General features: G+C 61.9%; 210 protein-coding genes, 3 tRNA genes and 3 pseudogenes (1 of these 216 cut by a window edge). 105 read left to right on the top strand and 111 right to left on the bottom strand.

The features are described from left to right. Nucleotides 1-2,247: TonB-dependent receptor (locus tag VJR90_06580; GenBank protein HKV97133.1), on the bottom strand; the 2,247-nt coding region annotated here is incomplete at its 3' end. Nucleotides 2,248-2,315: 68 nt separating this feature from the next. Further along, nucleotides 2,316-3,344 (bottom strand): glucokinase, encoded by a 1,029-nt coding sequence (gene glk / locus VJR90_06585; GenBank protein HKV97134.1) that lies wholly within the window; start codon nucleotides 3,342-3,344, stop codon nucleotides 2,316-2,318. Nucleotides 3,345-3,741: 397 nt separating this feature from the next. Between glk and VJR90_06590 the strand changes: the two genes are divergently transcribed. Next, the gene (locus VJR90_06590) at nucleotides 3,742-5,073 is read left to right on the top strand and encodes a sugar MFS transporter (protein ID HKV97135.1); all 1,332 of its coding nucleotides are present in this window, start codon (nucleotides 3,742-3,744) and stop codon (nucleotides 5,071-5,073) included. A gap of 93 nt (nucleotides 5,074-5,166) precedes the next feature. After that, nucleotides 5,167-6,213, top strand: a complete 1,047-nt coding sequence (locus VJR90_06595; protein HKV97136.1) for a LacI family DNA-binding transcriptional regulator — start codon at nucleotides 5,167-5,169, stop codon at nucleotides 6,211-6,213. A 77-nt stretch (nucleotides 6,214-6,290) separates the two neighbouring features. Here VJR90_06595 and zwf read toward each other — a convergent pair whose 3' ends face one another. Beyond that, nucleotides 6,291-7,739: a glucose-6-phosphate dehydrogenase gene (gene zwf, locus VJR90_06600; protein HKV97137.1), complete on the bottom strand. Its 1,449-nt coding sequence runs from the start codon at nucleotides 7,737-7,739 to the stop codon at nucleotides 6,291-6,293. A gap of 91 nt (nucleotides 7,740-7,830) precedes the next feature. Between zwf and VJR90_06605 the strand changes: the two genes are divergently transcribed. From VJR90_06605 to VJR90_06620, 4 genes are all read left to right on the top strand, one after another. Next, nucleotides 7,831-8,571, top strand: a complete 741-nt coding sequence (locus tag VJR90_06605; protein HKV97138.1) for a GntR family transcriptional regulator — start codon at nucleotides 7,831-7,833, stop codon at nucleotides 8,569-8,571. A 1-nt stretch (nucleotide 8,572) separates the two neighbouring features. Beyond that, entirely contained in the window at nucleotides 8,573-9,619 is a 1,047-nt protein-coding gene (locus VJR90_06610; GenBank protein HKV97139.1) for an SIS domain-containing protein, read from the top strand. Beyond that, the gene (gene nagA / locus VJR90_06615; protein ID HKV97140.1) at nucleotides 9,616-10,773 is read left to right on the top strand and encodes an N-acetylglucosamine-6-phosphate deacetylase; all 1,158 of its coding nucleotides are present in this window, start codon (nucleotides 9,616-9,618) and stop codon (nucleotides 10,771-10,773) included. Before VJR90_06610 ends, nagA begins: the two co-directional genes overlap by 4 nt. 157 nt (nucleotides 10,774-10,930) lie before the next feature. Next, nucleotides 10,931-12,034 (top strand): glycoside hydrolase family 18 protein, encoded by a 1,104-nt coding sequence (locus tag VJR90_06620; GenBank protein HKV97141.1) that lies wholly within the window; start codon nucleotides 10,931-10,933, stop codon nucleotides 12,032-12,034. 417 nt (nucleotides 12,035-12,451) lie between these two features. Here the strand turns inward: VJR90_06620 and VJR90_06625 are convergent. From VJR90_06625 to VJR90_06665, 9 genes and pseudogenes are all read right to left on the bottom strand, one after another. Then, nucleotides 12,452-12,528, bottom strand: a tRNA-Met gene (locus VJR90_06625). 25 nt (nucleotides 12,529-12,553) lie between these two features. Next, nucleotides 12,554-13,645, bottom strand: a complete 1,092-nt coding sequence (ychF, locus tag VJR90_06630; GenBank protein HKV97142.1) for a redox-regulated ATPase YchF — start codon at nucleotides 13,643-13,645, stop codon at nucleotides 12,554-12,556. Further along, entirely contained in the window at nucleotides 13,642-14,286 is a 645-nt protein-coding gene (gene pth, locus VJR90_06635) for an aminoacyl-tRNA hydrolase (protein ID HKV97143.1), read from the bottom strand. Before pth ends, ychF begins: the two co-directional genes overlap by 4 nt. Before the next feature lie 222 nt (nucleotides 14,287-14,508). Then, nucleotides 14,509-15,165: pseudogene (locus VJR90_06640) on the bottom strand (50S ribosomal protein L25/general stress protein Ctc). A 178-nt stretch (nucleotides 15,166-15,343) separates the two neighbouring features. After that, entirely contained in the window at nucleotides 15,344-16,282 is a 939-nt protein-coding gene (locus tag VJR90_06645; GenBank protein HKV97144.1) for a ribose-phosphate diphosphokinase, read from the bottom strand. 87 nt (nucleotides 16,283-16,369) lie between these two features. Continuing rightward, nucleotides 16,370-16,444: transfer RNA gene (locus tag VJR90_06650), tRNA-Gln, on the bottom strand. A gap of 4 nt (nucleotides 16,445-16,448) precedes the next feature. Then, complete coding sequence (ispE, locus tag VJR90_06655) at nucleotides 16,449-17,309, bottom strand: 4-(cytidine 5'-diphospho)-2-C-methyl-D-erythritol kinase (GenBank protein HKV97145.1); 861 nt, start codon at nucleotides 17,307-17,309, stop codon at nucleotides 16,449-16,451. Then, nucleotides 17,306-17,938 (bottom strand): lipoprotein insertase outer membrane protein LolB, encoded by a 633-nt coding sequence (gene lolB / locus VJR90_06660; protein ID HKV97146.1) that lies wholly within the window; start codon nucleotides 17,936-17,938, stop codon nucleotides 17,306-17,308. Before lolB ends, ispE begins: the two co-directional genes overlap by 4 nt. Then, nucleotides 17,935-19,620: a tetratricopeptide repeat protein gene (locus VJR90_06665; GenBank protein ID HKV97147.1), complete on the bottom strand. Its 1,686-nt coding sequence runs from the start codon at nucleotides 19,618-19,620 to the stop codon at nucleotides 17,935-17,937. Before VJR90_06665 ends, lolB begins: the two co-directional genes overlap by 4 nt. Nucleotides 19,621-19,752: 132 nt before the next feature. Here VJR90_06665 and hemA point away from each other — a divergent pair, with 132 nt between their 5' ends. Both hemA and prfA read left to right on the top strand, forming a co-directional pair. Next, nucleotides 19,753-21,039 carry a glutamyl-tRNA reductase gene (gene hemA, locus VJR90_06670; GenBank protein ID HKV97148.1) on the top strand — a complete coding sequence of 429 codons (1,287 nt, stop codon included), beginning with the start codon at nucleotides 19,753-19,755 and terminating at the stop codon, nucleotides 21,037-21,039. Between the two features lie 6 nt (nucleotides 21,040-21,045). Beyond that, entirely contained in the window at nucleotides 21,046-22,131 is a 1,086-nt protein-coding gene (gene prfA, locus VJR90_06675) for a peptide chain release factor 1 (GenBank protein ID HKV97149.1), read from the top strand. Here prfA and VJR90_06680 read toward each other — a convergent pair. From VJR90_06680 to VJR90_06700, 5 genes are all read right to left on the bottom strand, one after another. Further along, the gene (locus VJR90_06680) at nucleotides 22,125-22,874 is read right to left on the bottom strand and encodes a hypothetical protein (GenBank protein HKV97150.1); all 750 of its coding nucleotides are present in this window, start codon (nucleotides 22,872-22,874) and stop codon (nucleotides 22,125-22,127) included. The two genes, prfA and VJR90_06680, sit on opposite strands and share 7 nt — an antisense overlap. 6 nt (nucleotides 22,875-22,880) lie before the next feature. Next, complete coding sequence (locus VJR90_06685) at nucleotides 22,881-23,768, bottom strand: hypothetical protein (protein ID HKV97151.1); 888 nt, start codon at nucleotides 23,766-23,768, stop codon at nucleotides 22,881-22,883. A gap of 59 nt (nucleotides 23,769-23,827) precedes the next feature. Further along, nucleotides 23,828-24,361, bottom strand: a complete 534-nt coding sequence (locus tag VJR90_06690; GenBank protein HKV97152.1) for a 2OG-Fe(II) oxygenase — start codon at nucleotides 24,359-24,361, stop codon at nucleotides 23,828-23,830. Between the two features lie 649 nt (nucleotides 24,362-25,010). After that, a complete protein-coding gene (locus tag VJR90_06695; GenBank protein HKV97153.1) occupies nucleotides 25,011-26,177 on the bottom strand; it encodes a PLP-dependent aspartate aminotransferase family protein in 1,167 nt (388 codons plus the stop codon). A gap of 54 nt (nucleotides 26,178-26,231) precedes the next feature. Then, entirely contained in the window at nucleotides 26,232-27,593 is a 1,362-nt protein-coding gene (locus VJR90_06700; GenBank protein HKV97154.1) for a pyridoxal-phosphate dependent enzyme, read from the bottom strand. Between the two features lie 88 nt (nucleotides 27,594-27,681). On the opposite strand from VJR90_06700, the gene prmC reads away from it, so the two are divergent. Genes prmC through VJR90_06725 form a run of 5 tightly spaced genes read left to right on the top strand, consistent with a single transcriptional unit; the run spans nucleotide 27,682 to nucleotide 30,699 of the window. Continuing rightward, a complete protein-coding gene (prmC, locus tag VJR90_06705; GenBank protein HKV97155.1) occupies nucleotides 27,682-28,527 on the top strand; it encodes a peptide chain release factor N(5)-glutamine methyltransferase in 846 nt (281 codons plus the stop codon). Then, a complete protein-coding gene (locus VJR90_06710; protein ID HKV97156.1) occupies nucleotides 28,481-29,044 on the top strand; it encodes a peptidylprolyl isomerase in 564 nt (187 codons plus the stop codon). The genes prmC and VJR90_06710 overlap by 47 nt, the downstream gene beginning before the upstream one ends. A gap of 59 nt (nucleotides 29,045-29,103) precedes the next feature. After that, nucleotides 29,104-29,853: a molybdopterin-synthase adenylyltransferase MoeB gene (gene moeB / locus VJR90_06715; GenBank protein ID HKV97157.1), complete on the top strand. Its 750-nt coding sequence runs from the start codon at nucleotides 29,104-29,106 to the stop codon at nucleotides 29,851-29,853. After that, nucleotides 29,829-30,314: a YiiD C-terminal domain-containing protein gene (locus VJR90_06720; protein HKV97158.1), complete on the top strand. Its 486-nt coding sequence runs from the start codon at nucleotides 29,829-29,831 to the stop codon at nucleotides 30,312-30,314. The genes moeB and VJR90_06720 overlap by 25 nt, the downstream gene beginning before the upstream one ends. Continuing rightward, a complete protein-coding gene (locus tag VJR90_06725; protein HKV97159.1) occupies nucleotides 30,304-30,699 on the top strand; it encodes a hypothetical protein in 396 nt (131 codons plus the stop codon). The genes VJR90_06720 and VJR90_06725 overlap by 11 nt, the downstream gene beginning before the upstream one ends. Before the next feature lie 71 nt (nucleotides 30,700-30,770). On the opposite strand, the gene hslO is transcribed toward VJR90_06725, so the two are convergent. The 4 genes from hslO to gatC all read right to left on the bottom strand — a co-directional run bounded on the left by hslO (nucleotide 30,771) and on the right by gatC (nucleotide 35,133). After that, entirely contained in the window at nucleotides 30,771-31,682 is a 912-nt protein-coding gene (hslO, locus tag VJR90_06730) for an Hsp33 family molecular chaperone HslO (protein HKV97160.1), read from the bottom strand. A gap of 49 nt (nucleotides 31,683-31,731) precedes the next feature. After that, nucleotides 31,732-33,168 carry an Asp-tRNA(Asn)/Glu-tRNA(Gln) amidotransferase subunit GatB gene (gene gatB, locus VJR90_06735; protein ID HKV97161.1) on the bottom strand — a complete coding sequence of 479 codons (1,437 nt, stop codon included), beginning with the start codon at nucleotides 33,166-33,168 and terminating at the stop codon, nucleotides 31,732-31,734. Between the two features lie 146 nt (nucleotides 33,169-33,314). Continuing rightward, complete coding sequence (gene gatA / locus VJR90_06740; protein HKV97162.1) at nucleotides 33,315-34,769, bottom strand: Asp-tRNA(Asn)/Glu-tRNA(Gln) amidotransferase subunit GatA; 1,455 nt, start codon at nucleotides 34,767-34,769, stop codon at nucleotides 33,315-33,317. Between the two features lie 76 nt (nucleotides 34,770-34,845). Beyond that, on the bottom strand, nucleotides 34,846-35,133 hold the full coding sequence (gene gatC, locus VJR90_06745; protein ID HKV97163.1) for an Asp-tRNA(Asn)/Glu-tRNA(Gln) amidotransferase subunit GatC: 288 nt from the start codon (nucleotides 35,131-35,133) through the stop codon (nucleotides 34,846-34,848). A 150-nt stretch (nucleotides 35,134-35,283) separates the two neighbouring features. Here gatC and VJR90_06750 point away from each other — a divergent pair, with 150 nt between their 5' ends. From VJR90_06750 to VJR90_06820, 15 genes are all read left to right on the top strand, one after another. Further along, entirely contained in the window at nucleotides 35,284-36,327 is a 1,044-nt protein-coding gene (locus VJR90_06750) for a rod shape-determining protein (protein ID HKV97164.1), read from the top strand. 172 nt (nucleotides 36,328-36,499) lie between these two features. Beyond that, complete coding sequence (mreC, locus tag VJR90_06755) at nucleotides 36,500-37,414, top strand: rod shape-determining protein MreC (protein HKV97165.1); 915 nt, start codon at nucleotides 36,500-36,502, stop codon at nucleotides 37,412-37,414. Continuing rightward, the gene (gene mreD / locus VJR90_06760; GenBank protein HKV97166.1) at nucleotides 37,411-37,902 is read left to right on the top strand and encodes a rod shape-determining protein MreD; all 492 of its coding nucleotides are present in this window, start codon (nucleotides 37,411-37,413) and stop codon (nucleotides 37,900-37,902) included. Before mreC ends, mreD begins: the two co-directional genes overlap by 4 nt. Before the next feature lies 1 nt (nucleotide 37,903). Continuing rightward, nucleotides 37,904-39,778: a penicillin-binding protein 2 gene (gene mrdA, locus VJR90_06765; GenBank protein ID HKV97167.1), complete on the top strand. Its 1,875-nt coding sequence runs from the start codon at nucleotides 37,904-37,906 to the stop codon at nucleotides 39,776-39,778. Then, nucleotides 39,778-40,911: a rod shape-determining protein RodA gene (rodA, locus tag VJR90_06770; protein ID HKV97168.1), complete on the top strand. Its 1,134-nt coding sequence runs from the start codon at nucleotides 39,778-39,780 to the stop codon at nucleotides 40,909-40,911. Before mrdA ends, rodA begins: the two co-directional genes overlap by 1 nt. A gap of 26 nt (nucleotides 40,912-40,937) precedes the next feature. After that, the gene (gene mltB, locus VJR90_06775; GenBank protein HKV97169.1) at nucleotides 40,938-41,975 is read left to right on the top strand and encodes a lytic murein transglycosylase B; all 1,038 of its coding nucleotides are present in this window, start codon (nucleotides 40,938-40,940) and stop codon (nucleotides 41,973-41,975) included. After that, nucleotides 41,962-42,795, top strand: coding sequence for a septal ring lytic transglycosylase RlpA family protein (locus VJR90_06780; GenBank protein HKV97170.1), 834 nt, complete (start codon nucleotides 41,962-41,964; stop codon nucleotides 42,793-42,795). Before mltB ends, VJR90_06780 begins: the two co-directional genes overlap by 14 nt. Nucleotides 42,796-42,896: 101 nt before the next feature. Continuing rightward, nucleotides 42,897-44,057: a D-alanyl-D-alanine carboxypeptidase family protein gene (locus tag VJR90_06785; protein HKV97171.1), complete on the top strand. Its 1,161-nt coding sequence runs from the start codon at nucleotides 42,897-42,899 to the stop codon at nucleotides 44,055-44,057. Then, nucleotides 44,050-44,916, top strand: a complete 867-nt coding sequence (locus VJR90_06790; protein ID HKV97172.1) for a D-amino acid aminotransferase — start codon at nucleotides 44,050-44,052, stop codon at nucleotides 44,914-44,916. The genes VJR90_06785 and VJR90_06790 overlap by 8 nt, the downstream gene beginning before the upstream one ends. A gap of 4 nt (nucleotides 44,917-44,920) precedes the next feature. After that, nucleotides 44,921-45,184: a DUF493 domain-containing protein gene (locus VJR90_06795; protein ID HKV97173.1), complete on the top strand. Its 264-nt coding sequence runs from the start codon at nucleotides 44,921-44,923 to the stop codon at nucleotides 45,182-45,184. Next, entirely contained in the window at nucleotides 45,184-45,852 is a 669-nt protein-coding gene (gene lipB / locus VJR90_06800) for a lipoyl(octanoyl) transferase LipB (GenBank protein ID HKV97174.1), read from the top strand. The genes VJR90_06795 and lipB overlap by 1 nt, the downstream gene beginning before the upstream one ends. Nucleotides 45,853-45,861: 9 nt before the next feature. After that, a complete protein-coding gene (gene lipA / locus VJR90_06805) occupies nucleotides 45,862-46,836 on the top strand; it encodes a lipoyl synthase (GenBank protein HKV97175.1) in 975 nt (324 codons plus the stop codon). Between the two features lie 104 nt (nucleotides 46,837-46,940). Then, nucleotides 46,941-48,656, top strand: coding sequence for a hypothetical protein (locus VJR90_06810; protein HKV97176.1), 1,716 nt, complete (start codon nucleotides 46,941-46,943; stop codon nucleotides 48,654-48,656). Between the two features lie 65 nt (nucleotides 48,657-48,721). Continuing rightward, on the top strand, nucleotides 48,722-49,525 hold the full coding sequence (locus VJR90_06815; GenBank protein ID HKV97177.1) for a hypothetical protein: 804 nt from the start codon (nucleotides 48,722-48,724) through the stop codon (nucleotides 49,523-49,525). A gap of 58 nt (nucleotides 49,526-49,583) precedes the next feature. Next, nucleotides 49,584-51,293 carry a hypothetical protein gene (locus tag VJR90_06820; protein HKV97178.1) on the top strand — a complete coding sequence of 570 codons (1,710 nt, stop codon included), beginning with the start codon at nucleotides 49,584-49,586 and terminating at the stop codon, nucleotides 51,291-51,293. Here the strand turns inward: VJR90_06820 and VJR90_06825 are convergent. Together VJR90_06825 and VJR90_06830 are read right to left on the bottom strand one after the other, a co-directional pair. Next, complete coding sequence (locus VJR90_06825; protein HKV97179.1) at nucleotides 51,280-51,951, bottom strand: nucleotidyltransferase family protein; 672 nt, start codon at nucleotides 51,949-51,951, stop codon at nucleotides 51,280-51,282. The genes VJR90_06820 and VJR90_06825 overlap by 14 nt on opposite strands. Next, nucleotides 51,948-52,940 (bottom strand): phosphotransferase, encoded by a 993-nt coding sequence (locus VJR90_06830; protein ID HKV97180.1) that lies wholly within the window; start codon nucleotides 52,938-52,940, stop codon nucleotides 51,948-51,950. The genes VJR90_06825 and VJR90_06830 overlap by 4 nt, the downstream gene beginning before the upstream one ends. A gap of 79 nt (nucleotides 52,941-53,019) precedes the next feature. On the opposite strand from VJR90_06830, the gene lptD reads away from it, so the two are divergent. The 17 genes from lptD to VJR90_06915 all read left to right on the top strand — a co-directional run bounded on the left by lptD (nucleotide 53,020) and on the right by VJR90_06915 (nucleotide 70,498). Beyond that, nucleotides 53,020-55,257, top strand: coding sequence for an LPS assembly protein LptD (lptD, locus tag VJR90_06835; GenBank protein HKV97181.1), 2,238 nt, complete (start codon nucleotides 53,020-53,022; stop codon nucleotides 55,255-55,257). Nucleotides 55,258-55,343: 86 nt separating this feature from the next. Further along, complete coding sequence (locus VJR90_06840) at nucleotides 55,344-55,886, top strand: hypothetical protein (protein HKV97182.1); 543 nt, start codon at nucleotides 55,344-55,346, stop codon at nucleotides 55,884-55,886. A 245-nt stretch (nucleotides 55,887-56,131) separates the two neighbouring features. Then, a complete protein-coding gene (locus VJR90_06845) occupies nucleotides 56,132-57,535 on the top strand; it encodes a peptidylprolyl isomerase (protein HKV97183.1) in 1,404 nt (467 codons plus the stop codon). A gap of 17 nt (nucleotides 57,536-57,552) precedes the next feature. Beyond that, nucleotides 57,553-58,551: a 4-hydroxythreonine-4-phosphate dehydrogenase PdxA gene (pdxA, locus tag VJR90_06850; GenBank protein HKV97184.1), complete on the top strand. Its 999-nt coding sequence runs from the start codon at nucleotides 57,553-57,555 to the stop codon at nucleotides 58,549-58,551. 86 nt (nucleotides 58,552-58,637) lie between these two features. Further along, nucleotides 58,638-59,408: a 16S rRNA (adenine(1518)-N(6)/adenine(1519)-N(6))-dimethyltransferase RsmA gene (gene rsmA / locus VJR90_06855; protein ID HKV97185.1), complete on the top strand. Its 771-nt coding sequence runs from the start codon at nucleotides 58,638-58,640 to the stop codon at nucleotides 59,406-59,408. A gap of 61 nt (nucleotides 59,409-59,469) precedes the next feature. Continuing rightward, complete coding sequence (locus VJR90_06860; protein HKV97186.1) at nucleotides 59,470-59,907, top strand: universal stress protein; 438 nt, start codon at nucleotides 59,470-59,472, stop codon at nucleotides 59,905-59,907. A gap of 271 nt (nucleotides 59,908-60,178) precedes the next feature. Further along, nucleotides 60,179-60,562 carry a Co2+/Mg2+ efflux protein ApaG gene (gene apaG / locus VJR90_06865; GenBank protein HKV97187.1) on the top strand — a complete coding sequence of 128 codons (384 nt, stop codon included), beginning with the start codon at nucleotides 60,179-60,181 and terminating at the stop codon, nucleotides 60,560-60,562. 79 nt (nucleotides 60,563-60,641) lie between these two features. Further along, nucleotides 60,642-61,481 carry a symmetrical bis(5'-nucleosyl)-tetraphosphatase gene (locus VJR90_06870; protein HKV97188.1) on the top strand — a complete coding sequence of 280 codons (840 nt, stop codon included), beginning with the start codon at nucleotides 60,642-60,644 and terminating at the stop codon, nucleotides 61,479-61,481. A gap of 24 nt (nucleotides 61,482-61,505) precedes the next feature. Beyond that, nucleotides 61,506-62,951 carry an aldehyde dehydrogenase gene (locus VJR90_06875; GenBank protein ID HKV97189.1) on the top strand — a complete coding sequence of 482 codons (1,446 nt, stop codon included), beginning with the start codon at nucleotides 61,506-61,508 and terminating at the stop codon, nucleotides 62,949-62,951. Beyond that, a complete protein-coding gene (locus VJR90_06880; protein ID HKV97190.1) occupies nucleotides 62,944-63,363 on the top strand; it encodes a Rid family hydrolase in 420 nt (139 codons plus the stop codon). The genes VJR90_06875 and VJR90_06880 overlap by 8 nt, the downstream gene beginning before the upstream one ends. 96 nt (nucleotides 63,364-63,459) lie before the next feature. Beyond that, nucleotides 63,460-63,981 (top strand): 3-hydroxyanthranilate 3,4-dioxygenase, encoded by a 522-nt coding sequence (locus tag VJR90_06885; GenBank protein ID HKV97191.1) that lies wholly within the window; start codon nucleotides 63,460-63,462, stop codon nucleotides 63,979-63,981. Nucleotides 63,982-63,995: 14 nt separating this feature from the next. Continuing rightward, on the top strand, nucleotides 63,996-64,625 hold the full coding sequence (locus VJR90_06890) for a hypothetical protein (GenBank protein HKV97192.1): 630 nt from the start codon (nucleotides 63,996-63,998) through the stop codon (nucleotides 64,623-64,625). 13 nt (nucleotides 64,626-64,638) lie between these two features. After that, the gene (locus tag VJR90_06895) at nucleotides 64,639-65,727 is read left to right on the top strand and encodes an amidohydrolase family protein (protein HKV97193.1); all 1,089 of its coding nucleotides are present in this window, start codon (nucleotides 64,639-64,641) and stop codon (nucleotides 65,725-65,727) included. Next, on the top strand, nucleotides 65,724-66,503 hold the full coding sequence (locus tag VJR90_06900; protein ID HKV97194.1) for a cyclase family protein: 780 nt from the start codon (nucleotides 65,724-65,726) through the stop codon (nucleotides 66,501-66,503). Before VJR90_06895 ends, VJR90_06900 begins: the two co-directional genes overlap by 4 nt. Continuing rightward, on the top strand, nucleotides 66,500-67,774 hold the full coding sequence (gene kynU, locus VJR90_06905; protein HKV97195.1) for a kynureninase: 1,275 nt from the start codon (nucleotides 66,500-66,502) through the stop codon (nucleotides 67,772-67,774). The genes VJR90_06900 and kynU overlap by 4 nt, the downstream gene beginning before the upstream one ends. 301 nt (nucleotides 67,775-68,075) lie before the next feature. Beyond that, nucleotides 68,076-69,440 (top strand): NAD(P)/FAD-dependent oxidoreductase, encoded by a 1,365-nt coding sequence (locus tag VJR90_06910; protein ID HKV97196.1) that lies wholly within the window; start codon nucleotides 68,076-68,078, stop codon nucleotides 69,438-69,440. After that, entirely contained in the window at nucleotides 69,437-70,498 is a 1,062-nt protein-coding gene (locus VJR90_06915; protein ID HKV97197.1) for a hypothetical protein, read from the top strand. Before VJR90_06910 ends, VJR90_06915 begins: the two co-directional genes overlap by 4 nt. A gap of 100 nt (nucleotides 70,499-70,598) precedes the next feature. On the opposite strand, the gene folA is transcribed toward VJR90_06915, so the two are convergent. The 10 genes and pseudogenes from folA to VJR90_06965 all read right to left on the bottom strand — a co-directional run bounded on the left by folA (nucleotide 70,599) and on the right by VJR90_06965 (nucleotide 81,592). Then, entirely contained in the window at nucleotides 70,599-71,102 is a 504-nt protein-coding gene (folA, locus tag VJR90_06920) for a type 3 dihydrofolate reductase (protein ID HKV97198.1), read from the bottom strand. A gap of 27 nt (nucleotides 71,103-71,129) precedes the next feature. Beyond that, nucleotides 71,130-71,567 (bottom strand): type II toxin-antitoxin system VapC family toxin, encoded by a 438-nt coding sequence (locus tag VJR90_06925; GenBank protein ID HKV97199.1) that lies wholly within the window; start codon nucleotides 71,565-71,567, stop codon nucleotides 71,130-71,132. Then, entirely contained in the window at nucleotides 71,564-71,848 is a 285-nt protein-coding gene (locus VJR90_06930; GenBank protein ID HKV97200.1) for a type II toxin-antitoxin system prevent-host-death family antitoxin, read from the bottom strand. The genes VJR90_06925 and VJR90_06930 overlap by 4 nt, the downstream gene beginning before the upstream one ends. Nucleotides 71,849-71,883: 35 nt before the next feature. Beyond that, a complete protein-coding gene (locus VJR90_06935) occupies nucleotides 71,884-72,222 on the bottom strand; it encodes a tRNA-binding protein (GenBank protein ID HKV97201.1) in 339 nt (112 codons plus the stop codon). 2 nt (nucleotides 72,223-72,224) lie between these two features. After that, nucleotides 72,225-72,521 (bottom strand): annotated as a pseudogene (thyA, locus tag VJR90_06940) (thymidylate synthase). 84 nt (nucleotides 72,522-72,605) lie between these two features. Then, nucleotides 72,606-73,121, bottom strand: coding sequence for a hypothetical protein (locus VJR90_06945; protein ID HKV97202.1), 516 nt, complete (start codon nucleotides 73,119-73,121; stop codon nucleotides 72,606-72,608). A 179-nt stretch (nucleotides 73,122-73,300) separates the two neighbouring features. Next, the gene (locus tag VJR90_06950) at nucleotides 73,301-78,448 is read right to left on the bottom strand and encodes an AAA family ATPase (GenBank protein ID HKV97203.1); all 5,148 of its coding nucleotides are present in this window, start codon (nucleotides 78,446-78,448) and stop codon (nucleotides 73,301-73,303) included. Between the two features lie 201 nt (nucleotides 78,449-78,649). Next, complete coding sequence (locus tag VJR90_06955; GenBank protein ID HKV97204.1) at nucleotides 78,650-79,444, bottom strand: thymidylate synthase; 795 nt, start codon at nucleotides 79,442-79,444, stop codon at nucleotides 78,650-78,652. Then, nucleotides 79,444-80,310, bottom strand: a complete 867-nt coding sequence (gene lgt / locus VJR90_06960) for a prolipoprotein diacylglyceryl transferase (GenBank protein HKV97205.1) — start codon at nucleotides 80,308-80,310, stop codon at nucleotides 79,444-79,446. Before lgt ends, VJR90_06955 begins: the two co-directional genes overlap by 1 nt. Nucleotides 80,311-80,401: 91 nt before the next feature. After that, entirely contained in the window at nucleotides 80,402-81,592 is a 1,191-nt protein-coding gene (locus tag VJR90_06965; protein HKV97206.1) for a class I SAM-dependent rRNA methyltransferase, read from the bottom strand. A 323-nt stretch (nucleotides 81,593-81,915) separates the two neighbouring features. Here VJR90_06965 and VJR90_06970 point away from each other — a divergent pair, with 323 nt between their 5' ends. Next, nucleotides 81,916-83,967, top strand: a complete 2,052-nt coding sequence (locus VJR90_06970; GenBank protein HKV97207.1) for a thioredoxin domain-containing protein — start codon at nucleotides 81,916-81,918, stop codon at nucleotides 83,965-83,967. Between the two features lie 35 nt (nucleotides 83,968-84,002). Here the strand turns inward: VJR90_06970 and VJR90_06975 are convergent, their stop codons facing one another. The 7 genes from VJR90_06975 to petA form a co-directional block, all read right to left on the bottom strand. After that, nucleotides 84,003-84,518 (bottom strand): O-acetyl-ADP-ribose deacetylase, encoded by a 516-nt coding sequence (locus VJR90_06975; protein HKV97208.1) that lies wholly within the window; start codon nucleotides 84,516-84,518, stop codon nucleotides 84,003-84,005. Then, on the bottom strand, nucleotides 84,515-85,045 hold the full coding sequence (locus VJR90_06980; GenBank protein HKV97209.1) for a DUF4442 domain-containing protein: 531 nt from the start codon (nucleotides 85,043-85,045) through the stop codon (nucleotides 84,515-84,517). The genes VJR90_06975 and VJR90_06980 overlap by 4 nt, the downstream gene beginning before the upstream one ends. Nucleotides 85,046-85,103: 58 nt before the next feature. Continuing rightward, nucleotides 85,104-85,508, bottom strand: a complete 405-nt coding sequence (locus VJR90_06985) for a ClpXP protease specificity-enhancing factor (protein HKV97210.1) — start codon at nucleotides 85,506-85,508, stop codon at nucleotides 85,104-85,106. Between the two features lie 45 nt (nucleotides 85,509-85,553). Then, nucleotides 85,554-86,156, bottom strand: coding sequence for a glutathione S-transferase N-terminal domain-containing protein (locus tag VJR90_06990; protein ID HKV97211.1), 603 nt, complete (start codon nucleotides 86,154-86,156; stop codon nucleotides 85,554-85,556). Nucleotides 86,157-86,237: 81 nt separating this feature from the next. After that, nucleotides 86,238-86,981, bottom strand: a complete 744-nt coding sequence (locus VJR90_06995) for a cytochrome c1 (GenBank protein HKV97212.1) — start codon at nucleotides 86,979-86,981, stop codon at nucleotides 86,238-86,240. Beyond that, nucleotides 86,978-88,363 carry a cytochrome b N-terminal domain-containing protein gene (locus VJR90_07000; GenBank protein ID HKV97213.1) on the bottom strand — a complete coding sequence of 462 codons (1,386 nt, stop codon included), beginning with the start codon at nucleotides 88,361-88,363 and terminating at the stop codon, nucleotides 86,978-86,980. Before VJR90_07000 ends, VJR90_06995 begins: the two co-directional genes overlap by 4 nt. A gap of 134 nt (nucleotides 88,364-88,497) precedes the next feature. Beyond that, nucleotides 88,498-89,118 carry a ubiquinol-cytochrome c reductase iron-sulfur subunit gene (petA, locus tag VJR90_07005; protein ID HKV97214.1) on the bottom strand — a complete coding sequence of 207 codons (621 nt, stop codon included), beginning with the start codon at nucleotides 89,116-89,118 and terminating at the stop codon, nucleotides 88,498-88,500. A 166-nt stretch (nucleotides 89,119-89,284) separates the two neighbouring features. On the opposite strand from petA, the gene VJR90_07010 reads away from it, so the two are divergent. Next, nucleotides 89,285-90,403 carry a trypsin-like peptidase domain-containing protein gene (locus VJR90_07010; protein HKV97215.1) on the top strand — a complete coding sequence of 373 codons (1,119 nt, stop codon included), beginning with the start codon at nucleotides 89,285-89,287 and terminating at the stop codon, nucleotides 90,401-90,403. Between the two features lie 110 nt (nucleotides 90,404-90,513). Here VJR90_07010 and murA read toward each other — a convergent pair whose 3' ends face one another. Continuing rightward, nucleotides 90,514-91,773: a UDP-N-acetylglucosamine 1-carboxyvinyltransferase gene (murA, locus tag VJR90_07015; protein HKV97216.1), complete on the bottom strand. Its 1,260-nt coding sequence runs from the start codon at nucleotides 91,771-91,773 to the stop codon at nucleotides 90,514-90,516. 26 nt (nucleotides 91,774-91,799) lie between these two features. After that, the gene (locus tag VJR90_07020) at nucleotides 91,800-92,015 is read right to left on the bottom strand and encodes a BolA/IbaG family iron-sulfur metabolism protein (protein HKV97217.1); all 216 of its coding nucleotides are present in this window, start codon (nucleotides 92,013-92,015) and stop codon (nucleotides 91,800-91,802) included. Between the two features lie 164 nt (nucleotides 92,016-92,179). On the opposite strand from VJR90_07020, the gene VJR90_07025 reads away from it, so the two are divergent. The 8 genes from VJR90_07025 (at nucleotide 92,180) to rapZ (ending at nucleotide 98,334) form a co-directional block, all read left to right on the top strand. Next, complete coding sequence (locus tag VJR90_07025) at nucleotides 92,180-93,160, top strand: KpsF/GutQ family sugar-phosphate isomerase (GenBank protein ID HKV97218.1); 981 nt, start codon at nucleotides 92,180-92,182, stop codon at nucleotides 93,158-93,160. Between the two features lies 1 nt (nucleotide 93,161). Then, nucleotides 93,162-93,662 carry a 3-deoxy-manno-octulosonate-8-phosphatase KdsC gene (gene kdsC, locus VJR90_07030; GenBank protein ID HKV97219.1) on the top strand — a complete coding sequence of 167 codons (501 nt, stop codon included), beginning with the start codon at nucleotides 93,162-93,164 and terminating at the stop codon, nucleotides 93,660-93,662. Further along, nucleotides 93,659-94,225 carry an LPS export ABC transporter periplasmic protein LptC gene (gene lptC, locus VJR90_07035; GenBank protein ID HKV97220.1) on the top strand — a complete coding sequence of 189 codons (567 nt, stop codon included), beginning with the start codon at nucleotides 93,659-93,661 and terminating at the stop codon, nucleotides 94,223-94,225. The genes kdsC and lptC overlap by 4 nt, the downstream gene beginning before the upstream one ends. Continuing rightward, nucleotides 94,209-94,736: a lipopolysaccharide transport periplasmic protein LptA gene (gene lptA, locus VJR90_07040; protein HKV97221.1), complete on the top strand. Its 528-nt coding sequence runs from the start codon at nucleotides 94,209-94,211 to the stop codon at nucleotides 94,734-94,736. The genes lptC and lptA overlap by 17 nt, the downstream gene beginning before the upstream one ends. Beyond that, on the top strand, nucleotides 94,733-95,458 hold the full coding sequence (gene lptB, locus VJR90_07045) for an LPS export ABC transporter ATP-binding protein (protein HKV97222.1): 726 nt from the start codon (nucleotides 94,733-94,735) through the stop codon (nucleotides 95,456-95,458). Before lptA ends, lptB begins: the two co-directional genes overlap by 4 nt. A gap of 111 nt (nucleotides 95,459-95,569) precedes the next feature. Beyond that, entirely contained in the window at nucleotides 95,570-97,018 is a 1,449-nt protein-coding gene (locus VJR90_07050) for an RNA polymerase factor sigma-54 (GenBank protein HKV97223.1), read from the top strand. Nucleotides 97,019-97,021: 3 nt separating this feature from the next. Continuing rightward, nucleotides 97,022-97,345, top strand: a complete 324-nt coding sequence (raiA, locus tag VJR90_07055) for a ribosome-associated translation inhibitor RaiA (GenBank protein HKV97224.1) — start codon at nucleotides 97,022-97,024, stop codon at nucleotides 97,343-97,345. Between the two features lie 131 nt (nucleotides 97,346-97,476). After that, complete coding sequence (gene rapZ / locus VJR90_07060) at nucleotides 97,477-98,334, top strand: RNase adapter RapZ (GenBank protein HKV97225.1); 858 nt, start codon at nucleotides 97,477-97,479, stop codon at nucleotides 98,332-98,334. A 270-nt stretch (nucleotides 98,335-98,604) separates the two neighbouring features. Here rapZ and VJR90_07065 read toward each other — a convergent pair whose 3' ends face one another. Continuing rightward, complete coding sequence (locus tag VJR90_07065) at nucleotides 98,605-99,792, bottom strand: patatin-like phospholipase family protein (GenBank protein ID HKV97226.1); 1,188 nt, start codon at nucleotides 99,790-99,792, stop codon at nucleotides 98,605-98,607. Nucleotides 99,793-99,936: 144 nt separating this feature from the next. On the opposite strand from VJR90_07065, the gene VJR90_07070 reads away from it, so the two are divergent. Continuing rightward, on the top strand, nucleotides 99,937-100,743 hold the full coding sequence (locus VJR90_07070) for an AAA family ATPase (protein ID HKV97227.1): 807 nt from the start codon (nucleotides 99,937-99,939) through the stop codon (nucleotides 100,741-100,743). Here VJR90_07070 and VJR90_07075 read toward each other — a convergent pair. The 3 genes from VJR90_07075 to VJR90_07085 all read right to left on the bottom strand — a co-directional run bounded on the left by VJR90_07075 (nucleotide 100,728) and on the right by VJR90_07085 (nucleotide 105,510). Further along, complete coding sequence (locus VJR90_07075; protein HKV97228.1) at nucleotides 100,728-103,109, bottom strand: penicillin acylase family protein; 2,382 nt, start codon at nucleotides 103,107-103,109, stop codon at nucleotides 100,728-100,730. The two genes, VJR90_07070 and VJR90_07075, sit on opposite strands and share 16 nt — an antisense overlap. Nucleotides 103,110-103,174: 65 nt before the next feature. Beyond that, complete coding sequence (locus VJR90_07080; protein ID HKV97229.1) at nucleotides 103,175-104,356, bottom strand: ABC transporter permease; 1,182 nt, start codon at nucleotides 104,354-104,356, stop codon at nucleotides 103,175-103,177. Continuing rightward, nucleotides 104,353-105,510 (bottom strand): ABC transporter permease, encoded by a 1,158-nt coding sequence (locus tag VJR90_07085; protein ID HKV97230.1) that lies wholly within the window; start codon nucleotides 105,508-105,510, stop codon nucleotides 104,353-104,355. The genes VJR90_07080 and VJR90_07085 overlap by 4 nt, the downstream gene beginning before the upstream one ends. Nucleotides 105,511-105,743: 233 nt before the next feature. Here VJR90_07085 and VJR90_07090 point away from each other — a divergent pair, with 233 nt between their 5' ends. The 6 genes from VJR90_07090 to VJR90_07115 all read left to right on the top strand — a co-directional run bounded on the left by VJR90_07090 (nucleotide 105,744) and on the right by VJR90_07115 (nucleotide 111,583). After that, on the top strand, nucleotides 105,744-106,664 hold the full coding sequence (locus VJR90_07090) for an ABC transporter ATP-binding protein (protein HKV97231.1): 921 nt from the start codon (nucleotides 105,744-105,746) through the stop codon (nucleotides 106,662-106,664). A 194-nt stretch (nucleotides 106,665-106,858) separates the two neighbouring features. Beyond that, nucleotides 106,859-107,545: an ABC transporter permease gene (locus VJR90_07095; protein ID HKV97232.1), complete on the top strand. Its 687-nt coding sequence runs from the start codon at nucleotides 106,859-106,861 to the stop codon at nucleotides 107,543-107,545. Between the two features lie 13 nt (nucleotides 107,546-107,558). Further along, complete coding sequence (locus tag VJR90_07100; GenBank protein HKV97233.1) at nucleotides 107,559-109,100, top strand: acyl-CoA thioesterase/bile acid-CoA:amino acid N-acyltransferase family protein; 1,542 nt, start codon at nucleotides 107,559-107,561, stop codon at nucleotides 109,098-109,100. Nucleotides 109,101-109,135: 35 nt separating this feature from the next. Further along, nucleotides 109,136-109,801, top strand: coding sequence for a hypothetical protein (locus VJR90_07105; GenBank protein HKV97234.1), 666 nt, complete (start codon nucleotides 109,136-109,138; stop codon nucleotides 109,799-109,801). A gap of 4 nt (nucleotides 109,802-109,805) precedes the next feature. Then, nucleotides 109,806-110,978 carry a sensor histidine kinase gene (locus VJR90_07110; protein HKV97235.1) on the top strand — a complete coding sequence of 391 codons (1,173 nt, stop codon included), beginning with the start codon at nucleotides 109,806-109,808 and terminating at the stop codon, nucleotides 110,976-110,978. Between the two features lie 2 nt (nucleotides 110,979-110,980). Beyond that, on the top strand, nucleotides 110,981-111,583 hold the full coding sequence (locus VJR90_07115; protein HKV97236.1) for a response regulator transcription factor: 603 nt from the start codon (nucleotides 110,981-110,983) through the stop codon (nucleotides 111,581-111,583). A 43-nt stretch (nucleotides 111,584-111,626) separates the two neighbouring features. Here VJR90_07115 and VJR90_07120 read toward each other — a convergent pair whose 3' ends face one another. Together VJR90_07120 and VJR90_07125 are read right to left on the bottom strand one after the other, a co-directional pair. Continuing rightward, a complete protein-coding gene (locus VJR90_07120; GenBank protein HKV97237.1) occupies nucleotides 111,627-112,154 on the bottom strand; it encodes a protease inhibitor I9 family protein in 528 nt (175 codons plus the stop codon). Between the two features lie 128 nt (nucleotides 112,155-112,282). Beyond that, entirely contained in the window at nucleotides 112,283-116,419 is a 4,137-nt protein-coding gene (locus VJR90_07125; protein HKV97238.1) for a S8 family serine peptidase, read from the bottom strand. Nucleotides 116,420-116,785: 366 nt separating this feature from the next. Here VJR90_07125 and VJR90_07130 point away from each other — a divergent pair, with 366 nt between their 5' ends. Beyond that, nucleotides 116,786-118,603 carry an amidohydrolase gene (locus VJR90_07130; GenBank protein ID HKV97239.1) on the top strand — a complete coding sequence of 606 codons (1,818 nt, stop codon included), beginning with the start codon at nucleotides 116,786-116,788 and terminating at the stop codon, nucleotides 118,601-118,603. A 32-nt stretch (nucleotides 118,604-118,635) separates the two neighbouring features. Here VJR90_07130 and pyk read toward each other — a convergent pair whose 3' ends face one another. The 4 genes from pyk to tkt form a co-directional block, all read right to left on the bottom strand. After that, on the bottom strand, nucleotides 118,636-120,063 hold the full coding sequence (pyk, locus tag VJR90_07135; GenBank protein ID HKV97240.1) for a pyruvate kinase: 1,428 nt from the start codon (nucleotides 120,061-120,063) through the stop codon (nucleotides 118,636-118,638). Nucleotides 120,064-120,146: 83 nt separating this feature from the next. Continuing rightward, nucleotides 120,147-121,343, bottom strand: coding sequence for a phosphoglycerate kinase (locus VJR90_07140; protein HKV97241.1), 1,197 nt, complete (start codon nucleotides 121,341-121,343; stop codon nucleotides 120,147-120,149). A 143-nt stretch (nucleotides 121,344-121,486) separates the two neighbouring features. After that, nucleotides 121,487-122,494: a type I glyceraldehyde-3-phosphate dehydrogenase gene (gap, locus tag VJR90_07145; GenBank protein HKV97242.1), complete on the bottom strand. Its 1,008-nt coding sequence runs from the start codon at nucleotides 122,492-122,494 to the stop codon at nucleotides 121,487-121,489. Nucleotides 122,495-122,606: 112 nt separating this feature from the next. Then, nucleotides 122,607-124,607: a transketolase gene (gene tkt, locus VJR90_07150; protein ID HKV97243.1), complete on the bottom strand. Its 2,001-nt coding sequence runs from the start codon at nucleotides 124,605-124,607 to the stop codon at nucleotides 122,607-122,609. Nucleotides 124,608-124,710: 103 nt separating this feature from the next. On the opposite strand from tkt, the gene VJR90_07155 reads away from it, so the two are divergent. From VJR90_07155 to VJR90_07165, 3 genes are all read left to right on the top strand, one after another. Then, nucleotides 124,711-125,166 carry a thioesterase family protein gene (locus tag VJR90_07155; GenBank protein HKV97244.1) on the top strand — a complete coding sequence of 152 codons (456 nt, stop codon included), beginning with the start codon at nucleotides 124,711-124,713 and terminating at the stop codon, nucleotides 125,164-125,166. 388 nt (nucleotides 125,167-125,554) lie between these two features. Further along, a complete protein-coding gene (locus VJR90_07160) occupies nucleotides 125,555-126,040 on the top strand; it encodes a hypothetical protein (GenBank protein HKV97245.1) in 486 nt (161 codons plus the stop codon). Between the two features lie 18 nt (nucleotides 126,041-126,058). Next, nucleotides 126,059-127,072, top strand: coding sequence for a hypothetical protein (locus VJR90_07165; protein ID HKV97246.1), 1,014 nt, complete (start codon nucleotides 126,059-126,061; stop codon nucleotides 127,070-127,072). A gap of 150 nt (nucleotides 127,073-127,222) precedes the next feature. Here the strand turns inward: VJR90_07165 and VJR90_07170 are convergent, their stop codons facing one another. The 4 genes from VJR90_07170 to VJR90_07185 all read right to left on the bottom strand — a co-directional run bounded on the left by VJR90_07170 (nucleotide 127,223) and on the right by VJR90_07185 (nucleotide 130,380). Further along, on the bottom strand, nucleotides 127,223-127,843 hold the full coding sequence (locus tag VJR90_07170; GenBank protein ID HKV97247.1) for a DNA-3-methyladenine glycosylase: 621 nt from the start codon (nucleotides 127,841-127,843) through the stop codon (nucleotides 127,223-127,225). A 191-nt stretch (nucleotides 127,844-128,034) separates the two neighbouring features. Beyond that, the gene (locus VJR90_07175) at nucleotides 128,035-128,346 is read right to left on the bottom strand and encodes an RNA-binding protein (GenBank protein HKV97248.1); all 312 of its coding nucleotides are present in this window, start codon (nucleotides 128,344-128,346) and stop codon (nucleotides 128,035-128,037) included. 526 nt (nucleotides 128,347-128,872) lie between these two features. Next, nucleotides 128,873-129,538 (bottom strand): 2-hydroxychromene-2-carboxylate isomerase, encoded by a 666-nt coding sequence (locus tag VJR90_07180; protein HKV97249.1) that lies wholly within the window; start codon nucleotides 129,536-129,538, stop codon nucleotides 128,873-128,875. A gap of 80 nt (nucleotides 129,539-129,618) precedes the next feature. Next, entirely contained in the window at nucleotides 129,619-130,380 is a 762-nt protein-coding gene (locus tag VJR90_07185; protein HKV97250.1) for a sulfite exporter TauE/SafE family protein, read from the bottom strand. Nucleotides 130,381-130,450: 70 nt separating this feature from the next. On the opposite strand from VJR90_07185, the gene VJR90_07190 reads away from it, so the two are divergent. Beyond that, nucleotides 130,451-131,329, top strand: coding sequence for an MBL fold metallo-hydrolase (locus tag VJR90_07190; GenBank protein ID HKV97251.1), 879 nt, complete (start codon nucleotides 130,451-130,453; stop codon nucleotides 131,327-131,329). A gap of 169 nt (nucleotides 131,330-131,498) precedes the next feature. Here the strand turns inward: VJR90_07190 and VJR90_07195 are convergent, their stop codons facing one another. From VJR90_07195 to VJR90_07205, 3 genes are all read right to left on the bottom strand, one after another. Further along, complete coding sequence (locus VJR90_07195) at nucleotides 131,499-132,473, bottom strand: HNH endonuclease signature motif containing protein (protein HKV97252.1); 975 nt, start codon at nucleotides 132,471-132,473, stop codon at nucleotides 131,499-131,501. A gap of 183 nt (nucleotides 132,474-132,656) precedes the next feature. Continuing rightward, nucleotides 132,657-134,687, bottom strand: coding sequence for a sodium-translocating pyrophosphatase (locus VJR90_07200; GenBank protein HKV97253.1), 2,031 nt, complete (start codon nucleotides 134,685-134,687; stop codon nucleotides 132,657-132,659). Between the two features lie 14 nt (nucleotides 134,688-134,701). Continuing rightward, nucleotides 134,702-135,967: a 6-phosphofructokinase gene (locus VJR90_07205; protein HKV97254.1), complete on the bottom strand. Its 1,266-nt coding sequence runs from the start codon at nucleotides 135,965-135,967 to the stop codon at nucleotides 134,702-134,704. A gap of 224 nt (nucleotides 135,968-136,191) precedes the next feature. Here VJR90_07205 and VJR90_07210 point away from each other — a divergent pair, with 224 nt between their 5' ends. Then, complete coding sequence (locus tag VJR90_07210) at nucleotides 136,192-137,049, top strand: adenylate kinase (protein ID HKV97255.1); 858 nt, start codon at nucleotides 136,192-136,194, stop codon at nucleotides 137,047-137,049. A 181-nt stretch (nucleotides 137,050-137,230) separates the two neighbouring features. On the opposite strand, the gene rnd is transcribed toward VJR90_07210, so the two are convergent. Then, a complete protein-coding gene (rnd, locus tag VJR90_07215) occupies nucleotides 137,231-138,385 on the bottom strand; it encodes a ribonuclease D (protein ID HKV97256.1) in 1,155 nt (384 codons plus the stop codon). A gap of 70 nt (nucleotides 138,386-138,455) precedes the next feature. Between rnd and VJR90_07220 the strand changes: the two genes are divergently transcribed. From VJR90_07220 to VJR90_07230, 3 genes are read left to right on the top strand one after another with little or no spacing between them, the layout of a single operon-like run. Then, nucleotides 138,456-138,971 carry a hypothetical protein gene (locus VJR90_07220; GenBank protein HKV97257.1) on the top strand — a complete coding sequence of 172 codons (516 nt, stop codon included), beginning with the start codon at nucleotides 138,456-138,458 and terminating at the stop codon, nucleotides 138,969-138,971. 2 nt (nucleotides 138,972-138,973) lie between these two features. Then, nucleotides 138,974-140,356 (top strand): UDP-N-acetylmuramate:L-alanyl-gamma-D-glutamyl-meso-diaminopimelate ligase, encoded by a 1,383-nt coding sequence (gene mpl / locus VJR90_07225; protein HKV97258.1) that lies wholly within the window; start codon nucleotides 138,974-138,976, stop codon nucleotides 140,354-140,356. 5 nt (nucleotides 140,357-140,361) lie between these two features. Continuing rightward, a complete protein-coding gene (locus VJR90_07230; GenBank protein ID HKV97259.1) occupies nucleotides 140,362-140,952 on the top strand; it encodes an LON peptidase substrate-binding domain-containing protein in 591 nt (196 codons plus the stop codon). A 2-nt stretch (nucleotides 140,953-140,954) separates the two neighbouring features. On the opposite strand, the gene hemL is transcribed toward VJR90_07230, so the two are convergent. The 3 genes from hemL to VJR90_07245 form a co-directional block, all read right to left on the bottom strand. After that, nucleotides 140,955-142,238, bottom strand: coding sequence for a glutamate-1-semialdehyde 2,1-aminomutase (gene hemL / locus VJR90_07235; protein HKV97260.1), 1,284 nt, complete (start codon nucleotides 142,236-142,238; stop codon nucleotides 140,955-140,957). A gap of 221 nt (nucleotides 142,239-142,459) precedes the next feature. Continuing rightward, a complete protein-coding gene (gene thiE, locus VJR90_07240; GenBank protein ID HKV97261.1) occupies nucleotides 142,460-143,092 on the bottom strand; it encodes a thiamine phosphate synthase in 633 nt (210 codons plus the stop codon). Continuing rightward, nucleotides 143,089-143,874, bottom strand: a complete 786-nt coding sequence (locus VJR90_07245) for a hydroxymethylpyrimidine/phosphomethylpyrimidine kinase (protein ID HKV97262.1) — start codon at nucleotides 143,872-143,874, stop codon at nucleotides 143,089-143,091. The genes thiE and VJR90_07245 overlap by 4 nt, the downstream gene beginning before the upstream one ends. 91 nt (nucleotides 143,875-143,965) lie before the next feature. Here VJR90_07245 and VJR90_07250 point away from each other — a divergent pair, with 91 nt between their 5' ends. From VJR90_07250 to VJR90_07260, 3 genes are all read left to right on the top strand, one after another. Continuing rightward, nucleotides 143,966-144,166, top strand: coding sequence for a rubredoxin (locus VJR90_07250; GenBank protein ID HKV97263.1), 201 nt, complete (start codon nucleotides 143,966-143,968; stop codon nucleotides 144,164-144,166). Between the two features lie 125 nt (nucleotides 144,167-144,291). Continuing rightward, entirely contained in the window at nucleotides 144,292-146,298 is a 2,007-nt protein-coding gene (locus VJR90_07255) for a multicopper oxidase family protein (GenBank protein ID HKV97264.1), read from the top strand. 19 nt (nucleotides 146,299-146,317) lie between these two features. Continuing rightward, nucleotides 146,318-147,547, top strand: coding sequence for a hypothetical protein (locus VJR90_07260; GenBank protein HKV97265.1), 1,230 nt, complete (start codon nucleotides 146,318-146,320; stop codon nucleotides 147,545-147,547). A 111-nt stretch (nucleotides 147,548-147,658) separates the two neighbouring features. Here the strand turns inward: VJR90_07260 and VJR90_07265 are convergent, their stop codons facing one another. Together VJR90_07265 and cpdA are read right to left on the bottom strand one after the other, a co-directional pair. Continuing rightward, nucleotides 147,659-148,588 carry a TraB/GumN family protein gene (locus tag VJR90_07265; GenBank protein HKV97266.1) on the bottom strand — a complete coding sequence of 310 codons (930 nt, stop codon included), beginning with the start codon at nucleotides 148,586-148,588 and terminating at the stop codon, nucleotides 147,659-147,661. A gap of 57 nt (nucleotides 148,589-148,645) precedes the next feature. Further along, the gene (gene cpdA / locus VJR90_07270) at nucleotides 148,646-149,398 is read right to left on the bottom strand and encodes a 3',5'-cyclic-AMP phosphodiesterase (GenBank protein HKV97267.1); all 753 of its coding nucleotides are present in this window, start codon (nucleotides 149,396-149,398) and stop codon (nucleotides 148,646-148,648) included. Between the two features lie 23 nt (nucleotides 149,399-149,421). Between cpdA and VJR90_07275 the strand changes: the two genes are divergently transcribed. Then, a complete protein-coding gene (locus tag VJR90_07275) occupies nucleotides 149,422-150,087 on the top strand; it encodes a class I SAM-dependent methyltransferase (protein HKV97268.1) in 666 nt (221 codons plus the stop codon). Nucleotides 150,088-150,107: 20 nt separating this feature from the next. After that, the gene (locus VJR90_07280) at nucleotides 150,108-151,004 is read left to right on the top strand and encodes an NAD-dependent epimerase/dehydratase family protein (protein ID HKV97269.1); all 897 of its coding nucleotides are present in this window, start codon (nucleotides 150,108-150,110) and stop codon (nucleotides 151,002-151,004) included. A gap of 5 nt (nucleotides 151,005-151,009) precedes the next feature. Here the strand turns inward: VJR90_07280 and VJR90_07285 are convergent, their stop codons facing one another. Then, on the bottom strand, nucleotides 151,010-151,387 hold the full coding sequence (locus VJR90_07285; GenBank protein HKV97270.1) for a hypothetical protein: 378 nt from the start codon (nucleotides 151,385-151,387) through the stop codon (nucleotides 151,010-151,012). Nucleotides 151,388-151,391: 4 nt separating this feature from the next. Further along, on the bottom strand, nucleotides 151,392-152,366 hold the full coding sequence (locus VJR90_07290) for a branched-chain amino acid transaminase (GenBank protein ID HKV97271.1): 975 nt from the start codon (nucleotides 152,364-152,366) through the stop codon (nucleotides 151,392-151,394). 217 nt (nucleotides 152,367-152,583) lie between these two features. On the opposite strand from VJR90_07290, the gene VJR90_07295 reads away from it, so the two are divergent. Together VJR90_07295 and VJR90_07300 are read left to right on the top strand one after the other, a co-directional pair. Beyond that, nucleotides 152,584-152,931, top strand: a complete 348-nt coding sequence (locus VJR90_07295) for a PilZ domain-containing protein (GenBank protein ID HKV97272.1) — start codon at nucleotides 152,584-152,586, stop codon at nucleotides 152,929-152,931. A gap of 207 nt (nucleotides 152,932-153,138) precedes the next feature. Then, nucleotides 153,139-153,708 (top strand): YSC84-related protein, encoded by a 570-nt coding sequence (locus VJR90_07300; GenBank protein ID HKV97273.1) that lies wholly within the window; start codon nucleotides 153,139-153,141, stop codon nucleotides 153,706-153,708. A 72-nt stretch (nucleotides 153,709-153,780) separates the two neighbouring features. Here the strand turns inward: VJR90_07300 and ahcY are convergent, their stop codons facing one another. The 3 genes from ahcY to metK form a co-directional block, all read right to left on the bottom strand. Beyond that, a complete protein-coding gene (gene ahcY, locus VJR90_07305; protein HKV97274.1) occupies nucleotides 153,781-155,220 on the bottom strand; it encodes an adenosylhomocysteinase in 1,440 nt (479 codons plus the stop codon). Between the two features lie 12 nt (nucleotides 155,221-155,232). Then, on the bottom strand, nucleotides 155,233-155,493 hold the full coding sequence (locus VJR90_07310; protein HKV97275.1) for a four helix bundle protein: 261 nt from the start codon (nucleotides 155,491-155,493) through the stop codon (nucleotides 155,233-155,235). A gap of 200 nt (nucleotides 155,494-155,693) precedes the next feature. Then, nucleotides 155,694-156,863: a methionine adenosyltransferase gene (metK, locus tag VJR90_07315; protein HKV97276.1), complete on the bottom strand. Its 1,170-nt coding sequence runs from the start codon at nucleotides 156,861-156,863 to the stop codon at nucleotides 155,694-155,696. Between the two features lie 226 nt (nucleotides 156,864-157,089). Here metK and VJR90_07320 point away from each other — a divergent pair, with 226 nt between their 5' ends. The 9 genes from VJR90_07320 to VJR90_07360 all read left to right on the top strand — a co-directional run bounded on the left by VJR90_07320 (nucleotide 157,090) and on the right by VJR90_07360 (nucleotide 164,411). Continuing rightward, nucleotides 157,090-157,641, top strand: coding sequence for a thioredoxin family protein (locus VJR90_07320; protein ID HKV97277.1), 552 nt, complete (start codon nucleotides 157,090-157,092; stop codon nucleotides 157,639-157,641). 44 nt (nucleotides 157,642-157,685) lie between these two features. Further along, a complete protein-coding gene (locus VJR90_07325) occupies nucleotides 157,686-158,624 on the top strand; it encodes a DUF4238 domain-containing protein (GenBank protein ID HKV97278.1) in 939 nt (312 codons plus the stop codon). A gap of 82 nt (nucleotides 158,625-158,706) precedes the next feature. Next, entirely contained in the window at nucleotides 158,707-159,309 is a 603-nt protein-coding gene (locus tag VJR90_07330) for a hypothetical protein (GenBank protein ID HKV97279.1), read from the top strand. A gap of 573 nt (nucleotides 159,310-159,882) precedes the next feature. Next, entirely contained in the window at nucleotides 159,883-160,338 is a 456-nt protein-coding gene (locus tag VJR90_07335; protein ID HKV97280.1) for a pyridoxamine 5'-phosphate oxidase family protein, read from the top strand. Between the two features lie 130 nt (nucleotides 160,339-160,468). Then, a complete protein-coding gene (locus VJR90_07340; protein HKV97281.1) occupies nucleotides 160,469-161,161 on the top strand; it encodes a transposase in 693 nt (230 codons plus the stop codon). A gap of 56 nt (nucleotides 161,162-161,217) precedes the next feature. After that, nucleotides 161,218-161,883, top strand: coding sequence for a transposase (locus VJR90_07345; GenBank protein HKV97282.1), 666 nt, complete (start codon nucleotides 161,218-161,220; stop codon nucleotides 161,881-161,883). A 174-nt stretch (nucleotides 161,884-162,057) separates the two neighbouring features. Then, nucleotides 162,058-162,300, top strand: a complete 243-nt coding sequence (locus tag VJR90_07350; GenBank protein HKV97283.1) for an addiction module protein — start codon at nucleotides 162,058-162,060, stop codon at nucleotides 162,298-162,300. Continuing rightward, on the top strand, nucleotides 162,290-162,586 hold the full coding sequence (locus VJR90_07355) for a type II toxin-antitoxin system RelE/ParE family toxin (protein HKV97284.1): 297 nt from the start codon (nucleotides 162,290-162,292) through the stop codon (nucleotides 162,584-162,586). Before VJR90_07350 ends, VJR90_07355 begins: the two co-directional genes overlap by 11 nt. A gap of 175 nt (nucleotides 162,587-162,761) precedes the next feature. After that, complete coding sequence (locus VJR90_07360) at nucleotides 162,762-164,411, top strand: sialidase family protein (GenBank protein HKV97285.1); 1,650 nt, start codon at nucleotides 162,762-162,764, stop codon at nucleotides 164,409-164,411. Nucleotides 164,412-164,424: 13 nt separating this feature from the next. Here VJR90_07360 and VJR90_07365 read toward each other — a convergent pair whose 3' ends face one another. From VJR90_07365 to VJR90_07425, 13 genes and pseudogenes are all read right to left on the bottom strand, one after another. Next, nucleotides 164,425-167,235 carry a trypsin-like peptidase domain-containing protein gene (locus VJR90_07365; GenBank protein ID HKV97286.1) on the bottom strand — a complete coding sequence of 937 codons (2,811 nt, stop codon included), beginning with the start codon at nucleotides 167,233-167,235 and terminating at the stop codon, nucleotides 164,425-164,427. A 70-nt stretch (nucleotides 167,236-167,305) separates the two neighbouring features. Next, the gene (locus tag VJR90_07370) at nucleotides 167,306-168,238 is read right to left on the bottom strand and encodes a carbohydrate kinase family protein (GenBank protein ID HKV97287.1); all 933 of its coding nucleotides are present in this window, start codon (nucleotides 168,236-168,238) and stop codon (nucleotides 167,306-167,308) included. An 88-nt stretch (nucleotides 168,239-168,326) separates the two neighbouring features. Continuing rightward, nucleotides 168,327-168,827, bottom strand: a complete 501-nt coding sequence (gene tpx, locus VJR90_07375; GenBank protein HKV97288.1) for a thiol peroxidase — start codon at nucleotides 168,825-168,827, stop codon at nucleotides 168,327-168,329. A 220-nt stretch (nucleotides 168,828-169,047) separates the two neighbouring features. Next, nucleotides 169,048-171,891: pseudogene (gene gcvP / locus VJR90_07380) on the bottom strand (aminomethyl-transferring glycine dehydrogenase). Between the two features lie 220 nt (nucleotides 171,892-172,111). Continuing rightward, nucleotides 172,112-172,504, bottom strand: a complete 393-nt coding sequence (gene gcvH, locus VJR90_07385) for a glycine cleavage system protein GcvH (protein ID HKV97289.1) — start codon at nucleotides 172,502-172,504, stop codon at nucleotides 172,112-172,114. Between the two features lie 164 nt (nucleotides 172,505-172,668). Then, nucleotides 172,669-173,754: a glycine cleavage system aminomethyltransferase GcvT gene (gcvT, locus tag VJR90_07390; protein ID HKV97290.1), complete on the bottom strand. Its 1,086-nt coding sequence runs from the start codon at nucleotides 173,752-173,754 to the stop codon at nucleotides 172,669-172,671. A gap of 278 nt (nucleotides 173,755-174,032) precedes the next feature. Then, a complete protein-coding gene (locus VJR90_07395; GenBank protein ID HKV97291.1) occupies nucleotides 174,033-175,829 on the bottom strand; it encodes a DUF885 domain-containing protein in 1,797 nt (598 codons plus the stop codon). Between the two features lie 469 nt (nucleotides 175,830-176,298). Then, nucleotides 176,299-177,297 carry a hypothetical protein gene (locus VJR90_07400; protein ID HKV97292.1) on the bottom strand — a complete coding sequence of 333 codons (999 nt, stop codon included), beginning with the start codon at nucleotides 177,295-177,297 and terminating at the stop codon, nucleotides 176,299-176,301. A gap of 106 nt (nucleotides 177,298-177,403) precedes the next feature. After that, complete coding sequence (nadA, locus tag VJR90_07405; protein HKV97293.1) at nucleotides 177,404-178,507, bottom strand: quinolinate synthase NadA; 1,104 nt, start codon at nucleotides 178,505-178,507, stop codon at nucleotides 177,404-177,406. A gap of 379 nt (nucleotides 178,508-178,886) precedes the next feature. Next, entirely contained in the window at nucleotides 178,887-179,369 is a 483-nt protein-coding gene (gene nudB / locus VJR90_07410) for a dihydroneopterin triphosphate diphosphatase (GenBank protein HKV97294.1), read from the bottom strand. Between the two features lie 186 nt (nucleotides 179,370-179,555). After that, a complete protein-coding gene (gene aspS, locus VJR90_07415) occupies nucleotides 179,556-181,352 on the bottom strand; it encodes an aspartate--tRNA ligase (protein HKV97295.1) in 1,797 nt (598 codons plus the stop codon). Nucleotides 181,353-181,401: 49 nt separating this feature from the next. Then, the gene (locus tag VJR90_07420; protein HKV97296.1) at nucleotides 181,402-182,103 is read right to left on the bottom strand and encodes a DUF502 domain-containing protein; all 702 of its coding nucleotides are present in this window, start codon (nucleotides 182,101-182,103) and stop codon (nucleotides 181,402-181,404) included. Between the two features lie 9 nt (nucleotides 182,104-182,112). Then, a complete protein-coding gene (locus VJR90_07425; protein ID HKV97297.1) occupies nucleotides 182,113-182,460 on the bottom strand; it encodes a zinc ribbon domain-containing protein in 348 nt (115 codons plus the stop codon). Between the two features lie 129 nt (nucleotides 182,461-182,589). Here VJR90_07425 and VJR90_07430 point away from each other — a divergent pair, with 129 nt between their 5' ends. The 4 genes from VJR90_07430 (at nucleotide 182,590) to VJR90_07445 (ending at nucleotide 186,896) form a co-directional block, all read left to right on the top strand. Continuing rightward, nucleotides 182,590-184,398: an ABC transporter ATP-binding protein/permease gene (locus VJR90_07430; protein ID HKV97298.1), complete on the top strand. Its 1,809-nt coding sequence runs from the start codon at nucleotides 182,590-182,592 to the stop codon at nucleotides 184,396-184,398. Between the two features lie 217 nt (nucleotides 184,399-184,615). Then, on the top strand, nucleotides 184,616-185,254 hold the full coding sequence (locus VJR90_07435; protein ID HKV97299.1) for a glutathione S-transferase N-terminal domain-containing protein: 639 nt from the start codon (nucleotides 184,616-184,618) through the stop codon (nucleotides 185,252-185,254). A 365-nt stretch (nucleotides 185,255-185,619) separates the two neighbouring features. After that, a complete protein-coding gene (locus tag VJR90_07440) occupies nucleotides 185,620-186,450 on the top strand; it encodes an SDR family NAD(P)-dependent oxidoreductase (GenBank protein HKV97300.1) in 831 nt (276 codons plus the stop codon). A 176-nt stretch (nucleotides 186,451-186,626) separates the two neighbouring features. Next, the gene (locus VJR90_07445; GenBank protein HKV97301.1) at nucleotides 186,627-186,896 is read left to right on the top strand and encodes a helix-turn-helix domain-containing protein; all 270 of its coding nucleotides are present in this window, start codon (nucleotides 186,627-186,629) and stop codon (nucleotides 186,894-186,896) included. Nucleotides 186,897-187,195: 299 nt separating this feature from the next. Here VJR90_07445 and VJR90_07450 read toward each other — a convergent pair whose 3' ends face one another. From VJR90_07450 to VJR90_07485, 8 genes are all read right to left on the bottom strand, one after another. Further along, a complete protein-coding gene (locus tag VJR90_07450; protein ID HKV97302.1) occupies nucleotides 187,196-187,588 on the bottom strand; it encodes a hypothetical protein in 393 nt (130 codons plus the stop codon). A gap of 83 nt (nucleotides 187,589-187,671) precedes the next feature. Next, on the bottom strand, nucleotides 187,672-188,739 hold the full coding sequence (gene argC, locus VJR90_07455; GenBank protein ID HKV97303.1) for an N-acetyl-gamma-glutamyl-phosphate reductase: 1,068 nt from the start codon (nucleotides 188,737-188,739) through the stop codon (nucleotides 187,672-187,674). Nucleotides 188,740-188,948: 209 nt separating this feature from the next. After that, nucleotides 188,949-190,094 carry a hypothetical protein gene (locus VJR90_07460; protein HKV97304.1) on the bottom strand — a complete coding sequence of 382 codons (1,146 nt, stop codon included), beginning with the start codon at nucleotides 190,092-190,094 and terminating at the stop codon, nucleotides 188,949-188,951. Between the two features lie 147 nt (nucleotides 190,095-190,241). Continuing rightward, the gene (argG, locus tag VJR90_07465) at nucleotides 190,242-191,441 is read right to left on the bottom strand and encodes an argininosuccinate synthase (protein ID HKV97305.1); all 1,200 of its coding nucleotides are present in this window, start codon (nucleotides 191,439-191,441) and stop codon (nucleotides 190,242-190,244) included. Then, a complete protein-coding gene (gene argH, locus VJR90_07470; protein ID HKV97306.1) occupies nucleotides 191,438-192,805 on the bottom strand; it encodes an argininosuccinate lyase in 1,368 nt (455 codons plus the stop codon). The genes argG and argH overlap by 4 nt, the downstream gene beginning before the upstream one ends. Then, complete coding sequence (gene argB, locus VJR90_07475; protein ID HKV97307.1) at nucleotides 192,802-193,722, bottom strand: acetylglutamate kinase; 921 nt, start codon at nucleotides 193,720-193,722, stop codon at nucleotides 192,802-192,804. Before argB ends, argH begins: the two co-directional genes overlap by 4 nt. Next, complete coding sequence (locus VJR90_07480) at nucleotides 193,706-194,737, bottom strand: N-acetylornithine carbamoyltransferase (protein ID HKV97308.1); 1,032 nt, start codon at nucleotides 194,735-194,737, stop codon at nucleotides 193,706-193,708. Before VJR90_07480 ends, argB begins: the two co-directional genes overlap by 17 nt. Next, nucleotides 194,737-195,888, bottom strand: coding sequence for an aminotransferase class III-fold pyridoxal phosphate-dependent enzyme (locus tag VJR90_07485; protein HKV97309.1), 1,152 nt, complete (start codon nucleotides 195,886-195,888; stop codon nucleotides 194,737-194,739). Before VJR90_07485 ends, VJR90_07480 begins: the two co-directional genes overlap by 1 nt. Before the next feature lie 100 nt (nucleotides 195,889-195,988). Here VJR90_07485 and VJR90_07490 point away from each other — a divergent pair, with 100 nt between their 5' ends. The 3 genes from VJR90_07490 (at nucleotide 195,989) to VJR90_07500 (ending at nucleotide 199,068) form a co-directional block, all read left to right on the top strand. Next, nucleotides 195,989-196,405 (top strand): arginine repressor, encoded by a 417-nt coding sequence (locus VJR90_07490; protein ID HKV97310.1) that lies wholly within the window; start codon nucleotides 195,989-195,991, stop codon nucleotides 196,403-196,405. An 80-nt stretch (nucleotides 196,406-196,485) separates the two neighbouring features. Then, the gene (locus tag VJR90_07495) at nucleotides 196,486-197,016 is read left to right on the top strand and encodes a hypothetical protein (protein ID HKV97311.1); all 531 of its coding nucleotides are present in this window, start codon (nucleotides 196,486-196,488) and stop codon (nucleotides 197,014-197,016) included. Nucleotides 197,017-197,160: 144 nt separating this feature from the next. Continuing rightward, the gene (locus VJR90_07500) at nucleotides 197,161-199,068 is read left to right on the top strand and encodes a M61 family peptidase (protein ID HKV97312.1); all 1,908 of its coding nucleotides are present in this window, start codon (nucleotides 197,161-197,163) and stop codon (nucleotides 199,066-199,068) included. Nucleotides 199,069-199,101: 33 nt separating this feature from the next. On the opposite strand, the gene VJR90_07505 is transcribed toward VJR90_07500, so the two are convergent. The 8 genes from VJR90_07505 to rluD all read right to left on the bottom strand — a co-directional run bounded on the left by VJR90_07505 (nucleotide 199,102) and on the right by rluD (nucleotide 206,490). Further along, entirely contained in the window at nucleotides 199,102-199,830 is a 729-nt protein-coding gene (locus tag VJR90_07505) for a glutathione S-transferase (protein HKV97313.1), read from the bottom strand. A 36-nt stretch (nucleotides 199,831-199,866) separates the two neighbouring features. Further along, nucleotides 199,867-200,673 carry an ABC transporter permease gene (locus VJR90_07510; GenBank protein ID HKV97314.1) on the bottom strand — a complete coding sequence of 269 codons (807 nt, stop codon included), beginning with the start codon at nucleotides 200,671-200,673 and terminating at the stop codon, nucleotides 199,867-199,869. Further along, nucleotides 200,666-201,424 (bottom strand): ABC transporter ATP-binding protein, encoded by a 759-nt coding sequence (locus VJR90_07515; protein ID HKV97315.1) that lies wholly within the window; start codon nucleotides 201,422-201,424, stop codon nucleotides 200,666-200,668. The genes VJR90_07510 and VJR90_07515 overlap by 8 nt, the downstream gene beginning before the upstream one ends. A gap of 94 nt (nucleotides 201,425-201,518) precedes the next feature. Continuing rightward, nucleotides 201,519-201,704, bottom strand: coding sequence for a type II toxin-antitoxin system HicA family toxin (locus VJR90_07520; GenBank protein ID HKV97316.1), 186 nt, complete (start codon nucleotides 201,702-201,704; stop codon nucleotides 201,519-201,521). Further along, entirely contained in the window at nucleotides 201,701-201,913 is a 213-nt protein-coding gene (locus VJR90_07525) for a type II toxin-antitoxin system HicB family antitoxin (protein HKV97317.1), read from the bottom strand. Before VJR90_07525 ends, VJR90_07520 begins: the two co-directional genes overlap by 4 nt. A gap of 65 nt (nucleotides 201,914-201,978) precedes the next feature. Continuing rightward, nucleotides 201,979-204,585 (bottom strand): ATP-dependent chaperone ClpB, encoded by a 2,607-nt coding sequence (clpB, locus tag VJR90_07530; GenBank protein HKV97318.1) that lies wholly within the window; start codon nucleotides 204,583-204,585, stop codon nucleotides 201,979-201,981. A 134-nt stretch (nucleotides 204,586-204,719) separates the two neighbouring features. After that, nucleotides 204,720-205,517 carry a peptidoglycan editing factor PgeF gene (gene pgeF, locus VJR90_07535; GenBank protein ID HKV97319.1) on the bottom strand — a complete coding sequence of 266 codons (798 nt, stop codon included), beginning with the start codon at nucleotides 205,515-205,517 and terminating at the stop codon, nucleotides 204,720-204,722. Continuing rightward, nucleotides 205,507-206,490 (bottom strand): 23S rRNA pseudouridine(1911/1915/1917) synthase RluD, encoded by a 984-nt coding sequence (rluD, locus tag VJR90_07540; GenBank protein HKV97320.1) that lies wholly within the window; start codon nucleotides 206,488-206,490, stop codon nucleotides 205,507-205,509. The genes pgeF and rluD overlap by 11 nt, the downstream gene beginning before the upstream one ends. Nucleotides 206,491-206,565: 75 nt before the next feature. Between rluD and VJR90_07545 the strand changes: the two genes are divergently transcribed. Beyond that, entirely contained in the window at nucleotides 206,566-207,333 is a 768-nt protein-coding gene (locus VJR90_07545; protein ID HKV97321.1) for an outer membrane protein assembly factor BamD, read from the top strand. Between the two features lie 84 nt (nucleotides 207,334-207,417). Here the strand turns inward: VJR90_07545 and VJR90_07550 are convergent, their stop codons facing one another. From VJR90_07550 to sucC, 3 genes are all read right to left on the bottom strand, one after another. Continuing rightward, nucleotides 207,418-209,043, bottom strand: a complete 1,626-nt coding sequence (locus VJR90_07550; GenBank protein ID HKV97322.1) for an NAD+ synthase — start codon at nucleotides 209,041-209,043, stop codon at nucleotides 207,418-207,420. Between the two features lie 74 nt (nucleotides 209,044-209,117). Further along, nucleotides 209,118-210,110 carry a succinate--CoA ligase subunit alpha gene (gene sucD / locus VJR90_07555; protein ID HKV97323.1) on the bottom strand — a complete coding sequence of 331 codons (993 nt, stop codon included), beginning with the start codon at nucleotides 210,108-210,110 and terminating at the stop codon, nucleotides 209,118-209,120. Nucleotides 210,111-210,240: 130 nt separating this feature from the next. After that, the gene (gene sucC / locus VJR90_07560; protein ID HKV97324.1) at nucleotides 210,241-211,407 is read right to left on the bottom strand and encodes an ADP-forming succinate--CoA ligase subunit beta; all 1,167 of its coding nucleotides are present in this window, start codon (nucleotides 211,405-211,407) and stop codon (nucleotides 210,241-210,243) included. Nucleotides 211,408-211,487: 80 nt separating this feature from the next. Here sucC and VJR90_07565 point away from each other — a divergent pair, with 80 nt between their 5' ends. The 4 genes from VJR90_07565 to VJR90_07580 all read left to right on the top strand — a co-directional run bounded on the left by VJR90_07565 (nucleotide 211,488) and on the right by VJR90_07580 (nucleotide 216,770). Further along, nucleotides 211,488-213,122, top strand: a complete 1,635-nt coding sequence (locus VJR90_07565) for an ATP-binding protein (GenBank protein HKV97325.1) — start codon at nucleotides 211,488-211,490, stop codon at nucleotides 213,120-213,122. After that, the gene (locus tag VJR90_07570) at nucleotides 213,123-214,514 is read left to right on the top strand and encodes a sigma-54 dependent transcriptional regulator (protein ID HKV97326.1); all 1,392 of its coding nucleotides are present in this window, start codon (nucleotides 213,123-213,125) and stop codon (nucleotides 214,512-214,514) included. It begins immediately after the preceding gene. Nucleotides 214,515-214,657: 143 nt separating this feature from the next. Beyond that, complete coding sequence (locus tag VJR90_07575; GenBank protein ID HKV97327.1) at nucleotides 214,658-216,031, top strand: FAD/NAD(P)-binding protein; 1,374 nt, start codon at nucleotides 214,658-214,660, stop codon at nucleotides 216,029-216,031. Nucleotides 216,032-216,086: 55 nt separating this feature from the next. Further along, nucleotides 216,087-216,770, top strand: coding sequence for a hypothetical protein (locus tag VJR90_07580; GenBank protein ID HKV97328.1), 684 nt, complete (start codon nucleotides 216,087-216,089; stop codon nucleotides 216,768-216,770). A gap of 76 nt (nucleotides 216,771-216,846) precedes the next feature. Here VJR90_07580 and VJR90_07585 read toward each other — a convergent pair whose 3' ends face one another. The 5 genes from VJR90_07585 to VJR90_07605 form a co-directional block, all read right to left on the bottom strand. Then, nucleotides 216,847-220,026, bottom strand: coding sequence for a hypothetical protein (locus tag VJR90_07585; protein HKV97329.1), 3,180 nt, complete (start codon nucleotides 220,024-220,026; stop codon nucleotides 216,847-216,849). A 106-nt stretch (nucleotides 220,027-220,132) separates the two neighbouring features. Continuing rightward, nucleotides 220,133-220,702, bottom strand: coding sequence for an ABC-type transport auxiliary lipoprotein family protein (locus VJR90_07590; protein ID HKV97330.1), 570 nt, complete (start codon nucleotides 220,700-220,702; stop codon nucleotides 220,133-220,135). Beyond that, a complete protein-coding gene (locus VJR90_07595; GenBank protein HKV97331.1) occupies nucleotides 220,699-221,574 on the bottom strand; it encodes an MlaD family protein in 876 nt (291 codons plus the stop codon). The genes VJR90_07590 and VJR90_07595 overlap by 4 nt, the downstream gene beginning before the upstream one ends. Then, on the bottom strand, nucleotides 221,567-222,349 hold the full coding sequence (locus tag VJR90_07600; GenBank protein HKV97332.1) for an ATP-binding cassette domain-containing protein: 783 nt from the start codon (nucleotides 222,347-222,349) through the stop codon (nucleotides 221,567-221,569). Before VJR90_07600 ends, VJR90_07595 begins: the two co-directional genes overlap by 8 nt. Next, nucleotides 222,346-223,479: an ABC transporter permease gene (locus VJR90_07605; protein ID HKV97333.1), complete on the bottom strand. Its 1,134-nt coding sequence runs from the start codon at nucleotides 223,477-223,479 to the stop codon at nucleotides 222,346-222,348. The genes VJR90_07600 and VJR90_07605 overlap by 4 nt, the downstream gene beginning before the upstream one ends. 373 nt (nucleotides 223,480-223,852) lie before the next feature. Between VJR90_07605 and VJR90_07610 the strand changes: the two genes are divergently transcribed. Genes VJR90_07610 through VJR90_07620 form a run of 3 tightly spaced genes read left to right on the top strand, consistent with a single transcriptional unit; the run spans nucleotide 223,853 to nucleotide 226,782 of the window. Then, entirely contained in the window at nucleotides 223,853-224,326 is a 474-nt protein-coding gene (locus VJR90_07610; protein HKV97334.1) for a DsrE family protein, read from the top strand. Between the two features lie 27 nt (nucleotides 224,327-224,353). Next, nucleotides 224,354-225,307, top strand: coding sequence for a substrate-binding domain-containing protein (locus VJR90_07615; protein HKV97335.1), 954 nt, complete (start codon nucleotides 224,354-224,356; stop codon nucleotides 225,305-225,307). An 8-nt stretch (nucleotides 225,308-225,315) separates the two neighbouring features. Further along, a complete protein-coding gene (locus VJR90_07620) occupies nucleotides 225,316-226,782 on the top strand; it encodes a c-type cytochrome (GenBank protein ID HKV97336.1) in 1,467 nt (488 codons plus the stop codon). Nucleotides 226,783-226,856: 74 nt separating this feature from the next. Here VJR90_07620 and VJR90_07625 read toward each other — a convergent pair. Next, nucleotides 226,857-226,933, bottom strand: a tRNA-Arg gene (locus tag VJR90_07625). Between the two features lie 509 nt (nucleotides 226,934-227,442). Here VJR90_07625 and VJR90_07630 point away from each other — a divergent pair. From VJR90_07630 to VJR90_07640, 3 genes are all read left to right on the top strand, one after another. Continuing rightward, nucleotides 227,443-227,799, top strand: coding sequence for a rhodanese-like domain-containing protein (locus tag VJR90_07630; protein ID HKV97337.1), 357 nt, complete (start codon nucleotides 227,443-227,445; stop codon nucleotides 227,797-227,799). 8 nt (nucleotides 227,800-227,807) lie between these two features. After that, complete coding sequence (locus VJR90_07635; protein HKV97338.1) at nucleotides 227,808-228,716, top strand: cation diffusion facilitator family transporter; 909 nt, start codon at nucleotides 227,808-227,810, stop codon at nucleotides 228,714-228,716. Nucleotides 228,717-228,845: 129 nt separating this feature from the next. Beyond that, nucleotides 228,846-229,217, top strand: a complete 372-nt coding sequence (locus VJR90_07640) for a PsiF family protein (GenBank protein ID HKV97339.1) — start codon at nucleotides 228,846-228,848, stop codon at nucleotides 229,215-229,217. Between the two features lie 69 nt (nucleotides 229,218-229,286). Here the strand turns inward: VJR90_07640 and VJR90_07645 are convergent, their stop codons facing one another. The 3 genes in view from VJR90_07645 to VJR90_07655 are tightly spaced (at most 52 nt apart) and all read right to left on the bottom strand, a layout consistent with a single transcriptional unit that may run on beyond the window. Further along, nucleotides 229,287-230,045, bottom strand: coding sequence for a class I SAM-dependent methyltransferase (locus tag VJR90_07645; protein HKV97340.1), 759 nt, complete (start codon nucleotides 230,043-230,045; stop codon nucleotides 229,287-229,289). A gap of 2 nt (nucleotides 230,046-230,047) precedes the next feature. Further along, complete coding sequence (locus VJR90_07650; protein HKV97341.1) at nucleotides 230,048-230,500, bottom strand: MAPEG family protein; 453 nt, start codon at nucleotides 230,498-230,500, stop codon at nucleotides 230,048-230,050. Between the two features lie 52 nt (nucleotides 230,501-230,552). Then, nucleotides 230,553-230,686: the end of a cyclase family protein gene (locus VJR90_07655; protein HKV97342.1), read on the bottom strand. 520 nt of this gene lie beyond the right edge of the window; only the last 134 of its 654 coding nucleotides appear in the window; its start codon lies beyond the right edge, outside the window; its stop codon occupies nucleotides 230,553-230,555.

Below are 230,686 nucleotides of genomic sequence, written 5' to 3' on the forward strand. Positions count from 1 at the left end.
GGCCTGCTGGATGATGTAGTTCTTCACATCCTTGTAGAACAGCGACGCGGCCAGCACCGAGCCGGGAGCAAAGTACCACTCCAGCGACTCGTCGAAGTTCACCGACTTGTAGGGGCTGAGGTTCGGATTGCCGGCCGCCGCCGTCAGCACCGTGTCATTCGCCTGGAAGTACGGTGCCAGCTGGTTGTACGGCGCATAGGCCACGGTCTGCGATGCCGCACCGCGCAGCACCAAATCCGGGCTCAGATCGTAGGCGATGTTGAATGCCGGCAGGATGTTGGTATGCGTGCTGGTGTAGGTCAGCCAGCCGTAACCCGGCGGAAAGGCGCAGTTCAGTGTGTCGGCCGCCACGCAGTTGCCGGGGACGTTGTAACCCTGCGAGCGCAGCCGTGTCTGCACCACGCGCACGCCGGCATTGCCATGCAGCGGACCGCTGGCGAAGTCAGCCTGAAAGTAGCCCGCGTAGTTTTCCTGCACTACGTTCCAGGAGTTGTTGAACAGGCTGTTGGCATCCGGGTTGCCGGGGAAGTTGACGGTAGCGGACAACGGATTGGCCGCCATGATGGCGCCGTAACCGGCGGTCTGCACGTGCGACACCATGCTCGATGACAGGCCCAGATCCGAAAGACCCTGCAGGTCGGTGAGTCCGCCAAAGCCAAGCTGGGTCAAGGTCTTGGGCGTGAAGCCGCCATATACGTACATGGCCTGACTTTCCCAGTGGCCGGCGTAGCGGGCGCCGAAGTGCAGTTTGTTGAAAAAGCCGTCCAGATCCCGGCTGAAGTCCACCTGCCCGTAGGTGTCGCGGGCGGCGTAAGGCAGCAGCGAATGATTGCCGCCCCAGCCGTAATCGGCCCAATAGTTGGGGTTATTGGCGGTGGCGGGATTGGTAAAGCTGAAGCCCTGACCGAGATTCCAGCTGAAGCTGTCCTCGTAGGCCAGTTCCTTCAGCACCTGGCTGATGGGGTTGGTGGAATTGCTCACCCCAAGCTGCGTGCCGATGGTCCAGGTGTCACCGCTGTACTTGGTACGCCAGTCCACGCCTTTGGTGGTGATTTCCGAACCGCGGGCGAAGTTGTCGGACAGCGTGAGCGCGTCCTGGCCGCAGGCTCCGGCCGTGTCGTTCTGACAGACGGTGCCCGGCCTGGCCACGCTCGTGCCTTGCGTGACGATGCCGTTCACCACGTTGCTCAGGCTGGTGATGCCGCCGGGCCGCAACGTAGTCCACGCGTAGGTGGATTGGTTGGTGTTTTGCAGATTGTCCACCATGTACATCAGCGATACCGTGGACTCGAAGGTGTCGCTGGGCCGGTATTGGAAGTTCGCGAACACGGTGTTGCGCCGTTCCACCTGATTGAAGTTCGCGGCGGATAACTGGTTCGGTACGAGATCACTGGCTTGCAGCGTGCCGGCGGTTACTTCAGCCTGAATTGCCGGGTTTTGTGCGGCGATACTGCCGACAGTTGAATAGCCATAGTTCTCCATGCCCTGGCGGCTGATCACCTGTTCATAGTGGCCCAGAGAGACGTCGGCGCCGAAAACGCCGGAATCATTCTTCCAGCTGTAGAACACCGAGGCATTGGGTTTGCCCTGGCTCACCAGCGAGTTGTAGTTATAGGAGACTGAGCCCCGCAAGGTGTTGGATTTCACATCCAGCGGCTCAAGCGTACGCATGATGATCAGACCGCCCAGGCTCCCGGCCGGGAGGCGCGCCTCCGGACTCTTGTACACTTCCACACTGCCCACCAGCTCGGCCGGCAGCAACGAGTAGTTAAAACCGCGATTGGGTGAGTCGCCGAACAACCACATGGCTTGCGCCACCGGGTGGCCGTCGAGCAAACTCATGTTGAGGCTCGGATCCAGGCCGTCCACGCTTACGCGCTGGGTAGCCGGCATGCTGTGATCCAGCGTGATGCCGGGAATCAGGGCCAAAGCTTCCGCCACGTTCGTGGTCGGGAACTTGCCCACATCCTCGGCGGTAATCACATCCACGATGGCATTGGCCGTACGTTTGACTTCCAGGGATCGCGCGAGGCTCGCGCGAATACCGACCACGGAGACCGCCGCCAAGGTCACGTTCTGTGGTGCCTTGGTGGTGCTTTGCTGATCGCCCGAGCTTGCCTGACCGCCGCTGGTATCTTGCGCAGCCGGCGTGGCGGGCACCGGGCTTGGCGTGGCCGCCTGCCCAACCCCGGCCAATCCGAACAACGCGATGCAGCCGGCACAAAGTAGGTATTTACACTGTTTCATGACAATCTCCCGAAAGTTCCAGCCATGTTGATGAACCCACTCACGACGGCCTCGTGCCGCCTCCGAATCTATCCGGGCAAGCCGCGCAGGTAGCGCGCCTTGTCGCCCTTTTCAGCACTCGTTTGCATGTGATTCTCGAGATACCAGTTGGCTGCGCCGATCACTCCCAACTGGCCGTGTTCAACCAGCCGCACGGGCACACGCTCCAGATAGGCGCGCATCCGCCCCTTGTCCAGGAAGCGCTCCACGAAACGGCTGTGCACCAGGAAATCGCGCATGCCAGGAAGGATGCCGCCGGTCAGATACACGCCACCACGCGCGCCGTACAGCAACACCAGGTTGCCGACAAAGCTGCCCAACAGCGCGCAAAACATGTGCAGGGTTTCTTCCGCGATTGCGTCGCTCGGCTCGAGCGCGGCCGCTGTAATGGCCTCGGGTGTTTCAAGTGGAGCCGGCGCTTTGCGCACATCCGCCAGCACGCGGTACAAAGTGACCAGGCCCGGCCCGCACAACACGCGTTCGTGGGCCACATAGGTGTCAGCCTCGGCGAGGCGCGCGAGCACTTCGCGTTCCGCAGCGGTGCCGGGCGCCAGATTGGTTTGTCCGGCCTCGGTGGCCAACACCAGATCGCCGCCCTTGCCGGGAATGCACACCGCGGAGCCCAGCCCGGTACCGGGACCGACCATGATCAGCGGGCCGGCGGCGTGGTCCGGCCCCGTCAGCAATAGGGCTTTTTCCACGTTGACGAAACGCGCGGCGTGGGCCACCGCTTCGAAATCATTGATCAGCGCCAGATGGGACACGCCCAGCTCACGGCGCAGTTCGGACAGCGACAGTTTCCACGGCAGGTTGTAGTTGACGACCGCGTCGTCGAGCACATAGCCGGCGCAGGCCAAAGCGCAGTGCTGCACCGGAACCTTGGCTTGCGTGGCGAGAAAGTCCCGCAGGATGGCGCTCAGACCGGGAAAGTCGGCGCAGGCATATTTGCGGTAGGCCAGTACCTGGATACGTCCGTCACCGCTGCGCTGCACCAGTCCAACACGCGCGTGGGTACCGCCCACATCGGCAGCCAGAAACGGCTGGTCGCCGGAGCTCATGGCTCTGCGTCGCCAGAGGTCGACCGTCTCGGCCACACGCTCACTCCCTCCGTTTTTGGGCGGACCGGTTAACGATGGGGCAGGAGTTTGATATCAAAATGACAACGTTGTCAACTGGATTGGACAAAAATTTTTCTGCGTGGCATTGTGGTGACTTGGATGCCGGATCGCGGACTCCTGGCGATTCAATTGTTCAGGGTGATAAAAATAGCTTATCTTCAATCAGTTGCATAACATAGCGGGGACGCAGCTGGAGTTTTCGTGTTTAACATGCTTCAACAAGCTCAGGAATTTTGAAGGTAAAATCTGCGGCGCAGGCGGAGTCCCCGCCGGCTCTGGACAAACGGACAATTTTTTTGTCCCATTGGCAAGCCTGATTGCAACCCCGGAACCTGCGATGCCCACGAGCCCTCCTGCCCCGGAATCCCGCAAGACCAGCTACTGGCTGCCGATGTTCATCATCGGGGTGCTGTTTTTCATTTTTGGTTTCGTCACCTGGCTCAACAGTTCGCTGATTCTGTTCGTCAAGATCGGATTTGATCTGGACAATGTAAGCGCATTCCTCATTCCGCTGGCGTTTTACCTGTCCTATTTTTTCCTGGCGTTGCCGTCGGCCGTGGTATTGAAGCGCACAGGCATGAAAAAAGGTATGGCGCTGGGACTGTTTGTCATGGCCGTGGGTTCCGTGCTGTTTGCCCAGTTCATGGCCATGTATTGGTACTCGGGCGCACTCATTGGCGTGTTTGTCATTGGCGCCGGTTTGGCACTGTTGCAAACCGCAGCCAATCCCTACGTCAGCATCCTCGGCCCCATTGAAAGCGGAGCCAAGCGGGTGGCAATCATGGGCATTTGCAACAAGTTTGCCGGTGGGGTGGCGCCCTACGTGTTCGGCGCGCTGTTGCTCAGCGGCGTCGGCGCCTACGCAGACAAGATCACTACTGCTGTATCACCTCAAGCAAGGGCGGCGTTACAACATGCTTTCGTGGATCGTGCGTTCGCTCCGTACGTGGTCATGGCGGTAGTGCTGGCGATACTCGGTGTCTGGGTGATTTTTTCATCCCTGCCGGAGATCAAGCCGCAGAGTGTCCGGCACGATGCAAATATAAGCGCACCCAAAACAGGCATCTTCAGCTTTCCCCATCTGTGGCTGGGCGTGGTGTGTCTGTTCATCTACGTGGGCATGGAAGTCATGGCGGGCGATGGCATCATCGTTTACGGACAGTCCGCGGGGCTCGCGCTTGGTGTGGTAAAGCACCTGACGACCTTTACCATGATCGGCATGCTGATCGGCTATCTCGTGGGTGTTGCCCTGACTCCAAGGTTTATTTCACAGCAGCGCTACCTTGCGATTTCAGCCGTGCTGGGCGTGGTGTTTACCGTAGCGTCCTGGATCACACATGGCCCCGTGGCAGTCGCATTTGTGGCGGCACTGGGCTTCGCCAATGCGATGATGTGGCCGGCGATATTTCCGCTGGCCATAAAGGGATTGGGAAAGTTGACCGAGTTTGGTTCTGCACTGCTGATCATGGGTATCGCGGGCGGCGCCCTGATCCCGCAACTGTTTGTTAATCTCGAGCGCACCATGGATTTCCAGTTGGCCTTCCTGGTAGTGATGGTGCCAGGATACATCTACATCCTGTATTACGGATTGCTTGGCTACCGAACTGGATTGCAGCGGCAGACATTCGATCCGGAACGGTCCACTGCCGGATCAGAGGCCGGCTCCTGATGGTTGCACGATTGCTGACCTGATGCCGTCACGCCTACACTCACTGCGTGACGCATAACCGTATCGGCACCGGGTCATGTGTTTGGGAACCAAATGACAATTGCCACTATTAAAGATGTCGCACGGCGCGCACGGGTGTCCACCAAAACCGTGTCGCGGGTAATCAACCAGGAATCCGCGGTACACGCGGAAACGCGCGCACGCGTGTTGCAAGCGATTGACGAACTGCACTACCGGCCGGACCTCTCCGCGCGCAGTCTGCGCAGCGCCAAGGCCTTTGCCATCGGCCTGGTGTACGACAACCCCAACCCGCACTACATCATCAGCGTGCAGGCCGGCGTGCTGTCCGCCTGCCGTGAAATGGGCTACGGCCTGCAAATCCATCCCTGCGATTCCACCTCGCCGACGTTGGCGCGCGAACTCTCCGAGCTGGTGCGCCGCGCACGGCTCGCGGGTCTGGTGCTGGCCCCGCCGATGTCGGAGCACCTGGAGCTGATCCGGGTACTCGCGGAGGAAAACATCCCGCTGGTGCGCATACTTTCGGCGGCCGCAGATCCGGCCGACGGCTATGCCTGCGTGTTCGTGGACGACCGCGATGCGGCCTACGACATCACCGAGCACTTGGTGCAGCTCGGCCATACGCGCATCGGTTTCCTGTGGGGCGGCAAAAAACACCGCTCCAGTCCGGAACGCTTCAAGGGCTACGAAGAAGCACTGCGCTACTACGGCATACCCGTCGACAAGCAACTGATCATCGAGGGCGATTACACGTTCGACGACGGATTCCGCGGTGCGCGCCAGTTGTTCAAGCTGCGGGATCGGCCGACGGCGATCTTTGGATCCAACGATGAAATCGCCGCCGGCGTGCTCGCCGCGGCGCGCGTGGCCGGCCTGAACGTGCCTTACGATCTTTCAATTGCCGGCTTCGAGGACAGCCCGTTCTCGCGCCAGTCATGGCCGGCTTTGACTACCGCGCGCCAGGCCACCGATGCCATCGCGCGCGAGGCCACGCAGCTGCTGATCGCGCAGTTGCGGTCGGAAGGCCAGCGTCCGCCGAACAAGGGCTTCAGCCCGGAGCTGGTCGTGCGCGGTTCCACTGCGCCACCGCGTCCCCAGGACAGCCTGCAGGAAAAACTCTGACGCCCGCGGTGCCACGAGAGCGCACACGACTCCGCATAATCGACACCAAACAAATCAGGCGCTGCCGACTCCGACAATCAGTCTGCAGACAAGGTTTCCCCGCCGAGAAATCCGGTCGCAGCATTCGGCCCCAGCGTGCCGGCGGCATACGGCTGCGGCGAGTCCGCCGCATGTGCCCAGGCATGCACTATCGGATCAATCCATTGCCAAGCTGCCTCTACCTCGTCGCGATGCATGAACAAGGTGAGGTCGCCGCGCGCCACGTCCAGGATCAGCCGCTCGTAGGCATCCGGCGGGTTGCCGCCGAAGGCTTCGGCAAAGCTCATGTTGAGCGCCACCGGACGCAGGCGCAGATCGTCGACATTCGGGTATTTCACCATCAACCAGAGTTTGACGCTTTCATCCGGCTGCAAACGCAATACCAGTTGATTGGGCATGGCTGGAGCGCCGCTGCCCGAAAAAATCGAATGCGGCACGGGACGGAAACTCACGATGATTTCCGAAACCCGCTGAGCCAGGCGCTTGCCGGTGCACAGGTAGAACGGCACGCCCGCCCAGCGCCAGTTGCCGACCTCGGCGCGCAAGGCCACGAAGGTTTCGGTGGTCGAGACCGGCTTGCCCACGTCCTGCAGATAGCTGGGCACCGCCATCGCGGCGCTCACACCGGCACGGTATTGGCCGCGCAGCGTGAGGCGCGCGGCATTGCCGGCGTCAATCGGCTTGAGTGCGCGCAGCACCTTGAGTTTTTCGGTGCGCACCGCCTCCGCCTGCAGCGATGACAGCGGTTCCATGGCCACCAGACACAGCAGCTGCAACAGATGGTTCTGCACCATGTCGCGCAGTGCGCCGGTGGCATCGTAAAAGGCGCCGCGACCCTCGACGCCGATGGTTTCCGCCACCGTGATCTGCACACGTTCGATGTGGCCGGCATTCCACAACGGCTCGAACAAGGTGTTGCCGAATCGCAGCACCATGAGGTTCTGCACCGTTTCCTTGCCGAGGTAATGGTCTATACGGAAAGTCTGGTCCTCGGAGAACACTGATCCGATCGCTGCGTTGATGGCGCGCGCACTCGCGAGATCATGGCCGATAGGCTTTTCAACCACCACGCGGCTGTGGGCACCTTTTATTCCGTGTTGGCGCAGCCGCGCACATATTTCGGCATACAGTTTGGGACTGGTGGCCAGATAGAACATCCGCAGTCTTGGATCCGATGCCACGCAGGCAGAGGCAAGTTCCGGCCAGCCGGTGCCGGAGTGTGCGTCCAGCATCTGGTAGCCGAGTTGTGCAATAAACCGGATGAGCGCGTCGTGATCGACGTCCGGCGCTGCCCGCACCAATGCCTGTGCCACCGCATTGCGATAGGCGTCAGCCGACTGCGATTCCGGCGCGACGCCGAGGATGCGGCTGCCGGGAGGCAGCTGGCCGGAGTTGAACCGGCGGTACAACGCCGGCAGCAACTTGTGCATGGCCAGGTCGCCGGTGCCGCCAAAGATGATCAGGTCAAACGGTTCTACGGGAGCCATACCGCCAGTGATTATAATACCAATATAGTACCTATTGGTTATTATACGGCTGTCGTTTGAAAGATTGGTATTATATTGGTATCCTTATAGCATGGATGCGGATTTCCGTACCGAATTCAAACGCTCGACCGGCCTGCGGGCTCCCGCCTACATGCGCCTGCAGCGGCTGCTGCGCAAGAGACTGGCCGCCGGCGAGCTGGGTCCCGGCCAAGCGCTGCCGAGCGAACGCGATCTCGCGGAGCAGCTCGCGGTATCCCGTGTCACCGTGCGCAAGGCGCTCGCCGGGCTGGTACAGGACGGCGTGCTGATAGCGCGTCGTGGCGCTGGTACCTTTGTGGCCGAGCGCATCGTCAAACCGCTGTCCAAAATCACCAGCTTCACCGAAGACCTGCGCGCGCGCGGTTTAAACCCACGCTCGATTTTCCTGGAGCGTTCGCGTGGCGAAGTCACCCCCGAAGAAGCCATGGCGCTCAATCTGTCGCCCGGCAGTCGCGTGGTGCGCCTTTATCGCCTGCGCTACGCCGGGGATGCACCGTTGGCCGTGGAGCACAGTGCCATCCCGCAGGCCATTCTTGACGATCCCGCGCGCGTTGCCGACTCGCTGTACGCCGCACTTGAAGCGCTGGGTTGCCGGCCGGTACGGGCATTGCAGCGACTGCGCGCGGTGAATTTGAGTACCGAACATGCGCGTCTACTGCAACTGCCGCAAGGCAGCGCGGCGCTGGCGCTCGAGCGGCGCAGTTTTCTGGCCGACGGCCGGCTGGTGGAATTCACGCGTTCCTGGTATCGCGGCGATGCTTACGATTTTGTCGCCGAGTTGCAGGGCGAATAACATGGCCACCACCGTCAAAAATCCCGACACCACGCTGATGCACGCCGAGGCGGCCAAAGCCCCGGCGGCGGTTGCGCGCCAACTGCCCGCCAACGAGGACCTGCTCGCTGCGCTCGGGCATCGCATGCGCGCCCAGCCTCCGCGCTTCGTGGTCACCTGTGCACGCGGCAGCTCGGACCATGCCGCCACCTTCGCCAAATACGTCATCGAAACCCAACTGGGCTACGTCACGGCTTCAGCTTCGCCTTCGGCGATCTCGATTTATCACGCCACCCAGCGTCTCGACGGCGCCTTGTACATATTGATCTCGCAGTCGGGCGAAAGTCCGGATCTGGTGAGTTGTTGCGAAGCTGCACGCAGCGGCGGAGCGCTGGTCGTCGCGATAACCAACAACCAAAGCTCGGCACTGGCCACGGCCGCCGAAGTGGTGATCCCGTTGCACGCCGGCGTTGAGCGCAGTATCGCTGCCACCAAGAGTTTTCTGGCCACGTTGGCCGCAATCCTCCAGCTCGTGGCGCACTGGAAAAACGATGCGGAGCTGCTGCGCGCGCTTCGCGCTACACCGGAGGCAATGCGCAACGCCGCGGCTCTGGACTGGTCGCCATTGGTGGACGGGTTGAAAGATGCCGAACACCTGTTCGTGTTGGGCCGCGGCTTGATGCTGGGTGCAGCGCAGGAAGCGGCGCTCAAATTCAAGGAGACCTGCGGCCTGCATGCCGAGGCGTTCAGCACCGCCGAAGTACGGCATGGACCGATGGCGCTGATCGGTCCCGGATTTCCCGCACTGTTGCTCGCCCAGCACGATGCCACCCTGCCCGGCGCGCTGGAGACCGCACGCGAATTCCGCGCGCGCGGCGCACGTGTGTGGACAGCGGCGCCCGGCGACACCCATGCGGACGCACTGCCGCTCGCAGCGGCGCCGCATCCGCTGTGCGCGCCGCTGCTCGCCGTGCAGAGCTTTTACCGCGCAGTCAATGCGCTGGCGCTGGCCCGCGGCCGTGATCCTGACGCTCCGCCACATCTCAGCAAAATCACGGAGACTTTGTGAGCGCTGCCGTACTGATTAACGGCCGGGTGCTGACGCCCGATGGCTGGCGCGATGATCTGGCGGTGCACGTCGAAGGCGCGCGCATCGCCCGGCTGACTGCACAGACTGCCGCCCTAACACGCGGCACTGGCACTCACGATCTCGAGGGCCGCTATCTGCTGCCGGGATTCATTGACTGTCAGGTGAACGGCGGCGGCGGCGTGCTGTTCAATGACCAGCCGAACGTGGACGGCATCCGTGCAATCGCCGCTGCCCACCGCCGCCTGGGCACGACCGGCCTGCTGCCGACACTCATCAGTGACAGCGCTGAGGTCATGCGCAGTGCCGTGGCCGCCGTGGATACCGCCATCGGCGCGCTAACGCCCGGGGTGCTGGGCATACACCTGGAAGGCCCTTACCTCGCGCCCACGCGCAAGGGCGTGCACGACACCGATGCACTGCGCGCGCCCACGGCCGCGGAAATCATCGATATCACTTCGCTGCGACTCGGCCGCACCCTGCTGACCCTTGCGCCCGAGCGCGTGGGACCCGAAACCCTGCGCGCCCTGACAGCAGCGGGCGTGATCGTTGCAGCCGGTCACACGGCTGGAAACTATGCCGCCGTCCGCGGCGCGCTGGATCGGGGTGTGCGCGGTTTCACCCACCTGTTCAACGCCATGACACAACTCGGCAGCCGCGAACCCGGTGCCGTCGGCGCGGCTCTCGAAGATCGCGCCAGCTGGTGCGGGGTGATTGTGGACGGCCGACACGTGCATCCGGCCACGTTGCGCGTGGCGCTGGCGGCAAAACCACGCGGCAAGCTCTTTCTGGTGAGCGACGCCATGCCGCCGGTGGGTAGTACGCAGCAGACGTTTACGCTCCACGGCGAAACCATCACGGTGCGCAATGGCGCGTGTGAAACGGCTCAGGGCGTTCTGGCGGGCTCGGTGCTGAGCATGGGCGACGCGGTGCGCAATTGCGTGCGGTTGCTCGGCCTGCCGCTCGATGAGGCCGTGCGCATGGCGTCGACCTATCCGGCTGATTTTCTCGGCCTGGAAAAATCTCACGGGCGTATTGCGTCGGGCTGCCAGGCCGATTTCACCGTCATGGATGAGGATTACTCTGTCCATGAAACCTGGATCGGCGGCCGCTGCGAGCGTGCCCAATTCAATTAGCCATGGCACAATCCGCACATACAAGGTGTACCGCAGCATGCACACATTGACATCTTGGGACGTCAGAAACCATTCACCGCAAATGCGTAACCGTGCATCCGGATTTTTACTGGCAGGCACGTTCTGCGGTGCACTTTTCGGCCCTGCTGCATTTCCGGTGTGCGCGGCCCCACCGATCGCCGCGTATTTTGACGGCCGCATGACGGTGGCGGATATTCCCGCCAGCCAGCTCAGCGACATCATTTATGCATTTGGCGAACCCAACGACCAGAACCTCTGCGCCCCACCGAGCGCCGCACAGCGCAAGACTTTTGCCGAACTGCGCCAGTTGCGCCACAAGCACCCGGGCCTGCGCCTGTTGCTCTCCATCGGCGGCTGGGATGCCGCGCCGCAATTTTCCGACCTTGCCCTGACCCCCGCCTCGCGTGCCACATTCGCCCGCAGCTGCATTCGGCTGTTCGTCGAACAGCAGGGCTTCGACGGCATTGATCTTGACTGGGAATTCCCGGTGCACGGCGGCATGAACAAGTCCCGCCCCGAAGACCGCGCCAACTTCACGGCGCTGGCGCGCGAGTTTCGCAGCCAATTCGACGTCCTGGGGCACAGAACCAAACGTCACTATTACCTCACCGCCGCCACGCCGGCCGGCACCTGGCAACAGGGCGGTGTGTACTCGGTAAGCGACAGCTACGATCTCGCCTCACTGGTTCCGTACGTGGACTGGCTGAACGTCATGACTTACGACATGAACAACATCTTCAGCCCGTTCAGCGGCTTCAACACACCGCTCAACGCCAATCCGCAGGATCCCACGCCCGAACCGCAATGCGCACGCGACAACCTGAGCGCAGCCGTGAGCTACTACGAAGCGCAGGGCGTACCGGCAGACAAGATCATGCTGGGGGTGGCGTTTTACGGTCGCGGCTTCACGGGCGTCTCGCCGGAAAGTGCAGGCCTGTATTCCAAATATCAAGGCGGTTTCCCGGAGACGCCGTGGAAAACCGTGCAGTCGCAGTTCCTGACCGACCCCGACTGGGTGCGTTACTGGAGCGCGAGCGCCCAGGCGCCGTGGCTGTACAACGTCAAGCAGCACATCTTCTTCACATACGACGATCCCCAGTCCCTAGCCATCAAAGCCGGGTTCGCGCGCCGCGCACACTTGCGCGGCATCATGATCTGGGTGCTGGGCCAAGACGATGCGCAGAACTCTTTGCTAAATGCACTGGTGCGCAATCTTGGGACTGGCGACGCGCCGCGTTGACGGCCGTGAGTGCGGCCGCGGAAGTCCGGAAAAGGCAACCACGGCGGCGTGCATCCGATGGCTACAGGTGGGAGCGATGCGCAGCTTCGCGCCGGTGTACAGGGATGTACACCCAAGGCAGGCGAGCGGAGCTGGATGCGTAGCGAGCCGACGAACTATCGATCATAAATCAGCATAATGCTGAGGTCGGGTTAACGTTTGACTGCTTCTGAACCGAAATGATTTATTTTGAGTTGGTGGCTACGGGTGGGTTCGGAGCGAAGCTCCGAACGGGTTTACAGGGATGTAAACCCCGGACAGGTGGATTGTGCAGGAAAGCACAATCCATTGACGAATCCACCGACCTTATATCAGGAATAATGCTGAGGTCGGTTTAGAACCGTGGCAGTTCCATTCCCGGAAACAATCGGTAGGTATTGGTGGCTACGGGTGGACTCGAACCACCGACCTCAGCATTATGAGTGCCGCGCTCTAACCAGCTGAGCTACGTAGCCATGCGGGCAAATCGAAGGGCGCAGATTATACATTGAAGCGGAAGTGCACGACATCGCCTTCGCTGACGATGTAATCCTTGCCTTCGAGTCGCCATTTGCCGGCTTCGCGCGCACCGACCTCGCCTTTGAATTTCACGAATTCCTCGTAGGCCACTACTTCGGCGCGAATGAAGCCTTTCTCGAAGTCCGAGTGAATTACGCCCGCCGCCTGCGGCGCGGTCGCGCCCCGGTGGATGGTCCAGGCCCGCACTTCCTTGGGGCCGGCGGTGAAATAGGTTTCCAGTCCCAACAATCTGTAAGCCGCGCGAATCACACGGTTCAAACCCGGTTCACTCAGGTGCAGATCCTTGAGAAATTCCAGCTTGTCAGCGTCGTCGAGTTCCGCGATTTCCGCCTCCAGCGCTGCGCACACCGGCACCACTTCGGAATGCTCCGCCTGCGCAATTGCGCGCACCTGATCCAGCAGCGGATTGTGCTCGAAACCGTGTTCGTCCACGTTGGCGATGTACATCGTCGGCTTGAGCGTCAACAGTCCATATTCGCGCACCCAGGCCCGGTCTTCCGCGTTCAGCCCAAGCGCACGCGCCGGTCTGGCCTGGTTGAGATGCGCTTGCAGCGTTTCCAGCACCTGCTGACGCGCCAGCGCCTGCTTGTCGCCGGACTTTGCGACGCGCGCATTCCGGTCCACGGCGCGGCTCACGCTATCCAGATCCGCGAGCGCCAGTTCGGTATTGATGGTCTCGATGTCCGCGGCGGGATTCACTTTGCCGGTGACATGCACCACATCGCTGTTCTCGAAGCAGCGCACCACATGCGCAATGGCATCGGTCTCGCGGATGTGCGACAGGAACTGGTTGCCAAGGCCCTCGCCCTTGGACGCGCCGGCCACCAGCCCGGCGATATCCACGAATTCCACCGCCGCCGGCACGATTTTCTGCGGATGCACGATGGCCGCGAGTTCCGCGAGGCGCGCGTCCGGCACCGCCACCACGCCCACGTTGGGGTCAATGGTGCAGAACGGGTAATTTTCCGCGGCGATGCCGGCCTTAGTGAGCGCATTGAAGAGCGTGGACTTGCCGACGTTGGGCAAGCCGACGATGCCGCAGGTGAGACTCATGGCTGATCTTTGGGTGGATGCGCGGCGCGCTGGTCGCTGCGGCGCGCACGCGCTACCACGCCGCGGCTGTGCAGTTCGTGCATGGCTTTTTCCATCTCGCCCGCGAGTATTCGCGGCAGCTCCGCGAGCGTTGCGCCCACGGCTTCCATGATTTTTTCCTCGTCTGCCTCGCTGGCACGATGCAGCACGTAATCAATGACTTCTTCACTGATATCCGGCCGGCCGATGCCGAAACGCAAACGCACAAAACTTTCACCCAAGCGGTCAATGACGTCGCGCAACCCGTTGTGACCGCCGTGCCCTCCGCCCTGCTTGAGGCGCACCATGCCGACCTGCAGGTCCAGATCATCGTGTGCCACCAGAATGGCCTCCGGCGGCAGCTTGAGGTAGGCCGCCAGCGCCTGCACTGCCTGACCGCTGCGATTCATGTAGGTATCCGGCTTGAGTACACGCACTTCGTGGCCGGCGAGATTCAACCGGCACACCTCGCCGTTGAATTTGCGCTCGTGACTGAAGCTCGCGCCGTGGGCGCGCGCCAACGCATCCGCGAACCAGAATCCGGCATTGTGACGCGTCAAAACGTAATCGGCCCCGGGATTGCCGAGGCCGACCACGAGCTGAATGGGTGTAGTTCCAGCCATGACCAGGACCCAGTGCGCGCCGGCCCGGTGCGGGCCGGCGTACGCTTATTTCTTGTCCTTGCCCTTGCCGCCCTTGTCGGGCGCCGGAGCCGTCTTCCCGGCCGGAGCCGCCGCTTTGGCATCGGCCGCAGGCGCACCTTTGCCCGCGGCGGCGGCCTTGCCCGCCGCGGCAGCCGCCTTGGCATCCGCCGGCGCAGATTTCCCGGCTTCGGCGGGTGCGGCCGCGGCACCTTCCGCCGGAGCAGCGGCACCTTCGACGGGCGCGGCGGCCTCCGCCACCGGCTCCTCCTCGACGGTGATGCGCGGGTGATGGATCGCGACCACCGGCAGGTCGTGCGCCTCGCCGTAAGCGAGCTGCACGATGCGCACGCCTTCGGACAGTTTCAGATCGGAGAGATGCAGCGCGTGATTGATTTCCAGGGTGGTCACATCCACTTCGATGTACTCGGGCAGATAGCGCGGCAGGCAGGCGATTTCCACCTCGATCATGTTGCGTGACACCACGCCGCCCTGCTGCTTCACGCCGGTGGCATCCTTTTCGCCGAGGAAATGCAGCGGCACGTGTACGCGGATTTCCACGTCATCCTTCACGCGCAACAGATCCAGGTGCATGATCATCGGTTTGGCGGGGTGGCGTTGCAGGTCCTTGACGATGGCCTGATGCTCCCCGCCGTCCACCTTGATCTTGAGGACGTGGGAGTAGAAAGCCTCGTGCGCCAGGCTGTTGCGCAGTTCGTTGTGGTCGAAGGACAGGTCCAGCGACGGTTCGCCGGCCCCGTACAGAATTCCCGGCACCCGACCGACACGACGCAGGCGGCGGCTCGCACCTTTCCCCTTGTCGTGGCGGACTTCGGCGCTCAGATTGAAGCTGATAGCCATGTCTCGATACTCCAGTTCATGTTTGACACACTTCACCCGCGACCAGGGGAAGCACCTAGGCCCGCGGAGCGGGCCGGTGAGGTGCGAGGCCGGCGGCTGCGCCGCCTGTGAGGTGTGAGGAAGAATCGCCAGACGTCACCATCTGTCTTACTCCTCACTCCTCAATCCTCACTCCTCACTAATCTACATACAGCGATGACACCGATTCTTCATCGCTCACGCGGCGCATGGTCTCCGCCAGCAGTTGCGCAATGGATAACTGGCGGATCTTCTTGCAAGCCTGCGCCTTCGCGCCCAGCGGGATGGTGTCGGTAACCACCAGTCCATCCAGCGCGGAATTCTCGATGTTGTCCACGGCCTTGCCGGACAGCACCGGATGCGTAATGTACGCCAGCACCCGACCAGCGCCCCGCTCTTTCAGGGCCTTGGCCGCCAGGCAAAGCGTGCCGGCGGTATCTACCAGATCGTCCACGATTACACAGGTTTTGCCCGGAACGTCGCCGATGATATTCATGACCTGGGCCTCGTTGGGACGCGGCCGGCGCTTGTCGATGATCGCGAGGTCCGCATCATCGAGCCGTTTGGCCAGCGCCCGCGCACGCGCCACGCCGCCCACGTCCGGAGACACCACCACCAGGTTTTTGAACTTCTGCTGCCAGGCATCGCCAAGCAATACCGGCGAGGCGTACACGTTGTCCACCGGGATATCGAAGAATCCCTGGATCTGGTCGGCGTGCAAATCCACGGTCAGCACGCGGTTCACGCCCGCGGACACCATGAGGTTGGCCACGAGCTTGGCAGTGATCGGCACGCGTGCCGCGCGTTGCCGCCGGTCCTGGCGCGCATAGCCGAAATACGGCACCACCGCAGTGACGCGCGCTGCGGATGCGCGCCGCAACGCGTCCGCCATCACCAGAAGTTCCATGAGGTTGTCGTTGGTCGGCGGACAGGTGGACTGCACAATGAACACGTCGCGGCCGCGCACGTTTTCCATCAGCTCCACGGTCACTTCGCCGTCGCTGAAACGGCCCACCTGCACCTTGCCCAGCGGCAATTGCAGATGGTTGGAAATGCGCGTCGCAAGCTGCGGGTTGGCATTGCCTGCGAACACCATCATGCTGCTTGCTGACACGGGCATCCTCACTGACAACATCTGGCGCGGCCCATTACACCGGAACAGGCACGCGTTCCGAAAACATTCATCTGGCTGGGGCGCCAGGATTCGAACCTGGGAATGGCGGGATCAAAACCCGCTGCCTTACCGCTTGGCTACGCCCCAATGTTCAACCGGCGGGTTCCGCTGCCAGCCGGCTCAGCAAGGGCGAGCGATTGCACCCGCGGGCGACAAATGCCCTCCAGCCCCGGGGCAGTTCGCTCAGCGCACGATGCGCGGCGGCTTCACGCTCAAAGGCGGCGAATACGCAGGCACCCGAACCAGTCAAGCGCGCCGGCGCCTTTGGGCGCAACCAATCCAGGGCTTCAGCCACTTCCGGATAACGCTTGCGTACCACCGGCTCGAAGTCGTTGTGGCCTTCGCCAGCGTAAAAGCGCGCTATTGTGATGGGCGCGGAATTTCGTGTCAAATCAGGAGCCTGGAATATCTCGTGGGTGGCGATTTGGCAATCGGGCTGCACCACCAGGTACCAAGGCTCCGGCGGGTCCACCGGGGTAAGAATCTCGCCCACGCCTTCCGCCCAAGCGGCCCGCCCGCGCACGAACACTGGCACATCCGCGCCGAGTTCGAGCGCCAGCGCCGCCAGTTCGCCGGTATCCAGTCCCGCGGCCCACAGCCGGTTGAGAGCCACCAAGGCGGTAGCGGCATCCGAGCTGCCACCGCCCAGACCGGCCTGGTGCGGCAGGCGTTTGTGCAGGTGAATATCCGCGCCCTGACGCACGCCGCTGCGCGTGCGCAGCAACGCGGCCGCACGCACAGCCAGGTCGTCGGCTGCGGCAATCCCGACCGGTCCGGCCGGCCGCGTGATTTCTCCATCGCTGCGCAACTCGAAATCCAGCATGTCGCCGTAATCCAGGAACTGGAACAATGTCTGCAGCAGATGGTAGCCGTCGGCGCGGCGCCCGGTGATATGCAGGAACAGATTGAGCTTCGCGGGTGCGGGCCAGCTGCGGCTGATGGCTGCGATCATCGCGGGTTGGCGGACGTGTGGCCGACGGCCGGCCCCACCTGCCAGCTGTTGACCGCCACCTTGATGCGCGTGTCATCGCGCTGGATCAACATCCGCGTGGGCAGGTCGTAGCCGCCGAATTCGGCGTAATCCTGGTAGTTCACTTGCCAGCCGCGCTGCGTCAGCGTCACCAGTTGGCCGTGCGCATCCACGGTTTTGACGAACGGTGCATCCGGATCCGGCAGGCCTCGCATCCAGAAGCGCATGCTGCGTACCGGCAACGGCACCTTGAGGCGCGCGGCAAAATCCTTCTCGGGATCGGTGGTGATGAAATCATCGCCGCGCGAACTGCGTACCCACAACGCCCGGGTATCGCCGCGTACTTCCAATGTGCCGGCACCGAAGGGTCCGCGAAAGCTGAATGCCACCTGCAAACCTTGCTGCTGCCAATCCATGGAACCGCTGCCGCCGTGGGTTCCCGTGACGATGCCGATGCGCCCCTGCAACTCCCAATCGTTCAGATCCCGCAGGTGCGCATAGTGTGTCTGCCACGCGGCTTCATTGGGCGGTCCCTCGGGCGCGGTGCCCGGCACGCTTGCGCAGCCCGCCACCAGCAGCAGGCCGACTGGCCACAGCCATCTTGCTGTCACGGTGTAAATCGCGTCCGCAATTTGAGCAAGGCGGCATTGTCCGGATGTTGTTTGAGCGCCGAGCCCCACACGCTGCGCGCTTCCTGCCGATCGCCCACCGCCCACAAGGTTTCGCTCAGATGCGCCGCCACCTCCGGATCCGCAAGTTGCGCGTAGGCCCTGCGCAAATAGCCGAGGGCTTCGGGATAATTGCCCAGCCGGTACTCCACCCAGCCCATGCTGTCCATGATCGCGGGATCGCCGGGCTTGAGGCGCAAGGCCTTCTCTATATATATGCGCGCTTCCTGATAGCGGGTGGAGTGCAGCGCCAGGGTATAGCCCAGCGCATTGAGCGCATCGGCATTATCCGGCTGGCGATCCAGGATCAGGCGCAGATCTGCTTCGGCCTGCGCCACCTGTCCCAGATTCTCGCGCAGCAACGCCTGGCTGTACAACAGGTCACTGTTGCCCGGATTTTTGCTCAGTGCCTGCGCCAACACAGCGAGCGCTGCCTGGTTGTCGCCGCGGTCGCTGAACAGCTGCGCTTCCGCGAGGCGGAATTGCACGTCATCATCTGGATCGTCCGCGACCAGCTTGTCCATGTAGGCACGCGCTTCGGCCGGATTGTGCTGCTGCATGAGCACCCGCGCGGTGGCAATCTGCGCCGGCAGCCAGTACTGACCGCCATCCACCTGCTGATACCACTGCAATGCCGGGTCGAACTGTTTGGCTGCCTCGGCGGTATTTCCGAGGAAATAAAAGGCATCGTTCTTGCGCTGTCCGGTGGCAAGCAGGCGCATGAAGTAGCCGCGCGCGTTTTCCAATTGATTGGATTGCAAACTCAGCAGGCCGAGCGCGTACAACGCATCCGGATTGCGCGCATGCCGTTTGAGAATGGCGTTGAATTCATCCGCGGCTGCGGCATCCTGTCCGGCTTCAGCCAGCAGGCCGGCATAGGCCAGATGCAGGCCTATGTCATCCGGCGCGCCCCGTACTCGCGCCTGCAACAGCTGCACGGCTTCCGGTTTGCGGCCGGCGGCGACCAGCGCCTGGGCTTGCAGCACCACAGCTTGAGTCCAGGCCGGCTTGAGCCCGGCGGCGCGTTGCGACTCGCTGACCGCCAACTCGGTTTGCCGGGCCTGCAGCGCCACTTGCGCCAGCATGAAATGGGCTTCAGCCGATTGCGCGTGAGCCGCTACAAGTTTTTGCATGACCGGCAGGCTGCGTTGCGCCCCGGTCTCCTCGCCCAGCACCTCCCCGATCAGCATAAAATTGTACCCGTGCACGACCTGCAGCAGGGTCTCGAAATCGCGCACGGCGGCATCCACATTGCCGAGCCGCGTATCGAGAACGGCTCCCAGCTGGAGTGCGTCACTGCTGTTTGGGGCCAGCAGCCGCCAACGCCGGGTCAGCTTCAGCGCCAGCACATCATCGTCTAGACGGTAAGCCATCAACGCCGCGTATTCGGCCAGCTGCGGATCGCGGCTGAGTTCTGCGGCCTGCGCATATTGCTGCGCGGCGATGTGACGCTCGCCACGCTGCCATGCCAGCTCGCCCATGAACACGTGATAGGTCAGCGACTGCGCGGGAGTGGCGGGGGGACTTTGGGCGGCAAGCGCGACCGGATGAGGCGCAGGCACAACCGCGCAGCCGCCCAGAACCAGGGCCGCACATGCGAGTCCGGCATACGCAAATGTTTTCATTGGTGAAACGCGCTCGTCCTGATGCGCACTATACTCTGCCGCCGGCCGCCGCCCCAGACACGCGCGGAAGTAAGTGCTTGTTCGAAAGCGAAATTTCGCCCAAAATCTGCCCCCCTGCCCGATCCGTACACCATGTCATTCTTTGCCCTAGGTATCAGTCATGCCACCGCACCGGTCGCCCTGCGTGAGCGCCTGAGCTTCGACGCCGAGCAGATTCCCGAAGCGCTGCGTGCGGTCGCGGCGCTCGATGGCGTCCATGAAACCGCGATCCTGTCCACCTGCAACCGCACCGAAATTTATGCGCAACTCGAAGATGGCGCGGGCGCACGCCTGACCGACTGGCTGACGCGGCTGCGCAGTGCCGACGATCCCGACGTGCGCGCGCGCTTCTATACACATCAGGGCGAAGCCGCGGCCCGCCACCTGTTCCGCGTGGCCTGCGGTCTGGATTCGATGATCCTCGGCGAGCCGCAGATTCTCGGCCAGATCAAGCAAGCGTATGAATTGGCACAGGAGAGCGCCGTCACCGGCCAGCATCTGCATCGCCTGTTCCAGTATGCCTTCTCGGTCGCGAAACTCGTGCGCACCGACACCGCCATCGGGGAAAATCCGCTGTCGGTGGCGCACGCCACGGTGCTGCTGGCACGGCGCATTTTCGCGGATTTCCGCACACTCACGCCGTTGCTGATTGGCGCCGGCGAAACCAGCGAACTCGTGGCCCACCACCTGCACGAACAAGGCGCGCGCCGCCTGATCATCGCCAACCGCACGTTCAGCCACGCGCATACGCTCGCCGAGCGCTTTGGCGGCTATGCCATCGGTCTACACGAGATTCCGGCGCATCTGGAAGAGGCCGACATCGTGATTGCCTCGACCGGCAGCCTGGAACCCATCCTCACGCAGGCGGCGGTGGCCGCGGCATTCAAGACGCGCAAGCACCGGCCGCTGCTGATCATCGACATCGCGGTGCCGCGCGACGTGGAGCCGGCCGTAGCGAAACTCGCGGACGTGTATCTGTTCACCATTGACGACTTGCGCGGCATCGTGGAAAACAATTTGCGCTCCCGCCAGGCGGCGGCGCGCGAAGCGGAAAGCATCATCGAAAGCCAGGTCGCGCGGTTCATGCAGGAATTGCGTGGCCTGGATGCGGTACCGACCATCCGCGCGGTGCGCGATCATGCCGAAGAGCTGCGCGATCACACGCTGGCCCAGGCGCAACACCTGCTCGCCAGCGGTACCCCGTCCGAGGAAGTCCTCAAGTTTCTGGCTGAAACCCTCACCAACCGCCTGCTGCACGCACCCACCGCGTATCTGCGCCAGGCAGCTCGAGAAGGCCGTGACCACATCATGCGTCAGGCGCAGGCGCTTTTCGGCCTGAAGGACGCCGGACCTGGCTCCGATAAAGATGAGCACTCCTGAGCGTCCATGAAAGATTCCATCCGTCAAAAACTGGAGCGGCTGGTGGCGCGCCACGAAGAGCTGGCGGCACTGCTCGCAAGTCCTGCGGTCATCGGTGACCAGAAACAATTCCGCGACCTGTCCCAAGAATATGCGCGTCTCGCTCCACTCACGCAAGGCTTCCGCACCTGGCAATCCGTGGAAACCGACTTGGCCAGCGCTCGCGCCATGGCCGGGGATGGCGATGCCGCGTTGCGCACGCTGGCCGAAGAGGAACAGCGCGCGGCTGAATTACGGCTGGCCGCGCTCGAACCGCGGTTGCTGGCCCTGCTGTTGCCCAGCGATCCGCACGATGCCGGCAATCTGTTTCTGGAAATCCGTGCCGGAACCGGTGGCGACGAGGCTGCGTTGTTTGCCGGCGACCTGTTCCGCATGTACGCCCGCTACGCCGAGACGCGTGGCTGGCGCCTGGAAGTGATGAGCGAGAATCCGGGCGAGCACGGCGGCTACAAGGAAATCATCTCGCGCGTTATCGGCCAGGGCGCCTATTCGCGGCTGAAATTTGAATCCGGAGTGCACCGCGTGCAACGTGTGCCGCAGACCGAAGCCCAGGGGCGCATCCATACCTCCGCCTGCACCGTGGCCATCCTGCCCGAAGTCGAGGCGCTTGAAGATGTCGAAATCAATCCCGCCGACCTCCGGGTGGACACCTTTCGTTCCTCAGGCGCAGGCGGCCAGCACGTCAACAAGACGGATTCCGCCGTGCGCCTGACGCACATTCCCAGCGGCATCGTGGTGGAATGCCAGGACGAGCGCTCCCAGCACAAGAACCGTGCACGCGCCCTGTCGCTGTTGAAGGCCAAACTGCTGGAGACCGAGCGCGAGAAACAACGCAGTGCGCAGGCGCAGTCGCGCAAGCTGCAGGTCGGCAGCGGCGATCGTTCCGAACGTATCCGCACCTACAATTTTCCGCAGGGCCGGGTCACCGACCACCGCATCAACCTGACGCTCTACAAGCTCGACGACATCCTGCAGGGCAAGCTCGATGAGCTGATCGTGCCGCTCATGAACGAACATCAGGCGGAGCAACTTGCCGAAATGGCAACTCAGTGAACTGCGGCACGCGCCTGCAGATTGCGGTATTGCACGTAGCACACCGCCAGCACATAGCACCACACGCAAGCGCCGACCACCGGCATCAGGCCGAGGTCGTACCACAGCTTGGGCGGCACTGATGCGGTCAACAGGTTTCCCGAACCCAATTGTTGTACCGCACCCATGATGTCCGGCCAACTGGCAATGACATCGTAAATCAGCAGTACGATCGCGGGCGCCGACAGCACCGCCGAACTGCGCCACCACTGCGGCCAGGCGAGCGCATGACTGTAGCCGAGCGTTTCCAGCAGATTCTTGCGATCGAGAACCGCAGCGTAGGCAAAGAACGCCCAGGTGGTGCCCAGGATCACCCCCGGCACGATCAGCAGAAAAAACCCGATCCACGTGACAATGTTGTACAGCAGGTCTCCAATCAGGATAGCCACGGCTGCGCGCACGCCGATGCGCAAAGCGTCGGCATAGGATCGGGTGGCGCCGCTAAAACAATCGTCCAGCCGCTGGATGGCAGCGCCGTAGAGCGCACTTTCCACCAGCCAGCAGATCACGGTGATCGCGATGGTGGTGCGACTGATCGAGATTCCCAGCGTGCCACCACCCGCAAACACGCCCGGAAGCGCATTGATCACACCGGCAACCCACAACGGCAAAAAGATCGCCGGCAGGGATTTCAGAAACAGGCGCCAGCCGGCCTCCAGTGCCGCACCAATCGGAAGTTGACCCAGCTCGGGGGACGCAGGCAACGGCGGTCAGGCTTGCAGGCTTGCCGTGGGCACGGAACGAGCTGCGCGTCGCACTTTGAGGTCGCGATACAGGACGTACAGAATCCCGACCACGAACGGCGTGAACACCGCCGTGCCCACCAGCCGCAGCACGCCCTTCACCAGCAGCGAGCGGCCGGTGTCGGCCCCGGCCAGCGGATGCAGCCAGGCTGCGAATGGGATAGACAGCGGCAGCATCACGACCACGACGCACAGCACGACCACGACGACCGTGATCAACAGCACCAGGAAGGTGCGCCACCAGTTATGGAACACCAGCGCGCAACTGTGGTTCAAGGCGGCCACCGGACCCTTGCTGTCGAGCACGATGGCAAACTGGAAAAACAGCAGATTGACCATGATGAACACCATGGCGGCAAACAAGCACACTTGGGTAAACGCCACGGCCGCACCAGCGCCGAGTGCAGCCCCCAGCAGCGCACCCAGGATGCTACCCACGAGAGCCGCAATCAGCAGACCGATCATCAGAGTGACGAACACCAGGATTCCGGCCAGTACCAGCGCCGGCAGCTTGCCCAGCGCAAATCGCAGTTCGTGTGATGCCGCCGTGCCGGTCACAGCGCGCTCCACTTGCCGGATGATGAGCGCGTTCACAAATGAAGCGCACACGAGCACCAGCAATTCCACGAGCAGGAAGTCGACAATAAAATGCGGAGAACGCAGCAGTTCCAGCAAGCGCTCGCGCGTGAGCGTGGCGTCACCCAGCTGCTCGGCAAAATAAAGCGTGGGCAGCAGGCCGATCAGGCCGAGCAGCGCCGCCGGACCGAACAGCCGGCCGAAACCCAGCTTGCCGAGTTCCAGTCCCCGCGACCACACCCGGCCAGGGCGCTGCGGAGTGGTGTCCAGTTGAAACATGCGTGAGTCTACCGCGCCGCTTGCAGGTGAAATCAGTGTGCCCGAGGGCCGGGGCGCCTTCAAGCTCGCCGACGCAACCAGCCGCTCAGGCTCAAACGCGCGCGCGTTGCCGGCCGTACCTCGTGGGGTGTATCGGTACTGGCAAACAGCACCAGCGTCCCGCCACGCGGCAGTATCGGAATGCGGGCATGGGCAGATGATTGCCCACGATACAGGCACAATTCGCCACCTGCGGCGGGCTGCCAGTGCGCATTCAGGTACAGAACCACCGAAACTTGGCGTGCCTGCGTATCCCGCAGTTGGTCGAGGTGGCGCGCATAAAAAGCGCCCACGGGATAGCGCGCCAAATGGCCTTCAAATTCAAACAAACCCAGGCAGGCGCTGGCATTCAGCGCGCAGCGCACTGCTTCGAGTTCTTGTTCCACAAATTGACAGGCCGCCGGCGTTCGCTGCCGGTCAAGCCACAGGGTGTAATCACCGCGAATCCGGGTCTGCAGGCGACGCGCCGGGTCGCGACCGATACCTGCTTTGTGGAACGCGTCCTGCGTCCAGAGTTGCTCGGCCTCGATCGCGAGCGCACGCCAGCGCGCCATAGACAGGAAATTTCCCTGTACTGCCCATCCGTGTTCAACAAAATGCTCGGCAAGACCCCGAGCGAGCATTACGACGCGCTCATTGGCTGAGTCGTTGTTTGAGCAGGAGACGGGTCGCTTCAACGTTTGCCCGCGGGCTATCGCCATGAACTTTCCCGCACGATGTAACCCGATGATTCCAATAATAAAATAAAAATATCCGCTGCAAACCTTATGAATTTTGCGCAGATTCGCTAGAATTCGCGCCCGATCGTACGGTTTGCATTCAAATCGTCGAGTAGTATCATGAATTTACGTCTTCCCCGCACATCCTGGTGGTAATCAACATGAAGAAGTATCTGGTTGTCCTTTCCGCTGCCGCTTTGGCCTGTGCCCTGGCCGCCTGCAGCAAGACTGAAAATGCCGCTTCATCGGCTCCTGCGGCGTCCACCGCAGCCCCGGCGGCTTCCACGGCTGCGGCGCCTGCAACGAAGGCCATGGCTCCGGCGGCGAGCACTGCACCGACGGCCACCACAAAGCACTGATAACAGCTGGAATCTGATCCGGTTTTAGAGACCGGAGGGATTTTGGGCCGTCCATTTCGGGCGGCTACGGTGTTTGTCACAGGGGCAGGCTGTCAGCAGCCTGCCCTTTTTATTGATCCTGAGACTCAAGAAGCCAAGGCCTGCTCCAGATCGGCGCGCAGGTCGTGGACATCCTCAACCCCCACCGACAGGCGCACCAGCGAGTCGCTGATGCCAAGTGCCTTGCGCGCCTCCGGCGGTACCGAGGCATGCGTCATGATGCCAGGGTGTTCGATCAGGCTTTCCACACCGCCCAGGCTTTCCGCGAGCGTGAACAGCTTGCAGCGCTCCAGGAAACGGCGCGCTTCCGGCTCGCCACCTTTGAGGAAAATCGTGAGCATCCCGCCCCCGGTGCGCATCTGCTTTTTGGCGAGCGCATGCTGTGGATGACTGGGCAGGCCCGGATAAATAACGCGCTCCACCTGCGGGTGTTTTTCCAGCCAGCCGGCCAGCTCCAGTGCGTTGCCGCCATGGCGCTCCATGCGCAGCGCCAGCGTTTTCAAGCCGCGCAGTGCCAGGAAACTGTCGAACGGCCCGGCCACCGCACCCACGGAGTTTTGCAGGAATGCCAGCTGTTCGGCGAGTTCGGGGCGCGCGCCCACCACCAGCATGCCGCCCACCATGTCGGAATGCCCGTTGAGATACTTGGTGGCCGAGTGCATCACGATGTCAAAGCCGCGTTCGACAGGCCGCTGGTTGTAGGGCGAGGCAAAAGTGTTGTCGCATACCGTCAGCAGCCCGTGGTGGCGCGCGACTTCCGCGATCATGTCAAGATCCACCAACTTCAGCATTGGATTGGTCGGCGTCTCGATCCAGATCATTCGGGTTTCCGGCCGGATGACGGCTTCGAGGATCTTGCGCTCGCGCACATCCACGAAGCTGAATTTCAGGCCCGCCGAGCGCTTGCGCACCCGCTCGAACAGCCGGTAGGTGCCGCCGTACAAATCGTCCATGGCGATCACATGGCTGCCGGAATCCAGCAGCTCCAGCGCCGTGGCGGTGGCCGCCATGCCGGATGCGAACGCGAAGCCGCGCGCGCCGCTTTCCAGATTCGCAACGCAGCGTTCGTAGGCCATGCGCGTCGGATTCTGGGTGCGCGAATACTCGTAGCCCTTGTGCTTGCCGGGACTTTCCTGTGCGTAGGTGGAGGTCGCGTAAATCGGCTGCATAACCGCGCCGGTCGAGGGATCCGGCGTCTGGCCGGCATGGATGGCGCGCGTGGCAAAACCCGGTTTTGTGTTTGATGTTTTCATGGTCATGGGCCTGGTTGATTGTAGGAGCGGCGATCTCCGCCGCGAAACAAGCGGTCAATGCTGCAAGCGTAAGCGATTGAGCAGGTCGCTGCGCGTTACCAGCCCGAGAAATTCCTCGCCGTGCATGATGGCCGCGGCGGTTTTCCCTTCCAGCAGTGTGAACAAGGCTTCCGGTGCCTGACTCGCGGCAATACGCGGGAAATCCGCGTCCAGTGCCACGCGCACGTCCTGGGTAAAGCCGCGTGCATCGCCGCGCACTGCATGAATCAAGTCGTTTTCTGTGACTGCGCCGAGGAACTTGCGGCCCTCGATCACCGGTAATTGCGAGATGCCGTTGTTGCGCATGCGTGTATGCGCGGTGGCCAGCGTGTCCGCGGGACCCACGTACACCGTGGCGCGTTCCCAGTAGGGCCGACCCACGTAGTCGCCCAGGTCGCCGCGCCGCGGCCGCTCCATGAATCCCTGCTCGATCATCCAGAAATCGTTGTAGAGCTTGGAGAGGTACTTGTTGCCGGTATCCGCACCGATGGTCACGACACGCTTGGACGTTTTCTGCGCTCGGCAATAGCGCAGCGCCGCCGCAATCAGCGTGCCGGACGAAGAACCGAGCAGCAGACCTTCCTGCTTCAACACTTCGCGCGCCGTGGCGAACGCCTCGCTGTCCGGAATGGTGTAAGCGTGCTTGACCACCGACAGGTCGCAGATATCCGGTACGAAATCCTCGCCGATGCCCTCCACCAGCCACGCGCCCTTGGGTCCAAGCTTGCCGGTGCGCAGGTAGTCCGCCAGCACCGATCCCTGCGGATCGGCGAGCACCATCTCCACCTGTGGTGCGGCCTTGCGGAAGAAATGGCCGATACCCGTAAGCGTGCCGCTCGAACCCACCCCCACCACCACGGCATCGAGCTTGTGCTCCATCTGCTCCCAGATTTCCGGGCCGGTGGTGGTTTCATGCGCCTTGACGTTGTCAGGATTGCCGAACTGGTTGATGAAGAACGCACCCTGCTCCGCCGCCATGCGCCGCGCGAGGTCCTGGTAGTACTCCGGATGGCCCTTGCTCACATCCGAGCGCGTGAGCACCACTTCCGCACCCATGGCGCGCAGATTGAAGATTTTTTCCTGGCTCATCTTGTCGGGAATCACCAGGATCAGCCGGTAGCCCTTCTGCGCCGCGACCAGCGCCAGGCCCAGACCGGTGTTGCCGGCGGTGGCCTCGATGATGGTGCCGCCGGGTTTCAGGTCGCCACGCTTTTCGGCTTCCGCAATCATCACCAGCCCGATGCGATCCTTGATGGAGCCGCCGGGATTGAGCAATTCGAGCTTGAGAAACAGCCGGCAGGGTCCGGCATCCAGGCGTTTGAGTTCCAGCATGGGCGTGCGTCCGACCATCTCCAGCACGTTCGCATAGACTTTCATGTGGTTTCCGGTCCGCAATGTGCGCCGCCAATTGCAGGCGCTATTGTACGGAAGCGCTTAAAATAAGCCCACTTCAGCGGCGAAAAACATGGACGCCAGCGTAGCCACCTTGTTGCACACGGCCGGCACCCGGCTTGCCAAAATCAGCGCCACGCCGCATCTGGATGCGGAGTGCCTGCTGGCGCACGTGCTGCAAACACGCCGCAGCCACCTGTTTGCACACCCGGAGCAATGTGTTGAGCGCAACACCTTGCGTCAGTTTGCACGGCTGGTAGGTGCACGCAGCCAGGGCCGGCCGGTGGCGTATCTGACCGGCGAGCGCGAGTTCTGGTCCCTGAATCTCAAGGTCAATCGCGCCACGCTGATCCCACGACCGGAAACCGAAATTCTGGTGGAGCAGGCTCTGCTTTTGGTGCCGACCGCTGCGCGCTGGCCTCTGCTGGACCTCGGTACCGGCAGCGGCGCGATCGCGCTGGCGCTCGCCAAAGAACGCCCGCAATGCCTGGTCACGGCTACCGATATCAGCCGCTCAGCGCTGGCTGTGGCGCGGGAAAACGCCGCGGCCCTGGGAACAGCCAATGTGGAATTCCTGCGAGGTGAATGGTTCGCGCCCCTGCCCGGCCGGCGCTACCGCGTAATCGTTTCGAATCCGCCCTATGTGCCCGACGGTGATCCGCATCTGGATGCCGGTGATCTCCGCTTCGAACCGCAGCGCGCACTCAACGGCGGATCCGACGGCCTGGCGATGATCCGCAAGATCGTCCCGCAGGCGCCGGCACACCTCGATCCCGGCGGTGTGCTCATGCTTGAACACGGCCACGATCAGGCCGCACGCATGCGCGAGCTTTTGTCCGCCGCGGGTTTCAGCGGGATACAGACATACCGCGATCTGGCCGGCACTGAGCGGGTCAGCGTCGGCCGGATGGCAGCTTGAACAACTTCACCCACAGCTTCGGAGTCCTTCCATGATTCAATTGACCACCAGCCTCGGCGACATCACCCTGGAGCTTGACGCTAAAAAGGCGCCTATCAGCGTGGAGAATTTCCTGGCCTACGTGGACGAAGGCTACTACGATGGCACCGTATTCCACCGCGTGATCCCCAGGTTCATGATCCAGGGCGGCGGCTTCGACTCCGACATGCGGCAGAAGAAAACCCGCGCGCCCATCCAAAACGAAGCGGCCAACGGTCTGACCAACGCGCGTTACAGCATCGCCATGGCGCGCACTTCCGACATCCACAGCGCCACCAGCCAGTTCTTCATCAACGCGGCGGACAACGCCTTCCTGAATCACGGCGGCCGCGACTTCGGCTACGCGGTATTCGGCAAGGTCGTCAAGGGTACGGAAATCGTGGACAAGATCGCCGGCGTCAAAACCGGCCGGCACGGTCCGCACGGCGACGTGCCGGTGGAACCGGTCGTCTTGTTGTCCGCCAAACGTCAGCCCTGAACGCAGCCGCAGGGTTCAAGCGCAGCGACGGCAATTTCCTCCTTAAAGATCGGCGTGTCATGAACGACCGCGATTACAAACTGCGCTACAGCCGCCATTTGGCGCTGCCGGAGTTCGGCGCAGCGGGCCAGGAAAAACTCAGGCAGGCACGCGTGTTGATTGTCGGCCTGGGTGGACTCGGTTCACCCGCGGCGCTGTATCTCGCCGCGAGCGGCGTGGGCACGCTCATGCTCAATGACTTCGACCGCGTGGATTTGTCGAACCTGCAACGCCAGATTCTGTACTCCAGCGCCGACATCGGCCGCGAGAAGACCGCGGCTGCCGCCGCTACGCTCACTGCGCTCAACCCGGACTGCCAATTGGAGCTACTGGACCAGAGGCTTCAAGGTGCTGAACTGGAAGCGGTTGTCAACCGGGCCGATATCGTGCTCGACGGCAGCGACAACTTCGGCACGCGCTTTGCGGTGAACGCGGCCTGCGTCAAAACCCGGACGCCCCTGGTTTCCGGTGCTGCGATCCGTCTGGAAGGTCAGGTCACGGTGTTCGATGCGCGCGATGCCGCGAGTCCCTGTTACGCCTGCGTGTATCCGGAAGCGGGCGAAGAACTGGAAAACTGTCGCAGCAACGGCATTCTTGCGCCCGTAGTGGGTGTGATCGGCAGTTGCATGGCGCTGGAGGCCGTAAAACTCATCGCCGGCGTGGGCGCGCCGCTTACCGGCCGGTTGCTGCGACTGGACGCCAGGAGCGGCACGCTGTCCATGACCAATATAAAGAAGGATCCGGCATGTCCGGTGTGCCGCTCACGCTAGATCCGGCCGCAGGCCAGCGGCTCGAAGCTTATCTGCACGCACACATACCGCTGGTGCACCACATGCAGGTGCGGGTGGACACCTGTAATGCAGCCGGCCTGACGCTGAGTGCGCCGCTGGCCGCCAACCTCAACCATGAGGGCACCGCCTTCGGCGGCAGTCTCGACAGTCTCGCCATGCTCGCCTGCTGGGGGCTGGTATGGCTGTTGCTCGAACACGAACCCGCGGTGCATATCGTTGTGGCCGAATCGCGCATGCAATTCCTGCGTCCGGTCACGGACACATTGGTCGCACGCTGTGCGCTTCCGGAGGCCGCGGCACGCCAGACATTTATCCAGACCCTGCAGCGCCGCAACAAGGCGCGCCTTGAATTGCAGGCCGAGATAACTCGACCCCACGCGGTATGCGCGAAATTTGCAGGTTACTTTGTCGCCCACCGGAATACCGCCCGTGGCGGATGACACGCTGCGGCTGCCGCGGACGCTGGTGAATCAACTGCTGCGTCAGGCGCAGCGGACCGCCGGGCTGGCACAAGGCTTCGTGCTCCGCGATGGTCGCGGCCGTTACCAATGTGAGCCGCTCCCAGCCAATGCCGATCTGCACGCAGCCGCACTGCAGGCACGCGCGCATGCGCCGCTGGCGTATTACCGCAGTTCCAATACGCCGCTGCCATTGTTGGCAGATGCGCAAACGGCGGCGCTCGCGGATTGCACCGGATTGTTCCTGGATATCGCGCTCGATACCAAGGGTGTGCTGCAGTTGCGTGGCTGGCGGCTGGCGGGCGGTCACGTGACACCGCTCGAAGTCACCATCACGGAATCGGCGCAGTCCGGCCTTGCGAAGTAGGCATCGCGGCTGACGCTGCTCCCGGAGAACCGGAATCTGCCGCGACCTGCGGCATCACCGCGCTGTGCGTTTCAGTGCAGCTGCCCGGGTGTTGTGGCCATGGGCGCAGACGCAAACAGGCCCTCCACGTCCACTTTGTCGAAGTCATAACCGCGTCCGCAGAATTCGCAGTCCACGTGTACCTTGCCGAATTCGCGCAGCACATCGCGCACTTCCGCCTCGCCCAGCGCACGCAAGGTGGTTTCGATGCGCACACGCGAGCATTGGCAACGGAACGCGACGGGCGCGGCGCCGAACAGGCGCACGTCGTCCTCGTGGTACAGCCGGTGCAGGAGTTCCTGCGCCGACAGAGTGCCAAGCTCGGCGGGTTTGAGCGTGTCGGCCAGCACCGTCACGTGCTGCCAGGCATCGGCAGCCGGATCGCGTCCCGGCACGGTCTGCAACAGAAAGCCGCTGGCCGGCCCGTCCCCGGCATACAGCCACAGGCGCGTGGGCAGCTGTTCGGAACGCGCGAAGTAGCCTTCCAGTGAGGCCGCCAGACTGTCGCCTTCCAGCGCCACGATGCCTTGATAGCGCTCCACCTGGCGGGTCTGTTCGATGGTGAGCGCCAGCTGTCCGTCACCCACGAGTTGGCGGAAGCCGGCATCCTCGGCAAGTTCTCCGCGCCAGTGCGCCAGCCCGCGCAGGTGCAACCCGCTGGTGCATTGCACCACCAGCAAATGCACCGGACCGCCACCGCGGATCTGCAAGGTGAGAGCGCCCTCGTATTTGAGCGTCGCGGACAGGAGTGCCGCCGCAGCCAGGGCCTCGCCCAAGAGCTTGCGCACCGGCTGGGGATAGTCCTGGTGTTGCTGAATCGCGCGCCAGCTGGCATCGAGATGCACGTGGCGGCCCTGCACCGGCAACTGCTCGAAGATGAATCGCCGCAGCGTGTCGTGCTCGGCAGCGGAGTCGTTGGGCGATTGAAGCGCGAAACTTGGCATGTGGCTGTTTATGGGGCCATCATCGGGCGGTTTCAATACGCGCGCCAACTCAACCCGCGAGCTTGCGCCTCAGCAGTTCGTTGACCTGCTGCGGATTGGCCTTGCCCTTGCTGGCCTTCATCACCTGGCCGACGAAGAACGCGAACAACTTGTCCTTGCCGGCGCGGTAAGCGGCCAGCTGCTCGGGATTGGCCGCCATGACTCCGTCAATGACTTTCTCGATGGCCGAGCTGTCGGTGATCTGCGTGAGACCACGCCCGGCGATCACCGCGTCGGCCTCGCCCTCGCCGGCCCACATGGCCTCGAACACTTCCTTGGCAAGCTTGCCGGACACGGTGTTATCCAGCACGCGCTTGATCAGGCCGGCCAGTGTCGCGGCACTGACCGGGCTCGCGCTGATGTCCTGATTGCCGCGATTGAGTGCCGCCGCGAGTTCGCCCATGACCCAGTTGGCACAGACTTTCGGCTCGCCACCCGCGGCCTTGACCACCGCTTCGTAGTAATCCGCGAGCTCGCGGCTCGCGGTCAGCAGTCCGGCGTCGTAACCGGACAAGCCGTATTGTCTGGCAAAGCGCTGTCGCTTGACATCCGGCAATTCCGGGAGGGTCTCGCGCACCGCCGCGATGAGCGCCGGCGCGATCTCCAGCGGCAGCAGGTCCGGATCCGGGAAATAGCGGTAGTCGTTGGCCTCCTCCTTGCTACGCATAGAGCGGGTTTCGTTCTTTTTGGAATCGTACAGCCGCGTTTCCTGCACCACCTGGCCGCCGCTTTCCAGCACTTCGGCCTGGCGCCCGATTTCGTAGTTGATGGCCTTCTCCACGAAATGAAACGAATTGATGTTCTTGAGTTCCGCGCGCGTGCCGAATTTCACTGCGCCTTTGCGCCGCAAGGACACATTTGCGTCGCAGCGAAACGAGCCTTCCTGCATGTTGCCATCGCAAATGCCGAGATAGCGCACCAGCATGTGGATCTTCTTCATGTAGGCCACGGCTTCCCGGGCCGAGCGCATGTCCGGCTCCGACACGATCTCCAGCAGCGGCGTACCGGCGCGGTTGAGATCAATGGCGGACACCCCCTCGAAACCCTCGTGCAGCGACTTGCCGGCATCCTCCTCGAGGTGCGCGCGCGTGATGCCGATGCGCTTGCTCTCGCCGTCCGCGAGCTCGATTTCCACGCTGCCCCGGCTCACCACCGGCAACTCGTACTGGCTGATCTGATAGCCCTTGGGCAGGTCGGGATAGAAGTAATTCTTGCGCGCGAATACCGAGCGCGGCGCGATCGTGGCGCCGATGGCCAGCCCGAACTTCACCGCCATGCGTACCGCCTCCTGGTTGAGCACCGGCAGCACGCCTGGATAGCCCAAATCCACCAGGCACGCCTGGGTATTCGGTGTAGCACCAAAGGCCGTGGATGCACCCGAGAAGATCTTGCTCCGGGTCAGTAGTTGGGTATGGATCTCAAGCCCGATGACGGTTTCCCATTCCATTTAATCGTTCTCTAATTTGGGCGTGGCCAATGCAAACTCAGGATTTCAATCTCGGGCCTTTGGTGAGGAGTGAGGGGTGAGGCGAGAATCACAAAAGCTCTGACTCCTCACAGGCGGCGTAGCCAGCGGCCTCACGCCTAACATCCTCACTCGAATCCCTTCGGGATTCGAGTGTGCCAGTCCGTTGCGCGCTGGTATTGGTGCGCGGCGGCCAGCATGCGCGCCTCGTCGAAATAATTGCCGATGATCTGCAGGCCGACCGGCAGGCCGTCCACGAAACCCATGGGCACGGACAATCCGGGCAGACCGGCCAGATTCACGCCATTCGCGTAGATGTCATTGAGATACATGGTGACCGGATCCTCGGTCTTTTCGCCGAGCTTGAACGCCGGTGTGGGCGTGGTCGGACCCATGATAAGGTCCACATTTTTGAACGCTTCGAGGAAATCGCGGCGGATCAGCGCCCGGGTCTTCTGGGCCTTGAGGTAATAGGCATCGTAATAGCCGGCGGACAACACATAGGTGCCGGTCATGATGCGGCGTTTGACTTCGGCGCCGAAACCCTCGCCGCGGCTGCGCGTATACAGGTCCATCAGGTCCACGGGATTCTCGCAGCGGTGGCCGTAACGCACGCCGTCGAAGCGCGACAGGTTGGACGACGCCTCGGCCGGTGCCACCACGTAATAGGTGGGCACCGACAGGCCGAAGTTCGGCAGGCTGACATCCTGCACGCGCGCGCCGAGCTTCTTATATATAGAGAGTGCCGCCTGCACCGCCTGGCCTACACGGGCATCCAGCCCGGCGTCGAAGAATTCCCTGGGCACGCCGATGCGCAGACCCTTGAGCGGTTGCTGCAGCGCCGCGGTGTAATCCGGCACCGGCCGGTCCACGCTGGTGGAATCGCGCGCGTCAAACCCCGCGATCACAGAGAGCAACAGAGCACTGTCTTCCGCGGTATAGGTGATCACGCCGGCCTGATCCAGACTCGAGGCGAACGCGATCATGCCGTAGCGCGATACGCGCCCGTAGGTGGGTTTGATGCCGGTCAGGCCCACGAGTGCCGCCGGCTGGCGGATGGAGCCGCCGGTGTCGGTGCCGGTGGCCGCGGGTGCGAGGCGCGCGGCCACCGCTGCCGCCGAACCGCCGGAGGAACCGCCGGGCACGCGCGTCCGGTCCCAGGGATTTTTCACCGCTCCGTAAAAACTGGTTTCGTTGGACGAGCCCATGGCGAATTCGTCCATGTTGGTCTTGCCGAGCAGCACCGTACCCGCCTGCTTCAGGCGCGTCACGATGTGCGCATCGTAAGGCGCGATGAAGTTGTCGAGCATCTTCGAACCGCAACTGGTCTTCACGCCCGCAGTGCAGAAAATGTCCTTGTGCGCGATGGGGACGCCCGCGAGCGCACCCGCGTCGCCTTTCGCCAGCTGCGTATCCGCAGCGCGCGCCTCGGCCAGCGCCGGCTCCCGCAACACGGTGATCCAGGCGTTGAGCTCAGGGTTGAAGCGCTCGATGCGCGCGAGATAGCCGCGCGTCAGTTCTTCACTGGAGATTTTGCGCGCCTTGAGGTCGCGTACCAGCTCGGTCAGGGTTTGAGTGTGCATACTGCAAATTCGAACATTCAAAAGATCGTACACAAAACTTGTGGGAGCGGCGGTCCCCGCCGCGATTTCATACCAGTTACTCGATGATCTTGGGCACGATGTACAGGCCGGCCTGCACCTGCGGTGCATTCTGCTGGAACACATCGCGTTGGTTGGTCTCGGTAACGGCGTCCTCGCGCAGGCGCTGCGCCATGTCGAGCGGATGCGCCATGGGTGCGATGTCGCCGGTGTCGGCCTTGTCGAGCTGCGCCACGAACTCCAGGATGCGCGACAGGTTGCGGGCGTACTGCGCAATGTCCTGCTCGCCGACGGCAAGGCGCGCCAGGCGTGCAATGCTCCTGACCTCGGCGGGGGTTAACGCCATACTCGTGCTCCATGGAGTGACCCGGAGAAAATCCGGTGATTTTCAGCAAATTATGCCATGAACCGGCTTGCCGCCACCGGCCGCCGTTGTTAGAGTAATGCGCCATTTAACCGGGACCGTGATCCCGAGCGACCAAAACTCAAAATGCCCATGTTCAAAAGCATGCGTGGATTCTTTTCCACCGATCTGTCCATAGACCTCGGCACCGCCAACACGCTGATCTACATGCGCGGCAAGGGCGTGATTCTCAACGAGCCCTCGGTGGTGGCGATCCGCGAAGAGCCGGGACGCGGCAACAAGGTCATTGAGGCCTACGGTGCCGACGCCAAGCGCATGCTGGGGCGCACGCCCGGCAACATCGTCGCCATCCGTCCGATGAAGGACGGCGTGATTGCCGACTTCACGGTCACCGAGCAGATGCTCAAGCACTTCATCCGCAAGGCGCACGGCAACCGTTACTTCCGGCCCACGCCGCGTGTGCTGGTGTGCGTGCCCTACGGGGCCACACAAGTGGAGCGGCGCGCGATCCGCGAATCCGCCGCCGGCGCCGGCGCGCGCCGCGTGTACCTGATCGAGGAACCCATGGCCGCGGCCATCGGCGCCGGCCTGCCGGTGCACGAGGCCAAGGGTTCGATGGTGCTCGACATCGGCGGCGGCACCTCCGAGGTCGCGGTGATTTCCCTGAACGGCATCGTGTACGCCGCGTCGGTACGCATCGGCGGCGACAAATGCGACGAGGCCATCATCAGTTACGTGCGCCGCAACTACGGCACGCTCATCGGCGAGGCCACCGCCGAGCGCATCAAACACGAAATCGGCTCGGCTTACCCCGGCAAGGAACTGCGCGAACTTGAAGTCAAGGGTCGCAATCTGTCGGAAGGCGTGCCACGCACGTTCGTGCTCAACAGCAACGAGATCCTGGAGGCCCTGCAGGAGCCGCTGGCCGGCATCGTGGGTGCGGTACGCACTGCGCTGGAGCAGACTCCGCCGGAACTCGGCTCCGACGTGGCCACCAACGGCATCGTGCTCACCGGCGGCGGCGCGCTGCTGCGCGACGTGGACCGGCTGCTGCGCGAGGAAACCGGCTTGCCGGTGATCCTGGCCGACGATCCGCTCACCTGCGTGGCACGCGGCGGCGGCAAAGTTCTGGAACTTATTGACGAATTCGGCCCGGAGACTTTTGCCGTCGAATGACGGCGCCCGCCGCACTCGCCACGCTTGTGCGGCGCTTGCAGCCGCCGCCCGCTCCCCGGAGAATCATGGCCGCACCAGCGGCGCCTGAACTGCGCCCGGAGACCGGTTTGCCTGCTCTGCTGTTTCCCATCCGCGTAGGCGGCCGCAAATGCGGCCGCACGGTCTGACGCGCATGCTCAGACTGCACCGCCTGCAGCGTGCGCCAAGATTGTTCACGCGCAATCCCGCGGGTGCATTGCGTACTCTGCTGTTGATTGCCGCGTGTATCCTACTGATGTTTTACGACCACCAGCGCGGCCACTTGGCGCGGGTGCATGCCGCGCTCTCCACCGTGGTCTATCCCATTCAGGCGGCCGTAAACGCGCCGTACGCAGTGGCCAACTGGGCCGGAGAGAAACTGTCTACCCACGGCACGCTGGTGCGTGAAAACACCGCCCTGCGCCAGCAGTTGCTGGCGGACTCCGCGCAGTTGCAACAATTCCAGGCGCTGCAACAGGAAAACGCCAGCCTGCGCGACATGCTGCAGGCTGGCAAGCGCGTGAACGGACACGTGATGGCCGCCACGCTGCTGGCCGTGGACATGGACCCCTTCCGCCACGTGATGACCATCGACAAGGGTACGCGCGCCGGGGTGTTTGACGGCCAGACGCTGCTCGATGCGCGCGGCATCGTCGGCCAAGTCATCCGCGCCGATCCGTGGTCGTCGGAAGCCGCGCTCATCACCGATCCCAATCAGGCCATACCGGTGCAGATCAACCGCACCGGTTTGCGCACCCTGGCGGTCGGCGGCGTGGACGTCGACGCGCTGTCGCTGCCCTATCTGGCCAACAACGCCGACGTGCAGGTGGGCGATCTGCTGGTGACCTCGGGTCTCGGCGGACGCTATCCCGCCGGCTATCCGGTGGCGGTGATCACACGCGTGCAGCGCAATCCGGCGGAACCGTTCGCCAGCGTGAGTGCCCGGCCGGTCGCCGAACTGAACGGCGGCCATGCGGTATTGCTGTTTTTCCCCGCGGTTACGCCGCCCGCAGTACCGCCGCCGCCGGAACGCAAGGTAAAAACTCCCCCGCGGAAGAAGCCGCGATGAACTCCGTATTGCACCGCCGCGCCAACTGGGTCATCGTCCTCACCTATGTGGTGGCGCTGCTGCTCAGCATCTGGCCGTTGCCGGATTGGGCGGAACCGTTCCGCCCGGCCTGGCTGTTGCTGACCACGGTTTTCTGGTGTCTGTTCCTACCCAACCGCGTAGGATTGCTGGTGACGTTCTGCGCCGGCATTCTCTTCGACACGCTCACCGGCTCGCTGCTCGGCGAGCATGCACTCGCGCTGCTGTTGGTCGCCTGGGTGACACTCAAGCTGCACCTCCAGATCCGCGTCTATCCCTGGTGGCAACAGACGCTGGTGGTGTTGCTGCTGATGCTGCTCTACACCTTCGTGCTTTTCTGGATTGACGGCATGCTCGGCTTCAGCCAGGGCGCGCTGCTGCGCTGGATGCCGGTGCTGATCACCACCCTGCTGTGGCCCTGGACCATGCAGCTCCTCGGCATGTTGCAGCAGCGCTTCCAGGTCAGTTGACGTGGCGCGTATCCGCATCCGCAACGAATGGCTGGAGCGCCATCAATTCAGTCTGCGCGTCATCGTGGTGGGCAGCATCGGGCTGATCTTGATGCTGGCGGTGGTGGCGCGGCTGTTTTACCTGCAGATCGTCAGCCATCAGCACTACGCGACCCTGGCCGAAGGCAACCGGCTGCGCAGCGAGCCGGTGATGCCGCCGCGCGGCCTGATCTACGACCGCAACGGCGTGCTGCTGGCGGAAAACCGCCCCAGCTATGAACTCGACATCACGCCGGAACAGGTGCCGAATCTCAAGGCCACGCTCGCGGCGCTCGGCAAGATCGTCGACATCCGGCCACAGGATCTGAAGCAATTCGACGACCTGCTCAAGACCAAAAAACCGTTCCAGCCGCTGCCGATACGCACCAATCTGTCCGACGCCGAGGTGGCACGCTTTGCCGTGAACCGCCAGGATTTCCCGGGCGTGGACATCCGCGCCACGCTCAGCCGCTATTACCCGCTGGGTGCGGTAACCGCGCACGTGATCGGCTACACCGGCATCATCAGCCCGGACGAACTCGCCAAGCTGGATCCCGAGCAGTACATAAGCACCTCGCAGGTCGGGAAGATCGGCATCGAAGGCGCTTATGAAAGCCTGCTGCACGGATCCGTGGGCATCCGCCAGGTGGAAACCGACGCCCAAGGCCGCGCGGTACGCATCGTCTCGCGCACTGCGCCGGTGCCGGGCAAAAGCCTGTATCTCAGCCTGGACGTACGCCTGCAGGAAGCCGCTGAGAAGGCGCTGGGTGACAACAGCGGCGCGGTGGTGGCCATAGACCCGCGCAACGGCGAAGTGCTGGCGCTGGTGAGCACGCCGTCCTTCGATCCCAATCTGTTCATCGGCGGCATCAGCCCGGCGGATTTCGCCAAGCTCAACAGCGACCCGATGCAGCCGCTGTTCAACCGCGCGCTGCGCGGCCAGTATCCGCCGGGTTCCACCATCAAACCGTTCCTGGCGCTTGCCGCGCTCAACTACAAGGTGGTGGAACCCTTCAAGAACCTCATGTGCCCCGGCTACCTGTACGTGTCTCCCAATCCGCATCCGTACCGCGACTGGAAAGCCGGCGGTCACGGCGAGATTGACCTGCCGAACGCCATCACCCAGTCCTGCGACGTGTACTTCTACACCGTCGCCATGAAGCTCGGCATCGACCGCATCCATCAGTACCTCACCACGCAGCTCGGCTTCGGTGAACCGAGCGGCATTGACCTCATGGGCGAGCGCGACGGCGTGGTGCCCTCGCCGCTGTGGAAACGCCAGACGCAGCATCAGCCGTGGTATCTGGGCGACCTAGTGATCATCGGCATCGGCCAGGGGTATCTGCTGGTGACGCCGCTGCAACTGGCCGACGGCGTGGCGACGATTTCCATGCGCGGCCAGCGCTACGTTCCGCACCTGCTGGACGCCATCGGCGATCCGCTCTCCGGTGCCATCACCGACACCCAGCAGCATGCGTTGCCACCCGTGGAGGAATCCTATGCGGGTGCCTGGAACATTGTGGTGCAGGCCATGAAAAACGTGGTCGCCACCTGGCAGGGCACGGCACACAGCATCGGCATCGGCGCCAAGTACAGTATTGCCGGCAAGACCGGCACCGCCCAGGTTTACCGCAAGCGCCTCGGGGTATTCGGCGAAGAAAGCGAAGCCGACATTCCCAAAGCGCTGCGCGACAACGCACTGTTCATCGCGTTCGCGCCGGTCAACGATCCGCGTATCGCGGTAGCCGTGGAAGTGGATCACGGCGGAGGCGGAGGCGCCACCGCCGCGCCCATAGCACGCGCGGTTATGGACGAGTATCTTTTGCATGAACTCCCCAACGCGCCCAAGCCGCCATGATGTTCAGCTTCCTTGCCCCCGCTGCGCCCCGCGGTGATGTCAGCCTCGGTGAACGGGTGCTGCAGCGCCTGCACCTCGACGGCCAATTGCTGCTGGCGCTGGTGATCCTGGCGCTCGCCGGACTTGCGATTCTCTACGGCGCCAGCAACCAGGATGCCGGCCTGGTGTACCGGCAGTCGGTGCGCGTGGCCGTATCGTTTGTGGTGCTGCTGCTGGTCGCGCAGATCTCGCCGCAGGTCCTGCGCTTGTGGTCGCCATGGCTGTTCGCGCTCGGCCTGCTGCTGCTACTGTTCACGCTGCATTCCGGCCACATCGGCCGCGGTGCGCAACGCTGGCTGAGCCTCGGAGTGGTGCGCATCCAGCCGTCCGAAATCATGAAGGTCGCCGTGCCCATGATGGTCGCATGGTACCTGCACGACCGGCCGCTGCCGCCCAACTGGAAACAATTGTTTCCACTCGCGGCCATGATTTTCATTCCCGTGCTGCTGGTCGCGATCGAACCGGATTTGGGCACGGCGCTGCTGATCCTGAGCGCCGGCGCCTTCGGCGTATTTCTGGCCGGGCTGCGCTGGCGCGTGATTCTGCTCATCGCCCTGGCGCTGGCGATCACCACGCCCATCGTCTGGCACTTCATGCACGGCTATCAGCGCGAACGCCTGCTGAGCTTCCTCGACCCGCAACGCGATCCGCTGGGCGCGGGTTACCATATCATCCAGTCGCAGATCGCAATCGGCTCGGGCGGGGTGTTCGGCAAAGGCTGGCTGCACGGCAGCCAGTCGCAACTGGACTTCCTGCCGGAAAGCTCCACGGATTTCATCTACGCCGTGCTCGGCGAACAATTCGGTTTCATCGGCGCGATCGTGCTGCTGGCCATGTACGGTTTCATCATTGCGCGCTCCTTGCTGATAGCGTTGCGCGCCCAGGACACTTATTCGCGGCTGCTGGCCGGCGCACTCAGCATGGCGCTGTTCACTTACGTGTTTATCAACAGCGGCATGGTCTCCGGCATCCTGCCGGTCGTGGGCGTGCCGCTGCCGCTGGTGAGCTACGGCGGCAGCTCGCTGGTGACGCTCATGGCCGGTTTCGGCATGCTCATGAGCATCCATTCGCACCGCAAGCTGCTCGCGACATGAAGCGCGCGTGCACTCCGGCAACATTCATGTTGCTGGCCGCAGGCGTGCTGCTGGCCGGTTGTGCCCACCTGGTCAAGCCACCGCCCGCGGTGCCGCGGCACCCCGTACCGCCCACACCGGCGCCAGCGGTACCTGCCGATTACACAGCGCGCGCCGAGGTGCAGGCGTTCATCGCCAAACTGGTGCAACAGCACGGCTTCGAACGCGCCTGGCTGGAAAAAACCCTGGGCGCGGCGCAGAAAAACGACAATATTCTCGCCGCCATCGCCAAACCGTACGAAGCCAAACCCTGGTATCAGTATCAGCCGCTGTTCGTGAACAACTCGCACATCAAGGCGGGTGTCGAATTCTGGAACGCGCATGCCGCGCTGCTTGATCAGGTGCAGACGCAATACGGCGTACCGCCTGCCATCGTGGTGGCCATCCTGGGTGTGGAAAGTTTTTACGGCCGCCAGAAAGGCGGCTATTCGGTACTCGATGCGCTCAGCACGCTGGCCTTCGACTACCCGGCGCGCGCAAGCTTTTTTCAATATGAACTCGAACAATATCTGCTCATGTGCCGCGCCGGGCACCTGGATCCGCTCAGCCTGAGCGGCTCCTACGCCGGCGCCATGGGCGCGCCGCAATTCATGCCGGACAGCTACCGGCGCTACGCCGTGGCCTTTGACGGCCACGATCCACCTGACATCTGGAATGACTGGGCCGACATCATCGGCAGCGTGGCCAATTACCTGCACCTGCAGGGCTGGCAGCCGCAGGGACTGGTGGCGGTGCCGGCAGCCGTGCCCTTGGTGATTGCCAATCCGCCCGCCACACTCACGCCCACTACCGTGGGTGCGCTGCGCACCGCGGGTGTAATGACCAGCACGGGATTGGCAAATGACACGCCGGCGATGCTGGTCGCGCTGCAGTTGCAGGACGGCACGCAGTACTGGCTGGGGCTGGACAATTTCCGTGCCATCCTGCAGTACAACAGGAGTCCCCTGTATGCGATGGCCATCTACGATCTGGCGACGCGCATCAGCCAAGCGCGCGCATTGGCAGGCCAGAGTGCGCCGCCCTGAAGCCTGCGCAGTGCTGGCGGCATTGCTGCTGCTTAGCGGCTGCGCGCAATTCCCCGCGCAGGATCATGGCCCGGCCAATCCTGTGGACCTGTCTCACATACCGAACGCGGTCCCCCAGTTCGTGACGCCGAGCCGTTACGGCAATGCCTCGCCGTACACCGTCAATGGCCAGACGTACAGCGTACTGCCGAACTGTGCGGGCTACCACGAGCGCGGTATCGCCTCCTGGTACGGCAGCAAATTCCATGGCGGGCGTACTTCCGACGGCGAGACCTACGACATGTTCGCCATGACCGCGGCCAGCAAGGAACTGCCCCTGCCCTGCTACGTGCGGGTCACCAATCTGCAGAACGGGCAAAGCGTGATCGTCAAGGTCAACGACCGCGGCCCGTTTGTCGCCAACCGCATCATTGACCTGTCCTACGCCGCGGCCGCGCGCATCAGCATGCTCGGCACCGGCACCGCGCTGGTGGACGTGAACGCGGTCACCCCGGGTGAACCGCAGCCGCCCACCGGACCGGGCAGTAACCTGCCGCCACCCGTAGGCGCCTCACCCGTGCCGGCCGCGACCGGTATGGCCAGCCAGCCGCAGCTCTTCGTGCAGGTCGGCGCGTTCGCGACCGAGAGCAACGCTACGCGCGTGCTCGCGCGCCTGCGCGCCGCTTCCGTCAGTCCTGCTTTTATCCTCGCGGAAGTCCAAAACGGCATCACGCTTTACAAGGTGCGTATCGGCCCCATCTCCGACGTTACTCACGTGGATGCACTCACCGCGCAACTCGGCACCCTGGGATTTAGCGACGCCCAAGTGGTGATTCCGTAACCCGAAATCGTGGGCTTATTCCACCTGTCGGGTTAAAATTGCGCCCCCGGCCGGCGCAAACCGGCCGCCTTTTCGCCCGCCTGATCCGACGAGGTGATGTCTTGAGAAGCCAGCGTTTTGTCGCTTACGCACTGGGTTTGTCGTTTGTCTTTGCCGGTGCCGCGCAGGCGCTGCCCATTCCCGCGCCACCGCAGTTCCAGACCAAGAGCTACGTGCTCATGGACGCGAACAGCGGCCAGGTGCTGGCCGCGAGCAATCCGGACCTCAAGACCGAACCCGCCAGCCTCACCAAGCTCATGACTGTGTACGTGGTATTCAACGCGCTCAAGGACGGCGTGATCAGTCTCGACACGCCGGTCAGCATCAGCGTCAAGGCCTGGCGCATGGGCGGCTCACGCATGTTTGCCAACGTGGGCAGCCAGGTAAGCGTGGAAAACCTGTTGCAGGGTGTAGTCGTGCAATCCGGCAACGACGCCGCCGTGGCGCTGGCCGAACGTGTCGGCGGCAGCGAAGACAGCTTTGTGGGGCTCATGAATGAGTACGCCAAAAGGCTGGGGATGCAAAACACCCACTATGTGGATGCCTCCGGCCTGACCAACGATCCGGCCCATCACACCTCGGCACGCGACCTGGCGCTGCTCTCGCAGGCCATCATCAACCAGTTTCCGGACTATTACCGGCGGTTCTTCTCCGAAAAGAGCTTCACTTGGGATCGCATCACCCAGCCGAACCGCGTATCGCTGCTGTTCACCGATCCGTCTGTGGATGGCCTCAAGACCGGCTTCACGGATTCGGCCGGCTACTGCATGGTGGTCTCGGCGCTGCGCAACGGCATGCGCCTGATTGCCGTGGTCATGGGCACGCCCTCGGAAAAAGCCCGCGCTATTGATGACGAAGCGCTGTTGAATTACGGCTTCAATTTCTACGAAACCCACCGGCTGTACGCCGCCGGTACGGCGGTCACTCAGGTCAGGGCCTGGAAGGGCGCGGACCGCCGCGTGCCGGTGGGCGTGATGCACGACCTGTTCGTCACCATTCCCAAGGGAACGTACAAGCAATTGTCCGCCAGCCTGCATGCGCGCGCGGGCCTGGTGGCACCGATCGCGGCGGGTGCGCCGGCCGGCCAGATTGAGGTGAGCTACGACGGCAAGACGCTGCTGGATGCGCCGCTCTATACCTTGCACGCCGTGCCAGCGGGCAACATTTTCCGGCGCATCATAGATAGCGTGCACCTGTGGTTCACGAAAAAAGATAATGGCTGAACCGCTGGCGCACGCTTACTTCAACGGCAATTACCGGCCGCTCACGGAAGTACGCATCTCACCGCTCGACCGCGGCTTCCTGTTCGGTGACGGGGTGTATGAAGTCGTCCCCGCATACGCGGGCCGGCTGTTCCATCTGCCCGCTCATCTGCAACGGTTGCAATCCAGTCTGGACGGCATCCGTTTGCATAATCCGCATTCCGCGGATGAATGGTCCACGCTGCTGAATCAACTGGTGCAGAAAAACGGCGGCGGCGACCAGGCGCTGTATCTGCAAGTCACGCGTGGCGCCGACCGTGGCCGCGATCACGGCTTCCCGCAGGGCATAGCGCCTACGGTATTCGCCATGTGCGCGCCGCTCGCGCCGCTGCCCGCGGAGCTGCTGCAACACGGCGCGCACGCCATCACCCTCGAAGACATCCGCTGGCGGCGCTGCGACATCAAAACCACGGCACTGCTGGGCAACGTGCTGTTGCGCCAGACGGCGGTGGAAGCGCATTGCAACGAAGCCCTGCTGGTACGCGACGGCTACGCCACCGAAGGCACCGCCAGCAGCCTGTTCATCGTCCAAGACGGAGTAATTCTCACGCCGCCCCGGAGCCAGGATCTGCTGCCGAGCATCACCCGCGACGTGGTGCTGCAACTAGCGCACCAGCAGCATTTTCCGTACCGGGAAGCGCGTATTCCCGCCGCGCAGGTCCGTAACGCCCAGGAAATCTGGTTTGCCAGCTCCACCCGCGAGGTGTACGCAGTCACTGAACTGGACGGCCAGGCGGTCGGCGACGGCCGGCCGGGAGCGCTTTGGCGGCGCGTGTACGATCTGTTCCAGCAGCACAAACGGCAACTGGCCGCGGCCTGACACCGTGAACCAGAGTCCAGGCCTGAAATTTCCGGTGGAATTCCCGGTGAAGATCATGGGCCGGGACACGCATGAATTCCACGCCGCGGTAGCCGCGATTCTTGCCGAACACGTAGCGCCGATGGAATCCCTGAACGTGACGCGTCAGGCGAGCTCGGCCGGCCGCTTCGTGTCGCTCACCGTGAGCTTCACCGCCGAGAGCCGCGCGCAACTCGATGCGCTGTACCGCGCGCTCAGCGGCAATCCCCACGTGCTCGTGACACTGTGATGCGCGTCCTCGAGCCACCGCAGCTGCGCGATCTCGGCCGCGTGGACTACGCACCCACCTGGCGGGCGATGCAGGAATTCACCGCGCGTCGCGGCCCCGACAGCCGCGATGAAATCTGGTTTCTCGAGCATCCTCCGGTGTTCACCCTGGGACTCACCGGCAAGATGGAGCATGTGTTGGCGCCCGGCGACATCCCCGTGGTCCACATTGACCGCGGCGGCCAGGTGACCTACCACGGTCCGGGCCAACTGGTGGTGTACCCGCTGCTGGACCTGAAACGCCTGGGTCTCGGCGTGCGCGCGCTGGTGCAAGCCATCGAGCTCAGCGTCATCGAGACACTCGCTGGCTTCGGCATCCCGGCGCTCGCCCGACGCGAAGCTCCCGGTGTTTACACGCCGGACGGACGCAAGCTGGCCTCGCTGGGTCTGCGCGTCCGGCACGGCTGCACTTATCACGGCCTGGCGTTCAACGTGGCCATGGATCTCGAGCCGTTCGCGCGCATCAATCCCTGCGGCTACCGGGGCCTGCAAATGACTCAGGTGCAAGACTTGGGCGGGCCGGCGGATGTAGCGCGCGTCGCGGAGGTGCTCAAACCCAGACTGGTCAAATGCCTGGGGTACAATACGCGGCCATGGTCATCGGGCAGCCGCGCTGCCGGCCAGTTCTGAGGAATGCGTGTGAGTGAATCCCCGCCGCCTGCCCGCGCCCGGCTCGAACCCGGCCAGAAGCTGAGCGCGGCCGAAAAAATGGCGCGCATCCCGGTCAAGATCGAGCCGACCGTGACCCCATTGCGCAAACCGGCCTGGATCCGCGTGCGTTCCTGGGCCACGCCGGAAGTCGCACGCTTGAAACAAATCCTGCGCGCCAATCATCTGCATACCGTGTGCGAAGAGGCGTCCTGCCCCAACATCGGCGAGTGCTTCGGCAAAGGCACCGCCACCTTCATGATCATGGGCGACATCTGCACGCGCCGCTGCACTTTCTGCGACGTGGCCCACGGCCGGCCAGCGGCGCTCGACTCCGCAGAGCCACTGAACCTGGCCCGCACCATCAAGGCCATGGGCTTGCGTTATGTGGTTGTCACTTCGGTGGACCGCGATGACCTGCGCGATGGCGGTGCCGGGCATTTTGTCGCCTGCATCCGCGCCATCCGCGCGCTGAGCCCGCCGACCCGGATCGAGGTGCTGGTGCCGGATTTCCGCGGGCGCATGGACGTGGCACTGGGACTTGTGAACGACGCGCCACCCGACGTATTCAACCACAATCTTGAAACCGTGCCGCGTCTGTATCGTGAAGTCCGCCCCGGTTCTGACTACCGGCACTCCCTTGCGTTGCTCCAGCGTTTCAAGCAGACACACCCGCAATTGCCGACCAAGTCCGGAGTGATGCTGGGACTGGGTGAAACCCTGGAAGAAATCCAGGGCGTGATGCGCGACCTGCGCGCTCACCAAGTGGACATGCTGACGGTCGGGCAATATCTGCAACCGAGCCGCTTCCATCATCCGGTCGTGCGCTATGCCACCCCGGAGGAATTCGCGCAGCTTGAAGCCTACGGATATGACATCGGCTTTCAGCATGTGGCCAGCGGCGCCTTGGTACGCTCGTCCTACCACGCCGACCAACAGGCCGCGGGCCTGGTGCACGTGGCTTGATGCATGCTGTTGTCCGCATCGGTCTGACAGCCCCAGGTAAACTTTAACCGCACCGGAGCGTTGCACAGTTCCGGCGCAAAGACACTACAGGAGCCCAACACCGCATGCCTGCGATACCAAGAAAACTGTGCCTGCTCGCCATGATCCTGATGCTCGCCGGCTGCGGCGGCGGTGGCAGTTCACAGGTGATCACGCCGACCATCACCCTGGTGACCCCCATCGCTACCACGATCGCGGCCGGCAGCCAGTTGCAGCTCAATGCCGTGGTGTCGAACAGCAGCAATACCACGGTGCTGTGGTACGTGAATTCCATCCCCGGCGGCAACAGCGTCGTCGGCACGATCACGCCCCAGGGGCTGTACACCGCACCGAACATGCCCACGTCCAACGGAGCGGTGGTGATCAGCGCCTCGCCACAAGCCTATCCGGCGGCCGCCACCTCGGTAACCATCGGCATAACGTTTTCCAACGCTTCGCTCAACGGCAACTACGTGTTCACGCTGAAGGGTGTGCAAGCGGGCAGCCCGTGGTCCGTGGTCGGCAGCTTTAGCGCCAACAACGGCCAAATCAGCAACGGCGTGGAAGACATCAACGGGTCCGCCGGTGTATTCCAGGCGCTGCCGTTCACCGGCAGTTACTTCATGGACGCCAGCGGCATCGGCATTGCCACATTCACCAGCTCGCAGGGAACCATCACCCTGGACTTGGCGTTCAATACCCAGGGACAGGCGGTGGTCATGCGCACGGATAACGGTACGGCCGCGAGCGGCATTTTCTATCCCCAGCAGTCCACGGCGCTGACGCTCACCAGTCTGGATGCGCCTTACGTGTTCAGTTTAAGCGGTAACGATGCGTCCGGCACATCCGTCAACGCCATTGGCATCTTTGTGACCGACGGCTCGAATACTTTGAGCACTGCAGAACAGGATCTGAACGTGGGTGGCAGCATTGCCAACGAACCGCTCAGCGGCTCCTACAGCATTGGCAGCAATGCGCGCGGCACCGCAAGCTTCACCGATGCCGCCGGCACGCGTACCTACAGTTTCTACATCGTGTCACCCGGTCAGCTGGAATTCATCGAGACCGATGCGCAGGGCAATCTCAGTGGCTCGGCTTTCGAGCAACAGTCGGTAACCGCAAGCACCACGCTCACGGGCAGCTATGTGTTCTACGCCGCTGGCAGCAGCGGCAGCGCAGCCTTTGGAACGGCCGGGGGGTTTGCCACCAGCACCACCACCGCCGACAGCATCAGCGCCGGGACCTCCGATCTCAATGTGGGTGGAATCCCCGCCAGCAACCAGACGTTGACCGGAAACTTCACCTTCGGCGCCAATGGCCGCGGCACGGTCACCTTGAGCGCTGCCAGCGGAACCAGCAATTACGTGTTTTACGCCATTACGCCGATTTCCGCGTACTTGCTGTCCAGCGACCCCGGCATCAACGCCAGCGGCCAGCTGCTGCTGCAATCCGGCGGCTTTTCCACCGCGGTGTACAACGGAAACTTCACCCTGTCCCTGGCGAGCCCGGTCGGCGCCACCCCGAATCTTGCCGTCGGGGTGATGAGTCTCAACGGGCTTGGCGCCATCGTCGGGTTTGAAAACCAGAATACCAACGGCACCGCATCCGGCCAGCTGTCCGTCGCCGGGGTGTACTCGATAACAGCGCCGACCACCACCACCTCGACACGCGGCCTGATGACGCTGACCACCAACGGCGGTGCCAGTACCAATTTTGCCATCTACCCCGTCAATGCCGGCTCGATCATTGTGCTGGGCGCCGGTGCTACTCCGGTGACCGGCTTGCTGGTCGGCCAGTACTAAGCAGGCGGCATGCCTGCATGTGGATTTTGCTGCAAGTGACGCAGAGGCGTGAATATCCCATGGTAATGAAAAGCTTAACGGTTCTTGCAACGTTGTTGGCCGCCGTGGCACTCGCAGGCTGCGGAGGCTCCAGCAGTTCGCCCAGTACGCCCGCGGCGATCCTGTTCGTGGTCCCGGGTCCTTGGTCGGGAACCTACAGCCTCAACGGCGGCAGTCAGGTCGCAGCCACCGGCGCCGTGTCCGCGGGCGGCTTCGGCTATTTTGCCGACAACCAGGGCAATGTTTTCATGCTGCAATCGGTACCCAATACCACGCCGTTCACCTCCTTGCTGATCGGAAGCCCGGCGCCCGGCACCAGCTTCCCCAAAAGCACGGGCGTAGTGACATTCCAGGTAAAAGGAGAGTACGCATCCACCAGCACCTCCACGGCGATGCAGGGCACGCTGACGGCGGTTGATCCCACCACGGGCCTGGCCACCGGCCTGAACGGCACGTTCAACCTGACCACCAGCAGCCCTTACACCGGCACGCCATCGGTCGCGGGACTGCAGGGCCAGTGGGACGGTTTCTACCTGGGCAAGGCCAGCACCGCAACCGATCTTATCTTCAGCACCAACGGCAGCTTCACCGGTAACGACGCCAACGGTTGCGCCCTCAGCGGCAGCGTGGTGCAGCAGGATCCCCAATCCAATCTGTTTTACGTGAATTACACCGCCACCGGCAGCGGCTGCCCGGGCGTGATGAACGGCCTGGGATACCTGAGTTCCATACCCGTGTCGGGAAATTTCGGCTCTGCCGCCGGCACCTACCTCGAACTTGGAATCTTCGGGCTGAGCGTGGCCTACACCGCGGAACTCAAGTTGCAGTAAAGCGGGGCCGCCGGTGCGCAAGTGTAAAATTCCGGTACAGGCCTGCAGACCAACGTACATGTCGCTCACTGTGAGATTCCACGTTTTGGCCGCCGCCGTGCTGGCGCTCGCCGCCTGTGGGGGTTCCGGCGGTTCCTCTGTATATGCCAGCGTGAGCGTCTCGCCCTCGGTCGCACTCGTGCTCGCCGGCTCCACCCAGCAGATGACCGCCACGGCCAGCGATGGTGGTATGACATTTATCTGGCAGGTGAACGGCACAACCGGCGGCAACGCCACGGTCGGCAGCATTTCCACGAACGGCCTGTATACGGCTCCGAATCTGCCCCCTGCAGGTGGCACTATCACGATCACCGCCGTTGAGCAGAACGCGGACAACACGTCGGGCTCTGTCGTGCTCAATGTCGCGTTTTCTGCGGTTTCCCTGAACGGAAACTATGTATTCAGTCTCAAGGGATTCAATCAGGGAAAGCCATTTGCCGAGATCGGCGAATTCACCGCCGACGGCAAGGGCCATTTGAGCAATCTGCTGGCGGACATCAACAACGGTGCAAGCGTACAAATCAAATCGTCACTAACCGGCAGCTACAGTGTCCTCGCACTTGATAACGGCACCGGCCGCATCTTTTTCGGTCCGCTTGAGTGCTGGTATGCATTCCGAGCCGGGGGCAGCGCGCAGCTGCTCAGTATAAGTGGCAACATGGTGCTCACCGGTACGATATGGCTCCAGGATAGAAGTGCCGCCAACATGAATGCACTCACCGGACCATGGGTACTGGCTGCGAACGGTCGAAACGCGGCATCCCAGGCATTCACACGGCTCGCATTGCTCAATGCCATCGCGTCCGGCAGCATCCCGTCGGGCACTGAGGACGTCAACGGACCCGCGCCACTAACGCGCACCGCCGTCAGCGGTAGTTACACATTTGACAGCAATGCCCATGGCACGCTCAGCGTAACGGACACCGGCGCGCATCTGTTCAGCTTCTATGTCATCTCCCCAAGCCAGCTGGCCCTGCTCTCGACCGACCCCTCCGCGCCGATAACCGGCGGCCTGTATGCCCAGCAGCCCATTGCCTACTCAGCAGCCTCGCTTGATGGCCCGTACGTGTTCACGATGAGCGGCGCAAGTCTCACAGGAACTTTCGTGCAGGCCGGGCAATTCAATCCCGACGGCATGGGCAACCTCGGCGGCGTAACCGAGGACATCAACATGCCAGGCAACCTGCAGGCCGGATTGCTGACCGGCGGTACGTATACCTTCGATAGCTCTGTGAACGGCCGTGGAACTCTTCTTATCAATAATCAGGGATCGGGAGCGCCTCTAGCGTATGTGTTTTACCAGATCTCTCCGCAGCAGGCCCAATTCATGACCAGCAACTCCGCCGTTGCCGCAGCAGGTACGGTCATGCTACAAACCGGAGGCAATATCTTTACCAACGCACAGTTGAACAGTAATTACAGCGTGGTGCTGGCCAGCCAGACTGGACAGGGTTCTCTGGATGCAATCCTCGGGAATCTGCTGACCGATGGCACAGATGCAGGGATACTCGGTGGCTACATCTTTCAGAATAATAACGGTCAGGCAACGCCAGAGGTGATGTGGAATGGCAATTACCTGTTGACCGGTGCCGTGCGCGGCACCGCTACTCTGACGGTGAATGGCAACAAGGTGCCGTTTGCGCTATACCCGATAACCGATGACGAATTTGTCATGATCGGCACCAGCGCTTCAAGTCCCTATTTTGGTCTGGCCATTAACCAATACTAATCCCGCTCAGTACCCGCAAACCCTCCATCGTGCCGGGATCATGCCAGCGACCGGAGTACAGTTCCCCGCTCACCCGCCCTGCGCGCATGGCGCGTTGCCACCAGGGCAGCATGGGGAATCGCCCCGGCTGGCATTCCCTGAAGAATTCCGCGCGGTGCACGCCGATACCCGCATACGTAAATCGCGGAGCGCCTTCAGCCTGTAGCCGACTATGAGTATCGAGGACAAAGTCACCGTCACGGTGATGCGGTGGATTCGGCACCATCACCAGATGCGCCAGATCGTCGCACGCCAACGCGGTCTTCAGACTGCTGAACGGGAAATCCGTGTAGATGTCCGCGCTGACTACGAGGAACGGCTTGGGTCCGAGCAACGGCAAAGCCTTTAGGATGCCGCCACCGGTTTCCAGTGCGCCTTCTGGCTCATCGGAATAGCGTATATGCACACCGTATTGTGAACCACTGCCTAGCCGCGCCTTAATCTTTTCCGCAAGCCATGCAACGTTGATCACGATTTCCGTGAAGCCGGCCGCACGCAAATGCTCCAGGTGGCGGACGATCAACGTTTTGCCATTCACTTCGATGAGCGGCTTGGGAATGGTGTCAGTCAAAGGCCGCAGACGTTCGCCTCGCCCGGCAGCCAGAATCATTACCATCATGTGACGACCGCCGTACTCGCCGCGCGGTTTTCCACCGCGTCCAGCAATTTCAACAACGGCGTGAATTCGCGGTACCGTGCAGCGGTGTCGTGCACGTAATTCAGGAAGCGCTTTGTGTCCTTGAGGTAATCCGGCTTGCCGTCGCGATAGTTGAGGCGGGCAAAAATTCCCAATACCTTGAAGTGCCGTTGCATGCCCATCCAGTCGCAGGCACGCTCGAATTCGCCAAACTCTGGCAGTGGCAAGCCCGCACCCCGCGCCTGCTGCCAATACTGTCGCCGCCAGCGCTCGATTTGCTCGGCACTCCAGGAAATGAATGCATCCTTGAACAGCGTGGCCACATCGTAGGTAATCGGCCCGTACAGGGCATCCTGGAAATCCAGCACTCCCGGGTTGGGCGTGCTCACCATCAGATTGCGGGGCATGTAGTCGCGGTGCACGAAAACCCGTGGCTGCGCGAGCGCACTGTCCTCCAGCAAGCCGAATACGGAATCCATTTGCGCCTGCCCGGCGCCATCCAGTGTCACCCCCAGATGGCGCGCCAGGTACCATTCCGGAAACAGGTTCAATTCGCGCCGCAACAGCGCGCGCTGGTACTCCGGCAGCACGTCCGGACGGCTGAAGCTTTGCCAGCGGACCAGCGCGCCGATGGCATCCGCAAACAGCGTATCGGCGTCACCGCGTTGCAGTGCTTCCAGATAGCATTGTCGGCCGAGATCGCTGAGCAGCAGATAGCCACGCGCCACATCCTGCGCGAGTACCTCCGGTGCGTGCAGGCCGGCCGCCTTGAGCAAACCCGCTACCTTCACGTATGGCCGGCAGTCCTCCCGCGCGGGCGGCGCGTCCATGACCACGAAGGAGCGCGCGCCATCCTGCACGCGAAAATAGCGGCGGAAACTCGCGTCCGCCGGCAAAGCCTGCAGGTCAACCGCTGCACGTTGCAGAGCTTGTGCGGTCCAGGCTTGCAGCTCCTGAAACCTGTCCGACATGCAGTGACTCCCGCGTTTGAACCCTTCAATAAAGTGTGCGATTGTACCGCGTGTCGCCCATCGCTCCGGGAGTTTGCAGGTGAATGTGAGCCGCGCGCTGGTCATCGCCGCCGCCCTGTTTGCCTGCACGCCGCTGTACGCCGACAACCCTCCGGGCACCATCGGTTACAACCAGTGGGCCACCTGCCCGATTCCCGCGACTGCGGCCACGACGCACACGCCCGCGCCGGCCGCAGTCACCGCCAATCCACCGACGCACGTGAGCGCGGAGCAACTCACCGGTTACGTGCACGGCGAATCCCTGCTCAGCGGCGACGTCCAGGCCACGCAGGGCAACAAGCAGATGACCGCCGAGCAGATGCAATACAACAGCAACACCGGCGACACGCATGCCAGCGGCAATGTGCGCTTCACCTCATCCAATCTCGAATTGAACGGCCCGACGGCGGATTACAACCTCAACAAGTCCAGCGGTGTATTCAATGACGCGCAATTCAGCCTGCCGCAACGCCACGGCCGCGGCACGGCCAAATTGCTGCAGGCGCTCGACCCGGACCACGATCTGCTGACGGATGTGCACTACACCACCTGTCCGGTGGGCCGCCACGACTGGATGCTGAACGCGCCCGATCTGGAACTGAACCAGGCAACCAACACCGGCGTGGGCCACAACGTCACCATTGATTTCTTCGGGGTGCCGATTTTCTGGACGCCCTACATCAATTTTCCCCTGAACGACGCGCGCAAGTCCGGCTTCCTGGATCCGTCGTTCGGTTTTTCCACGTTCACCGGCACGGACCTGAGCACGCCGTATTACCTCAATCTGGCGCCCAACTACGATGCCACCTTCGCGCCGCGCATCATCACCAAGCGCGGCGTGGACCTGGGCGGGGAATTCCGCTGGCTTACGTTCGGCGGCAGCCGCGGACAAATCGATGCGACCTTTCTGCCGCACGACAAGCTCGCCGATCACGAACGCGGTCTGCTGAACTTTTCCGAGAGCACGCCGCTTGCGCTCGGCTGGAATTTCAACACGGCCTACAACTGGGTATCCGACAATCTGTATTTCCAGGACCTGGGCGACAGCCTTGCGACCATTGCTACCACTACGCAGGAGCGTCATGCGGCGGTAAGCTTCGGCCTGCCCGATTCCGGATGGACCTTCCTCACACAGTTGCAGGAATGGCAGATCGTGGACCCGACGGTTCCCGCGAGCAGTTATCCCTACAAGCGGCTGCCGCAATCGGTGCTCACCTGGCAGAGCAGCCCGGACTTGGGGGCCGCGCAATTTTCCCTGTACTCCGAATTCGACCAGTTCCAGCAGGATGAGCGCATCGGCGCCGCGCGCTTGGACCTCAAACCGAGCGCCAGTTACACCTTCGGCGGTGCCGGCGGGTATTTCACGCCCACGGCCGCGCTGCGCCTCACCGAGTACGATTTCAACCAGAATATCCCCGCGGGCATGCAGACGAACCTCGCGCGCGTTACCCCCATCCTGAGTCTCGACAGCGGCCTGTTTTTCCAGCGCGATATCGGCAGCCGCTTTTTGCAGACTCTGGAGCCCAGGCTGTTTTACCTGTACGTGCCCTACCGCGATCAGAGCCAGATCCCGCTCTTCGACACCCTCCAGCCACAGTTCAGCTTTCTGCAGTTGTTCACCGACAACAGCTTCTACGGCGCGGATCGGCAAGCAGACGCCAACCAGTTGGCCTACGCGCTCACCAGCCGCCTGCTCAATGCCGAGGACGGCTCGGAACTGCTGGAAGCCAACCTCGGTCAAATCCGCTACTTCCGCGACCGCGACGTACAGCTGCCCGGCGTGGCGCCGCAAACCAATATATTCTCCGACGTGGTGGGTGACCTCACGCTGAACCTGAACGACAACTGGTCCACCAGCTACGGCCAGCAGTGGGATCCCACCACCCGCCAGACCGATCTGGCGTCCGTGGGTGTCCAGTACCACCCCGCGTTCCATCAGGTGCTCAATCTGGCCTACCGCTATAACCGCCAACTCGACATGAAGCAGACCGACGTTTCGTTCGCCTGGCCGCTCGGGCAGCACTGGAGCGTCGTGGGTCGCTGGAACTACGATGTGCAGAACCGGATCACGCTGGAAAGTTTCGCCGGTTTTGAATACGACAGCTGCTGCTGGGCGTTCCAGGTGGTGCACCGCCGCTACATCACCCAGACCGGCCAGGCCAACACCGCAATTTTCTTCCAGTTGCAGCTCAAGGGGCTAACCAGCATCGGCCGGCATCTCGAGGATTTTCTGCAAAATGGAATACTGGGTTATTCAGATTCAAACACCAACAACTGATTTCCCAAAAATACAGGGTTGAATCACCCTGATTTTGATCGGGTTTCAAGGTGTCTCTTGGAAAGCTATTTGCGAGAAAACAAGTTATGAAAGCTTATGTTGGTTTATTCCTCGCTTCGACACTGGCGGGTTGTGCTACTTCAGCGGTAACGGTGCCGGTGCAGGATCAATTCCGGTCACAGGTGCAACCTCTCGTACCCAAGGATAAAGCCCTTGTGTATTTCTATTATTTCCCGAAAGAGGAACGACATTTCTTTACCACTACTAACTGGAGCACTCCAGTCGCAGTTCTTGAAGGTAGTGAAAATGGTATTGAGATTGCCGTTGTGGGATGCACGCAAATAACTTTCTCCGCACATCCCTGTGGTTCCTATACATGGATTGAATTGAAGCCAGGAATCTACACACTAACTGCCATGTTCGATGACCATAGAGGCACGGGCCATCCAGCACCGTTCACCTTTGCAGCCGGTCACACCTATTACTATGAGATTGTGCAGGCTCCCGCAGCTTACTCTCAGGACTTGTTTATAAACTTCTACGGTCATACGGTGCCGGACAAGATTTTAGGCATGAAATATTGCTACGCGTGGCGTTGTGCCAAAGACAACCTTTATACACACTATTGAAACGTGGAAACGCAACCACGTTAGTGTTGCCATAATAACTCTGCGTTGTAGTGTACAGGGCGTAACATCGACGTAATTGGTACCAGTCGCGACGCGCGATTACCCTGGAAATTCACTCTTGGGAGGTTCCGAGATGAAGCGCAAGCGATTTACTGAAGAGACCAAGAGATTTAAGAGTGCCCTGCAAGATGGTATTCTAGGTTATTCGGATTCCTCTTCCATGCAGTAATTCAGGTTAGTTCCCCATGCAGATACCCGTGCGATTCCTGGCCATCTCCCTGGCTGCCGTGACCTTGTTGGCGCAGGGCTGTGCATCCCAGCCGCCCAAAGCCAGCCCCAACGTCAGCGCCACCGCAGTGATGAACAAGGCGCCGGCTCAGGCCACGGCGGTGGCGGCCGCCATCGCCAAGGCCGAGCACACCGGGGTGTTGCTCGACCGCGTGGTGGCGGTGGTCAACGACCAGGTGATCCTCCGCAGCGAGCTGGACCAGCGCGTCGCGGACATCACCCGCCAGATTCAGGCCGAGGGCACGGCGTTGCCGCCGGCGGATGTGCTGCGCAAACAGGTGCTCGACCAGATGGTCATGACGCGGCTCGAACTGCAGATGGCGGACAGCAAGGGCGTGAGCGTGAGCGATGACACCGTCAACCAGAACTTGAGCCGCATCGCCGAGCGCAATGGCCTGACCCTTGCGCAGTTGCCGGCCAAGCTGCAGGAACAAGGCATCAGTTACGCCGATTTTCGCAAGGACCTGCGCGACCAGTTGATCATTCACCAGCTCGAACAGCAGGTGGTCAACGACCAGATGCACATCACCCCGCGCGAAGTGCAGACACAGCTTGATGCCGATGCTGCCAACGGCGATGCCGACAATCAATACCATCTGTCCCAGATCCTGATCACCATTCCCGCCGATCCCACTGCTGAACAGGCGGCGGCGGCGCGCAACAAGGCCGAGGATGTTTACCAAAAACTCAAACACGGTGCGGATTTTGCCGCTACGGCCGTGGAATATTCCCAGGGACAGCAGGCGCTCAAGGGCGGAGATCTCGGCTGGCGCAAGGGATCGGAAATGCCCACGATCTTCGCCGACGCGGTGCGTCAGATGAAACCCGGCGACATCAGCGCGCCGATTTCCAGTCCCAGCGGTTTTCACATTGTCAGGCTGGATGACGTGAAGATTGCGGCCGCCGGCAAGCATGAAATCACACAAGTGCATGCGCGTCACATTCTGATCCGCACCAGCGCCATCATGAGCGACGCCCAGGCCGATGCGAAACTCGCGGAGCTGCGCAAGCAGATTCTGGCCGGCGCTGACTTCGCAACCCTGGCCAAACAGTATTCCGCGGATCCAGGCTCGGCCAACAACGGCGGCGATCTGGGCTGGGTGGATCCCAATGCCATGGTTCCCGCCTTCGCGGCCCAGATGGACAAACTGCAGGTGGGTCAGATCAGCGAGCCGTTCAAGACCCAGTTTGGCTGGCACATCGTGCAGGTTCTGGGCCGCCGCAGCGTGGACCAAACCGCGGAATATGCGCAGAACAAAGCGTATGACGCGATCTATGCACGCAAATCCGAGGAAATCATCCAGCAGTGGCTCAGCCAGCTCAAGGATTCCGCCTTCATCGAATACCATCTGGAAAGCTGAGCCGCACCGCTCACGCCATGCCCGCAACCCTCCCGCGCATCGCGCTCACCACCGGCGAGCCCGCGGGCATCGGTCCGGATATCTGCTTGGCGCTGGCACAAAGCGCCCACAACTGCGACATTGTTGCACTCGGCGATCCGGAACTGCTCGCCGCACGCGCACGCCAGTTGCGGCTTGATCTCAGCCTGAACGACTACGTTCCCGCGCAGCGCACTGCACACATTGCACAGCATCTGACGGTACTGCCGATCAATCTGCGTGCGCCGGTTACGGCCGGCAAACTGAATTCAACCAATGCACGCTACGTACTCGATCTGCTGGATCGCGCAATTACCGGTTGCCTGAGTGGCGAGTTCGACGCCATGGTCACCGCGCCGGTGCACAAGGGCGTCATCAACGACGCCGGCATGCCCTTCACCGGCCACACCGAATACCTGGCCGAGCGCTGCCGTGCGCCGGCACCGGTCATGCTGCTTACGGCCGGCGCGCTGCGCGTAGCGCTCGCCACCACCCACCTGCCGCTCTTGGCGGTGCCGCGCGCAATTACCCGCGACTCGCTCACGCACATATTGCGCGTGCTGGATGCGGAATTGCGTAGCAAATTCGGCGTTGCCACACCGAGCATTCTGGTGCTCGGCCTCAATCCGCACGCCGGCGAAGGCGGCCACCTGGGCCGGGAGGAAATCGAGGTGATTGCCCCGGTGTGTGACGCGCTGCGCGCGCAAGGCCTGCAGCTCACGGGCCCGGTGGCCGCCGACACCGCATTCAGTCCGCAACACCTGAAAAATGTGGACGCGGTGCTCGCCATGTACCACGATCAGGGCTTGCCGGTCCTGAAGTACGCGGGTTTTGGTCACGCCGTGAACGTCACGCTTGGCCTGCCCATCATCCGCACTTCCGTGGATCACGGCACGGCGTTGGAACTCGCCGGCAGCGGCCGTGCCGAACATTCCAGTCTGGAAGCGGCGGTAGAAATGGCGTTAGCGATCGTTCGAAATGCAAGAGCGGGACACTAGATATCATCCGCCAGTGTCAACACGCGCCCTTCAAATTCCTTACTCCCTCTCCCCCTTGGGGGAGAGGCAAGGGTGAGGGGGACTGAATGGAACACCGTCCCCGCAAGCGTTTTGGTCAGCATTTCCTGCACGACCGCAACGTCATCAGGAAAATCCTGCTGGCGGTCAATCCGCAGCCGGGAGACACACTGATCGAAATCGGTCCGGGCTTGGGCGCGCTGACGCTGCCACTGCTGGAGCGCTGCGGACGGCTCACCGCCGTGGAACTGGATCGCGACGTGATACCGCGACTTCAAACCGCAGCGCAAGGCAAGGGCGAATTGCAAGTCATCCAGGCAGACGCGCTCAAAACGGACTTCGGTGCGTTCGCGCCGGCGGGAGGAAAGATCCGGATCGTGGGCAACCTGCCTTACAACATCTCCACGCCGCTCCTGTTCCACCTGCTGGATTACGCCGCGGCCATTACCGACATGCACTTCATGCTGCAGAAGGAAGTCGTGCAGCGCATGGCGGCAAAACCCGGCGGTAAAGACTACGGCCGGCTCACGGTAATGCTCACGGCACGCTGCCGAGTCGAGCCGCTGTTCAGCATCGGCTCAGGCGCATTCACGCCTGCACCCAGAGTGGAATCGGCTTTTGTACGCCTGACGCCATACATCACGCCGCCCTTCGAAATCGCCGACCGGGCGCACTTTGCGCAGCTCGTAAGCCAGGCCTTCAGCCGGCGGCGCAAGACCTTGCGCAATGCGCTCCGCGGGTTGCGGGACGACGCCGCCATCCGCGCGGCCGGCCTGGATCCCATGGCGCGCCCCGAAACCCTGAGCGCCGGTGATTATGCCCGCCTTGCGGCGCGCTGATCAGGCTGGTATCCGGACTCCACCTCCGTATACTTGGCAGGCCCGCACCCGGAGAATTGGCATGAGCGGCTATCAGCACATTCTCACCGCCGTGGACCTGACGCAGGACAGCGAGGTCGTGGCACGCCGCGGCCGGGAGCTGGCCGAGCGCTTTGGCGCTAAGCTCAGTCTGCTGCACGTGGTGGAATTCATCCCGGTGGATCCGGCCGGCGAGGCGCTGCTGCCGCCGCCGGTGGACGTGGATGGCGAACTGATAAAAGGCGCACGTCAGCGGCTAAGCGCCTTGTGCGCTAGTTTGGGTCTGCGAAACGCAAAGTCGCGCGTCGAAGTCGGCAACATCAAAGCGGAAATCCTGCGGGTGGTGGCCGAAGAGCAGGCTGACCTGCTGGTGCTCGGCAGTCACGGCCGTCACGGCTTGGCGTTGCTCATGGGCTCGACGGAAAAATCGCTGGTACATAAAGCGCCGTGTGACGTATTGGCGGTGAGGCTTAATCCATAACCGTCCCTGGCATGTCCACCATTCCAAACTTCCATGTTTGGCCGCTCGCCGGAGTGAAGCAGTACTTCGCCTGATGCACCGGCTCATCCTTGGTGAGCCAACCAGCCCGGCCTTACATGGCCGGGCGCTCGATCGGGCGGGAATGCCACCGGCATTCCCGCAGGAATCCCGATCTCGCCCCTGCGATGTCCTGGCGGTGCGTTTGAGTTAGCTGCCGATAACCGCGGCAATTCCGGTAAAATACCGCGGTCGCTTCAGCCTTCCATTTGCCATGACGAATCTGAACCCCAACAGCATCCGCGTGGATGTGGAAACCGCGTTTGTGCCGGCCCAGTCCGATCCGGCCCAGAACCGCTTTGCATTTGCCTACACCATCACCATCCGCAACGAAGGCTCGGTGCCGGCCAAGCTGCTCACCCGTCACTGGCTGATTACCGACGCCAACGGCAAGGTGCAGGAAGTGCGCGGCGAGGGCGTGGTGGGCGAGCAGCCCTACCTCAAGCCCGGCGAAGGCTTCAGGTATTCGAGCGGCGCGATTCTCGAAACCCCGGTGGGTGCCATGCAGGGCGCCTATCAGATGGTCAACGACCAGGGCGAGCACTTCGACGCGCCCATCGCGCCGTTCCGTCTGGCGGTGCCGGGCCTGTTGCATTGATACCTTCCCTCTCCTTGTCCATTCTCCCCCAGAGGGGGAGAAGCAGGATGAGGGGGCCAAAGCAGAGTAGCACGCAATAATGGCGATCTTCGCGGTCGGCGACATCCAGGGTTGTTACGACGAGCTGCAGCAACTGCTGACGCGCATCAAGTTCAATCCCGCCGAAGACCGGCTGTGGTTTACCGGCGACCTGGTGAATCGCGGACCCAATTCGCTGGACACGCTGCGCTTCGTGAAGAGTCTGGGCGAACGCGCTGTGTGCGTGCTTGGCAATCACGACCTGCACCTGCTGGCATTGGCCGCGGGCGTGCACGGGCACAAATCCGCCGACACTCTGGATGCGGTGCTGGCGGCGCCGGATCGCGACGACCTGCTCCACTGGCTACGCCACCGCCCCTTGCTGCATCACGACGCGGTGCTCGGCTTCACGCTGGTGCACGCGGGTCTGCCACCGGAGTGGAACCTGGCCACGGCCAGCGACTGCGCGCACGAACTGGAAACCGCACTGCGTGCGGCCGATTACGCGGAATTCTTCCGTCACATGTACGGCAACCAGCCGAGCCGGTGGTCGCCGGATTTGCAGGGCATCGAACGCCTGCGCTTCAGCGTCAACTGTTTCACGCGCTTGCGCTACGTGAGCACGCATGGCGATCTCGACCTGACCAGCAAAGGTGCACCAGGCTCGCAGCCCGACGGCTTTCTGCCGTGGTTCGCAGTGCCGGAGCGCAAGAGTGCCGAGCTGCACGTCATCTTCGGCCACTGGTCCACGGTCGGCGTAGTGAAAGGTCATAACGTCTACCCGCTGGACACCGGCTGCGTGTGGGGCGGGCGGTTATCGGCATTGCGCCTGGATGGCGACGGCAGCGGCGGCTGGTATTGCGTGGACTGCCCCGGCGCGCAGCGGCCAAAGACTGGCTAGACAGCAAGGGTAGAATCAGGCGCCATGGAAAAACTCGCCAACTATATTGACGGCCAACTCGCCCCCGCCGCCTCCGGCGGCTGGCTGGAGGATTTTGAGCCGGCCACCGGCAAGCCTTACGCGCGCATTCCGGATTCCCACAAGACCGACATAGACAATGCCGTCGCCGCGGCCCAGCGCGCGTTTCCAAAATGGTCGGCGACCAGCAGCGCCGAACGTGGCGCATGGCTGCACAAACTCGCATCGTTGGTGGAGCGCGATCTGGAAAAACTGGTGCACGCCGAAAGCATGGATTCCGGCAAACCCGTGGCGCTCGCGCGCAGCCTCGACATCCCGCGCGCCGTCGCCAATCTGCGCTTCTTTGCCGCGGCCGCGACCCAGTTCGCCAGCGAGTCCCATGCCATGGAATCCGGCGCCATCAATTACACCCTGCGCTCGCCCCTGGGCGTAGTGGGCTGCATCTCGCCGTGGAACCTGCCGCTGTATCTGTTCACCTGGAAACTCGCACCGGCGCTCGCCGCCGGCAACTGCGTGGTGGCCAAGCCTTCCGAACTCACGCCCATGACGGCGTACTTGTTCTCCGAACTCTGCATCGAGGCCAGACTGCCGGCGGGCGTGCTCAACGTGGTGCACGGCCTGGGGCCCAAGGCCGGGGCACTGCTGGTGGAACACCCGGACGTAAAAGCCATATCCTTCACCGGCGGCACCAAAACCGGCGCCGACATCGCGAGCCGTGCCGCACCCAAGTTCAAGAAACTGTCGCTGGAACTGGGCGGCAAGAATCCGACGGTCGTGTTTGCCGACTGCGATTTCGAGCGCACGGTTTCGGAAAGCGTGCGCGCGGCGTTTTCCAACCAGGGTGAGATCTGCCTGTGCGGCTCGCGCATCCTGGTGGAACGCAGTCTGTACGAGCGCTTCCGCCAAGCTTTTGTGCAGCACGCAAAAGAGCTGCGGCTCGGCGATCCCGCGGATGAGCGCACCGAACAGGGCCCGTTGATCTCCGAAGCTCATCTGCAAAAAGTGCTGGGCTATCTCGATCTCGCGCGCAAGGAGGGCGGCAAAATTCTCTGCGGCGGGCGGCGCGCGAATCTGAACGGCCGCTGCACCACAGGCTGGTTCGTGGAACCCACGGTCATCGAAAACCTGCCGCACGACTGCCGGACCAATCAGGAGGAGATTTTCGGCCCGTTGGTCACGCTAATTCCTTTTGATACCGAAGACCAGGCCATCGCCTGGGCCAACAGCACGCCCTACGGCCTCGCCGCGTCCTTATGGAGCGAGAATAATTCGCGCTGCCACCGCGTCGCCGCACGGCTCGAAGCGGGCTTGATTTGGGTGAATTGCTGGATGCTGCGCGATCTGCGCGTGCCCATGGGCGGCGTGAAACAATCCGGCACCGGCCGCGAGGGCGGCTGGGAAGCCATGCGATTTTTTACCGAAGCGCGAAACGTTTGTATCAAATATGCATAATTCAGACAGAATCCAGTCGGCAAGAGCGCCCGAGCCCGTGGGACCCTATCCCCATGCGCGCCGCGTAGGCAATCTACTGTTCCTGTCGGGCGTCGGCCCGCGCAAGCGTGGCAGCAAGGAAATTCCCGGCGTGACCCTGGATGCCCACGGCAAAGTCGTGGATCACGACATCGAAGCGCAGTGCCGCGCGGTGTTCGAGAACGTGCGCCTGATCCTGGAAGATGCCGGCTCGAGCTGGAACCAGCTGGTGGACGTGACCGTGTTTCTCACCGACATGCAGCGCGATTTTGCCGCCTACAATCGCATCTATGCCGAGTATTTCAAGGACAACTTGCCCTCCCGCACCACCGTCGAAGTCACCGCCCTGCCTACGCCCATCGCCATCGAATTGAAGTGCATTGCGGTCATATAGACCGCAATGGTCATCGTCCCCTCTCCCCCTTCAGGGGGAGAGGCAAGGGTGAGGGGGTAAAATGCCGGATAAATTGTGGAATCATAGGAAACAGCCATGTGGGACCTGACGCCCATCAATTTCAAAAGCTGGATTGACGAGCATCGTGCACTGCTCAAGCCGCCGGTCGGCAACAAGCGCATCTACACCGAGACCGGCTTCGTGGTGCAGGTGGTGGGCGGCCCCAACGCGCGCAAGGATTTCCACGACGACCCGGGCGAGGAATTCTTCTACATGGTCGAGGGCGACATGCTCCTGAAGACCATGCAGAATGGCAACCCGGTGGACATCCCCATCCGTGAGGGCGAGATCCTGCTGATTCCGCCGCATTTCCTGCACTCGCCGCAGCGCTATCCCGATACCGTGGGTCTGGTGATCGAGCGCCCGCGGTTGCCGGGCGAGAAGGATGGCCTGCTGTGGTTCTGCGAAAACTGCCACCAAAAATTGTACGAGGAATACTTCCGCCTCGAGAACATCGAGACCCAGTTTCCGCCGGTATTTGACCGCTTCTTCGGCAGCTTGCAACACAGAACTTGCAGGCAATGTGGCGTTACGATGGAAGTCCCAAAGAAGGGGTAGCGGAGGTGCACATAATGAAATCACGATTAAACGTTTTAATCATACTGTGTGGGCTTTTAGCAGGTTCAATCTCGGCAGCAACTCCTGATTTTTACGCAGGGTTCCGCCACCTACCCGCTACAGTCAGCTTGTATCACTACAAGGTCCCGGAAAAGGTTTTGATGGCGCAAGTTCAAGCGGCGATGCAGAAAGTAATGCAAGAAGGGGCAACGAAAGTAACGCAGGCAAATAAATCAGGTAAACACGGCACAGTCAGTGTTACTACCAGCGTGTTCGTGCTACCTCAGCTTTATCTATTTGACAACAGGGGACGGGAAATATTCGCGCGCACAGCCGTATCCAATGACCTTGCGGTCCAATTAGACCATGCATTCTCATCTCCTGTGCCACTACGAAACGCGAAGCAGCTGCGTGCTTGGCTCGAGCCACTGGTCCCTGATGGCAATTTTCCTATCTACAAACCGCAATCAACCGAAAAATTCACGGTACTTGAATATTGGGCACCGTGGTGCGAGTACTGTTTCGTTGAGCGCGACCAATTGGTGGCATATTTCGATAAACACAAGGATCTTCACGTCACCTGGATAACTGTTGACGCCGATGTTACACAGGTCGCAGGCACTCAGCCCAAAACGTCGCAATGAAGCCCGCCTGCCAATGACTGTACATACTGTTCTCGCCGCGCCTGCGCAGCGAAGCGCCACCGCCAAGCGTGCTGAATCCAGAAAACAGACGCTCAAGATTGACGTCCATACCCACATCCTGCCGGAGAACTGGCCTGATCTGAAGAAACGTTACGGCTACGGCGGCTTCATCCAGTTGGAGCACCACGGCCCCGGCTGCGCACACATGCTGCGTGACGGGGAATTTTTCCGCGAAATTGAAGCCAACGGCTGGGACGCGAAGGTGCGCATGCGCGAATGCGACACGCACGGTGTCAACGTGCAGGTGCTTTCCACCGTGCCCGTCATGTTCAGCTACTGGGCAAAGCCCAAAGACACGCTCGATCTCTCACGCCTGTTGAATGACCACGTCGCGTCCGTTGCCGCCGAACATCCGCAGCGCTTTGTCGGATTGGGCACCTTGCCCATGCAGTCCACCGATCTCGCGGTTCGCGAGCTGGAGCGTTGCGTCAAGGAACTGAAGCTGCCCGGCGTCGAGATTGGCTCGCACGTGAACGGCATGAACCTCGATGATCCCAAGCTGTTCCCGGTGTTCGAGGCGGCCCAGGCGCTGGACGCGGCGGTCTTCGTGCACCCCTGGGACATGTTTGCCAGGGAACGCATGCAGAAATACTGGACGCCCTGGCTCGTGGCCATGCCGGCAGAAACCTCGCTCGCAATCTGCTCGATGATCTTCGGCGGAGTATTCGAGCGCCTGCCGAAGCTCAGGGTATGCTTTGCCCATGGAGGCGGTTCCTTCCCGGCCACCGTCGGCCGCATCGAACACGGTTTCCGCGTGCGCCCCGATCTCTGTGCCGTGGATAATGAGAAAAACCCGATGAGCTATCTCGGCCGCTTCTACGTGGATTCGTTAGTGCACCATCCCGGCATGCTGCGCTACATGCTCGACCTCATGGGCGCCGACAGCATTGCGCTCGGTAGCGATTACCCTTTCTCCCTGGGCGAACATGCGCCCGGTGCGCTCATTGAATCCATGCAGCTTGACGGCAAGACCCGGGAGCGCCTGCTGCACGGCACCGCCCTCGCCTGGCTCAAGCTGCCGCGCACGCGCTTCGCCGCATGAAGATCATCATCGAAATCGGCGGTCAGCGCTATGCCACAGACAAGGCCCGCGGCATCAGCCTCGCGATACCACTGCAATTCGACGGACCGCAGCCGTCTTTCTTCGATGCGCCACCAGCCAACGCTACGACGCTGCAAGCCGGCGGATTCACCGGCGACACGCGGCACGGCGGCAGTTGCAACGTGCGTACGTTGCACCTGACGCCGCACTGCAACGGCACGCACACTGAAAGTGTCGCGCACGTGACCCACGACGGACTGCCGCCGGCCAGCTCCCGCACCAGCCTGCACGGTGCCACGTTGATCAGCGTCAGCACGGAACGGCGCGCGGGCGAACAGGTAATCACTGCCCGGCAACTGGAAAACGCGCTCGCCAAATTCAGCGATGGCCAGATGCGCGCCGCGCTCATCGTGCGCACCCTGCCCAACGACACGGCAAAACTCACGCGCCGCTATGGCGACGGCACGCCCTGGTTCGAGCCGGCGGCCATGGGCCTGTGCGCCGGCATCGGCGTCGAGCACCTGCTGACGGACCTGCCCTCGCTCGACCCCATGCACGACGCGGGCAGGCTCGCGGCGCACTATGCGTTCTGGGGTCTGTTGCCCGGAGAGCGCCGCGGCGCGCGTGCCACCCGCCCGCACTGCACGGTTACCGAGATGATCTACGTGCCCGACGAGGCCGCCGACGGCTACTACCTGCTGGACTTGCAACTGCCGCCCTTCATGACCGACGCCGCACCGAGTCGCCCTATCATCTATCCGCTGGAGGTTGCATGAACTTCCAGGCCGACGCCGCTTTCGCGGCGCAACTCGATCAAGATGATCCTCTGGCTCATTACCGCGAAAAGTTTCACATTCCCCGCCACGCGGACGGCGAAGAAGTTTACCTTTGCGGCAATTCGCTCGGCCTGCAACCGAAAACCGCCGAGCGCTATCTGCGCGAGGAACTGGAAGACTGGCAGCGGCTGGCGGTGAAGGCACATTTCGCCGGCCGCCGTCCCTGGATGCCCTACCACGAATTGCTGACGGACAAGACCGCACGCCTGGTGGGTGCCGAGCCGCAGGAAGTGGTGAACATGAACTCGCTCACCGCCAACCTGCATCTGATGCTGGTGAGCTTCTACCGCCCCACGACTACGCGCAATCGGATTCTGATCGAACGCGGCGCCTTCCCTTCCGACCGTTACGCGCTGGCATCGCAAATTCGTTTCCACGGCTTCGATCCGGACGCGAGCCTCGTCGAACTCGCGCCGCAGACCGGCCGCGCGACTCTGGACACCGGCACAGTCGAAGCGGCCATCCACGAGCAGGGCGAACGCCTTGCGCTGGTGCTGCTGCCCGGCGTGCAGTACTACAGCGGGCAGGCGTTCGATATCGCGCGCCTGACGCGCGCCGCGCACGCGGCCGGTGCCGTGGCAGGGTTTGACCTCGCACACGCCGCCGGCAACCTGCCGCTGCAACTGCACGACTGGGGCGCAGACTTTGCCGTATGGTGCAGCTACAAATACTTGAACGCCGGTCCCGGTTCGGTCGCCGGCTGTTTCGTGCACGCACGCCACGCGCGTGACTTCGAGCGCCCGCGCTTCGCCGGTTGGTGGGGCCACGACAAAACCACGCGCTTTCGCATGGATCCCGAATTTGTTCCCATCCAAGGCGCCCAAGGCTGGCAGCTGAGCAATCCGCCGATTCTGGCGCTCGCGCCGCTGCTCGCTTCGCTGGAAATTTTTGATGAAGCCGGCATGCAGCGGCTGCGGGAAAAATCCCTGCGGCTCACCGCTTATCTGGAATTTCTGCTCGATCTGCGCCTGGCGAAGGATGTGGAGATCCTCACGCCGCGCAATCCCGCCGAGCGCGGCTGTCAGTTGTCACTGCGCTTGCGTGGTTCCACGCAACACGCACGCGAAAGCTTCCGGCAATTGGAAGAGCGCGGGATAACCACAGACTGGCGCGAACCCGACGTGATCCGTGTGGCGCCGGTGCCGCTGTACAACACCTACGCCGATGTATACCGGTTCGCGGAAATACTTGGAGAAGTATTGAATACTTAGAACGTCTAACAGAATGTGTGACAAAGACCACCCGGCACATTTGAAATCCCCCCTCACCCCCCTTTTACAAAGGGGGGGTGCGCGCTTTGCGCGCAGGGGGATTTGTCACGGGGCTCATTTTGTTAGACGTTCTTAGTGAAAAAGTGAGGAGTGAGGCGGTAAGGTCGGGCGCCTCGCGCTTTGTAAAGTAAGCGGCCCAATCATCACTCCTCACCAGCGAGCGCAGCGAGCGACCTCACGCCTCACCTTCACCTTCACATGGCACATTTGACCGCATTAACACTGCACGGCCCACTCACAAATGCGAACTGAAAGGGAACTCACAATCATCGGTGCCGGCCTGGCCGGCAGCCTGCTCGCCATTTTCCTGGCGTGCCGCGGCTTCCGGGTGACCATGTACGAACGCAATCCCGACATGCGCCGCCACGCGATTCCCGCCGGGCGCTCCATCAATCTGGCGCTCGCCCACCGCGGCCTGCGTGCCTTGCGCGCGGTGGGACTGGACGAACCGGTCAGAAAACTGCTGATTCCCATGCGCGGCCGGATGCTCCACGACGAACGCGGCCAGCTAACACTCGCTCCTTACGGCCGCACGCCTGCGGAAGTCATCCATTCGGTTTCTCGCCCCGGCTTGAACCATCTGCTCATGGACGCGGCGGAAGCGGCCGGCGCAAAAATTCTGTTCGAACACCGCTGTGCCGACCTGGATTTCGCTACTGGCAGTTTGTATTTGCATGACGAGCGAAAAAACCTCGCGCACAGCGTAGCGCGTGCCACAATTATTGCCGCCGATGGCGGCGGCTCAGCTGTGCGGCAAGCGTTGGTCAAACATCTCGGCGTGAAAGTGGTGGAAGACCTGTTACCTCACGGTTACAAAGAGCTGACAATCCCTGCCGGAGCCGGAGGGAAACATCAGATGGAGCGTGAGGCGCTGCACATCTGGCCGCGCGGCGGCTACATGTTGATTGCCCTGCCCAATCTGGACGGTAGTTTTACCGCGACCCTGTTCCTGGCCAACGAGGGCGAACCCAGCTTCGGCACGCTCGCGAAGCCGGCCGCACTGCTTGCGTTCTTCAAGCAGAATTTCGCCGACGCACTCGCGCTGCTACCCGATCTCGAAGCCGAGTTCTACCGTCATCCCACCGGCCTCATGGGGACGGTGCACTGCTCGCGTTGGCACGTGCAGGACAAGCTTCTGCTCTTGGGTGACGCCGCCCACGCCATCGTGCCGTTCCACGGCCAGGGCATGAATTGCGCGTTCGAGGATTGCCTGATCCTCGATCAATATATCGGCAAGCACGGCGATGATTGGGAGCGGGTATTCGCGGAATTCGAACGGCAACGGCGTCCGGACACGGAAGCCATTGCCGCAATGGCGCTGGAGAACTATGCGGAAATGCGCGATGCGGTACGCGACCCGAAATTTCACCTGCAGAAAAAGCTTGGATTCCTGCTGGAAGAACGCCATCCCGGTGTGTTCGTGCCGCGTTACTCCATGGTGATGTTCCATCACCTGTCCTATTCCGAAGCACGGCGGCGCGGCGCGATCCAGCAGGGCATACTTGACGAACTGACCCGCGATACCGACCGCCTCGAACGGATAAACCTGGAGCGGGCTGATACACTCATTGCCCAAAGACTCGGCGACATGCCCATCGAAGCATGAACAATCATCCGCTGCTCGCCGGCCTGCGCAACGGCCCCGACTGCATGCTCCAGAATCTCGATCTGGTGAACAAGCGCGGCCTGGTGCTGCGCGTCAGCGAAAAGTTATACCGCGACGCCTCGTTTCTCGACGACCGCATGTTCACGCCGCAGATGGAAGGCTATTGGTTCCCGCTGGATGCGCTGGTGGAAACTCTCGATGGACTTGCCCCACCAAGCTCACACTTTATTTTCCAGGTTGGCCATTGCGGCTCCACGCTGATATCGCGCCTTTTGGCCGAGCTGCCCGGCAACCTGCCGATACGCGAGCCCATGTCACTGCTCACGCTAGCCATGACCCGCCGCGAACTGGGTCGGCCGTCGTCATGGGTGAGCAAAACACAATGGCAGCAGTACTTCGAGCTGGCGACGCGGGCGTTGGCCCGCACCTTTCGTCCCGGCGACCGTACCGTCATCAAGGTCACCAGCACCGCAGGAAACCTGCTGGAAGCATTACCTACGGATGCGCAGCATTCCCCGTGGATGTTGTTGCTGTACATCCGCCTGGAATCGTTGTTGGCCGTGATGCTGCGCAGTCCAAGCCTGCGCGACAGCATCCATGCCAGTTCGCCGGCCTGGACCACCGACTTTTGCCGCCTGACCGGCCGCGACGACCTGCGCCTGGCCAACCTCGACGATGCGCAACAAGTCGCGCTTAAATGGCTCACGCTGATGCTGTTGTTCGACCGCACGGTCAAGGCGGTCCCGGAACAGGCACGGCTGCTGAATTTCGACGACTTTCTCAAAAACCCTGCGGAAAAGTTGACCGGTGTCGCGGACCACTTCCGCCTCAAACCCTCTGCCGGGCAAATCGGGAAACTGGTATCCGGCCCGCTGATGCACAGTTATTCGAAAATCCCGACACAGGCCTTTGACCCCGGCCAGCGCGCACAGGAACTGCGGGATGCCTGCCGGCAGTTCCACGACGAAATCCAGAACGGCCTGAACTGGGCCGAAAAGTTATGTCGCGAAGTCCCCATACTCGAAGCAACCGCCGCCTACTTGCGCAGCAGTTCCTGAATCAATCCTTGTCTGTGATGCACGGACAGGAAGTTGTGGGAGTGACTTTAGTCGCGATTCCAAAAATCCATCGTGGCTGAAGCCGCTCCTACAAATATCATCAAGCCAGACTGGCAGGCACGCGCCGTTCCAGAGTAATGAAAGAGTAGGCAAAAGGATTGCGCGCATCGGCAGCGTGATCCTCACGCACCGTTTCACGCCACTCGGCGGGATCGAGCACAGGGAAGAATGTGTCGGCCTCGAAGCGCGCGTGTACGCGCGTGAGGTAAATCCGTTGCGCACGCGGCAGCGCCTCGCGGTACAGCTCGCCGCCGCCGATGAGCATGATTTCCCGCACACCGGCCACCAGCACCATCGCATCGGTGAGCGACGCCGCGGATTCGCAGCCGGGCGCGTACCACGCCGGGTTCCGGCTTACCACGATGTTGCGCCGCTCAGGCAAGGGTTTGCCAATGGCCTCGAAGGTCTTGCGACCCATGATTACCGGCTTGCCGAGCGTAAGTGCCTTGAAGTGCTTGAGGTCCGCCGGCAGATGCCACGGCATCCTGCCGTGCATGCCGATCTCATTGTTTTCGCCGACGGCGACGATGAGGGCCAGAGACATCCGATTAGGGCCTTCGATGCCGCGTGGTCATTTGACGGGCCTGTCAAGCAGGCGCATGCCGAGCACCTTGGCAGCCTTGTTGAGCGCGGCATCGTGGCACGCAAATACCAGCGCCTCGTTTGCCGCACGTGCGAGATAATCTGCGGCGGCGAGATGTATGCTGTCGTAAGCGCGCAGGGAAAATGCTTCGGCCAGTTCCGCCGCCCGCTCCAGCACCACCTCGCTCGTTTCGACGCGCCGCATGTCGCGCCAATCCTCCCTGAAACGCTGGCGCGCCAGCTCATGCTGTAGTCCGCTCAGGAGCCGTTCGCGGTGCAACCGTGCAAATGCCGCATGGGCCTCGACGTAGCCGACCACTGAGGAGGCCAGCGAATCGGCCGCCTTGGCGGCTGTTTGCACAAGATCGCTGTAATCCTCAGTCACGTAGAGTTTCACCAGCGCCGAAGTATCCAGATACAGGATCACCGATCTTCCAGCACCGCTTTTGCCGCCGGCTCACCCTTGAGATGGACCTTGCCGCGGCTTTCGAGGAAGCGCACGGGTTTGCCGCGGCTCCATTGCACGCCCGCCATCCCCGACGCCTCAGCGGCCGGCAGCGGCCCGAGCCTTGCCATGGGCTTGCGCCGGGCGGTGATCACCAGCGTTTCGCCCTGGCGCGCACGGGCCAGATAGGCGGAAAGTCGGCTCTTCAGCTCACGCACCGAAATATTCATGGTGACCACATCGGATTCATTATGTGACCTCATGGTAACACATTTCGTGGCCACAACATCCGTCGTGGCTAACCGAGCTTTGCACCGTTCGGCACCGGCCGCTCCGGCACCGCCAGCACCACGCTACCGTCGTCGCGATAGAAGCCGCAGATCAGGCACTCGGACATGAACGGTCCAATGCGTTTGGCTGGGAAATTCACCACCCCCAGCACCTGCCGCCCGACCAGTTCCTCAGGCCGATAATGCACCGTGATCTGCACGGAACTCTGCTTGATGCCGATTTCCAGACCAAAATCCACCTTCAATTTGTACGCCGGTTTTCGCGCCTCGGGGAACGGTTCGGCAGCCAACACTGTGCCGGCGCGCAGTTCCAACTTTTCAAAATCCTGCCAGCTGATGGTATTCATGTTTACACCGCCACCGACGCCTTGATGGCCGGATGGCTTTGATAGTTGGCGATCTCGAAGTCCTCATAAACGTAATCGAACAGCGTCGCCGGTTTGCGCTGGATGATCAGTTTCGGCGGGGGATACGGCTTGCGTGTCAACTGCTCGTCCACCTGCTCCAGATGATTGACATACAAATGGCAGTCACCGCCCGTCCAGATGAATTCGCCGGCCTGCAGGCCGGTCTGCTGCGCGAGCATGTGGGTGAGCAGCGCGTAGGAACAGATGTTGAACGGCACGCCGAGGAAGTTTTGGCTACTCGAATTCAGCACAATACACGCACCAATCAATAGGTTAGTTGAAATTTTATCACGCCACCAAAGGGATCATTGCTCAAAACAGAGTCAATTGCTGGCCGCATTTGGGGACGAAAACCATATATTCACCGCCTGTGAGATGCGCGAGTTCTGCGCGTGCAAGGCCGGCTCTATTTGAAAGTAAACGCCTATACTGCCTGCCGCCTCAATAGGCTTGTCAGCTGGTTGGGTGATTTCCAAAAACCCTAGACCAACCCCCGAATCGAGGCGATCGCGGCCAGGGAAATTGCGAATTCGTCTCAGATGACCAGAAGTGGGACCTCGATAGGCCCAATTGACGTGAGATCGCTCTCTACCATCCGTCACTATTGCCACTAATAGGATGACACGGGCGAAGCCCAGGCTGCGCAGGGCGTTTGCCTGATGCACTCCGTGTTCCAAATCGCGAATCTTATTTGGCAATCCGGTTAAGAAAGCGCGCGCCGGAATCTTAACTCTTTTGAACTCGATGGCAGTAGTTATATTGGAACGAAGTGCATGTTTGACGAGCACATCGATATCACCAGGCAAACTTCTCTGCCCCAAAAAACTCGAACTATTCACCTCGAGAGCTACTCTACATTGCGCGTCGAACCCGAGTACTTCTAGTACTGTCCGCGGCACCAATGGGCTAGTGAATAGCCATTTAGCGAGTGCCTTCTCCTCGATATCTGCTACGGATTGCGCACTAAGTGGGATATCTGCCTCCACGGGACGGTACACTCACCTCAGGCCGTTGTATTTCATTGAGCAATCATTGGAGTCACAAAATCGTCTCTCATCCTAAAGGCTGCCGATGACCCATTGTCAACAAGACTGTCCAAAATGCGCATGACTGCGTTTCTAAGAACTGGATCTCGCTTCAACTTAGCAGGTCGCCCGTAAACGAATTGTTGGAGTACAACTTCGAGCAGGAACCGCGTGTTCCCCTTGCGAAGCATGTGGCTGGCGTCCCCAGCCGCAATCTTCTCGGCGATACGAACGAAGGCGCCCGGAAGAGCTTTCTCTCCAATGTAATACAAGAAGTCGCTAAATGCCTCAAGTGCCGTTGCTGAAGGCACCAGTCTAGTGAAAAGCTCAGGAACGAGGCTTTCATGCCCGTCCAAGCCGTGCCAGTGGCGCACGCCTTCCTTCCACTTTGTGACCTGAAAAAGAGCAAATAGAGTGTTTGCACCGGTCGTGTATCTATCGTCGATATGCGTAATCCATCTGCTCTTCTCTATACGATCCGCAAAGAGTCGCCACACATCCCAATAGGCCCCAACATTTGTTACCCTGTCAGCTGCCGACAGAAGTCCGGACAATACCCACTGAATCTCGTCCGGATGCCTATCAACTGCCTCGATGATAGGTGCCATTACTGTGCTCGCATTTTTGACGGTGGCACGAATAACATATTGGAAAAGCATGTCTTTGTTCTGTGATTCTGCTTCCGTCCCTCGCTCCCGATGTCGACCCTTTTTGTTGTCGTCAGCATCCCACCAATCCACCAGTGTGCGCGCTGTGCGCAAATACGCGGCCACGGCTGCTTCAGTGTTAGGGTCATAGTTGTAAATCGCCAATATTTGGGCATTCGCATCCGCCCCGTGTCCCTTCCCTATGTTGAGTCGCTGGTATGCGTCTGCTGATAACGTATCTCCAATGAAGCCCTGCCGAACATGGTCGGCGACTGCTACCGATATCTTGGGGTAGTCCATCGCCCCAAAGGTGCGCGTGGCTCTTGCCGCTTCAATGGCCTCGTCTAGCTTCAGCGCTTCGGTCGCGAGGGCGCGCACACAACGGTCAGCCAGATCGGGGCTTCTAGCCCATAGATTGTTGCTTACACCAACGACCGCAAACCATTTGACCTCAAAGACAGGATGCGTGATCGCCGCGGCGAGTGCTCTCGTCACTTGGCTCAGCTGTTCGTCCGTAAGCTCATAGGTCCGTAGGCGTGATACTGCCCAGGCACTTGGTCTGTCACCACCCATGGCAAACCGTTGCACTCGTGCGGTTTCATCCCAGTTGTCGGACTCTCGCTCCACCTCGGCACAGATAACCTCTCGACACCAGTCCTTCTGAGGTGAAGTCATTTCATTCCAATAGTCCCTTGTACACACGGCGGCCACGTACCCGCGCCACCCGTCTCGCATGAGCACATCATATTCGCCCGTACCACTCTCTAACTGACGTGCCTCATCTAACATGGTTTGCCACTGAGAGGACTTCTCGCTTAGATCAAGCTCATGGTCGTATGCTTTCTTGCCCCACATGAACAGCTTCATGCGTCTGTTATTGGAGTTCTGCTTGGCTTGATTTCTATCAATAACCTCCTGGATATCAACGTCCGGAGCCTTAGGCTCCAATTTGACGTAGCTACCTTGATGCCCCTTCGCATCGTCGTCCGCCCCAGTTATTTCAACCCTCTCTTCTGACAGAGTGTATTGACGAAGGTCCATTCGATGAAGTGCCAACCGACGGACGCGGTCCTCTTCACTTTGCTCCGCAACTGGCCTAAACGAACTAAGCTGCTCGTCTAAGATGGCGTGCACACGTGTCCGAAGCGGCCCAAGCTGCAGATTCGCAATCGCGTCTTCAAGATCCTTTTGCCTATGAGGCAAGGCATTGGAGGCCTTTCTTTCGTCCTCATACACTCTATTGCTGGGAATCATTCCATCGCCAAACAAGCCGTACATATGAGTAGTCTGCGACTCGCCCGCCATCCTCGATCGGTCGAGTGACATGCATGCCGGTGACTTCAGAAGTACTAGCAGCGTTTCCCCACAGTCGTGTGGGCGTGATGTTGCGACACCGGCGATGACGGCAGTTATTGCACCCGACGTTGATCGTTTCAGGATTCCAAGAAGCAACTTATCCAATTGCCTTGGGTATTGCTCAGCGTACTCAAGAAGCCATCGCTCGAAAGCCATTAGAATTGATTGAAAGACATATGACGATACGTGCAGGCCTCTATATGCACCCCAAAGGCGCCCGTTGCACCATTGTTCCACGTGCGATCCGTCGCTGAACTCCAGGCGAATCCGCTCTGGGAGCTCAATGAATTCATGCTCGACGCGGGGATTCGCATACCACTCAGTGCAGTGATTGATCATGTCTATAACTAACTTCAGCCCGACTCGCCCATCCGCCCTAAGAAGCAGGAACAGTGGTCCATGGTAGGCGCTAGCCGGAAAGAACCCATGAGTCCTTCCGTGCTTTATTCCGAATAGTCCCTCAAGCTCATGGTCATACATATCGTGACGGACGGATGTGATCTCTTCCTCGCTGTACAAGAGATACTTGGGCATTGTCCGTGCAATCGTGGCTGGAAGATCACGCCCCGCGGGCCACCCTTCCGAACCGGTATAGATCAACTGTTGGAATTCCTCGGACACACGGTCCCGATCCTCGTCTTCACGTGTCCCTTCCAACAATTGTGTGAACTTGTCTTCGGCGGACTTGGGAATACGCGCGATTACCTCGAATACCTTCTTTTGTTGGTCTCCCCAAAGGTAGTTACCGGCGACACCTTCTAGAATCCAAAATGCGACTGCAGCGACAGACTCGTGCCCAGGTGGATAGGGTGTATCGAAACTTGCACCTCGCGTCCAATCCTCAATAAAACCCAGAAGTTGTACACGATGATTTTCGCCAAATGCGTCCAGATTGTCGGCAACGAGTTTTAGAACGCTTGCCCACGCAGGTCCATCTGGAATGGCAAAAAGTGAGGCCTTACTCCCGGTCGCCTGCACCCACCATGGCGTGGTTACGCATCCGACGCGGAGGAGATGGATAACTCTGAACAAGAGCTTGAATTCGTCATCAAAGAGCTCGGCTTTGTGATTCGCAAGAAACTCTGAGGACTTCGGCGAATGTAATAGAGCTACAAGCGTGTCATCGACAAATTGCGGCGTATACCCGGCGCCACGAATAACAGACTCGAAGACCTGGTTGGACGCCCGGTCGCTCGACTCCAGCAGTTCTCCGATCCATTTCCGGTAGGTTCGACGAATTGCCGGGTAGGTGCCAAGGGCGGTCGCTAGCACCTGAAGGGACTCGTGCGAGCTAAGGTACTGTTCTTCGACCCACTGCAAAATCGCCCAGTCCTCAAGAACATCATGCGCCGGTGCAACTAGGATCTGGGAATGTGAAGGTCCGGCGACCAGGGAATCACTGCGTAAATGCTCCAGAACGGCCGGATCTAGATCACCGCACGGAGCGTAGAGCGCCAGTGCTCTCGCTCTTCGTACCGCTATTTCCATGAAGACCTGCTCGCGCTTCCGTGGCATCCCATTGCCAGTCTGGTGGTCGACCCTGACAATATCTCGCCAGAACCGGTCCCGAAATCCGCGCTCGTCCTGGGGCAGCGCTGAAGTCGATGCCCAATTAATGCGGAGTGCCTTGTCTAAAACGTATGGATTGCGTAGCAACCTACGCAGGGCGGGGTCGGCCATTGGTCTCTTGAGGGCTGGGTATGCTAACTCCACTTCTGTTAGTTCATCGTCGCCAAGCTGCGGAATCGCCATTACAGTGTGTGCTGATGCGCCGAGCAAACCTGTTCTTACCAAGTCCGTCGAGTACTCGCGGCAAGTCAGAACAAGACGCCAACTCTTATCCTTCGCGATAAGTGTGAGGAGGTCGGAGAAACCGTCACGTGTCGATGCCTCAAGCAGGCGCTCAATGCTTTCGACCAAGAGTACCTTGCTTGTCTGTGACGCCATGGTCGCACCAAGAGCAGCCGCCGACACGTTTACACCAATTGAGCGAAGCGTTGTATCGAGATGTGTGGATTTAAATTCTTCTGCTCTGAAGCAGAATATAAAGTGCTCTCTCGATAACGTTGCCATTACATCCTTAGTGACAACAGACTTACCGGAACCTGCAGCACCCGAAATCAATACGATCTGATTTGCGGTCAACTCGCCCATTACCCGCTGCACAAGGGCAGCTCGCGGTAAGTGCAAATCAGTACCAATGGTCGACCTAATACCATCCAAGATAACGTTGGAATGATCTCTAAGAGTCGTTAGTAGAGCGTTCTCGGCAGTGCCGATGCCTCCATGGCGAGAGGTAAGAGCCTCTGGCAGATCACCTAATTTAAAGCTACGTGCAGTAGCCATCCCTTGACTTGCAATAGTCAGAAGTTGATTCCAAGTCGCGCCTGCTGTCGCGACTGGATCCGCATCTTTCGTGGTATAGGCAAGAAGCGACCTGATGGAAGCTTCTGACTGACTAGTAGAGGTGTGCAGGTCCAAGACCAGAACGTCGATTGCTTTGAGGAAGGCCCAAATCGAGGATGCTGATCGTGCTTCTCCGACCAATTGTCCTACCAATTGTTGGATTACCTTACAGTAATCTACAGTTTTGTTATTTACAAACCCTGGAATGGCCAAGCGACGTTCGAAATCGTCGGCAGAAGATGCGGCTTTTGCGCAATCAAGAAGGCCAGTGAAATGCTCGAGCAGGGCATTTGTGCCTCGCAGCGTAGCCAATACAAGACGATCGGTGCCCGGTAAAAACAGACTCTTGTTGTTGAAGTCATCCCACCAGTCGGATACTACCTTTTTGAAATCCTCATCTGATACACCGACAGTTACCTTGCGTTTTACTTGACCGATAAGCTTGTGGCACTTGTGGCTGGAGTCTCGAACTGTGACTAGGAAATCGTCGGTATTCCAGCCTAGGTGCTCAGTCTGGAGGTCAACCTGTATGACCGTGCTATCGGTGAATATTGGTGGGGTGGCGCTAACTAGAAGCTGCGCAAGCCAGTAAGCATCAACATGTTGCTCAAAGAATGTGCCAGCACCGCCGGTTGCTGCCGGGCTAGAGACGGCAACTTGTTGTGAATCATCGGGTGATCCGGCGACGCGTTCCCGTTGCGGCTCAGCCGGTTCCTCTGACTCGTTGTTCATGCCATCTATCACTTAATTGGCTTAGCGCCGCATCCACTGATCTCAATTATCCCTGTCTGATTTTAAGCTTGGGAATGTCTGATCAATTGAGTGAGTTTAGTGGATTGGCGATGCTTAAGGTGGTGAGGGTTTCTTGATTTTAAGCCGTCAAATAGCAATGACCACACAAACATATCAGAATTTCCCCAGCATGAAACCTTCCTACACCGCTACCGGCGCCTTGATGGCCGGATGCGATTGATAATTGGCGATCTCGAAATCCTCGAAACGGTAATCAAAAAGCGTGGGCGGTTTGCGCTTGATGACCAGCGTCGGCAGGGGATACGGCTTGCGCGTCAACTGCTCATCCACCTGCTCCAGATGATTGACATACAAATGGCAATCGCCGCCGGTCCAGATGAATTCGCCCGGCTGCAGGCCGGTCTGCTGCGCGAGCATGTGGGTGAGCAGCGCGTAGGAACAGATGTTGAACGGCACGCCGAGGAAAACATCGGCGCTGCGCTGGTAGAGCTGACAGGAAAGCCGGCCGTTCGCCACGTAGAACTGGAAGAATGCGTGGCAAGGCTGCAAAGCCATCTTGTCGAGGTCCGCCACGTTCCAGGCGCTCACGATCAGGCGGCGTGAATCCGGATTGCTGCGCAACTGCTCCAGGACCTTTGAAATCTGATCAATATGGCGCCCGTCCGGCGCCGGCCAGGAACGCCATTGATAGCCGTACACCGGGCCGAGATTGCCTTGCTCGTCGGCCCACTCGTCCCAGATACTCACACCGTGCTCGTGCAAATAGCCAGTATTGGTATCGCCGCGCAGGAACCACAGCAGTTCGCAGATGATGGAGCGAAAATGCAGTTTCTTGGTGGTCACGGCGGGGAAGCCACCGGCCAAATCGAAGCGCATCTGGTAACCGAATACCGACAGCGTGCCGGTGCCGGTGCGGTCGCTTTTGCGTGCGCCGCGGTCGCGCACGTGACGCATGAGTTCCAGATACTGCCGCATCAGGCGCTCTCTGCAGTCGATTTGCGCCGGTAGGCCAACACCAGCAGCACGATGCCGACCGCGATCAACGGCAGCGATAGAATCTGGCCCATGGTCATCCAGCCGAACGCCAGATAGCCGAACTGCGGGTCCGGCAGGCGTACGAACTCGACCGCAAAGCGGAAACAGCCATACAGCAGCGCAAACAGGCCGGACGCGGCCATGCGCGGGCGCGGTTTCATGGTGAACACGAACAGCACTACGAACATCACCACGCCTTCCAGCAGGAATTCATACAGCTGGGTCGGCTGGCGCGGCAGGCTGAAGCCGTTGACGGCATCGCGGCAATACTCACCGCCGGTGAATCGCGTGTTGGTGCACGGCAGACGCATGGCCCAGGGCAGCGTCGTGGAAATCTTGCCCCACAATTCGCCGTTGATGAAATTGCCGATACGGCCGGCCGCCAGCCCAATGGGCACCACCACCGCGGAAAAATCCACCACGTCGAAGTAGTGCTTGTGATACTTGCGCGCAAGCAGCGCGACCGCAACCAGCACGCCGAGCAGGCCGCCGTGGAACGACATGCCTCCGTCCCAGACCTGGAAGATGTACAGCGGATTCTGCCATTCCAGCCACTGACCCTCCGGCGTGTAGGCGTAGAACAGCGTGTAGCCGATGCGCCCGCCGATGACCACGCCGAGCGCCACGTAAAACAGCAGATCGCCCACCTGCTCCGCGGTCCAGCCGCTGGCGTAGCGGCGCGACACCCGCAGGCGCGCGGCCAGGTAACAACCCAGGAAGCCGATGAGGTAGGTAATGCCGTACCAGTGCACCTTGAGCGGGCCGAGGCTGAAAGCGACCGGATCGAAATCGGGATAGGTGAGCATGGGTGGCTATTTTAAGCGACAAGCTGTGAATTTCCGCGCGATCCACGCGACGAATCTGCTCGCATGATCATCCCTGTGCTCCCGGTCGCCGCTAGTGCGGCTCACTCAGGACACGCACGAAAAACGCCTTGAGGTACGCGGTTTCGAGAATCGCCGGATGCACCGGATGATCCGCGGCCTGTGCGCCGCGCTCCAGCAGCTGCGCTTCGCGGTTCAGATGGCGGGCGGCAGACTGAATCGCCGCCACCAGTTCGTCCGCCGGCAGATGATGGGAACATGAGCAGGAGATCAGCAGGCCGTCGTGCGCCAGCAACTGCATGCCCAGCTGATTCAGGCGCCGGTAGGCATCGCGGCCGGCTGCCAGATCCTTCCTGCGCTTGACGAAAGCCGGCGGGTCGAGAATCACCACGTCGAATTTCTCGCCGGCCGCATGCAGGGCGCGCAGGCCGTCGAAGGCATCCGCCTTGTGCACGCCGACGCGCACAGAGTTGAGCGCGGCATTGTGCTCCGCCAGCGCCAGCGCGCCGGCCGAGCTGTCCATGCACAGTGCCTCGCGCGCTCCCCACGCCAGCGCCTGAATTCCCCACGCGCCCACGTAGCTGAACACGTCCAGCACGCGCCGGCCGGAGACGTATCGCGCCAGCCGGCCGCGATTGTCGTGCTGGTCGAAGAACCAGCCGGTTTTTTGGCCACCCGCGAGCACTATCTCGAATTTCCGCCCGTGCTCCTCGACGATCACCCGTTCAGGCACCTCGCCATACGCGGTGTCGGTATACAGCGGCAGGCCTTCCAGCTCACGGATGCTCACGTCGTTGCGCCACAGAATCCCGGCCGGTTTAAGTACCGTGGCGAGCGCCGCCACAATGTCATCTTTCATCCGCTCCATGCCGGCGGTGGTGATCTGCGCCACCAGCACCTCGCCATAACGGTCCACCACCAGACCCGGCAAGCCGTCGGATTCACCGAACACCAGCCGGTAAAACGGCCGCGGATACAGCTGCGCGCGCAGCGCCAGCGCAAGGTTCAGGCGCTGCACCAGCCATGCGCTGTCCGGCGGATGGCGCTCGTCCCGCGACAGGATGCGCGCACAGATGAGCGAATTGGGATTGACATAGCCGCTGCCGAGAAAACGGCCGCCGTGGTCGCGTATTTCCACCGCATCGCCGGGGCCGAACGCCGTGAGCGGTGTGCGCGCGGTGTCCACTTCGTTGCTGAACACCCACAGGTGACCGGTCCGCAGGCGCCGGTGTGCATTCTTTTTCAATATCAGCGACGGCAGCATATTTTTATCCCCTTATTCGCTCGCGGTCCGGGGGACTTGAAATCCCCCCTCTTTCGCACTTCGCAATCGTGCTTCGTGCGAAAGTCCAGGGCAGCCCTGAGCACTCTGCCATCCTGCGTCGTGTTCAGGTCCAGGGAGACCCATCCCTGGTCTCCCGCACATCGCTTCGCGATGTGCCCATGGCTGCCCGCTCGGGGCTTCGCCCCTTGCCCCCTTTGAAAAGGGGGACGCGCTTCGCGCGGGGGGATTTGTACTGTGTGTCAATTTTGTTGAGTGCTCCAAGGGCTTATAGTGTTCCGCATTGTATCAACGCGATCAATTCCATGAGCAATCCAGCACACGCCAACCGGTTGGCTGGTGAAACCAGTCCGTATCTTTTGCAACACGCCCACAACCCCGTGGACTGGCACGCGTGGAACGCGGACGCCCTGGCTCTGGCGCGCACGCAAAACAAACCGATCCTGCTCTCCATCGGCTACTCCGCCTGCCACTGGTGTCACGTGATGGCGCACGAATCCTTCGAGGATGCCGACACCGCCGCGCTCATGAACCGGCTGTTCGTCAACATCAAGGTGGACCGCGAGGAACGCCCGGACCTGGACCGCGTATATCAGCTCGCGCACCAGGTGCTTGTGCAGCGCGGCGGCGGCTGGCCATTGACGGTGTTCCTCACGCCCGATGACCTTACGCCGTTCTTCGCCGGCACCTATTTCCCGCGCGAACCGCGCTACGGCATGCCCGGTTTCAGGGAAGTATTGGAGCGCGTCGCACAGTTTTACCGCGAGCATCGCGACGAGCTGCGGCAACAAAACGCCGCGCTCCGCGACGCAATCCAGCGCAGCGCCGGCGAAACCGCCACTTCCGCCGGGGAATTGACGCGCGCTCCGCTGGAAGCGGCTTACCGCTCGCTCACGGAAAGCTTCGATGCGCGCTTCGGCGGCTTCGGGCGTGCGCCCAAGTTCCCGCATGCGCCAAGCCTGGAATTCCTGCTGTGGCACGCCGCCGATGCGGACTCCGACGCGCAGAGCGCAAACCGCAGCCGGACCATGGTGGAAACCACGCTCACGCGCATGGCCCAGGGCGGCCTCTACGACCAGTTGGGCGGCGGCTTCTGCCGCTACTCAACCGATGCAGCCTGGATGATCCCGCACTTCGAAAAGATGCTTTACGACAACGGGCCGCTGCTCGCCCTGTATGCACAAACCGCAAAATTCACCGGTAGCAGCTTCTATGCGGACATCGCCAAGCAGACGGCCGCATGGGTCATGGCCGAGATGCAGTCGCCGCAGGGCGGCTACTATTCCAGCCTGGACGCGGATTCCGAAGGCCACGAAGGCAAGTATTACATCTGGGACAAAGAGGAGGTCCGCGCACTGCTGAGCCCAGAAGAATTCGCCGCGTTTGCACCGCGCTATGGACTGGACCAACCGCCGAATTTTGAGGGCCATTGGCATCTGTACGTGCCACAGATAGCTACCCCCTCTCCCCCATCGGTGAGAGCGAAGGATCAGGCGGTGTTGGAATCCACGCGGCGGAAATTGCTGGAAGCGCGGCGCAAGCGCGTACGCCCCGGCCTCGACGACAAGGTGCTTACCGCCTGGAACGGCCTGATGATCCGCGGCATGGCACTGGCCGGCCGTCTGCTCGACGAGCCGCGATTTGTCGAATCCGCAGAGCGCGCCGCCCGTTTCGTGCGCGGGCATCTTTGCCGTGACGGCCAACTGCTGGCTTCCTGGCGCGATGGTCAGGCCAGGCTGCCGGCCTATCTGGACGATTACGCCTTGCTGCTGGATGGCGTGCTGGAACTTCTGCAAGCCCGCTGGGACAGCGAATTGTTCGGCTTTGCCCGCCAGTTAGCCGATGGCCTGCTGGTACGCTTCGAAGACAAAGAACACGGAGGCTTCTGGTTCACGGCCAACGATCAGGACATCCCGCTGTATCGTCCCAAGACCTTCAGCGATGAATCGCTGCCCGCCGGCAACGCGGTGGCCGCCCGCGTTCTGCTGCGGCTCGGTCATGTGTGTGCAGAGCCACGCTATCTCGACGCGGCCGAACGCACGGTCAAAGCCGCGCTACCGTCGGTAAACCGTTATCCCGAAGCTCACGCCAGCATGCTGCTGGCGCTCCAAGACGCCCTCGAACCGCCGACTATGGTCGTAGTGCGGGGCAAGGCAGACAAGCTGCACGCGTGGCAAAAGCAGCTGGACCGGAAATTCGATCCGCGACGGATTGTGCTGGCAATTCCCAGCGATGCTGAGAATCTGATGGGCTTGCTGGCGCAATGTGCGCCACGCGGAGATGCCTGTGCTTATGTATGCCGTGGTACACAGTGCTCATTGCCCATCGAGACCCTAGAAGAACTCGCATCGCTCTAAGACGCACTGGGCGGATAGCCGCGCGCTACGCTGAGTTACGCGTCGTCATCCGGTCGCGGCGACGGACCCAGCAACTTGCGATAAATCGCGGCGTTTTCGGCATCGAAGCAGCAGGCCACGATGCTGCGGAATTTCCCGTCGCAGTCGTGCATGACCTTGAGCGCGATACGCGCAGCCTCCGGCTTCGGATAGCGGTACACTCCGGTGCTGATGCACGGAAAGGCAATGCTGCGGGCTTTGGCGTCCATCGCCAGCATGCAGGCGCTGCGGTAACAGCTCTCCAGCAACTGCGGCTCGCCGTATGCACCGTCGCGCCACACCGGGCCGACGGCATGGATCACCCACTTGGCTTTGAGGCGAAATCCCGGCGTGATGCGCGCTTCGCCGGTTGGACAGCCACCGAGCTTGCGGCAGGCTTCCAGCAGTTCCGGGCCGGCAGCGCGATGGATGGCGCCGTCCACGCCGCCGCCGCCGAGCAGCGTGGTGTTGGCGGCGTTCACGACCGCCTCCACGTCGAGGTCGGTAATGTCGTACTGGATGACCTTGATCACGGACGATGCTTCGGCACCCAGGCCCACAGCATGCGGCAGCGCATGGGTTCCACTCCGCTCTGGTCTGTGACTTTGACGGGCACCACGATTTCGCCTTTCTCCTCGGCGCGCACGCGCGTGCGCGCACCGGCCTCCAACGTCGCCTCGGCCAGCAGGTCGCCCTGGGCGCGCTTGAGATATTCGAGCTGCATGCTCTTCAGCAGCGGCACGCGGTCTTCCGGCAGGTTCATGGTAAGCAGCGTGCCGCTGGCGGTCTCCGCGAGCAAGGCCACGGCCGCGGCGTGCACCGAGCCGATGTGGTTTCGCACACGTCTGCGATTGCGCAAAAAGAGCAGTGCGCGTTCCTCGCCGAGTTCCAGGAACTGCAGGCGTGCGGTGTGCATGAAGGGGACGTTTTTGCCGAAGGCCCAGGTAAGTACCCGCCAGCGCAGCGAGGGCCGCAGCTTGCCAAGCTTGTGCACGGTGCGGTTGAGTTGGCTGGGAATGGGATTGTCCATGGCTGCTGCTGGCGCGCGCTGCGTATTCAAGTCCCCCTCATCCCGGCTTCTCCCCCTTGAAGGGGGAGAAGGGACAAGGAAACGAAATTCATTTTACGACCTTGAGGCTGGGCTTTTTGCCAGCGGCAGGTTTGCGTGACTTGTCACTCCCGACCGGCGCGGGAGCGCCGGGCTTCGGTTCCTCTTCCGGTCCGAACACGATGCCCTGACCGGTTTCCTGCGCGTAAATGGCGAGCACGGCGTCCAGTGGCACGCTCACGTGGCGCGACACGCCGCCGAAGCGCGTCTCGAATTCCAGCTGCTGGTTATTCCCCAGATCCAGTCCGCGCGTTGCCGTATGGCTCAGGTTGAGCACCAGCTTGCCGTCCTGCGCGTACCCTGCGGGGGCCTGTACGCCCACGACACCCGTATCCACGACGATATGCGGCGTGTGGCCGCTGTCCACGATCCATTGATGCATGGCGCGCAACAGATAGGGCTTGCGGGAAAGCATGGGCAACGCCGGTGTGTGCGCCGAATCGGGCCCGCTCGGCGCCGTTCAGATGTCGTCGCGCATTTCGCGCTCGGCTTCGGTAAGGCTGGATTTGAACGCCGGGCGGTGAAACAGGCGCTCGGCGTATTTTTGCAGCGCCTTGGCCTGGGCAGGAATGTCGATCTCATAGCGCGGCAAGCGCCACAGGATCGGCGCCAGGCTGCAATCCACCAGCGAGAACTCGTCGCTCAGAAAGAACGGTTTGACGGCAAACGCATCGGTAGCCGCGAGCAAGCCCTCGCGCAACAGCTTGCGCGCGCGCAAGTGCGGCTTGCCGGGGGAACGCTCGATGTCGTCCACCAGCGCATACCAGTCGCGCTCGATGCGATACAGCGCCAGGCGGAAGCGCGCGCGCGCCACCGGGTCCACGGGCATCAGCGGCGGGTGCGGGAAGCGCTCGTCCAGATATTCCATGATGATGCGCGGCTCGTAGAGCGCCAGTTCACGGTCCACGAGCGTGGGCACGCTGTTGTAGGGATTGAGTTCCAGCAGATCCTCGGGCAGCTTGCTGCCCTCGATGTTGACGATGTCCATGGCAATGCCTTTTTCCGCCAGCACCAGGCGTACGCGGTGGCAATGCGGATCCGTGGCTCGCGAATACAAGGTCATGGCAGTAGGGGTGTGTGCAGGAACCTGCTCGTCCGAATGCGCTTGTGGGCGTGTCATGTCAGGAGTCCGGGTGCTGGCGTATCAATGTACTTTTTTCCAGATCTCGCGCTTGAGCAGATACGCAATGATGAAAAACACCACCAGGAATCCGATGACCCGCAGGCCGAGCGTGAGACTGGTGAGCTTGACGGGATCGCCCATGTAGGCAAGGAAACTGGTGATGTCGCGGGCGGCCTTGTCGAACTCGGCCGGCGTCATTTTGCCGGGCGTGACCTGTTCGAAATGGTCAAACACCTGATAGCTGCTGCCGTCGGGGTTCTTGACCGTGGTGAATACCGCGCGTTGCGTACCCTGCAGCTCCCACAGCACGTCCGGCATGGCGACGTGTGGAAATACCGTGTTGTTGACCCCGGTCGCGCTCTTGGGATCCAGATAGAAGGATTTCAGGTAAGTGTAAATCCAGTCGTCACCGCGGATGCGTGATTCCAGCGACAGGTCCGGCGGCGCCACGCCAAACCACTTGATCGCATCCGCCTGCGGCATGGCGCTGACCATGGTATCGGTGGCCTTGCCGCCGCCGAACATCAGATAGCTTTCGAGTTGCGGGTCGCTGAGGCCCAGATCCTGGCCGACGCGGTTATAGCGCACGTATTGGGCCGAGTGACAACCCATGCAGTAGTTCACGAAGAACTTCGCGCCGCGCTGCAAGGACGCGGTGTTGCTCACGTCCACGTTGGCGGCCTGCAGCTTCACGCCTTCGTCCTGGGCGCGGACCGCCAGCGGCAGCAGCGCCAACAGCAGTGCGCATACGATGATGTTCTTCATTCGGCCGCCACCCCCACGTGAGTCTCGTGCCGCGCTTTGGTCCGCACACGCTCCGGCACCGGCTTGGGCTGCATGAGCCTGGGTATGACTGCCGGCCACAACAGGAAAATCACGCAGTAGCCGAACGGAATCAGCCACGACCACATCTTGAGGTGCGCAATGCTCGGCACCCAGCTCATCCAGTCGAGCAACGAGATGATGATCATTACCACCACGAAGGTGCTGATCAGAAAAACGCGCGAGCGCGGCCGGGAATACACCCACGCCGCCACGAAGAACAGGAAGTACAACTCCGAAAGCCGCTGGCCGATCTCCGCCCAGAACAGCGTGGCGAGTTGCATGCCGATGTAACCGAGCACCAGGAAAGTCACGGCGAACAGCACCAATACCCAGCGGTACAGTGAGCCGCGGTAGCGGATGGACTTCACCGGGTTGCGATCCAGCCACGGGAGGAAGAACAGGATCACGATGGCCACCAGCAGTGCCAGCGCGCCCAGATCCTTGTTGGGGATAGAGCGCAGGATCGCGTAGTAGGGTCCGAAGTACCACAGCGGATGGATGTCGGGCGGGGTCTTGAGTGGATTGGCGGGTTCGAAATTGGACGGTTCCAGGAACAGCCCGTGCATGCCAGGCGCGAAGAAGATGATGGCGGAGAAGATCGCGATGAACACGATCACGCCGCAGATATCCTTCATGGTGTAGTACGGATGGAACGGGATGCCGTCGAGCGGGATGCCGGTCGCCGGGTCCTTGTGCTTCTTGATCTCCACGCCGTCGGGATTGTTGGAGCCCACTTCGTGCAGCGCGATCAGGTGGAACAGCACCAGGCCGAGCAGCACCAGCGGCACCGCCACCACGTGCAGCGCGAAGAAACGGTTGAGGGTAATGCCGGAAACGCCGAAGTCGCCCTTGATCCAGGTTTCGATGGCATTGCCGATGCCGGGAATCGCCCCGAACAGCGAAAGGATCACGTTCGCGCCCCAGTAGGACATCTGCCCCCAGGGCAGCAGGTAGCCCATGAAAGCCTCCGCCATGAGCGCTACGTAGATGAGCACCCCGAAAATCCAGATGAGTTCGCGCGGCTTCTTGAACGAGCCGTACATCACGCCGCGGAACATGTGCAGGTACACCACCACGAAGAACAGCGAGGCGCCCACCGAATGCATGTAGCGCAGCAGCCAGCCCCAGTTGACATCGCGCATGATGTATTCCACCGAGGCAAACGCTCCCGTGGCGGAAGGCTGGTAATTCATCGCCAGGAAGATCCCGGTGAGGATCTGGTTCACGAGGATCAGGAGCGCAATCGAGCCGAAGAAATACCAGAAGTTGAAGTTCTTGGGCGCGTAATACTCGGCGACGTGTTTCTTCCAGGTCGACGACATCGGGAAGCGCGCGTCAATCCACTCGCGCAGGCCGTGCAGCCAGCCCCCGGTGACGTCCAGGTAGTCGCGTTTCAGCTTGGGTTCTTCATTGCTCATCGAATCCCGCTCCCGGAATGTTCAGGACTGCCCGGCGTTCACCACACCAGCGGCTCGGTCCAGGTGGAATGCGAGTCCACCGGATCCTCGCCGATGCGGACCACCTTGTCGTTCAAGTAACGGTGCCGCGGCACCGGCAGATTCAGGGGTGCCGGCACGTTCTTGAACACGCGCCCGGCCAAGTCATAAAGCGAGCCGTGGCAGGGACAGTGGAATCCGCCCGGCCAGGTGGGACCGACGCTCGGATCACCCGGCTGCGGCACATACAGCGGCGAACAGCCCAGATGCGTGCAAATGCCCACCACCACGAACAGGTCGGGCTTGATGGAACGCCAGCCATTCTTGGCATACGCGGGTTGCTGGGGTTCTGCGGAATCGGGGTCGCGCAGCAACGGGTCATTCTTGGGCAACTCGGCCAGCGCCACCTGCCCACGCTGCACCACCCACACCGGCTTGTTGCGCCACACGGCCTTGATGAGCGCGCCCGGTTCGATCTTGCTGTAGTCAATGTCGGTAGGTCCGCCAAGCGCCAAGGCTTTGGCGCTGGGGTTCATGGAGGTGACAAACGGCACCGCGGTGACGCATACCCCGATGGCACCCACCACGACGGTCGCAACGGTGAGGAAATGGCGTTTGCTCTGGTCTATTTCGTCGCTCATTCACCCCGCTCCGTACAACTCAGGCGCCACAGGCCATGGGCGGCCGGCCCGTGAGGCGGAAGATTCGGCTGGAATACTTGAAGAGTGCAGCATTATACACAGCCGCTTTGCGGCCCCGCCAGTCTACACACCCCGGGCTGACCTGACGGCGGCCGCATGCTAGCGTATGCCGATGCGGACTTTGGCGGGTGCCCTTTCCTTTGCGCTGCGCGCGGTGGTCGTTGGCCTGGCGATCGCGTTCGTGGTGGTGTACTTCCACCCGTCGCTGCTCACCGGTCCGGGTCGGCTTGCGCCTTATGGCGACGCCGGGTCATACGCCTCCGCGGTGACGGCCTCGTCTACGTCGGTGGTGAACGTATTCAGCGCACGGCGCACGCGCGCTCCGCAACTCCCCGGTGCACCCTTGGGGCGCAGCGATTTCGACAACCTGCCGCCGCGCGTCCGCACCCAGACCAGTTTGGGTTCCGGCGTGATCGTCAGCCCCGACGGCTACATCCTCACCAATTACCACGTGATCAGCGGCGCCGAGGCCATACAGGTGGGGCTTGCCGACGGGCGCAGCGCGCCAGCACGGGTGGTGGGCGTGGACCCGGACACCGACCTGGCGCTTATCAAGATCGGCCTCCCCGGTTTGCGGCCCATCGACATGGGGCGCTCGGACGATCTGCACGTGGGCGACGTGGTGCTGGCCATCGGCGACCCCTATGGCGTCGGCCAGACCGTGACGCACGGCATCGTGAGCGCTCTCGGCCGCAGCCAGCTCGGCCTGAGCACCTTCGAGAATTTCATCCAGACAGATGCGTCCATCAACCCCGGCAACTCCGGTGGCGCGCTGGTCGACGTGCACGGCCGGCTGGTCGGCATCAATACCGCGCTGTTTTCGCCGAACGGCAGCTCCACCGGCATCGGCTTCGCTATTCCCGTAAACCTGGCGCGCGGCGTCATGCAGCAGCTTATTGCCTACGGACGCGTGCGCCGCGGTTACCTGGGCGTCGAGCCGCAGGACATCACCCCGCAACTGGCCGCGGCCTTCCGGTTGAACAGCACCGACGGGTTCATCATTACCAGCCTGGCGCCGAACGGGCCGGGCAGCCGTGCGGGCCTGGTGCCCGGCGACGTGATTCAAAGCATAGACGGCAAGCCGGTCATCAACAGCCACGATGCACTCGACCGCATCGCCGGGCAGCCGCCCGGCACCTTGGTGACGCTGGGCGGCGTCCATCAGGGCAAAGCGTTTAGCGTCAAGGTGAAAATCGCCGAGCGGCCCGTACAGGCCAGCAGCTGATTTGAGTAAACAATAAGGCGTGAGGCGTTCGAAAGTGTAGCGCTGAAAATTTGCTCGTCAAGATTTTCTCGCTTTTTCTGACCCCTCACTCCCTCACCCCTCACTTCTTGTCAGGCCGGCACGCGGCGGATCTTCGCGCCCAACTGGCCGAGCTTTTCTTCGATGGTTTCGTAGCCGCGGTCTATATGATAGATGCGGTCCACCACGGTCTCCCCCTGCGCCACCAGCCCCGCGAGCACCAGACTCGCGGAGGCGCGCAAATCGGTAGCCATGACCGGTGCGCCCGTCAGATGCTCGACACCCTGGCTGATGGCGGTGTTGCCCTCGAGGCGCACGTCGGCGCCCATGCGCTGCATCTCCAGCACGTGCATGAAGCGGTTTTCGAATACGGTTTCGGTGATGGTGCCGGTACCTTCGGCCACCACGTTGAGCGCGGTGAACTGTGCCTGCATGTCGGTGGGAAACGCGGGATAAGGCGCGGTGCGCACGTCCACCGCGTGCGGACGGCGGCCCTGCATGTCCACCTCGATCCAGTTTCTGCCCTTGCCGACTTTCGCGCCGGTCTCTTCGAGTTTTGCAATCACCGCTTCGAGCAGCTCGGGCCGCGTGTCCTTGACGCGCACATGCCCGCCGGTCAACGCGCCGGCGCACAGATACGTGCCGGTCTCGATGCGGTCCGGCAGCACGTTGTATTGCGTACCGTGCAGCTTCTTGACGCCCTCAACTACCACGGTATCCGTGCCCTCGCCCTTGATTTTCGCACCCATCTGCACCAGACAACGCGCCAGGTCCACGACTTCCGGCTCGCGCGCCGCATTTTCGATTACCGTGGTGCCGTCGGCGAGAGTCGCCGCCATCATGATGTTCTCGGTGCCGGTCACCGATACCATGTCCATGAGGATGCGCGCACCGTGCAGCCGCTCGGCCTGGGCGCGGATGTAGCCGTTCTCCACCTTGATCGTCGCGCCCATGGCTTCGAGGCCGGAGATGTGCAGATTCACCGGGCGCGTGCCGATGGCGCAGCCACCGGGCATGGACACGTCGGCGCGTCCAAATTTGGTGACTAGCGGTCCGAGCACCAGAATCGACGCACGCATGGTCTTCACCAGTTCATAGGGCGCATAGAACTCGCGGATGCTCGCAGGGTCCACCTCGATGCGCATGTGTTCATCGATGGTGACGCCCACGCCCATGCTGCCCAGCAATTCGATGGTGGTGGTGACATCGTGCAGGTGCGGCACGTTGCCGATGGTGACCGGACTGTCGGCCAGCAGCGTGGCGGCGAGAATCGGCAGCGTGGCGTTCTTGGCGCCGGAAATGCGGATCTCCCCCTCGAGGGGACGGCCGCCGTTGATGAAGAGCTTGTCCAAATTCGGCCTTCAGCGTGCTCGCGGCATCACGCCGCGGATTGGCGTTGCCACTCGTCCGGAGTCAGGGTACGCAGACTGAGTGCGTGTATCTCCCCGCCAATGCGTTCGCCCAACGCTCGGTACACCATCTGGTGGCGCGCCAGCGGGCGTTTGCCGGCGAACACTTCCGCGATAATGAGCGCTTCGAAGTGCGTGCCGTCCTCGCTCTGGACGCGCACTTCCGCCGTGGGCAGGCCCTGCATGATGAGATGCTCGACTTCAGCGGGCGACACGTGCTGGCTCCGGGAACCTGGGAACCGGCACATGATACCCGATTGGCTGCGGGCGCCGGCACCGCGGGACCGGAACCCGCGGGCAAAACGTGTATCATGACGGCTCGCGCGTTTTTCCACGGCTGCACCTGCCGATGAACCGCAACGACAACGCCAGCCTGTTGCAGCATGCCATTCAGGTTCTGCAAACCGAAGCCGCGGCCGTGGCGGCACTCGCGTCGCGTGTAGATGAACGCTTTGCCGCGGCCTGCCGCGTGCTGCTCGAGTGCCGCGGCCGGGCCGTGGTCATGGGCATGGGCAAGTCCGGCCATGTGGCCAGCAAGATCGCCGCCACGCTCGCCTCCACCGGCACGCCGGCGTTCTACGTGCATCCCGGCGAAGCCAGTCACGGCGACATGGGCATGATCACCGGCGGGGACGTGGTGCTGGCCGTGTCCAATTCCGGCGAAACCGCCGAACTGCTTACCCTGTTGCCGCTCATCAAGCGCCTCGGCGTCAAGCTGCTCACCCTCACCGGCCACCCGCAGTCCACGCTCGCCAAAGCCGCGGATGTGAACCTGGACGTGAGCGTAGCGCAGGAAGCCTGCCCACTGAACCTCGCACCCACGGCCAGCACCACCGCGGCGTTAGCGATGGGCGACGCACTCGCCGTATCCTTGCTGGAGGCGCGCGGTTTCACCCAGGAGGATTTCGCGCGCTCGCATCCCGGCGGCTCACTCGGCCGGCGCCTGTTGCTGCACGTCGAGGACATCATGCACACCGGCAGCGCGGTGCCGGCGGTGGCGCAGGACGCGCTGTTGAGCGCGGCACTCATGGAAATGACGCACAAGGGCCTGGGCATGACGGTCATCGTGGATGCAAAAAACCACGTGGCCGGAATTTTCACCGACGGCGATCTGCGGCGTGCGCTGGACCGTGAACTCAACGTGCACCGCGCGCGCATTGCCGACGTCATGACGCGCAACTGCACTACGGTGCGTGGCGAGGTGCTCGCCGGAGAAGCCATTCGCATCATGAACGACAAGCGCATCACCGTGCTGCCGGTAGTGGACGCGGACAACGTGCTGGTCGGTGCGCTGCACATGCACGACCTGGTGCGTGCCGGCGTGGTGTGACATGCCCGCGGTGGAAGAACGTGCGGCGCGCGTGCAACTTGCGGTGTTCGACGTGGACGGCGTGTTCACCGACGGGCGGCTGTATTACGGGGCCAGGGGCGAGCAATTAAAGGCTTTTCACGTGCGCGACGGTCACGGCATCAAACTGCTGCTGCGTCACGGTCTACGCGTAGCGGTGATCTCGGGGCGCCGCTCGCCCGCGGTGGCGCTGCGCATGCGGGAACTCGGAATCCGTCACCTGTTTCAGGGCCGCGATGACAAGCTGGCGGTACTGCAGAAACTCCTGCAACAATTCAAACTGGCCTGGAATCAGGTGGCCTGTGTCGGCGACGATCTTGTGGATTTGCCCTTGTTCGAATCCGCGGGTCTGGCGGTCGCGGTGGCCGATGCACAGCCCGAAGTACGCGCGCGCGCTCACCACGTGACCCGCACACGCGGCGGTGAAGGCGCGGTGCGCGAGGTTTGCGACTTGCTGCTCACCGCGCGGAACCGCAAAGCGTGAGCGCGCGCTTCGCCGCGGGATTCCTGCTGCTGGTGCTGGCGGCCGCCGGCACCTGGTGGCTGCTGCGCCAGGTCGCGCCGCCCGGCGTGCCGCCGCCGGCTCCACCCACGCATGTGCCGGATTACACCTTCACCGACGCCACGGTCACGGAACTCGACACCCAGGGCCAGCCACACACTGTGTTGCGCTCGCCGCGCATGCTGCATCATCCCGACGACGACAGCATCGAAGTGTTTGCGCCGCGCATCCGCTATTTCATCAGCGGCAGTCCGCCCTGGGACGTGGCGGCGGACCACGCGCTGCTGCCCTCCGGCAACCAGCGCGTGGAACTTGCGGGTCACGTGCAAATGCAGCATCCGGCCGACAACGGCGGCCCCGCGCTGGTGGTGCAGACGGACAAAATGAACGTGAACCTCAACACCAACATCGCCACCACGGCCGACCCCGTGGAAATCACCCAGGGCGGAAGCCGCATGACCGGCGTAGGACTGGAAGCCTGGCTCGACGACAACCGCCTGTTGCTGCAGAGTCAGGTGCGGGGCGCATATGTACACCAGCCGTAATTGGCGTTGGCTGGTGGCAGCCGGGCTGCTGTGCCTGGCCGTGTCGGCACTGGCGCTGAAAACCGACCGCAACCAGCCCATCAATATCCAGGCGGATCACGGCGATTTCACCAACGATTCCAAGGCCAATACCGGCACGGGCGTGTACACCGGGCATGTGCTCATCACCCAGGGCAGCATCCGCATCACCGCCGACAAGGCCGTGCTGCACATGCGCAATGGGGAAATCCAGACCGCCGACATCACCGGCGCGCCCGCGAGCTTCCGGCAGCAACCGGACAGCGGCGCACTGGTGACCGGCACCGCCGCGGAAATCACCTACAACCAGAACAGCAACGAAGTGGATCTGTCGGGCAATGCCGAGCTGCACCAGGGCGAGCGTCTGCTGACCGCCGACGTGATTCATTACAACACGAGTACCGAGCACGTCATCGCGCTGGGCGGCAAGAGCAGCGAGCGCGTGCACATCACCATCCCGCCCAGGGCGGCCACGCACACGCCGCCCGCATGAGCACGCTGCGCGCCGAGAATCTGCTCAAGCGCTACCGCAGACGCGAGGTGGTGCGCAACGTGTCCCTGGAGGTCAAGCGCGGCGAAGTCGTGGGCCTGCTGGGCCCCAACGGCGCGGGCAAAACCACCTGCTTCTACATGATCGTGGGCCTGGTGCCGGCCGACGGCGGACGCATCTTCCTGGATGACTCCGAACTCACGCCCCTGCCCGTGCACGCGCGCGCGCGTCTGGGGCTGGGCTACCTGCCGCAGGAAGCCTCGGTATTCCGCAAGCTCACGGTGGCCGACAACATCCTCGCGATCCTGGAAACCCGCCCGCGCCTGACGCGTGCGCAACGCCAGGAGCGCCTGCAGCAATTGCTCGAAGAGTTGCACATCGCGCATCTGCGCGATGCACTGAGTTTGTCGCTGTCCGGCGGCGAACGCCGGCGGGTCGAGATCGCGCGCGCGCTGGCCGCGGATCCGGCCTTCATGCTGTTGGACGAGCCGTTCGCGGGCGTGGACCCGCTCTCGGTGCTCGACATCCAGCGCATCGTCGCGCACCTCAAGGAGCGTAACATCGGCGTGCTCATCACCGATCACAACGTGCGCGAAACCCTGGGGATCTGCGCCCGCGCCTATATCATCAGCAGCGGCGAGGTCATTGCCGCCGGCCCGCCGCAGGCCATCCTCGCCAACCAGCAGGTGCGCAGCGTGTACCTGGGCGAGAATTTTAGGCTATAACTATCCCATGGCGTGCGGCCCCTGTCCCGCTTCCCAGGCGAAGCGTCGGGCACGGCTTCCCCGGCCGCCGGGCACGACGCAAGTTGTTGTTTGACAAAGGATCCCAGGGACTTGAAAGCCACACTCGGACTCCGGCAAACCCAACGGCTCAGCATGACGCCGGAGATGCGCCAGGCCTTGGGATTGCTGCAGATGTCGGCGCTGGAACTGCGCGACACGGTGCAGAACGCGCTGGAGCACAACCTGCTGCTGGAAAGCGACGCGGACCAGTCCGAGACGCAATTCCCCGACGTTGGCGAGCCTTCTGCGGAGGCGCCCGAGCAAGACCCGGCGGAAGCCGGCGATGCCGAAGAGCTGCCGTTGGCCGACATGGACAGTGCCGATCCTGCCTCCGCCCTGGGTGCGGGCGGAGAAGAGGACTGGCCCGAACCCGCCGCGCCGACCGGCGCCAGCCTGCAGGAGCATCTGCGTGCGCAGCTGGACCTCGCGCACCTGAGTGCCCACGACAAGGCCATCGGCGCATTGCTCATAGACAGCATCAACGACGACGGTTACCTGAGCGACGGCCTCGAGGAACTGCGCCTAGCACTCGGCGATCAGGGAGCTCGGCCGGAGCCCGAAGAAATGGATGCCGTGCTGCATCACCTGCAGGCCCTGGATCCGCCGGGCGTGGCGGCGCGCAACCTTGCCGAGTGCCTCGGCATCCAGCTGCGCCAGCAGCCGGCCACCCCGGCGCGCGACCTGGCGCTGCAGCTGGTGAGCAAGCATCTCGAGGATCTCGCGGCGCACGCGCATTCCCAGCTCGCGCGCCTGCTGAACGTGAGCGCGCAGGAGCTGGCCGCCGCCGTGGTCCTGGTGCAGTCGCTCAATCCGCGCCCGGGCACCGCCTTGGCTTCCAGCACCGTGGATTTCGTGATCCCGGACGTGGTGGTTTCACGGCGTGACGGCCGCTGGGTGGTGGAACTTAACCCCGAGACAGCGCCGCGCCTGCGCGTCAATGCCCTGTATGCCGCGGCGCTCGGACGGCGGCGCAACGGCGCGAATGCCGACCTGGGACGGCAGCTGCAGGAGGCGCGCTGGCTGGTACGCAGCCTGCGCATGCGCAACGAAACCCTGCTGCGCGTGGCGCGCAGCATCGTGCGCCGGCAGATGGAGTTTCTCAATCGCGGCGAGGAAGCCATGCGCCCGCTGATGCTCAAGGAAATCGCCGCCGAACTCAGCTTGCACGAATCCACCATCTCGCGGGTGGTGGCCAACAAATACCTGGCGGCGCCGCGCGGCACGCTCGCATTCCGGCACTTTTTTTCCAACGAATTGTCTACTGATGACGGCGGCGCATTGTCGGCTACCGCCACCCGCGCCCTGATCCGCAAACTGGTCGCCGGCGAGAATCCGCAACAGCCGCTGAGCGATGACCGCATTACCCGGGAACTCGTGAGCCGCGGCATCCGCGTGGCACGACGCACGGTCGCCAAGTACCGTGAGTCCATGGCCATACCCGCGGCTCACGAGCGCAAACGCGTGGCAACGCAGCGTCAACACGAGGAACGCAAGGAGTAAAGCATGCAAATCGACATTACCGGTCACCATGTGGATATCACCCCGGCGCTGCGCAACTACGTGCACGCCAAACTCGAGCGCTTGGCGCGACATTTCGATCACGTCACCGACATGCACGTGGTGCTCGCGGTAACCAAGCTGGAACACCGCGCCGAGGCCACCTTGCGCATCAACGGCGGCAAGCTGTTTGCCGACGCGGTGGAAAACGACATGTATGCCGCTATTGACGTACTCGGCGACAAGCTCGCGCGCCAGGTGACCAAACACAAGGAGAAGCTCAGCGATCACAGCGACCGCACGAGCGTGCGCACGGATGCAGTTCCCTAGGCGGTGAGATTGCCCATCCGCAGACCGCCAACCCGCACCGGCGAGCGACGGCGGCGGATTTTTTGCATTCCTGCCGCGGACAGGTATGCTGAGTGCATGAGCATCCACTACTGCCCGCTGCACGATATCGCATGCGCCTCATAATCCTGAGCGGCCTGTCCGGCTCCGGCAAATCCGTGGCCCTGCGCATGCTCGAGGACCTGGACTATTACTGTGTGGACAATCTCCCGGCGAGATTGCTGGAAGACTTTGTGCGCGTCACGCTGTTGAGCGGCGATCCCGCCTACGCCAGCATGGCCGTCGGCATAGACGCGCGCAATCTGCCCGACGACATCGCCGAAGTACCGCAGTCCGTGGCACGTGTGCGCGCCAAAGGGGTGGATTGCCGGATCGTATTCCTGCAGGCCGAAGACAGTGTGCTCATCAAACGCTACAACGAAAGCCACCGGCCGCATCCGCTGGCAGGCGCGGGCCGTTCGTTGCGCGAAGCCATCGATGCGGAACGCGAACTACTCGGACCCCTGGCGGACCATGCCGACCTGATTCTCGACACCTCGCGCACCTCGGTGCACGCGCTGAGAGAACTGGTGCGCGCGCGCATCCAGCGTGAAGCGCGCAAGCAATTGTCGCTGATGTTCCAGTCATTCGGCTATCGCAACGGCTTGCCCGGCGATTCGGATTTCGTGTTCGACGCCCGTGGTCTGCCGAACCCGTACTGGGAACCGGAGCTGCGACCGCTTTCCGGCCAGGATGTGGCGGTGGCCGGGTTCCTGGAAAAAAGCCCGCAGGTGCAGGCCTTCGTCCACGACCTCACCGCATTTCTGGAAACCTGGATTCCCCGGTTCGAGGATTCCAACCGTCAGTACCTGACGGTTGCCATCGGCTGCACCGGCGGCTATCACCGTTCGGTGTTTGTCGTGGACCGGCTGGCAGAACATTTCAAGAACCAAGGCAGAAATGTGCTGATAAGGCACAATGAACTGAAGTAGCGTTTGCACGCGGGTTCCCGCACCCGCGGGCGTGGCACTTTCGTTTCGGCGAAAGTGCCTAAAGCCATTCCCCCGGAGCGCGGGTCGCGGAAGCCGCAACTGCCCTGCGCGCTTCGCTCGCTGCGGAGTTGCGCTCACGGCACCTCCCTGTGCCGGTCGCGCGAACTCGGCATCCTGCCTTCGTCCCTGACGGGCTAACCTTGCTCGCTCCAGTGGTCGGCTCGCGCTACGGGTATAGAGGAACAGGAATGGCGCAACAGTTAGGGAAATCTATGACTTTTCATCTGGTTTAATATCATCCTCACATTGCGCTATTCCTAGAAACGCCAGCAACTTGTCGGCGTGCGCGAGCGCATCCTTGCGGCCCAATTCCAGCAGTTCGCGGCAGAATCCGCTTTCAAACAACAGGTAACTGGCGAGCTGACTGCCGCTCTTGCGGGCACCGCCCAAGATGCGCAGCAGTATGCGCACGCTGCGCGGAAATTCCTGCACGTGGCGTTGCGCAATCTCGCGCATGTCCTCGCTGGGCACAATCACCAGGGTGTCAATTACCTTGAGCGACGGCGACGGGCCGGACGCCGCCGCCAGTTCCCGCACGGTGTTGTTGATGCGCTGCAGGCGCTCAAGATCGGCATACAGGTTGTCACTGAACACCATATCCATGAGGTAGCCCGCCAACTGCCCCGGTGACGGATACGCCACTTCCGCGCCCGGCTCCGGCAATTTGTTCGCCTGCTCGTTGCGCACACCGATCACCAGGATGCGATCCGCGCCGAGGTGTACGGCCGGGCTGAGCGGGGCCGTCTGGCGTAGCGAACCGTCACCGTAATACTCGCGTCCCAGTCGCACCGCCGGGAATATCACCGGCAGTGCCACGGAGGCCATGACGTGATCCAGACGCAACTCTGCCGGCTGGCCGATGCGCCGCGTGCGGTGCCAGGCCTTGAGACCCGGCTTGCCCTTGTAGAAGCACACGGCGCGCGCCGAGGTGTACCCGGAACAGGTCAGCGACAGCGCGTCCAGCGCGCCTGCGTCAATGGCTTCCTGCAGGCGCGCGAAGATGATGTGCCGCTCCAGCAGCTTGCGCAGCGGCGTGTTGTCGAGCAGTGCAATCACGTTGCGGCGTGCGAAGCCCGCGTGCAGCAGCGCCATGAGCCAGGACATGACGTTTTTGAACATGGTGCCCGCGTCGGTGCGAAACACCAGATCGCTGCGAATGTGCTCCCACACGCCCGCGAGTTCCTGCGCGCCACGGCGGAATTGCAGTGCATGGGCGGCAATCAGGGTGGCGTTGATGGCGCCCGCCGAGACGCCCGACACGATGGGGAACGGCGAGGCCGCATCCGGCGGCAGCAGCTCGGAAATCGCCTGGAGTACGCCGGCCTGATACGCGGCGCGCGCCCCGCCCCCGGGCAGAACCAGCCCGACCTTCGGCCGCAGCGCATGCGCCTCAGCCATGCGGCATCCGCCACCGCCCGATACGGGGCCCGGCAAATCCTGGGTTAAAATCATGTATATTCAAGGCCGTAGAGTTGGATACTGCAGAGGTTCCTTTGAACTTGTTGCCACCTGTTCCTCACGTTCCGAAACTGCCGCCGCGTCATGCAGAATCTGAACCTTTGGGTCCCTAAATCGCCGAAGCTGGCGGGCCGGCAGGCGCAGAGTAGCGCATCCGACACCGATGTGCCGCGACCGCTGCTGCGCATCGTGATCCTCAACACCAAAGGCGGCTGCGGCAAATCCACGCTGGCCACCAACCTTGCCGCCTATTATGCCTCGCACGACTACCGCACTGCGTTGCTGGACGCCGATCCGCAAGCCTCCAGCCTGCACTGGCTGCAAAATCGCGACGGTGCACATAAAGCAATCACCGCCATCAACGGCGCCGACCGCAGCCTGCGCGTCACCCGCAGTTTCCAGATGCGCGTTCCGCCGGGGATCGAACGCCTGATCGTGGATACGCCGGCGGCGCTGGACAGCACCCGCCTCCAGGACATGACGCGCGACGCTGACGCCATTCTCATTCCAGTGCTGCCATCGGACATCGACATCCACGCGGTTTCCCGCTGCGTCGCCGAACTGCTGCTCGCGGGACGCGTGGAACAGCGCCGCGAGCGGGTGGCGGTGATCGCCAACCGTGTGAAGAAGAACACGCTGGTGTACGCAAAATTGCAGCGCTTCCTGAGCAGCCTGGGCATCACGTTTGCGGCGAGCCTGCGCGATACGCAGAATTATGTGCATGCTTCGGAATGGGGCCTCGGCATCCATGAGCTCGAAGCCCAGGGCTCGGACCAGGATGCTCTCGACTGGGAACCCCTCGTCCAGTGGCTGGAACAGCGCCGCGTGCAAGCCAACGCAATGCCGGACGACGACGACGCAGACGAGACCGCGACTCAGTCGCCGGGCTGAAATACCAGCGTATGTTGAGCCGCGCCGGGCAAAAACGGCGTCGCTTCACCCCGCACCCACGCAGGCTGACTGTTGCGGTAATACGCAGAGAACGGATAACCGCTCTGGCCGGTCGGCATCTCGAAGATGCCGTGCGCCAGATTCGCGGGCTCCACGTCCATGCGCTCGGACGCGCCGAAATCCACGCCCTGCACGCGCGGCATATTGCTGTCACCGGGCAGCTCCACCGGCCGCATGTCCAGCCAGCGGCCCAGAAACGGCAGCCCGCGCGTCATGGGCTGCTGAATGCGCACCAGATTGCGCTCGCCCCAGGTGCGCGTGCTTAGCCCACTGCCAGGCAACCAGAGCTGCTTGATGACCTGATCCACGGCGGCGAGCAACAAATCATTCCAGCTCTTGTATTTTGGATCGAGCAAATTCACCGGTCGTTGTGTCACCATGGCCCACAACGCAGCTTCGCGCTGCGTGAGTATGCGGTAATCGCACGGCGGATCAATTTTCCTGCAGGGGGCCGTGAGCGCACTGAACGCCACGGCATCCACCTGCTGGCGGAAATCGCGTACCAGCCGATAACCAACGGAATCCACCGCAGCACGCCCGCCCCAGTTTTCCACGTAGTGCCGAAATTGCGCGCGGCGCGGATGTGCGTTCAAAGTCGGCGGCGCCAGCAGTTGCAGCGCCAGCGAGCGCCAGCGCGCGAGGAACACCGCACGGTCGTCGAGTTCGATGGCCAGCATGTCGGCGGGCGTTAATTTGTCCTGCACCAGCAGATCATCGCGGATCTGCTGCGCACGCGCGCCGAGATCGTAGCCGCCGTCGCCGATCTGCGCGAGCATCGCGCCGTCCACCACGCGCGCGTTCGCGGTCCATAGGCGTCCGCCGGGCGGATCCACAATGCGCGGGTACTGTTCCGGTGCCAGCCAGCCGGTCCAGCCTACGCCCGTCTTGTCCCAATACGCCGGGAACTCCGGATCGTAACCGCTGCGCAGCGGAATTTTTCCGGCGATGGTCCAGGCAATATGGCCTTTGCTGTCCACCACCAGAAAATTCTGTTCCGGCATGCCGGCGCGGTTGGCAATCGCCATGGCCTGCTGAATGTTCTGCGCTGCGGCCATTTCACTGAGTTCGGCGTTGGTGGCAGCGGGATCCGCGGCGATCCAGTGCACGGCGCGCGGTACCCCATCGTGATCCTGGCCGGTCACCGGCCCCCAGAGGGTGTCGGTTACGTGCATCACCACGGGCTTGTGGCCGGCGACCTGAATGATTTCCTGGTGATGGCTGAACGCGCGCCAGCCGTCGGGCGTCAGGTAGGCATTAGCATCGCCCGGCTCGAGCCGCAGATTGACGAGCGCGGTCCAGTTGCCATAGCTGTTGGTGAAACCCCATGCGACGTGGCCATTGCTGCCGACCACCACCAGCGGCAGGCCCGGCAGGGTCACGCCGGTCACCGCGACCGGCGTGCCGTCGGCGGCGCGGTAATCGAGCTGCGCACGGTACCAGATGTTCGGCACCGCGAGCCCCAGGTGCATGTCGTTGGCGAGAATCGCGTGACCGTCTTTGCTGTGCGCGGCATCCACGGCAAAACTGTTGCTGCCCAGCACCACTTCGCCGGCCAGGGGCGCAACGCCGGTGTCCGCGAACTCGGCCTGCGGCCAAGTGCGCAAATCCACCGCACGGCTTGCGGGTATCGGCGGCGTGGCGTCGGGCTCACCGAGAACCGACGCATCCCATTGGGTGCCCGCCGCATCGAGGAAATCGAACAGCGGTTTGGGCAAGGTGTCGCGCATCAGCGCGAGCTGCGAGGCACGCCGGTCGTAGGCGTCCTGCAGGTCGAAATACATGGCAAAGATCACCAGCACCGAGTCCGCAGGCGTCCACGGCTGCGGCCGCTGGCGCAGCAGACCGTACTCGAACGGCCGGGTCTTGAGCGCCGCCAGGCCCGCATTCACGCCGTCCGCGTAGGCGGTGATCATGGCGCGCCGCTGCGGCGTAGCGCGCGCAAGCACCTGTTGCGCTACGGCACGCAGGCGAAACAGGCGGTGCTGTTCGTCGAACTTCACCGCGGCCGATCCCACCAGGGCTGCGAGTTCTCCGGCCGCGAGCCTGCGCATCAGGTCCATCTGGAAAAAGCGGTCCTGGGCGTGCAGAAAACCCAGAACGCGCGCCGCATCCTGCTGGTTTGCGGCCGTGACTGTCGGGACGCCGAGCGCATCGCGCGTGACGGTCACCGGCGCACTCAAACCCGCGAGCCTCACGCTGCCATCCAGTTGCGGCGCGCTGCCGCGCAGGAATACGGTGATCGCGATTACGACCGCCGCAATCAGCACGACGATGACCACCAATGCGCTGACCAGAACCCGCCGCATGTTTGGTAATTCTTGTCGGTTAGACAGCGGATGTTACTCGCCGGGACGTGCGCCGTGCCAGCGCCTCAGGCCTGTCGCAAGCTCGCGGCAATCGGCAGGCGCACCGCGCGTACGGCCGGCAGGATGCCGCCCAGTATGCCCATCACCAGTGCGTACACCAGACCCCAACCCAGCAATTGCGGTGTCACGGCAAAGCGGAACGCGATGATCGTAAGCGTGTTGAATGTGGTGGCCTGAAAGCCGTTGAACAGCAGATACGCAAGCACTCCGCCGCACACGCCGCCCACCAGTCCGAGCACCAGGGCTTCGATCAGCACCGAGCACAGTACCGGCGTGCGCGCGAATCCCAGCGCGCGCAGCATGGCTATTTCCTGGGTACGCGCGGCGACCGCCGTGTACATGGTGTTGACCGCGCCAAACACCGCGCCTCCGCCCATGAGTATGGCGATGATGACGCCGACGATGCCGATGAACATGCTCAGGCCCTGGGCCTGTCCGGCGAAGTAATCCGACTCGCGTTGCACGCTCACGTTCAACTGCGGGTTGTGTTCGAGCGATTGCTGGAATTCCGGAAACGCACTCGCGCTGGCGAGCTTCGCGTACATCGAGCTCACGGAGTTGCCGCGTTGATAGGCGCCCTGCAGCACCGGCAGGCTGGTCCAGATCTCGGAGTTGTGCAGACCTCCGCCGTCATCGAAGATGCCCACGACCTTCCAGTCATAGCGGCCCGAATGCAGCGTGTCCCCGAGCTGCACGCCCTGAAACAGGCGTGCCGCATCCGCGCCCACGATGACTTCATTCAGTCCGGGCGACAGCATGCGCCCGGAGATAATGTGCACCCTGGGATGCACCTTGAACGCTGCGGCCGTCACGCCGCGGAACGACACGTTCGACTGCAATCCGCTGCTGCGTTTTTTCAGGCTGATCTGCACCAGCAATTCGGGCGAGACCAGCGGGCCATTCGGCCCCTGAGCCACGCCCGGCGCCTGGCCCACGGTGAAATCGCTGTTGCCGGCAAGCACGCTGTTCACCTCGCTGCCGGCGCCGCCGCGCAGCACGATCGCGACATCCGGTGAACCCGTGGTGGTAAGCGTTGCGTGGAATCCCGCGCGGATCGACAGAATCGCGACCACCACCAGCACCACGCCCGCGAACCCGACCACCGCCACCAGCGAGGAATCCAGCCGCCGGCCGAGGTTGCGGAAATTCATCAGGCTCACTGCCGCGAGTTGCTTCAAGCCATTCATCCCGCGCTCCTCAGCGCCGCCACTACCTGCAAGCGCATGGCACGGCTGACCGGCAAGACCGCCGACAACACGCCCAGAAGCAGCATCAGCAATATGCCCAGCCCCGCACCCTGCAAGGGCAAATACAGCCCCGGCAGGAACTGCAGCAGCGCGCCCGGAATCGCGCCGATCACGGCATACGCCAGCGCCAGCCCGATAATTCCGCCGATGACCGTCAGCAGCAGCGATTCCGCGAGCACCAGACCTACCAGCCGCCTGTTGCCAAAACCCACGGCTTTGAGCACCGCCAGCTCTGCGGTACGCTCGCGCACGGACTGTGCCATGGTGTTGGCGGTCACCAGCAGCATGGTGAACAGCACCGCGCTTACCACTGCGGTCACGATCGCGCCGATATCGCCGAACTGCGCCGCGAAGTTCGAGACAAACGCCTTCTCCGTCGAGGTGCGCGTTTCGAAGGGGGAATTAGCAAACAGTGCATCCACAGCCTGCGCCACCTGGCCGGCTTCGGCCGGATTGGCAATCTGCAGCACGAACCAGCTCACGGTGTTGTTGGCAAACGCGCGCGCATCGTCCAGATACTGATAGTGCATGAACAGCTGGTTGTCGCCGCCTCTCTGGCTGCTGGTGTAGATGCCGTCCACGACTACGTCCCAGGTGTTGTTGCCGTGTGCATCGCGCCAGATATTGGAACGCAGCGGAACCTGCTGGCCGATTTTCCAGCCGTAGGCTTGGGCGAGCGCCGCCCCGACGATCACCCCGCGTTTGTCTGCAAGCCACGCCCGTTGCTGCACAACCGGTATCGAATATTCCGGATACACCGCGAAAAAATCCTGGCTGCGTACCGCCATGGCGAAGATGGGGTTGCGCGGATCCTGGTAATAGCCGCCCACCCAGGCCTGGGGATTCACGCGTTCCACGTCCTTGACATGGGCGATGCGCTCGCCATAGCTGATGGGCAGCGAGACGGTGAGCGACACCGCACTCATGGTGAGCAAACGGTTGGCACCGGCGTAATTCGCGCCCAGCGTGAACGCCTCGCGAATCGCCATGAGCATGCCGAACAGCAGGAATGCGAACACCACCGACAACAGCGTGAACACCAGACGCGTCTTGTGGCGCGTGAGATTGGACCAGAGCAAGGGGAGATATTTCACGTTGGCGGTTCCCGTGCCGTGTGCTGAGTACCGCTCCCAGGTTCCCGGATCACGGCGCCGGGAATTATTGCCTGTGCCGCGCACGATTGCCAGCCCGCGGCATCACCGTCCGCGCATGATAAATGTCATGCCGTGCCCGGGCGTGACATTCGTCACGCCCAAGTCCTGACGGTTGGGACTCGCCACACCGCAGCTTGAGTCGCATCCTGTGCCCACTGAAACCGGAGAGCTGCATGTACAACCCCAGCCAGACCCATGCCGTGATCGCCGCGCTACGAAACGTCACCAAGCGTTACGGCACGGTCACCGCCGTGGACCGGCTGAGCCTCTATGTCCGCCAGGGCGAAGTGCTGGCACTGCTTGGCCCGAATGGCGCGGGCAAAACCACGAGCGTCAACCTGCTTCTGGGTCTCGCCTGGCCCACGACTGGCGCGGTTGAGCTTTTCGGTCAGTCGCCCCGCGAGGTGGCCGCGCGCCGTCGCATCGGCGCCATGCTGCAAGGGGCGCAGTTGGGCAGTCATGCGCGCGTCGGCGAGATAATTGCACTGTATTCCGGTTATTACCTGCAGCCGCTGGCGTTAGCCGAAACGCTGCGCACTGCCGGGCTCGAAGGGTTGGAAAACCGGCCGGTGGTAAAACTCTCTGGCGGACAGAAACAACGGCTCGCGTTCGCGCTCGCCATCTGCGGCAATTCCGAACTGTTGTTTCTGGACGAGCCGACCGTGGGCCTGGACGTGGAAGCGCGCCGCGGTTCCTGGGTATCCATTCGCCGCCTCAAGGAACAGGGCCGCAGCGTCGTGCTTACTACGCATTACATCGAGGAAGCTGATGCGCTTGCCGATCGCATCGTGGTCATAAACCGCGGTCGGCTGGTCGCCGAGGGTACTCCCGCGGAAATCAAACGTACAGTTGCACAGCGTCACATCCGCTGCATTACCAAACTGAGCATGGCACAGATCCGGATGCTGCCCGGCGTCACAACCGTGTCGCAGGAAAGCGCACGGCTGGACATCGTCGCCGCACATCCCGAGAGCGTATTGTTCGAGATGCTCAAGCTCGATCCGGCACTGCGCGACCTCGAAGTCACCGGTGCCAAACTCGAAGAAGCGTTTTTGGTTCTCACCGACGACCATCGTGAGGAGCAAGCCGCATGAATACCGCAAGCGCCAAAGAAACTTCGGATGCCCTTATTGCATCGTCATTCCCGCAAAAGCGGGAATCCAGTGACTCAAATACCTTGACCCCCGCTTCCGCGGGGGTGACAGATAAATCAAAACGCTGGACTTGGCAGGATACGCTTGGGGTATATCTGCGCGAAGCGGGCTTCGAGTTTGGGGAACTGATGCGCATGCCAGGTTTCGCGCTGCCGACACTGTTATTCCCCACCATGTTCTACGTGTTCTTCGGCCTGATCTTCGGCCGGAGCGGCGATCATCAGGTCGCCACCTACATGCTCGCGACCTACGGCACCTTCGGCATCATGGGGCCGGCGCTCTTCGGCTTCGGCGTGCATGTGGCAATGGAGCGTGAGCGCGGCATTCTGGCACTGAAGCGCGTCGCGCCCATGCCACCCATGGCCTATCTGTTCGCCAAGGCCGCCATGGCCATGCTGTTTGCGCTGGTCATCGTGCTAATGCTATTTTTGCTGGGCGCACTGTTCGGCGGCGTGGCGCTGCCGCGCAGCGAGTGGTGGCTGCTCGCAGTCGCCTTGATCGTTGGGACGTTGCCGTTTTGCGCGGTGGGCCTGGCGATCGGTGTGCGCGTCGGTGGCCAGGCGTCAGTCGCCATCATCAATCTCGTCTATCTGCCGATGTCATTCCTTTCGGGCCTGTGGGTGCCGCTGCAATTCTTTCCGCGCTGGCTGCAAGTCATGGCCAATGTATTCCCGGCCTATCATCTGGGCCAGATCGCACTCGGAATCGTGCACCAGGACGATGGCAGCCGGTTCCTCGCGCATCTGATTTATCTGCTGCTGTTTACCGTGGTATGCCTAGGATTTGCGCAGCGCGGCTGGCGGCGGATTCAGGATCGTTAACCGGAGAACCCCCATGAGCAGCAGGCAGCAAGGCATGATTCGCAGTGGCCTCATCATCTCGCTGTTGATCGCCGCGGCGGTCGTGGTGTTGTTCCTCCTGCCCACGCCGAAACCCGGCTTACCGGCGCACGCGGCGGTTACCGACACCGCCGCCACAACGCCCGCCGACTGCATTAAAACTCCAGCGGGCTTCAGTTCGCCCGCGGTGCTCGCAGCGAGCGCACCGGAAAGTCTGTGGAAAGGATGGACCTACAGCCACGCAATCGTACTCAGCGCCACGCCGGTTGCGGCGCTCATGGACCAGTCGGTCACCATCCGCGTGAGCGGACTCAAACCCGGCGAGCCGGTTACCTTGCGCGCCAGCATGCGGGATTACCTGCATCGCACCTGGAGCGCCGAAGCGATTTTCTTCGCCGATGACCACGGTGTGGTGGACGTGACGCGCGATGCGCCTAAGTACGGCAGTTATTCCGGTATGCACGCCATGGGTCTCGTCTGGTCCATGCTGCCGGAGAACGTGAAGAAGCCGCAGGAGGTCATGTATGACCCTTCGCTGGAGGACGCGAGCTATCCGCTCAGCGTCGAAGCGCTGGCGGGAAACCGGGTGCTCGCGCAAGCCACGCTCACGCGTTATCTGCGCACACCCGGCGTTACCAAGACTCTGGTCACCGCCGACGGTTTGGAGGGTGAGCTGTACACGCCCGTCACATCCGGTCCGCATGCCGCAGTGCTGGTACTGGGCGGATCGGAAGGCGGCTGGCTGTCGTCATCGCCGGAAGCCGCACTGCTCGCCTCGCACGGTTACACCGCACTGGCGCTCGCCTATTTCCAGGGATTCCAGTCTTTCGATCCGCAGCTTGCCAGCCTGCCGAAAATGTTGATGAACATTCCGCTGGAATACTTTGCCAAGGCGGCGGATTTTCTCAAACAACAACCCAACGTGGATCCGAAGCACATCGCCATCATCGGCTGGTCCAAGGGCGCGGAAGCCGCGCTGATCACGGCCGCGACCTTTCCGAAGGAATTTCAGGCGGTGATCGGATTCATGCCGAGTTCGGTGGTGTGGTCCGGTATTGAATACGGCCCCGGCCCCATCAGTTCATCCTGGACGCTACACGGCAAAGCTCTGCCCTGGGTCAACCCAGTGATAAATCCCGCCATGTTCAGCAGCGGCCAACCGCTGGCCTTCGTCGGCGCTTACCAAGCCGGATTGAAAGACGTAGCCGCGGCGGATAAAGCCGTCATTCCGGTGGAAAAAATTGCCGGGCCGGTGCTGTTGATCTCCGCCACCGACGACCAGATCTGGCCGTCGCCGCTCATGGCGCTCCAGATCATGCAGCGACTCGCTGCACACCATCACGCTTGCGACGATGAATCGCTGTGTTATTCCGGCGCTGGTCACGACATTCAGGCAGCCTACCGCCCGACCAATGCCGGCGTCGTAGCCGTACCCGGAGGCAGTTTCGCCTTCGGCGGCAATCCGACCGCCTACGCGTACGCTGATCGCGACGCCTGGAACAAAGTGCTGGCATTCCTGCACAAGTCCCTTCATTGAATCCAGACTCTTTCAACACACACGAGGACAAAGTCATGTCACATTTCCGCAGCAGATTCAAACTCAGCGGCCTGACGGCCGTTGCAGCAATTCTATTTGCCGGTTCGTTGTCGGCTGCGCCCACCGCGCAATTATCCGCACCGGTTGCCAGCGTCGCGCCCGCCGGCACTGTCCTGATCGGTAACTTCGAAGGCAAGACCACAGTGAACAAGCAATACGGCACTCTCGTCATCAATCACAGCCCGGAATTCGGCTGGGGCTGGTCGGTGACTACCGATCAGCGGGCCGGCGGCAATTCGGTAGCCGAGATCGCCTTGATTCATCCCGGTGCTGCCGGTACCAGGGGCGCATTGCAGATAACCGGCGAGATCAAACCGGGCTTTCCCTACGGCCCGTGGGCTGGCGCCATCTGGTTCCCGGGCCACGAACCCATGCAACCCGCTGACCTCTCAGCCAAGACGGAACTGACGTTCTGGGCGCGCGGCAAGGCCGGGAGCTACAACCTCATGCTGATGTCGGGCAGCCCCGGCGACATCCCGTTGTATGCTTCGTTCGTGACCACGCCCAAATGGAAGGAATACCATATTCCCCTGGCGGCCTCCTTCCCCAATGCCGACTGGAAGCAGGTGTATTTCCTCGCTTTCAGCGCCGCCAATCAGGGAAAGTTTCAGTTCGATCTTGATCAAGTGAGTTTGCACTAAGCACATGCATGCACAAGGCGAGAAAATCTGGCAGCCGGTAGTGAGGCCGTTTCTCTGGCTTCACCACCGGCTGCTGCCGGGCAATACGCAATTCGGATGGACGCCCTATCTGTGGCTGCCCTACCTCACTTTTTTCTTTCTCAACTATACAAACAAACCGTTTGGCGCCCTGCGCTGGACTCTATATGCGGTCGCGGGCCTGGTGTTCATCGCGCTGTATTTCCGCGGCTACCATGCCGCCAACCGCCGCGCCACACGCGAACTCGGCTGGATCATCACCGTCATCACCCTGCTCGGCTGCGGCTTCATGTGGCCGAACGCCAACGGTCTGGTGTTTTTCATTTATGCCGCCGCATTATGCGGCAGTCTCGATACCGTCAAGAACGGAGTGTGGGCGCTGCTGCTGATCATCGTCGCGTGTTTCAGCAGCGCGTTATTGGCAAACGTCAATCTCATGGTTTTGAGTTACATTCTGTTTTTCGTAATTGTCCTTGGCCTGGCCAATCTTTATTTCGGCGAGATGGGCCGCAAGAACCGCGCGCTCAAGCTGTCGCAGGACGAGATCCGCAAGCTCGCCGCCAGTGCCGAGCGCGAGCGCATCGCGCGCGACCTGCACGACCTCCTGGGCCACACGCTCACGCTCGTGACCGTCAAGGCAGAACTCGCGGCCAAGCTTGCGGAGCGCGATCTCGCGGGCGCAGCGCGTGAAATCCGCGACGTGGAGCGCATCTCGCGCGAGGCGCTCGCCCAGGTGCGCGAGGCGGTGGGCGGCTATCGCAGCAGCGGTCTGGTCGGCGAACTCGTCAATGCGCGCGTGGCGCTCACCGCCGCCAACGTCAGGCTGGCGGAAAGAGTGGAGCCGCCGAAATTGTCTCCCGCACAGGACTCGGTGCTCGCCATGGTGCTGCGCGAAGCCGTGACCAACGTGATCCGTCATTCCGGCGCGCACCACTGCCGCATTGAACTCGAAAACCGCGACCGGGAACTGTGCCTGCTGATCGAGGACGACGGCCGCGGCGGCACCCTGCACGAGGGCCACGGCCTCAAAGGCATGCGCGAGCGCCTGCAGACGGAGGCTGGCCGGCTGGAAATCGACTCCGGCCATGGCGGCACGCGCCTCACCGTGCTGTTGCCCACGCATCCCTCTGCTCCGGAAAGCGGACCGGTGATGGCCTGAGCATGATCAAGGTGCTCGTCGCCGAAGACCAGGGCATGATCCTGGGCGCACTCGCCGCGATGCTGGACCTCGAAGAGGACATTTCGGTGGTGGCGCGCGCCGCCAACGGCAAGGAGGCACTCAAACTCGCGGCGGAATTCAATCCGGACGTCGCGGTCACCGACATCGAGATGCCGGGCATGACCGGTCTGGAATTCGCCGCGGCGTTGCAGGCACACCAGCATGCCGCCAAAGTCATCATCGTGACCACATTTGCGCGGCCGGGTTATCTGCGCCGCGCGCTCGACGCGGGCGTCAAGGGCTATCTGCTGAAGGACGCACCGGCGGAACAACTGGCGAATGCCATCCGCAAGGTACATGACGGCGGCAAGGTAATCGCGCCGGAACTCGCCACGGAAGCGTGGGAAAGCGCGGATCCGCTCAACGACCGCGAGCGTCAGGTGCTGCGCCTCGCCGGCGAGGGCCTGGCAAGCGCGGACATTGCCAAGCAGTTATTTCTCTCCGAAGGCACGGTGCGCAACTATCTTTCCGAAGCCATCGGCAAACTTGGTGCCGCCAATCGCATCGAAGCCGCGCGCATCGCACGTCAGAAAGGTTGGCTTTAGGCGAAAACACGCCGCCGGCCATCGGCATGCAGGGATTTTCGGCTTAGTGCAGCGGGTGGATCTGCGGAGAACTATCCAGCAGCGGGCGCGCCATGTCCCTGCGCACCGAGATTACGTCCGGAAGTTTCGCAACCTGTGCCGCTTCGGCAGCAGTGAGCTTCACCGTCATGCCGTTCATGGCGTAGAAATACACAAAAGCCGGCGTCACCGTGCACCCCAGCGCAGCGTCCAAGCTGGCCAGGAATTTTTCCTGCTGCGCCTTGAGATAGGCGAGATACGCACGGCTGGCCGGACTGTTCAGATCAAGAGATCGCGCACCCGTAACCGCAGGGTTTGTGGCCGCCAAGCCCGGCAGGTCACCCGCGTAGCTCGCCAGAGGCGCGGCGCTGAGCTGCACGATGTACGGCTGCGCAGCGGTCGCATCCGCCACTCCGGCATTTGAAGCGCGTGCGCTCGCCCCGATCACCGGGGCAATCTTCAGGGTTTTCTGCGGCGTACTGCTGCATGCACCCAGCAGCAAAGCGCACATCAGCATCATTGCCACAATCAGTACACTGATCAAGAAACGCACGCTACGCTCCAAGGCCGCAAGTGGGCCGCGAAACATGTGCACACTTGTCATTCGGGTACGCGCGTAGCGCAATCACGGAAGCGCCGGTTTTCGACCACTCCGCTTGCACGCTTCCTGCGTACATTGCATTACGCGCACTTCCGGCGGCGCAGCACCGTCACACCCAGACCCAGCGCCAGCAATCCCAGCAGACCGAGGCCGCCGCCACCGCCGCTGGAGGGTGACTGCACGCTGAAGCTCACACTGCCGAACGTACCGCCACCGGGCGGGGGTATGGTCACGGACACCGCATAGGTTCCGGCGTTGGCAATCGCCGATGCCGGCACGGTTGCGGTTAATTGCGTGGACGACACAAAGGTCGCGGTAAGCGGCGTGCCGTTGAAATTGACCATGGCTCCGTTCACGAAGTTGGTGCCGTTCACGGTCAATTTGAACGCGCCTCCACCTGCGGTGGCGCTGGTGGGTGAAATGTTCGTGACTGTCGGCTCGGCCGCCACGTTCTCGGTTACCGGCACCACGATGAACGGTGTGTTCGGGTCATTGCCAAGCACGCACAACACGCCGCCGATGCTGCCCGCGGCCAGCGCAGCCGGATTGAACTGCACGGTCACCGTGCCGGTGGAATTCGGCTGGACGGCGCCGCTCGTGGCGCTGAGGCTCAGGCCGGGAATGGCGCTCACCGCGCTGCCCGAGCAGTTGAGCGTACCCATGAGTTCGAACGCCAGCGACATGCTGCCGGTGGCATTCTTGTCCACATTGGTATTCGGACCCAGCAAGGCCCAGTTTGCGATTCCCGGCGATCCCGCCGCCTGCCCAAACAGATTACCCGGGTCAATGAGCGAACCGCTGCCGCCGCCGGGCGCCGATTCGAACCAGTACCAGGCTTCGTTCGTGCAGCCGCTCCCGGACTTGAAGGCGCAGCTGTCATTGAAGGTGGGAACCACCAGCAGCCAGTACTTGCCCGCGGACAGATTGAGGGCCGGCGCCCCGGCTGTGCCGAGATCAAGATCGATGTTGCTGAATTGGGTATCCGTGGTCACACCCGGCGCGGTGGGTGCCGCCGTAAAACTCCACAGATAGTCATTCTTGCCGTCTTCCGGATTGCCCGCCGGCTCGCCGTTGGCGTCGGCATACACATACCAGGAGATTTGCGTGGCATCCGCTGCGGCGCCGGCCGCTGTCGAACTTTGTGCAAAGCCCTCGGCGTTCACACCGGTAATGCTGCCCGCCACCGGCATGCTGAAGGTATCAGCGCTGTAAAGGCCGTGACCGTCACTGGTGAAGTAGGACGAGGGGACGCCATTGTCGCTGCTGTCGGAAGGCCGGTTTACGATGGGCACGGGACTGCTGGCGCGCGGTACGCTGCCAGTGCCGGCATCAGCCATGAGCGGGTTCGCCGCGCTGCCGGCCGGGCTGGCGACGCTGTCGAGTGTCCAATTGAGCACGCCGGGGCCGGTGTTCTGGATGGTCAGCGCCTGAGTCTGGGTGCTGCCGCCGGCGGTCAGCGCCTGCGTGAATGAACCGGGCGACACGCCCATCTTCGGCTGTGGCACGGCATTGAAGACCGCCACCGGGAAATGTTGCGTCGGCGCGGCGCTGCCGTCGGGCTCTGTGCTGCTGGTGGTGAAATCCACGCGCCCGAAGACCCATTGATTGACGGTCAATCCGCCCATCGAAGCCGTGAATGTCAGCACCTCGGTGGCGCCCGGATTCAGGGTGAATGAGGTCGGACTCACGGTCAGCCACGGCACGGTTGACGTCACGGTGTAATTGAGCCCCACCGTTTGCACCGAGGTCAGAGTGCGCGTCCAACTGCAGCTCGCCTGGCAGTTGGCGTTGCCGAGGCTCGGCAGATTGATCCCGGTGGGATCGCCGCCGCTGTCCGGATTCTCGGCGTCGAAATTCGCCTTGGTTACCTCCAGCACGAAGCCGGCACGCGCCGCCACGTTCACCTGAATGCGGCCCGCACCCGCGCTCTGCGGCGTCGGCGGTTCCGGTTCCGTGACCGTGCAGGAGTTGGCCGTCGCGTTGGCGGCATCGCATTGATCGTGCAGGTTTGCATCCGGCACTGCCGTGGTCATGAGCGCCGACTTGATGGCCATGGGATCCCAGCTGGAATGCAATTCCATCAGCAGTGCGCCCGCGCCCGTGCTGTGCGGCGTGGCCATGGACGTGCCATCGAGGAAACCGAAAGTTTCCTGCTGATTGTCCGGACAGGTGGAAGGCGTGACGGTGTAACAGGGATCCGCCAAGGCGCCCAGGATGCTTACACCCGGCGTCACCACGTCCGGCTTGATCAGGCTGTCAAACGCATTCGGCGTTGCGGGATAGGTGCCCACGGGTCCGCGCGAGCTGAAGCCGGCCACGAAGTCCGCGGCCGATGTATTGCCGCTGCTGTAGGTGGCGCCGGAGAGTTGTGCCGTCAATGTCGCGCTACCGCTGCCCGTGATCCAGTTGCGCAGCGTGTTTCCGTCCGTGATATCAATCAGCGTGCCGGGAATATCGTATTGCTCGGCGACCATGAGACTACTGCTGGCGGGGGTGGTGGCAATTACCACAGCGCCCGCGCCGCCCTGCTTGGCGTCGTCCGCCTTGTCCACCAGCGCAATCGCGCCGCGATCGCAGAGCACGATGACCCCAGCGGGCAATGCCGGCGTGGTAAAGGTCTGGCCCGCGGGCACGGCGAAGGGATACAGACACTGCGCGGCATCGGTTTGCGCGTTGCCTGAGGGTTGCACGTAGGCCTGGCCCGACTGCGAATACTTCTGGCTCGCGTAGTTCGCCGTCAACCAGGCGTAATACTGCGTGCTGTACGTATAGGCGCTGTTTCCGGCATACACGATGGGCGCCGGACCAAAACCGCCGGTCGCGCCCTGACCGCTGAGGGTGCCGGTCGGCGTTCCCGTGCCGCCGCTGAAATTCTCCAGATTGTTCGGACCGAACTGCCCGTCATGGGTACCGGCGGCCACGGTCATGACCCAGGGTCCCAGGTGCTGCACCGCATACTGGCTGCCTGGCGTCTGGCTGTTCGGCGGGTTGGCGGGTCCGCCATTGCCGGCGGCGGCGGACACGAAGATGCCCGCCTGCTCGGCCGCTTCAAAAGCCTGCTCCACCGGATCGTTGTAGGGATCGTCGCTGCCGCCGATGGAATAATTGATGACCATGCCCTTGAAGCCGGTGGGATCGGCGGTTTTCAGCGCGCTCAAATCCTGGATCGCCTGATCCACGGCGGCGATACTGGCTGATTCGCTGCACTGATCCTTGGGATCGCAGACGTCGTACGCGATGATATTCGCGTGGGGTGCGACACCCGAGAAATTGAAGCCGATGCCGGCTACCGTAGCGGTGGTGAAATTGCCCGCGGCAATGCTTGCCGTGTGCGAGCCGTGGCCCTCGGAATCTCGCGGCGAGTTTGCGTCGTTGCCCGTGCTCAGGGTGTACGTGTAGGCGCCGATTAATTTGGAATTGCAGGGGAAACTCGCCTGATAGGTATCCGGCTGCCCGGCCGCGGTATTGGCCGGATTGCATACGCCCAGATAGCTGCTGGCGCCCAGCGGATTGGCAATCGTGTAGCCGTCCGCGCCGGCGGCGGCAAACGAGGAATTGGCCGCGTTAATGCCGGTGTCCAGGTCCGCAACCACCACGCCTTCGCCTTCGTTGTCACTGCCGCTGCCGGTGTTGAAAGTGGGCAGGGCCCAGAGCTGCGCCGAACCGATCCAACTGCGGCTCGGAAACGTATCGGTCGCGGTCGCGGGAATCGGCACGCTCACCGGCCGGAAAGACCGGTCGGGCTGAATGGATTTCACGTTGGGGAGACTGCGCAATTGCGCCACTTGCGCGGCGGTCAAGCGCACGGCCATGCCGTTCAGGGCATAGTGATAGTCAAAACGCGGGCGCAGCGGGCGCTGCACAATGCTGGCGGCACGGGTCAGAAACTGCGCGTGCTGCGTGGCCATTGCGCGCACATAGGCCTGGATGGTCGGAGCGCGCACATCCAGGTAACGTTGGCCGCGGCTCTCGGTGCTGTGGGTCTCAACCCCGGCGCCGCGCGCATAGATCGCCGCCGGCAGGACATTGAATTGCACGATGTAACTTTGCATGCCGTCGGCACGGACCGCGGCGGCAACCTTGTCGGCGGCCGGCCTGAATATCTTTTGTGCCACGCCGATGCTGAGCTGCAAACCGCCCGCCGCCACCGCGGCAGCGGCCAGGACCAATACGGCGACCCCCACCAATCCCCGGAAATGTGCGAGATGCAGTTTCATCGGCGTGCCCCTCGAAAGCTGAAACGAACCAAACCACGTGCGGTTAACCGGCAAAGACGCAAGCGCGTTGAAATGATCGGCAGAATCCCCTCAAGTTCCCTTTGAGATGGTTCGTTTCTAGCACAGCGTCCGCGTGCAAGTCAAAATCACGGCGCACGGCCCCGATGGAGAACCGGTCATGCAGATATTCTCCGGCGGCCAGCCGCAGCACGCAGTTACTTGATTCCTGTCGTGCACGGCACACAATGCTCAGGTTGGCGGTGGAGTGCCCGAGGCGCATACTGCGCGTCCATGATCGTTCCACCGTCGAGGTGCGTGATGCTCAAGCTGGCCGTTCCGCTTCTTTCCCTTGCGCTTGTCATCCCCATGACTTCTGTCCTCGGCGAGCCGCCGCAGGCATCCAACAGCATGTACAGCGGCATCGCGATTCCGGCATCGAAAACACCGGTGCATGTCGGCGGCTTCCCGCCACGGGTTGAGCCCGCCGATCTCGTGCTGCGCGGCGGCAGCATTGAAACGCTTGATCCGGTGCAGCCCGAAGTCCAGGCGCTTGCGGTGCATGACGGCAGGATTCTCGCGCTCGGCAGCGATGCCGCGATCGCGCATTACATCGGCAAGCACACCCGGGTGCTCGACCTGCACGGCGCCTTCGTCACGCCCGGCTTCATCGAGGGCCACGGACACCTGCTGCAAACCGGGCGTTCGCTCATGGAGCTGAATGTCGGTCAGGCGCCCGATTGGGACGCCATCGTGGCGATGGTCAAAGCCGCGGTCGCCAAGGCCAGGCCCGGCGAATGGATCGTCGGCTTCGGCTGGCAGCAGACCAAATGGAAAATCGTGCCGCAGCCTAACGTAGACGGCCTGCCGCTGCCGGCCGGACTGGATGCGGTCTCACCGCACAACCCGGTGCTGCTCGAGCACGTCAGTGGCCACGCGGTGTATGCCAACGCCGCGGCGCTGAAGCTCGCCGGCATCACCCGTGACACACCTAACCCGGTGGGTGGAACCATCGTGCGCGACGCAGGCGGAAACGCCATCGGCATGCTGCGCGATACCGCCGACAGTGCGGTGTTCACCGCCTACGCGCGCTACCTCGCCACCCTGCCGCCCGCGGACATCGCCGCGCGCCGCGAACAGGCGCTGCAACTGGCGGTGCACAACGAAATCAGCAAGGGCATCACTACCTTCGTGGACATGGGCGAGGATTTCGCCACCGTGGACTGGATCAAGCAGCAGGCCGCAAAAGGACTGCCGCTGCGGCTGTACGTGAACATCGCGGGCGAGTCCGTGGCCGCGCTCAATGCGCATCTCGCGCAATACCGCAGCGTCGGCTACGCCGACAATCATTTCACGGTGCGCGGCGTGGGCGAAATTCTGTCCGACGGTGCGCTCGGCACGCGCAGCGCCTGGATGCTCGAGCCCTACAGCGACGCGCCGGACATCACCGGCAAGAACGTCACGCCCATGGATGAAATCCGGCAAATCGCCGAGATTGCCGCACGCGATCAGTTCCAGCTCTCGGTACACGCCATCGGCGATCGCGCCAACCGCGAAGTGCTGGATCTGTATCAGAGGATTTTCACCGCAGATCCGGCCGCGCACGCGCTGCGCTGGCGCATCGAACATGCACAGCACTTGAACCCCGGCGACATTCCGCGCTTCGCCAAACTTGGAGTAATTGCCTCCATGCAATCCATCCATGCGTGCTCGGACGCGCCGATGGTGATTCCGCGCCTGGGTGAGCAGCGCGCAAAAGAAGGCGCCTACGTGTGGCACGCGCTCATCGAGTCGGGCACCATGGTGCTCGATGGCACCGACACACCGGTCGAGGACACCAATCCGATCCCGAATTTCTACTGCGGCGTGACGCGCGGCTACGGCGCCGGGAGATACTTCTTCCCGGATCAGGTCAAGACGCGCATGCAGGAGCTGCGCTCTTACACCTGGAACAACGCCTACGCGATATTCGAGGATCAGGAACTCGGCTCACTCGTGCCCGGCAAACTCGCCGACCTGGACGTGTTCTCGGGCAATCTGCTGACGCTGCCCGTGGGCGACATCCTGCGCACGCGCGTGCTGTACACCATCGTCGGCGGCAAGATCGTGTACCAGCGGCCGGGCGCGGAAAACTGGCGCAGCGGCCAGTTATTCGAACCCATGCCGGAGTTCAACCACGTGCAGTAAAGGCATGAGCGCGGCAGTGCGCATCCACAGCTTCACGCGCCCACGTGCAGAATCTTGAAGCTGTTGGTGCCGCCGGTCACGCCGCTGAGTTCGCCCTTGGTGCAGATCACGTAATCGCCGTTCTTCACCAGCTCGCGTTTGCGCAGCTCGCCCACGGCGCTTTCCAACACGCGATCGGCGTTCTCGTGCAGCACGTCGAAGGCCACCGGGTACACGCCGCGGTACAAGGTCACGCGCCGGCGCGTGGCTTCGTGGCGGGTCATGGCGTAGATCGGGATGCCGGAGCTGATGCGCGACATCCACAGCGGGGTCGAACCGGACTCGGTGAGCGCGATGATGGCCTTCACGTCCATGTGGTTGGCGGTGTACATCACCGCCATGGCAATGGCTTCGTCCACGCGCTCGATGTGCTGTTCCTGACGGCGCGCGGAACGCAAGGTTACGCGCTGGCGCTCGGCGCCCTCGCAGACCCGTGCCATGGCCTCCACGGTCTTGACCGGGTATTTTCCGGCGGCGGTCTCCGCCGACAGCATCACCGCATCGGTGCCGTCCATGACCGCATTCGCCACGTCCAGCACCTCGGCGCGCGTCGGCACCGGGCTCGCGATCATGGATTCCATCATCTGCGTGGCGGTGATCACCACGCGCTGCAGTTCGCGGGCGCGGTGGATGATGAGCTTCTGGATGCCGGGCAGTTCGGCATCGCCGATTTCCACCGCCAGATCGCCGCGCGCCACCATGACCGCATCGCTGGCCTTGATAATGCCGTCCAGATTCTGGATGGCCTCGGCGCGCTCGATTTTGGCGACGATTCCCGCCTTGCTGCCGGCTGCGCGCAACAGACTGCGTGCCCTTTCGATGTCGGCCGCATCGCGCGGAAACGATACCGCGAGATAATCCACGCCCAATTGCTCGGCGAACTTGACGTCGCGCAGATCCTTGTCGGTGAGCGCGGCCGCAGACAGTCCGCCGCCCTGACGGTTGATGCCCTTGTGGTCGGAAAGCTCGCCGCCGTTCTCCACGCGGCACAGGATGCGCGCACCCTTGACGCTGTCCACCCTCAGGGTGATTTCGCCGTCGCCCAGCACCAGCAGGTCGCCGGTTTTGACGTCGGAAGGCAGCGCCTTGTAGCTCAGCCCGACGCTTTCGCTGCTGCCGGCGTTGTCCGGCAATTGCGCATCGAGCGTGAACGCCTGGCCGTCCTTGAGCGTGACCTTGCCGTCGCGGAATTTCTCGATGCGGATCTTGGGGCCCTGCAAATCGCCGAGCACGCCCACGTCCTTGCCGACCCTGGCGGACGCGGCGCGCAGCTCCTGCACGCGGCGTTGGTGGTCGGCAGCTTCGCCGTGGGAAAAATTCAGCCGCACCACGTCTACGCCTGCACGCACGATGGCTTCCAGCGTCTCCGGCTTGTCGGTCGCGGGCCCGAGCGTGGCGACAATTTTTGTTCTGCGCGGCATGGCCTAATTATGCGCTGTGCTTTTCGGGATTGCGAACGCGCGGGAAAAAACAGTTGCGAGTGAGAAAGTGAGGCCGTGACACCTCACTCCTCACTCCTCACACCCTCACTTCGTTCTTCCAGCATCGCCACCGCCGGCAGCTTCCGGCCTTCGAGAAATTCAAGAAACGCGCCGCCGCCGGTGGATATATAGGAGATGCGATCGGCCACGCCATACTTGTCGAGTGCCGCGAGTGTGTCGCCACCGCCGGCGATGGAAAATGCCGGGCTCTCGGCCACGGCCTCCGCCACCGCACGCGTGCCTTCGCCGAACTGATCGAACTCGAATACACCCACCGGACCGTTCCACACAATGGTGCCGGCCTGTTTCAGGAATTGCGCATACAGCTCCGCGGTATCCGGGCCGATGTCGAGAATCATCTCGTCCGCGCCCACCTCGCCCACTTTGCGCACATCGGCCTCCGCGCTCGCAGCAAACTCCCGCGCCACGACCACGTCCACGGGCAGCGGAACGCTCCCCTTGCGCGCGCGTGCCGTCTCCATGAGCCGCTTGGCCTCGGGGATCAAATCCGGTTCATACAGCGATTTGCCGATCTTGTGGCCCGCCGCGGCAATGAAGGTATTCGCGATGCCGCCGCCGACGATCAACTGGTCCACCACTTTGATCAGCGCATCCAGCACCGTGAGTTTGCTGGACACCTTGGACCCCGCGACAATCGCCACCAGTGGCCGTGCCGGATTTTGCATTGCGCGCGCCAGGGCTTCCAGCTCGCCGGCCAACAAAGGCCCCGCACACGCGATGGGCGCGTATTTGGCCACCCCGTGTGTGGAAGCTTCGGCGCGGTGCGCGGTGCCGAATGCGTCCATCACGTAGATGTCGCAGAGCGCCGCCATCTTGCGCGCCAGAGCATCGTCATCTTTTTTCTCGCCCTTGAGAAAGCGCACGTTTTCGCAGAGCACGGCTGCACCGGGCGCAACAGCTACGCCCTTGAGCCAATGCCCGGCCAGCGGCACATTCACGCCCAGAAGCTCGCTGAGCCGGGCGGCCACCGGCGCAAGCGAAAGGGCCGCATCGAATTCGCCCTCTTTCGGTCGGCCGAGATGCGACATGAGCATGACGCGCGCGCCGGCCTTGAGCGCCTGCTGAATCGTCGGCAGCGCGGCGCGGATACGCGCGTCGCTGGTGATTCGGCCGGTCTCGTCCAGCGGTACGTTGAAATCCTCGCGGATCAGCACGCGCTTGCCGCGCAGATCGAGGTCCGTCATCTTGATCAAATGCATATTTGCTCTTATACGCTAGGACATGGTGAGGGTGAGGCCGCGCACTTCGTGCGCTGGTGAGGGAGTGAGGCGTGAGGTAAAGAAACTATGCCAACAGCATCGCCACTCCTGCTCCTCACTTCCTCACTCCTCACCCCTCACTCTTATTTCGCGTTCCAGAATGCCAGCGCAACATCCAGCATGCGGTTGCTGAAACCCCACTCGTTGTCGTACCAGCCGCAGACCTTCACCAGCCGGCCCAGGGCCCTGGTCATCCACGCATCGTAGGTGCAGGACGCCGGGTTGTGATTGAAGTCCACCGACACCAGCGGCTTGTCGTTGTAGTCCAGCACGCCTTTCAAACTACCGGCACTGGCCTTTTTCATGATGCCGTCAATTTCGTTCTTGCTGGCGTCGCGCCCGGCAAGAATCGTAAGGTCCACGATTGACACGTTGATGGTAGGCACGCGGATCGCGAAGCCGTCGAGTTTGCCGGCGAGTTCCGGCAGCACCAGGCCGATGGCGGACGCCGCGCCGGTCTTGGTGGGAATCATGGATTGCGTCGCCGAGCGCGCGCGCCGCAGGTCCTTGTGATACACGTCGGTCAGCACCTGATCGTTGGTGTAGCTGTGCACGGTGTTCATGAGGCCGCCGACGATGCCGACGCTCTCGTTCAGCACCTTGGCGAGCGGCGCGAGGCAGTTGGTGGTACAGGAGGCATTCGAGATCACGGTGTGTGAAGCCTTCAGAATGCCGTGATTGACGCCGTACACCACGGTCGCGTCCACGCCTTCGGCGGGAGCGGAAATCAGCACTTTCTTTGCGCCGCCCTGCAGGTGCACCGCGGCCTTGGCCTTGCTCGCGAACAGTCCGGTGGACTCGATCACGAGTTCCGCGCCCGCGCTCGCCCAGGGAATTTTCGCCGGGTCGCGCTCCGCGAACACACGGATGCGGTCACCGTTCACGACGATGGCATCGCCCTCCACGGTCACGCTGCCGGGAAATTTTCCGTGCGCGGTGTCGTACTGGGTCAGGTGCGCGTTGGTCGCGGCGTCGCCCAGATCGTTGATGGCGACGATCTTCAAATCGTTCTTGTGCGACCCCTCATAAAGCGCGCGCAAGATGTTGCGGCCAATGCGGCCGTAACCGTTAATGCCAATCTTGACAGCCATCGTCTTGCTCCTTGTCAGTCAGTTCATTCTGAAATCACGTGCTGCGTACTGAGTGCTGCGTCAAAGTCAAAGCTTCTTGCGCAGCCCGCGGCACCGGGCACCCAGTACCTTCTCATTGGCCGAGCGCCGCCTTCACATTCGCGACGACGTTCTCCACGGTGAAACCAAATTCCTTGAAGACCTCTTCGCCCGGCGCCGAAGCGCCGTAATGGTCAATCCCGACCACGCGTCCTCGGTCACCCACGTAGCGCGGCCAGAATCCGGTGACTCCAGCTTCCACTGCCACGCGCGCCGTGACCGCTCGCGGCAACACGTATTCGTGCCAGTCCTTGTCCTGGACGTCGAACACACTGGTGCAGGGCATCGAGACCACGCGTACGCGCAGTTTTTGTTTGGCGAGTTCCCTGGCGGCGTTCACCGCGAGGCCCACTTCCGAGCCGGTGGCGATGAGGATGGCATCCGGCGCACCTTCGGTATCCACCAATATATAGGCGCCGCGGCGGATGTCGCGCACCTGCGCCGTGCTGCGCGTCTGGTGCGGCAGACTCTGGCGCGAGAGCGCGAGCGCGGTGGGTCCCCGGCGGCGTTCGATGGCGGCTTGCCAGGCCACCGCGGTTTCGACGTCGTCACAGGGGCGCCAGAGTTCCAGGCCCGGCATGAGGCGCAGACTTGCCAGATGTTCGATGGGCTGGTGCGTGGGGCCGTCGCCGCCGAGCCCGATGGAATCGTGCGTATATATAAGAATGCTGCCCGCGCCCATGAACGAGGCCAGGCGTACCGCATTGCGGGCGTAATCGGAAAACGTCAGGAACGTGCCGCCATAGGGGATCAGCCCGCCATGCAGCGCCATCGCATTGAGGATCGTGGTCATGGAAAACTCGCGCACGCCGAAGTGCAGGTAGTTGCCGTCGAAATTGTCGCGGCTGATGACACGCGAACCTTTCCAGAAGGTATCGTTGGACTCGGTGAGATCCGCCGAGCCGCCGACCAGCTCGGGCAGCAACGGTCCGAAGGCGTTGAGCGCCTGCTGCGATGCCTTGCGCGTCGCCATGTCGGCACCCTTGGCGGCAATCCCGGTCACCACCTGTTCCGCCTGTTTGGTCCAGTTCTCCGGCAGCCGCCCGGCCGCGCGGCGTTCGAACTCGGCCGCCAGTTCCGGATATGACTTGCGGTATTCCGCGAACAGCTTGTTCCAGTTGTCCTCGAAAGCCCGGCCGCGCGCCTTGGCGTCCCACGCGGCGTAATATTCCTTCGGAATCTCGAACGGCGGATATTTCCAGCCGAGCGCGACGCGCGCGGCCGCGACTTCCTCGGCGCCGAGCGCCGAGCCGTGACACGCCGCCGTGCCCTGCTTGTGCGGGGCGCCGTAACCGATGATGGTCTTGCAGCAGAGGATCGAGGGGCGATCGGTGACCGCACGCGCCTCTTCGATCGCGCGCTTGACCGCCGCGCCGTCCATGCCGTCCACGTTGCGCACCGCGTGCCAGCCATAGGCTTCGAAACGCTTGGGCACATCGTCCGTGAACCAGCCCTTCACGTGCCCGTCGATGGAAATGCCGTTGTCATCGTAAAACGCGATCAACTTGCCCAAGCCGAGCGTGCCCGCAAGCGAGCAGGCGCCGTGCGAGATTTCCTCCATCAGGCAGCCGTCGCCGCAAAACACATAGGTGTGATGGTCCACGATCTTGAAGCCGGGGCGGTTGAATTGCTGCGCCAGCAACCGTTCCGCAAGCGCAAATCCCACGGCGTTGCCCAAGCCCTGGCCGAGCGGCCCGGTGGTGGTCTCCACGCCGGGCGTGACGCCGTACTCGGGATGGCCCGGAGTTTTCGAATGCAACTGCCGCAGGCGCTCGATCTCGGCCATCGGCAGGTCGTAGCCCGAGAGATGCAGCGCCGCGTACTGCAGCATGCAGCCGTGGCCGTTCGAGAGCAGAAACCGGTCGCGGTCCGGCCAGTGGGGATCGGCGGGATTGTGCTTCAGGTAATCGTTCCACAGCACTTCGGCGATGTCCGCCATGCCCATGGGCATGCCGGGATGACCGGATTTGGCGCGCTCCACCGCATCCATGGCAAGCACGCGAATGCAATTTGCGAGTTCGCGGCGAGAGGACATTGGAATCTCCACTCAGGCAGGGTGTCTATTTTCGCGCACGTCGCACTCAGGTACAACTCGACCGCGTAAAATGTCGTCCGTTGTAAAGTGAGGCGACCTTGCCTTGAGCAAGCCATATCAACAGGAACTCGAAGTGCGCTGGGCTGATCTCGACCCCAACGGCCACATGCGCCACACCGCCTACATGGACTGCGCGGCGCAGGCGCGCGTCGGTTTCCTGAACGCCGACGGCTTCACGCTGGAGCGCTTCCGCGCACTCGGCATCGGCCCGGTGCTGTTCCGCGAGGAAGCCCAGTACCTGCGCGAAGTGCGCGCCAACGAGCGCCTGCGCGTCACCACGGAGATCGCGGGGCTCTCGCCCAACCGCAAGCACTGGCGCATCCGCCACCAGATTTTCAAGGCGGACGGCGAACTCGCCTGCGTGGTAAACGTACAGGGCGCGTGGCTGGACCTGAGGGCGCGCAAAATCGTGCCGTCGCCCGCGGAGCTGACCCAGGCGATGGAGAAGGTCCCGCGCACCCAGGATTTTGCCGAGTTCGAGCCCCGCAAGCCCGCGTGATTCGCGTTTCCAGCGTCGCCATTGATGTGGAGAAGCCCCGCAAATCCCCCCTCACCCCCCTTTTCCAAAGTGGGGCACGCCGCAGTAGAACGTGCCGATACAACACCGCGCTTCGCCCCCCCTTTTTGCAAAGGGGACGCTGCAGCAAGATGTGCCAATCCAGCGCGGCGATTCCCCTTCCCCCCTTTGCAAAGGGGGGCGCGCCGCAGGCGCGGGGGGATTTGACGCCGCGGCACCAGCAAGACCGAGCTGTTCCTGCTGCCAGCCATTCAGGTGTTCCCTTCCGGCGAGTACGCCTGAAGATTAAGCAAACTTAATGCACGAGTTCGTGCGAAACAGGCAACAGCAACTAAACTTGATTTTCCCGCGCCGCTTCAAGAGGCGAACCATGCCGTTACGCAGCCTGCTGCTTTGCCTCTGCCTTGCGCCCGTGAGTGGCGTATTTGCCGGGACAGCGCCGCCGCCCGCCGCGGCGTCCGCCACCGTAGCCCTGCACGTCACTTACCAGGTCACGGAAAAACCCGCGAAATGTCCCGCGGGAATGCATCCGCAAGGTGGCTGCGTGTGGTTGATCGGCACAACACTCGAATCCGCCGCCCGCTGGCCCGAAATGCGCCGGCTTGCGATTGTGGATGCTCCCGCGCCGGGGCTGCCCGCAGGTTGCGACACCGCCACCAGCAGCGGCGTACTCTACGGCAAACACGGGAATGTTCATTTCAAAGGCAGGGGCTATTACTGTCCGAAAACCGACACCGCCTTGTACCGCTACACTCTCGACGCAGCGCAGGCGAAGCGTCATGACCTGCCCGTGCATGGCACGATCCGTTACACCGGCAGCAGCAACTCCGAGATCTTTGCGTCTTCCGACCAATAACATCACGAGGGTCCAGCCATGAAAACACCCGTACTTCCCTCTCTTTTGCTCGCTCTGTTACCGCTCCCCACGTTGGCGGCACCCACACTGCTCACGCCGCAAGCCGTCATCAAGATTCCCGGCGGCGAACACGGCATCGGTTTTGACGACATCGGCTACGCCGCGGCCTTGAACCGCATCACGGTTCCGGCGGGCGCCACAGGCAATCTGGTGCTGATTGATCCCGCCACCGACGCGCTCACCGTCATTCCCGGCGTAAGCGCACCGCCCGCGAACAGCAAGGAGCGCCGCGAGGGCACCAGCTCCGCCATGTATGCCGAAGGGTTCCTGTTTGCGAGTGATCACGACCCAGCCGAAGTCGTGGCCATCAATCCGCATAGCAAGGCCATCGTGGGACGCACCGCACTCGAAAGCGGACCGGACTATGTGCGCTACGTGGCTCGCACCCATGAAATCTGGGTGACCGAACCGGAAAAAGAGCAGATACAGGTTTTCAAATTATCCGTGTCCTCAAAGCCCATACTTACGCAGGAAGCCGTCATTCACATCGCCGGCGGTCCGGAATCTCTCGAAATAGACGATGCACGCAACCGCGTCTACTCCAATCTCTGGAAGGACAAGACGGTTGAAATGGAACTCACCACGCACAAGGTGCTGGCCGAATGGCCGAATACCTGCAAAGGCTCGCGTGGCCTCGCGCTGGATGAGGAACGCGACCACCTGTTCGTGGCCTGTACCGAAGGCAAGGTGGCGGTGCTCTCGCCCGGCGAACACGGCAAAGTGCTGGCGAGCGCGCCGGCCGGCGCCGGCATAGACATCATCAGCTACAACCCGGCGCTGCATCATCTGTACGTGCCCGGTGCACGTGCCGCCACGCTCACGATCTTCGATGTGTCTCCGGCCGGCGCACTCGAGGCGCTCGCCGTTTACAAAACCGCCGAGCATGCCCACTGTGTCACCGACGACAACCACGGTCACGTCTTCGTCTGCGACCCGCGCGGCGGCGACATTCTGAAAATAGACGACCGCTGAGCTACCTTCGTTCGCCCTGAGCGTAGTACCGCAGGTACGAAGTCGAGGGGTGGAGTACGGGAATTTACCGTGCTCCGACTTCGCGGGACGGCATTCCGCTACGCTCAGCACGAACGCTTTAAGATTCTGAATGGTCTCTGGAAATGATCACTATTGGTTCAGCCATTTAGGGCCACTGACAAACGGATTGCCGCGCTCATAGAAACGCAGCCGGCGGTCCGCGTCCTTGGTGATGCCGATGCGCACGCCGCGGCCGATGCGTCCAACCGGCCGCAAGGCGTGCGCCAGCCACAGCGGGCCTTGGGCACACAAGTCCAGGCCGTCCAGTTTCATGGTCACGCGCAGTGCCGCCGCCAGGCGTCCCGGCCCGCGCGCCAGATCCTTGTCCGCGACATGGCTGCGGCCGCGCTTCATCAGCTCCTCGCCAGCCAGCGGCTCCAGTGCGCGGAACAACACGGCCGCGCCCACCCCCTCCTTTTCCGCGCTCACGTTCAGCATGTAGTAATTGCCGTAAATGAAATACACGTAGGCATGCCCGGGCGGCAGAAACAGCGAACGGTTGCGCTTGGTCATGCCGTTGAACGCGTGACAGGCCTTGTCGTAAGGCAGATAGGCTTCGGTTTCCACGATACGCCCGATGATCCGGCGTTGAGGCAGTTCGCGCACAAGCGTCTTGCCGATGAGATACCGCGCAAGTTTGGTCGCGGCCACGGGCAGGCTGCGGCGTGACAACCGCCGCAAGGAACTGATGGACGACGTCGGGATGCTCACGCGATCAGCTTCACGAGCCGGGTTCGCCCGTCTCACGCTGGACAACGTAAACCGTGCCGCGGCATGGCCACCCTCTCATCGAGATTCCCATGCACCCACTATGGCATACGGCACACTCATGGGAAATAAAAAGCCCCGCCGCGAACGGCAGGGCTTTTCATCGTCTGAATCAAATCAGACACACCGCAGATTTACCACCGAGAGCGGTTACCACCACCATTACCGCCACCGCCAGAGCGGAAGCCACCGGTACGCGGCTTGTCGGTGGCAACGCTGACCTTGAGCGGACGACCGCTGAGGTCCTTGCCATTCTGCTCGAGCGCCTTCTCCGCCGCGGCCTGGGTCGCGAAGGTGATGAATCCGAAGCCCTTGGGGCGGCCGGTATCGCGATCCATGATCAGGGCCAGTTCTGAAATTTCGCCGTACTGGGAAAAGATTCCGCGCAACTGCGTTTCATCCACCGAGTAAGGAAAATTTCCCACATACAGTTTGTTCTGTGACATTGCAATCTCTCTTAAAAGTAATGGATAACTTGAACGTTTGTTCTCGAAAACAGTGGCGGGTAATGACTGTCAGAAGCCATCTCAAAAATGACTGGGTACGCGCAGAGCACGACTGGCATTAGCGGGAAACGGGGGCGTACAGGGCGGTACACAAACGAGGTACGGGGATGTACGGGTGCCGCGCAAGCCCTGAAAGTCCCCGGTCGGGGAGGAAACAGGATGCCGAAGCGGCGATTCCGAGCTGACGCTACTGGGCTTTGCCAGACGCAGTGGTTTTTGAGATGGCTTCTGAATACCGCTGACTGTGTTGAGAACGCGCGCTTTATACCACGTCCTGCGGAATATAGATAGCAAAGACAGAAGCTAGACGGAGCTATGGCCGTTTTGCTCGATGTTCTCGAGACCACAAAATGTACACAGCCGTGTCTTGCATGCTCCCCGGGCCGGGACTCCCCGAACTGCGTGGAGAACGCCATGAGTTCGCTAGTGGGTCCGCGTCGCAAAGGAAGTGGCGAAGCCATCCTGATCAGGATTTTAGCGGCTGGGGACGTGTGGCTCCGATAGGCAAATCCACCGCCCGCTTCATCTGGGGCGTATCAAAGATGCCGGGGTCACGCAGATAATCCTGCATCATCTCCAGCGAATCCTGGCCCCAGAACAACTGCTCCCCGATAAGGAAAGTCGGTACGCCGAAAACGCCTTTGGATATGGCGGTATCGGTGTTGGTTTTCAACTTCGCCTTGATTCCGGGATCAGCCAATGTCGCCTGAGCATCCTTGATTCCAAGCCGCCGCCCCAGCTCGGCAATTTCCCCGGGGTCCTGTAAATCCCGCCCTTCCTGCCAGATCATGTCGAATGCAACCGCCACATTCGCAGGATTTGGCCCGGCGGCAATGAGCAATCGCTGCGCGGCCAGTGAATTGAAGGGATGCGAGGGCGGCATCTTGAACGGAATCCCCAGATTGCCTGCGAGCCACGTCACATACCGATAGGTGTAGGTTCGTTTGGCCGGGATTTCCGCCGGACCCTTTTGGTCCCAGTGCTTCAGCAGCCCTGCGAGCAGGACGGGAACGTATTCAATTTCAAGGGACTCAGGGAGCTTGTGCAACAGTTTGAGATGCAGATACGCAAACGGAGAAATCACATCAAAATACCAATTCGCGCGAGTCATCTTGCACTCCAGCACAGACATGAAACTGTAGTCTGCCACTGATTATTTAGATATTCGCTCTGACCCCATTTCTCCCACCTTTCTCCTCAGCACGCGGTCCGTTACCAAACCCGCGGCAGCGTGTGCCAGATGACGTAAGCGACCATCGCAAACAGGAACACGCCAAAAATCCGTCTGAGTAGCGCCTGCGGCAGGCGCTTCGCGAACTGATGTCCGGCGAGACTTCCGGCCGCGCCGACGAGCACGAACACGCCGATGATCCGCCAGTCCACGTGCAGGCCTTGCGCCGACAGCGAGAGCAGATGGCGCACGAAGCCCGTGAATGCCGCCAGCATGATGACCACCAGACTGGTGGCGACCGCCTGGCGCATATCGAGCCCCCCGAGAAGCACCAGCGCAGGCACGATCAGAAACCCGCCGCCCACGCCCACGATACCGGCCAGTACGCCGACGCCGAATCCAATGAGCACGATCTTCCAGAGCACGTGGCGGCGGGGTTCCGCGGCTTCGGTGACACGCCGTCGCAGCATCATAACCGCCGCGGTCAGCATTACCGCGGCGAATATCAGCAGTTGCACCTCGCCGGAAAGGAATTCCGCAATCCAGGCTCCGGCCCAGGCCCCGGCCATGTCCGGAATTCCAAACCACAGCACCCAGCGCCACTGCACCAGCCGCTGCCGGGCATACGGCAGCGCACCCACGAGGCTGATGCCGCCCACGATGCCGAGCGAGGCGCCGATGGCGAGCTTGTCCGGCATGTGCACCAGATACAGCAGCACCGGCACCGTCAGGATGGAACCGCCGGAGCCCAAAAGCCCCAGGACCAGGCCAATCAGTACCGCACCGAGCAAGGCAAGCAGCATGCGGAAATCTTTCCGGTTTGAGGCGCGCCAGTATATAGAATGAGTGAGTAAAACAGGCCGGGAGCATGTCGTGTCCGCCGAGATCACCGCTTTCTTCCACAAGCCCTCCTCCACGTTCAGCTACGTGGTGAGCGACCTCGCCACGCGGCACGCCGCGGTAATTGATCCGGTGCTGGACTATGACGCCGCCGCCGGCCGCACGGCTGTGGAATCGGCGCAGACGCTCGTGGATTTCCTGCGCCGCAGCGGCTGCACGCTCGACTGGATTCTGGAAACCCACGCGCATGCGGACCATCTGAGCGCCGCGCAATTCGTCAAGGGCGAACTCGGTGGACGCATCTGCATCGGCGAAGGCATTCGCCAAGTGCAGCAAACTTTCAAAGCGTTCTACAACTTGGGGGGTGAATGCAAACCCGATGGCCGTCAATTCGATCATCTGTTCAAGGACGGCGAGATATTTCAAATCGGCACACTGGAAGCGCGCGTCATGGCCACGCCGGGGCACACCGGTGACAGCGTGACCTACGTGATTGACGGCGCCGTTTTCGTGGGCGACACGCTGTTCATGCCGGACTCCGGCACGGCGCGTTGTGACTTCCCGGGATGCGATGCCGGCACGCTCTACGATTCCATCCGCAAAATCCTGTCACTGCCGCCCGAGACACGCCTGTTCATGTGTCACGACTACGCACCCGGCGGACGCGAATACAAGCATGAAACAACGGTAGCCGAACAGAAGCGCGCCAACATCCACGTCCATGACGGCGTGTCGCGCGCAGCCTTCATCAAACTGCGAACTGAACGCGACAAAACCCTGAGCGTTCCGGCGTTGTTGCTGCCTGCCATCCAGGTCAACATCCGCGCGGGCCGCTTGCCCGAGCCCGAAGGCAATGGTGTTAGCTATCTCAGGATTCCTCTCAATATCAACTTATCCAATCAGAAATCATGACCACTCGAAAACTCAAAAAGGTTCCTCTCGGAAAATCTCGCGCTGTTACGGATTCCCGTGTGAAGTCGCTGCTAGGCAAGTATAGAGGCAAGAGGTTGCTCAGGGCTCTGGCGATGGAGAAGAAACGGGAACGGGAGATTTGACGACAGCCGATAATCGCTATGCGGATTCAGCGTTTCGATCGCAAAAATACGGAGTCCCGATGAAAATCGAGATATTTTCGCTGACCGCTGGTGAATTGTCCTACCTTCGTAAGGTTCTCTGTGGGCACCCCCATCTTTTGCAGTGAAGGTTTATGCGCTACCGGAGAAACCAGCAGTGTGCCGTCGTTATCGAAAGAGATGAAGCCGCGGTCAAAGAGATGGTCAATAGACGGCGTAAGAAGGAGGCCGTTTTCTCCATCCAGTCGCTCCTCATTGGAGCTGTCACGCCAAGGTTTGCAATGGCTGGCTATCAAGTGCTCGGGCCGCTCAACTTTTGTTACGCGGCAGGAGTGTTCAATTAAAGCAACGCGTTGTTTGAACATACCCTGACCGCGGCGTGCAAGTATCAGCGCAGATTTCTCTGTTTCCGGAATTTTCTTGTCTGATTCAATTACGGCCTTTATATGGTCTTCCCAGTTTTGCACATCATCGAAATTTTTCGGGGCGTACTGAGTGTCAGCTTTTGTTGCCCGCTCCCAGAATTGTCGGGCTTCAAAGCCGATGAGAGCGAGTAACTCCTGAGCCAGAAGCGGCTCAATCCAGGTGAGGTAAATAGCTTGATTTCCGCGCCCGGATGATTGCAAGGGAGAATAGCGCTCGGGCAGATAGGGGCGCAAGCGCTCGATATTGTCTATTGGCTTTATTTGGTGTTCGAGCACTCTGAAATCCACGTTCACACACCAACCGATCCGGTTCCAATTTGGGCCAGCGTTGCCGAATTCCGGAGGTTTGGGGGCTTCTCGTGCATAACTGGTGGCAAGCCCTAGTGCTTTGATCAATGTATCTTCAAACGAGAATATGAGGTCGCTTGGCGCCACTTCCCGCATTGATTCGTAAAATGGATTGATTGAACCATCGGATTTACGTTTAGGTGACCAGAGATAACCGCCTCGAACTTCTTGTTCGAAAGTCTGATTCTGATTCACCCACCAGAATTTCATTGTGAAGGGCACATGCGATGGCATCGTCTTTTATGGCCACCGCAATTGTAGGTCATCCCGGTAACCGATGACGCATAAAAAAGCGCCGCCTGTTCATGCAGCGCTTGGATTCCCTGTAGGAGCGGCATTCTTGCCGCGATCTTGCAGAATCGCGGCCGAGACGGCCGCTCCCACAAAAGATAGCTATTTCACCAGCAGCGGGATAATGAGCAGCGCGACGATGTTGATGATCTTGATGAGCGGGTTGATGGCCGGGCCGGCGGTGTCCTTGTAGGGGTCGCCCACGGTGTCGCCGGTCACGGCCGCCTTGTGGGCCTCGGAGCCCTTGCCGCCCAAGTTGCCATCCTCGATGTATTTCTTGGCGTTGTCCCAGGCACCGCCGCCCGTGGTCATGGAAATCGCCACGAACAGGCCGGTGACGATGGTGCCGACCAGTACGCCGCCGAGCATCTGCGCACCGAAGGCCACGCCGATGATGATCGGCACCACGATCGGCAGCAGCGAGGGGATGATCATTTCCTTGATGGCCGCTTTGGTGAGCATATCTACGGCGCGCGAGTAATCGGGCTTGGCCTTGCCGGTCATGATGCCCGGGATTTCCTTGAACTGGCGGCGCACCTCGTTGACGATGCCGCCCGCAGCACGACCCACGGCTTCCATGGCCATGGCGCCGAACAGGTAGGGAATCAATCCGCCGATGAACAGGCCGATGATGACCTTGTAGTCGGACAGGTCGAAGCTGAAAGTCTTGCCGAGCGCCGCAAGGTTGTGAGTGTAGTCGGCGAACAGCACCACCGCGGCGAGCGCCGCCGAGCCGATGGCGTAGCCCTTGGTCACGGCCTTGGTGGTGTTGCCGACCGCGTCCAGCGGATCGGTGACCGCACGCACCTCTTTCGGCAGGTCCGCCATTTCCGCGATGCCGCCGGCGTTGTCGGTGATCGGACCGTAGGCGTCGAGCGCCACAACCACACCGGTCATGGACAGCATGGTGGCGGCGGCGATGGCGATGCCGTACAGCCCCGCACACAGATACGCCACGCCGATGCTGATGCAGATGGCGATCACCGGCAGTGCCGTGGCCTTCATGGATATGCCGAGCCCCGCGATGATGTTGGTGGCGTGTCCGGTGGTCGAAGCCTGGGCGATGTGCTTCACCGGCTTGAACTGGGTGCCGGTGTAGTACTCGGTGATGGCGACCAGCACCACGGTCAGCACAGGGCCGACCACGGCCGCTTCAAACACGCCCAGATAGCCGATACTCGGCATGCCGGACATCAGCCAGCGGCTCACGAAGAAAAAGCCGATGATCGAGAGAATCGCGGCCACGATCACGCCGGCATACAGCGCGTTCATGATCTTGCCGCCTTCCTTGCCGCGCACCGCGAAGATGCCGATGACCGAAGCGAGGATGGACACGCCGCCAAGCGCCAGCGGGTAGACGATGGCATTGCTGCCGAGTTCCTTGATCATCAGGCCACCGAGCAACATCGAAGCCACCATGGTGACGCAGTAAGTCTCGAACAGGTCCGCGGCCATGCCGGCGCAGTCGCCCACGTTGTCGCCGACGTTGTCGGCGATCACCGCCGGGTTACGCGGGTCGTCCTCGGGGATGCCGGCCTCGACCTTGCCGACAAGATCCGCACCCACGTCCGCGCCCTTGGTGAAGATGCCGCCGCCCAGGCGCGCGAAGATCGAGATCAGCGACGCGCCGAAGGCCAGGCCGATGAGTGCGTGCAGCGCGGTTTCCTCGCTCAAGAACTGGCGCAGGATCATGTAATAGACCGTGATGCCGAGGAGCGCCAGGCCCGCGACCAGCATGCCGGTGATGGCGCCGCTGCGAAACGCAAGCTTGAGCGCGGCCTTCACGCCATGGCGCGCGGCTTCGGCTGTGCGCACGTTGGCGCGCACCGAGATGTTCATGCCGATGTAGCCGGCCGCGCCGGAGAAGATGCTGCCGATGGCGAAGCCGATGGCCGCGGGCCAGCTCTTCAGCACGAAACCAATGAGCAGGAACAACACGATGCCGGCCATGGCAATGGTGCGGTACTGGCGGTTGAGATACGCCTTGGCGCCCACCTGGATGGCGGCGGCGATTTCGCGCATGCGCTCGTTGCCGGCGGGGCGTTTCAGCACCCAGCCCACTGAAATCACTCCATACAGGATCGCGACGATCCCGCAGGCCAGGGCGAACCACAAATCGGCTGTGATGGTCATCGAGTTATCTCCGGTCAGAGGGTGAAGCTCGTGGTCAATTTTCCGGGCACCGCAACGTTGCGCAGCGTAACGTACTGCGGCAGCCCGTTTTTGTAAGGTGGATAGTCCTCGCCGCGGATCAGGGGCGCAAGATAGCGCCGGCACTTCGGCGTGATGCCGAAGCCGTCCTTGGTGATGAAATCCCGCGGCATGAATTTTTCACGGTTGGCCACGTCGGTGAGTTTCGCCATGCCGACGACCCATTTGTAGGGCTTATCGGATTTGCGCACGATGGTGGGCATCACCGCGTTGTGGCCCTTGAGGGCGAATTCCACCGCCGCCTTGCCGACCGCGTAGGCCTGATCCACGTCGGTCTTGCTCGCGATGTGGCGCGCGGAACGTTGCAGATAATCGGCCACCGCCCAGTGGTATTTGTAATCCAGGTTTTCCTTGACCAGGTTGGCGACGAACGGCGCCACGCCGCCCAGTTGCGCGTGGCCGAAGGCGTCCCGGGTGCCGGCTTCGGCAAGGAATTTTCCGTCCCGGTTGCGCACGCCTTCCGATACCACGATCACGCAGTAGTCATCGCGTTTCACGCTGTCGCTGACCTTGTTCAGAAACGCCGCCTGGTCGAACGGAATCTCGGGAAACAGGATGACCTGCGGCGCATCCCCGGCCTTTTCCTGCGCCAGGCCGCCGGCCGCGGCGATCCAGCCCGCGTGCCGGCCCATGACTTCCATGACAAACACCTTGGTGGAGGTCTTGGCCATCGAGGCGACATCCAGTGCGGCCTCCTTGATGGACACCGCCACGTACTTCGCCACCGAACCGAAGCCGGGGCAGCAATCCGTGATCGGCAGGTCGTTGTCCACGGTTTTGGGTATGTGGATTGCCTGCACGGAGTAACCGAGTTTTTCCGAGAGCTGGGAGACCTTGAGACAGGTATCGGCCGAGTCGCCGCCGCCGTTGTAGAAGAAGTAACCGATGCGATGGGCGCGGAAAACGTCGATCAGGCGCTCGTACTGTGCGCGATTTTCCTCGTGGCCCTTGAGCTTGTAGCGGCAGGAGCCGAACGCGCCGCCCGGTGTGTGGCGCAGTGCCCTGATGGCAGCGGCCGATTCACGGCCGGTGTCAATCAAATCTTCCATAAGCGCGCCGATGATGCCGTTGCGGCCGGCATAGACTTTACCGATGCGGTTTTTGTGCCGGCGCGCGGTCTCGATGACACCGCAGGCACTGGCGTTGATGACGGCGGTCACGCCGCCCGACTGGGCATAAAAGGCGTTCTGGGTGAAAGCCATGAAAAGGAAACTCTTGTATTTGTGGGCGGAGCGGCCGACCTCCCCCGGGCCGGCGGGCATTGTAGCGGGGCGGGCACGAATTGCAAAAAAATCGCCCACTGGCGCGGGCGCGTTGACGTTCCGGGAATCAGCGGGTACTTTACGCCTGCCGTGAAGCCCTGCCCGCGCCCCGCGCGCCTCAGGCTCCACCGGCTGTCCCGCCCAACATCAACACGAGACACCACATGAGAATTGTGCTGCTGGGGGCTCCCGGCTCCGGTAAAGGGACGCAGGCGGACAAGCTCTCCGCGAAATACCGTATTCCCCACGTTTCCACGGGAGACCTGCTGCGCGAGGCGCTGGCGGCCGGATCGCCGCTCGGGCTGCAGGCCAAGGCCGCTATGGACGCCGGCCAACTGGTGTCCGACGAAATCGTGCTCGGCATCATCCGCGAGCGCTTGCGTGCCGCGGACGCCCGCAACGGCGCCATCCTCGACGGCTTCCCGCGCAACCTGTCCCAGGCGCAGGTGCTGGATGAGATGCTGCGCGCGCTCGGCCAGCCGCTGGACTGCGCGGTGCTGCTGGACGTGGATTTCGACGTGCTGCTGCAGCGTCTCGCCGGCCGGCGTACCTGCGAAAACTGCGGCGCCACTTACAACATTTATACCAATCCGCCGCGCCTCGACGACCAGTGCGACCGCTGCGGTGCGCCCCTGCACCACCGTCCGGACGACAACGAGGTCACCATCAGCAACCGCCTGCGGGTGTACGAGCTGCAGACCAAACCGCTGTTCGCCTTTTATCGCAACCAGGGCAAGCTGGAAACCGTCAACGGCACCGGCGAAGTGGACGAGATTTTCGGCCGTTTGGTGGCCGTGCTCGATCCGGTCGCCAAGGGCTTGCGCAAACCCAAGCTGCCGCTCCCCGTGAACCCCTTGCGCAAAGGCAAATCCGTCAAAGCGCCGGTCAAACCCTTACCGAAAAAACCGGTGGTCAAGCCGGTCAAATCAAAATCAAAGCCCGCGCACCAGCCCGCGAGCGTCAAACCCAAACCATCGAAAAGCGTCAAGCGTCCCGCCAGGAAGAGCCGTACGCGCAAATAAATGTGGGAGCGGCGAGCGGACCCATGGGTCCGCGCCGCGATTCCTGCCGTTCACGCTGAGCGTAGCTCGCATGAGCGAGCGGAGTCGAAGCGTCCTCACCCTTCGACTTCGGCCTCGCGGCCTACGCTCAGGGGGAACGGAGTTTTTGGACGCATGCAGCCTGAAGCCGCTCCTGCAAAATTCAGGTTTTCTTTTCCTGTGATTGAATTTGCAGGGTGCCATCTTTGACGCCGAGCGCGGTCTTGCCTTCAAGCAAATCCAGCAACGTCCGGCCTGCGGTGTCCAGCCGCCAGCCCTGCAACACCGGCACATCGCGCGCGCCGCGCACCAACTGCTCGAGTTCTCCGCGGCTCGCGAGCTGCGCCGAACTCACGCCAGCCGCGGTACCTTGCAGACGCAGCACCGACATGAGCGCATCCACGAGCGCGTCCTGAGCATTGCTCAAGCGTTCGGGCAAAGGCGCCGGTTTGCCCGCGCTTTGCGCTGCGCCGATCAACGCCAGCCATTCTTCCGCGTGCCTGGTGAGCGCGCTTTCCGCCAGACCGCGCACTGCACGCAGCTCATCAATGCCGGCAGGCAATTGCTTCGCAATGTCCATCAACGCCTCGTCCTTGAGCACCCACTGGCGCGGCAGATCGCTCTGCATCGCGGTACGCTCGCGCCATGCGGCCAGCGCCTTGGCGGCAGCCAACTGACGCGGCTTAAGCCGTTGCTGGCCGCGCAACTTCTGCCAGGCGTTGTCCGGATCCGGGCGATAGGTAGCGGGATCGGTGAGGCGCGCGGTCTCCGTCCCCAGCCAGCTAATGCGCTGCTGGCTTTCGAGCTTGTGTTTCAGGCGCGGATAAATCTCGCGCAGGTAGCGCACATCATCGGCGGCGTATTGGCGCACCAGCGGCGCCAGCGGCCGACGTGTCCAGTCGGCACGCGTGTGGCTCTTGTCCAGATTCACTCCGAGTACGCCCTGCACCACCGTCGCGTAACCGGCCTGGTCGGGAAACCCCGCGAAGCTCGCCGCCAGTTGGGTGTCGAACAGCGGCGCCGGCACCTGGCCGTTCAGATTGAAGAAGATTTCCAGGTCCTGACGCGCCGAATGCAGTACCTTGAGAATGCGCGCGTCGTCGAGCACCGCCAGCAGCGGCTCGAGCGACGCCAGCGCCAACACGTCCACGCACGCGACCAGTTGCGGCGTAGCCACCTGTACCAGGCACAGCTTGGGATAATAAGTGCGTTCCCGCATGAATTCCGTATCCAGCGCCAGCCACTCGCTGCGGCCGAGGTCGGCGCACAGCGCCTGCAACGCCTCGGCGGTTTCGATCCACAGATAATCGTCGCTCATGGAATTTTCGGGCTGAAGTCCGGTGGGCCGGCACGGTATGATGCGTGGCGGTCGTTGCACGGGAGGACGGGTGAAAGCAATTGTACGCACCTGCTGGCAGATTTGCCTGTTGCGTCAGGGTCCGCAGGTGTTCCCGCGTTCCTGGATCTTGTTCGTCATCCTGCTGCTGGTTTACATGGCCGCGGACGTGGCGCTGTTCGTAGCGCAGGGATTGCGCGGCCGGGTACTGTTGCCGGAACTGCTGCTGGACACGGCATTGTTGCTGGCGTTCTTTGCGCTGGTGCTGACGATCTGGCAGAAACTCGAGCGTTTCAACCAGACGCTCAGCGCGCTGCTCGGCACGAGTACCATCATCATGCTCGTGGCCGTGCCGCTTACCTTGCTGGCCACGCTGCTGCCCGCGTCCACCGGCACGCAGGCAGTGGGCGTGTTGCTGTGGGTGATTGTGGCCTGGAACGTGCTGGTCACGGGCCACATCCTGCGGCATGCGCTCAATACCTGGCTCACGCTCGGTATTTTCATCGCCGGCACCTACGTGGTGCTTAATTTGGTAATGTTCTCCGTGTTGTTCCCCATGCGGATCTGAGCATGCGCATCCACATACTCGGCATTTGCGGCACTTTCATGGGCGGGATTGCGGCGCTGGCGCGCGCCGCCGGCCACCAGGTGAGCGGCTCGGACGACAACGTATATCCACCCATGAGCACGCAGCTTGAATCGCTGGGAATTCCCCTGCTTGCGGGCTATGCCGTGGAGCATCTCAAGCCCGCACCGGATCTGGTGCTGGTAGGCAACGCGCTGTCGCGCGGCAACCCGGAACTGGAAACGGTGCTGGTACGCGGCCTGCCCTACACCTCCGGCCCGCAATGGCTGGCGGAAAACGTGCTGCGCGGCCAGCACGTGCTGGCAGTGGCCGGCACGCACGGCAAGACCACCACCAGCAGCATGCTGGTGTGGATTCTGGAACAGGCCGGCCTGAAACCGGGTTACCTCATCGGCGGCCTGCCGCGCGATTTCAAGTCGTCGGCCCGTGCCGGCAGCGGCCAGTACTTCGTGGTGGAAGCCGACGAGTACGACACCGCGTTTTTCGACAAGCGTGCCAAGTTCATGCATTACCGCCCGCGCACCGCGGTGCTCAACAATCTTGAATATGACCACGCGGACATCTATCCGGACCTCGCCAGTATCCAGACGCAATTCCAGTACCTGCTGCGTACCGTGCCGCGCAACGGATTGCTCGTGGCCAACGCCGCGGATGTCGCGCTGCAAAACGTGTTTGCCCAGGGTTGCTGGACGCCGCGCGAGACTTTCTCGCTCACCGAAGGGGACTGGACCGCGCGTCACGTGGCCGCGGACGGCAGCGCCTTCACCGTGACGTGGCGCGGCAAGCCCGCCGCCATGGTGGAATGGCGGCTGCTCGGCAAGCACAACGTCCTGAATGCGCTGGCGGCGATAGCCGCGGCCCATCACGTGGGCGTGATCCCGAGTCAGGCGGCCGAAGCCCTGATCCGTTTCCAGGGCGTGAAACGCCGGCTCGAGGTGCGCGCACGCGTGGACGGCGTCACGGTGTACGACGACTTCGCCCACCACCCCACCGCCATCGCCGCCACACTCAACGGCCTGCGCCAGCACGTCGGCAAACAGCGCATCATCGCCTTGCTCGAGCCGCGCTCCGCGAGCATGAAGCTCGGTGTGCATCGCGACAGCCTGGCCGCCGCGCTCGCCGATGCCGACCGCGTGTTCGTGTATCAGGCACCGAACGTCACCTGGGACGTGGCCGGCGCCCTGCAGCCGCTGGGCGCTCGGGCCAGTGTCAGCGGGGAGTTTTCGCAGTTGGTGGATGCCGTGGCCACCGAGGTGCGCAGCGGTGATCACGTGCTCATCATGTCGAACGGCGGCTTCGGCGGCATCCATGAAAAACTGATCGAGCGTTTGCAGCAAAAGGCCGCGGCGGCCACCTGGCCCCTGTAGCCGGCATGCCGGAAACCCTGGCGCTGTTTCCGCTGAATACCGTGCTGTTCCCGGGCGGACCGCTGCCGCTGCGCATCTTCGAAACCCGCTACCTCGACATGCTGAGTCGCTGCCTCAAAAGCAACGCGGGGTTCGGCGTGTGTCTCATCGAACAGGGCAGCGAAACCGGTCCGGCACGCACCTACACCGTGGGCACGCTGGCGCGCATCCGCGACTGGAGCAACGATGCGGACGGGCTGCTGCACATACTCGCGACCGGCGAGCGTCGCTTTCGCACGCTGCGCATGCGCGCGCAGCACGATGGCCTGCATCTGGGCGAAGTGGAATGGCTGCCGGATGAATCGCCGCTGCCGTTGCCGGAATCCGCCCAGCCACTGGCCGAGATGTTGCGCACCCTGCTGGCGCAACTGCCGGAACGCTACGCGCTGATCACGCCCGCCTACGATGACAGCAGCTGGGTCGGTTACCGGCTCGCGGAATTGCTGCCACTGCCGATGAAACAGCGGCAACACCTGCTGGAAATCTCCGACGCGCAACTGCGGCTCGACGTCATCGCGGCGTTGGTACAATCGCTGGCGGAACAGAAAGCCCCGTGACGTCAGCCGCGTCGGGCGGCGGCAAACGCCTTGCGCGCCGCGGCCACAGTAGCTTCGATGTCCGCCTCGCTGTGAGCGGTGGACACAAAACCGGCTTCGAACGCCGACGGTGCGAGATACACGCCTTGCGCGAGCATGGCGTGGAAGAAGCGCTTGAATCCGGACGCATCACAAGCCATGACCTGCGCGTAATTCGTGATCCGCGGCGCATTGCTGAAAAACAATCCGAACATCCCGCAAACGTGATTGACGCTGAGCGCGATGCCGGCGCTATGGGCCGCGTCGCGCAAGCCCTCGGAAAGTTGCCGGGTACGCAGCTCCAGCTGCGCATGGAACTCCGGCGCGTCCAATAGTTCCAGGGTGGCGAGGCCCGCGGCCATCGCGAGCGGATTGCCGGACAGCGTGCCGGCCTGGTACACCAGACCCAGCGGCGCGATTTTTTCCATGATGTCGCGCCGACCACCGAATGCGCCCACGGGCATGCCGCCGCCGATGATCTTGCCGAGCGTAGTCAGGTCAGGCCGCACACCGTAGAGCAACTGCGCGCCTCCGCGCGCCACGCGAAATCCCGTCATGACTTCATCGAAGATCAGCACACTGCCGTGGTCGCTGCAAAGCTCGCGCAGTGTCTCGAGGAATCCAGGCACCGGCGGCACGCAGCTCATGTTGCCGGCCACCGGTTCGACGATCACGCAGGCGATTTCGCGGCCGCATTGCTTGAATGCAGCACGTACCGCTTCGCTGTCGTTGTACGGCAGGGTGAGCGTGAGCGCGGCGAGCGCCGCGGGCACACCGGCGGAACTCGGCACGCCGAGCGTGAGCGCACCGGAACCCGTCTTGACCAGCAAGGAATCGGAATGGCCGTGATACCCGCCCTCGAATTTCACGATTTTGTCACGGCCGGTAAATCCGCGTGCCAGGCGAATGGCGCTCATCGTGGCCTCGGTGCCGGAGTTCACCAGGCGCACGAGTTCAATGGACGGCATGAGCTCGCAGATACGTTTGGCGAGCCGAGTTTCGAGTTCCGTGGGCGCCCCGAAGCTCAAGCCGTCGGCGGCGACGGTCTGCACAGCGCGCACTACTTTCGGGTGCGCGTGGCCGGCGATCATCGGCCCCCAGGAGCCGACGTAGTCAATATAGCGGTGGCCATCCGTGTCATATATATAGGCGCCTTCGGCACGCGCGATGAACAGCGGTTCGCCGCCCACGCCCTTGAAGGCGCGCACCGGCGAATTAACCCCGCCGGGAATGTAGCGCTGTGCTTGGGCGAATAAATCGTTGGTCACTGCGAAACCAGGCGTTTGATGTGGTCATGCGTGGGAGCGAGGGTCTCCGTCGCGAATCCAGAAATATCGCGGCTAAAGCCGCTCCCACAATATATTAAGTGGGGCTCATCGAAACAACCTTGCATACCGCTGAGCGGCGGCCTCCGCCGCGATTCCAGTTTTATCGCGGTCGGGACGACCGCTCCCACAAATCAAGCCCCTCCACAATAGACAGCCCATGCTCATTGAAACAGTCGGGCGTATTTCCGTGCGGTGGCTTCAATATCGGCTTGCGCGAACAGGCCGCGGATGACAGCCAGCATGTCGGCGCCGGCCGCGACCAGCGCAGCGCCGTTTTCCGGCGTGATACCGCCGATGGCGCAGCACGGCACATTTAGGCGTTGGCGCGCTATGCTCAAAAGTTCAAGTGGTGCGCGTACCGCCTGGGGTTTACTGGGCGAAGCAAAGAAACTCCCGAAGGCCACATAGTCCGCACCGGCCTGCTCGGCGGCAAGCGCACGCTCGAGCGAATCGTAGCAGGACACACCGAGAATCGCGCGCGGGCCCGTGCGCACGCGTGCCTCGTCGAGCGGCGCATCCTCGCGCCCCAAATGCACACCGTCCGCCCCGATTTCGACCGCGAGATCCACGTCGTCGTTGATGAGGAGCGGCACCTCGTGCTCGCGGCACACCGCCAGCAGCGCCTGCGCTTCACGCAGACGGCGCGCGGCGTCGCCGCACTTGTCGCGGTACTGCACGAGGTGCGCACCGCCTCGGATCGCCGCCGCTACGGCTTCGGCAAGCGGCGTTGCGGGTGCGGCACCGGAATCCGTGACGGCATACAGACCGTGCAGCATGCGGCTACGAATGTTCATGGCGCGACCCGGCGGTTGGGAATTGTCTGGCCGCGGCCCAAACGCCAGCCTTGTTGCAGCGCATTCCACGTGTACGCCTGCGCTTCGGCAACGGCTTGCGGAACAGCGTGACCTTGCGCGAGCAGCGCGGCGATTGCTGAAGCGAGCGTGCAGCCCGAGCCGTGATAGTTTCCGGGCAGCCGCGGCCAGGTAAATTCGCGGTGGCTTCCGCCCTGGCTGAAGAGCGTGTTCCTGACATCCGGTGTGGCTTCATCCGCACCCTTCACCAGCACGTGTTGCGCGCCGCGCGCCAGCAGCTCCGCCACGCGCGCGGGCGCATTCGCGGCCCGCGGCGCAAGCCGCCGGCTTTCCGCGGCATTGGGCGTGGCGACGGTCGCGAGCCGCAACAGCTCCTCGAGATACACCGTGACGAGCGCATCCTCGGCCAGCGCGGCGCCACCGGCCGCGACCAGCACCGGATCGAGCACTACGGGAATTCCGGGATGTGCGCGCAGCAGCTGCCCCACGGCTTTGCCGGTCTCGGCGGTCGCCAGCAAACCGAGTTTGATGGCCGTGACGGGCATGTCCTGCAACACGGTTTCCGCTTGCACCACAACGAGTTGCGCCGCTACTGCCTCGACGTGATAGGCATTCACTGTGTCCTGCACGGTGAGTGCCGCGACCACCGGCGCGGGATGCGCACCCAACGCGGTGATGGCCTGCGTGTCCGCGGCCAGGCCGGCGCCGCCGCTGGGGTCGTTGCCGGCGATGACTAATACCACGGGAGGTGACGCGCTGGACATGCGTGAATTTTAACCGCTGTGCGTGCAGATGCCGATGTGTCCGTGCGAAAATGACTGCACAGCTGCCGCATTGAGCTGATACTCTGAACGCATGACTCCCGTTGCATCCATCCAGGCCCGCGTCACACTGAAGTCCTACATGTGTGTGAATTGCGGCTTTGTATACGAGGAAGCCAAGGGCCATCCGGAAAGCGGCGTCGCACCGGGCACGCGCTGGGAAGACGTGCCGCTCAACTGGCATTGCCCGGATTGCGGGGCCGGCAAAGAAGATTTCGAAATGATTGAAATTTGACCTTGACGCTACACCGCCTTTGCCAAACCCACTCCTTTCGGGTTTCCTGAACGGATCAATAATCCCCCTGGCCCCGCCTGACGTGCGAAACCGTGCAAAGGCCGTCTCGCCTGGCAGCCGGGCACTTGCAGCACGTTGCCGTAAAAGTACAATGCCTGACCTTGCGCCTTAAGGGGGGGCCAATGACATTCATGCTTCGCTTCATGACGGCAGGCTGCCACAGCGCGTGCGCGCTGTTGGCACTTTTAGTGCTCTGCGCGGCCAACCTTGTGTCCCAGACCGGTTTTGCGGCGACAGCGCCAACCGCCGCCGGTGCGTGCGGCCCGGTGGCCAGTATGCACGGTATGGTCATTGGTCCACCCGACGTGGACATGTGGGATGCGCCGCTGGACGCGTCCGGGCAGCATGAGCTGATTCTTGCCGTGCACCGCGACGGTCACCGCTTCTGCTACCGCTACCATTGGCGCGGTGCCGTATACACGATCGCGCCGGCAATTCACGTGCGCCGCGGCGAGCGGTTCGCAATCCGCATCGTCAACGACATCGCCAGTCAGAGTTCCGGTGAGAGTGTTCCTTCGACTGAGATTATTCCTTGCAAACCGATGTCAATGCCACCGGCGCCGGTGCAGCACTGGGTCGGCTATCTGAATCACACTATAGATGACCGCTACTTTTCACCGCCTGCGATAGACACAAATATTCACCTGCACGGTTTCGAGGGACCGGCCTCAGAGGAGAACATTTTCCTCTCCACGCTGAGCACGCGGCTGCACGCCTGCGAGTACGACATCACCATCCCGCGCACCCAGCCGCCCGGAACTTATCTCTATCACCCGCACGCGCACGGCTCGTCGGATCCCGAAGTCGCCGGTGGTCTCGATGGCGCTTGGATCGTGGAGCCGGATGTGCAACAAATTCCGCGTGCTGCCGAACACGTGCTGGTGCTGCGTTATCGCCTGCCGGTCAAGTTCGATCCAAGTTCCTTGCCCACTGGTGTTTCACTCGACAAGGTTGATGCAGCGCAGGGAGCGGCGGCCGCGAAGTATGAGGCGGCTCTGCGGGCGGCGCCCCCGGTGGCCTACAATCCGTTCAGTCCTCCGCCTTGGCCGGACACGTTTCCGATGAGCGCCGGCGGCGTGACGCTCGATGCCACCGGCTGCAATGGCTACGGCCGGGAGGTTGCGCTTACTGTCAACGGCGCGGACATGCCGGCATCGCTGGCCGTGCCGGCTGGCCAGACGCAGTTGCTGCGGCTCGTTAACGGCACCGCGGATTCTCCCAAGCTGCTGGTATTGCGGGATGCCGCGGGCAAAGTACAGGAGATGCGCGTCGTGGGACTCGATGGCGTGCCGGTGTCCGGCGACATGCAGCACCCGCTCCGTGGCTACCTCGCTATGCGGGAGATCATGCTTTCACCCATGTCGCGCGCGGACGTCCTGCTGACAGCACCGGCGGGGGCAAGCTATATGCTCTCCAGCGAGCACTACTGTGAGGGCAAAGACGCAGATTTCATGCGACATCACGAGCTGCTGCGGATCAGCGCAGTTGCTGCTACCGGCAAGGGTGACAAGATCAACTCCGTGCGCATCAATCCATCTGAGACGCCGGCGGCGCGGCTCGTCGCGTGGGCGCGCGCGCATCCCACACTCATCCACCGCCGTGCGATCACGTTCACAGAATATTACCTTCCCAAGCGCGGCAAGGTTCCGGCGCATAACGCTTACTACATTACCGACACCACCAAGGCGGACTTCCACGAGCACTCATTCTGGCCGATCTATCGCGGTGGGACGAGCGTGCCATCGAATCCCGATATCGTGGTGAAACAGGGCACGGTCGAGGAATGGTATTTGGTTAACGCGACCATGGAGGCGCACGCATTCCACATTCACCAAATGGCGTACGTCCAGGAACATAGCTACATGGGCATACCGGTCACCGTGGACACGAGCTTTGTACCGGTAGGGCGGCTATTGCCGAATCCCCGTGATCCGAATTATCCGCTCATCCAGCCGAGCATCACCAAGATAATCCTCGACTTCCGTAACGTTCCGCGCGGCACCTTCGTTTTCCACTGCCACATGCTGTTTCATGAGGATCACGGCATGATGGGCGTTATCCGCGTGGAGTAACACGCGGCAGGATTTGAACATGCAGAAGGCAATATTCCGCGGCTTGCTGCTTCTGGCTCTGGCCTTCCCGCTGATCGCGGCAGCAGCGCCGGTTTCAAGTCACTATCTTTTCGTGTGGGCGATGGAAGCGAAGCATCCCCTTGCCTCGGTGCCGGAGATGACACCCGCCGACATTCCTGCGCGGCGCAGTGGATTGGGACTGGGCAAGGACTTCCTCGCCGTGTTCGACATCGATCGAGGGCCGTCGTTCGGGAAACTCGTGGCGATGCTGCCCGTCGGCGAGGCGGTGATGGCGCATCACACAAACTATGCGGAACCTCCGGACGATGTGCTGTATGCCAACGACTGGCTCGGGAACCGCACGTACGTCTTAGATTTGCACGATCCCCTGCAACCGCGGCTCTTGCGGAAATTCGGCAGCGTCGGCGCTTTCAGCTATCCACACTCTTTTGTTTATCTTTCCAACGGCGATACGTTGGCAAGCTTCCAGTATTCCGGAGGGTTCAACCACGCTGCGGGTGGACTGGTGGAGTTCAACCCACAGGGCCGGGTGGTGAGATCCACGTCGGCGGCCGTGCCGGGCCACCCTAATATTCGCCCGTATAGCCTGGCGATCATTCCGAAGCTCGACCGCGTTGTCACCGGCAGCGCGGACATGATGGGCGCGCAAGTCAGCCATGTGGCCCAAGTCTGGCGGCTTTCCGACCTGAAGCTGATCAAGACCATGCCGCTGCCACCGCAACCGGATTGGTTTTACGACACGGCTGCGGATTCGTCCGAGCCGCGCCTGCTGGCCGACGGCAAAACGGTCGTGGTGCCGACGTTCAACTGCGATCTCTTCCTGGTCCGGAATCTGGCGAGCGACAATCCGACGCTGCAACACATCTACGACTTCGGCTACCGCGGGTGCGAGGTGCCGGTGGTCGCAGGCCATTTTCTGGTGGAAACCATGCAAAGCGGGCATGCGATAGTGAGTCTCGATGTACACGATCCGGAACATCCGCGCGAAGTCAGCCGCATCCTGCTGCCGCCGGATGAATACCCACACTGGTTGGCGCTCGAGCCGGGCGGAGACCGCCTGGTCATCACGGGTTACGGCGCGCTCAACACCCGGGTCCGCCTTGCCACGATCGATCGCCGTACCGGGAAACTGACACTCGAACCGGCGACGATCAATTTCACGCGCGCGTGGCCCGATGGCTGGCACGGGAGCGCCATTCCGCACGGCGCCGTTTTCAGCAACCCCTGAGCCGGGCCGGCCGGAAGCTATTTCCGCACTACGTCGTAGCGGGGCAAACCCCGCGCATCGTAAAGATTGGCTCTGATCAACAAGAGCTTGGCGAGCGGTCTCACGCTCGCTTTACAACTGTTCCACCCGGTAACCGGCCCTCCGGAATCGTGCCAGCAGCCCGTCCGGTCCGATGAGGTGCATGGCACCCACCACCACGAAATACACACGGCCGCTGCGTGCCAGGCGTTCGAGCCGCGGGAACCACGCGCGGTTGCGATCCACGATCAGCCGCCTGTAGGCCAGCGGATATTTTTCAAAGTCATGTTGCATGATGCGCTGCATGCCGGCGGCATCACCGTTTTGCCATGCGCGGATCAATGCGTGCACCTCGAGCTGGAAATGCTGGGCCTGCTGCATGGATTGCAGCAACATGGCCTGCTGCACCCTGGCGGGCAGACGCGCAAGCATGTCCAACTGCTGGTGGACAGTCTCCAGGCCGATCACGCGTTTGTCGGACATCTGGGCTTCATTTGCGAAATGATGATCGAGGCCGTAGCTGGGATTGAAAGCCGCCTGCTGCAACTGCATTTCCAGCACCGTGATGCTGCCCAGCCACGGGCGCAAACGATCCAGCTGCTGCATGTCCAGCCCGAGATTCTGCGCAAGAGTTGCGACCTGTTGATAGGTGGCGGGCGGCAGTTCGGTGCGCAGGGATTCCCCGGGAGGATAGGTACCCAATTGCAGCGCTTGCTGCTGCACGCTGACCGGATCCTCCACGGTGAGATTGATTTCCTCCACGAGCGCATGGGAATTCCGGAACGCGGACTCCATGACATCGGGCAGCGGATAACTGTCCGGGTTGAGCGTGTGGATGGAGCCGGCCAAATACATGGACGTCCGCCCCCGGCTGACACGCCAGATGAAACTTCGCGCCGGGGCATCCGCGGCGGCGCCCAGCGCAGTGTCAGCCTGGGCGCTGTTGGCCTTCGACCCGGCACTCAACAGCAGAGTGCACAAGGCGGCACACAGCCACAGGCCGCGCCGCAAGTTCCAGTTCATGTTCCGACACTCCCGCAAGCTGTGCGTTTCCCGGACAGGAAACGCAGGTTAACGCCTTCAGAGCCAGTGTACTTCGGTTTCGATGCGGCCGTCTTTGTGCAGGCTCAGCCAACGCATGCCGGGTGGCTTGTCGTCAACGGCGTAGTCCCGCGAGTTGGGCAAAAACTGCACGCAGGTGGAAGGCGCCGCCAGCAGGCGCACGCCGCGGCGCACGGCGTCGAATTCCTGGTGCACGTGGCCCCAGATTATGCCGCGCACGCTTTCGCTGCGGTCCAGGATATTGAAAAATTCATCGGGGTTGTCCAGAGCAATGCGGTCGAGCCAGGCGCTGTGCAGCGGCACCGGGTGATGGTGCAACGCGATGAGCACGTGAGCGTCGCCCGCCGTGCGCAGCTCGTCCTGCAGAAATGCCAGCTCCGCCTGGTTCAGGTGCCCGCCGACCTTTCCGGATACCTGCGTGTTCAGCAGCAGGATGCGCCAGCTGCCCAGGCGCTGCATGCCGCCCACGTGCAGGCCGGAAGTCTGCATGGCGCGCAGTTCCCCGGCGTCATCGTGATTGCCCGCGATGGCCGCCACCGGCGCGCGCAACTGCCGCAGCATTTGCGCGAGCGCCGGGTAAGCTACGGGCTGGTCATGCACCAGATCGCCGGTAGCTACCACCAGATCCGGTGGCGGCCGACGCACCGCGGCCTCCAGCACGCGCTGCAGAGTCTCGCGGGTATTGATGCCGTGCAGCATGCCGCCAGGGTCCGCGAACAGATGCGTGTCGGTGACCTGCAGCACGCGCAGCGGAGTAGAATCAGGACTCACTGGAAATTCCGGCGGTGCGGGCGATGTCCAATCGTACCATCTCCATGACGGACAGCCTGTATGAGTATCTGTTGCAGGTATCGCTGCGTGAACCGCCGATATTGCAGCGCCTGCGCGCGGAAACCGCCAAGCTTCCCCAACACGGCATGCAGATTTCGCCCGAGCAGGGTCAGTTCATGCGCCTGCTGGTGCGCATGCTGGGCGCCAGCCGTTGCATCGAGGTCGGCGTGTTCACCGGCTACAGCAGCCTGTCGGTGGCGCTGGCGCTGCCGGACGACGGCCACATCCTCGCCTGCGATGTGAGCGCAGAGTTCACCGCGGTGGCACGTCGTTACTGGCAGGAAGCCGGCGTGGAAAAACGCATCACCCTGCATCTCGCGCCCGCGCTGGAGACCCTGGACGGGCTGCTCAAGCGCGGCGAACAGGGGCGCTACGATTTCGCCTTCATTGATGCCGACAAGGGCAATTACCTGAACTATTACGAGCGCATCATCCGCCTGCTGCGGCCGGGTGGCGTGATCGCGGTGGACAATGTGCTGTGGGACGGGGCGGTGATCAACAAAAAGGACAAGAGCAAGGACACGGTGGCGATCCGCGAGTTCAACGCTACGCTGCTCAAGGACCAGCGTATTGAGCTGTCCATGGTGCCGATTGGCGACGGCCTGACCCTGGCGCGCAAGCGTTCCTGATTCCGAACGCTGGGTACAACATGAAGATATTGGTAATTGGTGCCTCCGGCTTTATCGGCTACGCAGTGGCCTCGGCGCTGGCACGTGCCGCGCACGAAGTTTATGGTGTGGTGCGCCGGCCGGGGGCCGTGCCCTTGCTGCGTAAGGCGGAAATCCGGCCCATCATGGGGAAATTGCAGGAGCCAGCCTCGTTTATGGAAGCTGTCGCAGTTTGCTCGGTACTCATCTATGCGGCGGCGGATTACCAGGCCGACACACTCACCGTGGACCGGGCGGCGGTGGAGGCGTTGCTGCAGGCAGCGCCGCGCGGCCCGCAGCCCAAGACCCTGATCTACACCAGCGGCGCATGGGTGCATGGTGACACCGGCGGTGAAATGGTGGACGAAACCACACCACTCACGCCGGCACGCATGGTGCAGAGCCGCCCCGCAATCGAACAGCGGGTTCTGGAACATCCCCGGGTGCGCGGCTTGATAATCCGGCCGGGCGACGTGTATGGCGGTCGTGGTGGGCTTACCGGTATGTGGTTCGAGGCGGCCGAGAAGGGCGAATTGCGTGTCATCGGCGACGGCAACAATCGCTGGCCCATGGTGCACGTCGAAGATCTTGCCGACGCCTATGTGCGACTTGCGGAAAGCGGTTTGCGCGGCGAAGTCTTCGAAGTCACCGACCGTTCACGCGCCACGGTAAATGAAATGACGGAAGCTGTGGTGCGCGCCACGGGTGGCACAGCGAAGATCACGCATGTGCCGCCCGCCGAGGCAGAAAAACAGATGGGTGCATTCGCCGAATGTCTGGCGCTCAACCAGCATGTGGATGCGCGCAAAGCGGTGCGCGTACTTGGCTGGCAACCGAAGCACGGCGGTTTCGTGGATGGTGCGGAAACCTACTACCAGGCCTGGAAAGCCTGGCAGTGAGCACATCACGCGCGGCGAATGTATTTTCCCCGCAGCGGTTCCAGGCCACAGCAGGCGATCACGCTGACTGCGAGCGCGACGCCCACGATCCAGCCCCAGCCGTTCGCGCCGATGGGCAGAACGTGCAGGCCGTACAGCAGCGATGCGAGCGCGGCCGGCAGATACACCGGACCGGTGTAGAAACAGTGGCGACGGCCACAACGGCGCGCGTTGGCGAGACACGCGGCGCCCGCCACGCTGAAACCCGCGGTCCACAATACCGTGTGCGCGACGTCACCGGTGAAAGCGCCGATGATGATCAGCAACCACGGTCCCCACCATAGCAGCGGCGTCCAGCGCGAATTCAGCAGATCGGTTTTCTGATCGGCGGCGCACTCGGTCATGAGGTCATCCGGTCCGGGCGGAGCTTTTCAGTGCCGGAGTTGGCAGCGCAGCGTTCTGATTCACGTAATCCAGCCAGCCGTATTTATCGGCGGTCTTGCCCTCAAACAGGCCAAAGAACAACTGCTGCATGCGCCGCGTAACAGGACCGGGCTCGCCCTTGCCCACCGGCTTGCCGTCCACCGAGCGGATCGGCGTGATCTCGGCGGCGGTGCCGCACATGAACACTTCATCGGCAAGATACAGGTATTCGCGCGGCAGTTCGCGTTCCACGACCCGGATGCCGGCATCCCCGGCCAGCTTCATGAGCGTATTGCGCGTGATGCCGTCCAGGATGGCGGCACTCACCGGAGTGGTGTGCAGCGCGCCCTCGAACACCAGGAACAGGTTTTCGCCTGCGCCCTCGCTTATCAGGCCGCTGCTGGAGAGCGCGATGCCCTCGCCGAAGCCGAGGCGTCGCGCTTCGCGCGCCATCAACTGGCCGGAGAGGTAGTTGCCGCCGGCTTTGGCGCCGGCGGGGATGGTATTCGGCGCGAAGCGTTGCCAGGTCGAAACACAGGCATCAATGCCCTTGTCCACCACGCCGTTGCCAAGATAACTGCCGAGTTCCCACGCACCTACCGCCAAATCGGTGGGCGATTCCGCGCTCAGGCTCAGGCTTTGGCCGAGGCCGCGGAAAGCAATGGGACGGATGTAGGCGCGCTTCAGGCCGTTGATGCGCACCACTTCGCGGCAGGCATCCGCAATGGTGGCGGCATCGTAGGGCATGGGAATGTCATAAATCTTTGCGGAGTTGAAAAACCGCTTCATGTGGTCCGCGAGCCGGAAGATCGCCACGCCTTTGGGGGTGGGATAGCTGCGGATGCCCTCGAATATGGAGGACCCGTAATGCAGCGCGTGCGCCATCACGTGCGTGGTGGCCTCGGCCCAGGGTTTGATTTTGCCGTTATGCCAGATGTGCGCAGGGAATTGAATTGCCACGGTTATGACCTTGGTGTGTGCGGGATGGGCCGGTGATGCCGGGCCGGGAACACCGGCATGCATATTTTAGCCGTTTGCATGGCTATACTTCAGGTCTTGGGGGCACATAGTTGCGGTCATCGTTGCGGTTCGCTACTTTGTGGCCCACCGGTGACCGGAATTCCGGATCGCACCCGGGGAAGGCCGCATGGAACCGCCTATTTTGCAGAGGGAATCGATGAACAGACCGGAAGACCGCCGGAAATATCCGCGTCTGCGCCGCGAGGAGCGTGCGGTGATTCGCCGCATGGAGACCCAGTCGGACGACCCGGCCGGCGACGTTTTGTATTGCAAGACCGTGGACATCTCGCCCGCGGGCATGCAAGCGCGCGCCAAACAGCAATTGCAGCCCGGTGAACTGGTGGATGTGGTGATCAGCATCGAGGGTTACCGCGATTCCTTCCACATGCACGGCCAGACGCGCTGGTGCCGCCCCGCGGAAGACGCGGAGGAATTTTTGCTCGGCGTCGAATTGCTGGCATCCGAAGACGGCGATTTGGCCTTGTGGCGGCGCATTTTCAATTAGAGCCCATCTCAAAATCTTCTAACCGTTCGTGTTGAGCGTAGCGGAGCGAAGCTCCGCGAAGTCGAAACACGGAAAATCAGAGGGTAACAAACGTTCGACTTCGTTCAGAACAGGCCCTTCGACTTCGCACCTACGGCGCTACGCTCAGGGCGAACGGTATTTTGAGACAGGTTCTAGGGTAATTTTGGATAACTGGAGTTTGTGGTCATGAGAATCCCGAGTCGTTTGGGTCTGATGCTGCCGTGCCTGGGCGCACTGATTTTCGCGGGCTGTGTGGGCTGGCAGCCGGGAAGCGGGGTTGCCAGCCAGCAGCAGGCGGACACCATGACCGCGCAGGTGAATGCCGCGATTGCGCGCTTCAAGCAGCGCGATCCCAGCATCCAGCGGTTCTTCGATCAGGCGTACGCCTACGCCCTCTACCCGTCGGTAGGCAAAGGCGGATTCTGGATCGGCGGCGCACATGGCAACGGCGCGGTCTATGAGAAAGGGCGCCTGGTGGGCGTGACCAGCGTCACGCAGATCACCATCGGTCCGCAAATCGGCGGACAGGCCTACAGCGAAGTCATTTTCTTCCGCGATGGCAATGCGCTGGCGACCTTCGAAGCCGGCAATTTCACCTTCAGCGCGCAGGTGTCCGCGGTGGCGGCGACCGCCGGCGCCGCCAAGAACGCGGCCTGGAACAACGGCGTGGCGGTATTCACCGCCGCCGAGGGCGGGCTGATGGCCGAAGCCACCATCGGCGGCCAGAAATTCAGCTTTACACCCATTGCACATTGACGGGCGCGAGAACGCATGAAAAGAAAAGCCCCTTACGGGGCTTTTCTTTTTCGCAACAGACCAGCGCCGGCTTCAATAACGATAAATCTCCGGCTTGTAAGGCCCGTCCACGGGAACGTTGAGATAACCGGCCTGCTTGGGCGTGAGCCTGGTGAGGTGTACGCCGATGCGGTCCAGGTGCAGGCGCGCGACCTTCTCGTCCAGGTGCTTGGGCAGCACATAGACTTTCTTCTCGTACTTGGCGCCGTGCGCGAACAACTCGATCTGCGCCAAAACCTGATTGGTGAAGGAGTTCGACATCACGAAGCTCGGATGCCCAGTGGCGCAGCCCAGGTTTACCAGCCGGCCTTCGGCCAGCACGATGATGCGATGGCCGTCCGGGAAGATCACGTGGTCCACCTGCGGCTTGATGTTCTCCCACTTGTATTTGCGCAGGCTGGCGATGTCGATTTCCGAATCGAAGTGGCCGATGTTGCAGACGATGGCGTTGTGTTTCATCTTTGCCATGTGCGCGTGCGTAATCACATCCACGTTGCCGGTGCAGGTGACGAAGATATCGCCTTGGCTTGCGGCCTCGTCCATGGTGACCACGCGGTAGCCTTCCATCGCGGCCTGCAGCGCGCAGATCGGATCAATCTCGGTGACCCACACGCCCGCACCCAGTCCCTTCAATGACTGAGCACAACCCTTGCCCACGTCGCCGTAGCCTGCGATCACCGCGATCTTGCCGGCGATCATCACATCGGTGGCGCGCTTGATGCCGTCCACCAGCGACTCGCGGCAGCCGTAGAGGTTGTCGAACTTGCTCTTGGTGACCGAATCGTTGACGTTGATGGCCGGGAATGGCAGTGCACCGGCTTTCTGCATCTCGTAGAGCCGGTGCACGCCGGTGGTGGTTTCTTCGGTCACGCCTTTTATGTTGGTGAGAATCCGCGAGTAGAAACCCGGCTTGGTATCGAGGCGTTTTTTGATGGCCTTGAAGAGCGCGGTTTCTTCCTCGTTCGCGGGCTTGGCTACCAGCGCGGGATTCCTTTCCGCTTTCGCGCCCAGGGTCACGAGCAGCGTGGCATCGCCGCCGTCGTCCAGGATCATGTTGGGCGTGCCGCCATCGGCCCATTCCATGATGCGGTGCGTGAATTCCCAGTACTCATCCAGCGATTCACCCTTGTAAGCGAACACCGGCGTGCCGCCGGCGGCGATGGCCGCGGCCGCGTGGTCCTGGGTGGAATAGATGTTGCAGGAGGCCCAGCGGATGTCGGCCCCGAGTGCCTTGAGCGTCTCGATGAGCATGGCCGTCTGGATGGTCATGTGCAGCGAACCGGCGATGCGTGCGCCCTTCAGCGGCTGCTGTTTTTTGTATTCCTCGCGTACCGCCATGAGGCCGGGCATTTCCGTTTCGGCAATCTTGATTTCTTTTCTACCCCACTCGGCGAGGTTGATGTCCTTGACGAAATAGTCTCGCTTCGCAGGTTCTGCGTTCTGCGTGCTGCGTGCTGCGTTAAGACTTGTCATGCTTGCTACCCTTCAGTGTGAAACTGTGTGTTGCCGGCGATACACTGCCGCGCGCAGGGCACCAATAATCCGGGCGGTGCTGCTGGCGAGTTCTTGTGTGCGGTTGAATTCATTGTCGTCAATATAGCTGTTATCCAGCGCCGTGTAGAGTTGAGAACGCACCTCCGCACACGAACCTTTTGCGATTACCAGAAACTGATGAAATTCACGTGCACCGTTGCGTTCAAACCCTTCGGCGATATTGGACATCACAGATACCGAGGCACGGCGGATTTAATCCCGAAGTGCGAAATCCCGCGCGAACCTGGACTTTGACGTGATGTTGTAAATCATGCGCGTCAATTCGCGTGCTTTTTGCCAAGCAATTAGATCCTCAAAGCGCTTGATCCCGCTCATGGCAACTCCGTTTGCCGCTCGCCTACGTTCTCGTACGCCTATTCACGGTGCCCAGCACGCAGCACCCAGCACTTCCTTTAGCCCACGGCTTTCAACTTCGCTGCATCTTTTAACACACCAACCTTATCAATCTTCTCCCAAGTGAATTCAGGCTCCTCGCGGCCGAAGTGACCATAGGCGGCAGTCTTGCGGTAAATCGGCCGGATCAGGTCGAGCATCTTTATCAAACCGTAGGGACGCAGGTCGAAATGCTCGCGCACCAGCTTGGTCAACTGCTCGTCGCTCAGGCGTCCGGTGCCGAAGGTGTCCACGCTGATGGAGGTCGGCTCGGCCACGCCGATGGCGTAGCTCACCTGGATCTCACAGCGCTCGGCCAGGCCCGCGGCCACCAGATTTTTAGCAACGTAGCGCGCGGCATAGGCCGCGGAGCGATCCACTTTGGACGGGTCTTTGCCGGAGAACGCGCCGCCGCCGTGGCGCGCCATGCCGCCGTAAGTGTCCACGATGATCTTGCGGCCGGTGAGGCCGCAATCGCCCACCGGTCCACCGATGACGAAACGGCCGGTCGGATTGATATGAATCTTGGTATCGCGGCCGATCCATTCCTTCGGCAGTACCGGCCGGATGATTTCCTCCATCACCGCTTCCTGCAAAGTCTTGTAGGCCACGTCGGGTGAGTGTTGAGTAGAAAGCACCACGGCCGACAGGCCCACGGTTTTGCCGTTCTCATATTTGAACGTGACCTGGCTCTTGGCATCCGGCCGCAGCCACGGGAACTTGCCGCTGCGGCGCACATCGGCTTGGCGCTTCACCAACCGGTGCGCGTAAGTAATGGGTGCAGGCATGAGCACGTCGGTTTCGTTGGTGGCGTAGCCGAACATCATGCCCTGGTCGCCGGCGCCCTGTTCCTCGGGACTCTTGCGGTCCACGCCCTGGGCGATGTCGCCCGATTGCTTGCCGATGGCGTTCAGTACCGCGCAAGTTTCCCAATCGAAACCCATCTCGGCGGTGTAGCCGATATCCTTTACCACCTTGCGCACCAGTTGTTCCAGGTCCACCCAGGCGTCGGTGGTGACTTCACCGGCCACGATCACCATGCCGGTCTTGACCAGCGTTTCGCAGGCTACGCGCGAATGCTTGTCCTGGGCGAGCATGGCATCCAGCACCGCGTCGGAAATCTGGTCCGCCACCTTGTCCGGGTGGCCTTCCGAGACCGATTCCGAAGTAAACAGGTAATTGCGGGACATGAGCAGGTCCTCTGCGTTTGAACTGAAAAAGAGGGTAATAGTGTACTGTTTTAGGCAGGTCTTTTCGACCGTAGCCACAGACTTGTCGCCACTGCCCCGCTTACCGTCTCTGAACCCGCACGGCCGTACTATGCTTAACCAATGTATTCTTGTGGGAGCGGTCGTCCCGACTGCGATATCTTCGCGGCAAATATCGCCGCTCCTGCACATGCAAGATATCGCCCCAATGACTGCAAAAGAAACGCCTCTCTGTGAATTTGGAAAACCGGCACCGGATTTCCGGCTGCGCGGCGTGGACAGCCGCGAGTGGACGCTGGCCGACTGCCGCGGGGAGAAGGCCACGCTCGTCATGTTCATCTGCAACCACTGTCCCTACGTGAAGGCTGGCATTGACCGCATCGTAACGGTGTGCAATGAACTCGTGCCGCTCGGCATGCAGGCCGTGGCCATCATGCCGAACGATGTCGGAACCTATCCCGAGGATTCCTTCGAGAACATGCAGCGCTTCGCGCAGGCGCACAAATTCCCGTTTCCCTATCTCTTCGACGGAACCCAGCAGGTCGCGCGTGCCTATGGCGCCGTATGCACACCGGATTTCTTCGGCTACAACGCCAAGCTTGAACTGCAGTACCGCGGCCGCCTGGACGAAGGCCGCACCTCGCGGCCGCGGCCCGGCGCCAAGCGGGAATTGTTCGATGCCATGCGGCAGATCATTGAGACGGGTCTGGGGCCCAAAGCGCAGATTCCGAGCATCGGCTGTTCCGTAAAATGGCGCTGAGGCGCTCTTGTGGAAATGCCGGCGAATTGAGCCGGAGGAGTGCTATGATTTTATTCAAGTCAAGTTTTATTACCGCCCAAGTGCAACGTTTGCGTGCCGCATTTAGGCAATCGAATTTAAGTTATGTTGCAATGGCAAGTTCTCGGCATCACTTTGTCCCACAAGCTTACCTCCGCGGCTTCTCTTGCCCCGTCCATGGAAAGCAATTCGTATGGGTGTATGACAAACGTGAAGGTCGAGCTCCGACATGCAAATCGGTCAAGTCAATTGCCTGGGCTCATAACTACTATGCGCAAGAGCGCGATGATGGGTCCACAGATTCTGACAGGCTTGAAGTTGGCCTTGCGCAGACGATCGACAATCGCGCTGCAGAACTGGTATCCAGCCTTGACGCAAGCGACAAGAATGAATTCCATCTCACAGATGACAATCAAGCGATCATGGCGATTTTTGTCGGCCTATCATTGACAAGGGTGCCGAGCTTCCGAGATGGGATAAATGATTTCTACACGCAGATTGCACAATACATGACAGAGGCAATCGCCCCCAAATTATGGAAAGGCGAAGGTCCACCTCCGGAAGTTAGAGCAAAGGCGAAGGAATGGGTATCGCTAGAGCACATGATTCAAGGCGCGCAGCAAATTGCCAACTCGCTAATGGAAAAGCAGTGGCAATTCTTCCGGTGTCCCGTCGATCAACCATTCATCACATCGGACAATCCTGTCGTCTTTCACAGGCTCGCGCCGGCGACTGCATCAAGCGAGATCTTTATGCACCTTAAGAAGGACCTCGCCATCGTTTGCACTCCAAAACTTCCACATGGCCGCTTTCCCATACTAGATGCGTCGCGAGCCCAAGTTAGAAGCATGAATGCAACTCTAGCCCAGGCGGCGAGGCACCGCATATTTGCAAGTTACGCGAGCGACGGCCTTAATCGACTTGCCAAAAAATATGCAGATATGGAGCAAAGAATTGCAACATAACAATTCGTTCAAGCTGAGCCCGCTTCGCGGCTCGGCTTAACTCAGGCGTTAGACGGCTTTGTAAAACTCACGGGAGCTACACTTGTCGTTGAGTGATCGAGCGTTGTCGCGGCTGCAGGCATGGTCGACCATATGCGCGGCCGTAGTCGTCCCGTTGGTTATTGCATTTGTCGGTTGGCAGATTCAGTCGAACCTATCTCGCGACTCGTTGAAGAAAGACTACGTTGGTATAGCTATACGCATACTGGCAACTCCAGAAAACAAAGAGAATAAGCCTCTGCGGATGTGGGCAACCAAAATTCTCGAGCAAAACTCGCCAATTCCATTCACGCCGGAGGTTCGTAATAGTTTTCTTGAGGGTAAATTTGTTATCGTGTCTCCAATCCCTAAGAATTTGCTCACGTCCGACATGATGCAGCCGCCAAAGCAATGGAAGCCGCTACCTCGCAAAGGCGCGCTTACAAACGGAGATCTCCTGATGAACTATGTGGAGAATCAGGGGCTGTTCGAGCAGAACGCGATTACGCTCAAGTACCTCCAGCAAGTAGTGCGGGCAATTGCGACACCCGTAAAGCCCACTCATGCCGGCGACTTGCCAAAGCGGGAGTTATCGCACAAGGACACTGGTCACGAGCACAACGCAAGCGCCACCCCCGTGTCCAGCACGAGCACGCCGGCGCACTAATGGCAGCGCCGTCTAACATCTCGGTCAAGCGGACGCAAACCCGCTACGCGGGTTGCGCCGGTTACCTCAAGCGTTAGACGTTACGACATGACGACGCAGCGCGTAATGTGTGCAAAGTGTGGAGTGCCCTTAGATGAGTCTCCGCAGTCGACATTTGCTGAGCGCTCTCCATGTCCTCAATGTGGCTCGAAAGGCCGAAACTTCGCTGTTGGTAGCTCCGTTAAGGTAGCCTTGAAAAGCACGTTCGGTGCAAAAGCATACGAACCAGGAAGCAAAAATCCATTCCTGGAGCACAAAGCCGGGGATAGCTTCTTTCGGAGGGCGGCCAAGTGGGTCATTCGGGAAATGCGGATCGATCGCCGCGGGGACCGGTACACAGAGCACGTCTACGACCCCAAAACCGGCGAGACGATTCATCACTGTGACGAGCCTCTAAGTGAGCACAAAGGACACGGCAGCGCGAGGAAACGGCTGTGACGTCTAACCCCCGCATCGAGACGGACCGCCGCCAGCGTCGCTTCGCGACCCTGGCTCCGTCCGCTCATACGGAACGTTAGCCAGCGCTACACATCGATGCCGTCCATTACCCGCGCTGCTCTCCTGGCATTCCTGCGTAGTCATCGTTACGCAGTACAGAGCTCCACGCATCCGACCGGGACCCCACAAAGCGCCGTGGTCGGGATCGCAGTCTCGGACGACTTCGAGATCGTGTTCGATACCGTCGACAGTTCGCGCAAGGCTCGCAACCTGCGCCAGCGGGCCGCGATTGCATTTGTCCTCGGCGGCCTAGCTCCCAACGACGAGCGCACGGTCCAATACGAAGGCGTAGCAGACGAACCGAATGGCGCCGAGCGCGCCCGGCTCACCGACCTCTATCTCGCGGTATTTCCAGACGGTCGGCAGCGCCAGGAGTGGCCTGGCCTTATCTACGTCAGGGCCAAGCCGACCTGGCTGAGATACTCCGACTACAACCAAGTTCCGCCTCAGATAATTGAATTTGATCGAACCGCATTGAAAGAATTGAAGTGAAGCACCTAGCTGGAAAGGCGCTGGCTAACCAGCGCATGAAGCTGTCGTAAGAGAAAAGGGGTCAGTACCCTTTATGGATGCTGCAGGGTAGACTGCGGACGGGTTCAAGTGCAGGAACAAGGAGGTTCCGATGCCGAGGAAGCCGCGGTTCTATTTGCCGGGCATTCCGGTGCATGTGGTGCAGCGTGGCAATGACCGGCAACCGGTATTTTTCGATGATCGGGATTACGCACGATATCTTGCCTGGTTGCGCAAGGGAGCCGAGCAATGTGAATGTGCGGTGCACGCTTATGTGCTGATGACCAACCACGTTCACTTGCTGGCCACTCCGCGGCACAGGGTCGCCCTGAGCAGGATGATTCAATACGTTGGTCGTTTTTATGTGAGCTATGTCAACCGGGAGTACGGACGCAGCGGGACCTTGTGGGAGGGGCGACATAAAGGCAGTTTGGTGTCGGCGATGGATTACTTTCTGGCGTGTAGCCGTTACATAGAACTCAATCCGGTGAGGGCGGGGATGGTGAAGGCGCCGGAGGAGTATCGCTGGTCGAGCTACCGGAGCAATGGGCTGGGACAGGCAGACGGTTTACTGACGCCGCACGAACTGTATCTGTCGTTGGGCAGAACTGCGGAGGAGCGCCAATACCGATACCGAGAATTATTTCGCGGAGCGCTGGACACGGAACAACTGGATCAGATTCGTGCCGCCGTACAAACGGGTACCCCCTTGGGGAATGATCGGTTTAAGGAACGCATTGAGCAGACACTGAAGCGGCGTGTAGGTCATGCGAAGCGTGGCAGACCAAGAAAACAAAATGATTAAGGGTACTGACCCCTTTTCTCTTTTCCTTCTGTTTAGCCGGCATCCCGCAGCATGTCATTCAACGTGGTAACAATCGTCAGCCGTGCTTCGCCGGCGCAAGCGATTACCGATTTTATCTCGAATGTATGCGTGCAGCATCAAGGCGATATGGCTGTGCGGTGCATGCCTACGTTTTGATGACTAATCACGTCCACCTTCTGGTGACACCCTCGCAGAAACACGTACTCCCGCGTTTCATGCAGCATATCGACCGGCGGTATGTACAGTACTTCAATTTCTGTTATCAGCGCACCGGGGCTTTCTGGGAAGGCCGCTACAAAGCGAGCCTGGTGGATACTGAAGCGTATGTATTGACTTGCTATCGATACATTGAAATGAATCCGGTGCGGGCCGCAATGGCGGCCAATCCATCTGATTACCGTTGGTCGAGCTATCGCCACAATGCATTCGATGTGAAGGATGAGGTTGTCGTTCCCCATGAGCTTTACACCGCATTGGGCGCCGACCCATCGTCTCGCTGTACGGCCCATCGGGAGCTGTTTCGAACAAATCTCGGTGAGGCGACCCTGAAAATTATACGTGAGAGTCTGAATCACGAAATCGTGTTGGGTAATGATCGTTTCAGGGAATACATTGAGAAATCCCTGGCGCGGCGCGCCAGGCCCGGTCGCCGCGGACGTCCATCAAAGCAGAGCCAGAAACCAAGCACGGACTTTGAATGATAGACTTAATTTCATGGCGAAATTCGCTCTGACCCCATTTGTCCCAACTCCTTGAGAACTAACCAATCAATCCACCGGGCCCACGCAAAAAAGCTGCGCCGACCGGTGACTTCAGGCGTTAGCGGTCATGAAAGCCCTGGGGTAAACTACGAATCGATCTTTATCGGAGAGTCAATGATGGCGCGATCAATACGGGAAATAGAGCAGGAAGTGCGAGCGCTGCAAACCGCAGAGAGAAATCAATTGCTCCGTGAACTTATAGCCGATGTAGACGGTGAACCAGAGCACGGTATTAAAGAAGCCTGGCTACAAGAGGCGCAGCGGCGATATAAAGAACTCCAGAGCGGCCTGGTAGAACCAGTGCCGGCCACGGACGTTATTCGAAAAGCCAGATCACGCCTGAAGAATGAAAATTGAATTTCATCCTCGGGCTCAGGAGGAATTCACTGAAGAAGCTTCATATTACGAGCGGCAAATCCCGGCATTGGGTATATCGTTCATTTCGGAACTTGAATCAGCGGTAGCGCTTCTGGAGGAGCACCCGAAACTCGGTGCTGAGTTTGAAAGTCCGTTTCGTCATCTGCCGATGTGCAGATTTCCTCACTCGTTGATTTACGCTATCAAGCCAAGCCGCATCTGGATTGTAGCCGTGGCTCATCAAAAACGCCGGCCCGGTTACTGGCGTGAGAGAATTGGCCGCTGACACTGTGCGCAACCTGGACGTCTTACGCTTCGCACCGAGACGGCGGCTTGGCTTGGCTGTTATATCGCCGTTAGGAGGTAAGGCCAGATACCACTTGCCGCAGGGTGGCTGAAGGCCTGACAAGGTTGTGTGCTATAAGTTACAAGCGGTCAGGTCAAAGAACGGGGGCTACGCTATGACGAAAGGGTATTTCCTAGCAAAGTGCGTGCTGCTGCTTGCGGCAATATTCGCGGCGAGTTGCGGCGGCGGCGGTTCGACTTCCTCGACGACGGCCCCTCCGCCGCCGCTGGCCACGTTGTCGCCGCCCGGCGCGCCGCTGGTGCGTGTCTCCGGGCCCTCGCCCTACCCTGCGACCTGCGGCGGCGGCGCGGCCGGCAGTGTCAACTATGAGGACGCCGAGGTCGAACCCTACGTCGCGGTGAATCCCGCCAATCCATCGAACGTCATCGGCATCTGGCAGCAGGATCGCTGGTCGGACGGTGGTGCGCATGGTCTGGTCATCGGCCGCAGTCTGGACGGCGGCAAGACCTGGAGCGAACAGCCCATCAACCTGTCCGTGTGCGGCGGAGGCAACAGCAGCAACGGCGGCAACTATGCGCGCGCATCGGATCCGTGGGTGACGTTCTCGCCCAACGGCGTAGCCTACGTGATTTCCATTTCCTTCACCGCCGCCAGCATGACAGGCGGTGCGCTCAGCAGCGTGCTGGTGAGCCGTTCTGCGGACGGCGGCGCCACCTGGAGCAATCCCGTGACGCTGATTCTGGACGGCGCGAGTGCTTTCAACGACAAGGAAACCATCACCGCCGATCCCAACAATTCCAATTACGTGTATGCGGTCTGGGACCGGCTGGACACCACGCCCCGCGGTCCCGCGTATTTCGCGCGCAGCACTGACGGCGGAAATACCTGGCAGACGGCGGTGCCGATCTACGATCCGGGCGTCAACAATCAGACCATCGGCAACGAGATCGTGGGGCTGCCGGACGGCTCTATCGTGGATGTGTTCGAGGAGATTGACAGTACATCTGCCAACACCAGCACCGGTAATATACGGGTGATGCGCTCCACCGACCAGGGCGCCACCTGGTCGGCCCCGGTCACGGTGGCGCAGGACCTGTCGGTGGGCACGCGCGATCCCAACACCGGCAGTCCCGTGCGCGACGGCGGTTTCCTGCCGCAGATCGCCGCCGGCGCCGGCAAGCTGGCGGTGGTTTGGCAGGACGCGCGTTTCTCCGGCGGCCTGCGCGACGGCATCGCGTTGTCGCAATCCAGCGACAACGGCCAGACCTGGAGCGCGCCGGTGGAGATCAACTCGGTACCCGCGGTCGAGGCGTTCACACCAAGCGTCGCGATCATGGCCGACGGCACCATCGGCGTGAGCTATTTCGACTTTCGCAACGACACCAGCAATCCCGGCCAGTTGATCACCGATTACTGGTTCACGTCCTCGACCGACGGCGTAAATTGGAGCGAGCAGCACATCTCCGGACCCTTCGATCTGGATCTGGCACCGGATGCCGGAGGTTTGTTCCTCGGCGATTACCAGGCGCTCGCGGTCATCGGTCAGGCGTTCGTGCCGTTCTTCGTGCAGACCAACAATCAGGGAACCGGCAATCGCACCGACAGCTTCGTGCTGCCGCCGCAACCGGTGCCATTGACGCTCACACGGCGCATCACCAATGCGGCGCGGCCGGCACCCGCCACCCTGCAGCTTGATGTGGCGGCCCGGCAGCGCATGCACGCACAGGTGCAGCGCTTCCTGCGCGGCGAAATTCCGGGTTGGGAAAGGTTTGAGGCGCAGCGGCTGAAAACCAGCCCGCCGTAATCAGCGGCCGTACTCAGTGAATGGCGCGGCGCACCCAGCCGTTCGCGCTCCAGGCCACTTCATAAGTCGGCCAGTAGCGCAAATCCAGTTTCAGCGTGATGACTCCGGGCGCGCGGTCCCAGCCGTTCATCGTAAGTCGCGCCACGTCGCCGTCGTGCAGATTCCTGACGGCGGCAATGAAACTGTCCATATCCTGCGTAGGCTGGCCATTGACCGCGACGATGCGCTGGCCGGGTGTCAGACCGTAGCGGCTCGCGGGTGAGCCGTAATTGTAGAAGTCCACCAGCAGGCCGGTGGGCGGAACCGCGAATTGCGCCGAGGCCGCGAGCTGTGGTTTCTGCAGAATCGCGCCGGCCCAGAGCAGAATGCGGCGCGTACCCTGACCGCTGAGCGCGACGCTGGGCACCTCGAGGCTCGTGACTTTGCCGTTGCGCAGCACCATCAGATTCACCGCCGGCTGCTGGCTCGCCTGCTCGACCACGCGGAAACCGGTTACCGGCCGGCCGTTCACGGTCAACAGCAAGTCGCCGGTTTGCAGGAGTTTGGCGGCCGGCGTATCCGCAGTCAGACGCGTCACGATCAAGGCCTGGCGGCGCGCAGATTCCGCGGCTGACAGTCTGGTGATCCAGCGCTCCGGCAAACCCAGTTGCCGTGCCTGCGCCAATGAAATCGGTCCCAGCTCCGCACCCAGCGAGCGCAGCTGGCTGCCACGCTCCACGATGCGCAGCATGTCCTGAACAATGTCCGCGGGAATGCCGCGCTGCATTTCGGCAATGTGCCCGCCTTCGGTGTAGGCAAAGCTGGCCCACAGCGCCGTCACGCGTCCGCCGGCATCGGTGAGCACGCCGGTCACGCCCGCGGGTGCGCTGGCCACGTCCAGCACGTTCAGGTTGGTATCGCGGAAACGGAAGCTGCGCGACAGCGGAAAACTCACCGGCTCCTCGCGGGTCACGCGGGTTTCCTGGCCGGTCAGCGTGCCGTCGGGCTGGTAGCCGATGAGCCAGGCACGGTCGCCGGAGCGCGCCGCACGCGGGCTGAACCGGGCACTTTCCACCGCCGTCGAGCCGATGAGTCTCGGATCGTACTGCAGCACCGCGAGATCGTGCAGCGGATCCAAATACAACACTTGGGCGGGAATCTGCAGCGCGCCGGCAAATGTGACGCGCGCGTCGCCCATGGCCACCGGCACGGTATCGCGGTCCACAAGCACCAGACCGCGTTTGGCGTCCACAATCAGACCCGCGCCCACGTAATGGGTTTCGCTCACGCCGTCCACCGGGTACGGCATGTCGAAATTCACGTACACCAGCGAGCGCGCCAGCCGGTTGAGCCGCGCGTCGTCATAATGCACCGCACTCACGCTCGCGGGCGCAAGCCGCGCAGATGCGGGCGCGGGCGGCAACGGCTGACATGGCCACACGCCGAGCGCGTCATCGCGCGTGCAGCGGTCGGCGGGGAACCAGCGCCGGTCCACGGTAATGATTCCCAGCGAAGTCTGTGCGGTGTCCGCGAGGTGAAAGTAACGCAGGCGCACGTGCATGCCTTCGGGAAGTTTCTCCAGCACGCGCTGGAATGCATTCAGATCCGGAGTGGTCACGCCGTCGAGTTCGGTGATAACCGCACCGCGGGCGATGCCCGCGGTGCTAAACACGTAGCCGGGATTGGCGAGATACACGCCGCTCACCGGCACGCTGAAGCTGCGCGCCTGCTGATACGACAGATTGTTGAGCACGGCGCCGCCGAATTCCAGATAGGAGTCCGGCGTGATGTGGTACAGGTCAGCGACCTTGAGCTTGACACTCAGCGGCACGCCGCCGCGGTTGATGCCGAGGGTAACGGTCTGACCCACGGCGTCATCCAGAATCTGTTCGAGCGGCACGAACGCCGACAGCGCCGCACCGTTCACCGACATCAGGATATCGCCGGGCTGCAGCTCGCCGTCCCCAGGCCCGCCGGGCAGCACGCGGTCCACTGCCAGCAGCCCGGTCCAGTCGGGATGCGCCTGCCGCAGGCGCGCTTGCGCGTCGGCCGGCAAGCCGAGGCGCTCGAGTTCGTCGTAGTACGCGTGCTGGAATCCGGTTTCCAGCGTGCCGCGGGTCACCGGCTCGCCGGCCTGGATGCGCGTGAGCGCGCGCCGCACGCGCTGCAGCGGCAGGAAATAGCTCGAGGAGGCATCGGTGCGCGCGCCGGCATTCAGCGCGATCACGTCGCCATTGATGTCGATCACCGGCGAGCCCGAGGAACCGCCGCTGGTGCCGGAAACCGCCTGGTAATAGAAAGTGTTGAAATCGTTGTACCCGCCGGCGCCGTATTGCGGCGCGGCGCGATCCAGGCGCGCGAGCGTGCCGGACAGGATCGAAAGCTGCTCGCCCGCGTCGTTGCCGATGATGCGGATGTCCTCGCCGACGCGCGCGGCTTCCGGTGCCAGTCTGAGCGACGTCGGGTGGATGTACTTCAACTTGCTGGAATCATATTGATAGAACCCGAAATCGTGCACCGGATCCCGGTAAATGGCCTTCAGCGGCACCACCTCATGATCCTGGAACACCGCTTCGGCCACTACCGGCCCCGGGGTTACCACGTGGCGATTGGTCAGAATGATGCCGCGCTTGGCGTCCACGACGAAGCCCGTGGCCTGGCCGGTGAGATTCCAGTCGGTGTCGAAGGCACGCGTGGCGTTCACGCGGATGGACACGATCGAGGGCGACACCCGGGCGATGGTTGCCGCCCATTGCTGTTCGCCGCCCGAACCCGCGGCCGCGAGCGCCACACCGGGAAGCAGCAGCCACAGGACCAGAAGCGCGCGCGGGTGTGACATGTTCATGCCCCTTTCACGGAAAGACGGGAATTTGACCACGGCTTGGCGGCGGGATTGCGTACGCTGCGGACTTTTTTTACAGCTTGTGGCCGAAGGCTTTTTCGAACTGCGCCGCGAATTCCGCCTGCGTGAAGCGATGATTCTGCGTGCCGCGGTGCGCGATCTTGATGGCGCCCATGAGCGCCGCAATCCGACCCGTGGTTTCCCAGCCGCTATCGTGCAACAAACCGTACAACAGGCCGGCCCGGTAGGCGTCGCCGCAGCCGGTCGGGTCCAGTACCTGCGCGGCTTCGACCGCGGGCACCTGGATGCGGCGCTGTTTCACGAAGATTTCCGAGCCGCTGGCGCCGCGCGTGATGACCAAGGCCGCCAACTGTTCGGCAATCCCCGACGCGTTGAGCCCGGTCTTGTGTTCCAGCATCTGCGACTCGTAGTCGTTCACTGCCACCCAGGTGGCCATGCGGATGAATTCGCGCAATTCCGCGCTTGAAAACAACGGCAGGCCCTGGCCCGGGTCGAAGAGGAACGGAATGCCGGCGTCGTAGAACTGGCGCGCGTGCTGCAGCATGCCCTCGCGCCCGTCGGGCGCCACCACGCCCAACGTGACCGCAGGATCCACCGGCACCGCGTGCTCATGGGCATGGCCCATGGCGCCGGGGTGAAACGCGGTGATCTGGTTATTGTCGGTATCGGTGGTGATGAATGCCTGCGCGGTGTAAGTGCCTGGAACTTCCCTGATGTATTTGCGGCTGATGCCTTGTTTGTCCAGCCAGGTCGCATAAGGCTGGAAGTCCGCACCCACGGTACCCATGGGCAAGCCTTCGGCACCCAGCAGTTTCAGGTTGTACGCGATGTTGCCGGCGGTGCCGCCGAATTCGCGGCGCAACTGCGGCACCTCGAAGCACACGTTGAGCATGTGTATCTTGTCCGGCAGAATCTGGCTCTTGAACGCCTGTGGATACGCCATGATGGTGTCGTAGGCCAGGGAACCGCAGATCAGGATGGACATGCAAACCTCGGTGCTGCGTGCTATGTACTGCGTGCCGCGTAAAAAGTGCCGCGTGTCTTTACGCAGCACTCAGCACGCAGCACTGCTTTTACCCCAGTGCCTTGAGCGCCTTCTCGTAATCCGGCTCCTGGCCGATCTCGGGCACCATTTCCGTGTACACGACCTTGTCATTGGCGTCCAGCACCACCACGGCGCGCGCGGTGACGCCCGCGAGCGGGCCGTCCTTGATCATCACACCGTAATCATCGGCGAATTTCCGGTTGTGCATGAGCGACAGCGGGATCACGTTGTCGAGATGCTCATTGCCGCAAAAGCGCCCCTGAGCAAACGGCAAATCGGCGGACACGATCAGGATCACCGTATCGCTATGCTGCTTGGCGTGCTCATTGAATTTTTTGGTGGACAGCGCACACACCGGCGTGTCCAGGCTCGGCACGATATTCAAGAGCTTCTTTTTGCCCTTGTAGTCGGCTAGCGAAACGTCCTTCAAATCCTTGGTGGTGAGTTTGAAATCCGGCGCCTTGGCGCCGACTTTGGGCAACTCGCCGCTGGTGTGGATGGGATTACCACGTAATGAAATCTTGGCCATGATGTTAACCTCCTGCTGATACGGGATCGCGGCCGGGACGACCGCTCCCACAATTCTTACCCCTCACTCCAGTCTTTCGCAATGCGCTTCCTGCTCCTCGCGAAAGTCCAGGGCGTACATCCTGTACGTCCGCTCGACGGACCGAAGCCGTGCTTCGGCTAGACCGTCTCGCCCCCTCTAAGGGGAGAGGGGATGATGTGTACGGCCCAGGGCCGCAGAATCATTCATAGTCACTCAACGGTGGACAACTGCACATCAGATTGCGGTCGCCGTAGGCGTTGTCGGCGCGCGCCACCGGGGGCCAGTATTTATTGTGACGCAGCGACGCCACCGGATACGCCGCCTGCTCGCGGCTGTACTTGTGGCTCCACTGATCGCTCGTGGCCATTTCGGCGGTGTGCGGCGCGTTGCGAAGCGGATTGTCCTCGCGATCGAGCTTGCCGTCTTCCACTGCGCGGATTTCCCCGCGGATGGCGATCATCGCCTCGATGAAGCGGTCCAGCTCGCGTTTGGATTCAGATTCCGTGGGCTCCACCTGCAGCGTTCCGGCCACCGGGAAGCTCATGGTGGGGGCATGGAAGCCGTAGTCCATGAGGCGCTTGGCCACGTCGTCCACGGTGATGCCGCTGGATTCCTTGATGGCACGCAAATCCAGGATGCACTCGTGCGCCACCAGGCCGCCGGCACCCGTGAACAGCACCGGGTAATACGGCGCGAGTTTTTTCGCCACGTAGTTGGCGCTCAGGATTGCAGTTTCGGTGGCGGCCGTCAGCCCCGGCGCGCCCATCATGGCGATATACATCCAGGAAATCGGCAGGATCGAGGCCGAACCGTAGGGCGCGGCCGCCACACTGCCGATACCCTCGGCGCTGCGCACATAGCCGACGCTGCGCTGATTGGGCAGGAATTTCGCCAGGTGTGCGCCTACGGCCACCGGTCCGACGCCCGGCCCGCCGCCGCCGTGCGGGATGCAGAACGTCTTGTGCAGGTTGAGATGCGACACGTCGCCGCCGAACTCGCCGGGCGCGGCCAGGCCGACCATGGCATTCAGGTTGGCGCCGTCCACATACACCTGGCCGCCGTGGCGGTGCACGATATCGCAGAGTTCGCGCACGTTGTCCTCGAACACGCCGTGCGTCGAGGGATAAGTGATCATCATCGCGGCGAGATCGCGCTTGTGTTCCTCGGCCTTGGCGCGCAGATCGCCGAGGTCCACGTTGCCGCGCTCGTCGCACTCCACTACCACCACGCGCATGCCGGCCATGTGCGCCGAGGCGGGATTGGTGCCGTGCGCCGAGGACGGAATGAGCACCACGTCGCGCTCGCCCTCGCCGCGCGCCGCGTGCCAGGCCTTGATGATCAGCAGGCCGGCGTATTCGCCCTGCGAGCCGGCATTGGGCTGCAGCGATACCGCCGCATAACCGGTAATCGCGACCAGCATCTGTTCGAGCTGCGCAATCATCTCGCGGTAGCCGGCGGTCTGCTCGGACGGTGCGAACGGGTGCAGGTGCGCGAATTCCGGCCAGGACACCGGCAGCATCTCACTCACCGCGTTCAACTTCATGGTGCAGCACCCGAGCGGGATCATGCTGCGGTCGAGCGCCAGGTCCTTGTCGGCCAGGCTGCGCAGATAACGCAACATTTCATGTTCGGAATGGTAGCGGTTGAACACCGCATGCGTGAGGTAACTGCTGGTGCGCCGCAACGCGGGCGGCAGGCCGTAGCGTGTGTCCTTTTCCGGCAGCGCAGCGCCGTGCGTTCCCTGCTTGCGGGCAGCGGCCACCGCGAACACGCTCAGCAGATTGATTACATCGTCGCGCGTGGTGGTCTCGTCCAGCGACACCCCGACGTGCGCGTCGTTCACCGCGCGCAGGTTCATGTTTTGCGCGCGCGCCGCGGCGTGCACCGCCGCGGTGTGCTTGCCGGTGTGCACGGTGAGCGTATCGAAAAAATTCGCGTTGTCCGGCGCGCAGCCGAGCTGCTGCAGGCCGGCCGCCAGCATGCCGGTCAGTTGATGCACGCGTTCGGCAATGCGCCGCAGGCCCTGCGGACCGTGATACACCGCGTACATGCTCGCCATCACCGCGAGCAGCGCCTGCGCGGTGCAGATGTTGGAGGTAGCCTTTTCGCGGCGGATATGCTGCTCGCGGGTCTGCAGAGCCAGGCGATAGGCGGTCTTGCCCTGCGCATCCTGGGTGACGCCCACGAGCCGACCCGGCATCTGGCGTTTGAAGGCGTCACGCGTCGCAAGGTAAGCGGCGTGCGGACCGCCGAAGCCCATCGGCACTCCGAAGCGCTGGCTGTTGCCGACCGCGACATCCGCGCCCCACTCGCCCGGCGGCACAAGCAGCGTCAAGGCCAGAAGATCGGCCGCTGCGACGACACTTGCGCCCTGAGCATGCAGCTTTTCGCTGAGCGCACGGTAGTCGCGCACCTCGCCGTTCACGCCTGGATATTGCAGCAACGCACCGAAACACCCGGATTTGACGGCATCTTCCGGCCTACCGACTTTGACGGTAATGCCCAACGGTTTGGCGCGGGTCTGTACCACCTCGATGGTCTGCGGCAGCACGTCGTCCGCAACGAAGAACACATCCGATTTGGATTGCCCGGCACGCTTCACCAGTGTCATGGCCTCGGTGGCGGCGGTGGCCTCATCGAGCAGCGACGCATTGGCAATGTCGAGGCCGGTCAGATCCGTAATCATCTGCTGGAAATTGAGCAGCGCTTCCAGCCGGCCTTGGGAAATCTCGGGCTGATAAGGTGTGTACGAGGTGTACCAGGCGGGATTCTCGAACACGTTGCGCAGGATCACGCCTGGCGTGTGCGTGTGGTAATAGCCCTGACCGATGAAGGACTTGAACACCCGGTTTTTGGCGGCCAGCGTATGCAGCGCGGCGAGCGCCTCCTGCTCGGATTTCGGTTGCGTGAACGCGCCGAGCGGCAGGCCGTCCTTGCGGCGTATGTTGGCCGGCACGGCGGCATTCGCAAGCGCGGCGCGCGTCGCGAAACCGAGTTCCCGGAGCATCGCCTGCTGCCCGGCTTCGTCCGGACCGATGTGCCGGCCGATGAACTCGCCGTGCTGTTCCAGTTCCTCCAGCGTTGCACTGTCATTCATGGGCAATCCGGTCACCGCGTTCATGGTTCAATAAATCTCGGGATGATTTTACTCTTCGTCATTCCGGCGAAAGCCGGAATCCAGGCCTTGATAATTCTGGATTCCCGTTCCCCGCCTTCGCGGGGACAAGCTTCGCGGGAATGACGACAATGACTCAGTGCAAACCTCAGGCCGCTTCGTCCGCCAGCACTTTTTCATATGCCTTCGCATCCAGCAACTGGTTCAGGTCGGCGGGATTGGCCGGCTTGAGCCGCATAATCCAGTTGGCAAAAGCATCCTGATTGATGGACTCGGGCTTGTCGGCCAGCTTGGCGTTGCCTTCCAGCACCTCGCCCGCCACCGGGCTGTAGATATCGGAAGCGGCCTTGACCGATTCCACCACCGCGCAGGCTTCGCCCGCCTTGAGTTTGCGGCCTTTCTGCGGCACCTCCACGAATACGATGTCACCCAGCGCCTCCTGGGCATGATCGGTGATGCCGATGGTCAGGCTGCCGTCACTGCCGGTTTTGATCCATTCATGACTCTTGGTGTATTTGAGGTCGGCCGGGATCTTGCTCATTTCATTGACTCCTGAGTACGTCGGACTGTGGGAGCGGTCGTCCCGTGGGAGCGGCGGTCCCCGCCGCGATTCCTAAATCATCGCGGCTAAAGCCGCTCCTACATAAAACATTCACCCCTCACCCTAACTTCCCCCCTTCAGGGGAGAAGGGACAAGGAGTCGGATCATTTGACCAGTATCTTCCCGTTGCGCACGAACGGGGGCTTCACCACGCGCACGGCGCAAAGCTTGCCGCGGATATCCACCTGCAGGCGCTCGCCGGCGGCGACCGGCACGCGTGCCAGCGCGATGGAGCGCTCCAGCGTCGGCGAGAACGTGCCGCTGGTGATTTCGCCTTCGCCCGCGCCGTCGCAAATCACCTTCTGATGTGCGCGCAGGATGCCCTTGTCTTCGAGCAGCAGGCCGATCAGTTTACGCTTCGGTCCCGCATCGCGCTGCGCTTCGAGCGCCGCCCGGCCGATAAAGTCCCGGTCCGCGGGAGTCCACGCCACGGTCCAGCCGAGGCCGGATTCGAGCGGCGTTACCTGATCGTCCATGTCCTGACCGTAAAGATTCATCGCGGCTTCGAGCCGCAGCGTGTCGCGCGCGCCCAGTCCGCAAGGCTTGACGCCCTCCGCGACCAGCGCCTGCCAGAACTGCGCCGCCGTTTGCGCAGGCACCATGATTTCAAATCCGTCCTCGCCAGTGTAGCCGGTGCGCGCCACGAAAAATCCTTCGCCCGTCATCGCACTGAATGGCTTGAGCGCGAGCGCATGCTCGCGCAAGGTGGCCGGCAACACGCGCGCGGCCTTGTCACGCGCGTTCGGCCCCTGTACCGCAAGCATGGCGTAGTCGCGTTCCGCGAGCTTCACGCCGAAGGGCCGTGCCTGCTGTGTAATCCAGGCCAGGTCCTTGTCGTGGGTGGCGGCATTCACCACCATGCGGAACCAGTCCTCACGCAGAAAATAAGTAATCAGATCGTCAATCACGCCGCCCTGCGCGTTCAGCATGCAGCTGTAGAGCGCCTTGCCGGGCTCGCGCAGCTTGTCAATGTCGTTGGCCAGAAGCTTGCGCAGGAAATCGCGGGTGCGCGAGCCTTCGAGGTCCAGCACCGTCATGTGTGACACGTCGAACATGCCCGCGTCGCGGCGCACTGCATGGTGCTCCTCGATCTGCGAGCCGTAATTCACCGGCATGTCCCAGCCGCCGAAATCCACGAGCCGCGCGCCGGCGGCTACGTGCAGGTCATATAGAGATGTGTGCTTGCCCATGAGACCGGGTGTTCGGTATGAAAACAAAAGGCGGGGATGGACCGCCGCCTCCTGAAAATGCCGCACGGGCCCAAAAGTCCACCGCGCGGGGACAAAATGATACCGGAAAGCCGCCGCCCACACCACGCGCACGGGAGTGGACTGCGGTGCGGCTAACAAGATGTCGAAGAATTCTCCTCGGTTGACCCGTGAAATCCCCCCTCGCCCCCCTTTGCAAAAGGGGGGAGCGCTCTACGCGCGGGGGGATTTGATGCAAATACGTACTTTTTCAAGCGCACTCAGGGATGCGGTTCGGACTTGCCGGCCTGTGCATCCTGAATCCACTGGTCCACGACCTGTTGCAACACGGTGAGCGGCACGTTGCCGTGCTCCAGCACCGCGGCGTGGAAGGCCTTGATGTCGAACTTCGAACCCAGCGTTTGTTCTGCTTGTGCGCGCAGCTTCTGGATTTCAATTTCGCCGATCATGTACGACAGCGCCTGCCCCGGCCAGGCGATGTAGCGGTCCACTTCGGTGTTGATGTTCTGCAGGCTCAAGGCGGTGTTGTCCTCGAAATACTTGACCGCCTGCGCGCGCGTCCAACCCTCGGAATGGATGCCGGTGTCCACCACCAGGCGCACCGCGCGCCACATCTGGTAATCGAGATAGCCGAATTTCTTGTAGGGCGTGTCGTACAGGCCCATCTCGTTGCACAGCGTTTCGGTGTACAGCGCCCAGCCCTCGCCGTAGGAACTGTAGTAATCGAAGCGGCGGAAATCCGGCAGGTTCTTGAGTTCCATACCGATGGGGATCTGCAATTGGTGGCCGGGCCGGCCTTCGTGGCAGGTGAGTACCTGGATGTCGTATTTCGGCCGCGTCTCCGGCTTGTACAGATTCACCGCCATGTAGCCTGCAACGCTGCCGTCGCCCGCGGGCGGCACGGAATAGGCCGGATAGGTGTCGGGCGCGAGCGCCGCGGGAATCGGCCGCACGCCGTAGGTCACGCGCGGCAGTATCCACACGGGGAAAAACTGCATGAGGTGCGGGTCCACGTTCTTGGCGGCGGCACGATAGGCTTCGAGCAGGTCCTGCGGATCCTTGTAATAGAAGCGCGGATTGGTGCGCAGATAATGCAGGAAATCCTGGTAACTGCCCTTGAAACCGACTTGCTTGAAAATCTGTTCCATCTGCGCGTGAATCTGCGCGACCTTCTGCAGGCCCAGTTGGTGGATTTGCTCCGGCGTCATGTCGGTGGTGGTGTATTGGCGCACTTCGAAGGCGTAATACGCCTTGCCGTTCGGCAGCGCCTCAGCGGCAATGGTCTTGCGGCAATGAGGCAGGTAATCGTTGTCGTAATAGTTCTGCAACTTGCGATACGCCGGCACCACCACGTTGGCAATCGCAGCCTTGGCTTGGGCGCGCAACTGCGTCTGCTCGGCCGCGGGAATGGTGTTCGGCATGTTCTTGAAAGGCGCGTAGAACTGGCTGTCTTCCGGCTGGGACACGACGTTGGCGGCGATCTGGTGCGGAATGCGCTGCATCACCACCTGTGGTTTCGTCATGCCTGCTTGTACGCCGGCCTTGAGCAGATCAATAGTCTGGTCCATGAAAACGTCGAGCGTTTGCAGACGTTTCACGTAGTTCTGATAATCCTCGAGGTTCTCGAAGCGCAATGTATGCGTGAGTGTGCTCAAGGTCTGGATGCCGCCCAACTGGTTCATGGGCATCAAATATCCCTTGAACTGATAACCGTCCACCGACATGTCGTAGCGGTACTTGAACAGGTCATAGCTCACCTGGTCCTCGCCGGACAACTGGCTGCGGTCAATCGCCGCCAGATCTTTCAGCGTCTGGATGTCTTCTTCATGTTCGCGTGCGATGGCCGCAAGGCTCACGTCCGGCCAGTTGCCGTCGTATTCGTGAAACCCGTCCGCCGAAGCTTCCAGCGGATGCTCGCGCATCTCACGTTGCCAGGAAGTTGTAATGAGCTGGTGCAGTGCGACGGTTGCCTGATTTTCCGGCGACTGATCCGCCGCCGCCAAACCCGGCGCGCACATCAGCAGCGAGACACACAAAACCATCATTATTTTCATCATACGGTTCATCACATCACCTCACGTTCGTTATTAAGACGCACCATGTGTAGGTTGGGCTGAGGCCATGGGCCTAAGCCCAACAAATTATAAATCTGGGTATGTTGGTGGTCGCTACGCCTGTCCTGAGCATAGTCGAAGGGCTCAGCTCAACCGGCGCGCTCAATTCGTAAACGGTACAAAATCTTCACCATACAATCTGCGTCGTATTTCCAAGCACTCGCCGCACAACCTCAGAGTGGATATAGCATCCGGAGCAACTTGATCACCCGCCAATTTATAATCTGTCGCTGGATCATCTCCACATATTGAACAGATATCATCGCGACCAGCGAGAGATATGATCTGTTGCGTGTGCTCTGCTTGCGTAGGATTAACGCGTCTTAGAGCCGCGAACCACTCTGGCGAATGGGGTTTCAAATAACTCAACACACACTTCTCTAAAAATACTGCACCATTGCTCACGATCAGATTAGCCCGGCTTCGGAAGGGCTAATGGCTCAAATTTCGGTTTCTCAAGACTGAGCGGATCATGGCCGCTAAGTACACGAGCAATATTATTCCGAACATGTGATATGTCGTAGTGAATAGTCTGATATATCTCGTGACGCTCCTCCCACACTTTTTTGTGCTGTTCCATTTCCTTTAATAAATTCTTGTGAGCATGCTCAGTGTGTAAAATAGCTTCTTCCAAAGGAGTTTTACATACGGGACTAGTCACATAACCCATAAGCCGCTTTGCTGCTGCTTCTTTTGCCGCCGCATCAAGTCGCTGTTTCGCCATCTCGACAAGGCTATCTCGACAGATACTAGCAAGCGTGAGAACACCGGACTGAGATACGATAAATATTCCAGAATCCTGATCAAGACCGGCGAATTTTTTCCTCGTCCCCGTCGTCACAAGTATTCCATAATCTGCGTTTCGTGTCTTCTTAGCCAAAGCCGTTTGCGTGATATGGTCGGTAGTAATTCTATCGGTATGCTTGCATTCGTAAATGACGCGACCAGCCGCTTCGTTACCGAAAATTACTTGGTGAAGAACATCGCCGCCCCTCCCTCCTTCTGTACGCTCGACTTTATCGCCTGGAAATTCTTCCCGAAGCCGCCTAACGAGAACCTGTTCGTCAGCAAGGCCGATCTCTTGAGGAGATGTGCCGCTTTTAAGCATTTTCCTTTCTTCTTCTAATTTTTTGATTCGCGCTGCCATCCGCTTATCTCGGATTGCGGTTTTTTTGCGTTCCTTGGCGGCCGCCTCTTTTGTCGCGGCATATATTTTTTGTTTTGATTCGGCTCGGATCTCACGTTCCTTTCGCTTCGCAGCAGCCGCCGCCGCTTGAGCCGCTGCGGCTTGTTTCTTCAGTTTCCCGAGTTCTCCCTCCTGTATCTTCTCCTTTTTCTCCTGAATCTTTATGACTTTATGAAAATGACTTTCCGTGAGAGGGCTCCCGCAAAGTGGGCACTTGTATTTCATAAGATTCCCTCTCTTACTGCCCGAGAATATAGGTTGGGTTGAGATTAAAAATCGAAACCCAGCAATTTACAAATCAATCATATTGGTTCTCTGACCTCAGCCCAACCTACGCAACCTTCACGCTCAGCATCCGCTCCAGCGCAGTGCGCGCCTGGGAAACATCCGGCTCCGGCACCTTGATCCGATTTACCACATTGCCTTCGGCGAGATTCTCCAACGTCCAGGCGAAATGCTGCGGATCAATGCGGAACATGGTGGAACACATACACACCATGGGCGACATGAAGTGCACGTTGATACCCTTGTGCTTGACTTCTTCGTGCAGGCGATTGACGAGATTCAGCTCGGTGCCTACCAGCCAGCGCGTGCCGGGTTGGGCGGCGCGGATCGTGGTCTGGATGAATTCGGTGGAGCCGACGTAATCCGCCTTCAGGCACACCTCGAAGGCGCACTCGGGATGACAGATGACCTTCGCGTCCGGGTATTTCTGCTTGAACTTGTCTATGTGCTCCGGGCGGAACATCTGATGCACGGAGCAATGACCGTTCCACAGCAGAATTTTTGCCTTCTTGATCTGCTCTTGTGTGAGCCCGCCCATCGGTTTTTCAAAATCCCATACCGCCATATCTTCGAGCGGCACGCCCAGCTTGTGGCCGCTCCAGCGGCCGAGGTGCTGGTCGGGGAAGAACAGCACTTTTTCGCGTTGTTTGAACGCCCATTCGAGAATGCCCTTGGCATTGGTGCTGGTGCAGACGCTGCCGCCATGGCGGCCGCAAAAAGCTTTGAGATCAGCCGCGGAATTGACGTAGGTGATGGGTGTGACAGCCGCGTCCGGATCGCAAACTTCGGCGAGTTCGCGCCACGCGGTTTCCACTTTGGCGAGATTGGCCATGTCGGCCATTGAGCAGCCGGCCGCGAGGTCCGGCAGGATCACGGACTGATCCGGGCGCGAGAGAATGTCCGCGACTTCCGCCATGAAGTGCACGCCGCAGAACACGATGTACGGTGCATCCACCTGTGAGGCGAGACGCGCGAGCTTGAGCGAGTCGCCGGTGAGATCCGCGTGGCGATAGACCTCTTCGCGCTGGTAGTGGTGGCCGAGGACAACGGCACGGCCCTTGAGGCGTGCCTTGGCGGCACGAATGCGCGCGTCGCAGGCTTCATCCTCCAGCGAAGTGTAGAGATCAATTGCCAAGGCCGGTGTGGCCATTGCTTCACCTTCGGCGGAATGCGGTCCGCGGGTGGCGGGATATTTTACTCCTACCCGTGGGAGCGACCGTCCCGGTCGCGATGTGGTTACAGGAATATCGCGGCTGAAGCCGCTCCCACAGAAAATGCTGGTGCGAGTGCACCCTACAGTCTCTCGCTGCAAATGTCCCCCTTTGTAAAGGGGGATTGAGGGGGATTTTCGAAGTCGAAAAATCCTCCCCCTTTCAGGCTGCGCATTCCTGCGTCGCCTGAAAGTCCAAGGCTGCCATCCATGGCAGCCTGCTCGCCACTTTGCGGCTCGCCCTCCTTTTACAAAGGAGGGGCAGAATCGCGGTCGGGACGACCGCTCCCACAATTCTTCATTCTTCACCCCTCACTCCTCACCCCTCACCCCTCACTTCTTTAGGCACTAGTTTCAGTATGGCGTCGCGATCGGTGCTGGAACTCGCGAGTTCGAGCGCCTCGTCGCGCGGCAGCCAGCGATATTCCAGGTGCTCATGGGGATCAAGGCGCACGGCGTCGATCGCCGGCAATGACCAGGAAAACACGTGCTCCACGTTTTCCTTGGTGCCGGCGGCGAATTTCGCCAGCCAAGCCCTGTGGATGGGGTAGCGGTTGACCACGCCGCTGTCGGTCAGGCCGTGGTCGGCCAGAAAGCCGGTTTCTTCGCGCACTTCGCGCAGCGCGGCCTGCAGCGGAGTTTCGTTATCCAGCAGGCTGCCGGTGACCGATTGCCAGTAATCCGGCGGAATGCGCCGCCGCAGGCGCAGCACTTCTCCGTGGCGGGTGTAGATCACCACCAGCACGGATTCAGGACGTTTGTAAGAGAGTGAGGGGTGAGGCGTGAGGGGAGAGGTGTTCAAAAAAGAAAGCCCTGAATGCTTTGGGAATTCGGAATAATTATCCATTTCTCAGAATGCGAAAGTAGATGTAGGGTGGCATTTCTATATCGTCGTCTTAAATAATTTCACCCTCACCCCCACCCTCTCCCATCGGAGGGAGAGGGAGTGAACATGCTGGCAAGCATCTGTCTCCTCACTCCTCACTCCTCACTCCTCACCGCCGCCATCTTTGGCGGTCGTCGGCAAGCGCAGGCGGATGTGCAATTCCTTGAGCTGCGCTTCGCCGACACTGCCGGGCGCATCGGTAAGCGGATCGTAGGCGGTCTGGGTCTTCGGGAAAGCAATGACCTCGCGGATGTTGGGTGCACCCGACATGAGCATGGCGATGCGATCCAGGCCGAAGGCGATGCCGCCGTGGGGCGGCGCACCGTATTTCAGCGCTTCAAGCAGGAAGCCGAATTTTTCCTGCGCTTCTTCCGGCCCGATGTTGAGCAGGCCGAACACCGCCGACTGCATCTCGTTGCGGTGAATGCGCACCGAGCCGCCGCCGATCTCCGAACCGTTCAGTACCATGTCGTAGGCGCGCGCCACGGCGTGCGCCGGATCGCTCTTGAGTTTTTCGATGCTGTCCACGCGCGGCGCGGTGAAGGGGTGGTGCATCGCCACCCAGCGCTTGGCTTCTGCGTTGTACTCGAACATCGGGAAATCCGTCACCCACAACGGCCGCCAGGCATTTTCCGCGAGACCGCGTTCCTGACCGAGCTTCAACCGCAGCGCACCGAGCGCGTCGTTGACCACCTTGGCCTTGTCGGCACCGAAGAAAATCACGTCGTTGTTTCCGGCGCCGGTGCGCTTCAGGATGCCCGCCAACGCATCATCGGAAAGGAATTTGACAATGGGCGACTGCAAGCCCTCACGGCCCTTGGCGACATCGTTTACCTTTATATAGGCAAGCCCCTTGGCGCCGTAGCGCGCCACGAACGCGGTGCACTCATCAATCTCGCTGCGCGCGAGCGCGCCGCCGTCCGGCAGGCGCAGGGCAGCCACACGGCCGTCCGGGTTTTTCGCCGGGCCGGCGAACACCTTGAACTCGCAGTCCTTGACCAGATCGGCCACGTCCACCAGCTCCAGCGGAATGCGCAGGTCCGGCTTGTCGGAACCGTAGCGGCGCATGGCTTCCGCATAAGTGAGGCGCGGGAAAGGATCCGGCAGCTCCACGTTCAGCACGCGCTTGAACAGGTCGCGGATCAGTCCTTCCATGATATGAGTGATGCCCTGCTCGTCGAGGAACGAGGTCTCGATGTCGAGCTGGGTGAACTCCGGCTGGCGGTCGGCACGCAGATCCTCGTCTCGGAAGCAGCGCACGATCTGGTAATAACGGTCCATGCCCGACATCATCAGCAGTTGCTTGAAAAGCTGCGGCGACTGCGGCAGGGCGAAGAATTTTCCGGGATGGGTGCGGCTCGGCACCAGATAATCTCGCGCGCCTTCGGGTGTGGCGCGCGTCAGCATCGGCGTTTCGAATTCGATGAAGCCGTGCGCGTCAAGGTAAACGCGCAAGGTGCGCGCGATTGCAGCGCGCATCTTGAGGCGCTGCTGCATGACCGGACGGCGCAGATCCACGTAACGGTATTTGAGCCGCCGTTCTTCATTGACGTCTTCCTCATCCAGCATGAACGGCGGGGTTTCCGCGCGGTTGAGGATTTCCATGCCGAGTGCCAGCACTTCCACCTTGCCGCTGGGCAGGTTGGAGTTCTCCGTGCCCTTGGGGCGATGGCGGACCTTGCCCTTCACGCTCACCACGAACTCGCTGCGCAGGTGCTCGGCGTCGGCAAACATCGCGGCGCGATCCGGATCGAACACCACCTGCACCAGTCCCTCGCGGTCGCGCAGGTCCACGAAGATGACGCCACCGTGGTCGCGGCGGCGGTGCACCCAGCCGGCCACTTGGATTTCCCGGTCAAGCAGCGATTCGTTGACCTGGCCGCAATAATGGGTACGCATGAATGTTCCTGAAAAAGAGTCGAAGGATGCCGATCAAAGGGCCGGCAGTTTAGGCAGAGGATTTATCCCTGGCAATAGCCGCGTCGGCTTTCGCCGCCGCGATGCGCGGATACGGCGGCACGATCACGCCCAGCGAGACGATCATCTTGAAAGCCTCGTCCACGGTCATCTCCAGTTCGATCACGTCCTCGGGCGGCACCAGGATCAGGAAGCCGGAGGTGGGATTGGGCGTGGTGGGAATAAATACGCTGATCAACGGACTGGGCGCCTTGATCCCGACTTCGCCAAGACTGTCGCTGGTCAGAAACGCCAGGCTCCAGCTGTCCTTGTGCGGATAACGGATCAGCACCACCTTGCGGAACGCCTTGCCCTTTTTGGAAAACATGGTGTCAGAGATCTGCTTGACGGTGCTGTAGATGGAGCGCACCAGCGGGATGTGCTCCAGCAGGTCAACGCCCAAGCCAAGCAGGAAGCGGCCGAAGAAGTTGCTGGCCAACAGGCCCGTGATGAACAGCACGATCACGATGACGATGATGCCGATGATGGCGCTCAAACCGGGGATATGAAATCCGATCAGGTGATCGGGCTGCCAGGCGACCGGCAACAGGCCCACCAGTCCCGAAAGATAACCGGCAAAGAACTTGATGATGAAAATGGTGACGCCCAAAGGCACCCACGCCAGCAAGCCCGCAATCAGGTAGCGGCGGATGATGCTTTTGTGCGGACGCTTGGTGACTGGATCGTCGGCCATGACTATGCTTCAGGATGACGCGGACGAGGCCGTTTTCCTGGTCGCCGGCTTCTTGTCGCTCTTCGGCTTGTCTGCCTTGGTTTTGTCGGTTTTGGCTGCCGCGATTTCCGCGGGCTTTTTCTCGGCCTTGTCGGCGGCCGGTTTATCACCGCCGTCCAGCACGTTGTGCCGGTGAGCGGACTTGAAATCAGTCTCGTACCAGCCCTTGCCCTTGAGACGGAACCCGGCCGCCGACACAAGTTTGCGCAAGGCCGGCTTGTCGCAGTTCGGACACTGCGTGAGCGCCGGCTCGCTGATCTTCTGCAGCGCTTCCAGATGGTGGCCGCAGGCGCGGCACTGGTACTCATATATAGGCATGGCAAACCCGTTGAAATCCCCAGGGGGCTGCCCCATGTATGGGGCTTGCGCACACGGACTCAAGCCCTAATCCGCGGGCCGCAAGCGCGTGTCATTATAACTGCACCTCTCACGGTTCCCGGCACTCGCATGACCTCGGCCCCGAAGCACCATCACACCCTGCGCGCACTGCTGCCGTTCATCTGGGAATTCCGCGGCCGCGCCATGCTGGCGCTGGCCTTCCTGGTGATTGCCAAAATCGTCACGGTGCTGATTCCCGTGGTCCTGAAGCACCTGGTGGACGACCTGAATCCGGTGCACCACACGGCGCTGGTGCTACCGCTTGCCCTGCTCATCGGCTACGGCGCGCTGCGCTTCGCCAGCACCCTGTTCGGCGAACTGCGCGACCTGGTATTCGAGTTTGCCTCGCTGCGCGCGGTGCGGCGCATCGCGTTGCGCGTGTTCCGCCACCTGCACGATCTGGACCTGGCGTTCCACCTGGAACGCCAGACCGGCGGGCTGTCGCGCGACATTGAGCGCGGCACGCGCGGCATCAACTTCGTGCTCTCCTTCATGCTGTTCAACATCCTGCCGACGCTGCTGGAAATCGCGTTGGTGCTGGGAATCTTCCTGTGGAACTTCACCGCCTGGTTCGCGCTCATCATCGTGGCGTCGGTGGCGGTGTATATCGCGTTTTCCATCGCGGTGACGGAATGGCGCATGCAGCACGTGCGGCGCATGAACGAGCAGGACTCCAGGGCCAACACGCGCGCGGTGGACAGCCTGCTGAATTACGAGACCGTCAAATACTTCACCAACGAGGAATATGAAGCCGGACGTTACGACAACGAAATGGCGACGTGGGAAAAGGAAGCGCTCAAGACCCAGTACTCGCTCTCCTCGCTCAACAGCGGCCAGGCGCTGATCATCGCCCTGGGCGTTACCGCCATGATGCTGCTCGCGGGTTACGAGGTGGTGCACGGCAAGATGACGCTCGGCGATTTCGTCATGGTCAACGCCTACATGGTGCAGTTGTTCATGCCGCTGAATTTCCTGGGCTTCGTGTACCGCGAGATGAAACGCTCGCTGGTGGACATGGAACGCATGTTCACGCTGCTCGACCGCCATACCCAGATTGCGGACGCACCCGGAGCTGCGGCGCTCCAGGTGCGCTGCGGCGAAATACACTTCGAAGACCTGCGCTTCGGTTACGGGCCGGACCGCGAAATCCTGCACGGCGTGAGCTTCAGCGTCCCCGCCGGCAAAAAAGTCGCAGTGGTCGGGCCGAGCGGCGCCGGCAAATCCACGCTCGCGCGCCTGATGTTCCGTTTTTATGACGCGAACCGCGGCCGCATCCTGATTGACGGCCAGGACATCCGCGGGGTGACGCGCGACAGTCTGCGCCGCCAGCTCGGCATCGTGCCGCAGGACACGGTGTTGTTCAACGACACAATTTACTACAACATCGCCTACGGCCGGCCCGGAGCCGCGCGCGCCGACATCGAACGCGCCGCGGGCATGGCGAATCTCAAGGAATTCATCGAATCTTTGCCCAAGGGCTACGACACGTTGGTCGGCGAGCGCGGACTGAAACTCTCGGGGGGCGAGAAGCAGCGCGTGGCCATCGCCCGCGCGATTCTGAAGAATCCACCCATCCTGGTGTTCGACGAGGCCACTTCGAGCCTGGACTCCAACGCCGAGCAGGCGATCTTGAGTTCGCTCAGGGAACTCGCTGAGCATCGCACCAGTCTGGTGATCGCGCACCGGCTGTCCACCATCGTGGATGCCGATGACATCGTGGTGCTGGATCAGGGCCGCATCGCCGAGCGCGGTACACACCGGGAGCTGTTGCGCATCGGTGGCCTGTACGCGCAGTTATGGACGCTACAGCAGCGCGAAGCCGAGGAACGCGAAAAACACGCCGTCGCACCCGCATCACCGGCATTTGCGCTCAGTTGATTCGTAACGCGGGTTAAGCACTCCCAAACCGTCTGCAAGCGCCCACACACTGGGCGCCCGCAGCGCTTGATCCACATCAAGGCCGCAGCATCCGGAACCAGCGTAACGTACGGCTGTCCAATGTAAGCCGCCGCGTTTCCTGACTGCCTCCGGTCCCTCCATGCACGGATCGTCCGATCAGCATCGGACGCGGCCTTTTTCCGAAGGAGGTCTCATCATGAAACTGTACTACTCTCCCGGCGCCTGCTCGCTGGCTACGCATATCGCGCTCGAATGGATCGGCAAGCCCTACGAAATACATCAGGTCAAGATTCATCCCGACAAATCACCGGAACTGCTCAAGGCCAATCCCATGGGCGCGGTGCCGGTCATCGAAGAAAACGGCTGGGTGCTCACCCAGAATTCAGCCATCCTGAATTACCTCGCGGATTGCAACCCCGAGGCCAAGCTCGGCGGTGACGGCACTTCCAAGGGCCGCGCCGAAGTGAATCATTGGCTGGGGTTCGTCAATTCCGACGTGCACCCGGCCTACAAGCCGCTGTTCGGCGCGACGGGTTACCTGCACGACAAGAACATGATAGAAAAGTCCAAGGACGATGCCCGCGCCCGGCTGCGCCGGCATTTCGAGATCGTTGACAAGCAGCTTGAGGGGCGTGACTGGATTGCGGGCACCCGCTCGATTGCCGACCCTTACCTGTTCGTGATGATCCGCTGGGCCAAGGGCCAGAAGATCGATCTCTCCGGCTTGAACAACGTGGAGCGCTTCTTCAAGCACATGGAAGCCGACCCCGGCGTCCGCAAAGTTCTCGAGCAGGAGGCCACACCGGAGCCGCGCTTGGAGCGCCACGGAAGCTGATTGCACGTGCAACCCGGCCCGGTCCTGATCGGAGATTGCAGGGCCGGACCGGGAAGTTTTGTCTTCTGCACGATACTCCGTCTCAAAATGCCGTTCGCCCTGAGCCCTTCGTCAAGCTCAGGACAGGCGTAGCGCCGCAGGCGCGGAGTCGAAGGGTGTCAAATGCCTGATTTTGCATGTTTCGACTTCGCGGAGCTACGCTCAACACGAACGGTTCGGAATTTTGAGATAGGCTCTAATGACCTGGCCGGGTATGGGGCGGCGCAGTTTTTACAGCCTTCTCACTATCACGCTTAGTGCATCCAATTTGCCCAAGGTTGCCCCGTACTTTCCACCATCGCTGCAAGGCACCCTACAATGGCTGGATGCAAAACCAGGGTGCGGTTCTCATCACCGGCTGTTCCAGTGGCATCGGCCTCGCGACTGCGCACGTTTTGAAAAACCGCGGCTGGCAGGTCATCGCCAGCGCCAGGCAGGACAAGGACGTGGTGCGATTGAAGGAATCGGGTTTTCAGGCCGTGCGTCTCAATGTGGCCGATCCGGAATCCATCGCCTCGGCGCTGGATGAAACGCTCACGCTCGCGGGCGGGAAACTTGACGCATTGGTGAACAACGCCGGCCTCGCCATTCCCGGTGCAGTCGAAGATCTCTCCCGCGAAATCCTTCAACGGCAGTTCGACAACAATTTCTTCGGCACCCTCGAACTCACAAATGCCGTTCTGCGCCTCATGCGCCGGCAAGGTTACGGGCGCGTCGTCATGATAAGTTCGATACTCGGCCGGGTGGCTGTTCCCTGGCGCGGCGCCTACAACGCCAGCAAGTTTGCGCTCGAAGGCATCACCGATACCCTGCGCCTGGAACTGCGCGGCACGAACATCAAAGTCAGCCTGATCTGCCCCGGACCGGTGAAAAGCCGCTTCCGCGACAACGCCCTCGCCAACTTCGACGAATACGTGGACACGATTTCAAGTCCGCACCGGGAAAGCTACGTGCGCCTCAAGGCTGAGACCGGCCCAAAGAAAGATAAAACGCCGTTCACAGTACCAGCCGAGACAGTAGCCAAGCGCATTGCCCATGCGCTGGAAAGCGCCCATCCCAAAGCGCGTTATTACGTCACCATTCCCGCTTACGTTCTCGCCTTCCTGCGCTGCGTCCTGCCAACGCGGTGGATGGATGCCATCCTCGCCCGGATATAGATACTCAAATAACCGTTCGTGTTGAGCGTAGCGAAGCGGAGTCGAAACACAACTTTCTCTGAAATCGAGACCCTTCGACTTCGCGCCTGCGGCGCTACGCCTGTCCTGAGCTTGACGAAGAGCTCAGGGCGAACGGTATTTTTGAAACCACTCTCCCACGGGCATAAACTGTCGCCATGAACAAAAACCGCGATATTGGGCAGGAAATTCTCGATGGCATCCGCGCCATCAAAGCCGGTAAAGCTAAGCGCTATACCGTCAAGTTACCGGACGATGTGCGCGCCATTCGTGAACGCATGAATCTATCGCAATCCGGTTTCGCCGCTCTGCTAGGCGTTAGCTTGCGTACCCTGCAGGATTGGGAACAGGGCCGGCGCAAACCAACCGGTCCAGCTTATGCCTTGCTACGCGTTGCCACCCATCATCCGGAAGCTTTACTACGCTGACTTACTACCATATCACTACCCCTTTCTTCATCATTTGATGGACCAGTTTTGGCTTGCCTTCTGTAAACATCTTTATCGATGCTACTTATTTTTGCCGGTATCAACTTTCTGTGATGGAGGTGATGCTGGTTGCGACGTTGGTTTCTGAGTTTGAATAGGCGCTGGCTTTAAATTTGCAGCACCATTAAAACTCTTCTTTATTTCAGATTGAGCCACATTCAAATTTGAAGCTCCCTTAAAGCTCCTGTCTCCGTTCTGCACAATGATCTTGTCTTGTTTGTGCGACACAAGTACCTCCATCAATTGAAGCGTTGCAACACTGTAACAATACCAATGACTGAAGAGAGCGCAGCCGCGACCGAGAAACTTCCGATCGCGATCATATCAAGTACACCGAGGCACTTATCTTCTGCTTTTTTATCCGGGTTATTAACGATTGCCTCCAAATAAGTGGCATTTGCCTTAAATATCGATAGCACCGTACCCAAGCAGACAAGAAAAAATACAAGAGCGAGAATGTACAGCACGACTATCGCAGTCGAATGGATCGCAACCGTAGAAAGCAATGTTACCAACAGACCAATGCCACCGGCTGATAGGATTAATAGGCTTCTGTCGTGCTCCTGTCGAGTGCCAAACCACGCATGAACTGCCGCCGAATAAAATTCTATCTCTTTCTCTTTATCTGCCATATCTGAATTGTCCATTTTTTAATAAGTTGCAAATTTCCAAGCCTTAAGACTACTCGACAAAACACGATCTATTCTAGTCCAAGTCAAACAGGATACGGCCCTGCGAAATATAGGCCCGCTGGTTCATCATCGTCAAATATCAGATTCATATTCTGAATCGCCTGCCCGGCCATGCCTTTGACCAGATTATCCAGCGCCGCCATGATCACCACGTTGCCGTTCTTTTCATGCACTGCAATATCGCAGAAGTTGCTGCCGACCACAGAGGCGACGCGCGGCGTGTCCTCCACCAGCCGCACGAATGGCGCGTCACGATAAAATTTCTCGTAACGATCGCTAAGTGATTTCGCGTTCAGCCCGAGCGTAGCAGGCGGACGCAGTTGCACGCTGGCGAAGATGCCGCGCACTAGTGGCGCGGAATGCGGCACAAAGGCCAGGCTGTAGCCGGTTGAGCCTTCGGCATCCAGCAGGCGCGTGATCTCCGCTTCGTGCTGGTGATTCAGCACCTTGTAGGCGCGGAAATCATTGGCGCGCGTGGGGTGGTGGGTGGTTTCACCGGGCGTAGCGCCAAATCCGGAAGAACCGGTCATCGCACTCACCGCGATAAAGCCCAGGTTTTTCAGTCCAGCCAGTGGCAGCAGCGCCAGTTGAATCGTGGTGGCAAAACAGCCGGGACTGGCGATACGTTTGGCGCCCTTGATCTTTTCTTTCTGCCACTCCGGCAGGCCGTACACGAAAGTTCCCAACGCTTGCGGACAAGGATGCGGCTTGCCGTAGGCGCGCTCGAAAGCCGCCGCGTTGTCGAGCCGGAAATCGCCGGAAAGATCAATGAGCGTCAAGCGGTCGGCGAGGCCATGCTTTGACCATGCCTTCTCCAGCGCCGGCAATTGCTGCGCCAGCTCGAAATGCGGCATGGCGGAAAACACCACCGGCGATTCTGCTTTTGCGAACGCCGCCCAATCCGGTTCAGCCTCGAACGTGCCGTCCACTACGCGGTAAAGATTCGGGTGCGTTTTCCAGAACGGTTCGCCCGCGTGCCTGCGCGAAACGGCATGGATGCTTTGCACGTGTGGGTGCTGCGACAGCAGGCGCAGTAATTCGCCACCGCCGTAGCCGGAACCGCCGAGAATATAGACGCTGATTTTCCCCATTGCGACTATTGAAAAGTCCAGCGCTTGATTTCCATCGTACCCTCATCCCCTCCCCTTCTCCCGGGGGGAGAAGGGCTTAGGGCACCTAACAAAATGACAATTCCTGACAAATCCCCCCGCGCGCAAAGCGCGCCCCCTTTGCAAAGGGGGGATAAGGGGGGATTTAACCTGTGCCTGGTGATGACCACCGTACATTTTGTTAGACGCTCTTAGTACCTTTCGGATTGGATTGCGACATTACCGTAACTCCCCTCTCCCACCGGGAGAGGGGACAGGGGTGAGGGCTGACTTGCCGTAAACGCGGGATTTCCGACGCCGCGCTGCGCCAACACTTTCAGCACATGATCGCCCAATGCCTTGGCATGCGTGCGCGCGTTGATGGCAGGCCGGCCGGTAGCGCGCTCCACGAAGCGCACGCCCACGTTGTTGTCGGTGCAGGGCCCGGTAACCACGTCCACGCCGATGCCGTAATCGATCTGCAGATAATCCACGCCGCCGGCAACGCCTACCGGATCGTTGGCGCAGAACACGAAGGCCGCGCCAAGTGCGCGCAGATCGGCGTCGTCGAGGATCGCCTGCACGCCGTAATCGCCCATCACGCCGTCGCCGGTTTCCGCCACGATGACATCGAAGCGTTGCGCGGAGAGTTCCGCGAAAATGGTCTTCGCCACCTGCGCCGCAGTGTCGGGGCCGGTACACACGATGCCTGCATCGGTGAAATCCAGCGTCACTTCCGCGCCGTAGTCACGCATGCTCAAGGTGTCGCGCATGAGCGCGACGCCGGTGAGCTTGGCGCCGCCCACGCGATAGCCCGCCTGCACCAGCCGCCGCACGATGGCACAGGCCGCCGCCGTCTTGCCGGCGTTCATGCAGGTGCCGGCCACGTACACCACCTTGCAATCCGGTGGTACGCCATTCGGCTGGATCGCGCCCAGACGAATGTTGGCGGGCCGGCCCGCGCGCGACTGGAATTCCGGATACACCAACACCTGGCCCAATACCTCGAACTGAAACGGCGGTCCCACTTCCGGGTTGTGCGACACGCATTCGCCGATCACGCCGCCGAGATTGAGCACGTGCAGCACTTGCCCGGCTTCCACTTTTTTCGGCAGCACGCCCTCATAGCCGTGCAGCGCGTTGCGGTGGCCGAGCGCGCCCACGATGAGGTCGTCGCTGTGCACCACCGTCATGCGGCCGTGCACATCTTCAAGCGTGTTGTACGCGGATTTGTCGTTGACGATGCGCCCGGCCACCACCGCGCCGTGCTCCGCGCGCACTTCCGGCGTCAGCGTGAGCGTACGGTCCAGTTTCAGATTGCGGGTGACTGAAGCAATCTTGTCGGCGTTGATTCTCATGGGCGCCTCCAAAAATCGTTCTTATGCCCTCTGGCGTTGTTAAAAATCGGCTCGGCATCCTCATGTACTGACGTGTACACTCCGGTGCCTCGCCGATTTTTGCCTAGCCATAGGCCAAAATCCCTGATTTTTTGAGGCACCCACTTCTTACTCATGTGCTGTACCCGCATGTAAGGCCAAGATTTGCTGCACGCCGTAAAGTTTGGCGAAGCCGGCGGCTTCGGCGCCGCTCCACAGCTTGTTGGCCTCGCCGTAGCTCGCAACCTTCGCGTCCATGAGCGAGTGCGGCGAGCGCACGCCTTCCACCGACCAGGTGCGCGGGTACAGCGTAAGCTTCACCTCACCGCTGACGCGCTGCTGGCTGGACTCCAGAAATGCTTCAAGATTGCGCGCCAGCGGATCAAAAAAATTCCCCTCGTGCAGCAACTGGCCATACAGGTTGCCGAGCGTGTCTTTCCAGAACTGCTGCTTGCTGCTGAGCACCAGTTTTTCCAGCTCGCGGTGCGCGCCGATCAACAGATGCGCCGCCGGCGCCTCAAAGCCCACGCGGCCCTTGATGCCGAGAATGGTGTCACCCAGATGCACGCCACGCCCGATGCCGTACTCGCGTCCGGCGGCGTTCAGTTCGGCGATCAGCGCCACCGGGTCCAGGGAGTTGCCGTCAACGCTGTCCGGCACGCCCTGTCTGAAACTCAGTGTCAGCGACTTCGGCGCCAGCTTGGCCGCGTCAATTTCGCCGCCGGGAAACGCGCTTTGTGGCAGCGCGCTCCAGGAATTCAGCGTCTCGCGACCGCCCACGGACGTGCCCCACATGCCCTCGTTCACCGAATAGTGCTCGGTCTTTTCCGGAAACTCGAGGCCATGCTGGCTGAGAAACGCACGTTCCTCGGCGCGGCTCAGCCCCAGCGTGCGAATGGGCGTCAGCAACTCGAGCTCGGGCGCCAAGGCGCGGAAGGCCACGTCGAAACGCACTTGGTCGTTGCCCGCACCGGTGGAACCGTGCGCGAGCGCCGTGGCGCCGATTCGCTTGGCGACCGCCACCGCCTTCGCGGCCTGGGCCACGCGCTCCGCCGACACGCTCAGGGGATAGAGATTCCCGCGCAACACGTTGCCGTAAATCAGATAGCGCAGATAGCGGTCGAAGAGCTCTGCACGCGCGTCCACCGTGTAGTGCCGCTGTGCGCCCAGTTTCGGCGACTGGCTTTCGATGCGCGCGAGCTCTTGTGCCCTGAAACCGCCGGTGTTCACCGTCACGGTGCTTACTTCGTAGCCCTGCTCGCGCAGGTGTACGACGCAGAACGAAGTGTCCAGCCCGCCGGAAAACGCCAGTGCCACGTGTTTTTTCATGCTTGCCCCTTTGACCATATGGCTTCTTCACATTGTCCAAGGTGCTTGCGCGTGCGCTCAATCCACTGTTGCGCGTCCTGCACCTGCACTTCGATCATCTTCAACCCGGGATTGCCGGCACCGCCCAGGTGTGTGGCCGTGAGCGCAGCGCGATCCGGATCGAAACTGCCGTCCGCCAGTTGCCGCGCAACCCGCTGGTAAGCATCGCGGAAGGGAACGCCGTGCTGCACGTGCTGATAGGCCGCGTGCGTGGCATACAACTCATCGCCGCATGCGGCGGCCGCACGCTCCGCATTAACCTGCAAGGCGGGCACCAGACGAATCAGCACATCAAGCCAGTCACGCGCGATGTCGAGCGCCGCAAACAGCGGCTTTTTCAGCAACTGCACGTCACGGTGATAGTTGGAGGGCAGCCCCGTCGCCAATTCCTGAATCATGGCCGCGTGGCCGCGCAGCTCGCGACAGCGTGCGCGCGCAAGTTCCACCACGTCCGGATTGCGCTTCTGCGGCATGATGGACGAGCCGGTGGTGAAAGCGTCCGGCAAATCCACAAAGCCGAATTCCGGCATGGAATACAGCACCACATCCCACAGGAATTTTTCCATCACCAGCCCGACGGAGGCCAGCTCGTTTACCAGTGCCAGTTCGTGGCGGCCGCGGGAATTCATCACATCCACGGGACTGACCTGCACGCTGGAAAATCCCAGCAGCTTTGCGGTGTATTCGCGATCGAGCGGCAAGGGCACGCCGAATCCGGCGGCTGCACCCAATGGACACCGGTCCAGCCGCACGTACACGGCCTGCATGGCCTGCAGCTCCTCAGCCAGACCCGCCGCGAACGCCGCCGCCCACAGACCAAACGTGGACGGCATGGCGCGGCGCAGATGCGTATATCCCGGCATGACCTCGCCGGCATGCGTACGCGCGAAATTCACGAACGCGGTTGCCAGCTCGATCACCTGCGCCGCGATATTCACCAGGGCATCACGCATGTACAGGCGCAGCGCCAACGCCACCTGATCGTTGCGCGACCGGCCCAGATGCAGTCGCTTGCCGGCATCGCCCAGCGCCTGCGTGAGCAGCGTCTCGATGGCCGTGTGGCAATCCTCCTGTTCCGGCCGGATGCGAACTTCCCCGCGGCGCGCCTGCGCGGCAATCGCGGCGAGCTGCGTTACCAGGGCCGCGGCATCGTCCTGCATCAGCAGTGCGGTGTGGGCCAGCATGCGTGCATGCGCGGCGCTGCCGAGCGCATCGAAAGGCAGGAGCCGCTGATCCAGTGTCGGATCGTCGCCCACGGTGAAGCGATGAACCGTCTCGTCGAGCGGCAGCCCCTTGGCCCAGAGTTGCGACGCGCCGTGGTTCACGCCGCCTGCACTTTCGCGGCCGTATCCTGGGCCACGATCATGGTGCCACTGCCCTGGTTGGTGAACACCTCGGTGAGCACCGCGTCCGCCACGACACCGCTGACCAGATGCGCACTGGTGACCCCGCCGGTAAGCGCGCGCCGCACCGCCGCGAGCTTCGGCCGCATGCCGCCGGAGATCTTGCCGTTCTTTTCCAGCAGCTCCGCACCCGCGAGCGTGGTGTAGGGAACCAGACTCGACGGTCGCGCCAGATCCTCCAGCAGGCCCGGAACCTTGAGCAGGAAAAACAGCTTCTCGGCTCTGAGCGCGAGCGCGATTTCCGCGGCCACGGTGTCGGCATTGGTGTTGAACACTTCGCCCTTGTCGTTCGCGGAAAGCGGCGTCACCACCGGTACATAGCCACCGTCCAGCAAATGCGTGAGCAGCGCCGGATTCACCTGCTCGATGTCGCCCACCAGACCGAAGTCCACGAACTCGGCCTGTCCGGCATCGTTCTTGATCTGCATGGGTGCGCGTTTGCGGGCCTTGAGCAGGCCGCCGTCCACACCGCTCACTCCGGTGACCGGCAGTCCCGCGGCGCGCAGGTCCGCCAGCAAATCAGTGTGCACCGATCCCGCGAGCACCATCTTGGCCGCGTCCAGCACCTGGCGCGTGGTCACGCGCCGGCCGGCCACCTTCTCCACCGGCAGCGCCAGCGCCTCGCACAGCGCATCGAGGCTGGCACCGCCGCCGTGCACAATCACCAGTTTGATGGAAAAGCTCCACAGTACATTCAACTGCTCGCACACCGCGCGGCGCACAGCGGCATCTTCCAGCACCTCGCCGCCGAGCTTGAACACAAAAGTCTTGCCGCGGAACGCGCGCACGTATTGCGCGGCCGAGCGCAGCGACGCGTAACTGTCAGGCGACATGGACATGGCGGGCCTCCTTCTTCTGGTTGAGCAGCTCATGCAGCAACACGCGCTGCACGTGAAAACGGTTTTCGGCCTGGTCCAGGACGCGGCTGTGCGCACCATCCAGCACTGCGTCGGCGACTTCGACATTGCGGCGCACCGGCAGACAGTGCAGAAAAATTGCATCCTGCGCGGCCGCGGCCAGTGTCTTGTCCGTCACCAGCCAATCCTTGTGGGCCGCGACGCGTGCCACCGCCGCGTTCGCCGGCACCTCACGCGTGGCCGGCCCCCAGCTTTTCGCATAGACCACGCGGCTGCCCGCAAGCGCAGTGTTCCGATCGTGTGTCACCGTCACCGCACCGCCGCTCGCGGCTGCATGCCGGCCCGCCTCCGCCAGTACCGCGGGATGCAGATCGAATCCGGGCGGATGTGCAACGCGTACCTCGCAGCCCACGGCCGCGGCGGTGAGCAAGAACGAATGCGGTACGGCCTTGGGCAGCGGCTTGATATGCGGCGCCCAAGTGAGCGTTACCGGCAATCCACGCGTGTTGCCAAATTGTTCGCGTATCGTCAGCAGGTCCGCCAAACCCTGGCAGGGATGCTCGCGCGCGGATTCCATACTCACCACCGGTACGCCCGCGAGTTCGCGGAAGGCGTTGATCACCGGGTCGGCGGCGTCGGCGTCATCGTCTGCGAGTGCAGCGAAGGTGCGCACCGCCAGCGCGTCTACGTAGCGGCCGAGCACGGGAATCGCTTCGCGGATGTGTTCGGGCTTGTCACTGTCCATGATTGCGCCCGCGCGATCCTCCAACTTCCACACGCCGCTGCCCACTTCCAGCACGATCGAGTGACCGCCGCCGCGCAGCATGGCGGCTTCGAACGAGGCGCGCGTGCGCAGCGAGGGATTGAAAAACACCATGCCGAGCAGCTTGTCGCGTAGGTGAAGGCCCGGCGGCTGTTTCTTCCAGGCGAGCGCTGCGCCGAGCACTGCGTCCACGCCGCTCACGCCGAGATCCGAGAGCCGGGTGAAATGCCGCATCACGCCGCTTCCCGTGCGCCGAATTCGCCAACGACATCTAGCAACATTTTCACCGCGCGCGTGCTCACGTTGAACGGTGGCATGAGTCTCAGCACCGCCGGATCGTCTGAGCCTCCTACCAAAATGCGCCTGTCGAAAAGGTGCGCCTTCAGGGCCTTGGCTTGAGCGCCGGCTTCGAGTCCCAGCAGCAGTCCTGCGCCACGCACTTCACGCACGACGCCGTGCATATTGGCGCGGATGTGCTGCGCCAGCGCACGCGCATGTGTCATGAGATTTTCTTCCCGGATTACTTTAAGCGTGGCAATCAGCGCCGCGCAGGCGAGCGGACCACCGCCGAACGTGCTCCCAAGGTCGCCGGGCCCGAGTGCCGCGGCGATGTTGGAGCGCATCAGCACGCCGCCCATGGGTACACCCGAAGCCATGCCCTTGGCGCAAGTGATGATGTCGGGTTCAACGCCGTAAAGATTCGCGGCGAAGGGTGAGCCCAGCCGGCCGATGCCGGTCTGCACTTCATCGAGGATCAACAGCGCACCAGACTGCGTGCACTTGTCGCGCAGCGCGGCAAACCATGTGGCATCCGCGGTTTTCACCCCGGCCATGGACTGGATGGGCTCGACGATCACCGCGGCCTTGTCGGAAAAATCCGCGGTGGCAAGCGCCACGACATCGCCGAACGGCAGAAAGTCCACCGGCGCGAGCAACGATTCAAAATCCTTGCGCAACTTGGGTGCATCGGTAACCGACAGGGCGAGCAAAGAGCGGCCGTGGAAGGCGCCCTGAAATGCCGCAAATTTTTTGCGACCGGTAAGTTTGAGCGCAATCTTCAGCGCATTTTCGTTGGCTTCGGCACCGGAGTTGCAGAAGAACACCGAGGCCATGCCATTGCCGGCGAATTCAATCAGCGCCGCCGCGGCCGCATCGCGCACCGGCAGGTGGGCCGCCGCGGAATAAAAAATCAGCTTGTGCGCTTGCTCAGCAATTGCAGCCGCCACCGCCGGATGGCAATGGCCGGTGCTGGCCACGCAGTGGCCGCCGTAGAAATCCAGCCAACGGTTGCCGGCCGCGTCCAGGATGTATTCGCCTTCTCCCCCCACCACCGGAAAGGGATAAGGCGCATACGTCGGCAGCAGCGCAGATGAATATGCAGTCATCTATGAATAAACAAGAGTAAGATTGAATATAATGCGGATATATACAAGTAAATGCCAATAAATGCAAGAGATATGCGAGAATTTTTGCCGTGAGGAATCCATGACGCTCGACGAAGCCATTCTGAAATTGACCAATGAACGGCAAATCACCGATCAGTCGGACTTGCTCGCGTTACTCGGTCAGGCCGGCCACGAGGTGACACAGCCGACGCTGTCGCGGCATCTGCGCAAACTCAGCATCCAGAAACTGGCCGGTCGTTATCAGCGTGTGGAGCGGCCGGCAGCGGAAATGCCGGTCTTCGAAATGAAGCTGGTTCCTCCAAACATGCTGGTGATCCGCACGCGCCCGGGCTTTGCCCAGCCGCTGGCTGTCAAGCTGGATCAGCGGCGGATTGAAGGCGTAGCCGGGACCTTGGCGGGCGACGACACGGTATTCATCGCCGTGGCTTCCTCGACAGCCCTCAAAAATGTGTCCGCCGCAGTGGAACAACTGCTCGCCGGTGGTAATAGCGAATAGGCTCTTATGGAACCCCAAGGCTGTGGGCAGCGTGTCATCAAAAAAGCACGGGCCTCCTTCCAACACTCGGGAGAAACGTCATGCACAAACCGACGATCACAATCACCCTGCTGACTGGCATCGGCCTCGCATTGGGCGCGTGCGTCACCAGTCCTTACGGAGACGGGTATCCCGCGGGCGGATATTCCTATGCGCCGGCGGCGCAGTATCAGGCACCGAGCCCCGCGCAGGCGGTCGCACAAGCCGCGTTTACCGCCGCCGAAATTGCAATCATGCAGCAATATTTCCAGAATCATCCCGGTCATCAGACACAGGGGGACAACGATCAAGGCGACGAGGAAGAACACGGTAACGGACATGGTCACGGCCATGGCTGGAAGAGCCGTGAAGGTGGGCTGCCGCCGGGCATCGCCAAAAACCTGGCGCGCGGCAAGCCACTGCCGCCGGGCATCGCGGCCCAGTTGCAGCCGCTGCCACCGGAACTGGTGCAGCAGTTGCCTCGCCCGCCGGCGGGTTATCAGATATTCATGCTGGACGGCAGAATCCTGCTGGTAAACATGGCCACCCAAGTGATCAGCGATGTGATCGCCAACGCCATCCTTGGCCATTGACTGGCCGCTGAGCACAAAAAAGCCATGGAACAGCAAAGCCTGCGGGCTTCGCGCGTGAACTCGGCCTGAGTTCCGCGGTCGAACCGGGTGGATTGCCCCGCCGCATGCGGCAGGGCATGTCGTCGTTCCATAACGGGGGTCTTTATGAAACTTCTCTGCCTGCCTCTATTGGGCCTGGGTCTCACCGCACTATGCCTCAGTGCACTGGCGGCCGAGCCGAATGCCAATGCCGTGTCCTATGCCACCCGGGACAACCCTGAAACCCTGGTGCTGGATGCGCGCGACGCCGGTCGCGGCCTGATGATCTCGACCATGACCATTCCGGTCAGGCCCGGACCGTTCACTTTCGTATATCCCAAGTGGGTGCCGGGCGAACACGGCCCGACCGGTCCGCTCAACGACATCTCGCAGCTCAAGGTATCGGCGAACGGGCAGCCGCTCACCTGGCGTCGCGACCAGGTGGACATGTACGCCTTTCATGTGGACGTGCCGGCAGGCGTATCGAAGCTCATTGTGCAATTCACGGTGCTGATGAACGCGCCGGGCGACGTGATGGCCACACCCAACCTGTTCATCCTCAACTGGAACCGTGCGCTCTTTTATCAGAACGACACCAACGCAAAGGATGTCTTTTTCAAACCGAGCATCATCCTGCCCAAGGGCTGGAGCTACGGCACCGCCCTGCCCGCTCCGCATCAGGTTGGCGAGCGTGTGGATTTCGGCGAGGTGCCGCTCAACATGCTGGTGGACTCGCCGCTCGACGCCGGCATCTATTACAAGCACATCGAACTCTGGCGCAGCGGCAACGCCTATCAGATGCTCGATATCTTCGCCGACAAACCTCAGGACTTGGACATTCCAGACTCGCTGATTGCGAAATACAAGCGCATGGCACCGGAAGCGCTGGCGCTTTACGGCGCGCGCCACTGGAACGTGTACCACTCGCTGCTTGCGCTCTCCAACGCCGTCGGTTTCCAGGGCATCGAGCATCACCAATCCAGCGACGACCGCGCGCCGGACGATTTCATGACTAACCCCGACGAACAACTGCTGTCGGGCGACCTGCTCACCCACGAGTTCTCGCATTCGTGGAACGGCAAGTACCGCCGGCCGTTTGACCTTTGGCAGCCGAACTTCCAGATGCCCGAACACACCGAGCTGCTGTGGGTGTACGAAGGCATGAATCAGTACCTTGGCGACCTGCTTTCCTTCCGCATGGGTATCCGCAAGCCTTCCGACTATCCGGAATACCTCGCGTGGATTTACAGCCAGATGGCCAACGAACCGGGCCGCAAGACCGAGCCGCTGATTGACACCACCACGGCCGCGCCGTACCTCTACCAGGCGCGCGGCGCCTACCGCGAGATCCGCCGCACCGCCGACGATTTCTACACCGAAGGCGAGCTGCTGTGGCTGGACGTGGACACCATCATCCGCGAAAAAACCCGCGATGAAAAATCATTGGATACCTTCCTGCACCTGTACGCCGGTCCGCCGGACACCGGGCCGATCACCAAGACGTATACGCGCGCGGACATCGAGAACCTGCTCAACGAAGTCGTACCCTACGACTGGCACGCCTTCTTCCAGAAACACGTATACGAAATCGCGGACCTGCCGCCCACCGCCGAGCTGGCGCGCGCCGGCTGGAAGCTGGTGTACAACGACAAGCCCAACACCTTCATGCAAGCCGCCAGCAAGCAATTCCACAACGATGACCAGTGGCTTACTTACGGCTTGACGATCGGCAAGGACGGTACCATCTACGGTGTGCGCGAGGGTTCACCTGCCTGGCAGGCCGGCATGGCGCCGGGCATGAAGCTCCAGGCGGTGGACGGTCAAAGCTACACCCCCGAAACACTCGCCTATGAGTTAAAACAAGCCGAGCATGAAACTGCGCCCACGACTTTCATTGTGGAACAGAACGGCTGGTACAAAACCTATAGCGTGGATTATCACGGCGGTCCGCGTTATCCGCACTTGATGCGCATCCCCGGCATCCCCGACATGCTCGCCAAGATCATGGCGCCGCATGCCGGGGCAGGCATGTAAATACATTGGCGCCCCGCTCTCCGCAGCGGGGCATCATTTGTCCAGCTCCGGATAGTGGCGGAACAGACCGCCCTCGTTAAATGGCAGGCGCCGGTCCGAAGCCAGATAGGCGGCGATGCGCGACCGCTGTGACACACGCTCGTGTAATACCATCACTGCCGGATACTGAGATTCATGCTTGCGCATGGCATGTGGAAAGGCGTAGCGCAGACCCGCGATCATCTGAAACAGCGACAAGTCCGCATAGGTGAGCGCCCCGCCCACCAGGAATTCGTTGCCCGCCGGATTGCGCTGCAACACTTTCTCGAAGTAACCAAGGAATTTCGGCAGGCGGTGTTGCAGAAACAGCTTGCCACGCCTGCCTGCTTCGGGTTTCTGATCCTCGTAATATTCCGTGGGTCCGAGCGGATGATGGGTGTCATGCACTTCCACCACCCAGTCGGTGATGGTGAGCTGTAACTGGTGGGTCCACAGCCGACCCGCTTCGTCATTCGGTGCGAGGCCGTGACGCGCACCCAAGTACAGCAGAATGTTGGTGGTTTGCGCAATCACCAGCTCGCCGGCTTTGAGCACCGGCGGCGCGAAGGGCGGTTGGGCAAGTTCCCGATCGGCCAGAATATTGAGCAGCTTTTTTGTAGCAGCTTCTTCGCCACCGCTGTCTTTCGCCACATCCACGTACGGCACGCCGGCCTCCTCCAGCGCCAGGCGCACGAACTCGCCGCGTCCCTGGATGCCCGGCCAGTAATACAGTTCATAAGTCATGACCGACTCCTCGGCACATCACTGCGTAAATGATTTTCAGTTGACTGTCTCCGCGCTGTAACGCGCAATCAGGCCGGTACGCACTGCGCGCTGATACACGCGCGAGAATATCCAACCGGCCAGCAGCACGTAGATCACAGCAAGCCCGCCGCCGAGCGCCAGCAATCCCGGCGAAAACTCCTTGTGCGCCACCAGCGCGCGCATGCCTTCGAACACGTAAGACGGCGGCAGCAGCCAGGAAATCGCGTGCATCCACGCGGGCAGCACCGAGAGCGGATAGAACACGCCGGCGAACGGCGAAATCAGAGCCGGTATCGGCCATACGAACCATTCCGCCGCCGGGCCGAGTCTCAGCACCAGCGCGCAACCGAGAATCCCCAGTGCGATGCCGGACAGGAACAAAATCAGCAGGAACGGCACGAACATCAGGCCATAGACAAAAAAAGACAGACCGAAGGCCAGCGTGGCCATCAACACCATGACCACCAGTCCCACGGCGCTGGTGGCAACGCTGCTGGTCACGAGGCCGGTGAGATATTCGCCCAGTGACAGCGGCGTGGCAAAGATGTTGAGGAAATTGCGCGACCATACGTCCTCGAAGAATGCCATGGTGACGCCTTGCATGACGCGCGTCAGAAAATCCCAGAGCAGCACCGCGCCCAGCAGCGCCGGCACGAAATTGAACCCGGCATGGGAAACTTCGTTGAGGTAACGGGTGATGAACCCCCAGAGCACGATGTCCACCGTCACCCAGGCGAACAGCGGTACCACGCGCGCAGCACTGCCGCGCATCAGGTAATACTGGCGCAACACTATGGCGGCGACAGGCTTGAAACTAGGCATGCTCGGGTACCTTGGGCGCCAGCGGTTCGCGCGCCAGGGCAATGAACAATTCCTCGAGACTGCGCCGGCCGTGCTGCCGCGGCAGGCTGCGCGGATCGCCCTCGAGCAAAATCCGGCCATGCGACAGGAACAGTACCCGGTCGCAGACCTCTTCCACCTCGTACATGTTGTGCGAAGTCCAGAGCACGCCGCTGGCTTCGCGGCGGACGAAGTCGCGAATGAATCCGCGGGTTTCCTGCGCCGTGGATGGATCCAGTGATGCGGTGGGTTCGTCGAGCAGCAGCAGGTTGGGACGGTTGAGCATTGCCTTGGCGAGCTGCACGCGCGTTTGTTCACCGGAGGACAGCACGCCGCATTTCACGTTGCGCAGCTCGCGCAAGCGGAACTGATCGAGCAGTGCTTCGATGCGTTGGCGCAAATCGGCGACCGCATAAATCAGACCGAAAATACGCAGATTCTGATAAACCGTGAGATTACCAGGTAGCGGTGCATACACCGCCGCGAAGTTGGTGCGCGCCAGCGCCTCGCGCCGCCGCCGCGCTACGTCCACGCCATCTATGAGGATACGACCGGCGCTCGGAGCGAGCACCCCGAGAATCATGTTGATGGTGGTGGTTTTGCCCGCGCCATTCGGACCGAGCAGCCCGACGATTTCATTGCGCTCGACGGTAAAGCTCACACCGCTCACGGCTGGCGACTCGCCGTAGCGCTTGCTTAGATCGCTGACCGAGAGTACCGCATCGGACATCATGGAAACTCGGGTAGGAAAGGCCGTTGATACAGCCGCCGCGCCATATCCGCCAAGTTAGCACTGCACCCCAGGGATGCGCGGCTACCGCCGTAAGTTACGGTTCCGGAACGCCCGGGTCACTGCAGATTTTACGGGCAAGATACTCGTTAATCTCGGAATGACGCGGCACGGCACTGCGCCGGCCGAGGCTGGAATTCTGCCACCAGGAATGTTTCGCGCCCTCTCTCAGCAGCGCGCATCCGTGCGCGGAAAGGTGCCGAAGAAGATCGCGACGTTTCATATCGGGATGGAAAGTTCCTCATAACCTTTGCCGGCGGCGCGGCGTGCTTCTTCGCGGTTCATTTCGGTGGCTTCAGCGAGTGTAGTGCGCAGCGACTCCAGCAATTCCTCTCGACTAGCTTCCTGGCAGTTCACGCCGGGCACTTCCTCGACCCAGCCGATCCACCACGGACAATTTTGCTTGATGACGGCGGTATAGCTTGTTTGCATTGCGTGTGTACTCGCTGTTGGCACTCTTACACTTTACTCCATGACCGTTAAATGCGGTAGCTTCTTCAAGCGTTTGCGGCTTTGGCTTTATTCGATTTGGCTTTGCTGAGCTCGAGACCGATATCTCGTGCGTCCACCTTGACGACATCACCGGCACCGAATTCCCCGGACAGAATCTTCTGCGCCAGCGGATTCTCCAGATACACCTGGATGGCGCGCTTCAGCGGCCGGGCGCCGTATACCGGATCGTAACCAGCGTTGCCGAGCCGATCGAGCGCCTTGTCGCTCACGTCCAGGCCGATGTCGCGCTCCGCGAGGCGCTGCTGCAACTGCGCGATCTGGATGTGCGCGATGGCGCGAATCTGGTCCTTGCCGAGCGAATGGAATACCACGCTCTCGTCAATGCGGTTCAGGAACTCGGGCCGGAAATGCTGCACCACGATTTCCATGACCGCATCTTTCATCTTCTGATAATTCTCCTCACCACTCATTTCCTGAATCACCTGCGACCCGAGATTTGAAGTCATCACGATCACGGTGTTCTTGAAATTCACGGTTCGGCCCTGGCCGTCGGTCAACCGCCCGTCGTCCAGCACCTGCAGGAGCACGTTGAACACGTCGGGGTGCGCCTTTTCCACCTCGTCCAGCAGGATCACCGAATAGGGCCGGCGGCGCACCGCTTCGGTGAGGTAGCCGCCCTCCTCGTAGCCCACGTAGCCCGGCGGTGCGCCGATCAGCCGCGCCACCGAGTGCTTCTCCATGAACTCGCTCATGTCCACGCGCACCATGGCCTCTTCGCTGTCGAACAGGAACCAGGCGAGCGCTTTGGTAAGTTCGGTCTTGCCGACGCCGGTCGGCCCGAGGAACAGGAACGAACCGGACGGCCGGTTGGGATCGGACAGCCCGGCGCGCGAACGGCGGATGGCGTTCGACACCGCGCGCACCGCCTCATCCTGCCCGACCACGCGCGTCTTGAGCGCGTCTTCCATGCGCAGCAGCTTTTCCTTCTCGCCTTCCAGCATCTTGGACACCGGAATGCCGGTCCAGCGCGACACCACCTCGGCGATTTCCTCGGCGGTGACCTTGTTGCGCAGCAGCCGCGTCGGCTGGTTTTCCTTCGTGCCCGCCTGCGCGAGCTTCTTTTCGAGCTCCGGGATGCGACCGTACTGCAGCTCCGACATACGTCCGAGATCGCCGGCGCGGCGCGCGCTCTCGAGATCGGTGCGTGCTTTCTCCAGCGATTCCTTGATCTGCGCGGCGCCCTGCACCGCAGCTTTCTCAGCCTTCCAGATTTCTTCGAGGTCCGAATACTCACGCTCCAGCTTCTGGATTTCCTCTTCCAGCGTGGCGCGGCGTTTCTTCGAAGCCTCATCCTTTTCCTTCTTGAGCGCCTCGCGTTCGATCTTAAGCTGAATCAGCCGCCGGTCGAGTTTGTCCATCGCCTCCGGCTTGGAATCAATTTCCATGCGAATGCGCGAGGCCGCCTCGTCAATCAGGTCAATGGCCTTGTCCGGCAATTGCCGGTCGGTAATGTAGCGGTAGGACAGCGTCGCGGCCGCGACAATCGCGGGATCGGTGATCTCGACGCCGTGGTGCACTTCGTAGCGCTCCTTCAGGCCGCGCAGAATCGCAATCGTGTCCTCGACGCTCGGTTGATCCACCAGCACCTTCTGGAAACGCCGTTCCAGAGCTGCGTCCTTCTCGATGTACTGGCGGTATTCATCGAGCGTGGTGGCGCCCACGCAGTGCAAGTCGCCGCGCGCGAGAGCGGGCTTCAGCATGTTGCCCGCGTCCATGGAGCCCTCGGCCTTGCCGGCGCCCACGACAGTGTGAATCTCATCAATGAACAGGATGATCTGACCCTCGGCCTTGGCGATGTCCTTGAGTACCGCCTTGAGGCGCTCTTCGAACTCGCCGCGGAACTTGGCGCCCGCGATCAGCGCACCCATGTCGAGAGTCAACACGCGCTTGTTCTTGAGGCCTTCGGGTACTTCGCCGTTGACGATGCGCTGCGCCAGACCTTCCACGATCGCGGTCTTGCCGACGCCCGGCTCACCGATGAGCACGGGATTGTTCTTGGTGCGCCGCTGCAGCACCTGGATGGTGCGGCGGATTTCGTCGTCGCGGCCGATGACCGGGTCGAGCTTGCCCTGCTCGGCGCGCGCGGTGAGATCTATGGTGTATTTTTCGAGTGCCTGGCGCTGGTCTTCGGCGCCGGCGTCATTGACCTGCTGACCGCCGCGCAGTTCCTCGATGGCCTTCTCGACCGCCGCCCTGATGGCGCCCGCGTCACGCAATGCTTCGCCGAGCGCACCCTTGTCGTCCAGGGCTGCGAGCAGGAACAGCTCGCTCGAAATGAACTGGTCCTTGCGCTTCTGCGCCAGCTTGTCGGTGACGTTGAGCAGCCGGTTGAGATCGGCCGACACCTGCACCTGGCCCTCGGCACCGTGCACTTCGGGCAGGCGATCCAATGCGGTTTCGAGCTGCGAGCGCAGGCGATTGAGATTTGCGCCGGCCTTGGCCAAGATGGGCCGTGCGCTTCCACCTTCCTGATCGAGCAGCGCCAGCATCAGGTGCAGCGGTTCGATATAGGCATGGTCGCGGCCCACGGCCAGCGACTGGGCATCGGCCAAGGCCATCTGGAATTTGCTGGTGAGCTTGTCGAGGCGCACAAAAACCCCCTGTGAACAGAGGCTTGGATTAGGCTTGAGATGGGGGTGGGTGTGTAATTTTCAACACTTCGCACCGCCTCATCCCGCACTTCCTCGCACCTTACTCTAGCCTCTCTCCACAAGGGAAGAGAGGACTATGCAGTCAGCCAAATTAGGCTTGCCATGCGACCGCATTCTCCGTCACGGCGGTAGGAAAAGAAGCGTTCACGTTCCGAATACGTACAGAACCCGCCGCCATAAATATGGGTCACGCTAGCGCGCCGCAGCCGCTGGCTCGCGATCAGGCAAAGATCGCATAGCCATTTGCCGCCGGCCCGAGGCTCGAATGCCTGATCGGCTTCGGGATGGGCTTTGGTCAATGCCGCGCGCACTTCATCGCCGACTTCATACGCCTCGGGTCCGATGGCCGGACCGAGCCAGGCAAGGATCTCGGTAGGCGGTGTGCGCATTGCCGCAAGCGTGTTTTCAAGAATGCCCGCAGCCAGGCCGCGCCAGCCGCAATGTACGGCGGCCACAGTTTTACCGGTGCGGTCGCACAACAACACCGGCAGACAGTCAGCCGTCATAATTGCGCACACCTCACGGGTGGATCTTGTGATCGCAGCATCGGCAGTGGTCTCCTCCGCCGCTTTGCCCACCCTCACTCCAACCCTGTCCCCCACATTCGTGGGCGAGAGGGGATTATCAAAATGTCCGATGGTCGTGACCTGTGCACCGTGCACCTGCGCAAGCCAGTACGGTTCACGCGGCAAACGCAGCTCGGTTCGCAACTGCAACCGGTTTTCGGCCACGGCGCGCGGATCGTCCCCAACGTGCGTGCCAAGATTGAAGGAAGCATACGCACCGCGGCTCACGCCGCCGCTGCGTGTGGTGCTGACCGCGCGCACGTTCGCGGGCGCGGGCCAGTCGGGTGCAATCCAGTCAGTGGCCATGTCCGGGCTCACGCCGCAAGTCGAGATCCAGCGCCTGCAGCAACTGCTGCATGTCATCCGGCAACGGTGCTTCCCAGCGCAGCAATTCGCCGCTCTGCGGATGCGCAAGGCCGAGGCGGCGTGCATGCAGCGCCTGGCGTTTGAAGCTGCGCAATGCTTCCTGCAGGGACAAGGTGGCATCGGCGGGAATCGCGAGCCGCCGGCCGTACACCGGATCGCCGACCAGCGGATGATGGATATGCGCCAGGTGCACGCGGATCTGATGTGTGCGCCCGGTTTCCAGTCGCACCGATACGTGCGTATGCGCGCGGAAGCGCTGGATCACGCGGTAATGGGTCACGGCCGCGCGCCCGCCTTCGCGCACGCTCATGCGCTTGCGATCCACATGGTGGCGCGCGATGGGCGCGTCCACGGTGCCGCCTCCGGTCATGACGCCCACGGCCACGGCCTCATATTCGCGCTCGAAATCCCGGGCCGCGAGCGCCGCCACCAGTTTGGTGTGCGCTTCCAGCGTACGTGCCACCGCCAGCAGGCCCGAAGTGTCCTTGTCGAGGCGATGCACCAATCCGCAGCGCGGCACGTTGATCAGCTCCGGCGCGTAATGCAGCAGTGCGTTCTGCAGCGTGCCGGCGGGATTGCCGGCGCCCGGATGCACCACCAGGCCCGCCGGCTTGTTGACCACGATCAGGCTGGCGTCCGCGTGCACGATCTCCAGGGGCAAAGCCTGTGGCTGGAGTTCCACGAGCGGCTCTTCCACGACCATCAGGCGCAGGCGCTGGCCGCCGACCACCGAATCGCGCGGTCGCGGCACGCGTTCGTCCAGCAGCACGCGGCCGTCCTTGATCCATTGTGTCAGGCGGCTGCGGGAATATTCGGGAAACATCTGGGCGAGTGCTTGATCCAGGCGCAGTCCCGCCAAGTTTGCGGGAACCAGGGCCTCCTTGATGGCGGACGGGCGCACGCCGGGATTCATCGGTACGCAGTACTGCAGTGGTTACGATATACTGACCAGCACACGCTTTCAGCCTGCCTCAGGATTGATTCCCACATGCGGTTTCGCCCGGGTTTATTCAGCTGTTTAGCCGCAGCGCTGCTGCTTGCGGCCTGCGCCAGCCAGCAATCCAAGGATCAGTACCTGGCACCCGAGGCCTTGTACAAGAGCATACAAGCCAACCTCGCGGCCGGCAATTACAAGACTGCCATCAGTCGCCTGCAGACCATGGAAGCGCGTTTCCCGTTCAATGATTACGGCACCCAGGCGCAGATGGATCTGATCTACGCCAACTACATGGACAAGAATTACGACGCAGCAGAAGATGCCGCGGACCGCTTCATCCGCGAGCACCCGCGCCATGCCGATGTGGATTACGCCTATTACATGAAAGGCGTGGCGTATTTCGACGAGGCCCCGGGTCCGTTCATGCGCCTGTTCCGCCACGATATCTATCAGCGTGACCCGTCCAATGCCCAGAAATCCTTCCAGGCCTTTCAGCTGCTGCTGCAGAAATTCCCCGACACCAAATACGCCGCGGATGCACGCCAGCGCCTGCTGTACCTGCGCGACCGGCTGGCGGATTACCAATGGGCGTTGGCCGATTACTACATGCGCCGCGGCGCCTGGATCTCCGCGGTGCAGCGCGCGGATACGATTGTCAGGAACTATCCCGAGAGTCCGCGGGTCGAGGACGCCTTGAAGATCCTGTACACCGCCTATAACCGCCTCGGCCTCACGGATCTGGCGGATAGCGCGCGCAAAATCCTGCAATTGAGTTTCCCGGGCGCCGATCCAAACTACAAACCACACGCGCCGGCATGAATATCGGATGCTGAGTATCGTGTGCCGAGTGATTCTAGAGGTTTGCACCCGGCATGCGTACACAGCATCCGGTTCTCTCTGTATTCAGCGGTGATAGCCTGAAGTGATGGGATAGCGCCGGTCGCGGCCGAAGGCGCGGCGGCTCACACGCACCCCGGGCGGCGACTGGCGGCGCTTGTACTCGGCAGACTGCACCATCTTCACCACGCGTTTGACCACAGTCTCGTCGTAGCCGAGCGCCACGATTTCCGCCACGGTTTTATCGTCTTCCACGTAAGCGCCGAGAATCGGATCGAGAATAGCGTACGGCGGCAGATTGTCGCTGTCCTTTTGGCCGGGCGCGAGTTCCGCCGTCGGCACACGCTCGATCACCGCATCGGGGATCGCCGCGGACAGGCTATTGCGGTAGCGCGCCAGGCGGTACACCCAGGTCTTGGTCACGTCCTTGATCGGCGCGAAACCGCCGGCCATGTCGCCGTAGAGCGTGGCGTAGCCCACCGCGGTCTCGCTCTTGTTGCCGGTGGTGAGCAACAGCCGGCCCGTCTTGTTGGACAGCGCCATGAGCAACACACCACGGCAGCGCGCCTGCAGGTTCTGCGCGGCCACGTCGTCGGCCCTGCCGCCGATCACCGGTTTGAGTGCCTGCAGGAATGCCGCGAACGCGGACTCGATGGAAATGCTGTGATATTCCACGCCCAGCAGTTGGGCTTGGTGCACGGATTCATCCACGCTGAGTTTCGAGGTATGGCGTGACGGCATCATCACGGCGGTGATGTTTTCCTTGCCCAGGGCGTCCACCGCCAGCGCCAGCGTCAATGCCGAATCAATGCCACCCGACAATCCGACTATGGCACCCGTGAATCTGTTTTTCGCGGCATAGTCGCACACGCCCATCACGATGGCGCGGTACACGCTTTGTTCCTCGCTCTCATCAGAGTGCACGTTGCCCGCCAGGGCCTGCACCTGGCCGGCGTGGGTCTCGAAATCCACCGGATACAGGCCTGCTTCGAAATTCGGTGCGCGCACGGCCACACAGCCGTCCGGATTCACCACCAGCGAGCCGCCGTCAAATACCAGCTCGTCCTGACCGCCAACCAGGTTCACGTACATCAGCGGCACGCCGGCTGCGCGTGCGCGCCGGCGCAGTTCCTCCTCGCGCTGACGCTGCTTGCCGAGTTCGAAGGGCGAAGCGTTGGGAATCAACAGCAGGCGCGCGCCGGCTTGCACTGCTTCTGCCGGCGGTCCCGCGTGCCAGATGTCCTCGCACACGTTGAGGCCCAGCGGGGTGCCCCCGAAATCCACCAGCGCGGGCGCCTCCCCGGGAGTGAAATAGCGCTTTTCGTCGAACACACTGTAATTCGGCAATTCGCGCTTGCGGTAGGTGGCGCGCAGCACGCCGCCCGCGATGACGCTCGTCACGTTGTATATGCGGCCGCCCTCGTACAGCGGATAACCCACCAGCATGTCGATGCCGCGCACTTCACGCAGCAGACGCTCGACACCCTGCTCCACTTCGCGACGCAGGGCGGAATGGAACAGCAGGTCTTCCGGTGGATAGCCGGTAAGCGTGAGTTCGGGATACACCACAAGCTGTGCGTGCATTTCGTCGCGGCTGCGATTTGCGGCCTGCATGACTTTCTGCAGGTTGCCGGGCACGTCGCCCACCAGCAGGTTCAGCTGGGCCATGACGATGCGAAATGCGTTGCTCATGTGATTATTTTCTCACAAGCAAAATCCCCGCCAGTGGCGGGGATTTCACCGTACACGGATCGCCGTACCGTTTCTCAACGGCGCACGCGCCGGCGCTTGGCCGCCGCTTTTCTGGTTACCGCCGTGCGCCCGGATTTCCCGGTGTGATTCGCAGATCTGGATTGTTTCGCGGATTTTCGCGACGCCTTCGCATGCTTACCCTTGAGCAGCGCCGCCATGGCGCTGCCCAGTTCCGCCGGCGAATGCACGGTCCGGACGCCTGCCGCTTCCAGCGTTTCAAACTTGGCCTGCGCGGTGCCTTTGCCGCCCGACACGATGGCGCCGGCATGGCCCATGCGCTTGCCGGGCGGAGCAGTCACCCCCGCGATGTACGCGACCACCGGCTTGCGCACATGCTTATGGATGTATTCCGCCGCCGCTTCCTCGTCGGAGCCGCCAATCTCGCCCACCATGAGAATGCCTTCGGTCTGCGGGTCGGCGTTAAAGCGCGCGATCACGTCAATGAAACTCATGCCGTGCACCGGATCGCCGCCGATGCCGACGCAGGTGGATTGTCCCAGACGCAGATTGGTGGTCTGGAACACGGCTTCATAGGTCAGGGTACCGGAGCGCGACACGATGCCGACACGGCCGCGCTGGTGAATGTGGCCCGGCATGATGCCGATCTTGCACTCGCCGGGGGTGATGATGCCGGGACAATTCGGTCCGATGAGCACGCAATCCCTGCCGCGGATCGCGGCCTTGACCTTGATCATGTCGGTGACCGGGATGCCCTCGGTGATACACACGATTACCTTGATACCGGCATCGGCGGCTTCCAGGATGGCGTCGGCGGCAAACGGCGCCGGCACGTAGATCATGCTGGCCTCGGCGCCGGTCTGCTGTACCGCATGCTGCACGGTGTTGAATACCGGCAAGTTCAGGTGCTGCTCGCCGCCGCGACCGGGAGTCACGCCGCCGACCAGTTTCGTGCCGTAGGCGAGAGCCTGTTGGCTGTGAAAGGTGCCTTGCCTGCCTGTAAATCCCTGGCAGATGACTTTGGTCTTTTTGTTGACAAGAATGCTCATCCGTCAATCCTCAGAATAAAGTTTCATCGTGGGAACGATCTTCGTAGGAGCGACGGTCCCCGTCGCGATGTCGCTCCGAAGATCGCGGCGAATATCGCCGCTCCCACAATATTCTTGCTCCCACACGAAATCAGGCCTGCACTGAAGCTACGACTTTCCGGGCGGCATCGGTCAGGTCATTCGCGGGCGTGATCGCCAGACCGCTCTTGGCGAGCAGCGCCTTGCCCTGCTCGACATTGGTGCCCTCAAGGCGCACCACCACCGGCACCCGCACGCCTACGTCCTTGACCGCGGCGATGATGCCCTCGGCGATCAGATCGCAGCGCACGATGCCGCCGAAGATATTGACCAGAATCGCCTTGACACTCCGGTTGGACAGAATCAGCTTGAAGGCCACAGTCACGCGCTCTGTGGTGGCGCCGCCGCCGACGTCCAGAAAATTCGCCGGTCGGCCGCCATGCAGCTTGATGATGTCCATGGTCGCCATGGCCAGACCGGCGCCATTCACCATGCAGGCGATATTGCCGTCCAAGGATACGTAGTTCAGTTCATGCTGGCGCGCTTCGCTCTCGCGTGCATCCTCCTGCGAAACGTCGCGCATGGCCGCCAATTCCGGCTGCCGGTAAAGCGCGTTGTCGTCGAGATTTACCTTCGCATCCAGCGCCAGCACCCTGCCGGCGGTGGTCACGATCAGCGGGTTGACCTCCACCAGGCTCGCGTCCTTCTCCATGAACAGCCGGTACAGACCATTCACGATCTTGCCGAACGCGGCCAGTTGTTCCTTTTGCCCGAGGCCAAGTCCGAACGCCAGGTCCCGCACCTGATGCGGCTGCACGCCCGCGGCCGGATGCACCCACACGCGGAAAATCTTCTCCGGAGTCCTGGCCGCGACTTCCTCGATCTCCATGCCGCCCGCCGCGGACGCCATGAATACCACCTGTTCGCGCGCCCGGTCCACGAGCACCGAGAGATACAATTCGCGCTCGATGTCCGAGCCCGACTCGACCAGTACCGTATTGATGGGCAACCCCGCCGGCCCGGTCTGGTGGGTCGTGAGGCGCTGTCCGAGCATGGCCGCGGCCGCGGCGCGCACCTCATCGTGGCTGCGGCAGAGCTTCACACCTCCGGCCTTGCCACGGCCGCCGGCATGCACCTGCGCCTTGACTACCCACAGCGAACCGCCCAGATCGCGCGCGGCGGCGGCGGCCGCATCGGGCGTTGTGGCCGGGCGGCCATTCGGGACCGGAATATCGTATGCTGCAAACAGCCGTTTGGCCTGATACTCGTGCAGGTTCATGATGCAACACGTGGAATGCGACGGGTGAGGGCGGGTATTTTGAGGCAAACAGCCGCAGTTCGCAAAGGCGGACTTTCACAATGAACCAGATATCGCTGACCGGTACCGACACCGTGACGACGACTAATGCCACCCATGCCTTGCCGTGGCGCTTGTTGCGTTTGTTGAATGTCTACCACTTGCTGGTCGCGGTCCTGATCATCGCGGTATCGGCCACCGGACCGGCCGCGCTTCTCGGTACGCAGAATCCCGGGCTGTTCCTCTGGACCGGAATCGCTTATCTGGTTTACGCCTTGCTCACGGCGCTCAGCCTCCGCAAGCGCTGGCCGGGGTATGCGCTGCAGGCACAGATCCAGTTGATGGTGGACACCATCGCGGTGGTTATCTTGATGCACGCCAGTGGCGGACCGGTGAGCGGCCTGGGCGTGTTGTTGTTCGTGTCGATCGTTGCCAATACGGTGCTCATGCCCTGGCGGGTTGGCATGGGCTATGCGGCCGTGGCCACCGTGCTGATTCTCGCCGACAACACCTATCTGGTCCTGCACGGCCCAGCTACGGAGGCGGGCTACGTTCAGGGAGCACTCACCGGCGTGGTGCTGTTCGTGGCTGCGATTTCCGGCGCGTACCTCGGACGGCGGCTGCGCGAGAGCGAGGCGCTCGCCGTGCAACGCGGCGTGGACCTGCAAAACCTGGCGCAGCTCAACGATTACATCATTCACCACATGCGCACCGGCGTGCTGGTGGTGGACGAAACCGGTGAAGTGCGACTGACCAATGAAGCCGCGCTGGCGAATCTTTCCCGGCGCAGCGGGCAGGGCCATCGGCTGTCCGAGCTGTCGCCACAGCTGCAGCAGGAACTCGCCAGCTGGCGCGCGGGAGACCAGGAACGGCCGAAGACTTTCACCAACGAGAACGGCAAGCCTGTCATTCCCTATTTCACCCACCTCGCACCCGCACGCGATGCGGGCACGCTGATTTTCCTCGAGGATGCCAGCGAGATCACCGAACGCGTGCGACAGATGAAGCTCGCCGCACTCGGGCGCCTCACGGGCAGCATCGCGCACGAAATCCGCAACCCGTTGGCCGCCATCAGCCATGCCAACCAATTGCTCGCGGAATCCGCCAAACTGCAGAGTGATGATCGCCGGCTGACGGAAATCATCGCCGAGCACGCGAAACGCATGGAAAACATGGTGGAGACCATTCTGCAGCTTTCGCGCCGCGAAGCCACGCGCACCCAGGAGCTCGAATTGGAACACTGGTTGCGTGACTTCGTTGGGGAATTCCGCGAACGTCATGGACTGGAAGGCCAAGCACTGGCGGTGCGCATCGACGGCGGCAAGGAAGTCCGGGTACGCGTGGATCCCGGGCACCTGTACCAGATCGCCTGGAACCTGTCGGAAAATGCCCTGCGCTACGGGCGGCCGGTAAAATCCTTCGGCGGGCCACTCATCGAGTACCGCATCAGCCCGCTGAGCACGCCCGGCGGCACGGAATTTGCCATCATGGACCGCGGCACTGGCGTGCCCAACGACATTGCCGAGCATATCTTCGAACCGTTCTATACGTCCAGCCCGCGCGGCACCGGCCTGGGCCTGTTCATCGCCCGGGAACTTTGCGAATGCAATCATGCGCGCCTGGTGTACGAGCAACGCCCCGAGGGCGGCAGTTGCTTCCGCATTCTGTTCGCCCCGCAGCAAGGCTGGCTCGCGTAAGTGTCACCCGACGGCAAACCTCTGGCGCTGGTGGTTGACGACGAGCCTGCCATCTGCGAACTCCTGCAGATGACGCTGGAGCGCATGGACGTGGACGTCGTCACCGCCGCCAACCTGGCCGCGGCACGCACGGCCATGCAGTCGCGGCCCATCGACCTTTGCCTGACCGACATGCGGTTGCCGGACGGCAGCGGACTGGAACTGGTCGCCTACATCCAGCAGCACATGGCACAGGTGCCGGTGGCAGTGATTACCGCGCACGGCAGCATGGATACCGCGGTTGAGGCGCTCAAAAACGGCGCTTTTGATTTCGTGTCCAAGCCGCTGGATATCGCTTATCTGCGCAAGGTGGTCACCACCGCGCTCAAGCTCCGCCACAACCGCGAAGCTGCCGGTGCGCGCGGCGCGACCCGGCTCTTCGGCCAATCGCAGGCCATCGAGCAGGTGCGCACCATGATCGCCAAACTCGCACGCAGCCAGGCGCCGGTACACATCAGCGGCGAATCCGGCACCGGCAAGGAACTGGTGGCACGGCTGATCCACGAGAACGGCCCGCGCGCCGATCACGCGTTCGTGGGGGTGAACTGCGGCGCAATCCCCACCGAACTCATGGAAAGCGAATTCTTCGGTCACAAGAAGGGCAGTTTCACCGGTGCGGTGGCCGACAAGGAAGGGCTGTTCCAGGCCGCCCAGGGCGGCACCCTGTTTCTGGACGAGGTGGCCGATCTGCCGCTGCACATGCAGGTGAAGCTGTTGCGCGTCATCCAGGAAAAGGCCGTGCGCCCGGTGGGCGCCGCCAAGGAAATTGGCGTGGATGTGCGCACCCTTTCGGCTACGCACCGCTCGCTGGCCGACCTTGTGCACAATGGGAAGTTCCGCGAGGATCTTTATTACCGAATCAACGTTATAGAGCTGCATGTGCCGGCATTGCGCGAGCGCATCGACGACATCGGTCTGCTGGCAGAGCATATTCTCGAGCGCCTGGCACGCGTCCACGGCCGCCCGCCGGTGCAACTGGCGCCGGAGGCGCTGGCATTCCTGCAAAGCTACTCTTTCCCCGGCAACGTGCGCGAACTCGAGAACATCCTGGAGCGGGCGCTGACGCTGGCCGAAGATAATGTAATCCGCACATCCGACATCCACCTGCGGCGCAGCCCGGACCCCGCAACCGCACTGCGGCCGGAAATGTCAGCCGCTGCGGAGCCTGACGATGTGTCCGAGGATGTGGACGAGCGCAATGCGCCGCTCGGCGAACAACTAGGGGAAATCGAGAAAGAGGCCATCCGCAAGGCCCTGGAACAAACCCGCTACAACAAAACCGCGGCCGCAAAGCTGCTGGGCATGAGCTTCCGCCAACTGCGCTACCGCATAAAGAAGCTGGGCCTGGACTGAAGCCAAAAGTATCTTGGACCGCTCTGCGGCCACAGACTTTTGAAGCAGGTTCCTGCTGTTGAAGAACGGTTGAGGGTAGAGGCTGCGCCAGGCTCACTCCTGCGCAGCAGCGCGAGAATGTGAAGTTTCAGTACAATTTCAAAATGAACAAGAAGATTGCCATCATCGGCGCCGGTTTCAGTGGCGCCGCCACTGCCATTCATTTGCTCACGCGCTACGGTCAAAAACCATTCAAGGTGACGCTTATCAATCGCCATGCGAATCTCGCGCGTGGCGTGGCCTACGGCACGCACTCGCCTGCGCATTGGCTGAATGTGCCGGCGGGACGCATGAGTCTGTTCCCTGACCGTGAAGACGATTTTTTGGAGTTTGCACGCATTACGGACGCCTCGATCACGGCATCGGATTTCGTGCGCCGCAGTCTGTACGGCGAATACCTGCACACGCGCCTCGATCAGGCCGCGGCCGCGGCGGACAAGGCACAGCTTGCGGTGATGACCGGTGAAATAACTGCATTGCGGTTGCAGCATGATGCTGCGGTTCTGGATTTTTCGGATGGCCGGAGCTTGCAGGCCGATCGCGTGGTGCTGGCGGTCGGCCACTATCCTCCGGCCAATCCTCCGGTACCGGATCATGGCGTGTTTGCAAGCGCTGGTTATGTGCGTGACCCCTGGGCGCCGGACGCGCTCGGCCATATACCGCTGCAGCAGCCGGTGCTGCTGCTCGGCACCGGCCTGACCATGATGGACGTGGCCCTGGACCTGGAACAGCGCGGTTGTCGGGGAACACTGTTTGCGCTGTCGCGCCACGGTCTCTTGCCGCAAGCCCACCGCACTTTGCCGGAAATGCCGCAACTCAATCTTCCCGCTGCCTTGTTTTCTGATGTGGCGAGCGTGCGTGCTTACCTGCACACGGTGCGCACCATGATTGAAGAGCACGCGCACCACGGCCGCGATTGGCGTGATGTGATTGGCGCGCTCCGGCCGATAACGCCGGCTTTGTGGCAGGCACTGCCGGGGATTGAGCGCCAGCGTTTCCTGCGCCATTTGCAGGCTTATTGGGACGTCCATCGCCATCGCACGGCGCCGGTCGCTGCTCGGCAGCTCTCACAACTGCTGACCAAGGGCATGCTCACGGTACGCACGGGCCGGCTGCTGGAGCTGCGTCCGGCTGCAGACGGCATCCAGGTGAACTGGCGGCCGCGTGGCAAAAGCCATACGGAATGCTGGCGCGGGGCGGCAATAATCAACTGTACTGGCCCCGAGACTCGGCTTGATCACCTCACCGACCCACTGATCCGAACCTTGTTGGCTGGCGGACTGCTGACAGCGGACCCGCTGGGACTGGGAGTGGCCACCGACGCCGAGGGTGCGCTGCTTGACAACGCGGGACAAGCCTCGCGCGTTATCCACTATACCGGGCCCTTGCTGCGCGCCCGCGACTGGGAATGCACCGCCGTACCGGAACTGCGGGTGGCGGCGCTCAGGCTGGCCAACCGATTGGCTGGAGCTTGGTGATGGCGGGCATTGCCCCTACAATGAGCCACTTAGATTCATTTACATGAGGTTGTCAATGAAGACTACATTACGCATTGTCACATTGTCATTGGCGCTGGGCCTGGCCGGTGCACTGGCCACCGCGTGGGGCGCCGAGTCGGTGATGGATCTCATCAGCCAGGGCGAATCCGCCATGGCCAAGGTCAAGAACTCCAAGGCTACGCTGGAAGGCATCACCCAGAAGAACACTGCGCTGCAGGCCGAGGGCACGCAGATTCAGACGGAAAACACCAAATTGCAGGCCGATATTGCCGCCTTCAAACAGCAAGTGACCGATTACAACCAGAAGGCTACCGCATACAAGCAGCAGTGCAGCACCGCAAAGACGGACGACCAGGTTAAAGCCTGCAATGCACAGCATACTGCACTGCAACAGGAATCAGACGATCTAAAAAACAAACCGGCCACGCTCAATACACGTGAAAAAGATTTCATCGCCAAGGCGACCGCCTACAACCAGCAGGTCAAGGCGCTGCCCAACGATTTGAAAGCCGCCGAGAGCGACTACCGCACCGCCTTGTCGTATCAGTACGCCTGGCTGGACAAAGCCCGCGATCAGGTAGCCCAGCCGGCCTTCAAGCCGTACGCCAAGAAATACAATTGCCCCAACGTCATGAAGCCGGCCAAGACGCAGGACGACGCCGATACCATGAGCGAGCAGATTCTGGCCTGTCTGAAACGCGTGGTGAATTCCGGCTGATCCCGACCGGCCTGCGGTCAAATGCAAACGCCCGGCTCCAACCGGGCGTTTGCTTTGGTGCAATCAACACAGATCGCTATATCTTCAGCGGCGTCAGTCCCTGTTGCACAAGTTTGCGGTTGAGTGCCGGTACTTCGTTGGCCTGAATGCCAAGCCATTCCTTGAGTGCCGCATGGGCGTAACCGTCAAACTGGTTGAAAGCCTGCACGTAGGAGGCCGGTGGCGCACGGTCGCCGTCGTTGATCTGCGTGGCGAGGCCCGTCAGCCGGGCATTGATCGTCGCGAAATTGCGCTCGTGCGCCGTCTTGGATTGCAACGCCACAATCTTGAGATCGAGTGAATTGACTGACGACAGCAATACCGCTTGCGTGGGCTTGTCGGCCAGTTGCTTCGACAGCGCCGTCAGTTGTGCGTGCAGTTGCCCAAGATCGTTGTAGGCCGCCGCGGTAACGTGCATGGCCTTGCCGAGTTGCAATGCCAGTGCCAGCTGCTTCCGCAGCGCATCACCGACGGGATGCACGCGCGGATCGAGCGTCACCACGAGCGGCTGAACGTAACTGCGACCGTTGACCGTAAGCTTCACGCTGTAACGGCCCGGCAATACCAGCGGACCGCGCGGGACCACGGAAGTCCCCACGCCATAGATAGCATTTATGCCATAGCTGTACCCCAGCGAATCCGGCCGGGGGTAGCGCAGGTCCCAGACGAAACGGTGTGCGCCCGGTTGGGCCGCAAGCGATTCCGGCCGCGACAGCCAGCCGTCCGCGAAATACTGCGGCTCGGTCTTGAGCGTGGGCGATGGCGCATTGCTGACGTATTCGCGTACCGGCTTGCCTTGGCTGTCGTAGATTTCCAGCGTCACCGGGCCATGCGTGTCCGGGCCCAGCCAGTAGTCAATCACCGCCCCCGCAGGCGGATTGCGTGCCGCGGGGATTTCCGGCGGCAACGGCGTGTCCTTGTTGTTGTCGTTGCGCACGCGGATCGCATCCGCCGGCTTGAAAAGGTACGCGCTTTGCGCCAGCAGCGCCGCACTCGCCTGGCGCAGCGGCGTGACGTCGTCCATTACCCAGAGCGCGCGGCCCTGGGTGGCGGCGATCAAATCATCACCATGCACCGTAAGATCGCGCACTCGCACGTTCGGCAGGTTCAACTGCAAGGGCTGCCAGTCGCCGCCGTCGTCGAAGGACACGTACACACCGACATTGGTGCCGGCGTACAGGAGTTGCGGATTCACCGCATCTTCACGCACCACGTACACGTACTGGCCGGCGGGAATGCCGTTCACGATTTTCGTCCAGCTGCGGCCGTAGTCGTGGGTGCGGTAGATATAAACACCTGGGTTATCCCAGCGATGGGTGTCCACCGCCGCGTATGCGGTTGCGGGATCGCTGGGCGAGGCGTCAATCTGGTTGACCCGGCCCCAGAGCGGCAGATCGGGCGGCGTGACGTTCTGCCAGTGCTGGCCGCCGTCGCGCGTGAGCCGGATGAGGCCATCGTCCGTTCCCACCCAGATTTCGCCCGCTTTCGCCGGCGAGGGTGCGATGCTGAAGATCTCGCCGTAGCCGCAGGCGCGCGCTTCGGGAAGCGTGAGGTCATCGCTCTCGCAGTTGCTCGCGGCCTTGGGATCGGCGCCGCTCAGGTCGGGGCTGATGATGCGCCAATACATACCGCCGTCATCGCTCTCGAACAGCACCTGTGCACCGAGATACAAAGTGTGCGGCTTGTGCCGATCGGTGACCACCGGATAAAACCAGTTGTAGCGGTACTTCGTGTGCGTGGGCCGCTCGCCGTAATGCGAAATCGGCCAGGCCGAGATATTCTGCACCAGTCCGGTGCGCGCATCGAAGCGCGACACGTGCCCGCCCAGGCCGCCGACGTACACGATATTCGGATCTTCGCGGTCGGGCACCACGTAGCTGCGCTCATCGCCGCCCACCGGTTGCCAGTCGCGGAACGTGATTTCGCCGTAGTCGCTGCGGCTCTTGGTCTCGACCGTGCCGCTATCCTGCTGGCCGCTGTACACGCGGTACGGGAAGCGATTGTCGGTGGTGACGTGGTAGAACTGGCCGGTTGGCTGGTTGTACCAGCTTGACCAGTGCGCACCGCCATCCACGCTCACGCTCGTGCCCTGATCGCTCGCGACAATCATGTAGTGGTCGTTTTCAGGATTGATCCACATGAAGTGGTAATCGTCGCCGCCCGGCGCGCCTTTTAACCACGTGAAGGTCTTGCCGCCGTCGCGGCTCTGCGCCACTGAGCGGTTCATCACGTAGAGCACGTCGGGATTTTTCGGGTCCACGGTGATGCGATCGAAGTAGCTGTTCGCGAGATCGGCGTGGCCGAGATATTGCCAATTCGCGCCGCCGTCGTCGGAGCGGTACAGGCCGCGCGCTTTGGATGCATCTACGATGGCGTACACGCGCTGGTCGCGGGTGCCGGGCGCGACTGCGAGTCCGATGCGTCCCAGCGGGCCCGCCGGCAGGCCGTGACCGCCGAGCCGCGTCCAGGTGCGGCCCGCGTCGGTGGATTTCCAGATGCCGCTGCCGGGCCCGGACTGCGGCTTGTAATAGGCAAGCCACGGATACTGGCGCGCCTGCCAGGTGGCGGCGAAGATCACGTCGGGGTGGGCGTCGTCGGCCGCGAGGTCCACCGCGCCGGTGTCGTCGTCCACGAACAGCACCTTCTGCCAGTGCTGGCCGCCGTCCGTGGTGCGGAACACGCCGCGCTCGGCATTGGGCCCGAAATAATGGCCGAGCGCCGCAACCAGAAGCACATCCGGGTTGTCCGGATCGATCCAGATGCGACCAATGTGGCGCGTATCCTCGAGCCCGATGTGTGTCCAGCTTTTACCGCCGTCCGCGGAGCGATACATGCCGTCGCCATCCACCACGTCGTAGCGCGTCGCCACCTGGCCGGTGCCCACGTAAATCACCTCGGGATTGGAAGGCGCAATGGCGAGCGCGCCCACCGAGATTGAACCCGCGTGCTGCATCAGCGCATGCCAGGTCAGGCCGGCGTCGGTGGTTTTCCACACGCCGCCGTCGGCGCCGCCGAAGTAAAACACGTTTGGCTCGGAGGGCACGCCCACTGCCATCGTGGACCAGCCGCCGCGGAACGGTCCCAGCTCGCGCCAGTGCAGTTGCGAGTACAGCGGTGCGAGCGCGGTGGCCGCAAACGCGGATGCGTTGAGGAACAGCATGCCCAGCAAACTCGCGATCAGCCAGCGCGGCCGCATTGAATGTGGATTACGCAGCATGACGCTCTCCTCTCGAATGGAATTGCCCGCACACGCGGGGGGGGTGTTAAAAAATAAAGCCGGCCAACGGTCACTTTTGACCGCAATAACATCATCGGGTTGCAGCCTATTTCCGATTCGCGCCGGCGAGCTGTGCTTGCGTCCACTGCAGCAATTGCGCCAGCAACTCGTCCGCGGCACGTGACGCGCCCTGCACCGCACCTTGCACGTCCGGAGTGACGGGCACGCTCACCGCGAAAAGACGCCGCGCTACGGTCGCGCCGCTCGCCAGGCTCTGCAATTCCGCCACGGCGCGCACGCTGATCTGCGCGGACTGGGCACTGGCAAAGTCCTGCTCGAAAGCCAGCAGGTTCACGTGCAATCTGTAGCCGCCGGGGCGGCCGCCGGCGATGGCCGCTTGCAGGCGCGCCTGCAGCAGCTCGGCGGGCGGTGCGAGCCAGCGATTGTCTGCATAGGCGCGCAGCTCGGTCGGTTCGCTGTAAAGCAGGCGGTAATAAATCGCGCTACCGTCGAGCCATGCCGGCGCGCTTACCATCGCTTCCGCCGGAACGACGGTTGCGGCCGGCACGCTCGTTGCCGGACCGAAGTCGTGCATTGCGGGCGGCGGCGCCGGCTTGGGCAGCAGACTGCAGCCCGCAAGCAGCGTGGCGGCGAGAGCATAAAACGGAGTTTTCATGGCGGCGGTCCTTTGTAACCGGCCTCGCCGGGGCCGGGCGGCGTTGGCTGCGGCCCCGACAGCACCTGCTGCGGATTCTTGCGCAGGCTGGCGGCGAGCCGGCGGATCTCGTCCGAGGCGGCGGAAATTCGGCTGAGCGTAGCGTTCAGCCGCGGCAGGGTTTCGGCATTGACTTGCTGGCCGGCCGCGCGCGCGGTGACCGTCAATTGATCAAGATTGGCCGTTAGCCGGTCGAGCTGCGCCAGCGTGGCCTGCATCTGGCCGGTAAGCGCGGGCAGGCGCCGGGTTTCGGCGTCGAGGTCGTTCGCCAGTCTGGTGAGCGCTATGCTGGCCGTGTCCGCCTGCGCCAGCAGGCGCGCCACGTGCGCGCGGTTATCGGTGTTCAGCAACTGATTGAGCGCGCCGAGCAGCGTCTGCAACTGGCCCATGAGCTGCGGCGCGGTAGTGCCGAGTTCATCCAGCAGCGAGGCATGCAGGGGAATATGGGCCGGTGACTGCGCCGAGGTCGCGAGCAGCTCGCGGCTCGTGCCGCTGGTTTCCAGATCCAGCAGCGAGGCACCGGTCAGGCCCTGCAACCGGAACACCGCGTAGGTGTCGCGCGTCACCGGTATGCCGGCATCCACTTCGATGTGGATCAGGATGCGGCGCGGATCGTCTGGATCAAAGCGCACGCTGTTCACGCGCCCCGCGGCCAGGCCGCGAAAAAACACCGTGGAGTGCGGAGCCAAGCCCGCCACACTGCCGGTGGTGGCGATGATGTAGGGTTTGGTCGCGACCCGCGTACCGGTGAGCCAGATGGCAGTGGCGACGATGGCCGCACCCAGTGCGAGGACGAAGATGCCGGTGATCAACGCATAAGCACGGTTATTCATGCGCGGCCTCCGCAGCGGCGAACACCCGCCGGCCACGTGCGCCGTGGAAGAAACGGCGCACGTAAGGATGTTCGGACTGCAGCAGACTGTCGGGCGACCCCCAGGCGGCCAGTTGCGCGTCCACCAGCACCGCCACGTGATCGCACAGGTCGCGTATCAGGTCGAGGTCGTGGGTGACCATGACCACGGTGAAGCCCAGCTCGTTGTGCAGCGCACCGAGCAGTTCGACGAAGTCCTGCGCGGTGATCGGATCCAGACCGGAAGCCGGTTCATCCAGGAACAGCAGTTCGGGCTCCAGAGCCAGCGCGCGTGCCAACGCCACGCGCTTCACCATGCCGCCGGAAAGTTCCGACGGCAGACGCGCGGCCACGTCCGGCTCCAGGTCCACCATCGCCAATTTCAGGTACACCAGCTGGCGAATGAGCGTCTCGTCCGCCAGCCGCGATTCGCGCAGCGGGAACGCGATGTTGTCGAACACGTTGAGCGCGCTGAACAGCGCACCGTTCTGGAACAGGATGCCGCAGCGACGGTGCAATCGCGCGAGTTCCTCGGCACCCACGCGGTCAAGGCGTTCGTCAAACAACCACACCTGTCCCTCGCTGGGGCGCTGCAGGCCGATCATCTCGCGCAGCAGCGTGGTCTTGCCGCTACCAGAACTGCCCGCGAGGCCCAGGATCTTGCCGCGGTACACGCACAAATTGATGTCGTGGTGCACCACCTGCGCGCCGAAGCGCGTGCCTACGTGTTCGAGACGCACGACGCACTCGGCGTTCACAGCAGCCCCGCGTGTTTGAAGATCACCGCGAAGATGCCATCGAGCACGATTACCACCGTGATCGCGGTCACCACCGAATTGGTGGTCTCGGCGCTCAGGCTCTCGGTGTTGGGCTTCACACGCAGCCCGTACTCGCAGGCGATGAGTGCGATCACCCAGCCGAACACCGCGCTCTTGCCGATGCTCAGCCAGAAGCTCACCGGTGTCACCACGTGCGGCAGGCTGTAGAAAAAGTGCGCATAGCTGATGTCAAAAGCCGCATGCGCCGCCCACACTCCGCCAGCCAGCGCGACCACGTCGGTCCAGATCACCAGCAGCGGCATCACCAGCGTGAGCGCGATGATCTTGGGCAGCACCAGACGCAGGCTGTGCGAGATGCCCATGGCGGAGAGCGCGTCCAGCTCCTCGGTGACACGCATCACGCCGAGTTCCGCGGTCATGGCCGAACCGGAGCGGCCCGCGACCAGCAGCGCGGTGAATACTGGGCTCAGGTGGCGCACGATACTGAGGCCCAGGATATTGACGATGAAACCCTGCGCGCCGTAGGTCTGCAACGACAGGCCGCCCATGTAGCTCACCACCACGCCGAGCAGCAGCCCGATGACGGTCATCACGCCAAGAGCGCGCGCGCCGGCGTTGTAAATAGTGCCGGAGATTTCCCGCCATGGGATACGCGAGGGACGCGCGACCAGATAAGCCAAGTCCAGGATGAACTGGCCGATAAGGCTGATGAAGCTGGCGAGGTGGTCGGTCGCGGCGAAACCGACCGCAGCCAGCGTATCCGCGAAGGCCGGACGCCGCACATGGTGCTCATCGGCCGTGGCCACGCGCCGTTCGGCCCAGCGCTGGAACAGCGCAGCATGCTGTGGCTGCACCTGCAGATGCGCCGGCGGACGTCGCTCGTTGATCTGCCACAGTACGAACGCGCCCACGCTGTCCATGGCCTGGATGCGGGTCAAATCCCAGTGCACTTCGGGATCGCGCGCGTAAGGTCGCAGCTCGTCGCCGAGCAAATCGGCGCGGCGCGCCAGGCCGCGCAGAGTCCACTGGCCGGTGAGCGTCACTCGGGGCGCTTCACCGGCATCGCGCGCCACACGAAACGCGGGGATCGCGGATTCGCTGTTTGCCAAGCGCCCCTCCAGTTGTGGACGGAATGCAGGCCGGCACCTCAGCCGACGGTGCGGCCCGCCGGTGGATGCGCCACGACAGCCGGCCGCGGGACCAAGAACACCAAGGCCCGCAAGACCTTGCCGCTCTCATGCCTTATGTCCACGCCACGTCGCGCCCGTGCCGAGAAATAAATTCGAGGCTGTGCACAGCATTCAATGCTCCGCATTATCATCTAAGCGCCCCTCAACGGGCCAACGGCCCGCACCGCCACGCGGTGCGGCGCAAACAAAACAAACATCCAGGAGTCCAGCCATGCTCAAGCTTCGTTGGTTACTTGCTGTTTTACTTGGGGTTTTTCTGTCCTCCGCGGCATTGGCATCCCCGCCTTCAGGCATGTGGCAAAACCCGGTCATCAAGGACGCCGGCGCCATGCACCCGCTCCCGAATGCTGCTTACCAGCCGGATAAGACCGCCATATACAAAGCCCTGTTCAGCATTACCCACGAGAGCAAAAACCCCAAGGAAATCAACGATGGCCTGGATCACGTGGCCCGGGCGGTAAACGTGTTCGCCTCGGCGGGTGTTCCGCTCGATCATCTAAAGTTCGTGGTCATCATCCACGGCGGCGCCACGCCCATTGTGCTGGACAACGCTCACTACAAAAAACAGTTTGGTGTAGACAACCCTAACCTCAAGGTCCTCAGCGAATTGAAAACTGCCGGGGTGGAGCTTGCAGTATGCGGCCAGGCTGTGGCCGGCGAAGATTACGATTACAGTTGGGTGAATCCGGATGTGAAAATCGCGCTCTCGGCACTTTCCACCATCATCATCCTGCAACACGACGGCTACGCCCTGATGCCCATGTAGTACAGACGGCACGATGAGACGGACAAGATGCTGCGGCGTTTCCGAACTTATCTGCTATTGAGCGCGGTGCTGCTGGCCACGCCCGCACTTCTGGCAGCGCCGCCGGATTATCTGCCGCCCTGGAATCCCCCGCCGTCAAACGGTGTGTCGTTCACGGTTCCGGAAATTGACAGCGTCGCGGATTTGCATGGCGATGTGGCGAATCCCCAGCTCACGGTATTTTTCGCCGGTAATCAGTTCATGGTGGTGCATGATCTGGTGCGCGCGTTTCAGAAGCAATATCCTAAATACCGGCGTATCTTCGTGGAAACCCTGCCACCCGGTATTCTCGTCGAACAGATCCGCAAGGGCGCGCTCATCATGGGCAATCTGCGCATCGCCCTCAAACCGGATATTTACACCGCCGGCCGCGACCGTATTGTGGAATTGCAGCAGCACAGGCACTGGTTCAGCACCACTAAAGATTATGCCCGTAATCGTCTGACACTCATGGTCTATCGCGGCAATCCCAAGCACATCACCGGTCTCAAGGATTTGGGGCGTGCCGGCGTACGCGTGAGCATGCCGAATCCCCAATGGGAAGGCATCGCGCGCAGCATCGAAGCGCTGTATCGCAAAGCCGGCGGTGAGCCGCTGGTGCATGAAATCATGGCTGTAAAAGTGAAAAACGGCGAAACCTGGTTGACGCAGATCCACCATCGCCAGACGCCGCTGCGTATCCTGCGGCGTGAATCGGACGTCGGCCCGGTGTGGTACACAGAAGCCTATTTCCAGGAGCACATCCTGCACAACCCTGTCGAAAGCGTAAGCATCCCCATACAGGACAACATGCAGGTTACTTACACCGCCGGACTCATGCAGAATGCGCCGCATCCGCAGGCAGCGCGCGCGTTCCTGCAATTCCTGACCGAACCGGCAGCCCAGGCCATCTACCGGCATTACGGCTTCATGGCGCCGGATTCGCGCCTTCTGGCCCACTGAGTAAAGCCATGCAACGCGCAGCGTGGTTATTGTTGATGGTGATGCCAGTCGTCGCCTGGTGCAGTCCGACACCGCCGCTGGCGCAAACTTGCGCCACCTGTCACGGCGTCCAGGGTCAGGGTGGCGAGATGTTTCCACGCATCGCCGGCCAGCCGGCCACTTATTTGCGGAATGAATTGCAGTTCTTCCGCAGTGGTGCGCGCCCCAATCCTATGATGCAGGTGGCAACCAAGGGGCTGAGCGATGCCGATATTGCTGCACTGGCGGCGTATTTCAGCCAACTCCATCCACCTTATACCCCAACCGCCGGCACACTGTCCGCGGCGGAGAGATTGCGTGGACAGCAACTTGTCACCACCGGCGATTGGCAACACGGCGTACCCGCGTGTGCGCGCTGTCACGGCCCGGATCTAGGCGGCGTCGCACCGCAGATTCCCGCCCTGGCAGGTCAGTCACCTCAATATATGGCTTCCACGCTGCGGCTTTATCAAGGCATGGATGTGAATGCGCCTCATTACTTCCCGGTTTTGATCATGAGCCGCGTAAGCAAGGGATTAAGCGATACTGACATTCAGGCGGTAACGGGGTATATCGCGCAACTCAAACCGAGTGAGAAACCACAGCCATCGCGGCCGGCACACGATCCAGCTTACAAGTTCACCGCGCAATCACCGGATGATTTCCAGCCACCGTCGGAATCCGCAGTTCCAGAAGGGCCGGACGGTGACATGATCTGGGAAGGTTTGCAGGTTTTTGAAAATACCCAGACCCATGCGCGCCAATATGTAGGCAATGCGCTGAACTGCTCCAATTGCCATCTGGACAATGGCCGGCACGCAAACTCCGCGCCGATGTGGGCGGCGTATGTCGCCTATCCGAAATACCGTCGGAAAGAACAGCAGGTGAACACACTGGAAGAGCGCATTCAGGGATGTTTTCGCTTCAGCATGAACGGCAGGCCGCCACCCGCAGACAGTCAGGATATGGTCGCGCTGGTGAGTTATTTCCACTGGCTCGCTACCGGTCTGCCGGTGGGTATCACCCCCAAGGGTGCGGGTTACCCGGAGTTACCCGCGCCACACGAGGCTCCGAGCATCGAACGCGGCGCGAGCGTGTACGCGACAAACTGCGCGATGTGCCACGGCGCTGACGGCGAAGGGCTCAGCGCACGCGGTGCGCCAGTATTTCCGCCTTTATGGGGACCCTACTCATTCAACTGGGGCGCCGGCATGGAACGCATCAGTACGGCCGCGGCCTTCATCAAAGCCAACATGCCCTACGGTGCAGGTGAGACGCTGACCGGTCAACAAGCCTGGGATGTGGCCGCATTTGTGGTCAGCCATCCGCGTCCGCAGGATCCACGCTTTACCGGGAGCGTGGAGGCTACGCGCAAGCTTTATCACAGCCGCGACAGCTATTACGGCCGCGTGGTCCATGGGAAGCTATTAGGTGCGCCCGCAAATTCAGGAGAATGATCACCGGAGACCGGCGGAATTTCGGTCACTCACGCAGCACGCAAAGAAATGCCCCTGACGGGGCATTTTTTGTCTGGCGCGCCTGGAGAGATTCGAACTCCCGACCCCCTGGTTCGTAGCCAGGTACTCTATCCAACTGAGCTACAGGCGCAAACTCATTTAAAAACATCAGCGGTGGTACCCATCCATGGTGTTCCCGCCAGCCGCGACGTCCTGTCGCGTCGTTCGCCGGAACAAAGCATTGCTTTGCCTGAAAGCGCCGGCTCACCCAACTGAGCTACAGGCGCAAACTCATTTAAAAACATCAGCGGTCGTACCCATCCCTGGTATTCCCGCCAGCCGCGACGTCCTGTCGCGTCGTTCGCCGGGACGAAGCTTCGCTTCGTCTGAAACCCCCGGCTCACCCAACTGAGCTACAGGCGCGTGGGGGCGCAATTATCCGGGAGCCGTGACCGACGGTCAAGAAATCCTGAAAATTTGGGCAAAAATCGCGATGCTATCGGCCTGACGGCAAAAACTCCCGGTTCTTTCAAGCAAGGCAGGGTGACCCGCTCGCAACGCTTGGGCTGTTGGCGACACATCGGAACCGGCGTCACCGCGCTGCGCCATGTGCTTGCCGGACGGCGTATTATTGATGCATGAATTAACGGAGCCTGCAACATGACCACTGCCGCTGAAATGGTCGCCAAAGCCAAAAGCAAGATTCACGAAGTTACGCCGCAGGATGTGGCATCAAAATTGGGCAAGGTCCTGATCGTGGACGTGCGTGAACCCGAGGAATACGCCGCCGGTCATATCCCGGGCGCCATTAACATTCCACGCGGTGTGCTGGAGTTCAGAATCAATCAGTACCCGGACCTGCAGGACCGCGACCGCGAGATCGTAATGCAGTGCCAGGGCGGCGGACGCTCGGCGCTCGCAACCGTGGCAATGCAGGACCTCGGCTTCAAGCACGTCGTAAACCTCGCCGGCGGGTTCGGCGCCTGGAACGCCGCCGGATTGCCCACCGAGCGCTGAACGCATTCATGCACGTTCACACACCTGCGGCCCGTGCGCAGTCCGCCGTAGGTCAGCGTGCATTTGTGTATGCGTTGTTGCTGACCTTTGGCTTCGCCGCGGCCGAAGTCATCGCCGGCGTCTGGGCCAATTCTCTCGCGTTGCTGGGTGACGCCGGGCACATGGCGACCGACGGCCTGGCGTTCGGCGTCGCGGCCTTGGCCGCCAGAATCGCGCTCAAGCCGGCCTCGGCACATCACAGTTACGGCCTGGGTCGTGCTGAAGTCATGGCCGCATTGTTCAACACCCTGTTCATGCTGGCAATCGTGGCCGCGATTGTGGTGGAAGCGCTGCTGCGCCTGCGCCAACCGCCGTCGGTACACGCGCCCGTAGTCATGCTGGTGGGGGCCATCGGACTGCTGATCAATTTCGGCATTTACCGCGTGCTGCAGCGCGGCGAGAGCAGTCTGAACATGCGCGCCAGTCTGCTGCACGTAATGGGGGACCTGCTCGGGTCGCTGGCCGCGCTGGTCAGCGGCGTAGTGATCTTTTTCAGTGGCTGGCTTTACATTGATCCGCTGCTGTCGCTGTTTATCGCCGCGCTGATCCTGATATCCAGCCTGCGGCTGCTGGGTGAAACCAGCCGTGTACTCCTCGAAGGCGTGCCGCGCGGATTGGACCTGACGGAGATCGGCCGCAGCATGGCGGGAGTGACCGGCGTGCGCTCGGTGCACGACCTGCACGTGTGGTCACTGTCGTCGCGCGAGGTCTCGTTGTCGGCACATGTGGTGATTGACGACATGCGTGACTGGCAGGAGGTACTGGTGCGCATCCGCGAGCATTTGCAGCAGCGCTATGCAATCACCCACGCCACACTGCAACCGGAGCCGGAAGTATTGGCACGCGTCCCATTGCAAAACCTGGGGAAGCGCCCGTGAACCGCAGCCCGCAGGGCAGTTTTACTTAATCACCGCCTGCCGGTAACCTCCGCTGATATAGTATGCACACGTCTCTGCTTGCGCAGGGACGCAGTTGGCAAACATCACCATCTATGGAAGGAGTATCCAATGAAGAAGTTAATGGTTCCCCTGTGTATCGTCCTGACAGTGGCCGCATTTGCGGTCACCTCCAACGTGTCTGCATCGGAAGGCAAGACCACGACACCCCAGCAGGAAAAAATGGCGAACTGTGCCCACGCGAACAAGGGCAAGAAAGGCGACGAGTACAAGCGCGGCATGCGCGAATGCCTGCACGGCAAGAGCGCGGCAACCGCCGCAAAGACCGCAGATCCCAAGGCCAATTCCGAAGAAAAGAAAGCCGAGGGCATGATGACTCCCGCGCAGAAAAAAATGAAGGCCTGCAGTGCCCAGGCGAAGGAAAAGCAGATGAAAGGCAAAGCGCGCGCGGACTTCATGAGCGAGTGCCTGAAAGACGGCTGATCCCGCAATAGGCTGGCGAAAACAAGGGCGCGGTGGAAATCGCGCCCTTGTTTCTTGAGTTGCGCCTCTTCAGGCCTTGATCCTGCCCGCGCGGATGTGCAAAGGCCAGCTTACCGTTCGCTGGCTGTCGGGCGCTCCCCAGACGCGGCGCAATGTATCGCCGAGTTTCCCTACCGGATTACGCCCATTCTCCTGGATGTAGCGCTGCACCGCGGACCAGGTATCGAGATAGGCAAGGAACTGCGCAAGATCCCACTGATGCCGCATGCTGAACGCGGGCGGTGTGATTTCCCGGAATGGAAACTCAAGCGTGCGGTAAGCGTCATCAATCAGCCGGCGTTCCGGCGGCCAATACGGGCCCACCGTACTGTTGTAAAAGTCCCGGAGCACAGCATCAATGTCCGGCGTAATGCTGCATAGGCCATAGCACCAGGCGGCAATGGCTCCGTCGGATTTGAGCACGCGCTTCAACTGCGCGTAAAACTTCGGCAGGTCAAACCAATGCAGCGCCTGTGCGACCGTCACCAGATCAACAGAATGGTGATCCAAACCCGGTGATGCCGCTGCGGCCACGCGGTATTCCACATGCGCATGAGGAAAGGCGTTCGCAATCTGCTCCTTGCTGGGATCGGTAGCGATTACTTTTTTGAAGTGCTCCGCCAGCCCTAAAGCGGCCTGGCCGTTGCCGGTACCACAGTCCCAGGCGAGAGCGTGTTGCGCCGTGAGGGTCGCCAGCCACTGGAACAACTCGACCGGATAGCGCGGCCGCGCATCCGCATAAGCCGCCGCATGCCCGGAAAAATGATCCTTGAACGAGTCCGGTTGCATGTTCAATGCAACGGCCAGGATACGGTCAGGCTCGCCCTGCTGGACAGGTTCACCGCGAAGATGATCCACATCGCCAGCAGCAAGAGGCAACTGCCGAAGTAAACCATAAAGCGATGATTAACGTAGTTATACGTGACATGGATCAGGGAATGGACAACGCGCAGGATCACATAGCACCAAGCCAGAACTACCAGCGCGTGACTCGTCTGATGCGTCACAAATACCGAAATACACACGGCATAGAACAGTACCGGCATCTCGAACAGATTGGCGAAATTTCGGCCTACGACGCGTACATCGTCGGGGACTTTTTCGGATTCGCCGACTTTGAAATAACCGGCTTTCACGCGCCCGGCAAACCCCGCACTGAAGCGCTTGTATGCCAGCCAGGTCACAATCACGAAAGTCCAGAACACCAGCACCAGCATCGGCGTAAATATCAGCTCCGGTTTCATGCGAACTCCTTGGATGTCAGAGGCGGGGGCGGACGACGACTGAAATCATGTTTCAGACGATGGCATAGGCGCGCACCGGAAAGGTCCCGAAACGCTTGACCTTGACCGGCACGGCGTGAAACCTGAAGCCCCGGTCGGGCAGCATCTCCAGATTGCACAGATGCTCGCACACGGGAATCTCCGCGC

This window comes from Gammaproteobacteria bacterium, from assembly GCA_035279405.1.
GTDB lineage: Bacteria > Pseudomonadota > Gammaproteobacteria > Natronospirales > REEB76 > REEB76.

Coding starts and splice junctions, on each gene's coding strand:
- glk (HKV97134.1), bottom strand. CDS start 3,344: ATGAGCTCCGGCGACCAGCCGTTTCTGGCTGCCGATGTGGGCGGTACC.
- VJR90_06590 (HKV97135.1), top strand. CDS start 3,742: ATGCCCACGAGCCCTCCTGCCCCGGAATCCCGCAAGACCAGCTACTGG.
- VJR90_06595 (HKV97136.1), top strand. CDS start 5,167: ATGACAATTGCCACTATTAAAGATGTCGCACGGCGCGCACGGGTGTCC.
- zwf (HKV97137.1), bottom strand. CDS start 7,739: ATGGCTCCCGTAGAACCGTTTGACCTGATCATCTTTGGCGGCACCGGC.
- VJR90_06605 (HKV97138.1), top strand. CDS start 7,831: ATGGATGCGGATTTCCGTACCGAATTCAAACGCTCGACCGGCCTGCGG.
- VJR90_06610 (HKV97139.1), top strand. CDS start 8,573: ATGGCCACCACCGTCAAAAATCCCGACACCACGCTGATGCACGCCGAG.
- ychF (HKV97142.1), bottom strand. CDS start 13,645: ATGAGTCTCACCTGCGGCATCGTCGGCTTGCCCAACGTCGGCAAGTCC.
- pth (HKV97143.1), bottom strand. CDS start 14,286: ATGGCTGGAACTACACCCATTCAGCTCGTGGTCGGCCTCGGCAATCCC.
- VJR90_06645 (HKV97144.1), bottom strand. CDS start 16,282: ATGATGGTGTTCGCAGGCAATGCCAACCCGCAGCTTGCGACGCGCATT.
- ispE (HKV97145.1), bottom strand. CDS start 17,309: ATGATCGCAGCCATCAGCCGCAGCTGGCCCGCACCCGCGAAGCTCAAT.
- VJR90_06665 (HKV97147.1), bottom strand. CDS start 19,620: ATGAAAACATTTGCGTATGCCGGACTCGCATGTGCGGCCCTGGTTCTG.
- hemA (HKV97148.1), top strand. CDS start 19,753: ATGTCATTCTTTGCCCTAGGTATCAGTCATGCCACCGCACCGGTCGCC.
- prfA (HKV97149.1), top strand. CDS start 21,046: ATGAAAGATTCCATCCGTCAAAAACTGGAGCGGCTGGTGGCGCGCCAC.
- VJR90_06685 (HKV97151.1), bottom strand. CDS start 23,768: ATGTTTCAACTGGACACCACTCCGCAGCGCCCTGGCCGGGTGTGGTCG.
- VJR90_06690 (HKV97152.1), bottom strand. CDS start 24,361: ATGGCGCGCTGGCGTGCGCTCGCGATCGAGGCCGAGCAACTCTGGACG.
- VJR90_06695 (HKV97153.1), bottom strand. CDS start 26,177: ATGAAAACATCAAACACAAAACCGGGTTTTGCCACGCGCGCCATCCAT.
- VJR90_06700 (HKV97154.1), bottom strand. CDS start 27,593: ATGAAAGTCTATGCGAACGTGCTGGAGATGGTCGGACGCACGCCCATG.
- prmC (HKV97155.1), top strand. CDS start 27,682: ATGGACGCCAGCGTAGCCACCTTGTTGCACACGGCCGGCACCCGGCTT.
- moeB (HKV97157.1), top strand. CDS start 29,104: ATGAACGACCGCGATTACAAACTGCGCTACAGCCGCCATTTGGCGCTG.
- VJR90_06720 (HKV97158.1), top strand. CDS start 29,829: ATGTCCGGTGTGCCGCTCACGCTAGATCCGGCCGCAGGCCAGCGGCTC.
- hslO (HKV97160.1), bottom strand. CDS start 31,682: ATGCCAAGTTTCGCGCTTCAATCGCCCAACGACTCCGCTGCCGAGCAC.
- gatB (HKV97161.1), bottom strand. CDS start 33,168: ATGGAATGGGAAACCGTCATCGGGCTTGAGATCCATACCCAACTACTG.
- gatA (HKV97162.1), bottom strand. CDS start 34,769: ATGCACACTCAAACCCTGACCGAGCTGGTACGCGACCTCAAGGCGCGC.
- gatC (HKV97163.1), bottom strand. CDS start 35,133: ATGGCGTTAACCCCCGCCGAGGTCAGGAGCATTGCACGCCTGGCGCGC.
- VJR90_06750 (HKV97164.1), top strand. CDS start 35,284: ATGTTCAAAAGCATGCGTGGATTCTTTTCCACCGATCTGTCCATAGAC.
- mreC (HKV97165.1), top strand. CDS start 36,500: ATGCTCAGACTGCACCGCCTGCAGCGTGCGCCAAGATTGTTCACGCGC.
- mreD (HKV97166.1), top strand. CDS start 37,411: ATGAACTCCGTATTGCACCGCCGCGCCAACTGGGTCATCGTCCTCACC.
- rodA (HKV97168.1), top strand. CDS start 39,778: ATGTTCAGCTTCCTTGCCCCCGCTGCGCCCCGCGGTGATGTCAGCCTC.
- mltB (HKV97169.1), top strand. CDS start 40,938: ATGTTGCTGGCCGCAGGCGTGCTGCTGGCCGGTTGTGCCCACCTGGTC.
- VJR90_06790 (HKV97172.1), top strand. CDS start 44,050: ATGGCTGAACCGCTGGCGCACGCTTACTTCAACGGCAATTACCGGCCG.
- lipB (HKV97174.1), top strand. CDS start 45,184: ATGCGCGTCCTCGAGCCACCGCAGCTGCGCGATCTCGGCCGCGTGGAC.
- VJR90_06810 (HKV97176.1), top strand. CDS start 46,941: ATGCCTGCGATACCAAGAAAACTGTGCCTGCTCGCCATGATCCTGATG.
- VJR90_06815 (HKV97177.1), top strand. CDS start 48,722: ATGAAAAGCTTAACGGTTCTTGCAACGTTGTTGGCCGCCGTGGCACTC.
- VJR90_06820 (HKV97178.1), top strand. CDS start 49,584: ATGTCGCTCACTGTGAGATTCCACGTTTTGGCCGCCGCCGTGCTGGCG.
- VJR90_06825 (HKV97179.1), bottom strand. CDS start 51,951: ATGATGGTAATGATTCTGGCTGCCGGGCGAGGCGAACGTCTGCGGCCT.
- VJR90_06830 (HKV97180.1), bottom strand. CDS start 52,940: ATGTCGGACAGGTTTCAGGAGCTGCAAGCCTGGACCGCACAAGCTCTG.
- VJR90_06840 (HKV97182.1), top strand. CDS start 55,344: ATGAAAGCTTATGTTGGTTTATTCCTCGCTTCGACACTGGCGGGTTGT.
- VJR90_06845 (HKV97183.1), top strand. CDS start 56,132: ATGCAGATACCCGTGCGATTCCTGGCCATCTCCCTGGCTGCCGTGACC.
- pdxA (HKV97184.1), top strand. CDS start 57,553: ATGCCCGCAACCCTCCCGCGCATCGCGCTCACCACCGGCGAGCCCGCG.
- rsmA (HKV97185.1), top strand. CDS start 58,638: ATGGAACACCGTCCCCGCAAGCGTTTTGGTCAGCATTTCCTGCACGAC.
- VJR90_06860 (HKV97186.1), top strand. CDS start 59,470: ATGAGCGGCTATCAGCACATTCTCACCGCCGTGGACCTGACGCAGGAC.
- apaG (HKV97187.1), top strand. CDS start 60,179: ATGACGAATCTGAACCCCAACAGCATCCGCGTGGATGTGGAAACCGCG.
- VJR90_06870 (HKV97188.1), top strand. CDS start 60,642: ATGGCGATCTTCGCGGTCGGCGACATCCAGGGTTGTTACGACGAGCTG.
- VJR90_06875 (HKV97189.1), top strand. CDS start 61,506: ATGGAAAAACTCGCCAACTATATTGACGGCCAACTCGCCCCCGCCGCC.
- VJR90_06880 (HKV97190.1), top strand. CDS start 62,944: ATGCATAATTCAGACAGAATCCAGTCGGCAAGAGCGCCCGAGCCCGTG.
- VJR90_06885 (HKV97191.1), top strand. CDS start 63,460: ATGTGGGACCTGACGCCCATCAATTTCAAAAGCTGGATTGACGAGCAT.
- VJR90_06890 (HKV97192.1), top strand. CDS start 63,996: ATGAAATCACGATTAAACGTTTTAATCATACTGTGTGGGCTTTTAGCA.
- VJR90_06895 (HKV97193.1), top strand. CDS start 64,639: ATGACTGTACATACTGTTCTCGCCGCGCCTGCGCAGCGAAGCGCCACC.
- VJR90_06900 (HKV97194.1), top strand. CDS start 65,724: ATGAAGATCATCATCGAAATCGGCGGTCAGCGCTATGCCACAGACAAG.
- kynU (HKV97195.1), top strand. CDS start 66,500: ATGAACTTCCAGGCCGACGCCGCTTTCGCGGCGCAACTCGATCAAGAT.
- VJR90_06910 (HKV97196.1), top strand. CDS start 68,076: ATGCGAACTGAAAGGGAACTCACAATCATCGGTGCCGGCCTGGCCGGC.
- VJR90_06915 (HKV97197.1), top strand. CDS start 69,437: ATGAACAATCATCCGCTGCTCGCCGGCCTGCGCAACGGCCCCGACTGC.
- folA (HKV97198.1), bottom strand. CDS start 71,102: ATGTCTCTGGCCCTCATCGTCGCCGTCGGCGAAAACAATGAGATCGGC.
- VJR90_06930 (HKV97200.1), bottom strand. CDS start 71,848: ATGAGGTCACATAATGAATCCGATGTGGTCACCATGAATATTTCGGTG.
- VJR90_06935 (HKV97201.1), bottom strand. CDS start 72,222: ATGAATACCATCAGCTGGCAGGATTTTGAAAAGTTGGAACTGCGCGCC.
- VJR90_06950 (HKV97203.1), bottom strand. CDS start 78,448: ATGAACAACGAGTCAGAGGAACCGGCTGAGCCGCAACGGGAACGCGTC.
- VJR90_06955 (HKV97204.1), bottom strand. CDS start 79,444: ATGCGGCAGTATCTGGAACTCATGCGTCACGTGCGCGACCGCGGCGCA.
- lgt (HKV97205.1), bottom strand. CDS start 80,310: ATGCTCACCTATCCCGATTTCGATCCGGTCGCTTTCAGCCTCGGCCCG.
- VJR90_06965 (HKV97206.1), bottom strand. CDS start 81,592: ATGCTGCCGTCGCTGATATTGAAAAAGAATGCACACCGGCGCCTGCGG.
- VJR90_06970 (HKV97207.1), top strand. CDS start 81,916: ATGAGCAATCCAGCACACGCCAACCGGTTGGCTGGTGAAACCAGTCCG.
- VJR90_06985 (HKV97210.1), bottom strand. CDS start 85,508: ATGCTTTCCCGCAAGCCCTATCTGTTGCGCGCCATGCATCAATGGATC.
- VJR90_06990 (HKV97211.1), bottom strand. CDS start 86,156: ATGACCTTGTATTCGCGAGCCACGGATCCGCATTGCCACCGCGTACGC.
- VJR90_06995 (HKV97212.1), bottom strand. CDS start 86,981: ATGAAGAACATCATCGTATGCGCACTGCTGTTGGCGCTGCTGCCGCTG.
- VJR90_07000 (HKV97213.1), bottom strand. CDS start 88,363: ATGTCGTCGACCTGGAAGAAACACGTCGCCGAGTATTACGCGCCCAAG.
- petA (HKV97214.1), bottom strand. CDS start 89,118: ATGAGCGACGAAATAGACCAGAGCAAACGCCATTTCCTCACCGTTGCG.
- VJR90_07010 (HKV97215.1), top strand. CDS start 89,285: ATGCCGATGCGGACTTTGGCGGGTGCCCTTTCCTTTGCGCTGCGCGCG.
- VJR90_07020 (HKV97217.1), bottom strand. CDS start 92,015: ATGCAGGGCCTGCCCACGGCGGAAGTGCGCGTCCAGAGCGAGGACGGC.
- VJR90_07025 (HKV97218.1), top strand. CDS start 92,180: ATGAACCGCAACGACAACGCCAGCCTGTTGCAGCATGCCATTCAGGTT.
- kdsC (HKV97219.1), top strand. CDS start 93,162: ATGCCCGCGGTGGAAGAACGTGCGGCGCGCGTGCAACTTGCGGTGTTC.
- lptA (HKV97221.1), top strand. CDS start 94,209: ATGTACACCAGCCGTAATTGGCGTTGGCTGGTGGCAGCCGGGCTGCTG.
- lptB (HKV97222.1), top strand. CDS start 94,733: ATGAGCACGCTGCGCGCCGAGAATCTGCTCAAGCGCTACCGCAGACGC.
- raiA (HKV97224.1), top strand. CDS start 97,022: ATGCAAATCGACATTACCGGTCACCATGTGGATATCACCCCGGCGCTG.
- rapZ (HKV97225.1), top strand. CDS start 97,477: ATGCGCCTCATAATCCTGAGCGGCCTGTCCGGCTCCGGCAAATCCGTG.
- VJR90_07065 (HKV97226.1), bottom strand. CDS start 99,792: ATGGCTGAGGCGCATGCGCTGCGGCCGAAGGTCGGGCTGGTTCTGCCC.
- VJR90_07070 (HKV97227.1), top strand. CDS start 99,937: ATGCAGAATCTGAACCTTTGGGTCCCTAAATCGCCGAAGCTGGCGGGC.
- VJR90_07075 (HKV97228.1), bottom strand. CDS start 103,109: ATGCGGCGGGTTCTGGTCAGCGCATTGGTGGTCATCGTCGTGCTGATT.
- VJR90_07080 (HKV97229.1), bottom strand. CDS start 104,356: ATGAATGGCTTGAAGCAACTCGCGGCAGTGAGCCTGATGAATTTCCGC.
- VJR90_07090 (HKV97231.1), top strand. CDS start 105,744: ATGTACAACCCCAGCCAGACCCATGCCGTGATCGCCGCGCTACGAAAC.
- VJR90_07095 (HKV97232.1), top strand. CDS start 106,859: ATGCCAGGTTTCGCGCTGCCGACACTGTTATTCCCCACCATGTTCTAC.
- VJR90_07100 (HKV97233.1), top strand. CDS start 107,559: ATGAGCAGCAGGCAGCAAGGCATGATTCGCAGTGGCCTCATCATCTCG.
- VJR90_07105 (HKV97234.1), top strand. CDS start 109,136: ATGTCACATTTCCGCAGCAGATTCAAACTCAGCGGCCTGACGGCCGTT.
- VJR90_07110 (HKV97235.1), top strand. CDS start 109,806: ATGCATGCACAAGGCGAGAAAATCTGGCAGCCGGTAGTGAGGCCGTTT.
- VJR90_07115 (HKV97236.1), top strand. CDS start 110,981: ATGATCAAGGTGCTCGTCGCCGAAGACCAGGGCATGATCCTGGGCGCA.
- VJR90_07125 (HKV97238.1), bottom strand. CDS start 116,419: ATGAAACTGCATCTCGCACATTTCCGGGGATTGGTGGGGGTCGCCGTA.
- VJR90_07130 (HKV97239.1), top strand. CDS start 116,786: ATGACTTCTGTCCTCGGCGAGCCGCCGCAGGCATCCAACAGCATGTAC.
- pyk (HKV97240.1), bottom strand. CDS start 120,063: ATGCCGCGCAGAACAAAAATTGTCGCCACGCTCGGGCCCGCGACCGAC.
- VJR90_07140 (HKV97241.1), bottom strand. CDS start 121,343: ATGCATTTGATCAAGATGACGGACCTCGATCTGCGCGGCAAGCGCGTG.
- gap (HKV97242.1), bottom strand. CDS start 122,494: ATGGCTGTCAAGATTGGCATTAACGGTTACGGCCGCATTGGCCGCAAC.
- tkt (HKV97243.1), bottom strand. CDS start 124,607: ATGTCCTCTCGCCGCGAACTCGCAAATTGCATTCGCGTGCTTGCCATG.
- VJR90_07160 (HKV97245.1), top strand. CDS start 125,555: ATGCCGTTACGCAGCCTGCTGCTTTGCCTCTGCCTTGCGCCCGTGAGT.
- VJR90_07165 (HKV97246.1), top strand. CDS start 126,059: ATGAAAACACCCGTACTTCCCTCTCTTTTGCTCGCTCTGTTACCGCTC.
- VJR90_07175 (HKV97248.1), bottom strand. CDS start 128,346: ATGTCACAGAACAAACTGTATGTGGGAAATTTTCCTTACTCGGTGGAT.
- VJR90_07180 (HKV97249.1), bottom strand. CDS start 129,538: ATGTCTGTGCTGGAGTGCAAGATGACTCGCGCGAATTGGTATTTTGAT.
- VJR90_07185 (HKV97250.1), bottom strand. CDS start 130,380: ATGCTGCTTGCCTTGCTCGGTGCGGTACTGATTGGCCTGGTCCTGGGG.
- VJR90_07195 (HKV97252.1), bottom strand. CDS start 132,473: ATGAAATTCTGGTGGGTGAATCAGAATCAGACTTTCGAACAAGAAGTT.
- VJR90_07200 (HKV97253.1), bottom strand. CDS start 134,687: ATGACCATCACAGCCGATTTGTGGTTCGCCCTGGCCTGCGGGATCGTC.
- VJR90_07205 (HKV97254.1), bottom strand. CDS start 135,967: ATGGCTTTCACCCAGAACGCCTTTTATGCCCAGTCGGGCGGCGTGACC.
- VJR90_07210 (HKV97255.1), top strand. CDS start 136,192: ATGAGAATTGTGCTGCTGGGGGCTCCCGGCTCCGGTAAAGGGACGCAG.
- rnd (HKV97256.1), bottom strand. CDS start 138,385: ATGAGCGACGATTATCTGTGGATCGAAACCGCCGAGGCGTTGCAGGCG.
- mpl (HKV97258.1), top strand. CDS start 138,974: ATGCGCATCCACATACTCGGCATTTGCGGCACTTTCATGGGCGGGATT.
- VJR90_07230 (HKV97259.1), top strand. CDS start 140,362: ATGCCGGAAACCCTGGCGCTGTTTCCGCTGAATACCGTGCTGTTCCCG.
- thiE (HKV97261.1), bottom strand. CDS start 143,092: ATGAACATTCGTAGCCGCATGCTGCACGGTCTGTATGCCGTCACGGAT.
- VJR90_07245 (HKV97262.1), bottom strand. CDS start 143,874: ATGTCCAGCGCGTCACCTCCCGTGGTATTAGTCATCGCCGGCAACGAC.
- VJR90_07250 (HKV97263.1), top strand. CDS start 143,966: ATGACTCCCGTTGCATCCATCCAGGCCCGCGTCACACTGAAGTCCTAC.
- VJR90_07260 (HKV97265.1), top strand. CDS start 146,318: ATGCAGAAGGCAATATTCCGCGGCTTGCTGCTTCTGGCTCTGGCCTTC.
- VJR90_07265 (HKV97266.1), bottom strand. CDS start 148,588: ATGAACTGGAACTTGCGGCGCGGCCTGTGGCTGTGTGCCGCCTTGTGC.
- VJR90_07275 (HKV97268.1), top strand. CDS start 149,422: ATGTCCAATCGTACCATCTCCATGACGGACAGCCTGTATGAGTATCTG.
- VJR90_07280 (HKV97269.1), top strand. CDS start 150,108: ATGAAGATATTGGTAATTGGTGCCTCCGGCTTTATCGGCTACGCAGTG.
- VJR90_07285 (HKV97270.1), bottom strand. CDS start 151,387: ATGACCGAGTGCGCCGCCGATCAGAAAACCGATCTGCTGAATTCGCGC.
- VJR90_07295 (HKV97272.1), top strand. CDS start 152,584: ATGAACAGACCGGAAGACCGCCGGAAATATCCGCGTCTGCGCCGCGAG.
- VJR90_07300 (HKV97273.1), top strand. CDS start 153,139: ATGAGAATCCCGAGTCGTTTGGGTCTGATGCTGCCGTGCCTGGGCGCA.
- ahcY (HKV97274.1), bottom strand. CDS start 155,220: ATGACAAGTCTTAACGCAGCACGCAGCACGCAGAACGCAGAACCTGCG.
- metK (HKV97276.1), bottom strand. CDS start 156,863: ATGTCCCGCAATTACCTGTTTACTTCGGAATCGGTCTCGGAAGGCCAC.
- VJR90_07320 (HKV97277.1), top strand. CDS start 157,090: ATGACTGCAAAAGAAACGCCTCTCTGTGAATTTGGAAAACCGGCACCG.
- VJR90_07325 (HKV97278.1), top strand. CDS start 157,686: ATGATTTTATTCAAGTCAAGTTTTATTACCGCCCAAGTGCAACGTTTG.
- VJR90_07335 (HKV97280.1), top strand. CDS start 159,883: ATGCCGTCCATTACCCGCGCTGCTCTCCTGGCATTCCTGCGTAGTCAT.
- VJR90_07340 (HKV97281.1), top strand. CDS start 160,469: ATGCCGAGGAAGCCGCGGTTCTATTTGCCGGGCATTCCGGTGCATGTG.
- VJR90_07350 (HKV97283.1), top strand. CDS start 162,058: ATGATGGCGCGATCAATACGGGAAATAGAGCAGGAAGTGCGAGCGCTG.
- VJR90_07355 (HKV97284.1), top strand. CDS start 162,290: ATGAAAATTGAATTTCATCCTCGGGCTCAGGAGGAATTCACTGAAGAA.
- VJR90_07360 (HKV97285.1), top strand. CDS start 162,762: ATGACGAAAGGGTATTTCCTAGCAAAGTGCGTGCTGCTGCTTGCGGCA.
- VJR90_07365 (HKV97286.1), bottom strand. CDS start 167,235: ATGAACATGTCACACCCGCGCGCGCTTCTGGTCCTGTGGCTGCTGCTT.
- VJR90_07370 (HKV97287.1), bottom strand. CDS start 168,238: ATGTCCATCCTGATCTGCGGTTCCCTGGCCTACGACACCATCATGGCG.
- tpx (HKV97288.1), bottom strand. CDS start 168,827: ATGGCCAAGATTTCATTACGTGGTAATCCCATCCACACCAGCGGCGAG.
- gcvH (HKV97289.1), bottom strand. CDS start 172,504: ATGAGCAAGATCCCGGCCGACCTCAAATACACCAAGAGTCATGAATGG.
- gcvT (HKV97290.1), bottom strand. CDS start 173,754: ATGGGCAAGCACACATCTCTATATGACCTGCACGTAGCCGCCGGCGCG.
- VJR90_07395 (HKV97291.1), bottom strand. CDS start 175,829: ATGATGAAAATAATGATGGTTTTGTGTGTCTCGCTGCTGATGTGCGCG.
- VJR90_07400 (HKV97292.1), bottom strand. CDS start 177,297: ATGAAATACAAGTGCCCACTTTGCGGGAGCCCTCTCACGGAAAGTCAT.
- nadA (HKV97293.1), bottom strand. CDS start 178,507: ATGGCCACACCGGCCTTGGCAATTGATCTCTACACTTCGCTGGAGGAT.
- aspS (HKV97295.1), bottom strand. CDS start 181,352: ATGCGTACCCATTATTGCGGCCAGGTCAACGAATCGCTGCTTGACCGG.
- VJR90_07420 (HKV97296.1), bottom strand. CDS start 182,103: ATGGCCGACGATCCAGTCACCAAGCGTCCGCACAAAAGCATCATCCGC.
- VJR90_07425 (HKV97297.1), bottom strand. CDS start 182,460: ATGCCTATATATGAGTACCAGTGCCGCGCCTGCGGCCACCATCTGGAA.
- VJR90_07430 (HKV97298.1), top strand. CDS start 182,590: ATGACCTCGGCCCCGAAGCACCATCACACCCTGCGCGCACTGCTGCCG.
- VJR90_07435 (HKV97299.1), top strand. CDS start 184,616: ATGAAACTGTACTACTCTCCCGGCGCCTGCTCGCTGGCTACGCATATC.
- VJR90_07440 (HKV97300.1), top strand. CDS start 185,620: ATGCAAAACCAGGGTGCGGTTCTCATCACCGGCTGTTCCAGTGGCATC.
- VJR90_07445 (HKV97301.1), top strand. CDS start 186,627: ATGAACAAAAACCGCGATATTGGGCAGGAAATTCTCGATGGCATCCGC.
- VJR90_07450 (HKV97302.1), bottom strand. CDS start 187,588: ATGGCAGATAAAGAGAAAGAGATAGAATTTTATTCGGCGGCAGTTCAT.
- argC (HKV97303.1), bottom strand. CDS start 188,739: ATGGGGAAAATCAGCGTCTATATTCTCGGCGGTTCCGGCTACGGCGGT.
- VJR90_07460 (HKV97304.1), bottom strand. CDS start 190,094: ATGAGAATCAACGCCGACAAGATTGCTTCAGTCACCCGCAATCTGAAA.
- argG (HKV97305.1), bottom strand. CDS start 191,441: ATGAAAAAACACGTGGCACTGGCGTTTTCCGGCGGGCTGGACACTTCG.
- argB (HKV97307.1), bottom strand. CDS start 193,722: ATGTCCATGTCGCCTGACAGTTACGCGTCGCTGCGCTCGGCCGCGCAA.
- VJR90_07480 (HKV97308.1), bottom strand. CDS start 194,737: ATGCGGCATTTCACCCGGCTCTCGGATCTCGGCGTGAGCGGCGTGGAC.
- VJR90_07485 (HKV97309.1), bottom strand. CDS start 195,888: ATGACTGCATATTCATCTGCGCTGCTGCCGACGTATGCGCCTTATCCC.
- VJR90_07490 (HKV97310.1), top strand. CDS start 195,989: ATGACGCTCGACGAAGCCATTCTGAAATTGACCAATGAACGGCAAATC.
- VJR90_07495 (HKV97311.1), top strand. CDS start 196,486: ATGCACAAACCGACGATCACAATCACCCTGCTGACTGGCATCGGCCTC.
- VJR90_07500 (HKV97312.1), top strand. CDS start 197,161: ATGAAACTTCTCTGCCTGCCTCTATTGGGCCTGGGTCTCACCGCACTA.
- VJR90_07505 (HKV97313.1), bottom strand. CDS start 199,830: ATGACTTATGAACTGTATTACTGGCCGGGCATCCAGGGACGCGGCGAG.
- VJR90_07510 (HKV97314.1), bottom strand. CDS start 200,673: ATGCCTAGTTTCAAGCCTGTCGCCGCCATAGTGTTGCGCCAGTATTAC.
- VJR90_07515 (HKV97315.1), bottom strand. CDS start 201,424: ATGATGTCCGATGCGGTACTCTCGGTCAGCGATCTAAGCAAGCGCTAC.
- VJR90_07520 (HKV97316.1), bottom strand. CDS start 201,704: ATGAAACGTCGCGATCTTCTTCGGCACCTTTCCGCGCACGGATGCGCG.
- VJR90_07525 (HKV97317.1), bottom strand. CDS start 201,913: ATGCAAACAAGCTATACCGCCGTCATCAAGCAAAATTGTCCGTGGTGG.
- pgeF (HKV97319.1), bottom strand. CDS start 205,517: ATGGCCACTGACTGGATTGCACCCGACTGGCCCGCGCCCGCGAACGTG.
- rluD (HKV97320.1), bottom strand. CDS start 206,490: ATGAATCCCGGCGTGCGCCCGTCCGCCATCAAGGAGGCCCTGGTTCCC.
- VJR90_07545 (HKV97321.1), top strand. CDS start 206,566: ATGCGGTTTCGCCCGGGTTTATTCAGCTGTTTAGCCGCAGCGCTGCTG.
- VJR90_07550 (HKV97322.1), bottom strand. CDS start 209,043: ATGAGCAACGCATTTCGCATCGTCATGGCCCAGCTGAACCTGCTGGTG.
- sucD (HKV97323.1), bottom strand. CDS start 210,110: ATGAGCATTCTTGTCAACAAAAAGACCAAAGTCATCTGCCAGGGATTT.
- sucC (HKV97324.1), bottom strand. CDS start 211,407: ATGAACCTGCACGAGTATCAGGCCAAACGGCTGTTTGCAGCATACGAT.
- VJR90_07565 (HKV97325.1), top strand. CDS start 211,488: ATGAACCAGATATCGCTGACCGGTACCGACACCGTGACGACGACTAAT.
- VJR90_07575 (HKV97327.1), top strand. CDS start 214,658: ATGAACAAGAAGATTGCCATCATCGGCGCCGGTTTCAGTGGCGCCGCC.
- VJR90_07580 (HKV97328.1), top strand. CDS start 216,087: ATGAAGACTACATTACGCATTGTCACATTGTCATTGGCGCTGGGCCTG.
- VJR90_07585 (HKV97329.1), bottom strand. CDS start 220,026: ATGCTGCGTAATCCACATTCAATGCGGCCGCGCTGGCTGATCGCGAGT.
- VJR90_07590 (HKV97330.1), bottom strand. CDS start 220,702: ATGAAAACTCCGTTTTATGCTCTCGCCGCCACGCTGCTTGCGGGCTGC.
- VJR90_07595 (HKV97331.1), bottom strand. CDS start 221,574: ATGAATAACCGTGCTTATGCGTTGATCACCGGCATCTTCGTCCTCGCA.
- VJR90_07610 (HKV97334.1), top strand. CDS start 223,853: ATGTGGCAAAACCCGGTCATCAAGGACGCCGGCGCCATGCACCCGCTC.
- VJR90_07615 (HKV97335.1), top strand. CDS start 224,354: ATGCTGCGGCGTTTCCGAACTTATCTGCTATTGAGCGCGGTGCTGCTG.
- VJR90_07620 (HKV97336.1), top strand. CDS start 225,316: ATGCAACGCGCAGCGTGGTTATTGTTGATGGTGATGCCAGTCGTCGCC.
- VJR90_07630 (HKV97337.1), top strand. CDS start 227,443: ATGACCACTGCCGCTGAAATGGTCGCCAAAGCCAAAAGCAAGATTCAC.
- VJR90_07635 (HKV97338.1), top strand. CDS start 227,808: ATGCACGTTCACACACCTGCGGCCCGTGCGCAGTCCGCCGTAGGTCAG.
- VJR90_07640 (HKV97339.1), top strand. CDS start 228,846: ATGAAGAAGTTAATGGTTCCCCTGTGTATCGTCCTGACAGTGGCCGCA.
- VJR90_07645 (HKV97340.1), bottom strand. CDS start 230,045: ATGCAACCGGACTCGTTCAAGGATCATTTTTCCGGGCATGCGGCGGCT.
- VJR90_07650 (HKV97341.1), bottom strand. CDS start 230,500: ATGAAACCGGAGCTGATATTTACGCCGATGCTGGTGCTGGTGTTCTGG.